General features: G+C 61.2%; 192 protein-coding genes, 1 tRNA gene and 1 pseudogene (2 of these 194 cut by a window edge). 95 read left to right on the top strand and 99 right to left on the bottom strand.

What is annotated here, in order from left to right; all coding sequences use genetic code 11:
- The 11 genes from AC6I97_RS14605 to AC6I97_RS14555 all read left to right on the top strand — a co-directional run.
- A protein-coding gene (locus AC6I97_RS14605) for a TetR/AcrR family transcriptional regulator (protein WP_224089871.1) crosses the window boundary here: on the top strand, positions 1 to 365 show its 3' portion. Its footprint begins 421 nt before the window's first position; only the last 365 of its 786 coding nucleotides appear in the window; its start codon lies beyond the left edge, outside the window; it ends in the stop codon at positions 363 to 365.
- Complete coding sequence (locus AC6I97_RS14600) at positions 358 to 1,428, top strand: acyl-CoA dehydrogenase family protein (protein WP_224089872.1); 1,071 nt, start codon at positions 358 to 360, stop codon at positions 1,426 to 1,428. Before AC6I97_RS14605 ends, AC6I97_RS14600 begins: the two co-directional genes overlap by 8 nt.
- Positions 1,425 to 2,570 carry an acyl-CoA dehydrogenase family protein gene (locus AC6I97_RS14595; protein WP_224089873.1) on the top strand — a complete coding sequence of 382 codons (1,146 nt, stop codon included), beginning with the start codon at positions 1,425 to 1,427 and terminating at the stop codon, positions 2,568 to 2,570. The genes AC6I97_RS14600 and AC6I97_RS14595 overlap by 4 nt, the downstream gene beginning before the upstream one ends.
- Positions 2,571 to 2,704: 134 nt before the next feature.
- Entirely contained in the window at positions 2,705 to 3,502 is a 798-nt protein-coding gene (locus AC6I97_RS14590; RefSeq protein ID WP_224089874.1) for an enoyl-CoA hydratase/isomerase family protein, read from the top strand.
- Positions 3,503 to 3,565: 63 nt separating this feature from the next.
- Complete coding sequence (locus AC6I97_RS14585; RefSeq protein WP_224089875.1) at positions 3,566 to 4,768, top strand: CaiB/BaiF CoA transferase family protein; 1,203 nt, start codon at positions 3,566 to 3,568, stop codon at positions 4,766 to 4,768.
- Between the two features lie 167 nt (positions 4,769 to 4,935).
- On the top strand, positions 4,936 to 5,661 hold the full coding sequence (locus AC6I97_RS14580; RefSeq protein WP_224089876.1) for a nitroreductase: 726 nt from the start codon (positions 4,936 to 4,938) through the stop codon (positions 5,659 to 5,661).
- Positions 5,662 to 5,779: 118 nt separating this feature from the next.
- Positions 5,780 to 6,955 carry a thiolase family protein gene (locus AC6I97_RS14575; RefSeq protein ID WP_224090979.1) on the top strand — a complete coding sequence of 392 codons (1,176 nt, stop codon included), beginning with the start codon at positions 5,780 to 5,782 and terminating at the stop codon, positions 6,953 to 6,955.
- Positions 6,955 to 7,707 carry an enoyl-CoA hydratase/isomerase family protein gene (locus AC6I97_RS14570; protein ID WP_224089877.1) on the top strand — a complete coding sequence of 251 codons (753 nt, stop codon included), beginning with the start codon at positions 6,955 to 6,957 and terminating at the stop codon, positions 7,705 to 7,707. Before AC6I97_RS14575 ends, AC6I97_RS14570 begins: the two co-directional genes overlap by 1 nt.
- A 166-nt stretch (positions 7,708 to 7,873) precedes the next feature.
- Positions 7,874 to 8,647, top strand: a complete 774-nt coding sequence (locus AC6I97_RS14565; RefSeq protein WP_224089879.1) for an electron transfer flavoprotein subunit beta/FixA family protein — start codon at positions 7,874 to 7,876, stop codon at positions 8,645 to 8,647.
- Between the two features lie 51 nt (positions 8,648 to 8,698).
- On the top strand, positions 8,699 to 9,688 hold the full coding sequence (locus tag AC6I97_RS14560; protein ID WP_224089881.1) for an electron transfer flavoprotein subunit alpha/FixB family protein: 990 nt from the start codon (positions 8,699 to 8,701) through the stop codon (positions 9,686 to 9,688).
- 110 nt (positions 9,689 to 9,798) lie between these two features.
- Entirely contained in the window at positions 9,799 to 11,193 is a 1,395-nt protein-coding gene (locus tag AC6I97_RS14555) for a cytochrome b/b6 domain-containing protein (protein WP_497945262.1), read from the top strand.
- Between the two features lie 190 nt (positions 11,194 to 11,383).
- On the opposite strand, the gene AC6I97_RS14550 is transcribed toward AC6I97_RS14555, so the two are convergent.
- Positions 11,384 to 11,716 carry a PaaI family thioesterase gene (locus AC6I97_RS14550; RefSeq protein ID WP_497947125.1) on the bottom strand — a complete coding sequence of 111 codons (333 nt, stop codon included), beginning with the start codon at positions 11,714 to 11,716 and terminating at the stop codon, positions 11,384 to 11,386.
- Between the two features lie 1,084 nt (positions 11,717 to 12,800).
- Here AC6I97_RS14550 and AC6I97_RS14545 point away from each other — a divergent pair.
- From AC6I97_RS14545 to AC6I97_RS14530, 4 genes are all read left to right on the top strand, one after another.
- Entirely contained in the window at positions 12,801 to 13,589 is a 789-nt protein-coding gene (locus AC6I97_RS14545; RefSeq protein WP_224089884.1) for a citryl-CoA lyase, read from the top strand.
- A gap of 212 nt (positions 13,590 to 13,801) precedes the next feature.
- Positions 13,802 to 14,707 (top strand): SDR family oxidoreductase, encoded by a 906-nt coding sequence (locus tag AC6I97_RS14540; protein ID WP_497945261.1) that lies wholly within the window; start codon positions 13,802 to 13,804, stop codon positions 14,705 to 14,707.
- Positions 14,708 to 14,985: 278 nt separating this feature from the next.
- On the top strand, positions 14,986 to 16,164 hold the full coding sequence (locus AC6I97_RS14535; RefSeq protein WP_224089886.1) for a thiolase family protein: 1,179 nt from the start codon (positions 14,986 to 14,988) through the stop codon (positions 16,162 to 16,164).
- 623 nt (positions 16,165 to 16,787) lie between these two features.
- Complete coding sequence (locus AC6I97_RS14530) at positions 16,788 to 18,224, top strand: APC family permease (protein ID WP_497945260.1); 1,437 nt, start codon at positions 16,788 to 16,790, stop codon at positions 18,222 to 18,224.
- A 768-nt stretch (positions 18,225 to 18,992) separates the two neighbouring features.
- Here the strand turns inward: AC6I97_RS14530 and panD are convergent.
- The 5 genes from panD to AC6I97_RS14505 all read right to left on the bottom strand — a co-directional run bounded on the left by panD (position 18,993) and on the right by AC6I97_RS14505 (position 23,889).
- Positions 18,993 to 19,418: an aspartate 1-decarboxylase gene (gene panD / locus AC6I97_RS14525; RefSeq protein WP_224089888.1), complete on the bottom strand. Its 426-nt coding sequence runs from the start codon at positions 19,416 to 19,418 to the stop codon at positions 18,993 to 18,995.
- 216 nt (positions 19,419 to 19,634) lie between these two features.
- Entirely contained in the window at positions 19,635 to 20,771 is a 1,137-nt protein-coding gene (locus AC6I97_RS14520) for a bifunctional 2-methylcitrate synthase/citrate synthase (RefSeq protein ID WP_224089889.1), read from the bottom strand.
- 27 nt (positions 20,772 to 20,798) lie between these two features.
- Complete coding sequence (gene prpB, locus AC6I97_RS14515; protein ID WP_497945259.1) at positions 20,799 to 21,704, bottom strand: methylisocitrate lyase; 906 nt, start codon at positions 21,702 to 21,704, stop codon at positions 20,799 to 20,801.
- On the bottom strand, positions 21,705 to 23,225 hold the full coding sequence (locus tag AC6I97_RS14510) for an MmgE/PrpD family protein (protein ID WP_224089892.1): 1,521 nt from the start codon (positions 23,223 to 23,225) through the stop codon (positions 21,705 to 21,707).
- Between the two features lie 22 nt (positions 23,226 to 23,247).
- Positions 23,248 to 23,889: a GntR family transcriptional regulator gene (locus AC6I97_RS14505; RefSeq protein ID WP_224089895.1), complete on the bottom strand. Its 642-nt coding sequence runs from the start codon at positions 23,887 to 23,889 to the stop codon at positions 23,248 to 23,250.
- A gap of 207 nt (positions 23,890 to 24,096) precedes the next feature.
- Here AC6I97_RS14505 and panB point away from each other — a divergent pair, with 207 nt between their 5' ends.
- On the top strand, positions 24,097 to 24,993 hold the full coding sequence (gene panB, locus AC6I97_RS14500) for a 3-methyl-2-oxobutanoate hydroxymethyltransferase (RefSeq protein ID WP_497945258.1): 897 nt from the start codon (positions 24,097 to 24,099) through the stop codon (positions 24,991 to 24,993).
- An 810-nt stretch (positions 24,994 to 25,803) separates the two neighbouring features.
- Here the strand turns inward: panB and AC6I97_RS14495 are convergent.
- Positions 25,804 to 26,715: a zinc-binding dehydrogenase gene (locus AC6I97_RS14495; protein WP_497945257.1), complete on the bottom strand. Its 912-nt coding sequence runs from the start codon at positions 26,713 to 26,715 to the stop codon at positions 25,804 to 25,806.
- 64 nt (positions 26,716 to 26,779) lie between these two features.
- Complete coding sequence (locus tag AC6I97_RS14490) at positions 26,780 to 27,367, bottom strand: TetR/AcrR family transcriptional regulator (RefSeq protein ID WP_224089897.1); 588 nt, start codon at positions 27,365 to 27,367, stop codon at positions 26,780 to 26,782.
- A gap of 78 nt (positions 27,368 to 27,445) precedes the next feature.
- Here AC6I97_RS14490 and AC6I97_RS14485 point away from each other — a divergent pair, with 78 nt between their 5' ends.
- The 5 genes from AC6I97_RS14485 (at position 27,446) to AC6I97_RS14465 (ending at position 31,836) form a co-directional block, all read left to right on the top strand.
- A complete protein-coding gene (locus tag AC6I97_RS14485) occupies positions 27,446 to 27,832 on the top strand; it encodes an MmcQ/YjbR family DNA-binding protein (RefSeq protein WP_224089898.1) in 387 nt (128 codons plus the stop codon).
- The gene (locus AC6I97_RS14480; RefSeq protein WP_497945256.1) at positions 27,829 to 28,188 is read left to right on the top strand and encodes an MmcQ/YjbR family DNA-binding protein; all 360 of its coding nucleotides are present in this window, start codon (positions 27,829 to 27,831) and stop codon (positions 28,186 to 28,188) included. Before AC6I97_RS14485 ends, AC6I97_RS14480 begins: the two co-directional genes overlap by 4 nt.
- Positions 28,185 to 29,522 (top strand): replication-associated recombination protein A, encoded by a 1,338-nt coding sequence (locus tag AC6I97_RS14475; RefSeq protein WP_497945255.1) that lies wholly within the window; start codon positions 28,185 to 28,187, stop codon positions 29,520 to 29,522. The genes AC6I97_RS14480 and AC6I97_RS14475 overlap by 4 nt, the downstream gene beginning before the upstream one ends.
- A 21-nt stretch (positions 29,523 to 29,543) precedes the next feature.
- Entirely contained in the window at positions 29,544 to 30,983 is a 1,440-nt protein-coding gene (locus tag AC6I97_RS14470; RefSeq protein ID WP_497945254.1) for a carboxylesterase family protein, read from the top strand.
- A 541-nt stretch (positions 30,984 to 31,524) separates the two neighbouring features.
- A complete protein-coding gene (locus tag AC6I97_RS14465; protein ID WP_224089901.1) occupies positions 31,525 to 31,836 on the top strand; it encodes a hypothetical protein in 312 nt (103 codons plus the stop codon).
- A gap of 609 nt (positions 31,837 to 32,445) precedes the next feature.
- Here AC6I97_RS14465 and AC6I97_RS14460 read toward each other — a convergent pair.
- A complete protein-coding gene (locus AC6I97_RS14460; protein WP_224089902.1) occupies positions 32,446 to 33,477 on the bottom strand; it encodes a DUF4192 domain-containing protein in 1,032 nt (343 codons plus the stop codon).
- A 1,646-nt stretch (positions 33,478 to 35,123) separates the two neighbouring features.
- Between AC6I97_RS14460 and AC6I97_RS14455 the strand changes: the two genes are divergently transcribed.
- Positions 35,124 to 35,894 carry a hypothetical protein gene (locus AC6I97_RS14455; protein ID WP_497945253.1) on the top strand — a complete coding sequence of 257 codons (771 nt, stop codon included), beginning with the start codon at positions 35,124 to 35,126 and terminating at the stop codon, positions 35,892 to 35,894.
- A gap of 234 nt (positions 35,895 to 36,128) precedes the next feature.
- Here AC6I97_RS14455 and AC6I97_RS14450 read toward each other — a convergent pair whose 3' ends face one another.
- The 3 genes from AC6I97_RS14450 to AC6I97_RS14440 are packed head-to-tail and all read right to left on the bottom strand — an operon-like array spanning position 36,129 to position 44,114.
- A complete protein-coding gene (locus AC6I97_RS14450) occupies positions 36,129 to 36,932 on the bottom strand; it encodes a hypothetical protein (RefSeq protein WP_224089904.1) in 804 nt (267 codons plus the stop codon).
- Positions 36,922 to 43,362 (bottom strand): ATP-binding protein, encoded by a 6,441-nt coding sequence (locus AC6I97_RS14445; RefSeq protein WP_497945252.1) that lies wholly within the window; start codon positions 43,360 to 43,362, stop codon positions 36,922 to 36,924. Before AC6I97_RS14445 ends, AC6I97_RS14450 begins: the two co-directional genes overlap by 11 nt.
- Positions 43,359 to 44,114 (bottom strand): hypothetical protein, encoded by a 756-nt coding sequence (locus tag AC6I97_RS14440; protein ID WP_497945251.1) that lies wholly within the window; start codon positions 44,112 to 44,114, stop codon positions 43,359 to 43,361. Before AC6I97_RS14440 ends, AC6I97_RS14445 begins: the two co-directional genes overlap by 4 nt.
- Before the next feature lie 1,197 nt (positions 44,115 to 45,311).
- Here AC6I97_RS14440 and AC6I97_RS14435 point away from each other — a divergent pair.
- The 5 genes from AC6I97_RS14435 to AC6I97_RS14415 all read left to right on the top strand — a co-directional run bounded on the left by AC6I97_RS14435 (position 45,312) and on the right by AC6I97_RS14415 (position 56,867).
- Positions 45,312 to 46,541 (top strand): hypothetical protein, encoded by a 1,230-nt coding sequence (locus AC6I97_RS14435; RefSeq protein ID WP_224089908.1) that lies wholly within the window; start codon positions 45,312 to 45,314, stop codon positions 46,539 to 46,541.
- Between the two features lie 220 nt (positions 46,542 to 46,761).
- The gene (locus tag AC6I97_RS14430) at positions 46,762 to 51,255 is read left to right on the top strand and encodes an nSTAND1 domain-containing NTPase (protein WP_497945250.1); all 4,494 of its coding nucleotides are present in this window, start codon (positions 46,762 to 46,764) and stop codon (positions 51,253 to 51,255) included.
- Between the two features lie 869 nt (positions 51,256 to 52,124).
- Positions 52,125 to 53,885: an SIR2 family protein gene (locus AC6I97_RS14425; RefSeq protein WP_497945249.1), complete on the top strand. Its 1,761-nt coding sequence runs from the start codon at positions 52,125 to 52,127 to the stop codon at positions 53,883 to 53,885.
- The gene (locus AC6I97_RS14420; protein ID WP_497945248.1) at positions 53,885 to 54,457 is read left to right on the top strand and encodes a hypothetical protein; all 573 of its coding nucleotides are present in this window, start codon (positions 53,885 to 53,887) and stop codon (positions 54,455 to 54,457) included. Before AC6I97_RS14425 ends, AC6I97_RS14420 begins: the two co-directional genes overlap by 1 nt.
- Positions 54,450 to 56,867 carry an AAA family ATPase gene (locus tag AC6I97_RS14415; protein ID WP_497945247.1) on the top strand — a complete coding sequence of 806 codons (2,418 nt, stop codon included), beginning with the start codon at positions 54,450 to 54,452 and terminating at the stop codon, positions 56,865 to 56,867. Before AC6I97_RS14420 ends, AC6I97_RS14415 begins: the two co-directional genes overlap by 8 nt.
- 926 nt (positions 56,868 to 57,793) lie before the next feature.
- Here the strand turns inward: AC6I97_RS14415 and AC6I97_RS14410 are convergent.
- Together AC6I97_RS14410 and AC6I97_RS14405 are read right to left on the bottom strand one after the other, a co-directional pair.
- The gene (locus AC6I97_RS14410) at positions 57,794 to 58,138 is read right to left on the bottom strand and encodes a DUF202 domain-containing protein (protein WP_497945246.1); all 345 of its coding nucleotides are present in this window, start codon (positions 58,136 to 58,138) and stop codon (positions 57,794 to 57,796) included.
- Between the two features lie 3 nt (positions 58,139 to 58,141).
- Complete coding sequence (locus AC6I97_RS14405; protein ID WP_497945245.1) at positions 58,142 to 58,567, bottom strand: YidH family protein; 426 nt, start codon at positions 58,565 to 58,567, stop codon at positions 58,142 to 58,144.
- Positions 58,568 to 58,788: 221 nt separating this feature from the next.
- Here AC6I97_RS14405 and uxaC point away from each other — a divergent pair, with 221 nt between their 5' ends.
- The 5 genes from uxaC to AC6I97_RS14380 all read left to right on the top strand — a co-directional run bounded on the left by uxaC (position 58,789) and on the right by AC6I97_RS14380 (position 64,698).
- Entirely contained in the window at positions 58,789 to 60,189 is a 1,401-nt protein-coding gene (gene uxaC, locus AC6I97_RS14400) for a glucuronate isomerase (protein ID WP_497945244.1), read from the top strand.
- The gene (locus AC6I97_RS14395; protein ID WP_497945243.1) at positions 60,186 to 61,580 is read left to right on the top strand and encodes a mannitol dehydrogenase family protein; all 1,395 of its coding nucleotides are present in this window, start codon (positions 60,186 to 60,188) and stop codon (positions 61,578 to 61,580) included. The genes uxaC and AC6I97_RS14395 overlap by 4 nt, the downstream gene beginning before the upstream one ends.
- On the top strand, positions 61,577 to 62,806 hold the full coding sequence (gene manD, locus AC6I97_RS14390) for a D-mannonate dehydratase ManD (RefSeq protein WP_497945242.1): 1,230 nt from the start codon (positions 61,577 to 61,579) through the stop codon (positions 62,804 to 62,806). Before AC6I97_RS14395 ends, manD begins: the two co-directional genes overlap by 4 nt.
- A complete protein-coding gene (locus AC6I97_RS14385) occupies positions 62,796 to 63,338 on the top strand; it encodes a gluconokinase (protein ID WP_497945241.1) in 543 nt (180 codons plus the stop codon). The genes manD and AC6I97_RS14385 overlap by 11 nt, the downstream gene beginning before the upstream one ends.
- A 319-nt stretch (positions 63,339 to 63,657) precedes the next feature.
- Positions 63,658 to 64,698: a LacI family DNA-binding transcriptional regulator gene (locus AC6I97_RS14380; RefSeq protein WP_497945240.1), complete on the top strand. Its 1,041-nt coding sequence runs from the start codon at positions 63,658 to 63,660 to the stop codon at positions 64,696 to 64,698.
- A gap of 75 nt (positions 64,699 to 64,773) precedes the next feature.
- Here the strand turns inward: AC6I97_RS14380 and AC6I97_RS14375 are convergent, their stop codons facing one another.
- Genes AC6I97_RS14375 through AC6I97_RS14355 form a run of 5 tightly spaced genes read right to left on the bottom strand, consistent with a single transcriptional unit; the run spans position 64,774 to position 69,882 of the window.
- Entirely contained in the window at positions 64,774 to 65,748 is a 975-nt protein-coding gene (locus tag AC6I97_RS14375) for a fumarylacetoacetate hydrolase family protein (RefSeq protein WP_217376632.1), read from the bottom strand.
- Positions 65,741 to 66,826, bottom strand: a complete 1,086-nt coding sequence (locus AC6I97_RS14370; RefSeq protein WP_217376631.1) for an amidohydrolase family protein — start codon at positions 66,824 to 66,826, stop codon at positions 65,741 to 65,743. The genes AC6I97_RS14375 and AC6I97_RS14370 overlap by 8 nt, the downstream gene beginning before the upstream one ends.
- 49 nt (positions 66,827 to 66,875) lie before the next feature.
- Positions 66,876 to 67,916 (bottom strand): cyclase family protein, encoded by a 1,041-nt coding sequence (locus tag AC6I97_RS14365; RefSeq protein WP_217376630.1) that lies wholly within the window; start codon positions 67,914 to 67,916, stop codon positions 66,876 to 66,878.
- Complete coding sequence (locus AC6I97_RS14360; protein ID WP_217376629.1) at positions 67,913 to 68,863, bottom strand: fumarylacetoacetate hydrolase family protein; 951 nt, start codon at positions 68,861 to 68,863, stop codon at positions 67,913 to 67,915. The genes AC6I97_RS14365 and AC6I97_RS14360 overlap by 4 nt, the downstream gene beginning before the upstream one ends.
- Positions 68,863 to 69,882 carry a VOC family protein gene (locus tag AC6I97_RS14355; RefSeq protein WP_217376628.1) on the bottom strand — a complete coding sequence of 340 codons (1,020 nt, stop codon included), beginning with the start codon at positions 69,880 to 69,882 and terminating at the stop codon, positions 68,863 to 68,865. Before AC6I97_RS14355 ends, AC6I97_RS14360 begins: the two co-directional genes overlap by 1 nt.
- Before the next feature lie 357 nt (positions 69,883 to 70,239).
- Here AC6I97_RS14355 and AC6I97_RS14350 point away from each other — a divergent pair, with 357 nt between their 5' ends.
- From AC6I97_RS14350 to uidA, 6 genes are all read left to right on the top strand, one after another.
- Complete coding sequence (locus tag AC6I97_RS14350; RefSeq protein WP_437344721.1) at positions 70,240 to 71,127, top strand: formylglycine-generating enzyme family protein; 888 nt, start codon at positions 70,240 to 70,242, stop codon at positions 71,125 to 71,127.
- Between the two features lie 164 nt (positions 71,128 to 71,291).
- The gene (locus tag AC6I97_RS14345; protein ID WP_367652299.1) at positions 71,292 to 72,902 is read left to right on the top strand and encodes a sulfatase-like hydrolase/transferase; all 1,611 of its coding nucleotides are present in this window, start codon (positions 71,292 to 71,294) and stop codon (positions 72,900 to 72,902) included.
- 75 nt (positions 72,903 to 72,977) lie between these two features.
- Complete coding sequence (locus AC6I97_RS14340; RefSeq protein ID WP_497945239.1) at positions 72,978 to 75,311, top strand: arylsulfatase; 2,334 nt, start codon at positions 72,978 to 72,980, stop codon at positions 75,309 to 75,311.
- Between the two features lie 45 nt (positions 75,312 to 75,356).
- Positions 75,357 to 77,030 carry a sulfatase family protein gene (locus AC6I97_RS14335; protein ID WP_497945238.1) on the top strand — a complete coding sequence of 558 codons (1,674 nt, stop codon included), beginning with the start codon at positions 75,357 to 75,359 and terminating at the stop codon, positions 77,028 to 77,030.
- A gap of 13 nt (positions 77,031 to 77,043) precedes the next feature.
- Positions 77,044 to 78,015, top strand: coding sequence for a LysR family transcriptional regulator (locus tag AC6I97_RS14330; RefSeq protein WP_217376623.1), 972 nt, complete (start codon positions 77,044 to 77,046; stop codon positions 78,013 to 78,015).
- 27 nt (positions 78,016 to 78,042) lie between these two features.
- Entirely contained in the window at positions 78,043 to 79,818 is a 1,776-nt protein-coding gene (gene uidA / locus AC6I97_RS14325) for a beta-glucuronidase (RefSeq protein ID WP_497945237.1), read from the top strand.
- 32 nt (positions 79,819 to 79,850) lie between these two features.
- On the opposite strand, the gene AC6I97_RS14320 is transcribed toward uidA, so the two are convergent.
- Positions 79,851 to 80,798, bottom strand: coding sequence for a LysR family transcriptional regulator (locus tag AC6I97_RS14320; protein WP_217376621.1), 948 nt, complete (start codon positions 80,796 to 80,798; stop codon positions 79,851 to 79,853).
- A gap of 310 nt (positions 80,799 to 81,108) precedes the next feature.
- Here AC6I97_RS14320 and AC6I97_RS14315 point away from each other — a divergent pair, with 310 nt between their 5' ends.
- The 7 genes from AC6I97_RS14315 to AC6I97_RS14285 all read left to right on the top strand — a co-directional run bounded on the left by AC6I97_RS14315 (position 81,109) and on the right by AC6I97_RS14285 (position 89,453).
- Positions 81,109 to 82,659, top strand: coding sequence for an ABC transporter substrate-binding protein (locus AC6I97_RS14315; protein WP_497945236.1), 1,551 nt, complete (start codon positions 81,109 to 81,111; stop codon positions 82,657 to 82,659).
- A 60-nt stretch (positions 82,660 to 82,719) separates the two neighbouring features.
- Complete coding sequence (locus AC6I97_RS14310; RefSeq protein ID WP_497945235.1) at positions 82,720 to 83,661, top strand: ABC transporter permease; 942 nt, start codon at positions 82,720 to 82,722, stop codon at positions 83,659 to 83,661.
- Positions 83,658 to 85,487, top strand: coding sequence for a dipeptide/oligopeptide/nickel ABC transporter permease/ATP-binding protein (locus AC6I97_RS14305; RefSeq protein WP_497945234.1), 1,830 nt, complete (start codon positions 83,658 to 83,660; stop codon positions 85,485 to 85,487). The genes AC6I97_RS14310 and AC6I97_RS14305 overlap by 4 nt, the downstream gene beginning before the upstream one ends.
- Positions 85,484 to 86,350 carry an ATP-binding cassette domain-containing protein gene (locus AC6I97_RS14300; RefSeq protein ID WP_497945233.1) on the top strand — a complete coding sequence of 289 codons (867 nt, stop codon included), beginning with the start codon at positions 85,484 to 85,486 and terminating at the stop codon, positions 86,348 to 86,350. The genes AC6I97_RS14305 and AC6I97_RS14300 overlap by 4 nt, the downstream gene beginning before the upstream one ends.
- Positions 86,351 to 86,379: 29 nt before the next feature.
- Positions 86,380 to 87,144, top strand: a complete 765-nt coding sequence (locus tag AC6I97_RS14295) for an IclR family transcriptional regulator (RefSeq protein WP_217376617.1) — start codon at positions 86,380 to 86,382, stop codon at positions 87,142 to 87,144.
- Positions 87,145 to 87,243: 99 nt separating this feature from the next.
- Entirely contained in the window at positions 87,244 to 88,215 is a 972-nt protein-coding gene (locus tag AC6I97_RS14290; protein ID WP_497945232.1) for a PDR/VanB family oxidoreductase, read from the top strand.
- A 29-nt stretch (positions 88,216 to 88,244) separates the two neighbouring features.
- Entirely contained in the window at positions 88,245 to 89,453 is a 1,209-nt protein-coding gene (locus AC6I97_RS14285) for a cytochrome P450 (RefSeq protein ID WP_217376616.1), read from the top strand.
- A gap of 225 nt (positions 89,454 to 89,678) precedes the next feature.
- Here AC6I97_RS14285 and AC6I97_RS14280 read toward each other — a convergent pair whose 3' ends face one another.
- Complete coding sequence (locus AC6I97_RS14280) at positions 89,679 to 89,816, bottom strand: hypothetical protein (protein ID WP_217376615.1); 138 nt, start codon at positions 89,814 to 89,816, stop codon at positions 89,679 to 89,681.
- A 1,483-nt stretch (positions 89,817 to 91,299) separates the two neighbouring features.
- On the opposite strand from AC6I97_RS14280, the gene AC6I97_RS14275 reads away from it, so the two are divergent.
- Positions 91,300 to 91,773, top strand: coding sequence for a hypothetical protein (locus AC6I97_RS14275; protein WP_497945231.1), 474 nt, complete (start codon positions 91,300 to 91,302; stop codon positions 91,771 to 91,773).
- Between the two features lie 744 nt (positions 91,774 to 92,517).
- Complete coding sequence (locus AC6I97_RS14270; protein WP_497945230.1) at positions 92,518 to 93,087, top strand: hypothetical protein; 570 nt, start codon at positions 92,518 to 92,520, stop codon at positions 93,085 to 93,087.
- 211 nt (positions 93,088 to 93,298) lie between these two features.
- Here AC6I97_RS14270 and AC6I97_RS14265 read toward each other — a convergent pair whose 3' ends face one another.
- On the bottom strand, positions 93,299 to 94,078 hold the full coding sequence (locus tag AC6I97_RS14265; protein WP_497945229.1) for an isocitrate lyase/PEP mutase family protein: 780 nt from the start codon (positions 94,076 to 94,078) through the stop codon (positions 93,299 to 93,301).
- A gap of 422 nt (positions 94,079 to 94,500) precedes the next feature.
- Here AC6I97_RS14265 and AC6I97_RS14260 point away from each other — a divergent pair, with 422 nt between their 5' ends.
- The 3 genes from AC6I97_RS14260 to AC6I97_RS14250 are packed head-to-tail and all read left to right on the top strand — an operon-like array spanning position 94,501 to position 98,382.
- Positions 94,501 to 95,820 (top strand): hydantoinase/oxoprolinase N-terminal domain-containing protein, encoded by a 1,320-nt coding sequence (locus AC6I97_RS14260; protein WP_497945228.1) that lies wholly within the window; start codon positions 94,501 to 94,503, stop codon positions 95,818 to 95,820.
- Positions 95,817 to 96,899, top strand: coding sequence for a DUF917 domain-containing protein (locus tag AC6I97_RS14255; RefSeq protein WP_497945227.1), 1,083 nt, complete (start codon positions 95,817 to 95,819; stop codon positions 96,897 to 96,899). Before AC6I97_RS14260 ends, AC6I97_RS14255 begins: the two co-directional genes overlap by 4 nt.
- Complete coding sequence (locus tag AC6I97_RS14250) at positions 96,892 to 98,382, top strand: helix-turn-helix domain-containing protein (protein ID WP_497945226.1); 1,491 nt, start codon at positions 96,892 to 96,894, stop codon at positions 98,380 to 98,382. The genes AC6I97_RS14255 and AC6I97_RS14250 overlap by 8 nt, the downstream gene beginning before the upstream one ends.
- Positions 98,383 to 98,532: 150 nt before the next feature.
- On the opposite strand, the gene AC6I97_RS14245 is transcribed toward AC6I97_RS14250, so the two are convergent.
- From AC6I97_RS14245 to AC6I97_RS14235, 3 genes are read right to left on the bottom strand one after another with little or no spacing between them, the layout of a single operon-like run.
- Positions 98,533 to 99,531, bottom strand: coding sequence for a zinc-dependent alcohol dehydrogenase family protein (locus AC6I97_RS14245; protein ID WP_497945225.1), 999 nt, complete (start codon positions 99,529 to 99,531; stop codon positions 98,533 to 98,535).
- Positions 99,528 to 100,379: an aspartate/glutamate racemase family protein gene (locus AC6I97_RS14240; protein ID WP_309926549.1), complete on the bottom strand. Its 852-nt coding sequence runs from the start codon at positions 100,377 to 100,379 to the stop codon at positions 99,528 to 99,530. The genes AC6I97_RS14245 and AC6I97_RS14240 overlap by 4 nt, the downstream gene beginning before the upstream one ends.
- Entirely contained in the window at positions 100,376 to 101,728 is a 1,353-nt protein-coding gene (locus tag AC6I97_RS14235; protein ID WP_497945224.1) for an MFS transporter, read from the bottom strand. Before AC6I97_RS14235 ends, AC6I97_RS14240 begins: the two co-directional genes overlap by 4 nt.
- A gap of 333 nt (positions 101,729 to 102,061) precedes the next feature.
- Between AC6I97_RS14235 and AC6I97_RS14230 the strand changes: the two genes are divergently transcribed.
- The 4 genes from AC6I97_RS14230 (at position 102,062) to AC6I97_RS14215 (ending at position 107,617) form a co-directional block, all read left to right on the top strand.
- Positions 102,062 to 104,113, top strand: coding sequence for a hydantoinase/oxoprolinase family protein (locus AC6I97_RS14230; protein WP_309926544.1), 2,052 nt, complete (start codon positions 102,062 to 102,064; stop codon positions 104,111 to 104,113).
- Positions 104,114 to 104,123: 10 nt separating this feature from the next.
- Positions 104,124 to 105,797: a hydantoinase B/oxoprolinase family protein gene (locus tag AC6I97_RS14225; RefSeq protein WP_497945223.1), complete on the top strand. Its 1,674-nt coding sequence runs from the start codon at positions 104,124 to 104,126 to the stop codon at positions 105,795 to 105,797.
- Positions 105,798 to 105,839: 42 nt separating this feature from the next.
- On the top strand, positions 105,840 to 106,295 hold the full coding sequence (locus AC6I97_RS14220) for a GAF domain-containing protein (protein WP_497945222.1): 456 nt from the start codon (positions 105,840 to 105,842) through the stop codon (positions 106,293 to 106,295).
- Between the two features lie 65 nt (positions 106,296 to 106,360).
- Positions 106,361 to 107,617, top strand: coding sequence for a metal-dependent hydrolase family protein (locus AC6I97_RS14215; RefSeq protein WP_497945221.1), 1,257 nt, complete (start codon positions 106,361 to 106,363; stop codon positions 107,615 to 107,617).
- An 844-nt stretch (positions 107,618 to 108,461) separates the two neighbouring features.
- Here AC6I97_RS14215 and AC6I97_RS14210 read toward each other — a convergent pair.
- The 4 genes from AC6I97_RS14210 to AC6I97_RS14195 form a co-directional block, all read right to left on the bottom strand.
- Positions 108,462 to 109,043: a DUF6036 family nucleotidyltransferase gene (locus tag AC6I97_RS14210; RefSeq protein ID WP_497945220.1), complete on the bottom strand. Its 582-nt coding sequence runs from the start codon at positions 109,041 to 109,043 to the stop codon at positions 108,462 to 108,464.
- A complete protein-coding gene (locus AC6I97_RS14205; protein ID WP_497945219.1) occupies positions 109,040 to 109,660 on the bottom strand; it encodes a helix-turn-helix domain-containing protein in 621 nt (206 codons plus the stop codon). The genes AC6I97_RS14210 and AC6I97_RS14205 overlap by 4 nt, the downstream gene beginning before the upstream one ends.
- Before the next feature lie 1,338 nt (positions 109,661 to 110,998).
- Entirely contained in the window at positions 110,999 to 111,748 is a 750-nt protein-coding gene (locus AC6I97_RS14200; protein WP_497945218.1) for an ANTAR domain-containing protein, read from the bottom strand.
- Positions 111,749 to 111,814: 66 nt separating this feature from the next.
- Positions 111,815 to 112,027 (bottom strand): hypothetical protein, encoded by a 213-nt coding sequence (locus AC6I97_RS14195; protein ID WP_224089948.1) that lies wholly within the window; start codon positions 112,025 to 112,027, stop codon positions 111,815 to 111,817.
- A gap of 116 nt (positions 112,028 to 112,143) precedes the next feature.
- On the opposite strand from AC6I97_RS14195, the gene AC6I97_RS14190 reads away from it, so the two are divergent.
- Positions 112,144 to 112,314: a hypothetical protein gene (locus AC6I97_RS14190; protein ID WP_497945217.1), complete on the top strand. Its 171-nt coding sequence runs from the start codon at positions 112,144 to 112,146 to the stop codon at positions 112,312 to 112,314.
- Between the two features lie 248 nt (positions 112,315 to 112,562).
- Here the strand turns inward: AC6I97_RS14190 and AC6I97_RS14185 are convergent, their stop codons facing one another.
- From AC6I97_RS14185 to AC6I97_RS14170, 4 genes are all read right to left on the bottom strand, one after another.
- Positions 112,563 to 113,657, bottom strand: coding sequence for a hypothetical protein (locus tag AC6I97_RS14185; protein ID WP_497945216.1), 1,095 nt, complete (start codon positions 113,655 to 113,657; stop codon positions 112,563 to 112,565).
- A gap of 1,284 nt (positions 113,658 to 114,941) precedes the next feature.
- Positions 114,942 to 115,514, bottom strand: coding sequence for a flavin reductase family protein (locus AC6I97_RS14180; RefSeq protein WP_497945215.1), 573 nt, complete (start codon positions 115,512 to 115,514; stop codon positions 114,942 to 114,944).
- A 2-nt stretch (positions 115,515 to 115,516) separates the two neighbouring features.
- The gene (locus tag AC6I97_RS14175) at positions 115,517 to 116,563 is read right to left on the bottom strand and encodes a methionine synthase (RefSeq protein ID WP_497945214.1); all 1,047 of its coding nucleotides are present in this window, start codon (positions 116,561 to 116,563) and stop codon (positions 115,517 to 115,519) included.
- Positions 116,564 to 116,583: 20 nt separating this feature from the next.
- Positions 116,584 to 117,576, bottom strand: coding sequence for a DUF1852 domain-containing protein (locus tag AC6I97_RS14170; protein ID WP_497945213.1), 993 nt, complete (start codon positions 117,574 to 117,576; stop codon positions 116,584 to 116,586).
- 120 nt (positions 117,577 to 117,696) lie between these two features.
- Between AC6I97_RS14170 and AC6I97_RS14165 the strand changes: the two genes are divergently transcribed.
- On the top strand, positions 117,697 to 118,638 hold the full coding sequence (locus tag AC6I97_RS14165) for a LysR family transcriptional regulator (protein ID WP_309926519.1): 942 nt from the start codon (positions 117,697 to 117,699) through the stop codon (positions 118,636 to 118,638).
- A 240-nt stretch (positions 118,639 to 118,878) separates the two neighbouring features.
- On the opposite strand, the gene AC6I97_RS14160 is transcribed toward AC6I97_RS14165, so the two are convergent.
- From AC6I97_RS14160 to AC6I97_RS14150, 3 genes are read right to left on the bottom strand one after another with little or no spacing between them, the layout of a single operon-like run.
- The gene (locus AC6I97_RS14160; RefSeq protein WP_497945212.1) at positions 118,879 to 119,841 is read right to left on the bottom strand and encodes a formylglycine-generating enzyme family protein; all 963 of its coding nucleotides are present in this window, start codon (positions 119,839 to 119,841) and stop codon (positions 118,879 to 118,881) included.
- 11 nt (positions 119,842 to 119,852) lie between these two features.
- The gene (locus AC6I97_RS14155) at positions 119,853 to 120,512 is read right to left on the bottom strand and encodes a PadR family transcriptional regulator (RefSeq protein ID WP_497945211.1); all 660 of its coding nucleotides are present in this window, start codon (positions 120,510 to 120,512) and stop codon (positions 119,853 to 119,855) included.
- A gap of 8 nt (positions 120,513 to 120,520) precedes the next feature.
- Positions 120,521 to 122,086, bottom strand: a complete 1,566-nt coding sequence (locus tag AC6I97_RS14150; protein WP_309926513.1) for a sulfatase family protein — start codon at positions 122,084 to 122,086, stop codon at positions 120,521 to 120,523.
- A 267-nt stretch (positions 122,087 to 122,353) separates the two neighbouring features.
- Between AC6I97_RS14150 and AC6I97_RS14145 the strand changes: the two genes are divergently transcribed.
- The 11 genes from AC6I97_RS14145 (at position 122,354) to AC6I97_RS14095 (ending at position 135,958) form a co-directional block, all read left to right on the top strand.
- Positions 122,354 to 123,883 (top strand): ABC transporter substrate-binding protein, encoded by a 1,530-nt coding sequence (locus AC6I97_RS14145; RefSeq protein ID WP_497945210.1) that lies wholly within the window; start codon positions 122,354 to 122,356, stop codon positions 123,881 to 123,883.
- Between the two features lie 62 nt (positions 123,884 to 123,945).
- Positions 123,946 to 124,887 (top strand): ABC transporter permease, encoded by a 942-nt coding sequence (locus tag AC6I97_RS14140; RefSeq protein ID WP_224089991.1) that lies wholly within the window; start codon positions 123,946 to 123,948, stop codon positions 124,885 to 124,887.
- Complete coding sequence (locus AC6I97_RS14135; protein WP_224167378.1) at positions 124,884 to 126,722, top strand: dipeptide/oligopeptide/nickel ABC transporter permease/ATP-binding protein; 1,839 nt, start codon at positions 124,884 to 124,886, stop codon at positions 126,720 to 126,722. The genes AC6I97_RS14140 and AC6I97_RS14135 overlap by 4 nt, the downstream gene beginning before the upstream one ends.
- Entirely contained in the window at positions 126,719 to 127,555 is an 837-nt protein-coding gene (locus AC6I97_RS14130; protein ID WP_497945209.1) for an ATP-binding cassette domain-containing protein, read from the top strand. The genes AC6I97_RS14135 and AC6I97_RS14130 overlap by 4 nt, the downstream gene beginning before the upstream one ends.
- Before the next feature lie 54 nt (positions 127,556 to 127,609).
- Entirely contained in the window at positions 127,610 to 127,813 is a 204-nt protein-coding gene (locus AC6I97_RS14125) for a hypothetical protein (protein ID WP_309926505.1), read from the top strand.
- Positions 127,810 to 129,510 carry a sulfatase family protein gene (locus AC6I97_RS14120; protein ID WP_497945208.1) on the top strand — a complete coding sequence of 567 codons (1,701 nt, stop codon included), beginning with the start codon at positions 127,810 to 127,812 and terminating at the stop codon, positions 129,508 to 129,510. Before AC6I97_RS14125 ends, AC6I97_RS14120 begins: the two co-directional genes overlap by 4 nt.
- 36 nt (positions 129,511 to 129,546) lie before the next feature.
- Entirely contained in the window at positions 129,547 to 132,015 is a 2,469-nt protein-coding gene (locus AC6I97_RS14115) for a beta-glucosidase family protein (RefSeq protein WP_497945207.1), read from the top strand.
- A 48-nt stretch (positions 132,016 to 132,063) separates the two neighbouring features.
- Positions 132,064 to 133,572, top strand: coding sequence for a sulfatase family protein (locus tag AC6I97_RS14110; RefSeq protein ID WP_497945206.1), 1,509 nt, complete (start codon positions 132,064 to 132,066; stop codon positions 133,570 to 133,572).
- 147 nt (positions 133,573 to 133,719) lie between these two features.
- Positions 133,720 to 133,899, top strand: coding sequence for a hypothetical protein (locus tag AC6I97_RS14105; RefSeq protein ID WP_497945205.1), 180 nt, complete (start codon positions 133,720 to 133,722; stop codon positions 133,897 to 133,899).
- Between the two features lie 161 nt (positions 133,900 to 134,060).
- Positions 134,061 to 134,681 (top strand): TetR/AcrR family transcriptional regulator, encoded by a 621-nt coding sequence (locus tag AC6I97_RS14100; protein ID WP_497945204.1) that lies wholly within the window; start codon positions 134,061 to 134,063, stop codon positions 134,679 to 134,681.
- Complete coding sequence (locus AC6I97_RS14095; RefSeq protein WP_497945203.1) at positions 134,681 to 135,958, top strand: glycosyltransferase; 1,278 nt, start codon at positions 134,681 to 134,683, stop codon at positions 135,956 to 135,958. Before AC6I97_RS14100 ends, AC6I97_RS14095 begins: the two co-directional genes overlap by 1 nt.
- A 143-nt stretch (positions 135,959 to 136,101) precedes the next feature.
- On the opposite strand, the gene AC6I97_RS14090 is transcribed toward AC6I97_RS14095, so the two are convergent.
- The 7 genes from AC6I97_RS14090 to AC6I97_RS14060 form a co-directional block, all read right to left on the bottom strand.
- A complete protein-coding gene (locus tag AC6I97_RS14090) occupies positions 136,102 to 136,314 on the bottom strand; it encodes a hypothetical protein (protein ID WP_224090007.1) in 213 nt (70 codons plus the stop codon).
- Positions 136,315 to 136,424: 110 nt separating this feature from the next.
- Positions 136,425 to 137,363 carry a quinone oxidoreductase family protein gene (locus AC6I97_RS14085; protein ID WP_497945202.1) on the bottom strand — a complete coding sequence of 313 codons (939 nt, stop codon included), beginning with the start codon at positions 137,361 to 137,363 and terminating at the stop codon, positions 136,425 to 136,427.
- A gap of 30 nt (positions 137,364 to 137,393) precedes the next feature.
- Entirely contained in the window at positions 137,394 to 138,332 is a 939-nt protein-coding gene (locus tag AC6I97_RS14080) for a fumarylacetoacetate hydrolase family protein (RefSeq protein ID WP_497945201.1), read from the bottom strand.
- Positions 138,329 to 139,375 (bottom strand): phosphotransferase family protein, encoded by a 1,047-nt coding sequence (locus AC6I97_RS14075; RefSeq protein ID WP_497945200.1) that lies wholly within the window; start codon positions 139,373 to 139,375, stop codon positions 138,329 to 138,331. The genes AC6I97_RS14080 and AC6I97_RS14075 overlap by 4 nt, the downstream gene beginning before the upstream one ends.
- Positions 139,372 to 140,676 carry a phosphopyruvate hydratase gene (gene eno, locus AC6I97_RS14070; protein WP_497945199.1) on the bottom strand — a complete coding sequence of 435 codons (1,305 nt, stop codon included), beginning with the start codon at positions 140,674 to 140,676 and terminating at the stop codon, positions 139,372 to 139,374. The genes AC6I97_RS14075 and eno overlap by 4 nt, the downstream gene beginning before the upstream one ends.
- On the bottom strand, positions 140,673 to 141,662 hold the full coding sequence (locus tag AC6I97_RS14065; protein ID WP_497945198.1) for a C-terminal binding protein: 990 nt from the start codon (positions 141,660 to 141,662) through the stop codon (positions 140,673 to 140,675). Before AC6I97_RS14065 ends, eno begins: the two co-directional genes overlap by 4 nt.
- Before the next feature lie 11 nt (positions 141,663 to 141,673).
- Positions 141,674 to 142,741, bottom strand: coding sequence for a fumarylacetoacetate hydrolase family protein (locus AC6I97_RS14060; protein ID WP_497945197.1), 1,068 nt, complete (start codon positions 142,739 to 142,741; stop codon positions 141,674 to 141,676).
- Positions 142,742 to 142,898: 157 nt separating this feature from the next.
- On the opposite strand from AC6I97_RS14060, the gene AC6I97_RS14055 reads away from it, so the two are divergent.
- On the top strand, positions 142,899 to 143,429 hold the full coding sequence (locus AC6I97_RS14055; RefSeq protein WP_224090019.1) for a cupin domain-containing protein: 531 nt from the start codon (positions 142,899 to 142,901) through the stop codon (positions 143,427 to 143,429).
- Positions 143,430 to 143,497: 68 nt separating this feature from the next.
- Here AC6I97_RS14055 and AC6I97_RS14050 read toward each other — a convergent pair whose 3' ends face one another.
- The 4 genes from AC6I97_RS14050 to AC6I97_RS14035 form a co-directional block, all read right to left on the bottom strand.
- Positions 143,498 to 144,607, bottom strand: coding sequence for an alcohol dehydrogenase catalytic domain-containing protein (locus AC6I97_RS14050; protein WP_497945196.1), 1,110 nt, complete (start codon positions 144,605 to 144,607; stop codon positions 143,498 to 143,500).
- A 52-nt stretch (positions 144,608 to 144,659) separates the two neighbouring features.
- Positions 144,660 to 145,202 (bottom strand): carboxymuconolactone decarboxylase family protein, encoded by a 543-nt coding sequence (locus AC6I97_RS14045; RefSeq protein ID WP_497945195.1) that lies wholly within the window; start codon positions 145,200 to 145,202, stop codon positions 144,660 to 144,662.
- Positions 145,203 to 145,246: 44 nt separating this feature from the next.
- The gene (locus AC6I97_RS14040) at positions 145,247 to 146,248 is read right to left on the bottom strand and encodes a VOC family protein (RefSeq protein WP_497945194.1); all 1,002 of its coding nucleotides are present in this window, start codon (positions 146,246 to 146,248) and stop codon (positions 145,247 to 145,249) included.
- Positions 146,249 to 146,345: 97 nt separating this feature from the next.
- A complete protein-coding gene (locus AC6I97_RS14035; RefSeq protein ID WP_497945193.1) occupies positions 146,346 to 147,377 on the bottom strand; it encodes a LacI family DNA-binding transcriptional regulator in 1,032 nt (343 codons plus the stop codon).
- A 487-nt stretch (positions 147,378 to 147,864) separates the two neighbouring features.
- Here AC6I97_RS14035 and AC6I97_RS14030 point away from each other — a divergent pair, with 487 nt between their 5' ends.
- The 5 genes and pseudogenes from AC6I97_RS14030 to AC6I97_RS14010 all read left to right on the top strand — a co-directional run bounded on the left by AC6I97_RS14030 (position 147,865) and on the right by AC6I97_RS14010 (position 154,949).
- A complete protein-coding gene (locus AC6I97_RS14030) occupies positions 147,865 to 149,238 on the top strand; it encodes an MFS transporter (RefSeq protein WP_497945192.1) in 1,374 nt (457 codons plus the stop codon).
- Between the two features lie 32 nt (positions 149,239 to 149,270).
- Complete coding sequence (locus tag AC6I97_RS14025; RefSeq protein WP_497945191.1) at positions 149,271 to 150,542, top strand: CaiB/BaiF CoA transferase family protein; 1,272 nt, start codon at positions 149,271 to 149,273, stop codon at positions 150,540 to 150,542.
- Positions 150,542 to 151,702 carry an acyl-CoA dehydrogenase family protein gene (locus AC6I97_RS14020; RefSeq protein WP_497947119.1) on the top strand — a complete coding sequence of 387 codons (1,161 nt, stop codon included), beginning with the start codon at positions 150,542 to 150,544 and terminating at the stop codon, positions 151,700 to 151,702. Before AC6I97_RS14025 ends, AC6I97_RS14020 begins: the two co-directional genes overlap by 1 nt.
- Positions 151,703 to 151,706: 4 nt before the next feature.
- Positions 151,707 to 153,473: pseudogene (locus tag AC6I97_RS14015) on the top strand (3-hydroxyacyl-CoA dehydrogenase NAD-binding domain-containing protein); the annotation flags it as partial.
- Positions 153,474 to 153,761: 288 nt separating this feature from the next.
- Positions 153,762 to 154,949, top strand: coding sequence for an acetyl-CoA C-acyltransferase (locus tag AC6I97_RS14010; protein ID WP_497947116.1), 1,188 nt, complete (start codon positions 153,762 to 153,764; stop codon positions 154,947 to 154,949).
- Positions 154,950 to 155,950: 1,001 nt separating this feature from the next.
- Here AC6I97_RS14010 and AC6I97_RS14005 read toward each other — a convergent pair.
- The 14 genes from AC6I97_RS14005 to AC6I97_RS13940 form a co-directional block, all read right to left on the bottom strand.
- Positions 155,951 to 156,208, bottom strand: coding sequence for a CGNR zinc finger domain-containing protein (locus tag AC6I97_RS14005; RefSeq protein ID WP_497945190.1), 258 nt, complete (start codon positions 156,206 to 156,208; stop codon positions 155,951 to 155,953).
- On the bottom strand, positions 156,208 to 156,450 hold the full coding sequence (locus AC6I97_RS14000; protein ID WP_497945189.1) for a hypothetical protein: 243 nt from the start codon (positions 156,448 to 156,450) through the stop codon (positions 156,208 to 156,210). Before AC6I97_RS14000 ends, AC6I97_RS14005 begins: the two co-directional genes overlap by 1 nt.
- A gap of 21 nt (positions 156,451 to 156,471) precedes the next feature.
- Entirely contained in the window at positions 156,472 to 157,419 is a 948-nt protein-coding gene (locus AC6I97_RS13995; protein WP_497945188.1) for an alpha/beta hydrolase, read from the bottom strand.
- A 127-nt stretch (positions 157,420 to 157,546) separates the two neighbouring features.
- On the bottom strand, positions 157,547 to 158,311 hold the full coding sequence (locus AC6I97_RS13990; protein WP_497945187.1) for an SDR family NAD(P)-dependent oxidoreductase: 765 nt from the start codon (positions 158,309 to 158,311) through the stop codon (positions 157,547 to 157,549).
- A 25-nt stretch (positions 158,312 to 158,336) separates the two neighbouring features.
- Positions 158,337 to 159,734: an MFS transporter gene (locus AC6I97_RS13985; protein ID WP_497945186.1), complete on the bottom strand. Its 1,398-nt coding sequence runs from the start codon at positions 159,732 to 159,734 to the stop codon at positions 158,337 to 158,339.
- Between the two features lie 86 nt (positions 159,735 to 159,820).
- The gene (locus AC6I97_RS13980) at positions 159,821 to 160,612 is read right to left on the bottom strand and encodes an SDR family NAD(P)-dependent oxidoreductase (RefSeq protein ID WP_497945185.1); all 792 of its coding nucleotides are present in this window, start codon (positions 160,610 to 160,612) and stop codon (positions 159,821 to 159,823) included.
- Between the two features lie 332 nt (positions 160,613 to 160,944).
- The gene (locus AC6I97_RS13975) at positions 160,945 to 161,808 is read right to left on the bottom strand and encodes an alpha/beta fold hydrolase (protein ID WP_497945184.1); all 864 of its coding nucleotides are present in this window, start codon (positions 161,806 to 161,808) and stop codon (positions 160,945 to 160,947) included.
- 177 nt (positions 161,809 to 161,985) lie between these two features.
- On the bottom strand, positions 161,986 to 162,399 hold the full coding sequence (locus AC6I97_RS13970) for a tautomerase family protein (RefSeq protein ID WP_224090036.1): 414 nt from the start codon (positions 162,397 to 162,399) through the stop codon (positions 161,986 to 161,988).
- A gap of 542 nt (positions 162,400 to 162,941) precedes the next feature.
- On the bottom strand, positions 162,942 to 163,370 hold the full coding sequence (locus AC6I97_RS13965; RefSeq protein WP_224167393.1) for a winged helix-turn-helix transcriptional regulator: 429 nt from the start codon (positions 163,368 to 163,370) through the stop codon (positions 162,942 to 162,944).
- A gap of 739 nt (positions 163,371 to 164,109) precedes the next feature.
- A complete protein-coding gene (locus tag AC6I97_RS13960) occupies positions 164,110 to 164,901 on the bottom strand; it encodes an SDR family NAD(P)-dependent oxidoreductase (protein ID WP_224090039.1) in 792 nt (263 codons plus the stop codon).
- Positions 164,902 to 165,060: 159 nt separating this feature from the next.
- Complete coding sequence (locus AC6I97_RS13955; RefSeq protein ID WP_497947113.1) at positions 165,061 to 165,873, bottom strand: sugar phosphate isomerase/epimerase family protein; 813 nt, start codon at positions 165,871 to 165,873, stop codon at positions 165,061 to 165,063.
- A 197-nt stretch (positions 165,874 to 166,070) separates the two neighbouring features.
- Positions 166,071 to 167,471, bottom strand: coding sequence for an MFS transporter (locus AC6I97_RS13950; RefSeq protein WP_497945183.1), 1,401 nt, complete (start codon positions 167,469 to 167,471; stop codon positions 166,071 to 166,073).
- Between the two features lie 312 nt (positions 167,472 to 167,783).
- Entirely contained in the window at positions 167,784 to 168,326 is a 543-nt protein-coding gene (locus AC6I97_RS13945; protein ID WP_497945182.1) for a P-loop nucleotide/nucleoside kinase family protein, read from the bottom strand.
- Complete coding sequence (locus AC6I97_RS13940) at positions 168,326 to 168,973, bottom strand: bifunctional 4-hydroxy-2-oxoglutarate aldolase/2-dehydro-3-deoxy-phosphogluconate aldolase (protein ID WP_224090041.1); 648 nt, start codon at positions 168,971 to 168,973, stop codon at positions 168,326 to 168,328. The genes AC6I97_RS13945 and AC6I97_RS13940 overlap by 1 nt, the downstream gene beginning before the upstream one ends.
- 135 nt (positions 168,974 to 169,108) lie before the next feature.
- Here AC6I97_RS13940 and AC6I97_RS13935 point away from each other — a divergent pair, with 135 nt between their 5' ends.
- From AC6I97_RS13935 to AC6I97_RS13895, 9 genes are all read left to right on the top strand, one after another.
- A complete protein-coding gene (locus tag AC6I97_RS13935) occupies positions 169,109 to 170,101 on the top strand; it encodes a Gfo/Idh/MocA family protein (RefSeq protein ID WP_497945181.1) in 993 nt (330 codons plus the stop codon).
- A complete protein-coding gene (locus tag AC6I97_RS13930; RefSeq protein ID WP_309926465.1) occupies positions 170,094 to 171,089 on the top strand; it encodes a LacI family DNA-binding transcriptional regulator in 996 nt (331 codons plus the stop codon). Before AC6I97_RS13935 ends, AC6I97_RS13930 begins: the two co-directional genes overlap by 8 nt.
- Positions 171,086 to 171,652 carry a VOC family protein gene (locus AC6I97_RS13925; protein WP_497945180.1) on the top strand — a complete coding sequence of 189 codons (567 nt, stop codon included), beginning with the start codon at positions 171,086 to 171,088 and terminating at the stop codon, positions 171,650 to 171,652. Before AC6I97_RS13930 ends, AC6I97_RS13925 begins: the two co-directional genes overlap by 4 nt.
- Before the next feature lie 3 nt (positions 171,653 to 171,655).
- A complete protein-coding gene (locus tag AC6I97_RS13920) occupies positions 171,656 to 172,555 on the top strand; it encodes a sugar phosphate isomerase/epimerase family protein (RefSeq protein WP_224167399.1) in 900 nt (299 codons plus the stop codon).
- Positions 172,555 to 173,547 (top strand): Gfo/Idh/MocA family protein, encoded by a 993-nt coding sequence (locus AC6I97_RS13915; protein WP_309926462.1) that lies wholly within the window; start codon positions 172,555 to 172,557, stop codon positions 173,545 to 173,547. Before AC6I97_RS13920 ends, AC6I97_RS13915 begins: the two co-directional genes overlap by 1 nt.
- A gap of 118 nt (positions 173,548 to 173,665) precedes the next feature.
- Positions 173,666 to 174,895, top strand: a complete 1,230-nt coding sequence (locus tag AC6I97_RS13910; RefSeq protein WP_497945179.1) for an MFS transporter — start codon at positions 173,666 to 173,668, stop codon at positions 174,893 to 174,895.
- Between the two features lie 135 nt (positions 174,896 to 175,030).
- Positions 175,031 to 176,167, top strand: a complete 1,137-nt coding sequence (locus AC6I97_RS13905; protein ID WP_497945178.1) for a Gfo/Idh/MocA family protein — start codon at positions 175,031 to 175,033, stop codon at positions 176,165 to 176,167.
- Positions 176,164 to 176,913 (top strand): SDR family NAD(P)-dependent oxidoreductase, encoded by a 750-nt coding sequence (locus AC6I97_RS13900; protein ID WP_224090049.1) that lies wholly within the window; start codon positions 176,164 to 176,166, stop codon positions 176,911 to 176,913. Before AC6I97_RS13905 ends, AC6I97_RS13900 begins: the two co-directional genes overlap by 4 nt.
- 53 nt (positions 176,914 to 176,966) lie before the next feature.
- Positions 176,967 to 177,431 carry a VOC family protein gene (locus AC6I97_RS13895; protein WP_497945177.1) on the top strand — a complete coding sequence of 155 codons (465 nt, stop codon included), beginning with the start codon at positions 176,967 to 176,969 and terminating at the stop codon, positions 177,429 to 177,431.
- A 90-nt stretch (positions 177,432 to 177,521) separates the two neighbouring features.
- Here the strand turns inward: AC6I97_RS13895 and AC6I97_RS13890 are convergent, their stop codons facing one another.
- From AC6I97_RS13890 to AC6I97_RS13875, 4 genes are all read right to left on the bottom strand, one after another.
- Positions 177,522 to 178,382 carry a carbohydrate ABC transporter permease gene (locus tag AC6I97_RS13890; RefSeq protein WP_224167404.1) on the bottom strand — a complete coding sequence of 287 codons (861 nt, stop codon included), beginning with the start codon at positions 178,380 to 178,382 and terminating at the stop codon, positions 177,522 to 177,524.
- Positions 178,379 to 179,311 carry a carbohydrate ABC transporter permease gene (locus AC6I97_RS13885; protein WP_224090056.1) on the bottom strand — a complete coding sequence of 311 codons (933 nt, stop codon included), beginning with the start codon at positions 179,309 to 179,311 and terminating at the stop codon, positions 178,379 to 178,381. Before AC6I97_RS13885 ends, AC6I97_RS13890 begins: the two co-directional genes overlap by 4 nt.
- A gap of 58 nt (positions 179,312 to 179,369) precedes the next feature.
- On the bottom strand, positions 179,370 to 180,626 hold the full coding sequence (locus tag AC6I97_RS13880) for an ABC transporter substrate-binding protein (RefSeq protein WP_309926442.1): 1,257 nt from the start codon (positions 180,624 to 180,626) through the stop codon (positions 179,370 to 179,372).
- Positions 180,627 to 180,927: 301 nt separating this feature from the next.
- On the bottom strand, positions 180,928 to 182,517 hold the full coding sequence (locus tag AC6I97_RS13875; protein ID WP_224090057.1) for an ATP-dependent DNA ligase: 1,590 nt from the start codon (positions 182,515 to 182,517) through the stop codon (positions 180,928 to 180,930).
- Positions 182,518 to 182,713: 196 nt separating this feature from the next.
- On the opposite strand from AC6I97_RS13875, the gene AC6I97_RS13870 reads away from it, so the two are divergent.
- A complete protein-coding gene (locus tag AC6I97_RS13870) occupies positions 182,714 to 183,031 on the top strand; it encodes a DUF6457 domain-containing protein (protein ID WP_224090058.1) in 318 nt (105 codons plus the stop codon).
- 90 nt (positions 183,032 to 183,121) lie between these two features.
- Here the strand turns inward: AC6I97_RS13870 and AC6I97_RS13865 are convergent, their stop codons facing one another.
- From AC6I97_RS13865 to AC6I97_RS13855, 3 genes are read right to left on the bottom strand one after another with little or no spacing between them, the layout of a single operon-like run.
- Positions 183,122 to 183,889, bottom strand: coding sequence for an SCO1664 family protein (locus AC6I97_RS13865; protein ID WP_224090059.1), 768 nt, complete (start codon positions 183,887 to 183,889; stop codon positions 183,122 to 183,124).
- Positions 183,889 to 184,443, bottom strand: coding sequence for a DUF3090 domain-containing protein (locus tag AC6I97_RS13860; protein WP_224090060.1), 555 nt, complete (start codon positions 184,441 to 184,443; stop codon positions 183,889 to 183,891). The genes AC6I97_RS13865 and AC6I97_RS13860 overlap by 1 nt, the downstream gene beginning before the upstream one ends.
- 24 nt (positions 184,444 to 184,467) lie before the next feature.
- On the bottom strand, positions 184,468 to 185,160 hold the full coding sequence (locus tag AC6I97_RS13855) for a histidine phosphatase family protein (protein ID WP_224090061.1): 693 nt from the start codon (positions 185,158 to 185,160) through the stop codon (positions 184,468 to 184,470).
- Between the two features lie 202 nt (positions 185,161 to 185,362).
- Here AC6I97_RS13855 and AC6I97_RS13850 point away from each other — a divergent pair, with 202 nt between their 5' ends.
- Both AC6I97_RS13850 and mctP read left to right on the top strand, forming a co-directional pair.
- Positions 185,363 to 185,710 (top strand): DUF3311 domain-containing protein, encoded by a 348-nt coding sequence (locus AC6I97_RS13850; protein WP_224090062.1) that lies wholly within the window; start codon positions 185,363 to 185,365, stop codon positions 185,708 to 185,710.
- Positions 185,707 to 187,377 (top strand): monocarboxylate uptake permease MctP, encoded by a 1,671-nt coding sequence (gene mctP, locus AC6I97_RS13845; protein WP_497945176.1) that lies wholly within the window; start codon positions 185,707 to 185,709, stop codon positions 187,375 to 187,377. The genes AC6I97_RS13850 and mctP overlap by 4 nt, the downstream gene beginning before the upstream one ends.
- Before the next feature lie 84 nt (positions 187,378 to 187,461).
- Here mctP and AC6I97_RS13840 read toward each other — a convergent pair whose 3' ends face one another.
- From AC6I97_RS13840 to AC6I97_RS13815, 6 genes are all read right to left on the bottom strand, one after another.
- Positions 187,462 to 188,322, bottom strand: coding sequence for a phosphogluconate dehydrogenase C-terminal domain-containing protein (locus tag AC6I97_RS13840; RefSeq protein ID WP_309926398.1), 861 nt, complete (start codon positions 188,320 to 188,322; stop codon positions 187,462 to 187,464).
- 1 nt (position 188,323) lies between these two features.
- A complete protein-coding gene (locus AC6I97_RS13835) occupies positions 188,324 to 189,121 on the bottom strand; it encodes a sugar phosphate isomerase/epimerase family protein (protein ID WP_224164273.1) in 798 nt (265 codons plus the stop codon).
- A complete protein-coding gene (locus AC6I97_RS13830; protein ID WP_497945175.1) occupies positions 189,118 to 189,936 on the bottom strand; it encodes a triose-phosphate isomerase family protein in 819 nt (272 codons plus the stop codon). Before AC6I97_RS13830 ends, AC6I97_RS13835 begins: the two co-directional genes overlap by 4 nt.
- Complete coding sequence (locus tag AC6I97_RS13825) at positions 189,920 to 190,390, bottom strand: ribose-5-phosphate isomerase (RefSeq protein ID WP_224090067.1); 471 nt, start codon at positions 190,388 to 190,390, stop codon at positions 189,920 to 189,922. Before AC6I97_RS13825 ends, AC6I97_RS13830 begins: the two co-directional genes overlap by 17 nt.
- Positions 190,387 to 192,147 (bottom strand): dihydroxyacetone kinase family protein, encoded by a 1,761-nt coding sequence (locus AC6I97_RS13820; RefSeq protein ID WP_497945174.1) that lies wholly within the window; start codon positions 192,145 to 192,147, stop codon positions 190,387 to 190,389. The genes AC6I97_RS13825 and AC6I97_RS13820 overlap by 4 nt, the downstream gene beginning before the upstream one ends.
- Before the next feature lie 87 nt (positions 192,148 to 192,234).
- Complete coding sequence (locus tag AC6I97_RS13815; RefSeq protein ID WP_497945173.1) at positions 192,235 to 193,602, bottom strand: MFS transporter; 1,368 nt, start codon at positions 193,600 to 193,602, stop codon at positions 192,235 to 192,237.
- 206 nt (positions 193,603 to 193,808) lie between these two features.
- On the opposite strand from AC6I97_RS13815, the gene AC6I97_RS13810 reads away from it, so the two are divergent.
- The 3 genes from AC6I97_RS13810 (at position 193,809) to AC6I97_RS13800 (ending at position 198,009) form a co-directional block, all read left to right on the top strand.
- Positions 193,809 to 194,552: a FadR/GntR family transcriptional regulator gene (locus AC6I97_RS13810; protein WP_224164277.1), complete on the top strand. Its 744-nt coding sequence runs from the start codon at positions 193,809 to 193,811 to the stop codon at positions 194,550 to 194,552.
- A 214-nt stretch (positions 194,553 to 194,766) separates the two neighbouring features.
- Complete coding sequence (ppsA, locus tag AC6I97_RS13805; protein WP_497945172.1) at positions 194,767 to 197,166, top strand: phosphoenolpyruvate synthase; 2,400 nt, start codon at positions 194,767 to 194,769, stop codon at positions 197,164 to 197,166.
- Positions 197,167 to 198,009, top strand: a complete 843-nt coding sequence (locus AC6I97_RS13800; RefSeq protein WP_497945171.1) for a pyruvate, water dikinase regulatory protein — start codon at positions 197,167 to 197,169, stop codon at positions 198,007 to 198,009.
- A gap of 80 nt (positions 198,010 to 198,089) precedes the next feature.
- Here the strand turns inward: AC6I97_RS13800 and AC6I97_RS13795 are convergent, their stop codons facing one another.
- Positions 198,090 to 198,476 (bottom strand): winged helix-turn-helix transcriptional regulator, encoded by a 387-nt coding sequence (locus AC6I97_RS13795; protein WP_224090072.1) that lies wholly within the window; start codon positions 198,474 to 198,476, stop codon positions 198,090 to 198,092.
- Positions 198,477 to 198,557: 81 nt separating this feature from the next.
- Here AC6I97_RS13795 and AC6I97_RS13790 point away from each other — a divergent pair, with 81 nt between their 5' ends.
- Both AC6I97_RS13790 and AC6I97_RS13785 read left to right on the top strand, forming a co-directional pair.
- Positions 198,558 to 198,968 (top strand): RidA family protein, encoded by a 411-nt coding sequence (locus tag AC6I97_RS13790; RefSeq protein WP_224090073.1) that lies wholly within the window; start codon positions 198,558 to 198,560, stop codon positions 198,966 to 198,968.
- Between the two features lie 120 nt (positions 198,969 to 199,088).
- A complete protein-coding gene (locus AC6I97_RS13785) occupies positions 199,089 to 200,123 on the top strand; it encodes an AAA family ATPase (protein ID WP_497945170.1) in 1,035 nt (344 codons plus the stop codon).
- Positions 200,124 to 200,514: 391 nt separating this feature from the next.
- On the opposite strand, the gene AC6I97_RS13780 is transcribed toward AC6I97_RS13785, so the two are convergent.
- The 4 genes from AC6I97_RS13780 to AC6I97_RS13765 form a co-directional block, all read right to left on the bottom strand.
- Complete coding sequence (locus AC6I97_RS13780; protein WP_309926380.1) at positions 200,515 to 201,495, bottom strand: ABC transporter substrate-binding protein; 981 nt, start codon at positions 201,493 to 201,495, stop codon at positions 200,515 to 200,517.
- Positions 201,496 to 201,560: 65 nt separating this feature from the next.
- Positions 201,561 to 203,588, bottom strand: coding sequence for an ABC transporter permease (locus tag AC6I97_RS13775; RefSeq protein WP_224090077.1), 2,028 nt, complete (start codon positions 203,586 to 203,588; stop codon positions 201,561 to 201,563).
- Positions 203,588 to 204,625: a quaternary amine ABC transporter ATP-binding protein gene (locus tag AC6I97_RS13770; RefSeq protein WP_497945169.1), complete on the bottom strand. Its 1,038-nt coding sequence runs from the start codon at positions 204,623 to 204,625 to the stop codon at positions 203,588 to 203,590. The genes AC6I97_RS13775 and AC6I97_RS13770 overlap by 1 nt, the downstream gene beginning before the upstream one ends.
- 487 nt (positions 204,626 to 205,112) lie before the next feature.
- Positions 205,113 to 206,045: a LysR family transcriptional regulator gene (locus AC6I97_RS13765; protein WP_224090081.1), complete on the bottom strand. Its 933-nt coding sequence runs from the start codon at positions 206,043 to 206,045 to the stop codon at positions 205,113 to 205,115.
- 163 nt (positions 206,046 to 206,208) lie between these two features.
- Between AC6I97_RS13765 and AC6I97_RS13760 the strand changes: the two genes are divergently transcribed.
- Together AC6I97_RS13760 and AC6I97_RS13755 are read left to right on the top strand one after the other, a co-directional pair.
- Positions 206,209 to 207,510 (top strand): aromatic ring-hydroxylating oxygenase subunit alpha, encoded by a 1,302-nt coding sequence (locus tag AC6I97_RS13760; RefSeq protein WP_224164285.1) that lies wholly within the window; start codon positions 206,209 to 206,211, stop codon positions 207,508 to 207,510.
- On the top strand, positions 207,507 to 208,922 hold the full coding sequence (locus AC6I97_RS13755; RefSeq protein WP_224164286.1) for a ferredoxin reductase: 1,416 nt from the start codon (positions 207,507 to 207,509) through the stop codon (positions 208,920 to 208,922). Before AC6I97_RS13760 ends, AC6I97_RS13755 begins: the two co-directional genes overlap by 4 nt.
- 230 nt (positions 208,923 to 209,152) lie before the next feature.
- Here AC6I97_RS13755 and AC6I97_RS13750 read toward each other — a convergent pair whose 3' ends face one another.
- The 6 genes from AC6I97_RS13750 to AC6I97_RS13725 form a co-directional block, all read right to left on the bottom strand.
- Positions 209,153 to 210,640, bottom strand: a complete 1,488-nt coding sequence (locus AC6I97_RS13750) for an NAD-dependent succinate-semialdehyde dehydrogenase (protein WP_224164287.1) — start codon at positions 210,638 to 210,640, stop codon at positions 209,153 to 209,155.
- A gap of 184 nt (positions 210,641 to 210,824) precedes the next feature.
- Positions 210,825 to 211,721: a LysR family transcriptional regulator gene (locus AC6I97_RS13745; RefSeq protein ID WP_224164288.1), complete on the bottom strand. Its 897-nt coding sequence runs from the start codon at positions 211,719 to 211,721 to the stop codon at positions 210,825 to 210,827.
- A 44-nt stretch (positions 211,722 to 211,765) separates the two neighbouring features.
- Positions 211,766 to 211,838 (bottom strand) — tRNA-Lys (locus AC6I97_RS13740).
- A gap of 115 nt (positions 211,839 to 211,953) precedes the next feature.
- Positions 211,954 to 212,628: a DUF6766 family protein gene (locus AC6I97_RS13735; protein ID WP_224164289.1), complete on the bottom strand. Its 675-nt coding sequence runs from the start codon at positions 212,626 to 212,628 to the stop codon at positions 211,954 to 211,956.
- Between the two features lie 94 nt (positions 212,629 to 212,722).
- On the bottom strand, positions 212,723 to 213,118 hold the full coding sequence (locus tag AC6I97_RS13730; RefSeq protein WP_224090087.1) for a hypothetical protein: 396 nt from the start codon (positions 213,116 to 213,118) through the stop codon (positions 212,723 to 212,725).
- 218 nt (positions 213,119 to 213,336) lie between these two features.
- On the bottom strand, positions 213,337 to 213,723 hold the full coding sequence (locus AC6I97_RS13725) for a hypothetical protein (RefSeq protein ID WP_224090088.1): 387 nt from the start codon (positions 213,721 to 213,723) through the stop codon (positions 213,337 to 213,339).
- A gap of 131 nt (positions 213,724 to 213,854) precedes the next feature.
- Between AC6I97_RS13725 and AC6I97_RS13720 the strand changes: the two genes are divergently transcribed.
- On the top strand, positions 213,855 to 215,534 hold the full coding sequence (locus AC6I97_RS13720; protein WP_497945168.1) for a LuxR C-terminal-related transcriptional regulator: 1,680 nt from the start codon (positions 213,855 to 213,857) through the stop codon (positions 215,532 to 215,534).
- Between the two features lie 30 nt (positions 215,535 to 215,564).
- Here the strand turns inward: AC6I97_RS13720 and AC6I97_RS13715 are convergent, their stop codons facing one another.
- Positions 215,565 to 216,377, bottom strand: a complete 813-nt coding sequence (locus AC6I97_RS13715) for an MBL fold metallo-hydrolase (RefSeq protein ID WP_497945167.1) — start codon at positions 216,375 to 216,377, stop codon at positions 215,565 to 215,567.
- Between the two features lie 223 nt (positions 216,378 to 216,600).
- Here AC6I97_RS13715 and AC6I97_RS13710 point away from each other — a divergent pair, with 223 nt between their 5' ends.
- A complete protein-coding gene (locus tag AC6I97_RS13710) occupies positions 216,601 to 216,741 on the top strand; it encodes a hypothetical protein (protein ID WP_497945166.1) in 141 nt (46 codons plus the stop codon).
- A gap of 100 nt (positions 216,742 to 216,841) precedes the next feature.
- On the opposite strand, the gene AC6I97_RS13705 is transcribed toward AC6I97_RS13710, so the two are convergent.
- The 6 genes from AC6I97_RS13705 to AC6I97_RS13680 form a co-directional block, all read right to left on the bottom strand.
- Positions 216,842 to 218,518 carry a thiamine pyrophosphate-binding protein gene (locus tag AC6I97_RS13705; RefSeq protein WP_497945165.1) on the bottom strand — a complete coding sequence of 559 codons (1,677 nt, stop codon included), beginning with the start codon at positions 218,516 to 218,518 and terminating at the stop codon, positions 216,842 to 216,844.
- The gene (locus tag AC6I97_RS13700; RefSeq protein ID WP_497945164.1) at positions 218,515 to 219,327 is read right to left on the bottom strand and encodes a cyclase family protein; all 813 of its coding nucleotides are present in this window, start codon (positions 219,325 to 219,327) and stop codon (positions 218,515 to 218,517) included. The genes AC6I97_RS13705 and AC6I97_RS13700 overlap by 4 nt, the downstream gene beginning before the upstream one ends.
- Before the next feature lie 28 nt (positions 219,328 to 219,355).
- On the bottom strand, positions 219,356 to 220,933 hold the full coding sequence (locus AC6I97_RS13695; RefSeq protein WP_497945163.1) for a phytoene desaturase family protein: 1,578 nt from the start codon (positions 220,931 to 220,933) through the stop codon (positions 219,356 to 219,358).
- Positions 220,934 to 220,949: 16 nt separating this feature from the next.
- The gene (locus AC6I97_RS13690) at positions 220,950 to 222,728 is read right to left on the bottom strand and encodes a flavin reductase (protein ID WP_497945162.1); all 1,779 of its coding nucleotides are present in this window, start codon (positions 222,726 to 222,728) and stop codon (positions 220,950 to 220,952) included.
- Positions 222,729 to 222,778: 50 nt separating this feature from the next.
- Positions 222,779 to 224,023 carry a styrene monooxygenase/indole monooxygenase family protein gene (locus tag AC6I97_RS13685; RefSeq protein ID WP_497945161.1) on the bottom strand — a complete coding sequence of 415 codons (1,245 nt, stop codon included), beginning with the start codon at positions 224,021 to 224,023 and terminating at the stop codon, positions 222,779 to 222,781.
- Positions 224,024 to 224,166: 143 nt separating this feature from the next.
- Positions 224,167 to 224,961: an SDR family oxidoreductase gene (locus tag AC6I97_RS13680; protein ID WP_497945160.1), complete on the bottom strand. Its 795-nt coding sequence runs from the start codon at positions 224,959 to 224,961 to the stop codon at positions 224,167 to 224,169.
- A 369-nt stretch (positions 224,962 to 225,330) separates the two neighbouring features.
- On the opposite strand from AC6I97_RS13680, the gene AC6I97_RS13675 reads away from it, so the two are divergent.
- Complete coding sequence (locus AC6I97_RS13675) at positions 225,331 to 226,353, top strand: AraC family transcriptional regulator (protein WP_497945159.1); 1,023 nt, start codon at positions 225,331 to 225,333, stop codon at positions 226,351 to 226,353.
- 61 nt (positions 226,354 to 226,414) lie between these two features.
- On the opposite strand, the gene AC6I97_RS13670 is transcribed toward AC6I97_RS13675, so the two are convergent.
- From AC6I97_RS13670 to AC6I97_RS13640, 7 genes are all read right to left on the bottom strand, one after another.
- Positions 226,415 to 227,284, bottom strand: coding sequence for a universal stress protein (locus AC6I97_RS13670; protein WP_497945158.1), 870 nt, complete (start codon positions 227,282 to 227,284; stop codon positions 226,415 to 226,417).
- 39 nt (positions 227,285 to 227,323) lie between these two features.
- Positions 227,324 to 227,710: a hypothetical protein gene (locus tag AC6I97_RS13665; protein WP_497945157.1), complete on the bottom strand. Its 387-nt coding sequence runs from the start codon at positions 227,708 to 227,710 to the stop codon at positions 227,324 to 227,326.
- A 2-nt stretch (positions 227,711 to 227,712) separates the two neighbouring features.
- Complete coding sequence (locus AC6I97_RS13660; RefSeq protein WP_497945156.1) at positions 227,713 to 228,201, bottom strand: GyrI-like domain-containing protein; 489 nt, start codon at positions 228,199 to 228,201, stop codon at positions 227,713 to 227,715.
- 81 nt (positions 228,202 to 228,282) lie between these two features.
- The gene (locus AC6I97_RS13655) at positions 228,283 to 228,651 is read right to left on the bottom strand and encodes a DUF5655 domain-containing protein (RefSeq protein WP_497945155.1); all 369 of its coding nucleotides are present in this window, start codon (positions 228,649 to 228,651) and stop codon (positions 228,283 to 228,285) included.
- A gap of 77 nt (positions 228,652 to 228,728) precedes the next feature.
- Positions 228,729 to 229,199, bottom strand: a complete 471-nt coding sequence (locus tag AC6I97_RS13650) for a pyridoxamine 5'-phosphate oxidase family protein (RefSeq protein WP_497945154.1) — start codon at positions 229,197 to 229,199, stop codon at positions 228,729 to 228,731.
- Positions 229,174 to 229,707, bottom strand: a complete 534-nt coding sequence (locus AC6I97_RS13645; RefSeq protein ID WP_497945153.1) for a hypothetical protein — start codon at positions 229,705 to 229,707, stop codon at positions 229,174 to 229,176. The genes AC6I97_RS13650 and AC6I97_RS13645 overlap by 26 nt, the downstream gene beginning before the upstream one ends.
- 9 nt (positions 229,708 to 229,716) lie before the next feature.
- Positions 229,717 to 230,686: the end of an HAD-IC family P-type ATPase gene (locus AC6I97_RS13640; RefSeq protein ID WP_497945152.1), read on the bottom strand. It continues 1,742 nt past the right edge of the window; only the last 970 of its 2,712 coding nucleotides appear in the window; its start codon lies off the right edge, out of view — the gene reads right to left on this strand; its stop codon occupies positions 229,717 to 229,719.

Raw genomic sequence — 230,686 nt, 5'->3', positions numbered from 1 at the left:
TCTACTTGGGCCGAAGCGATCCGAAGTGGACGAACACCCGCACACTCCTACTGCTGCTGGCGGAGTCCCTTCTCGAGAACTCAGAAACGGCGGAAGTTGTTGCCGTCTATAACCGTGAGATGTTTGCGTGGCTGGAGGACAACCTGCGCATAGGAATTGCCCAAGGTGAGGTGCGTGCGGATATCGATCCTGCAATTGGGGCGGAGTTCGTCGTGGGCGCCCTTCGTGGCCTTGCATCCCAGCGTCTTATTCAAGGATCTGCAGCAGACATACGTGGAATCAGGGATCAGGTAGTGCAGTTGGTCGAACATACGTTCGCGGCACCTACCGATCGCGAACAGAAGGAAGGAGCAAACGATGGATGACGAAACGCGCGAGATGCTCCATCAAACGGCGACGAGCATTTTCGCCGATGGACCCCCTGACTTATGGGAGGTTCTGCAAAGCGTCGGTTTTGACAAGGCTTTGGTGCCTGAGAGTAAAGGTGGGGTCGGCGTGAGCTGGGTTGCTGCCTGTGAGCTCTTGGGGATTGCTGGCAAGTACGCCGCTGCCGTGCCGATGGCCGAAGCCATGATTGGGCATTGGCTCCTGAACTTTGCGGGCATTGAAGACGTCGAGTTGCCGACAATCGCCTTCCCTCCGCCCTCGAAACCGTTTCGGCTCAGCCGATCTGGCGACGAGTGGCACGTCGACGGAGCTCTCGTTCGCGTGCCATGGGGACGCGCCTGCACGCACGTCGCGTTCATGAGCGAGGGCCCAGCGGCCCAGCTGATCGTCGTTGCCCGCGATGCAGCCGGTGTCTCGATGACGCCCGGTCAAAACCTCGCAGGCGAACCGCGCGACGACATGACGCTCGAAGGCGTCGTCCCGCTTGCCGTGGTGCCCGTGCCGTTCGAGGCCAATTCGCTGCTGGCGATAGCTGCAGTCATGCGCAGCGCTTTGATGGCAGGTGCAATCGAACATGCATTGGCCTTGACCGTGGATTATGCGAATATGCGGGTCCAATTCGGCCGACCGATCGGCAAGTTTCAGGCGGTCCAGCAGAACATTGCCGTACTGGCCACGCAGGCAGCGGCCGCGCGGGCAGCGTCCGAAGCCGGTGGCGAGGCGATTGATGGCTGGCTCGCCGATACGAACGAGTCTCTCGCGCACAATATCGATGCGGTAAGTGCGAAGATCCGCACCGGTGAAGCGGCCGGACAAGCGTCCGCAATCGCCCACCAAGTATTCGGTGCGATCGGTTTCACGGAGGAACACGAATTGCATCGCTTCACGAAACGGCTCTGGTCCTGGCGCGACGAATGCGGCAACGAAGCCTTTTGGGCCGAAGTTCTAGGGCAATGCGTTCTGGCCGACGAATCTGGGAAAACCCTCTGGCGCACGCTGACGCCGGCGGGCAGTGCCCTCGAATTAGGAGCGACGCGATGAGTAACCTGTCCTTTCCGCGCCCAAGGCAGTCCGAGGTCGGCGAACGGCTGCGGGCAGAGGTACGCGAGTTCCTCGACGATTTTGATTTTCGGAGCGACCCGCACACGGCCAGCGTTTTTGGTGGCTTCGATCCTGAATTTAGCGAAGTGCTTGGCTCGCGCGGATGGATCGGTATGGGCTTTCCCCAGCGCTATGGCGGTGGCGGCTACGGACTCGTTGAACGCTATGTTGTTTTGGAAGAGCTGCTTGCCGCCCGCGCGCCGATCACTGCACACTCTGTAGCCGACCGCCAGAGCGGCCAATTGCTGCTGCGCTTCGGCAATGAGCGTCAGCGTGAGGAAATTTTGCCCCGCATCGCTGCCGGCAAATCTTACTTTTGTATTGGAATGAGCGAGCCGGACTCCGGGTCAGACTTGGCGTCGGTTCGCACTCGTGCCACGAAAGTGGACGGAGGCTGGCTTGTAAACGGCGCGAAAATCTGGACCACGAATGCACACCGCAGCCACTACATGATCCTGCTGTGCCGCACGTCGCCGGCCACTCAGGAGCGTCACGCGGGCCTGAGCCAGTTCCTGGTCGACATGAAGACGCCCGGAATCGTGTGCCAGCCGATCGTCAACATCGCCGGAGTGCACGACTTTAATGAAGTGCACTTGCAGGATGCTTTCCTTCCCGACGAGGCGCTTATCGGGGTCGAGGGTGAAGGATGGAAGCAGGTCACCAGTGAGCTGGCGTTCGAACGTAGCGGGCCGGAGCGCTTTCTGTCTCACCTCGGTCTCTTGGAAGAATTCGTCCATGTTCTGAAACGGCATCCGTCGACTGAGGGCGCCAAGGCCCTAGGGCGCCTGGTTGCCCACCTCGCCACCCTGCGCCGGATGTCACGATCTGTGGCGACGATGATCTCCGACGGCCAAGATGCCGCACTTCATGCGGCGCTGGTAAAAGATCTGGGCACCTGCTTCGAACAGGAGATCCCCGAGATCCTGCGGCTCGCTCTGCAGACCGAGCCCGATCCCACCGCCTCTGACGCCTATCGTGCTGCACTGGCTCACGTGGTTTTGAACGCGCCTTCCTCTACAATCCGCGGAGGAACAAAAGAAGTGCTGCGCAGCATCGTCGCGAAGGGGCTCGGATTGCGATGAGCGGGCTCGCCATGAACACTCAGGTTCCTGTGTCATGGAACGTGATGCTCAAACCCACCAAGAACTACCTAGCGAGGGCTTCAATGGGACGCCCGAGTATGCACAAGCGTAGTTAAATAAGAAGGGCAAATCTAATGTCTATAGAGCTGTCAACGGAGACGGACGAACTTCATCTGCAGCAGACCGGGCACGTCTTGTGGCTAAGGCTAAACCGGCCACAGGCTTTGAATGCGCTTACCGCGTCGCTTGTTGATGATCTGACCAAGGTCATTCAGGACGCTGATGAAGATCCAGATGTGCGGATTATTGTCCTCACTGGAACGGGTCGGGCTTTCTGTGCCGGCGCGGATTTGAAGGACAGTGCAAAGCGCAGTACCGAGGAGGGTGCTCGTTTTGTGAAGAAAATTGGTGAACTCACGAACCTGATCGAAGAGTGCACTAAGCCTGTGATCGCGGCGATTAACGGGATCGCTATCGCCGGTGGTCTGGAATTGGTGCTGGCGTGCGACGTTGTGATTGCGGCGGAGTCGGCGGTCCTCGGGGACGCCCATTCAAATTACGCTATGTTCCCTGGGGCGGGCGCCACGGTGCGTTTGCCGCGGAAGATCGGCCTCAACAATGCCAAGTATCTGATGTTCACAGGCGATATGCCTACCGCCCGCGAGTGGCTGGCGATGGGCTTGGTAAGCCAGGTCGTCCCGGGCGAAGACCTAAATGACGCGGTGTCGGCACTGGCCAGCAAGCTTGCCGGTAAGAGCCCGTTTGGGTTGGCAAAAATGAAGCAAGCGCTAAACGACTCTTTGGATCAACCGGCACAAATCGGACTGCGCTACGAACGGGCGTTGGTAAACCTTTATAGCCATTCTGCCGATCGCGTCGAGGGGCTGGCGGCATTCCGGGAAAAGCGTCCTCCGCAGTTTCAGGGTAGATAGATGGCGGTGCGTCCCGGGCCGAGGCCCCACACCTGCGTATTCAAGATTTAAGGAATGAGATCTATGGAACAGAACGTCAAAGGACCATTGTCAGGCATACGAGTGATCGATGTCGGCACCATGGTCGCTGGGCCCGTGGCTGCAACTCTGATGGCGGATTTCGGTGCTGAGGTGATCAAGGTCGAGCAACCCGGCAAGGGAGACACTTTGCGTCATATCGGCCCGAGTTTGGGCGATGGTGAGAGCTTGTGGTGGAACGTCGAGGGGCGCAACAAGAAATCAATCACGCTGGACTTACGTCAACCCGAGGGGCAGCGGATCCTGAAGGAGTTAGTGAAGAGCGCTGACGTACTGGTGGAGAATTTTCGTCCCGGGACCTTGGAACGGTGGAACCTTGCCTGGGAAGACCTGGAGCAGGTGAACCCTGGGCTGGTGATGCTCAGCGTCTCCGGGTATGGACAAACTGGCCCGTATGCCCCTCGAGCTGGCTATGACCGAATGGGTCTGGCGCTCGGCGGCGTGTTGAACGCGACAGGTTACCCTGACCGTGCTCCGGTTAAGGTCGGCGTTGCCATCGCCGACTACCAGACAGCGGTGCTTGCAGCTTTCGGGACGATGGTGGCCCTGTACAACAGGGACGTACGAGGCGGTAAGGGCCAGCAGATTGACCTTTCGCTGTATGAAACGGTCTTCCGATTCACTGATGTGATGGTGACCGCGTTCGATAAGTTTGGCGACAAGCGGGAGCGCACAGGGAACCTGCATTTTGCGGCCGCACCGGGGGACCACTTTGAAACGATCGATGGGCGGCATATCGTCCTCACAGTATCCTCGGACCGCATGTTCCGTCGCCTGTGTGAAGCAATACCGGACCTGATCGGTGATGAGCGCTTCATCACGCACGCGAATCGCATCGACAACATCGAGGAGATAAATCGACTCGTTGGGGAGTGGATCAAGTCTCTGCCCGTTCCGGAACTCTGCCAGATACTCGACGAAAAGGGTCTAGCATACTCCCTCATTTACTCGATCGAGGACATCGTTGGCGACCCGCAATATCAAGCCCGGGGCACAATCGCCACCGTCGAGAATCCTCGTCACGGTGCGCTGAAAATGCCCGCGCCACAGCCAAGGTTGAACCGCACGCCGGCTCCTGCGATGCGACCAGCTCCCGAACTGGGTTCCAACACGGACGAGGTTCTAAGTGAACTCATTGGTCTCTCGGCCGCGGATATCGCGGGACTGCGCAAAGCGGGCACGATCTAGCCTACGGCGCGGCGCTGTGATGCAAATGTTGGGAAGGCTAGAGATGAAGTTGCAGGGCGGGTCGGCCGGCGGGGTGCTAACTGCCCGTTCTGCCAGAGTCCACCTGATAGCCGATGAAGGCGTTCAGTAAGAATTACCGAAATCTAAACACTGCTAGGAGAAGTGCGTTGATATCATCACGCGTCACGACTGAAGTGCAGGACCCCGCGAGTGTGGAAGCCGCCATCGAGAGCCGCTTCTCCTGCCGGGCATTCCTTCCGGACAAGGCCGTCGCCCGAAGCGACATCCAGGAAATACTCCGCGTCGCCAGTCAATCCGCATCCGGCACGAATACACAACCGTGGAAGGTGTACGTGCTTCAGGGCGATCAGCGGGATAACGTTGTCCACCAAGTGTGCGCTGTGGACGACGCGGTCTTCTCTGATCCGGGCTTGGCCGAAAAGCACCGCGACAAGGTCGACTTCTACCCGGCTGAATGGGTTTCGCCGTACATCGACCGGCGGCGTCAAAACGGCTGGAGCTTGTACGACCTTCTCGGAATCGGCAGGGGCGAGAAGGACAAGATGCACGCTCAGCTACAGCGTAACTACCGCTTCTTTGATGCCCCCGTAGGGCTGATCTTTACGGTCGATAAGGTCATGGGGCGAGGATCGCTCATCGATTACGGCATGTTCCTGCAGAACATCATGCTTATGGCCCGGGCTCGGGGCCTTCACACGTGCCCGCAGGCGGCTTGGAACTACTACGAGTCGACAATTAAGCCCATCATTGGCGCTGGTCCGGACGAAACGCTGGTTTGCGGTATGTCACTTGGCTACGCCGATGAGTCAGCGCCAGTGAACACACTCGTGACGCCGCGGGAGACAGTGGATAGTTTCACCCAGTGGGTTTGAGCTATAGAGCTTGGTGCTGCTTCGTCTCGGGAGTGGGACTTTTCCATTCTGACAAGGTTCCCCTGTAGTCACCTTCTACGTCACACCAGCAATTCACCTTAAAAGCAACGGAGAACGAATCGTGGAGAAAATCATCGTCTTGGACGGTGCTCGCACCCCCACCGGCAGCTTCGGTGGCATCTTCAAAGATGTGCCCGGCCACGTGCTTGGGGCGACGGCCAGCAAGGCAGCCCTGGAACGCGCCGATGTTACGGTCGACGACATCGACGAAGTCGTCATGGGTTGCATCGGCCAGGTGGGGGCCGATGCGTATAACGCGCGGCGAGTCGCTGTCACGGCAGGACTGCCAACAGGGGTTCCGGCCTACAACGTCAACCGGCTGTGCGGTTCCGGATTGCAGGCCATCTGGTCGGCAGCCATGGAGATGCAGTGGAACCAGCTTGACTTCGCCCTTGCCGGCGGCAACGAGTCAATGACAAGGATGCCGTACTACGACTTTGGCGCGCGCCAGGGCTACCGACTTGGCGACCGTTCCCTCAGCGACGGCACTCTCATGATGCTCACCGACCCCTTGCACGGCATCCACATGGGAGTCACGGCGGAGAACGTCGCCAGCAAATACAACGTCTCACGCTTGGAACAGGACGAGTTCGCTGTCGAATCACAACGCCGCGCCGCTGCGCCCGAGGCCCAGGCAGCGTTCGCCGAGGAAATCACGCCAGTCTATGTCGCGGGTCGAAAGCCTTTCACAGCTGACAAGGATGAGCACCCCAAGCCTGAGACAAACATGGAGACCTTGGCGGGATTGCGTCCTGCATTTGCCACTGGCGGGACAGTCACGGCCGGCAATGCATCGGGTATCAACGACGGCGCGGCCGCCGTCGTCCTTGCTCGCGAGTCCGTCGCTGCTGAGCGGGGCCTGAAGGGCTTGGTTAGCCTTGAGGCCGTGGCCACGGCCGCCATGGAACCCGAACTCATGGGGTACGCGCCCACGCTGGCTCTGAGGTCCTTGTTCGAGAAGACCGGCACGACGCCAAAGGATATCGGTTCGATTGAACTAAACGAGGCTTTTGCCTCACAGGCTGTCGCTGTCATCCGGGACGCCGACCTCGATCCGGCCCAGGTCAATCCCTACGGCGGAGCCATTGCCCTAGGGCATCCGGTCGGTGCCACCGGGGCGATCCTGACGCTGCGCCTTGCCAAGGACATGGCACGCCGAGATCTGGAACTTGGAATTGTCACCATGTGCATCGGTGGAGGACAGGCGCTCGCAGCACTCTTCCGGAGGATCTGATGCCAACGCCTGTAACTCTAACTACTGTCGGCGGCGTCGGACACCTGCAGCTCAACCGCCCGGAGGCGGCCAACACGATAAATATGCCCTTGGCCGTGGCGCTCGGAGAGGCGGTTAACCGAGTTGCGGAGGACGACGCGATTAAGGCGGTCTTGCTGACCGGCAACGGCAAGCGGTTCTGTGCTGGTGGAGACATTTCTGCGTTCGCAGAGGCCTCAGACCAAGGCCAGTTCCTGACTGAGCTGGCGGCCACGGTTGATGGGGCTGTGCAGGCTCTCGAATCTCTGCAGAAGCCCGTAGTGGCGGCTGTCCACGGGGCCGTTGCCGGTGGTGGGCTTGGCATCATGCTGGGCGCCGACGTCATCATCGCAGCGGAAGGTACAAGCTTTGTGTTTGCCTACCCCTCCATTGGCCTGACTCCCGACTGTGGGACTTCCGCCAGCTTGCCCCGCGCCATGGGGCTACACCGCGCACTGGCCTTTGCCCTGTCCGGGCGGCCTTTGGACGCGGGTCAGGCGCTCAACCAGGGACTTGTCACAGAGGTGGTCGTCGATCCCATGGGCCGCGCACAAGAGGTGGTCGCAGCTTGGGTGGCCGGGGCGCCGGGTGCGCTCGGCGATGTCCGAAGGCTGTTGCGCCAGGGCCTCGGCCTCTCGCGCGCGGAGGTAGGCGCACGCGAGGCCGCGACTATCGGTGAGCGCATGGCCACCGACGAGGCTCAGTTCCTCATTCCAGCGTTCCTTGGTCGCTGACTCGGGGCGGCTCGTTTTCGCTTTCTCAAGGGCGAACCCGCAGCCACTTAACAATTCGCCACAGACGTCCAAGAAAATACTTGTCGAGCAACTAGTATTTTTTGCTAACTCCCCGTAAATTGGGATACGAAAAGCGAAAGCGTTAACCCACCGAGGAGGGTTCTCCATGAAGATTGTTGTGTTGGCGAAGCAGGTTCCGGACACGTGGTCCGATCGTAAAATCGACTTGGAGTCCGGAATGCTGGACCGCGGTGCGTCCGAGCCTGTGCCGGACGAGATCAATGAACGGGCCTTGGAGAACGCCCTTCAGCTGAAGGATTCGCGCAAAGATATCGAAATTGTGGTGGTCGCAATGGGGCCGGAGGACGCGGGCAAGAGCATTCGGAAGTTGTTGTCGATGGGCGCGGACTCCGCCGTTTTGGTCTCGGACGAGTCCTTGGCGGGTTCCGACATGGTGCAGACAGCGCGGGTGCTGGCCGCCGCCGTCGAAAAGCTCGGAGGGGTGGACCTGGTCGTCGCCGGAAACGCGGCCACGGATGGGCGGGGCGGAATGGTCCCTGCGATGGTGGCCGAGATCCTGGGGTGGCCTGTGTTGCCCTCCTTGGATGAGGTGACAATCGCCCCGGATGCCATATCCGGTGTGGCCCAGGTTGATGGTGGCGTTTTGCGCTTGTCGTCGGCTTTCCCAGCCGTGGTGTCGGTTACAGAGAAGTCTGCGGACGCCAGGTTTCCAAACTTCAAGGGGATTATGGCGGCGAAGAAGAAGCCACTGGCCAGTTGGTCGCTGGACGATGTGGGGATCACCGCCACGCCGGAAGCTGTATCGGTGATGGTCTCGGCGTCGGCCCGCCCAGTGAAGCAAGCCGGACCGAAGGTTGTCGACGACGGCACCGCGGCTGCGCAGCTGGCCGAGTTCCTGGCGGCGAACCGCCTCATCTGAACGTGAGCGGACCCTACTGACACAGAAGTTAAACAGCTGAAGGAAAATACCATGCCATATACCGGAAACGTTCTGGTCCTGATCGAGACCAACCGCGAGGGGTCGCCGAAGTCCACTGCCGCTGGCCTGCTTAGGTTGGCTGCCGACCTCGGCAAGCCCGTTGCGGTGGCGGTTACTGCCCCGGGCCGGTCCGGGGGCCTAGTCGCTGAACTGGGGACCTTGGGCGCGGCCAATGTGTACCTGGCCGAATCGGAGAGTGCCGCCACCGAATTGGGGTCCGCGCTGGTCGGTGCCCTGGCAGACGCCGTACATACGTATGGGGCCGGCTTGGTGTTGGTACCGGCGACGAACGATTCCAACGCTGTGGCAGGTCGGCTCGCAATTGTGGCTGGGGGTTCTGTAGCCGCTGACGCGGTCGCTGTTCGCTTTGACGAGGAGAGCCAGGAGCTCATAGCTACCCACTCAATTTTCGGCGGCGACTTTACGACCGAGTCGACCGTGGAAGGTGGCCTAATGGTAGTTACTGTGCGTCCGGGATCCATCGAGGGCGTGGCGGAAACCGTCGCCTCTCCTTCGGTCACGATCGCGGAGATATTAACCACGACGGCGACCGGGGCCACGGTCGATGAGGTCAGCGAGGCTGCGGCGAAAGCTGGCAGGCCGATGTTGAGAGGGGCGAAGAACGTCGTCTCCGGCGGGCGCGGTGTTGGTTCGAAGGAAGCGTTCAGCGTGGTGGAGGAACTAGCCGACGTGCTCGGTGCCGCTGTGGGTGCCTCGCGTGCCGCCGTTGATGCCGGGTACGTGCCGCAGTCCTACCAGGTGGGTCAAACTGGCGTGACGGTAACCCCCCAACTCTATGTGGCGCTGGGAATCTCAGGGGCCATCCAGCACCGGGCAGGCATGCAGACTTCCAAAACGATCGTTGCCATCAACAAGGACGAACATGCTCCGATTTTCGACGTCGCGGATTTCGGCATCGTCGGGGATGTGTTCACAGTGGTCCCACAGCTGATCGAAGAGATCAACAACAGACGCAGCTGACGCCGGTGCCGGGCGGTCCGCTACCCAGTGAGGACCATGAGCAATGGTCCGACGGAGGCCTTCCGGCCATTTGAACCCGAAGTTGATACCCAGGCAAAGGACCGAGATCCATGACTAGCGAGAGAGACCCCAGCCAGGCACCCAGACGCCGCCGCATGGCAGGATACACGCCGCTAGCGCCCGAGCGCACCGATGCCGCGCCCGTGTCTGCAGAGCGCGTACAGAGGCATCTGCAGCATCATCCGGACGATTCGTCGGTTACAGAGAAGGCCATGACGGTGTCGCCGACCATCGATGACGTCACTCCGACGATCGATAAGACGGAGCTTCAGGGAATCGACCTTCCAGCGGAGGGGGAACGCGAGCAAGCCAAGCCCGCTGCTGAGCACGCTACTCCACGCAAGCGCCGGATGGGCGCTGTCCCGCCGGCGGCCGGAGCCCAGGATGTCGCGCGTCCATCGACTGATTCTGCGGTAGGGAGCGGTTCCGGTTCCGCGCAGGCCGGTTTGGTCGCTCCGGCAGCCAAAATGACCTCTTCGGCTAGTCTCCTTGGCACAAAGGGGGCGGCGGAGGGTGGCGACATAAGTGAATCGAGGGTGACCGGCCCGGCATGGCGGAAACCCGCTGTGGTTACTGCTGGTTTATTGGTTCTGGGCCTGCTGATAGTGGTTGGCGCGCGTTGGCTACGTACGCTCGAGGGTGTGCAGCAGTTCGTTATGACTTACAGTGGGCACGCGTGGCAGCCCGAAGGTGCGCCGGTCGGAATCCCGGCATGGCTAGGCTGGCAACATTTTTTCAATATGTTCTTCATCGTGTTGATCGCCCGCACCGGCCTTCAAGTGCGTACGGAGCGTAAGCCTCCCGGCTACTGGACAGCGAAGAAGAACTCGTTCTTCTCCCCGAAGGGCAACAGCCCAAAAAAGGTATCACTGTCCCAATGGCTGCACCAGACTCTGGATGTACTCTGGGTGACGAACGGGATAATCTTTGTCGCTCTGCTATTTGTCAGCGGGCACTGGAATCGGATCGTACCGATGAGCTGGGACATCTTTCCAAACATGCTCTCAGCAGCAGTCCAATATGCCTCGCTGGACTGGCCGGCCGAAAACGGCTGGGTGCACTACAACGCACTGCAGGTGATGGCCTACTTCCTCACGGTGTTCATCGCCGCCCCGTTGGCGATTCTGACGGGCGTCCGGATGTCGACTTGGTGGCCCGAACGTGCTGGGCGCCTCACGATGATGTTTCCGGTCGAATGGGCGCGGGCATTGCACTTTCCGGTGATGCTCTACTTCGTTGCGTTTACGGTGGTGCATGTGTTCCTGGTGTTCTTCACTGGAGCCTTACAGAACCTAAACCACATGTACGGCTCCCGGGACGTTGTGGACTGGTGGGGCCTCGTCGTGTTTCTGATCTCGCTGTTGGTCATCGCCGCAGCCTGGTTCCTGACCAAGCCGTTGTTCACCACACCCATCGCAAACCGTATGGGCAAGGTCACCAAATAGTCCAACGAGCTCCAGCCCGATGGCTTGAAGTATGGGCATGAGTCACCGCAGACCCCTGCGTGACGCAGTAAACAAACCCAATAACAGGCCGCTCAAAGGCCAATTTCCGGCTGGGACATTCCGTTCGGAAACGCCCGGCGCGCTGACGCGCAGAGTCACCGGCACTGTTCGCCTGGTCACTCTAGGTCGGTCAGCGGGCCGGACGGAAGAGTGCGTGCGCTTGTGCGACGGGCTTGGTTTCGAAGGCCTTGTCAAGGTTCTCTCGCATAGCAGTTCTTGAGCCAAGTGATGCCGGGTTCCGTGGAGTTCTACGGATGCTGAACAGTTCCACGTCCACGCTGCACAGGGAGCGGCCTGCATGTCGGATTCGTGTGCGTGTAGCAAGGGGGCCGGTGGAAGGGCGGAGAAACACCATCCGCAGGGACTGGAGATCGAAGTGATCAGGAGCCGGAGTGGCCGAATGGGCCGCGAGGCCCGCCATCATGGACATAGCCCCTCCGTGAACGGTCCCATTCCGATTCATAAACTCATCGACCGCAGGGAAATCCGGTCCCCTAAGGAAACCTTCGGTATTCGCTGGCTTCCCGCCCGGAGGGGTTGAGGCCGGACTACGCATGCCAAGCAATCTGTCCAGCGTGACGTCGGATTCGGGCCCCAGTGGCAGCGCGCCCAATCGGTTGAAATGGTCAAGTGCCCCCGCGGGGGTGGGTCCGACTGTTTGAAACCAGCCAACGGCATGCACGTGCTCCCTGCCGTCCGGCCCACGGAGACTGCCAAAGGACACGCCTCCCCTCGGATCTACGAAGCCGCTTCGTGTCCAAGCCTCCAGTACTGTGCCGTCAGTAGGAAGCGGGGCCAGAAAGTTCAGTTGTAGCTCCGTCGTGACCATCCAAGTAAGGTCTGGGGCGGCGGCGCGGATAGAAGTTGCGAGAGTTTGGTCTAAGAGGGAGGCAGCCGTCAACCCCGTTGGGCGCCCCTCATGGTCCAGGCACCAAACTCCAGTGACCATGGAACCGGTGCATTCGGGTACCGTGCCGTCATCGGCGCCACGTAGTTGGGTTCGCATGAGCCGCTCGACGCGACCCGACGTGGGTGCCACGGCACCGGGGGAAGCTGCGGTGCGGGAGTCGGATGGCGCGGAGGACTTGTGCATGCCCGGAGTTGAAGGAGCCATTCCACGAACATATCGCAGTCTTCGCTATGCCTGAATCCGTATAGCAATCTGTGGGCCCTCGAGTGTCCCGCTGGTCTCCGTCGCAAGACCTTCCGGTCGAACTTTTAGTGCCCGTCAACTGCCAAACACTTGATTGCTGATCAGTAAGTGCTATCCTGCTTGCATGGTACCGCTCCAAAGCTAGTCAGAACGTTGGCAAGCGAAGCGATTAGTCCAACGGGGTTGCTACTAGCTCGCCGGCTCCGAGGGTCGGCAATCTCGATACATGGGAGGACTAGAGGTACTGCCACGGTACTCACGAGACTCGCATCGCAGACGTGCTACCTCGCTGCGTTGGCGGTTGTGCGCAACATGAGAAACCAGCGTGCAGGCTCGGAGCATTCGGTGCGCAAGCTATTGAACTACAGGTAAAACTAGAACTGAGGACATCAAAGTGACCACACGTGATACCAATGCTTGGGAAACTGACATAGGGGAAGTCGAAAAGGACGATGTAATTATTCGGGGACACCGCCTGAGTCAATTGATCGGGAATACTTCATATTCTGAGATGATGTACCTGGTTCTTACCGGAAAGCGTGCAACACCTGGTCAGGCTCGCGTTCTCGATGCTCTACTCGTCTCGGTGATGGAACACGGAATATCGCCGTCGAGTACGATCACCAGGATGCTCGCGTCATACGGGGTTCCCATTCAAGTAGGGATTGCGGCCGGAGTAACCACCTTCGGGGACATCCAGGGTGGCGCTGGACAACAACTGGCATTGAAGTTGCAATCGGTTGTTCATCGAATAGCCGAAGATGGCGAGGTCACCGACGAATCGCTGCAGCGAGCCGCCAAGGAGATTGTGGCTGATAGCAGGGCAAGGCGGGAGCCTCTTGAGGGGTTTGGTCATCCGCAACACGGTGCGGATCCGCGCTTTCCTATTCTGATGGGTATCGCCAAGGAAGAAGGGGTCTTCTCCCATCACTCGACATTGCTGGCGCACCTGGAACACGAGCTGAGTCAAGCGGTTGGGCGCAAGATTCCAGCGAATGTCGATGGCGCGATTGCAGCTCTCATTCTTGATCTGGGGTTCACCTGGGAAACGACGCGAATATTCCTGGTCGCACCGCGGTCTGTCGGCCTTGCAGCCCACTACTTAGAGGAGGTTGCACAGGGAAACACTTGGCGGCACGTTCCTGCCGACCAGGTAAATTACACTGGCCCAGACCCATCGTAATTGGTATTCCAACTGTGATGACAATGTTCGAGTGGCAGTATTCGCTTTGCGCTGCGGTCATCTTGTATTTCTCACAATCAACCTAGGTGAAGTTTGCTGTCTGAGTTCCTCCATGTTCAGTTGAGCGACAACACAACTGCGTCGGAATTTCAGCGCATCGTAGCGTGGTTCGGGACAATCTCGCTCGAGCATCAGTTTAAAGAAACGATCGAATGAATGGGAGCAGGCTTATGGGTGTTCTGGATGGAAGAGTGGCGATTGTGACTGGCGCCGGGCGCGGTCTCGGCCGCGAGCACGCCCTGCTGCTTGCGGCCGAGGGTGCGCGTGTGGTGGTAAATGACGTTGGGGGAGCGAGCCCGGACAATGGTCCGGCGCAGGATGTGGTTGCCGAAATCATATCCGCGGGCGGGCAGGCCGTGGCTAATACTGACAGCGTCAGTGACTGGCATGGCGCGCAGCGGCTGGTGGAAACCGCCATCCGCGAATTCGGAGACCTGCATGTGGTCGTAAACAACGCGGGCATCATGAGGGATCGGACGTTGATCAACATGACCGAGGAGGAGTTTGACTCGGTGGTGGACGTCAATCTAAAGGGTACTTTCGCTGTCAGCAGGCACGCGGCTGCGTATTGGCGTAACCAATCAAAATTGGGGTTGGCCGCAGACCGGGCGATTATCAATACTTCCTCGGCCGCGGGTCTACAGCCCGGGGCAGGTCAGACAAACTACGCCGCAGCGAAGGCAGGGATCGCTGCCATGACGCAGGTCGCTTCAAAGGAGCTAAAGAGGTATGGCGTGCGGGTCAACTGTATTGCGCCGGCTGCGCGGACCCACTTGACTCTGTCTACGCCGGGGCTCAGTGAACGGGTTGCGGAGCCGGAATCCGAGACGGAGTTTGACAGCTGGCACCCCGGAAATATCTCACCGCTGGTCGCGTTCCTGGCGGCCGAGCGCTGCACCCTCTCCGGCCATATGTTCCGCGTCGTAGGTGATCTGATCGGAGTCTACGAAGGTTGGCGGGTCGTAGAGACATTCGAGAACGGTAGCCGTTGGAGTGTGCCGCAGATCGAACAGGCACTTGTCGGCGTCGCAGTCGAGCCCGTCGCCCAAGAAGCCTGAGCGTAACGCGTCCTTCCATTGCCGAACGGTAGAAGCTCCGCCCGAAATTCGCCTGGTCATACAGGTGTTCGCGTCCTCGCACATGTGAGGACATGTGCGTTTCGCCGTGGCGGAAAACTGCTGCCAGTGACTCTGGCAAGACTAGGCTGATTCGGGAGTCGAACTAAACACTTGATTGCCAACCAGTAAGTGTTAGACTAGCCAAAGGCCACTTGAGCAAACGACCGCACTGCAGCGGAGCCTTATCGTTTTTGTTAAGAGAGTGAATTGGAGTAACTATGACCGACCGCGTAGCTATCGCTGGAATTGGAATGACTTCTTTTGGGAAGTTTCTTGATCGATCGGTGAAGAGTCTCTCCGAGGAAGCTGTGAGAATGGCGCTGGAGGATGCCGGAATCGATGCGGACAAAGTAGACCGCGTCTACTTCGGCAACTCGGCATCTGGAGTCATCACCGGGCAGGAGATGATTCGAGGCCAAGCGGCGCTCAGGAACACCGGCCTCATGGGTAAGCCAATAATTAATGTGGAAAACGCTTGCGCTACGGGCAGCACAGCGTTCCATCTGGCGTGGCAAACAGTGGCCAGCGGCCAGGCAGATGTTGTGCTGGCAGTGGGAGCGGAGAAGCTGAGCCATGCTGACAAGACCGTCTCCATCGCAGCGTTCGGAGGTGCGGTAGATAAGGAAGAAGAACTGCCTTCGCACGTTGGCTCCGGCAGTGGCTCCATTTTTATGGACATTTACGCAGAACGTACTCGCAGGTACATGGATGCCACGGGAACGACGCCAGCCGATTTTGCTCGAATAACTGTCAAGAGTCGCCACGCTGCGTCGCTCAACCCCTTCGCGCAGTTTCGTAAAGAGACGACAGTCGAGGAAGTGCTGGCAAGCCGGATGATCAGTGAACCGTTGACGCTTCCTATGTGCTCTGCAATCGGCGATGGGGCAGCAGCTGTGATCCTTTGTTCGGCTCGTGTGGCGTCCAAGCTCTCAAGGTTCAGGCCAGTTTGGGTAGCCAGTTCGGCGCTTGTTTCGGGCTCAGCAGATCCGACCAAGCCGAACGCTTCGTCTCGGGCGGCGAAGGTGGCTTACGAGGCAGCTTCGATTGGCCCCGAGGACGTCCATGTTGCAGAGGTTCACGACGCATCGGCCCCTGGCGAGCTGATCAACTACGAGGTCATGCAGTTCTGTGCGCCGGGCGGCGCTGCGGAACTGTTGCGCAGTGGTGCGACAGACCTTGGCGGAAGGATTTCTGTCAATCCGAGCGGTGGTTTGCTCAGCAGGGGCCACCCGATTGGTGCCACAGGAACCGCTCAGATATTCGAACTGGTCCATCAGTTGCGTGGAGAAGCGGGTGCACGGCAACGAAAGTCTGCCAAGGTAGCCTTGGCACAGAATTCTGGCGGGCAGGTTGGTGGCGATTCGGCTGCAGCAGTGGTCTCCATCCTTGTTGCATAGGTTTTCCTTCGTTGCCATCATCACTAATGATCGTGGCTGCTTGACCAAGGTGAGAGTATCCTCACCATCTGCGTTGCAGAACAGACCCCGGTGCGTTTGCACCGGGGTCTGTTGCTTGATGACGGACTATAACTTGTCCTCACCGACAATGTCCTGCCAGGCGTGGGCCATGTCGGATCCGGCCGGCCCGGTCGCAAGGTCCCATTTGGTTCCACCCTCGGCGGTCTCTGGTCGTTGCCGGGCAACAAATGCAACTATCCAACGTGAGTGATCGTCCGACCCTCTGTCGTCCCGGACGCATTCCCTGGCAAAGCAAGCCCCTGCACATATCGAAGGGTCGGTAACCGAGAGCGCATCGTTTAGAACCCGGCGACGAATGGCCTCGGTTGGGAGGACGCCAAAGTCCTGAATGCTCGTTGGTAAAACGACTATTTACGAGCAGATGACCAAGCAACGAATATCGTTATCGGTTGCCGGTCCCGAACACCCGAACTGGCCCTCGTGTCGATGCACCCCAACGAGCGGCCGTACACGTCGGACCCCACGGAAGCACCCCCAATATCTCTTGATATCAACAATCTCTACTTGGAAGGTACTAATCGATAATGAACGGAATGAGTTCAGTGGACACGGAGGTGCAGCGACAGAGCCAACCTCACCTCAAGGGCAATATGGGATTCCTTTCGCTGTTCTTCAGCGTAGTGGCGTATAACGCACCCTTGGTGGTTGTCGTCGGAGCCATCCCAATCATGGTGGGTAGCGGGGCAGGCCTCGGCACACCAGTATCCTTCATCTGTGCAGGGGCCATTTTGGCGGCGTTCGCTGTGGGCTTCACGCGCATGTCGAAAATCATGCCAAAACCAGGCGGCTTCTACTCTATGATCACCGCTGGACTCGGCCCGCAGATGGGCCTTGGCTCCGGTCTGGTGGCCTTTCTGGGCTACTTCTGCGCCTACGCCGGAAGCTTGGTGTTTGGCGGTGTCGTACTTGGAGAGCTGGTACATGGCACCCTCAACGGCCCAGACATTCCCTGGTATTTTTGGAGTCTAATTTTCTGGGCAGCCAGCGCCGTTCTGGGGTATCTCAAGGTCGAATTGTCAGCCAAAGTACTGTCAATTTTTCTGTTGTTCGAAGTCGTCATCGTCGTCTCCTACGACGTCCTCGTCTTTATCAACGGCGGAGCCGGTCATCAGGGCATCTCTGTAGTGCCACTTAGCCCGAATCACTGGTTTGACGGTTCATTCTCTCTGGGCTTGCTCTTTGCTCTCGGTATGTACGCCGGCTTTGAGGTGACTGTCCTGTTCCGTGAGGAGGTCCGTGACCCCAGCCGAACCATTCCTCGCGTCACATATGCCGTGATCGCCCTGGCAACGGTCGTATACGGGCTGTCCTCGCTTTTGTTCATCAACTCGATCGGCCTCGACAACGTGGTCGAAGCCGCCACCGCAGACCCTACCGGTTCGATGACCCATAGCCTGCAAGCATTCGGCGGGAAAGTCCTTTCGGATGCTGCGACTGTCCTCGTCAACACAAGCACCTTTGCGGTGGTCCTCGCGGCCCACAACATCTCGGCAAGGTACTCCTTCAATCTGAGTGCGGACGGAATCCTCCCACGGACACTTAGCAGGGTGCACGCCCGCCACGGCTCGCCGCACAGCTCCTCCTTCGCCGTTAGTAGCGCGGGCCTCGTTATGCTCCTTGCCATTATTTTCACGGGGGTAGGGGCCATAGAGTTCTACACGGCACTGCTCGGGATCACCAGTTTCGTGATCCTCGGTGTCATCTTCCTTGCGGGAGTCGCCGTCCCTGTCTACCTGAGACGTCACAGCCGGGGGCTCTCGGTATGGAGTAGGATCGTATTCCCGTCCATCTCAATTGTCGGGTTGGGGTCCGGGTTGGTCCTCGCGGGGATCAATTTCCCCCTCCTGGTCGGAGGCTCGAACGTCCTAGCGACCATCTTGATGGTATTGATCGTCGGCCTCTTCGTCCTCGGCTTTACCCTTGCCATGGTTTACCGGCGGATGAGGCCGGGCACCTATGCCCGGATCGGTCGGCAGTGAGGTCCGGCATTAGCTAGATCGAAGGACTTAGAAACCTACGAACTCAACGGTCCGCATCCCTTTGGGGGAGGCGCGATTGCGACACACGCGATATCGCCGGTGTCCAGCAGGCAAAGCGGCGCTGGTCAACCTGTACGAACCAAGTTGACCAGCGCTCTTAGTGACTTAAAACACGGGCGCTAGCAAACCTTCGACGCGGACAGGTGACAAGGGAACAACTTCGAGTGGAGTGCGACTTGTCTTCGAGTCCGATCTACAAGGAGGTGTTCAGTCCCTCATGCCAACGCGATCCTCACGCCAAAGGGGAGGCTCCCGCTGGCCCTGTGCCGTGGCAGACGCCCGTGCGGTGCTACCGGCAGATCCTCGAGATCAGGGTCAACCGCCGCTGAGGGAGCCCAAGGATCAGTTTCGGCCCGAGATCCATCCCTCCACAGGGCAATGCCGTCGAAACCACGAAGACGGCCGGCACAGCGGCGAATGTGCAAGCTGGGTACGCCTTCCTGCGCGAAGTCCTCGATCACCATTCCCGGCTGGCTTACGCGAGATCCTGGCCGCTTCAAAGAAGGTACAGATGAAGTGAGGAAAGCCGCCGCTGATTTCTGGGAACTTGCCAACTACCTTGAGGCGGGGGGCTCACGGTCAAACGGTCCTGGCCGGTAACGACTCCTGTGACCGCTCCTACGGTTGAGCGCGGCGTGGGCCCGCAGATGAAGCACACCCACACCAAGGCCGAACCACCCACGGCGTGCAAATCCCGCATGTCGTAGCTCAGTGGGCGGCGTTGTTCATTGAGTGCGGTGGGCGCAGGAGTCCTGGAGTGAATGCTTCTGCAGGGTCGCTTCCTAGCTGAATAACCTTGTTGTAGTTGTCTACGTGGACCACGCGAGGCTTGAAAGCTATGGCTTCGTCCGTCGTCATTTCGGCGTACGTGATGAGGATAACAATGTCGTTTTCCTGAACCAAGTGAGCTGCCGGGCCATTGATGCCAATAACACCGGAGCCGCGCTCTCCAGCGATCGTATAGGTCTCCAGACGGGAGCCATTTGTTACGTCGACTATCGAGACCAACTCTCCCGGGAGAATGTCCGCAGCGTTCAAGAGGTCTAAGTCGACCGTAACCGAACCGACGTAATGCAAGTCGGCATGAGTAACCGTTGCTCGATGAATTTTCGACTTGAACATTGTTCGTTTCAATTGAAGTTCCTTTAAGTTCTATCCGTTCGATCGATTTCCCTGATCCAACCAAAAGGTACTCCGTGTGGGTTTGCTTAAGTGGTCGGGTCGGCGGCCCTCCGAAGCACCGGTTTGGTGAGGCGACCTGCGGTGAAGTGTCACAGACGTTGCGAATAATTGATGATCCCAGTGATCACCCGACACCTCACCGCAGGAACTTTGGCTGCAGATATGCAGTTATATGGATCGCTGCTCGGAACCGTTGTATTCGCTGAGCGGCCGGATGAGGGAGTTGGATGCGACCTGTTCCATAATGTGGGCGGTCCAGCCGGTGATGCGGCTGGCGATGAAGATCGGCGTGAACGTGGGGGTGTCGAAGCCCATGAGGTGGTAGGTGGGGCCGGCGGGGTAGTCGAGGTTGGGTTTGATGGCTTTTGCCTCGTCCATGGCCTGTTCCAGGCCGTTGTAGAGGCCCAGGAGTTCGGGACGGCCGTAGTGGGCGATCATCTTGTCCAGTGCGGCTTTCATGGTGGGGACGCGGGAGTCGCCGTGCTTGTAGACGCGGTGTCCGAAGCCCATGACCTTCTTTTTCTGGGCGAGGGCGTCTTCCATCCATGCACGGGCGCGGGTGGCGGCTTCCTCGAGGGATTCTTCGCTGCGGATGCCGATTTCGTCGAAGGTGTGCATGACGGCCTCGTTGGCGCCACCGTGCAAGGGTCCCTTGAGCGCGCCGATCGCTGCAGTCACGGCCGAGTGGAGGTCAGAGAGTGTCGAGGTGACCACCCGGGCGGTGAACGTGGAGGCGTTAAAGGAGTGCTCGGCGTAGAGGATCATAGAGACGTTGAACGCCTCAACCACCTCGTCTACGGGTTCTTCGTCGAACGTCATCCAGAAGAAGTTTGCTGAGTAGCCCAGGTCATCACGGGGCTCGATGACCTCCAGACCACGGCGCCGGCGCTGGTCGTAAGCCACCACGGCAGGCATGGCCGCCCACAGATCCACGGCCTTCTTCATGTTGGCCTCAGGCGAGGAGTCCTCAGCAAGTTCATGCCTGGCACCCAGCACCGAGGCGGCAGTGCGGCAGACGTCCATCGGGTGCGCAGCCTTCGGGAGCGCGTCGATAATGTCCTGTAACGCCGGATCGAGAGCACGTCCGGAACGTTCCCGGGCCGTGAATTCTGCGAGCTGCGTTTGGTCGGGCAGTTCGCCGTTCCAGAGCAGGTAGGCGACCTCTTCGAAGCTGCATTTAGCAGCCAGTTCCTGGACCGGGTACCCACGGTACAGGAGCGAGTTGGTTTCTGCGTTGACCTTGGAGACAGCGGTGTGGTCCACCACGACGCCGGTAAGGCCCTTTTTGATTTCGGTGTCAGGCATGTTGAACTCCTTCGTTGCAGTTCTCGTTTAGTGATTGCCTGGGATCTGAAAGTTAAAGATCCCAGAATCGAATTTGTTGTATGCCTCGTAGTCAACGAGATCATAGAGACGAGCCCGCGTAAGCATCTGCGGGACGCGCACCTCCTGGCTCCCGAGGCTTCTCAGAGTGTCCAAGACCTGTTGCGCAGCGCCCATCGCACTGCGCAGCAGCGTGACGGGGTAGATGACCATGTTCACGCCGACTGCCTGAAGCTGTTTCGTGGTGAACAGCTCGCTTTTGCCGAACTCGGTCATGTTGGCCAGGATGGGCACGTCCACGGCGTCGCGGATGGCTTGGAACTCGTCCAGGGTGGCCATGGCTTCGGGGAAGATCGCGTCGGCCCCGGCATCTACCAGTGCTTTGGCGCGGTCCTGAGCGGCCCGCAAACCGTCGACCGCGCGGATGTCCGTGCGGGCCATGATGAGGAAGTTCGCGTCGCGGCGGGCGTCGGCTGCCGCGCGGATCCGCTTGGTGGCGGTGTCGAGGTCCACGACGTTCTTGCCGTCCAGGTGGCCGCAGCGTTTCGGGTTGAATTGGTCCTCAATGTGCAGTCCGGCCAGGCCGGCGTTTTCGAGTTCCTGGATGGACCGGGCCACGTTCATGGGTTCACCGAAGCCGGTGTCCGCGTCCACCAAGGAGGGCAGGTCCGTCATGCGGGCGATCTGTCCGGCCCGGGTTGCAACCTCTGTGAGGGTGGTTAGGCCGATGTCCGGCAGGCCGAGGTCGTTGGCCAGGACCGCGCCGGAGATGTAGACCCCGGCGAAGCCTTTTTCCTCAATGAGGCGTGCCGAGAGCGGATTGAATGCACCGGGAAACTGCTGGACTGTCCCGGAAGCCAACAGTTCGCGCAGGCGCAGCCGCTTCTGTTCCGGGGTGACTTTGGAGTACAGCATTTAGAACAGTCCCTTAGGTGCGTTCTCGAGGTTGATGATACCGGGGGCTGCGGTGATGTTGAGTTGGTCCAGTTCTCCTTCGCCGAGTTCGGTGACGCGTTCGACGGCGGCGAGGAACCTTTCGATCTCGGCTTCCTCCACGAGTCCGGCGGCGAGGGTGCGGAACTTGTTGATGTATTGCTCGCGGGCGAACGGCCGGGCGCCGAGCGGGTGCGCGTCGGCGACGGCGATCTCGTCAGTGACCACAGTGCCGTCCGTGAGCGTAATGACAACAGTGCCGCCGAAGGCCTTCTCGGCGATGTCCAGGGAGTGGTAGCGGCGGGTCCATTCCGGGTCTTCGACGGTGGTGACCTTGTGCCAGAGTTCCACGGTGTCCGGGCGGGTGGCGCGTTCGGGGGAGTAGGAGTCCACGTGGTGCCAGGCGCCGTCCTGAAGGGCGACGGTGAAGATGTACGGGATGGAGTGGTCCAGGGTTTCCCGTGAGGCGGTGGGGGAGTACTTTTGGGGGTCGTTGGCGCCCGAGCCGATGACGTAGTGCGTGTGGTGGCTGGTCTTGATCAGTACCGAGGCCACGTTGGCCGGGGTGGTGGTTTCGGGGTGTTCGCGGTGGAGTTTGCGGGCGAGGTCGATCCAGGCCTGGGCCTGGTATTCGGCGGAGTGTTCCTTGGTGTAGGTGTCCAAGATCGCGCGCTTGGCTTCGCCCTTCTCCGGCAGCGGGACCTCGTAGGAGGCGTCCGGGCCGTCGAGCATCCACGCGATCACGCCGTCTTCGCCTTCGTAGATCGGCACGGGCGAGGTCTGTCCTCGCATGGCCCGGTCGGCGGCTTCCACGGCCATCTTTCCGGCGAAGGCGGGGGCGTGGGCTTTCCACGTGGAGATTTCGCCCTTGCGGGACTGGCGGGTGGCGGTGGTGGTGTGCAGGGCCTGGCCGACGGACTGGAAGATGGTCTCCACGTCCAGGCCCAGGAGCGTGCCGATCCCGGCGGAGGCGGAGGGGCCGAGGTGGGCTACGTGGTCGATCTTGTGCTTGTGGAGGCAGATGGCCTTGACCAGGTTCACCTGGATCTCGTAGCCGGTGGCGATGGCCCGCACCAGGTCGGCGCCGTTGGAGCCGACGTGCTGGGCCACAGCCAGGATCGGCGGAATGTTGTCGCCAGGGTGCGAGTAATCCGCGGCCAGGAACGTGTCGTGATAGTCCAGTTCCCGCACGGCCACACCGTTCGCCCACGCCGCCCATTCCGGGGAGACCTGCTCTTCAATGCCGAACACCGAGGCGCCCTTGCCGCCCGTGCTCGGTCCGTGGGTCAGGGCCTGGGCGCGGGCAGCGACGATCGGTGCCCGGTTCAACGAGGCAATGGCAACTGAGGCGTTGTCGATGATGCGGTTGATCACCATGTCGGTGACTTCCGGGGTTACGTCGACGGGGTCGGCGGCGACCACGGCGATCTTGTGCGCCAGCTGCTCCTCGCGAGGGAGGTTCTCTTCGGACTTGTAAACGCGGACGTGATGGTTCTTGACCATGGTGCTCCTTTGGGTGAAGGTTCTAGGCGGCCGTGTGGGCGGCCTTGAGATGGGTGAGGCTTCGGTGAAGATGAAGCGTGGTGGCGGCTTCGGCCAGTCGGGGGTTTCCGGCCGCGATGGCCTCGGCAATGGCCGCGTGTTCGGCCGCAGCGTCGGCGAGCCGTGCAGCGTCGTCCGCGGCCAAACGCCGGACGCGGACCAAATGGACGCGGAGACCGCGCATGGCCTGGGCCAGGTAGGAGTTCGCGACGGCGGCATCGATCGCCTCATCCAGCCGTCCCACCAGGGCGTAGTACTCGTGCCGGGCAGGGTCTGCCTCACGCAGCAACCCGGGTGCACCCGCAAGCTGCGTTCGGAGGTCGGCGAAAACCGAGGGGTCGCCTCGTTCGGCGGCCAAGGCCGCCGCCCGCACCTCCAACGTCTCGCGCAGTTCGAAGAGTTCGTCGATGCTGTCCAGCGAGATATCGGTGACCACGACGCCGCGGCCGCCAGCCGCCGTCGTCAATCCTTCAGCGGTGAGCCGGCCCAGCGCCTCCCGCACCGGCGTCCGCGAGACACTCAGCCGTTCGGACTGCTCCACTTCAGCGAGCATGGTTCCCGGCCGCAGGCGCCACTCAATGATGTCCTCACGAAGGGCCTCATAAGCCCGGTCACTGGCGCGCATATCTTCGAGTGTATACATCGGAGGGGTTTGCGGGCAATGAAAGTGAGAAAATCGGTCTATATGTATACATTCTTGTGGGAGGGTCTAATGTAATGTGACATTTACGTCCCACAAGACTGCACATCCGCGGTGTATCGACCCTCATCCGGTAACCGTCCGGAGAGGCTCGGACGGCATGGAGACGCCCACCTACCGAAGGAGAATTAGATGGGTCCAACAAACAGTTCGGAGTCGGACTTTTCAGCTGGCTCTCACGCTCCTCACGGTAACGGTTCGAGTAGTTCGGTCGACTCGGAGGCAGGTCAAAGCCCTGCCAAGGTGCGCATTCATCACTTACAGCAAGCCAAGCTCGACGGTAAGAAATTCGCAATGCTGACCGCCTACGAGCAATACGCGGCAGAAATTTTTGATGCCGCCGGCATCGAAGTGCTCTTAGTTGGCGATTCGGCGTCCAACAATGTTCTCGGCAACGAGACCAGCATTCCCGTCACCGTGGACGAACTACTGCCGTTGTGCCGGGCAGTTGCCCGGTCGACGAAGCGCCCTCTGATCGTGGCGGACCTACCGTTCGGCAGCTACGAAGTTTCTGCGGAGCAGGCAGTATCTACAGGCGTCAGGTTTCTAAAGGAAGGCCTAGCTCATGCCGTCAAGATAGAAGGCGGTAGTTACTATGCTCCCACCATTCGCGCCATGGTTCAGGCCGGAATCCCCGTGATGGCCCATATTGGGTTCACGCCGCAGAGCGAGCATGCGTTGGGGGGCTATCGCATCCAGGGCCGGGGCGATGATGCGCAACGGGTGATCGACGATGCGGTAGTTCTTGCTGAAGCGGGGGCTTTCTGCGTGCTGATGGAAATGGTTCCCGCAGAGACAGCAGCCGCCGTGGATGCAGCGGTCCGTGTTCCAACAGTGGGCATAGGCGCCGGCGCAGGAACCACAGGACAGGTGCTGGTGTGGCCGGACATGGCGGGTTTGCGCGGCGGGCGGATGGCCAAGTTCGTTAGGCAATACGCAGACCTTCGCCGCATACTCTCTGACGCCGCTGCCGCTTACGGCAGCGATGTTCGATCCGGACGCTTTCCAGGTCCGGAACACTCGTTCTGATTTCTGTATGGAGGGTGTCAGCGCGGAGACGTTTCCGATGTCAACGATGCCGAAGCCGAGGGATGTCGCGTTTGGTTTCGTATGAGTGACTTTGTTGGCGTTCCAGCGAGCGATGACGCCGACGCCGAGCATTTGATTGCTGAGCAGTGTGAAGCGGTAGCTGGTGCTCGGTGTCGAGCGGCAGGTTCATGAACCTTTGTGCTTTCGATCCTCGGCTTTGGTAATAGTTGATGTGGCCGCTGGCAGTGACGATAGGCGCAGCGTGTCGGGGTGGTTCGGGGTCTCCCGGATGATGGACTGCCCCATCTGGGCGCTCCTGAGGCTCGGAAGGCAAACCTCGGTGACGGCCCACCAGGGGGAGAGTCTGGTGGTCTGGCGTCTCGACATATCGACATAATGCTGGCAATGGCCCTGCGGGGTGGCCTATATCCAACGTGCTTGTGCCAATACCTACTTCCTTGTGAAAATGCTCAAGCTGCTACGAAATTTCAGTCTAATTTCTGACTGCGTCAAGTGGCTGAAATGTCCACACTGGATGTACGTGATCGCAACACCAGTTGAAATGAGGGCGAGGACGATGAAGCGCATAGGGACACAATATGACTGCCTCCACTCCGGGACGCCCACGGCGGACACCGCCAGATCGGTCCATGTTTCGACTTTCGTTGTAGAGGTTGGCGCGGTCGCACCTTTAGATAGATGGTGTGATGGCAGCATCTGGCCGGATTGCGCCGATTCGTCCCTTCGGACCACCGCACCAACGTCAGAGGTCGAGTACTTCTAGGGAATCGTTGCCGGCTGCGTTTAGCGCTAGATAACGTGCTTTCCTGGTTGGCCGCCTGAGGTGAGCGCGCGATGCGCGTCTGCGACGCCGTCCAGTCCGCGGTGCGTGCTTGCGATGGCGACGTGGAGGCTTTCCATCTCGATCGCCTTGAGGTACCTGTCGAGTGCGGCGGCCGGGAGGTCGCTGGCTGTACCGGAGTAGCTGGTGAGCCGCACACCGGAGGGGATGCTGAATGGTGAGAAATCAGGGATCGTCCACTTCCCGGTGAGTGCGCCGACGAAGCAGACCGTGCCGGCTGGGCGGACGAGGGACAATGTAGTGGGGAGTGCAGTGGCGCTGACGAATTCGAGCGCCGCATCGAGTCCTGTCGGGGCCAGTGCTTGGACCATGTCTGCGAACGCGGCGTTGTCGAGGATGGCGTGGTCGGCGCCGGCGAGTTTGAGGAGGTCGAGGCTGGCCGGGTTGCGGGTGGTGGCGATGATGGTGGCGCCAAGCTGGTGAGCGATTGCGATCGCTGTTAGTCCGACGGTGGAGGTCCCGCCGTGGACAAGGATGCTCTGCTCGGGTTGCAGTTGCAGGGCGGTGGTGAGCGCGCCGTGGGCGGTTTGCAGCATCTCCGGAAGTGCTCCGACGACGTCCCAGGGCAGGGAAGTCTCGAACGGGATCACGTTCACAGGTTCAACGACGGCGTATTCGGCGTAGCTGCCGTCGATCGAGCGGCCGAGGCCGCCCATCATCGTGGCGACCTTCTGGCCCGGTTCGAGATCAACACCGTCACCGACTGCGTCGACCACGCCGACGGCTTCTATGCCCAGGATGCGGGGAAAGGTGAAGTCGGCGTCGGATTCGCCTACCCGGCTGGTTGCCTCGGATTCGTTGATCCCGAAGGCCATCACCCTGATACGAACCCACCCAGGTCGGACCCCGGGGATCGGCATGTCACTGACGGCGAGACCGTCGATGTCGACCGGGCCGTGAGTCGAATTGCGCGCATCGTGTCAGTCATGATTGCTCCTTCGTAGGCAATGGGTGATCGAGGGCAGGGAGGGCGAGGAGGGCTTCATAGGCCTGGCGGACCACCCCCTCATCGAGCCTTGCGTCGGGGTGTGCAAGGCGATGGCTCCACCACCCCCACAGCAGCGCATTGACGGTGAGTGCGGTGCTGTCCGGGAGCAAACCGTGGAACATCACGACGGAATCGTCCTCCACCGCCTGTAGGATCGCGGCCACCTTCGGGTTCCGCGCGCCGTAGTGCCGTATCTCCGCATACAGGCGGATTTCGTCCAGAGTCGGACTCGTCGCTCCGATCGTGGCCTCGACAAGCACGTCGACAATGTCGGCCAGGGTTCGGGCGTCTCGCAAAGGTTCCCCGTAGCGTGGTCCGAGGTCGCTACGGGTCGAATCCAACGCCGCTAGGATAAGGCCCTCGAGCGTGGGGAAGTAGTAGGTCATTGACCCCAGCGGCACCCCGGCGTGCGCGGCTATGCCCCGATACGACGCCCCGGCCACACCATGTTCCGTGATCACGTCAAGGGTGGCCTGCAGGATGCGGGACCGTCTTCCTGGGTCGTTCGGCTTTCCTAGGCGCACATCTTCTCCAATATCTGACAAAGTACGTACACTGGTACGTACCTTGATTCTAAACTAGCTCACGACGGAGGAGAGCGTATGAAGGCCGAAGACTTGCAGGAGTACGCCAGGGGCCGTGTCGAGGAACTCCCGGGTGCGGTCTTGGAGCATCCGTTTGGGCCTGACTGGGACGTGTTCAAGGTGCGGGACAAGGTGTTTATGCTGTTTACCGAGGTGACGGGGGAGCCGATCGTGGTTCTGAAGGCTTCGCCGGACGACGGTGAATTGCTGCGGGAGCAGCACGAGGCCATTACCCCCGGCTACCACATGAACAAGCGGCACTGGCTCACCTTGCATCCTGACGGGCAGTTTCAGAAGCTATTCGTCGAAGACCTCGTGACCGAGTCGTACTTGCTCGTAGTGGAGAGTTTGCCCCGGGCGAAGCGCCCTGTGGACCCTGCCGTGTTTGGCAAGGTCGGCCGGTGACCCTCACTGGTGGGCAGTTGCAGCAGACCGCGCGCGACACCGCGGGCGCGCTCGGGGACGTCAGCAGGGGTCGGCCGTTTACGCCCCACCTCGAGGTGTGGAAGGTCCGGGGCAAGGTGTTCCTGATCGTCACCGAGGATGACCCGGATCAACAGATCATTACGGTGAAGGTCGATCCGCACGAGGGCGACGCGCTCCGCCGCGACCACGACTCGATCACCCGGGGGCACTATCTGGACAAACAGCACTGGATCTCAATCGGGCCCGGCCCCGGCGTCACTACACGACTTGTCGAGGAGTTGGTGCAGGACTCCTACGATCTCGCCTCGGGCCCGCATTTGGAGCGGCGTTCGTGAGCGGGCAGCCTCTGTCGCTGTTCGGCGTTGACGATTCTTCCCGGCCCCTTGCCGATCGGATGCGTCCGCGTACCCTGGCCGACGTCGTGGGCCAGGACCATCTTCTTGAAGAGGATGCGCCACTCGGACGCATGGTCGGTGCGCATCGACTCGTTTCGATGATCTTGTGGGGCCCTCCTGGCTGCGGGAAGACGACTATCGCGCGCCTCCTCGCAGAGGACACCAACCTGGCGTTCGAACCGCTCTCGGCCACATTCTCGGGTGTCGCGGATCTTAGGAAGGTGTTTCAAACGGCCAAGCGTCGGCGAGAGGTCGGGCAGGGAACGCTGCTCTTCGTCGACGAGATTCACCGCTTCAACCGCGCCCAACAGGACTCGTTCCTGCCCTACGTCGAAGACGGCACAATCGTCCTCGTCGGAGCAACCACCGAGAACCCAAGCTTCGAACTTAACGGCGCCCTGCTGTCCCGATGCCAGGTGTTCGTCCTGAAACGTCTCGACGAAGTAGCGCTCAGCACCCTCATCAATCGCGCCGAAGACATTGTCGGTGCACCGTTGCCACTGGACGAAATCGCCCGGCAGGCACTCATCGCGATGGCAGACGGAGACGGAAGATACCTGCTGAACATGATCGAGCAGGTACAGCACCTCGCCGAACCCGTCGACTCAGCCTCACTCGCTGCCGCGGTGCAGAAACGCGCACCGTTGTACGACAAATCGCAAGAGGGCCACTACAACCTCATCTCCGCGCTCCACAAATCGATGCGAGGCTCGGACCCGGACGCCGCCCTGTACTGGCTAGCGCGAATGCTCGACGGCGGTGAGGACCCGCTGTTTATCGCCCGCCGGATCACCCGGTTCGCCACCGAGGACATCGGCATGGCCGACCCGAACGCCATCCAGCAAGCCCTCGCTGCATGGGACATATACGAGCGACTCGGCTCCCCGGAAGGGGAACTCGCGATCGCGCAAGCCGTGCTGTATCTCGCGACGGCCCCGAAGTCCATCGGTGTCTACCGCGGCTTCAACAAGGCAACCGCTGCAGCTAAACGCACCGGGTCGCTGATGCCGCCTGCGCACATACTCAACGCTCCGACCCGGCTGATGAAGGACCTCGGCTACGGCAAGGGCTACCAGTACGATCCCGACACCGATACCGGGTTCTCCGGCGCCGACTACTTCCCCCACGGCATGACCCGGCAGACCTTTTACGAACCCACCGCCAACGGGTACGAACGCTCCATCACCGAACGCCTAAAGCTCTGGGCACAGCAACGCGACGCCAATCCGAGCACTTCTACCGCCAATAACTCCATAACTCCCGAAACCGACTGAGCTCTGGGAAAGGACTCACAAATGACTAAAACCACTGGCACCCCTGGGAATGAACACGCCGTGCGTTCCTGGCTGGGTATTCCTTACGCCACCGCGGAACGATTTCGCAGGCCCACCTTGGTGCCCTTCGACCCCAATCTGCCTTACGATCAGAAAGGCCCTGCACCGCTTCAGGCCGGGGATACCTCGTGGCTGGAAGCTGATAACGGTTTCAGTGAGGACTGCTTGAACCTCAACGTCTGGGCACCCGACGATGCTGGAGATGAGCTGCTGCCCGTGGTCGTCTACGTCTTCGGCGGCGGATGGGTGCTTGGCTCAAACACGCAGACCACTTCGAACGCGTCCGGACTCGCCTCGACCGGTCGCGCAGTCGGCGTGTCGCTGAATTATAGGCTCGGCCCTTTCGGATGGTTGTCTCTCTCCCAATATGGCGGTGCACTGGAGGAAGCCACGAACCTCGGCCTGCAGGATATCATCACCGCGCTGCGATGGGTGCGGGAGAATATTGCTCTTTTCGGCGGCGACCCGAACAACGTCACCGTTACCGGTCACAGCGCCGGCGCGTTCAACACGCTCGCCTTGCTCGCGGCGCCCTCGGCCGACGGCCTCTACCACCACCTCGCCGCCTTCTCCGGCATGCCCGCACGCCAAGTCCCCGCCTGGGGTGCCGAAGAACGCGCACTGGCCGTCCTCACCGCACTTGGCATCAAAGACGATCCCGAACAGATCCTCACCGTCGACGCGCACCTTCTCGCCGAGACGATGAGCAAAACGCTATCGCCAGACCCCGGTGCGCCGCACGGCGTCGACAACGAAACCATCGCCATCGTCGATGACCGGACCCAGCCCAACGGCATCCTTGTCGATCACCCCATGCGGGTCCTCGAGTCCGGACGACACCGACACGTCGACATCCTCTTCAGCAGCACCACTCATGAAACCGACTGGTGGGTCTTGCACAGAACCGATGATTTCGACCCCGGCAGCATCGACGGCCTGGTCGAAGAATTTGCCCACCGGAACCGTATCCCGCTCACCCGTGCTCGTAAGATCGTTGCAGCCTTCGACGTCGACGGGCGCACCCCCATCCAGGTGCGCGGGGCACTGCTCACCAACTTCTCCTTCACCCTGCCCCAGGCCCGCGGGGCACTCGCACACGCTGCAGCGGGCGGCAACGCGCACCTACTATCGGTGGGATCGGTCGACGGGGCGCAGGCGGTACATGGGACGGAGATGTACGGCATCGTCGGCCAAACGCAAAGCGGCGCCAGCGACGAGCAGATCCAACGCGACACCTTCGTCCGCGACACCCTTCTCGCCCTCGCCGCGGGACGAAGCAACGAGCTGTGGGGCGCCGTAACGACTGAACCCACCACGAAGGGCATCGGCAACATGCCCTACGACGCCACCACCCACGCGATCGACGTCCTACGCACCTTCGACGGCATCGAACGCCCCTAAGTTGGCTTAGGTTTCATGGCTCCTGACCCAAGAATTAAGCTCCCCCGGCGTGGTTGGTGGAGATTGCTCAGTGTCAGAGTGCTGCCCAGAGCACCCCCTGACACAGCTGATGCAGTCGGTTGCTACCTGATGGCAGCAGCAGGGTCATTCTGGACCGAGGGTGCAGACGCTTTGGTGAATTTGAGTCCGTAGCTGGCTCGATGTGCGCGTAGAAAGCCTCAGTTTCGGCGTGTTCCTCTTAGACTAAGCACGTTCAGGTCGTGCGATTTTGCGATGGATGATGAAGTCAATGTTGCCGAAGTCTCCCCGGAACTGCGTCGCCAGACGCCGTGCCCGAAGCCTTCGTGAATCTCAACTTTGCGGCCATAAATGCAGAAGCAGACATCACCGCAGGACATGCTGAAGCGGCGTGAGAATGGGCCATGAAAGGCGCCACCGGCCACGTGCGAGTGGCTCCCTCCACTGACCGCCTGCGCTCTCGGCGACTAGATCCAAAAAAGCCAGGGACGCTGGACGGCCTACAAACCGCTTGCAGGATGCCGTGGCAGACCTCAAGCACCGCTTTACCGCCATTCTGCACGAACCGGGCGAACAAGGCCCGCTCTACCGGACCCAATTCGCGGCGTTCGCCTCGCTCTACGAAGCCGAACTCGGCAGGGCCACAACAGCTCCTTACAACGCAGACGCCTGCGACGCGTCCTCTCTGCCGTGGGAAGGAGCCTGTGCACGGCATCGAATCGCCGAAGCGCTCCTCCTCCACGGACACAACAAACGATCAGTTCTTGCCGGTGTCCTGCAGCGTGGCCTCGAACTGTCTACAAGGCTGCAGACGCTCCCCACCCACTGCGCCTGAAACAACTGGCCCACCTCGCCCGGATCCCCACACAGCCCCACCCCAAAAGCAGCCCGAAGGAGACGAACTCCTAAGCGACCTCACAGCGCGGTACAAAGACGTCCTCACGCACGTCATTGCGGGAAAGCCGCACAAAGAAATCGCCGAAAGCATGGTCATCTGCTAAATGGCAGTCAGCACCCACATCTCCAACATTCTCCCAAAAACCGGCAGCACCAACCGCCACGACCTCAAACGCAGAACAGTGCCCAACCAAGGCTGACGATGAGCGCTCCCGAGACCACAGCGCCCCGATGTAGTCGGGCGTTCGGGGATGGCACCGTCGACGCTGCCGTAGCGGGGCTGTCTGAATAAAGGCAAGGATCATTGAAGCCGTGACGTGCCCAAACGGAAACGACGTTTGGACGGGATCCATGAAACCGTCCTCTCGCACTCCGTCTGTGGGCTGACCACCGTGGAAATCGCCGCGCACTTGAGGAGGTCTACGGTGCCAGAGACTCCAAAGACTCCATCTATCGCATCGCCCGAGAAAGACGCGGCCTAGCTGGCTGCATGGGCCATGCGTCCGCTGGACTCGGTCTATCCGGTGCCGAACCGCAGGGCTCGTGATCAGGGCATGCCGAAGTTGTTTTTGTAGGCAGTGCTTTTGTTGGTGTTCCAGCCGGCGATGATGCCGGCTCCGAGCATTTGGTCGGTGAGTCTTGCGAAGCGGTAGCCGGGGTCGGTGTCGAGGGCGAGTTGGAGGTATTGGTGGGCTTTGGATCCTCGGCCTTCCCACCAGTTGATGTAGCCGATGGTGGTGAGGATGGGTGCTGCGTGTTCTGGGGCTGTGAGGGTGTATGCGTGGGTGAGGAGTTGTTTGGCCCATTCGATGCGTGACCAGTCTGGTGCCTGGGTGGTTTGGGCGAAGAGGATGCGTTCGGGTGGTTCGTCGATGCCGGGGATGTCGGCCGTGAGCCGGTCGCGGATGTGCGGGAATTGGTAGTAGGCGATGAGCTTTATGGTGTCCTGGTCGGTGGGGTAGTCCTTGTTGCTGAGCATGCTTGTCCAGAGTTGGTGCGCGTCGTGGGTGGCAGCAGCAGGCGGTCCGCTGAGGATGGTTTGTTTATGGTGTTCGACGGCGGTCGCGTGCTCTTGCTGGTGGGTCGCCGACGGGAGGGTGATTTGGTTGGTGGGTTCGATGATGCTGCCGCGGTAGATGAACTCTGCATTGACTTGGGAATATTCCGTGCTGCTGATCGGGATGGCGATGTCGTTGCTTGGCATCGTGTCGTAGGGGGAGTAGGTGGTGTTGGTGACGTAGATGCCGTCTCGGATGGTGATGCCTTCGTGTGCCAGGACTCCGGTCAGGGTTGCAATGGTGCTTCGGTGCGGCCTTGCCTCGCCTGGCTCTGGGGTTTCTGACGTGTAGAGGGCGAAGACGATGCTGGTGGCTCGTTCGTCGGATGTGAGGTAGGCGGCGACGGTGCGGGCGAAGTGGATCTCCAGCCCTGGTTGTTTGGGGAGGTCGATGCGGAGGGTCGCGCCGACTTTGTCTTTGTCGAGGGTGATGCAGACGAGGCTTTCTTGTGGCCAGAAGCCGAGGGTGTGGCCGATGAAGCTGAGCAGGTCGGCGGGGTCCTTGATAGTGAGCGCATTCATTGTCATGTCTCCTCATGCGTTCTTGGTGTTGTTGAAGGGCCCGTTCTGCTGTGGGCTTCAGCTATCCATGGGCGCATGGCGCTCCCTGCACCATGACGAGACCCCGCCGACTTCGGGGACGGAGCGCACACAAGTGGTCAATCGTGCGGCGACGCGGACGCTGCGAATCCGCTGAGCTGCGCCGTCGTCGTTGGGGGTTGCTAATGTGCTCGTTCGCACGAAACGAGTCCTCTGGGCTGGTACCGAGCGCTTTTGTTCTACGCCTGGGTCCTCAGCTGAACAGCTCGAAATGGGTGCGTGGAAGGTTCGAACATATGCGCCGTTATCGGCTTCCAAGGACAGCGGATGGTGATAGGGGCCGATGTCTGGGGTGCCCGGCCCGGACGGTCAGAAGCAGCGGAGTCTCTTAGAAACGATTGTGATTAGAGAGCGTTGACACGACCAGTTCTGACCAGATCGCGCGTTTCGCTTACCGTACTCTGAATAAGAATTCCAGTGTAAAAGGAGAAAGATTGTAACCCGAAAAGGCTATGGCCACTCGGAAGTTGACTCAACACAACGGGGCGATGGGGAGGCGGAGGCGTTAAAGGACTTCCTCCAGATGGGCGCGTCGGTGAATTCTCTAACCTCGTCGGACTACGGGTTGGACTCGCATGTTCAGCTTCCATTGGTGCCGCAGAAGTTCGGTCGTCTTGAGTCTGAATGGGCACTATCGGGTCGAACCGCTCACGTTCAGGTCAAGAACATGACCAAAGGCGGTTCGCCTTCCGTAGAGGATTCCTCCGTTGAAGGTTGGGTTTCGGGCTCCAAGGTCGGCAGCCCAACCTTCTTTTTTGTCATCAAGAACAACAAAGAAAAGACGTTCTACTCACCGCGTGGTCTAGCCCGCTTGCTCGCAATCTGGAAAAGGACGAAATGCGGGAAAGCGTGCCAAGGGTGAGAAGGAGATCGAATCGGTGACCTTGACTGTAGACGCTGGACGCACTTTTGACGTTGACCTTCTTCCAACTCTCCTGCATCTGTGGACCAAATATCCTCGGGTCCTTATGAACCCAGCGGTGAACGTAGACGAATGGTCGAGACTGGACGCAGCACGTCTGAAGGTCAAGAGGAGGGCTTCGTGGCGCAGGTTTTGTTGGCCTGGCTTAGATCTTATTTTCCGGGACACCCAATTTTGGAAGAGGGGCGGGAAGAACCGCTAGCACTCCCTCTTGTCGCATCGGCATGGGCTGAGTTGGAAAAGGCAAGCAGGGAACGACCGGACAGTCTGTGAAGCACCTTCCACGAATGGACTCCCGAGTTTCTTGAGTACGCCAGCGACGTTATGCGGCCCCTTCTCGAAGCGGCAAGGCACCTTAATGCCTGGCCGACCGCCCCATTAGCTACGTCCTACTCTCTGGAAACAACTCCCCGGGAATCATTCGAAGAGGCAAAGGCTCTTGTCCGCGAGGTAGCCCGGTTCTACAGTCTATGCCTGGAGCGAGCACGGGAGAGTGAACACGCCTGACTCCCAGGCGGGAGAGCTTCGCCTCAAGTAGGGAACCTGCAACATGAGCATGGATCGTCCCCCGCAAACCCGAGAACCGGCAACCGAACGATTCCAGCGGGCCGACTCTTGGAGTCGTTCCGCTTATAGGAGGATGCAGATGCAAACGAGCGGAACAGCGGATACGGCGGCACTACTTTACGCTGACTTCGTGGCGCTCTGGCAAGGCGCCCCCATGCCGTCCAAGAAAATCATGACTGACTGGAATCGGCAGGAGGGAGCTGAAGCAACTGCGGTTGCCCTGCCTTGGGGTTGGATGGTTCGGGTGAGTAGGACAGGGGAAGCGGCCCTAAGGCTTGAAGCGGCAGGCTACTCAGAGGAAGCAGCGCCACTGATCCGTTCGATGCTGGAACACGCCATCAGGCTGCGGTGGGCACAGGCAGCGGGTGCTGAATTTGTTGAAGTTGCCCTCCGTATGCGCTCCAAAAGCCTCGAAAGGATAATCGAGGCCCAACGCGGCGGCTGGCAGCACAACCCGGAGCGCGTCGAGAAAATGGAGGCAGCCATGCAGGAGCAAGACGAAGGATTGGCCAGCTCCAACCATCTGCAAGCCCTTAAGCATGTGGTGGATACAGACCTGGACAAGTTTGGGTTCATGTACCAGCAGTGGCTCCTTGAGACGCAGGTATCACATCCAACTTTCCTGAGCGCCTCACCCTACTATGCGTACGAACAAAGAACGGGTTTCGACTTCTATCAGCAGCCAATAGGTCAAGACCCCGTATCGATGACAGCACGCGGGGCCCTTCTCGCTGCCGTGGACAGCTACAAGAGCATTTCCGGCCTGGATGAGTATTTCGTCAATGGCTTGCGACCGCTGGCGCTCCGGTTTGGCGCGCTGTCTTGGAAACGTCCCGACGCACGAGCGTGAGGCTGTATGACTTGGGTTTTGCTGGGTCGGCCGCCGTGAGGGCCCTATTTGAAGCTCTGAGGCCCCTTTGCTCGCCGCCTAGCTACCCTGACCTACGGGCTACTTTCCCCAATTTTTTGGGTTCTGCAGTTCCACACCGCTGCCCATCCAACACCGAAGGGTCCTAGCTTAAAAGTTATCGGCTGCTTGGTCTTCAAATACGACTTGGCTAGAGGACACGTTTGATGGCGCTGGCTAGCCTATTTTGTCGGTGTTGTTTGCGTTCTCTTCGGTACCGTTTCCGGACATAGCGGATAACTTGTCGAGAAGTGCCCGGCAGCGCATTACGGCAGCTTGAACTGCCATTGTTAGAGGCTCTGTAGTTTCAGGGTCATCTATGGTCTCGACCCCTTCAGTGTCATCCGTCTCAGCCGTACTGGAACTTTCGTCATTTGCCGTTCCTGAAGTTGTTTTGAGTGAAACCGTTTCGAAATCCACTGCGAGCGGTTCGTCGGGAGCTGACTCTCCGCGGCCGCTATAGCGATGTATGAGCTGCTCAAGAGCACTTACCACACGGTCTTCCTCTGTTTTGGCAGTGGTTATGCCGGCTATGACCCATGGCTCTTCACATGAGATAGCATCCCTGGCGGTGTGCGCAACTACTAAACGAATCAGGTTCCCAACCTCGGAATCGATTTCGCAGGCTACGGGCAGAAGAGGGTATGTTGTCATGGCCTTGACACTCGGTGAATGCTCGTCAAACGGGCGGTAGTACGCCCAAGGGGCGGGGCTTGGGTCGAGCCTTTCGATCGCTCGCATAACCGGCCGCAAATACGCGTATGGCTCACCTTTCCAGGGCGCGCCGGATTTGTGTTCCCAGAGTTTGAGTACGACCTCTCGCGTTGTTGCAGCTAGTTGCTCGTCGTCCGGGTCTTCGCGGCAACGGTTGATGAGCTCAGCCAGGTGATGTGACATCCACCGGCCAACAATATCGCTGGGATTAAGGGCCTCAGCCAAGTCCCGGCCAAGCTGTAGGACGTTGTCGGTGTCAGGACTCATGTACCTCTCCTGCCGTGTCGATTAGGAAGTACTTCGTGTAAGGGGAGGGAAAGCCTAGCTCTTCGTCGTCAGGATTTTCAGAACGGCTACGCGAGATGTCCTCCGAGCGCCGTTGAATCTCAACCTCCAAGATGAGCCAACGATCAAGTTCACGGAGCATCCCTGCCAACCAGGAACGATTGAACACGATACTGTGCCCGATGGAACCCGTGGTTTGTCGTTTATCGGCATGGTCGTCCCACACGGTTGAGGTCGCGACAATCTGATTACCGTCGTACCAATGCCTTAAATCAGGGTCAGGAACCAGAAGATTGATGGGTGTGAACGATGTGCTGGGCCTGACTGGTGGAAAGTCGATTGACCGTGCATATGGGTCCAGGCGGTCAAGCCCGTAATCAACGCCGTGATCTTCGATCCACCCGGTCAGCTCAAACCCAGGGACCGTCGAGCTGAAAGTGTCGTCGCCGGTGTCGGGGATTCGGTAGGCATGCTTGTCTGGAGACGTCTGAAGCGCCCTAAGCAAAGCGGGGGCCGTGGTTGGGGTGACGAGAGCCGAATGCATACTTACGCGCTCGTTCCGTGAGTAGTGGTCCGCACTCCGGAACCCTGAAACGACGACTTGATCAGGCGAAGGAAATAGCTCCTCCTTGAATCTGTGGGACTCAATCTGGTTAGCCCAAGTTGGGCCGTAGCTCGCTGTCCCGAGTCCCATCGGATCGTCTCGATCTATTCGAGCGTTCGGTGGAGACGGATCTCGCCGATCGGATAACCAGCGGCCGTCATCACGCGTGAGAGTGTGCCATTTGAGGAATCGCGTAAATTCAGACTCCCCGGCCTCATCGTCCTCGTCGTACCTTAGGATGACGGGGCGGCTACGCAGGAGGAGCCCCGCAACTTCATACAGCCCCTGAACGGCGAGGTAGAAGTCCAGGTCCTCTTCTTCAGGCCATTCGCCGCGGCTGGCATAACTATTCCGGGGATACAGTTTGAGAGTGTGACGGATGTCGTCTTCGACACGCCCCCTTGATGAAATCGCCCAACGGTCGATCAACACTTCGGCGACAATCAGTTCAACTGATTTTTCAGTGATGCCGAAAGCGTCGCCGAGGGACTTGCACCAGTACCGGCGGAAGTCGAAAAAGAACCTGAACCGCTCTTCCTCAGCCGGGTCACCGAGTTCGGGAACAATTGGCTGGTCGTCCCCAGCCTGGTTGATTTTGAGGAGTTGTGAGCCGATCTGCTTGGGCTTGGCGAACCTGCTTTTTGGTTGGGTTGAAGCGGTGTCCCTTGGTCTGATGCATGGGGCCGCGATATCCGCCAGCGAGACGTCGTCGTTGAGTTCATCCTTCCAGGAGTGGCGTGCGTGGCCCATAGGCTTGCCGGCTTGTTCAATGCCTTGCTTTTCCTCGGAACTGAGGGTGATATGGCCAGCGGTGTGGAGACGGAGCAGACTATCACGCGCAAGCGGCGTGTTAACCGCATGCGGAATTCCTAGTGCGGTCCTTTTCAATAGATGCTCGCAGACGGTTGCAGCTGCGAGACCTGTAGGTTCGACGGTCGCCCGGTTGATGCCTATGAGCAGCCATTGGACAGCATGCTTTTGGTAAAAATCGAGTCGTGAGTCGAGGAAAGGAGTCGGCACAATCCGTTCGCAGGCGAGATCGACCAAGCGTGATATCAAGCCGGCATGACCGAGCGTAAGAGCAAGGCGAACGCTGTGAGCAGCTTGCCATCGCGTCTTTCCTGCCGGGTCACCCAGAGCTGTCCAAATTACAGATGCCAGTGCCGGTTCAGTCTCCCAACTTTCTGTCATTCCGTTGCTGTGATGGCCGTCATGGCTGTTCAGGGGCGCAGCGTCCTTGAAGGACGAAGAGGCGAGGTCGAAAAGTTGGAGGGCCTCGTCCACGGGGAGCCTCCGGCCGAGGTTCGAGGCAAGCGCGTAAGCCTGATCCGTTGTGAAAGACGCCTGCTCGGCCAGTGCACGACTGGCAATGACTTCATAGGTAGTGTCGCTGTTTGTTAAGGTACGCGCGTTCTCGTAGTTGAAAGCACGCCAGGAAACGAGGAGTATATCGGGCGCAAATCGAGGAATTTGAGCAATGAGGACCTGATCAAGCGCGGCTTCAGCAGCCATCGAAAGTGGATGGTTGCCTAGTGCATCCAGCAGGCGGCTGAGGTCCCAGAAGCTGACGGAGGGACACTCCTTGAATGCTTGTAGGACTCCAGCGGATACAGTATCCATAGCAGCGATGTAGTCGAACAAGTCTGTTGACCGGTTGCCTGCTACCGAGCGGTCAAGTGCTTTAGCCCATCCGTCCACCGTTGTGAGATCGAAGTTCTTATAGTCCTCCCAGTCCTTCTTGGGCCTTTCGTCGGAAGCGAACGCGCTGGTTACAGCCTCCGATGTGCGAAGCAGTGAGGCGTCATTCTGTTCAACTGCTCTTTGCGTGACGCCTGTCAGTTCAAGAAGATCTTTTTGTTCGGCCGGGGTAAGCGGTGTGGGACGTCGGAATTGGAGATAAGCGATTACCGCGGAGGTTGCGTCCGGAAGTTTGGTCGCAAGCGCTGAGGCCAGTGCATGGTTGTCTGGGAAGCGGTCTCCGAGGGGAAGGAAACTTAGAGCGGCAGTAGGGTCCTTTTCCAGTAGGAGATCAGAGCTGGCCAGGATCGCATTGGCCAAGTCGCGGATGGAAGCCGTGCGCCTGTCCCTCCAACGCGAGCCAGCCGCGAGGGCTTCCGGCAGGGAAAGACGGCTAGCTGTGGCAAGCACGTCGGAGTGGGAGAGGTAATCCCCGAGGTAGGGTTCGAGGCGTTCTGCTATCTGGCATAGCCTGTAGGCTCTACCGGTTTGATTGGTTGTGCTTTGCCCCGCCTGGTTTGCAATTGCCAGGAACGTCTCCCATCGGCTCCAAGCGTCATCGCCAATGGCATTCGTTATTTCTAACGCTGCTTGGAAATGAACAACCGCTTCGTCGGGCGAGATACGATATGTGGCGCGGGAAAGTTGGACGAAATCGGCGGCAAGTTCGCTGGCGTCCTCCCGGGCAGCGGCCACTTCCTGATGGCAGCGCTTGGCAAGGTCGGATGAGAGCCTTTGGGTCAGGGGATTCGTGGCGGTCTGTCGAACGACGTTCGTCAGAGAACTCCTCGCGATCACATCGTCATTTGCGGCCTGGAACTTTAGGAGTTGCGCGTGGTCGGCGATATCGGGAAAGCGTGCAAGTGCGCGCCCGATGAGGGTGAAGACGTTGTTGATCTTGGTCTGGTCGACCCGTTCTTCACGCCATTCAGGTGGTTCCTGCCGCAAGAACTCGGATATTCGTTGGGAGAATCCGGCCTTGTTTTCAGGGCCGGGATTGCCCAGAAGGTCCAACCATGCCACGGCCCAGGAAGTCAGCGGTTCAACTTTCTCACGGTACGTCCGCAGTTCACGGGAGGACTCGTACTTCTCGCGTTCTTTAGCTTCCCGGATTCGTGGACCCTGGAAGTCGGTGGCATCGACGGAACGGCCCTCAAGTCGGGCGCAAAGTGTGAGCCCGAGGATGGGAAACCAGACGTCAGAGTCGTACCAGGAGCCACTCAGGTGCCCGAGGTTTTGTGGAAGGTACAACCGCAAGAGCTGTGCGGCTTTGTCCGCAGTGAGAACTTCGAGGGATACTGCCTGGTTGATCAGCCAACTCGCGGCCGTCAGGCCGCTGTGAATCGGGTCGCCTGAGCGGTTTCTGCGGTTAAGGTCGTTGCTTCGGCTAAGTTGCGGCTTTTGATCCTGTTTCAGAACTGGTTGAAGAAGGTGCGCCACGATGTCTGCGTCCAACTCCAAATCCCGTTCCGACGCGGCGTGGGCAATGGCAAACTTGAGGTACTTGCCTTTGGAGCAGCGGGCAAACTCCATAAAGTCTGCATCTCTACCGGCATCGAGCAACCGACGTGCGATATCTACTCCAACGTCGAAGGCGAGGGCACGAGGACGCCAGCCCCGTAGGAAACGAGTACATGCCGCAGGTCCGTCAGTGTTCAGCAGCCCCCAAGCGATCTGCAGAAAATCCAGGTCATTCAGATCTGACGGGTTGTTATTCCGCCGGGCCTGGCCCACCCAGACATACATCCAAGACATCGCGCTCCGGAGTCGGTTTCGTGCTTGGTCGCTTTGGCCCGCGGCACCTGCCAGCAGAGCGCCTTCAATTGGAAGGTTAGAGTTAGGCCACTTAGCCGCGATGCTTCGGGTAGCAATGAGATGTTCGAGCACGCTCGGGTCGAGGAAGCGTGCCGCCAGGTCGGTGTTTTCTCGTATTAGGTCGAGGCGGCGGGTACGTCCGGCCGTCAGTGCCCCCAGGCGCAGAGCGAGTTGGGCGGCTTCAAAGTGCCGGTCCGCCCGTAAAGCGGCCGACAGGGCGAAGTGTGTGCGCTGCTGTGCTATCTCACGCCGCTGGACCTCGTTCCGTTGTGAACGTGGGAGTGCGTTGTCAGGAAGCAGATCATCGGAAAGTGCGAGCTGCACAAGATCGTCGAATCGGTTGGCTTCGAAGAGCAGCGCCGGGAGCGAAGTAGCTACATAGGCATCCTTTTCGGCAATGGGCGAAAGGCGCTCTATAAATTCATCCAGACTCGCTCCAGCGGGCCGGAAATGATTTCGGAACCAAGTTTCGGTCGGTTCATCCCGGAACTGTACTGTGTCGCCGTCAATTAGGAGCGGGCGTCCAAGGTCTGCGACGAAGCTCAACACCACTGACGGGTGAACCTTCGCGAGTTCGGCCAAGACGCGAATGGGGATCATCGGGCGCAGTGCAGCAAGGCCGGTGCAGATCGCGTCGATCTCCGGGGCCGATCCGTGTTGTCGATCGCGGATTTCGGCAACTTGGCGCTCGATGAAAGCATCCAGTGCTTGCCCGGGGGAACCTGGATTTGGTGCCAGCCAAGTCAGGGCTTCTTTGATGTCGTTGGTGGCATCCAGGACCGCGGCTTGTACCCGAGGGTTACTACTCGTCCTGTTGTGAAACTCAGACGCGTCAGTGGACGAGACATCTGGATAGACCGTCTTAAGATGGGCCCGTGTTTCTGCGAGGTCGAAACCTGAAAGCGGAACGTCCTGGTAGCCGACGGGAAGTCCGAGCAGGTCAATCCGCTCTGTCCGACAAGTGACTACTAGCCTCACATTCTGGGGAAGCGGCTCTCGAAGAAGGCCGCCAACAAACGATCGTTCCCCCATCTCATCGGCGATCATGGCCGCGTTGTCTGCGGCATCTACGATAATTGCCAAAAGTGCGTCTGTATCTGTGGCGGCGACCATCTCAGCCGCCTTGCTAAGTCTCCTATGGAAGGTAAGGGCATAATCGGCATCGTCCGCAGTGGAGGACGGAATAAGGGGATCGCATAGCGCGTGCGCTGCAAGTTCGTTAACCAGTTGAACAAAGCCTTGCTTAGAGCGGTGGCGCGGTGCGCTAGGCCGCCGGTACGAGCCATTACCGAAGCAGTCGAACACTATGGTGACTGAGCCTTCGGGTAAGTTGTCCTTCAACGTGCTGGCTAGAACACTTTTGCCAACACCGCCCGGGCCATGAACAAGAGTTGGGGCAGTGGAAGACTCACAAACCTTTGCGGCGATCTCGCCAAACTGGTGCCTATCGATTGAGCGCTTTGGGGCTTCAATCAAATTGGGCGCAGGAAGCAGCAGGTCTTCAGAAGTTTTAAGAGAGGCGAGCACATCGGCGCGACGCACCATGGGATTGTCGCCAGCGACTGACGTCGCCCGACTGGAAATCATTTCCCGCAGCAGAAGAGCCTGTTCGCCCGGTGCCCCGGGGAGTAAATCTGCGACATCCAGGTCCAGAAGATGACGGAGTTTGAGGAGGGATGGTGCTCGCTCATCGACCATGAGCCGTTCGCATAGGAGCCGGAGGTCCTCCGTGGAAATGATTTTCGAGAGCCGCTCTCGGATACTCTTGGTTGCCGGCGAGAGGTTTCCGTTCTGGAGGTCGCTGAGTGCCTTTAGGGCGGAGTCTGCGGGTGGTCGGTTACTGATGAATTCGAAATATACACAATTGAGTACGGCCGGGTTTTTGGTCTTCAAAGTGTTGTATTTGCGTGCGAAGCCAATTAACGTCTTTGTCAGGAACGAAAGCGTCCACGGGTCGTTCGCGTAGCGAGTGGAATGCTTGAACTGTCTATAGACAACCTTGGTCGTGTATGCAATATCGCTTGAGCCCCAATACTCCGCCAAGTCGATGACCTCATCACCCGTGCGAGTCTGCTCGTCGTCAGACAAATCGTCTGAATGGGACACATCGGGCTGCTCGCTGGGATCAACTGCTTCGACAAACAGTGAATCAAGTCCAGATGTTGCGTCGAGTAGTCGTAATGACTGACGCGCCGCCCAAGCGTAGTGAAATTGGTCGCCGTCCCGGCTCGGACGAAGCAGATCAGGTTCGCTCATTCCGAGTGCTCCGAGTGCTCCGAGTGCTCCGAGTGCTCGGACAGCTCTCCGATGGATCGGTTGGAATCTTCTTCCTTCGGTTGGTCGGCTTTTCGGTTGATCTTCTCATCCTCTTTCTGGGGCAGTGGATCTGCTTTCTCCCACAACGTGCTGTAGTGCCTTGAGGTCAACTTCGACGAAGAGGCTTCAAGGGTCGTAGCCACGCCAAATCGTTTGGTGATGGAGTTCAGGCTCGAGCCCAGCATGTAGACGCTTCCCCGCTCTGGGATGATGAAGCGATCGTGAAGCTCGCTTTGCTTGAGAGACCGTAGTGCGAGGTGGGGCACCTTTTCGTGCAGCAGCGCAAACACAGGTGCAATCTGCTTTAGTTTTGAGGTTCCAGTCAAGAGGCGGGTGACAGTATTGAAGTTGGCCAGCGTCAGTAACTGATCCACATCAAGGTAGGGGTCGATGACCATGCATGAATTAAGGCTGGTGATCTTCGACATCAATTGTGCATAGGCAAACGGATCTTTTGGATCAATGACGACTTCGACTGTCGACCCCGTATCGGACTCCGGCAGGGGCGCGTTGGCTTCCCGCAGCACCGCTCGTCCCAGCGGTGTAATGTCTACTTCCCCAGCCCTGAGGGTCATCCAGCGGACACGCACCATGAAATCCAGCATGGGTTCAACAACCCGTCTCCTTCCAAGGACGGACTCAGCAGTTTCCTCATCCATCTCGCTAAGTAGCCGTAAAGAAGACCAATCCATGGGCTTTGTGATTTTTGGTTGCCACCCAGCGGCGTAGGCCTCGAACTCAGCCTGGCGCAAAGTATGCCCCTGCCGCCGGACGGCCTCGACGTACGTCAGAACCCTGTGCGCAGATTCCCCCACGATTTCCATCAGGCGATCATATTAGAAAGGCGGCACCGCCGATGCATGTTGCGGCCTCGCTGCGCATCCCTTCGAGGAACCGGAAACTGCAAGGCTGGAAGTAATTGGCTCGAGTTTCCTTGAGCAACATTGCTCCTCGTGTTCGGCTTCTATACACCTGTGCGTCCCAGCGCTTCCGTGGCCGCCAGGCGTCTGCCTCCAGCAGCGACCGCTCAGGGCAGCGGCCGACGCGCAGCAGGCGAGCTATTCATCTACGTCCGCTGGTGCCAGATAACCACGACACCCGGTCGACTATTCCAGGCGACGCCTTACTGCCGGACATAGCGTCCGGCCCCAGGTGAAAGAGCCCAAGGACGCAAGGTTAGATGGCGTAAGTTGGTTCTTTTCTAAGTAGGTGAGAACATTTCGATCCACCGAGTCTGGATCAAGCCGATGAAGGGTTTCTCCTTGCATTCGACGTCCCAGCTGCGAGTTCAAAGCGCTTTTGCCACTTCGACACGTGCTGTTTCAGTGTCGAGGCCCAGCCGGTACAAACACGCCCAAAGATTTTCAAAAGACGGCGCATGCGCCGCTGGGAAATGACCAACTCGCCAAGGCTCGGAATTCAATGTGACAACTACTTGTTCAGGTAAATAGTCCTGTACGGCTGTGTCGGAGTCTGCAATCCCGTAAACGTGGCTAAGCCCCACGTGTGTTACTAGGAGGGCTGTCTCAGTTGGCGAAAGGTCCGCCTCATTGTTTGCGAATCTTCGCTCGAGACGGCAGTCAATGATCCTGGCAACTATCGACTTAAGCCACTTTAGGGGGCCCTCTACGAATTCGGCTACTAACGATGAACTCATCGACACAACTTGCAATTCAATTGATAGTAGAGCGGATCAGCTAAGCAACTTTGTGGATTTGCGTCATCCCCGTGAGCAGAGCATAGACGAAGCACTGGGATAGCGTTACACCTAGATCCACAGTCCCGGTCGCAAGGTAGTCTGTGCCTATGACGTTTCAGATTTCACTCAGCCGGAATGGTGACTGATGCCCAATATAGTCTATTTTTCGCACAGCTATAGGTCGCGGGATGTGCCTGTCAACGATTATTTTGCCCGCCTCATGAAGAGTGAGAACCTTGTGCCAAGTCTAGATCCGCCTTCGGACGCGATTAACGGCGCGAAACTGGAAAGGCACCTCAACTATAGCGACGGTATGGTCGCCGTGCTAACAGACCGAGGATCGAAAATTTCTCCGTACATAGACTTCGAAATTTCGTTGGCTATTCGTGGGCGTCGGCCGCTGCTTGTTTTTGTTGAAGATACGTTGCCCACGGGTATCGTTCCTCATCGGGTCCTGCAGCAGAGGTTTTCACACAGGTCGTTCCTTCGCCAGGCCAGGGAGCATCGACAAGCTCTTCGAACGCTCCGCGCGTATCTAGGCGAACAACCCGGGCCTCGCTACCAGTCATCAGAGTCTAAGAGGTCTTGCCTGGTCCTTGGTGACCATAACTCGCCGCAGCGTGATGCATTTGTGCAGTTTTTGGATAGCAACTTAGGGTATGAGCCGCTGGTTCTCAATCCGACGGAGGGGCCACCAGTCCTGGAGTCTGATTGGTGGGACGCGATCTCGCATGCGGATGTCGCCGTTGCCCTAGAAGCAGGCGATCCAAGTGCAAGCGACGCATATGCCTTGGGCGCAGTTCGCGGCGCCCTTCGACCATTGATTGTTCTCACTACAGATAAGTCTGCGGCAGTCGCTTCGCCCATACCTGTGGAGTATCGTCCACGTCAAGTTGAGTCGTTCGAATTCGAAGCATTGCAGCCCGCCCTCATCGAGGAGTTTTCGCTTCTCGAGCAAGATTTTCTGGACTTGGACGATCAGGGTGAGGTTGCCCGATATTCTCAACAATTGATAGAGCTAGATGGACATTATGGACCTAGTACGCGAGAACGAGTCACGGAGGTAGTGGTGGGAGACAAATATGAGGTTAGTGGTCAGGCAGCAGCAGTTGGCCCTAATGCCCACGTCCATCACGTAAGTTTCAACCAGCTCTGGCTGCAGAAGAAGGACGAACTGGACCTCGGAACGCTGGCAAGCGAACTCGAGCTAGTTAGGGTCAAAGCTCGAGCGACTGCAACATCTCCAGAAGAGGATGATGCCACAGCTGAAGCCGGTAAAGCTCAAAGGGCTGCTGAGGCGGGTGACGGCCCCACTGCTATGAGTCATCTCGCCCGCGCAGGGAACTGGGTGCTCTCTATTGCCGAGGACGTGGGGGCTGCAGTCGTTAGTGCCGCGATAAAGGCCTCGATCGGCATGTAATGCACTGAACAGCCCAATGACTGCCAATAGCCATCTTCAGTGATGGGGTTGAGATTCCGGAAGGCTAAAGCCGTGGCCGGCATCCAGAAGCGACCATTCCGAGGTTGCCGCTGAGCGATGCAATCTCAAGGCGGAAGCGCTGTACTAGATATCGGTCAAGCGGCGAGTCCGATGCGTCAGGTCGCTGATCTAATGGGGTCCAGCAGCGAGAATGGTGTTCATGAAGGATGAGGATAAGACACCAGCAAAGGCGCTGCGTAAGAATAGCGCCGGCGGCGGGGTTGCCGACAAGTTGGGCAACACGTATGAATTGTCCTGGGCCGTCCACCACGCGTTGCAGTGCATCCAAGATGAGCGGCGCGCTATCACCCTCGAGGATCTCGATCCGGACCTTTCCGACGGTTCTGAGTTCACCTTCGTCGATGAACGGGGCACCGTTGTCGTGACTCAGGTGAAACGTCAGCACAGCATCAACGACCACTGGACCGTCGCAGCCCTGCGGAGTCGCGGCATTTTCGCGGCAGCAGCGAGGCATGTCACTAACGGCCGGGAGTATCACTTCAGCTCCATGACGCCGTGCGGCCGGCTACGCGTGCTTAGCGAGTGGGCACGACAGTCCACGGACGTAAACCAATTCATAAGGCACCAACTCACGGATCAGTTGGGCCCGGCATTCGATGAACTTTCAGCTCCCGACATCTTTGGCAGCGCTGAGGGCGCCTGGCAGGTTATTCGCGGCATGTGGTTCGAGGTCGGTGACGAACAGCAGCTCGTTAGGACGAACGCTATGTTCGCAGCCACGGTGCTGGAGGGCGCCGCGGCGCCGCTGCTGCCCGTGGCTGTCGGCGCGGTGCTTCTGAATAACCTCCGTAAGCGCCTCACAAGGCGCGAATTGCTCGATGAACTGGCCAGCTATGGCATCTACGCCCGCCAGGCAGCAGCGAAACGAACTGCCTATGATGAGATCCACGCTGCAACGACGAGTTGGCGGCGGACCGTAGAGCGGGAATTACTCACACCAGCCATCCCCCGCGCGGAGTCCGTTGATCTCGTCGAGCTTTTGGGACGCACGCGGTTGGCGCTAGTAGTCGGCAGTGGTGGCGGTGGCAAGAGCTCGGTCGTTTATCAAGCTGTGAGAGTTCTTGAGTCGAGGGGCGCTGAGGTGCTGGCGTTCCGACTTGACCGCCGCGGGGCCTTCAGTTCGACCGCCGAGTTGGGGGCGCAGCTGGGCTTGACGAGCTCGCCTGTGGCGTCGCTGAGAATGGCCGCCGACGGCCGAGATGCCTTCTTGGTCATCGACCAGCTCGACGCCGTGTCACTCGTATCGGGACGGCTGTCCGAACGCTATGACGTCATCGAGGATCTGATTTATGAGGCTACGGCAGTTGAGGGCGTAAAGGTCATCCTGGTCTGCCGACTTTTCGATGTTGAGAACGATCATCGTATTCGCAAGCTCGATGCCCGCATGGACGTTGAGCGGCTCACTATCGGGCCGCTGCCCGAGGACGCCGTCAATGGTGCCATAGAAGCGATGGATATTGACCCCACGGTGCTTACGTCGTCGCAAAAACAGCTGCTGAGTTCGCCACTGAATCTCGTTCTACTTGAAAGCGTCGCGAACCAGCCTGGCGCGCTTAACTTTAATTCGCGCGGATCACTTTTCGAGGCCTTTTGGCAGCGCAAGCGCCAGACTATCAACGTCTATCGCCCCGAGGTTCGCTTTAACGACGTGCTTGCTCGCATTGCTAACGCGGCAAGCGATCAACAGGCCCTTTCCGTTGGTATCGAGATCCTCGATGCCGAGGACTACATTAAAGATGCCCAGGTGCTAGCGTCTGAGCAAATATTGGCTATCGACGGCGATCGCGTTTCCTTCTTCCATGAAACATTCTTCGACTACACCTTCGCGCGGCAATGGTTGACACGAGGGCAGTCAATGATCGAGTTCCTCTGCGCCCAGGAGCAAGAACTTTTCCGGCGGGCTCAAGTGCGTCAAATTCTTGAACTGCTGCGTGAACGTGATCCCGTACGCTTCCGCACGGAAGTCGAGGCGATACTGACCGAATCGTCTATCCGAATCCACATCAAGGAAACGGTCATGATCGTTTTCGCCAACGTAAGCGACCCGACGGATGAAGACTTGGACCTCGTCATCCGATTCAACGCGGGAGACTCAACGCTGATGAGACGTCTATGGCAGCGAATAGCCCGCCCGAGTTGGTTTGAAGTCGTCTATCGCCGCGGTCTCATCGAGACATGGCTCGATAGTTCAGATCAGATACTGCGTGACCGAGGCATAACCTGGCTGACCAACGCCGGGGCCAATCACAACATACTAGCCATACAACTTCTCACGGCGAGACGGGATGCGCCCGACTACCGGATGTGGCTCCAACGGCTCACGCTGCGGGCCGATCTCCACGAGAACCGGCCCCTCCTCGACCTCATGCTGAGTGCGCTGCGAGCGGGAGAGCTCGACCCGACTGACAAGAATCTCTGGCTGTCCGCTCATGACCTGGCCACGCGCGAACCACTTTGGGCGATCGACCTGCTGAGAGCCTGCTTTGTTGATAGTCCTTCGGCACTTATCACAGGCTTGGACGGCAAAGTCAGTAATCTCGCTCTGCACGATTACAGTGCCACTGAACTCATCAGAGAGACAAGCAGGCTCGAACCTCTGGCGTTCGCCGAAACAGTCGTCCCGTACCTTGTCGCCGTTATGCAAGTGACATCCGAGGAACGGCACAGCGAGGACCTAAGCTACGACCGACACTTTAGTCTCCGTCTTCCATCGTCGGCAGGCATTGACGACGTTGACGAGGCTCTCTACAACGGAGCGGCCAGTGCACTCACTAAGGTGGCCTCATCCGCCCCAGAAGCAATCATGCCCATACTTCGGACCCTCGCGGCAAACGAGCACGACTCCGCGCAAGCGCTATTGTTCCGTGCGTTCATCGCCAGTCCCGCGCACTTCAGCGACTGGGCAGCCGAGCTGATCCTCGAAGGCGGCAGCCGCCTCAGAAGCGGATACCTTTCAGACAGTTACTGGCTCTCGAGAGAGGTTGTCGAAGCTATCGCGCCGCTCGTCGCCGATGAGGATCACATCCGTCTCGAAGATGAACTGAGAGACCTCCGAAACCCTTATGAACGCTTCCAGTGGTTCGGATACACGGCCTTCAAATTTTTGTCGGCCCTGGACTACCGCCGGCTCAGCGCACTGGGCAAACGACGACTTGCTGAGCACCACAGGAAATTCGGACTAGAGGCTCCTCCGCCACCGACTGGCATCATCAGCTACACGGTCGGCTCTCCCATCGGCGACTCAGCGGCTGCGATGATGTCGGACAAGCACTGGCTTCGCGCCATGGCCAAATACGACAACGACCGCGATCTAGGCACCTCAGTCGGTGGTGCCCACGAACTGTCGCAGGTCCTCAAGAACCGCACTACAGAGAACCCGCAAAGGTTTGCAAGCCTCGCCATCCAAATGACACCAACGATCAATGCGGCCTACCCCAGCTCTATCCTTTGGGGATTCGGTGAAGCGACAATCCCACCCAACGCGCAACCAGCGGTATTCGACGCCATCCGACACATCATGAGCCTCGGGCTCACGGAGTGTGACCGCTGGCTTGGATGGTCCGTCCGGCGAGTCCTCGACGAGGCACCCCTCGACGTCGTCGACCTAATCAGAAAACGTGCCCAGTACGCACCAGACCCAGAAGACGACACGCCCGTCGTCACAGGGCAAAATAAGAAACCCCGTGGTCGCGACCTGCGTCAAATCGGCATAAACACGGCGAGAGGCAGTCTCGCCCAAGAACTCGGCGACCTCCTCGTCCATGACGTACACGGCGAGCGGACGGCGCTGATTAAGCCTTACATGCTACACCTCGCCAGCGACCCCGCCCTGAGCGTACGGTCGTGTGTAGCCCACACCATCGCGGCTTGCCTACGCCATGCAAGGCCAACGGCATATCAGGCCTTCGAGCGCCTCATCGCCGCAGACGACACTATTCTTGCCGCCGACCTCGTCGGTAATTTGATGATGTACATCGGCAACGTCGACCCTAAACGAATCGACCCAGTCATCGACCGAATGCTCAAGTCAACAGATGGAGAAGTACGGCAAGCCGGCGGATCCATGGCAGCATTTGCAGCCCTTCAGTGGGAACGACCTCAACTCATGCAACGAGCGCTTGCCGGGGACAACGCGACTCGGGCGGGCGCAGCCCTCGTGTGCAGCTCACGGCTCGACAGGGCTGCAGACTCAGAGCTTGTTCTGGCAACCTTGAGCCAACTCATGCACGACGATGCCGATGACGTTCGGAAAGAGGTGGGTGCGCTTGCTGGCCATCTCAGGGGTCAAGCCTTGCGTCCCTTCCATGGTTTCCTCTCGGACCTGATCGCGTCTCCAACTTACGCCCACGCCACCCCGCAACTTCTGATCGCCCTGCAAGAAGCCCCCGATGAGGTGGACGACCTGGTTGATTTAGCCGCGCATCGATTCCTCGATGTTTACGGCAGCGACGTTGCTGACATCCGAACTGGTGCTGCTGGCGACGCACATTACATCGCGGACCTAGTTGTTCGTGGGTTGGCGCAGGCCCCTGACAAAAAGCGAATTTCGGCACTTCTCGACATTCTCGATCGTCTGGTGGAACTCGGCGTTTACGGCGTCGACCAAGCCATCGAGCATGCTGAACGCCGCTAACCGTCCGCGCAATTCGTTTGCTGGGCATGTAGCTTGCTCTCATCCTCTCTATGAACCTAAGAAAGGGAGGAATCTAGTGGATACTTGGTGGGTTGGTGTGTCTGTTCGACGTCGAACAAACGTTCTTGCAGCCAGACCGGGACGATATTGGTCGGCGGCCGTGAAGGTGTTCCGGCGCAGGCCTACAGGAGGCGAAAAAAGAAGTGTGGACAATGTCCACACTTCCCGCCCCGGACTGGCCCGTACAACCGCCGGACTGGCCCGGATTCCGCATGTTTCCGCGGAATCCCAGCAGCAGCAAGGCCCGGAATCGCGTTCGAGTCCCACCTCGGGCACTGTATTGTCGCAGGTCAGAGCTCTATTGACCTGTGAGTGTTGACAAAACTTGACTTTTTAGGTTCTGGGGACTATAGACCGCCCACTCCCTGTCGCTTGTTTCACGTGGTATTTGTCTTACTCGATGGGCCCTTACATTCTCCGACATGTTGGCCTACGTCCTTGCCGGCGACCACTGGGTAAAGTGGTTCAAACCGTGCGACCTTTCAGACTCCGCGGCTCGACATTTCTGCGGAATGGGACAACATCAGCCGCGGAGACCTGCGCCATGTGCGGCCGCGGGCCGGACTTCTCCGTATGAAGCCTGGTACTGACATGATCAATGGAGTTACGTTTCACCCTGAAGAAATGCTGGCAGCCGTTCTAGCTGGGGCCAACGTCGACTCATGGTCAAGGTCTACGGCGCGCCACTGTGACACGCGCCAGGTAGACGGCGCTAAGTGGCATGCAACGCATGGCAAGATGGATGAGAACGCGCACTGACGTGTCGCCCATCCGCGAGGCGCGGAGACGTTTCGCACCTGGGGGCTGGAATGAGCATTGAACCTGCAAGAACAGTTCCGGCTGTATTGGAGAAGTTTGACTCGACGTTTTCAGAGTTCTCCGCTGGCTTCAATGAGGGACAGTACGTCTTTTGGCTGGGCTCGGGGATCTCGCGCGAGCGGGTGCCGAATGTTAACGATCTCCTCGAGCGTGTAATAGAGCATCTCCGGTCGCACATCGATCCAGGTGACCCAGAATGTGAGTACCGGATAGCGCTCAATGAAGTCCTTCGGCTCACGCCATTAACCCGAGAAGAGCTCGAATCTATCGATTTCTCTATCGGGGTCAGCAACTGGGATCTGCGGAAGCAAATCCTCGCCGCACTCGTGACGAAATACGCAAGTGTGCTTGATGTACCCGTTGGGGACGATAGTCCGGAAGACTATCTCGTCTGGACCGGGCTCGATGTTCCGGATACGTACGGGGCACCGGATCTTGAACCAGATGTAGAGCACTACTGCATCGCTATCCTCCTGCTGGAAGGGTTGGTGCCAACAGCGGTCACGGCAAACTGGGATGGCCTTCTCGAGAAGGCCTTGAGTGAACTGACCCCGGCATTTGCGTCGCTCGTCCGCGTGGTGGTGAAACCTGACGACTTCCGCGACCATGGCCCGCGTATCGACATCATCAAGTTCCACGGGTGCGCGGTGCGCGCCCGAGACTTCCAGGGGGAGTATCGAGAACGTCTCATTGCTCGTGAATCTCAAATCTCGACATGGACCACGAAGCAAGAGAACCGGTCAATGCGGAAGCATCTTGAGACGCTGTACACGGACAGACTGACACTGATGCTCGGCCTGTCGGCCCAGGACGCGAACCTCCACACGATGTTTGCGAATTCCATTCAGGACCTTTCCCGCCCGTTTCCCGCGGCTCCTCCTTCCGTTGTGCTCAGTGAAGAGCGACTCGAGTCGTACCACCGGCTTCTGCTCAAAATTACGTTTGGTGAGAGTCATCAGGGCAACTCGAAGGCGATCGCGGACTCTGCTCTGTTGGGGGCGTACGCCAAGCCGACACTGTTGGCTTTGGTTCTGACGTCTCTCACGGAAAAGCTGAGCTACCTGCTCGAACATAGCGTTGAGGGCGTCTGGGAGCCGGTGTCCGCGCAGCCGTTGCAGACCCATCTCGTCGAGCTGCGCGACCTTGCCGCCGGCCTTGCTCAACCCGACAACTTTGAAACACTCCAGTTTTCGGAGATCTTGGAGTTTCAGCGCGAGTTCACATCCCGTTTGATTGATGTCGTGAATCTGGCCCTGACAATCTTCCGCGCGGGCCGGACCCCGGATAAGACTACTAAACGCTACGAACCGCTATCGGAGCGTCCCATCGCCCATGCGGTGCTCAACCCGGATTACCCATCGAAACAGTTCGGTCGGCTCGCCATCGCGTTGGCCCTCATTGGTAGAGGACTCAGCGCCGGACAGTGGTCGGTTGAGCCAGGCCACGGTAAAGCACCTGACGGTGGGGTGATCCGTCTTTTAGCCGGTCCCAAAGAGGCGCGTGTCTTCTTCGTGAAGGACGCCACTGCCTTGACGGGGCTCGAGTTGGATGGTGCACTCGACGATGGCGACGCGAGTGTTCTGGTCGTCGTTGCGGACGAGGAGCCTCGAACGCAGACCAGGTCCCCAAGGTCCCGTTATGGACGCGATGGCAAGTCCGGCGCTGGACGCTTCAACGTCGCATCCAGCATGTGCGAGACGTCCTCAGTTGACGAGCTGTATGAGGCATTCAAACTGGCAGGAGGATTTTAATGACGAGTGTCTTCAACGTCCTCGCTGTACTCGAACGCGCTGGCTTCGAACGGCTGCCGAAGCCCTTGACGATCGTCGGTACAGAGTTTGACTTCGAAGCGGCCGCGCGAGGAACCAAGAGTTCGCATGACTTGGTACTGATTGCCACTGACCAAGTTCCTCCTCGCCGCTTGCAGCGCCTTGTCGCAGGTCTAGCTCGATCCCTCGACTTGGCCGAGTCTCGTCGCCCGGTCAGCCTCGTGGTTCTCGGCGGACTGGCTGCCAGAGATCGATTGGAGCTCGAACGCTATGCACGGATCCTTCCCATATCGTCAGCAACACCAGATGTATCCGAAATCGAGGAAGCAGTCGCTGTCTTGCTGCCCCTCAGTCTCCCCAACGCCGATCTCATGCATGGAAGCGACCCGCTTAATGATGTGATGGGTGCCCTTGGACCTTCTAAGGCATCATCGGAGCACATTGCACTCATCCAAGCCGCCCAGGACGGACCAGAAGCAGTCCGGGAAGCTCTGCGGCGGTACGCGAACGCCGGGGCTGGCTGGACAGACAAGAAGGGAGGCGAAGATGCGTGACCTTCCGGTTCGTCGACTGACGGTTTCAGACTTTCGCCGTATCGAGGGCACGCGCGAGTTCCCGCTGGATGCCCCCATCGTTCTCATCCATGGGCCCAACGGGACAGGAAAGACCAGCGTGTTGTCCGCGCTCGAGCTTGCGCTGACCGGTTCCATCCGGAGCATGGAACGAAGCTCACCGCGATACCGAGCTCATCTACCATTCTTCGGTCAGCCATACGCGACCGTTCGTGTCGATGTCGCCGAGAGTCTGCAAGCAGGTAATCCCGGGCAGCCGCTGACGGTCGGCGGTGCGCGTACGGAAGGTACCCCGGCGTTCAGCACGTCGGCGGCACAGTTTTACGCCGAACGCTGCTACTTGGACCAGGCATCCCTGAGTCGTCTGCTCGATCTGTATCAGGACCGCGAAGGAAGCAATCAGTCGGCGCTGGAGAAGTTCGTCAATGAACTCCTCGGTTTGGAGAAGCTAGATGCCCTCCGGGACGGACTCCGTGAGGCCCTCGACCTGAGGGTTCTTAAGAAACTCGCAATTGGCGTAGACGACGCCGACCGTGAAGCAAAAGCCGCAGCAGCTGAACTTAAGAACCAAACCGCACTGTTGGCAGAGTGTCGGTCGGAGGTTGCCAGCGCGCGAACTGCGCTGCGCGAGACGATCGTAGGCCTCAACTATGGTGGGGGTGGGGCCGAACGGGAGACCGATCAGGCCCTCCTCGAGTACGCGGATGCACTCCGCGACGACACCTCCACCCGTGCAGAGTTGGAGGGTGCGACAAGACGCCAGCAAGAGCTCATCGCCTTAGGCGGTCGCATCTCCGCGCTCATTGAGCGCCCCACCCCGCAGCGCCTCGAGGAAACACGCACCGCATTAGCAGCCACGGCGACCCGAAGGAAGGAATGGGAGGCCAACAGCGGGGTAAGGATTCGGGCATGGGAAGCAGCCGCGGGGACTGCTGGCGCCAACCTCCAGACCGATCTGCGGAGCGCGATCGAACATGCCAAGAATGTAGCTGCTCAGAAACTGCGCAGCGATTTGGATTTTCATAGGCAGACCGAATCCGTCCGCACGAATTTGGTCAGCGACCAGGCCGAGCTTGATGCAGTTCAAACGAGGCTTACCGAGGCTCACGAGCATTCAAGTGCACTCGTGCAGAGCCTGACCGCCGCCCGCACTGTGGCCGTAGAAACCAACAGATGCCCAGTCTGTGATCGAGACTTCGCTGAAACCGCCGCGCACAATTTGTTGGCTCACATCGATGGAAAGCTTACCGACCTAGCGACGCATGGCCAGCAACTCGTGGTCCTTCGCCGGGATCGCGATAACCTGGTCGCACGAATTGCACGTGCTGAAGTCGAACTCACCCAGCTTTCGGGCACCCTACTCACTCCAGACCAGCGGCAGTCCATTGAGGACCGTCTCACGACGCTTACCGAACTCGCTGTCCAGGTCGGTGATATCGAATTGGCGAAGTCCTATGGCAAAGACCTCGAGCGGGCCGAGCGCGATCTTCAACAGACACTGGATGACCTTGAGGCTGCAACCTTGGAAGAGGTACATATCAGCCGAGAGATCGCAAAGTATGCGGACGTGCTGGGGGCAGCCGTGCCATCAACCCCGGATTTCCCGGCTGTGTTGAACGAACTGCGTGACCATGCAGAGGCTCACGTTGACCGCCTCAAGCGCAAGGCCGAGCAGAGCAAGAAGGCCGTTGAGCAAGCTGCTCTGCTGGTGAAAGCCCTCGAGCGTGAATCTCTGATCGGTCGCCAAGTGGTTGACGTGGTGGAACAGAAGAAGCAATGGGAAGACCGTTTCGGGGAAGCCAAACGCCGTCAAGGCGTGGCGAAAGAGGTCCACGAAGCCGCATCACAAGCGCGAACCGCCATCGTTCACCGCGTCTTCACTGAGTCCCTCAATGATGTATGGAAGTCTGTGTTCACCAGACTCGCCCCCGACGAGAGCTTCATTCCAAGATTCGGCATCCCAAGCGCGGCCAAGAAGACCTTCGACATCAAGCTGGAAACCATTCACCGCGACGGGGAAACCAGCGGGCCCCCGCAAATGATGTTGTCCGCAGGCAACCTGAACACCGCAGCACTGTCGCTGTTTCTCGCGCTGCACCTCGCAGTTGAGCCTCTCGTCCCTTGTCTGGTGTTCGACGACCCTGTGCAAGCGATGGACGAGGTGCATGTCGCGCAGTTCGCTGCCCTCGTCCGTCTCTTGTCGAAACAAAACGAACGACAGGTCATCATCGCAGTTCACGAGCGAGAGCTGTTTGACTATCTTGCGCTCGAGTTGAGTCCCGCCTACAAAGGTGACGAACTCATAACCATTGAGCTCGGCGAACGCGTTGCCGACGAAGACCAAGGCATCACCCGTCATTTCTGGGAACCGGACGTTGCCATCATCAACTAGCCACCGACGCCCATGACCCGCCACCCGGTGAGACGCTCGTGGCGAGGGCTGTCACTCCGGAGGGGATGACAAGTCCCTCTGATTTATTGTCCCGGCTGGTGCCTGGCCTCCGGGTGCCGCCTGTTCAGTTTGGGTGGCGGAGCGGGGTCAGCGCCCTGGCTGGTGGGCGCTTCGCTGGCTGAGATCTTGAGTCAACTCGGTGTCCTTCCTGGGTGTCCTTGCGGCCACTTTTGGGCGCTGACCACTTCATGGTCTGTGGTTGTGACGTCACCAGACGTGGAGGGCCTCTTGCCTTGGAACTTCATGGGCGCCTTGGGTTCGCGTCGGATGCTCGAGTCTTCCATTTGGGGCAGCCGTGCCTGCCAAACGGTGTGCATAATTTGAACACACTTTGGTTCGGATAGAAGTTCGCACGGGTCTTTCGCCGCCTGGGGGTGGCACGAGTTCACACACCTTCATTGGCAAGGTCAAGTTGCAACATGACTTGCGACCGTGACCCAGCCGGGGACTGGTCTGGCCGGCGTAGGTCTCCCGTCATGCGGGCGTCGGCTTTGTCTGGGCCTATTAAGGAGGATAGGTGCGGACGCCTTTGTGGTTGCGGAGGCGAAAGTCAGCAATTCCAACCTTGGTGTCTGGCCAGTCCGTGCCGTCGGGCGCAATAAGTGTGAAATGACAGCCGGTTAGACACTGATGCCGAGCTCGGGTGTGCAGGGTGCCCATTGGGAGCTGTTTGTGTGAGTGGGGAGAATGCGGCCACGCCGGGAGTTTACCGGGTCGCGTTTGCGGAAGCTGCCCTCATATCTGAGCTGTCGTGCGTTGGCTTGCAGCCGGCTGAAGCACGAATGCTAGATAAATTCGCTTTAGAATGCCCGGACCGCGTCGTTGCTAAGGAATTTGTTCCGGGAATCCCCTACCCCTTGAAGCTCCTAGGCGAGCGGGCGGAACAGCAGTGTATAGATACCCATCAGGGCCAAGGCGGCTACGCTGGCTGCGAGGGCTAGCACTGAAGCGGTCGAGGCTGGAAGCGATTCGTCATTGATTCCCTGGACAGCGCGACGAAACCGTCTTTTCCGGGTCACATTACTGGTCAGCGCGACGCATAGGGCAGCGCCAGCAAGCAACCCGACGAATGTGCCGTGATGTGGTGCCCACCGGAGGAAAACAGCTGCTGCCACAACGAGGGAGAGCGATGTCCGCCGCCAGGCAAGATCAGTGCGTTCCGGCTGGAGTCCTGCGTCGTGGTGCCGGACCGTGCTTGCTGTTCGATGCACGGATCAACCCCGGATGACGAAACTGATCATGGTTCCCGCAACGGCTGCGCCGCCAATCGCAAGGACAGGAGCTATCCATGGCAAGGGCAGCGGTTGTTTGTGCCGCATTGAGCGTTCGACGTTGAGCCATCGGAAGAACGATCCTCCGCCAATGACAAGTGCCAACAGGAGCAGCAGCAGGGAGATAGCTTTGCGTAAGTCCGGAGCCAGGGGTCCGGACATTAATGCTTCGACGGCGACGCCACCGGCGAGTAGTGCCAAAGACGTACGGATCCAAGCCAAAAAGGTGCGTTCATTTGCCAAGGTGAAACGCGGATCCGGTTCCGTTCCGCCGCGCAGGAGCCGAGCGGACAGCCGACCGCGCCCCTTGGTTGCTGCAGCGGGTTGGCTAACGGCTGTCCGGGAGTTGCTTGGCAGGAGAGTGGGCATGCCGTCAATTATGCGGTTAATTCAAGCAAGTAAGTATTGGAACCACGAATAACTGATATAGGGAGAAGACTCTTTCCCTAATAGTTATTGCAGCCCAAAGTAGAGGGGAGTTCCAACGTTCGTCGTGCAACTGAGGGTAATGGTCTGCGTCGAGCTTCCGTCGGTTTGCACGAAGATGAGCCCGGTTCACGGGTTCCACAGGAGATTCGAGGTCCTGAAACATGCCCCAGCAAAGTCCTTCCCACCCTGACCGGCTCCTGCCCGCTGATCCCGGGACCCGCAGCATTGCGCGGTCCTTGCTGGAGCGCGTCCAGGACCTGCCCATCATTTCTCCCCATGGCCACGTTGATGCCGCTGTCATCGAGCAGAACACTCCGTTTCCGGATCCCGCTGCGTTGCTGGTGAGCCCGGACCATTACGTCACCCGCCTGATCCACGCGGACGGGGTGCCCATGGATCAGCTTCATGCCAGCGACTCCCAGGACTCGCGCGAAGTCTGGCGCAGGTTCGTTGAAGCCTGGCCCCTTTTCGAGGGAACGGCCTCCGGTTACTGGCTCCGGACCCAGTTCGAGCAGGTGTTCAAACTTGGCGCCGACCTCTCCGGGATGTCCGCCGACGCCAGCTATGACGCGATCTCGGCCAAGCTCACCGAACCGGACTTCCGTCCGCGGCAGCTTTTCAAGGACTTCAACATCGAGGTCCTTGCCACCACGGACGATCCCCTGGATGACTTGGCCAGCCACAAGGCGCTGACCGACGACGCCAGCTTCAACGGCCGCGTCCTGCCGACGTTCCGCCCGGATGCGTATTTGAACGTTGCCCACCCTGCCTGGGCCGCCAACGTTGAGCGCCTGATCGAAACCGCAGCCGACGGCGGTACTGGCTACGCCGGTTACATCGCCGCTTTGGAAAACCGCCGTCGTTATTTTGTGGACCACGGTGCCGTGTCCGCGGACCATGGCGTGCGGACGCCGGCAACCCTGAAGCTGGATCAAGCCGACGCGGAAGCGCTCTTCGAGAAGGCACGCGCCGGCAAGGCCACAGCCGCGGACCGCGATGCGTTCGAGGCCCACATGATGTACCAGATGGCGCGGATGTCCGTGGAAGACGGATTGGTCATGACCGTCCACCCGGGTTCCTACCGCAACCACCATCAGCCCACGTTCGAGGCCTTCGGCGCGGACACCGGCCACGACATCCCGTTCGCCATCAATTACACCGAAGGGATCCGGCCCCTGCTGCAGGATTTCGGTACGGCCAAGGACTTCCACCTGGTGTTGTTCACTTTGGATGAGACTGTCTTCTCCCGGGAACTGGCGCCGCTGGCGGGCTTTTACCCCTCGGTCTACCTTGGTGCCCCGTGGTGGTTCCTGGACGCGCCGGATGCCATGCTGCGCTTCCGCTCCGCCGTCACCGAGACAGCAGGATTCTCGCGTTCGTCCGGCTTCATCGACGACACCCGCGCTTTCTGCTCCATCCCCGCCCGGCATGACGCCTCACGCAGGATCGAAGCTTCCTTCCTTGCCCGATTGGTGGCCGAACACCGGGTTTCCGAGGACCGTGCCCACGAGCTCATCCTCGACATCGTCGACGGCTCCCCGCGCCGGGTGTTCAAACTATGAGCACTCCGCGCGCGCGGCTGAGCCGCACCACCCCGGCTGCGCCCGTCCGCATTGTGCACCTCGGACTCGGCGCCTTCCACCGCTCCCACCAAGCCTGGTACACCCAGCACGCCGGCGATGCAGGGGACTGGGGCATCGCTTCGTTCACCGGACGCAGGCCCGACGCGGCAACTGTCCTGGCCGCCCAGGATGGCCTGTTCACGGTCGTGGAACGCTCCGACGCCGGGGACTCCTTTGAAGTGGTGGGCAGCATCGTCGAAGCCGTCGACGGTGCTGATGTGGCCCGCTTCCTTGACCTCCTCGCCGCTCCTGCCACCGCCGTGGTGACCTTGACCATCACGGAGGCTGCGTACGGATTGGGCGCCGCGGACTTGCCCGTACTGCTGTCCGGAGGTGAACCCACGACGCCGATCGGCCGCTTGGTCGCGGGCCTCGCCGCCCGTAAGAACCACGACGCCGGGCCGCTCGCCGTCGTCAGTTGCGACAACCTCTCGGACAACGGAACCGTAGCCCGGAACGGGGTGCTTTCACTGGCCCGCGAGGTTGATGCCGGGCTGGCCGAATGGATCGACGCGAACGTCAGCTTCGTCAGCACCTCCGTTGACCGCATCACACCCCGGACCACCCCCGAAGACGTGGCCTTGGTGGCCGGATCCTGCGGCTACCTCGACGACGCGCCCGTGGTCACCGAGCCTTTCCACAACTGGGTTTTGTCCGGAGACTTCCCGGCAGGCCGGCCTCGTTGGGAGGACGCCGGCGCGGTGTTCGTGGACGACATCGAACCGTACGAGAACCGCAAGCTCTGGCTCCTGAACGGGGCCCACTCGATCCTCGCCTACGCCGGGCAACTCCGGGGCCACGCCACCGTGGCCGAGGCCTTGTCCGACCCCCTCTGCCGGGATGCTGTGGAGGATTTCTGGGACGAAGCTGAACGGCACCTGCCTGGCGAGCTTGGCGTACCGGAATACAGGGCCGCGCTGCTGGAACGCTTCAGCAACTCAAGGATCGCCCACCATCTGGCCCAGATCGCCATGGACGGGACCACGAAGCTGCGGATGAGGGCGCTGCCGGTCCTGACGGCTGAACGCATGGCCGGACGATCCGGAGACGGAGCCGCCCGGATGATCGCCGCATGGTTGGCTTACGTGTCTTCTGCTACCGACCTGCAAGATCCTCGCGCCGAGCACATCAGCGTCGGAAACGCCTTCGAAGGCAAGGAACGAATCGCGGCCCTCCTGGGCTTGCTCAGCTCGGACCTCGCGCGCGACACCGGCCTCGTTAACCGTCTCAACGCCCTGCAGACAGAACTCACGGCTGCGTCCCCTGCCGATTCCGCTTTTGAACCCGCGGGCAGCCTCGACGCCGAGCCCGTGCTGAAAGGACAACCATGAAAATCATTGCTGCTGATGTCTTTGTGACCAGCCCGTCCCGCAACTTCGTCACTCTCCGGATTACTACCGAGGATGGTGTGACCGGTATTGGCGATGCCACGTTGAACGGCCGCGAACTCGCCGTCGCCGCCTACTTGAAAGAGCACGTGGCGCAGCTGCTGATCGGGAAGGACCCGCACCGGATCGAGGACACCTGGCAGTTCCTGTACCGGTCCTCGTACTGGCGCCGCGGCCCCGTTACCATGGCCGCGATCGCCGCCGTCGATATGGCGTTGTGGGACATCAAGGGCAAACTGGCCGGGATGCCGGTGTACCAGCTTCTGGGCGGTGCCTCGCGCAATGGGCTCCGCGCGTACGGCCACGCCTCGGGTTCGGACATCCCGTCCCTGTTCGACTCCGTGCGGGAGCACCTGGAACTGGGGTACAAGTCGATCCGGATCCAGACCGCCGTGCCCGGGATCAAGGCCGTGTACGGTGTCGCCGCGCAGGCCCAGGCCTCCGGTGAACGCTATGATTACGAACCCGCGGGCCGGGGCAACTTCCCGCTGGAGGAGGACTGGGACACCCGCGCCTACCTGCGGCACCTGCCCACCGTGTTCGAAGCGGTCCGGAACGAGTTCGGCCCCGAAATCCCGTTGCTGCACGATGGCCACCACCGCATGACCCCCATCCAGGCCGCCAAGCTCGGCAAGGCGCTGGAACCCTATGACCTGTTCTGGCTCGAGGACTGCACCCCGGCCGAGAACCAGGAAGGCCTGCGCCTGGTCCGCCAGCACACCACCACTCCGTTGGCGATCGGGGAGATCTTCAATACCGTGTGGGATTACCAGACCCTGATCAAGGAACAGCTGATCGACTACGTACGGGCCGCGTCCACGCACTTTGGTGGCATCAGCCCGTTGAAGAAGGTCATGGACTTCGCCGCGCAGTACCAGATCAAGTCCGGCTTCCACGGCCCCACGGATATCTCCCCGGTGGGCTTCGCCGCGCAGCTGCACGTGGGCCTGGCCATCCATAACTACGGCATCCAGGAATACATGCAGCACTCGGACAAGACCAACGAGGTCTTCCAGCAGTCCATGACCTTCAAGGACGGCTACCTGCACCCCGGCGACAACCCTGGCATCGGCGTCGAATTCAACGAAGAAGCCGCCAACGCATACCCGTACCAGCAGGCCTATCTGCCCTACAACCGCCTCGTCGACGGCACCGTTCATGACTGGTAAACCGACCCATCTTGTGGTGATGGGTGTTGCCGGGTGCGGTAAGAGCACCGTGGGTGCGGCCCTGGCTGAACGGCTCGGCGCGGAGTTCCTCGACGGAGATTCGCTGCACCCGCAGGCGAATATCGACAAGATGGCCGCCGGCACACCCCTGAACGACGCCGACCGGGCACCCTGGCTGGCCGAAATCGGCAGGCGGTTCTCGACGTCGGGCGCTGCCCTTGTGATCGCGTGCAGTGCGCTCAAACGTGCCTACCGTGACATCATCCGCGACGGCGACCCGGGAGTCACTTTCGTGCACCTGCACGGTACCCGCGAACTCCTGGGCGAACGCATGAACAACCGCCCCGGCCACTTCATGCCACCCTCCCTCCTCGACTCGCAACTGGCAACCCTGGAACCGCTCGAATCAGACGAAACCGGGATCGTCGTCAGTATCGCTGCCCCGGTGCAGCAGGTCTTGGCCGATTCTCTGTGCGGAATCACAGACATAGGGTTACCCGTTGTTGCCGTCTCTGGAGAACAGGGCAGCTAGCCTCGTGGCCTGTCTCGACCGGCCCGCTCGCATTGGGGAGCGGGCCGCTCGAATCCCTGCAAACTATCAGGACTGTCAATACTTGCTATCTAAAGATCGCTCTTCTACCGATACTTGAGATACGTCAACGTGGTAGATGAATGCTTTACAAAACTGCACGGTCAGATTCTCGATGCGAAGCTCTCGCTCTTGTCTCTTTCCGTGCGCATCACCGAGGACTTGATGATGGCCGCTCCGAACCCATATGCCAAGCAATTAGTCGGGCCATGTGCCACGCTGGTGGAGTGCGTCAGTACACGTGGCCGGGCCTAGTCTGTTCATGGCTGCAGCGGCTCCAGGTTCTCCTGAGAAGAACACGCGTCCCGGTCCAAAGGTTGCCACTATTTACGACGTAGCCAAGATGGCCGGAGTCAATCCCTCCACCGTTTCCCGGGCTTTCAGCAAACCTGGGAGGGTCAGCGCTAAGACTGCAGGGCTGATTGAGGAAGCCGCTGCCACGTTGAGTTACACACCCAACCCGATGGCACGTGCCCTGCCGACGGGACAAACTGAAACGCTTGGACTCATCATTGCTGACATTACGAATCCAACCTACTTTGAGATAGTCCGCGGGGCTCAAACAATCAGCAGCGCACGGGGCTACACCCTGGTGTTGGCGGAATCTGCGGAGTCAGCCAACACCGAACTTAAAACCGCCCAGAGGATGTTGGCAAGCGTGGACGGCCTGATCCTGGCCGGTTCCCGCATGGACGACACCGTCATTCTTGACCTTTCTTCGAAGAAGCCCTTGGTGGTCATCAACCGGGAAGTGGTTGGCGTACCGTGTGTAATCCCGGATGTTGCCAAAGGCGTTGCGGAAGCAATACGGCATCTGGCTGGTAATGGCCACAAGAAGGTGGCCTTTGTCGCAGGCCATCCCGGGTCCTGGATGTCTGCGCATCGCTGGGATGCTGTCCAAAGTGCCTGCGAGTGGTCCCGTTTGGAATGCGTTTATGTGGAGTCCAGCAAGTCAACCACCAACGGAGGCCGGGACGTCGCGCGGGCAGTGCTGGCGAGCGGTGCCACCGCGATCTTGGCCTACAACGACTTGCTGGCCATCGGACTTTTGCAGGAACTGCAAGCCGGCGGCGTATCCGTCCCGGACGACATCAGCATCATAGGTTTCGACGACCTTTTCGGCTCAGACTTCACCACCCCGGCCTTGACCACGGTGCGCTCACCCCTTGGCAGGTGCGGTGTAGCAGCCACGACGAGACTGCTTGACCTTCTCAACAGCTCCCAGGCTACTTCCGTAACACTTCAAATGGAGACTGAACTGTTGCTGCGTGGCTCAAGCGGGAAGGCCGCCACCCACGCGTAAGCCGCGCAAAAAAACAGGAGCGGCCCCAGAAACACGGGGCCGCTCCTGTTTTTGCAGCGATACACGAGGGGAGATTCATCTTTGCATCCGTGGCCGCTTACGGGCCGGAACCCTTGTGATGGCTTCCCGCCGGCTACCGACGGTGTTTTCGATGGTTCCGATGCCTTCGACGGTCATTCGGACGGTATCCCCGGTCTTCAGTGGCTGGGGTGTTTGGGTGCCGTTGCGTCCCCAGAGTTCTGCGAGGCATCCGCTGCCGCAGGTGCCTGAGCCGAGGACGTCTCCGGGCCGGATCACGGAGTCCTGGGATGCGTAGGCTACGAGTTCCGCGAAGGGCCAGCCCATGTTGGAGAGTAAGTCCTGGCCGATGTGCTGGCCGTTGACTTCTACCGCCATGGAGATCGGGAGGAAGCCCTCGTCGTCGTGCAGGTTCTCGAACTCGTCTGCGGTCACGATCCAGGGCCCAAGTGTGTTGGCGAAGTCCTTGCCTTTGCAGGGTCCGAGGCTGACCTTCATTTCCCGTCGTTGCAGGTCGCGGGCGGACCAGTCGTTGAGAATGGTGTACCCGAAAATGTGGCGGTGTGCGTCCTGGACGGTCAGGTTGCGTCCGTCGGAGCCGGTGACGTGTCCGACGACGGCGGCGACTTCGGTTTCGAAGTCAAGGTCTGTGCATCCGGCCGGGATTCCGATGACTTCGCCGGTGCCGGTCACGGTGTGCGGGTTGGTGAAGTAGAAGGTGGGCGCCTCGTACCATTCGGGGACTACGCCTGCTACGCCGTCGATGCTTTTCCGGACGCCTTCGACGTGTTCCTCGAACGCGACGAAGTCCCGGATGGTGGCCGGTTGGAGAGGTGCCACCAACTGGACGTCCCGCAGCGGGACGGGGTTTATGGTGCTGAGCGTTTCCTCGGCGATGGCCAGAGTTCCTTCCAAGCCGGCATCCAAGAGGTGGTTGACGGTGCGTCCCTCGGCCACGGCGAAGCAGTTGCCGTCGTCGACGAATCCTGTCTGGGTGCCGCCGTCGTCATTCCATCGGGCGATTTTAACCATGGGTGCCTCCTTGGACGGCGTGGCCCGCCGTGCGCGTCGAGGCAGCAGTAATGCCGAGCCGGGCGGCGTTACCGGCAAGAATTGATGCGGCCTCGATCTCGGGAAGCCCTGCGGCCATGACCTTCTCTGCTGGTTGTTCGGAGCCCATGTCGAACGGGTAGTCCGAGCCGAGCAGCACTTGTCCGGGGCCGGCCGCCTCGATGAGTGCCCGCAGTTCGCGGGAGCTGTGGACCAGCGAGTCGAAGAAGAGTTTCTTCAGATAGGAAGAGGGCGGTTCGGCGCAGCCGTGGGCTTCGGGGCGCACTTTCCATGCGTGGTCCGAGCGGCCGATGGTGGTGGGCAGGTACCCGCCGCCGTGCGCGGCGAGGACTCTCAGGTTCGGGTAGCGGTCGAGGACGCCGCTGAAGATCAGGTGGGACAGGGCAACGGCGTTCTCGGCGGGTTGGGAGATGGTGTTGGCGAGGTAAAAGCGGTCCAGCCGTTCATCCAAGGAGCAGCCGAAGGGGTGCACGAACACTATTGCGCCGAGTTCCTCGGCCCGGGACCAGAACGGTTCCAGGCCAGGGTCGGATAGTTCCACGGTGGTGCGGTCCCGGCCGGGGGTAGCCGCGAAGGAGCCGATTTCCACGCCGAGCAGTCCGCATTCCAGCACTGCATGCTCCAAAGCTTCGACCATGCGATGGGCATGCTGGAGCGGGACCACTCCGAGGCCGTGGAGACGGTCGGGTGCCTGGTCCACGAGGTCCCGGACGGCCTGGTTGGCCGCGGAGGCGAGTTGCAGTGCCAGTTCTTCGCCGGCGAAGTAGTAGAAGTGCGACGGCGACGGGGAGACCAGCTGGATGTCGACGCCTTGGGCGTCCATGTCCGCGAGCCGGCGGTTCACGTCCGTGAGCTGCGGCCACCGTTCCTTGATCATCAGTCCCGAAGCGGCCATGGACTCGGGCCCGTTGCGTCGGACTTCCAGGGCCTGAAGAGCGGCGAAGCCCTCAGGATCGGAATCTGCAACCAGTTGTTGGAGGGCCGGAAGGAGGACGTGGGCGTGGACGTCCACTGTGGGGTTGGCGGAGGTTTCGGTCATGTCTGTTCCGTCCTCGAAGGTAGTGGTGGTGGTTGGCTGGTTCGTTTGTTTATCGGAGGGCGATGGGGTTGACGGGGGATCCGACCGCGCCGGTGATGGGCAGCGGGGCGGCGGTGAGCAGGAAGTCGTATTTCCCGTCTGCTGCGCAGGCTTGGGCCAATGCGTCCGGGTCCCACATTTCTCCGAGGAAGAGTCCGAGGTTGGGGATAGCGATCTGGTGGAGTGGCTGGAACGCACCATCGAACTCATTGGGACGCACTTCAAAGCCCCACGTGTCGGTGGCAATTCCGGCGATCTCGGTGGTGTGCAGCCAAGGGGCTGTGCTGAAGGACAGGCCCGGGGCGGCGCCTCCGGCGTAGTCTCCCCAGCCTTCGCGTCGGACGCGGGTGTATTGGCCGGTGCGAATCACCACGATGTCCCCTCGGCCCACTGTGGAGCTGGATCCTTGTAGCTCGATGGTGCGTTCGAGATGTTCGGCGGTGATCGCGAACCCGTCGGGCAGTTCCCCCTCAGGGTGTCCGAGTTCGGGGCCCAGGGCGCGACCGACGTCGAGCAGCACGCCGCGGGTGACGATCTTCGCGGCGGCGGTTTCAATACCGGTGTACAGGTCTCCTTCTGAGGTGACGACGTCTCCGGCGGCCCGGCCGTTCCAGGCTTGGCCGCGGTCGAAGATGTGGCCCAGGCCGTCCCATTGGGTGGAACACTGCAGGGGCATGGCGATGACGTCGTCTGCTCCGCCGAATCCGTGGGGGAAGCCTTGGTTGCCGCGTTCGGCGTCGACTCCGGTGTCGGTCATGGTGTGCACAGGGTTGGTGCGGCGCCGCCACCCCTTTTGCGGGCCGTTCGTGTCGAAGGGCTGGGACAAGGAGAACGCTTCACCGGTGGTGACCAGGGCGGCGGCCTGGATGCGTTTGGCGGTGTCGATGAAGTTCAAGGTGCCCAGCACATCATCCTCGCCCCAGCGGCCCCAGTTGTTGTATTTGTAGGCCGCTGTGGTGATGCTGCCGAGCGGGTCCTCGCGCCGGATCACCGGGGAATCAGTGGCTGATTCCCCGGTGCCGGTGGTGTCTGCTGTGTCCTGGGCGGTCACGGCTGGTTGCCTTCGTCTTTGCAGTGGATGAGTTGGGTGCCCAGTCCGGTGATGGTGCCTTCCATAACGTCGCCGTCTTGGAGGAGCCGTCCCCAGTGTTGGCCGTTGCCTGCCGGGCTGCCGGTCAGGATCAGGTCTCCGGGGCGCAGGGGCATGTTCTGCGACGCTTCGCTGACGAGTTTGGCGACGCCGAAGATCATGTCCTGCGTTGATTCGTCCTGCATGGGTTTGCCGTTGAGCTTCAAGGTCACCCGGACGTCCTGCGGGTCGCCGAAAAACTTCGCCGGGACCAGCAAAGGCCCGGTCGGCAAGAATCCAGGGGCGTTCTTGGCCCGGTACCAGTCCGAACCGATCGCGGGCATGTCTTTGCGGAACACGTATTCACGGGTTGTGATGTCGTTGACCATGGTGTAGCCGAAGACGTACTCCAGTGCTTCTTCGGGGGTGACCCGAAACGCGGTTTTGCCGATCACGGCGGCCAGTTCCAGTTCCCAGTCGTGGGTTTTTGAGTACGACGGGAGGGTCAAGTCGTCCGTGGCCGAAGCGATCGCCGTCGGGAGGCCGATGAAGAAGTACGGTGTTCCCTGCTCGGCGCGCCTGTCCATGATGTCGGCGGTTTTGGCGCGTACCTCTTCGGCGTCCTGGCCCGGTTCGCGGTGCGCGACGGCGAGGTCGATGACGTGCTTGCGGTAGTTCGCCCCCGTCTGCAGGACCTGCGCGGGTTCCACCGGGGAGACGACCTCGACGGCGGCCAGGGCCAGGCCGATTTCCTCACCAACGGATGCAGCGAGTGAGTCCAGTTCGTTTTCGGTGGTGTCCCAGTGTTGGATGATTGAGTTGATGTCCCGGTCCAGGGCCAGGACCCGGTCACCGACTAGGAGGCCGGCCCGGGTTTTGGTGTCGCCGGGTTCCTGGAAGCGGATCAGTGAATATTCTGGCTGGGTCATTAGCCGCGGCCCTGCTTGGCGTAGGGGTTCAGGAGGGCTTCCTTCATTTCGGGGGAGGCGCCTTCTTCGGTGGCGGTGAAACCCTCGGCCGGGGGGAAGGATTCGGTCATGGAGTGCGGCATGGCGCCGTTCTTGTAGAAATTGTTCGAGCCCTCCGAGGGCTTCCAGGTGTTGGCTTCCCAGTCCGGGACGTAATTGCGATAGCCGCCGGAGTTCAGCTCCACACGCATCCCGGACGGGTCGCGGAAGTAGAGGAAGTTCTGCTCGCCCACGCCGTGGATGGAGGGGCCGTATTCCATGGGGGTGCCGTTTTCCATCATGACGTCTGCGGTACGGAGCAGGTCTTCGGTGGCGTCCACCCAGAAAGCGATGTGGTTAACCCGGCCGGCGCGGTCGGAGGTGTCCAGGACGACGCCGAGGTCGTGTGACTTCTCGTTGGTGGTGAGTACGGAGAAGACGGTGATGGGTGCTTCGTCCAGGTCCACGAACGCCATGACACGGAAGCCCAGGGCTTCGTTGTACCACTTGGCAAAGCCGCGGACATCCGAGCTCGCTACTGTGACGTGGTCCAGGAAGCGGGGAGCTGCGGCGTGGCTGCTGCGGCGTTCGGGGCGGTCCGGGTAGGTCGATTCGAAACCGGGCTCTGCAACGAACTTCTCCACGTCATAAAACAGCCGCATGTGGTGGCCGTAGGGGCCGGTGAACTCGTATGCCTTGCCGTAGCCGTGGCCGCCGGCAGTCCAGGTGCCCTGTACGCCGGTGGCTTCCACGCGAGCTGCTGCTGCTTCAAGTGCGGCCTGGGAGTTGGTGCGCCATGCCATCCGCCCCAAAGAGGCCTCCGGACCTTCGGTGATTACCAGGCTGTAACGGTAGTAATCGCCCCAGCATCGCAGGTACACGTTGCCACCGATACGGTCGATGATGCGCATGCCGAACTTTTCCTCGTAGAACCGTGCCGACGCCTCAACGTCCGGCGTGGTGATCTCGAGGTGGGCAAGATGAGAGAGTGGAGTTTCCACGTGGGTACTTCCTTCGGGAGAGAATTGGATCCCCGTGTTCCGGGGTCATCACTCACCACTATGGATCCCGACTGGTATTTGCAATAGACCAATTCTTGAATGCCAAATATAAGCAGAGTGAATGGTCCACAGGGGATAGCATGTGGCACTATCGGCTCGCGATGCCTGCCCGATTGCGGGTTTCTCACTGTTCATATGAAAGGGAACACCATGAAAGAGCAGCCCACTGCTGTGCCGGCCGAAGAGCCCGGGGCGGAGTTTAGTGTCAGCAACCATTTGGGTGATGAAGCCCGCCAATCACCAGGTTCGTGTTGCTCTGGTGGCGGTAGAGAGGGGCAGGGGCCCGTGAGAGGTCACTTGGCGCTTGGTGACCACCGCACGCTGAATGTGGCTCATGAGGACGTGCTAATCCCGTCAGGTGTTTTTTCGATGGGCGATGCCTTCAACGAAGGCTACGCCGCCAATGGTGAAACCCCTGTCCACCAGGTCAGCGTTGACCAGTTCCGCATCGATAAAACAGCGGTGACCAACCAGATGTTCGGCAGGTTTGTGGAGGCCACTGGCTACAAAACCGAAGCTGAGCTTTACGGTACCTCCGCAGTGTTCCACTTACTCCTCGCGGCGCCCCCCGGGGATGTACTAGGGCAAGCATCAGGCGCTCCTTGGTGGTTGAGTGTGAAGGGAGCGCACTGGCGGCACCCCGGGGGAGCGGACTCGCATTGGTCCGAGATACCTGACCACCCGGTTGTCCACGTATCCCATGACGACGCTTTGGCCTACTGCCAATGGGCAGGGCGTCGTCTTCCCACTGAAGCCGAATGGGAGTACGCCGCTCGAGGAGGGCTTTCGGGGAAGCGTTACGCGTGGGGTGACGAACTCAGAGGGCCGAATGGCGAGCATCTCTGCAACATTTGGCAAGGCACTTTTCCTGAATACAACTCAGCCGACGACGGCTACGTTGGAACTGCGCCCGTGAGGACTTTTCCTCCCAACGGATACGGGCTGTTTGAAGTCGCCGGCAATGTGTGGGAGTGGTGCTCGGACTGGTATCTGCCCCGGTACTATCGCAACTCGCCTGAGCTGAACCCTCAAGGACCGACGGTGGGAGCGGGACGCGTCATGCGGGGCGGCTCCTACCTCTGCCACGACTCATATTGCAACCGTTACCGCGTCGCCGCCAGAACCTCGAACACGCCTGATTCATCCAGCGGCAACTGCGGTTTCCGAACCGCTTCTGATGTGTGAGAAGGCACTAACCCCGGCACCGGTGTATGTCACTCCCTAATAGTTTGTATCCACAGATCGGGCTTTCCCGGATACATGAGTTGCGTCACCGTAGTAGGTGAATCAACAACGCATCCGGACCATACAGGTGGTGGCTAGGGATCTTCCTTGGCGCCTTGGTTCCGGTGCCGTCCGTACAAGAAGGGACGCTCGGAGTGGCCAAGCCTAATTTCCTCGTCATCCATACCGACCAGCACAGAGCTGATTGCCTGGGCATAGAAGGCAAACGGCGGGTGTTCACTCCCAACTTGGACTATCTGGCTGTACGGGGGGCACGCTTCTCCGCTGCCTACTCAACATGTCCCGTCTGTATCCCGCAACGGCTGACGTTCCTCACCGGGCAATTGGCATCCACACATGGAGTACAGGGAAACATTGGGATCCCATACTTTCCTATGGAGCACTCCCTACCAAAGGAGCTCCGGGGCGGTGGTTATCAGACTGCTCTGGTGGGCCGCACCTTCCACACGGTCCCATCAGATGATCCGAACGGGTTCGAATACTACGTGCCGGGGGATCCGAGCTCGGAGTTGAAAGATACCAAGGATCACTTCTTCGCATTCCTTCGGAACAATGCCCCCGCTTTGGCCGGCGGCTATTACGGCAACGGTACGGGCAACAACTCCCTGGTAGCGGCTCCCTTCCACATGCCAAACGAGTTTCACCACACGCAGTGGACCACAGAGGAGGCGCTCAGGTTCCTGAATGTCAGGGACACCGGCCGCCCGTTCTTCCTCTCGGTGGGCTACTACGCCCCCCATGGCCCGCTCAACCCGCCGGCAGAGTTCTTCAACCGTTATTACAACAACGGGGATGTAGACGAACCGGCCATCGGGGAGTGGGACATCCCGCCGGTAGCAAACTGGAACCCCGACCGAACCGGCTACGTCAATCTTGACGGCGAGTTGTTGAAATCTGTCCAAGCGGGTTACTACGGCAACATTACGTTCGCGGATTACCAAATCGGCAGGATTCTGGCAAAGGTCGCGCGGATGCCGAATACCTACATCATCTTCACATCCGACCACGGAGAGAACCTCGGGGACCACTACCTGTATCACAAGTCCCGCCCCTACGAAGGGTCGGCGCATATTCCGTTCCTGATTGCAGGGCCGGGCATTTCTCCGCTGCAGGTACGGGACGAGCCCGTAGGCTGGCACGACATCCTACCCACTGTCCTTGACCTTGCGGGCCTTCCCTGCCCCGAAGGCGTAGACGGTGAGAGCATCGTCTCCCTGCTGGAGACCGGGGATGAGCTGGACCGCGAAAACGGGGATGAGCTGGAGCGCGAAAAGCCGAATTGGCGTGAGTACCTCCATAGCGAGAATTCGCTGCGCGGTGCGCACGCCGGTATGTACCCTGCCCTGCCTGGACAACAGGTCGAAGGAAACCTGATGTACGAACCCAGCTGGCATTCGCTGACTGACGGTAAATGGAAGTACATCTGGTTCGACAGTTCGGGCGCCGAACAGCTCTTCAACCTGGTCGAAGACCCTGACGAGATTATTGACCTCTCAACCCGGGAAGATTATTCCGAGAACCTGATCTCATGGAGGCGCCTGCTGGCAAAAACACTCCAAGGCCGCCCGGAAGGATTTACTTCCAACGGTGAAGACCTGGTCGCAGGCCGCCCGCACGAGCAACTGTCGGAGGACGCCGAGCAATTGATGCAGACGCGAATCAGCCAGGGCTTCGATATCGCCTACAAGCACTACAACAAACCACGACGACCGTAAAACGGAACCGGCCTGCCCGGTTGGCGTGCCAGCCTTTCGTCCCAACCATGAACTTACTTCCAACGTGAGGAAGCAATGAGCCCAGCACACAACAGCCCCTACCCAGTCCGCGGATACGAACAATTCGAGGGACACGTCAGCGAACGCGCCTCAGACTCAACACCGTCCTGGCCCAGGCAGCGACGCGCCCGGTCGGGCGCTCCCAACGTCATCCTTATGCTCCTCGATGACATGGGCTTCAGCGACATCTCGCCTTTTGGGGCGGAGATCGACACTCCTACGCTGGAAGAAATAGCGGGTGAGGGGTACCGGCTCAACAACTATCAGACACCGCCGATGTGCGCTCCGTCGAGGGCCGCGATCCTCACAGGCCTCAACCCGCACCGCGCAGGCTTCGCCTTTGTCCCCCACATGGATCCCGGATTTCCCAACACCGCCATGGAGTTGCCCGAGGACGCCCCGACGTTGGCGGAAAACTTCCGGGCCGGAGGTTACGCCACCTTCATGGTGGGCAAATGGCACCTTACCCTTGAGTCGAAGATGCATGATGGGGCGGCGAAGGACAGCTGGCCGGTCCAGCGCGGCTTCGACCGGTACTACGGATGCATGGACGGGTTTACTTCTCTCTTCCACCCCCACCGCTTGGTGCAGGACAACGCGCAAGTGCCGGTGGACGAATATCCTGACGACTTCTACCTCACGGATGACCTGACGGACCGCGCCCTCAACATGATCAAGTCACTCCGCGCATCGGATCCGGCGAAACCGTTCTTCCTCTACTTCTCGCACCAGGCCGTACACGCACCACTTCAAGCTAAAGCTGCTGACATCGAAAAGTACCGTGGAAAGTACGAGTCCGGCTGGGACCACATCCGATCCGAACGGTTCGCACGGCAGGTCAGCAGCGGCCTCTTCCCCAAAGGGACCCAGTGCGCGCCCCGAAATACAGAACCCGGCGCGGAGGTCGTCCCTTGGGAATCATTGACCGGAGAACAAAAAGAACTGTTCGCCAGGTACATGGAGGTTTACGCCGCCATGATCGACAACGTAGACCAGAACCTCAAGAAGCTCACTGACCATCTGAAGGAATCCGGCGAATACGAAAACACCATTGTGGTTTTCACCTCCGACAACGGGGGAGCAGCGGGAGGCGGGTCCGGAGGTACCCGCAGTTACTTCAGTGGCTTCGGTGCCCGCAATCCGGCGTTGCCGCAGGAATGGACTACTGATGTCGCTCGGGATCCTGAACTTATTGGCGGCCCGCAAGCTTACGTGCATTACCCCCATGGCTGGGCCTATGCCTCCAATACGCCGTTCCGGCTGTACAAGTCGCACACCTACGGAGGCGGCGTCCGAGTCCCGATGCTGCTGTCGTGGCCTGCGGGACTGCCGCGGGCGGCAGGCGACAACGGGCTCAGGACGCAGTACGCCTACGCAACTGACCTGGGAGCTACGTTGATGGCGCTCGCGGGAGTTGAACCACTGGAGAGCAGGAATGGCCGGCCGGCCCTTGAAACGGACGGCTACTCCTTTGATTCATGGTTGCGCGACCCTGCACTACCGACGCACCACACAGAGCAATACGTTGAGTTGGGTGGCCGCAGGTCCTTTCTTGACGGGCGATGGAAGGCCATCGAGCCTCACCCCAATGGGTCCACCGGGGGAGAGGACGGATGGGAACTTTACGATATTGAAGCCGATCCAACTGAACTTCGGAACCTAGCCCCTGAGCAGCCGCAACTGGTCCGGGAACTTGCAGAACGCTGGAAGGCCGCGGCATGGCACAACCAGGTGTTTCCGCTCAATGATGACCATTCGATGATGCGCAACCGTCCCTCGACCGAACTTCTCTTCGAAGAACCGGTGACGTTGTACCCCGGAACAGCAACCTTGGAACGTTTCCGTTCCAACAAGCTCATTCGAATGCGTTCATTCCAGATTGACGTCCGCTTGGAGCACAGGCCGGGCAACGAGGGGGTTCTTCTCGCCCACGGAGACCAGGGCGGTGGTTACAGCCTGTACGTTGAAGCTGACGCGTTGCACTTGTCGTACAACCAATACGGGGAAATGCTGCGCACGTTAGTTCCGCTTTCCGAAGGCATGCTGGATGTGAGGGTCAGTTTCGTCGCGACACCCGATTTCAAGTGGGACATTGAGGTCAGTACTGGAGAGAGCCAAGTCCGGCTCGGCCCGGTTCTTCAGCTGACCGGCGGTATGTGTCCGTTCACCGGCATCAGCGTCGGCATTGACCGCGGAGGACCCGTGGACTGGGACCTGTACCAACGGCGGGGAGCTTTCCCGTATACAGGAAAGCTCTCCTCAGTCCGGTATACCCCCGGCGCCAAGGCAGCCTACAACAGGGAACAGATCATCGACATCGAGCAGGAAGTCGAGAAAGTCTTCGACTAAGTCCTGAAGGCAATGTACCTGAGCCTACTCATATAGAAAGACGTCATGGAAAAGCCCAACGTACTGTGGATCTCCACGCACGACATCAACCCGGATCTCGGGTGTTACGCGGGCGTGTGGCCCGGCGCCGAGTCCTCCATCACACCTAACCTTGACAGGTTGGCCAATGAAGGGGCCAGGTTCGACCAGGCCTTCGCCGCCGCTCCTGTGTGCGCACCGGCCCGGTCGGCAATCATGACAGGTTGCTACCCCACGGCGATTGGCACCATGCATATGCGCACCCGCGCGGTCCCGCCCCCGGAGGTACGGCTGCTGCCGGAGTATTTCCGTCAGGCCGGTTACTACTGCACCAACAACTGGTACACCGATTTCCAGGTTGACGTGCCGAACACCGTCTATGACGATTGTTCCCCGACAGCGCACTGGAGGAACAGGCCTGACGCTGCCGCCCCGTTTTTCGCTGCCTTCCAGGGAATGAGCACCCACGAATCCCAGCTTCACCTGGATGATGAAGCCTTCGCCAAGGCGACGTTGAATGTGAAAGCGGAACAGCGCCATCGCCCGGAAGACGCGCCGCTGCCCCCCTATTACCCGGACACCGAGGTGTTCAGAATGGCGTGGTCCCGATACTTGGATCTCATCACCGAAATGGACCACTGGGTGGGTGGCATCCTGGATCAGCTGGACGAGGACGGACTGACCGAAAATACGATCGTGGTTTTCTGGAGCGATCACGGCCGCGGTTTGCCGCGCGCTAAGCGATGGGCCACGGAAGCAGGGCTGCGCGAACCCCTTATTGTGCGGTGGCCAGGGAAAATCGCTCCAGGAACTGTAATCACCGATGTGGTGCAGACACTCGACCTGGCTCCTGCCATGCTCGATGCCTGTGGCCTTCCGATCCCCGGGCACATGCAGGGGGTGTCGTTCCTTTCTTCCACCGGTGGGATTATCAGGGAAACCAACCAGTACGCCTTCGGTGGGCGGGACCGTATGGATGAGGCAGAGGACACGTCCCGGACCGTCCGGGACGCCCGGTTCCGATATATCCGGCATTTCCACCCTGACCGGGCAGCCCTTCCTCATACAAGCTATCCGGATCAGTTGGCGACCTGGATTGAACTCCGCAACTTGGCCAAGCAGGAGGCCAGCCAGATGGGCCGCGGCGAGCCGCGCACTCTCTTCACGGACCTACAGCGCACCCTTGTGGCATCAAGCAAACCCGAAGAGGAACTGTACGACATTGCCGCGGACCCGCACGAAACGCGCAATCTCGCGTCGAACCCGGAATTCGAGACCACGGTTACGAGGATGAGGGCTGCCCTGCGCGACTGGCAGGAACACTACGGAGACCTCGGATTGATGAACGAGGACGCGCTCATCGAAACATGGCGACCCGGAGGCAAGCGCCAAGTCACTGCCAGGCCTACCATCACCGAGACTCCCCAAGGATTTGAAGCGACGTGCGAAACGCCCGGAGCATCAATCGGATGGACCACGGTTGAGCCCGGCGTCCCCGGACGGAGCTTGGCAATGCTTGAACGCCTCGGCGGGTCGCCGGCAGACGACGGCAGGAGCTGGCAACTGTATACCGGTCCTGTTGAGCCTCACGGCGGGCCTTTGTGGTTCAGGGCCTGGAGGCTTGGATTTGAACCGAGCCCGGATGTACAGGCCGGCGTCCATTCCGAGCTCCCGACAGACGGCAGCAGGTCAATCCGATGACGGGGCACGCGCTGTGAAAGGTATCGACCTGAATTTGGTGCCGCTGCTGCATGTCTTGCTCGAGGTGCGGAATGTCTCGAGGGCTGCTGACCAACTTCAGATCAGCCAACCCGCCGCCAGCACAGGCTTGGCGCGTCTGCGACGACACTTCGACGACGAGCTGCTGCTCCGGGTCGGCCGGAAGTATGAACTGACACCTTTTGCCCAGTCACTTGTCCCACTCGTCGACGAGACGATGCACCGGATTCAGCGGATGTCCGGAGCGCGCTCGGCATTCGATCCTGAAACCACGGGCCGCACCTTTATCATCGCCGCGTCCGATTACGCAGCGACTCTGCTGGTCGGGCCGATGCGCCGCATATTGCAGCAGGAAGCATCGGGAGTCTCCGTGGAGTTTGTTCCCACCAGCTCCATCAGTGGCGAAGTATCCGAGTTCTCCCGGATGGATTTGCTGATCGCACCCGCTGGCTATGGTATGCCGGGAGCGAGCAGGCAGCTGTTCCGGGACAGTTTCGTAGCCATAGTTGGGGCAGCCAATCCGGTTCTGGACCAGCGCAGTATCACGCTTGCGGAACTGGCCAAGCTGCCGCACGCAGTCGGATTCTTTGGTGAGGGCATTAGGACACCGGCAGACAAGCTTTTCGAACAACTCAACCTCAAACGCAACGTCGCCGCCGTCACCAACGGATTCCTGGCACTGCCCTTGCTTGTTGATGGAACAGACCTCGTCGCGGCGGTACCGCGAATGCTCGCCGCACGTGCTCAACAGGCGGACGCTATAGCCATACTTGAGCTGCCTCTGGAACAAGAGGCGTTCCTGGTCGAGGCCATGTTTTGGCACCCGATTCAAAACGATGACCCGGCAAACACTTGGCTGAGGTCCGTGGTGATACGGTCCAGCGCACAACTGCCGGAACTCTTCCAACCCACTATTCACCCGCTCGTCGTTTCGGACCCCGGCTTCGGTCACCCAGAGACGGCTTAGCAACCGCTCGAACCAAGAGGTAGAACCATGTTGAAACCACAGAACAGCCCGACCCGGGAACTCGTCAATCTTGATGGCCTGTACAGGTTCAAAGTCGATTTTGAACGCTCGGGACTAGCAGAAAAATGGCAGGCAGGTCCGCTAAGGACTGAGATGGAAGTAGCCGTCCCCTCGAGCTATAACGATCTTTTCCCTGATAAGGCGATAAGGGACCATGTGGGCTACGTGTGGTACCAGCGCGATGTGCAGGTGCCACGCGGGTGGGCTGGTCAAAGGATCCACGTACGCCTGGACTCGGCGACGCATGAAGGCAAAGTCTTCGTCAACGAGGTCCTGGTAGCGGAGCATCAAGGGGGCTATACCCCGTTCGCGTCGGACATCACCGATCACGTCACCGCAGGGGGTACGTTCCGGCTCACAATAGCGGTCAACAATGAACTGACCCAGGCTTCGATTCCACCGGGAGTCATCACTGTCACAAAGGACGGGCGCCGGCAGCAACAGTACATGCATGATTTCTACAATTATGCCGGCCTCCATCGCAGCATCTGGCTCTACAGCACACCGGTTGCCCGGGTGGAGGACGTCACCGTGACGACCGACTACACGGGGACTGTAGGAAACGTCAGCTACAGCATCGACGTAGCCGGAGCGCGAGGTGAGGAAACCGTCACTGTACGAGTTCTCGATGCCGAGGGCCGCCAAGTGGCTGAAAGTGAAGGCCGGGAAGGAGTGCTCCGTGTGGCAGATGTCAGCCTCTGGCAGCCCGGCGCCGGCTACCTTTACAGCCTTGTTGCCGAAGTTCACCAGAACGGTGAGCTTGTCGACTCTTACAGGCAGTCATTTGGTGTTCGCACCGTCGAGATCCGTGGCAAACAATTCCTTATCAACGGACAACCGTTCTATTTCAAGGGCTTCGGCATGCACGAGGACCACGCGGGAATTGGCAAGGGCCACAACCAAGCGCTTATGGTGAACGACTTCCAGTTGCTGGACTGGACTGGCGCCAACTCTTTCCGCACCACGCACTACCCCTACGCTGAAGAGGTTTTGGAATACGCCGACCGCCACGGCATCGTCGTGATTGATGAGACAGGCGCCGTCGGGCTCAACACGGTCTTTGGCTTTGGAGCCGGGCCCAAGTCCACCTATTCCGACGATTATGTCAACGAGGACACCGCAGCCAGCCATCGGCAAGCGATCGCAGAACTCGTAGCGCGTGATAAGAACCACCCATCGGTAGTCATGTGGTGCATTGCTAACGAGCCGAACGCCTCGGACGAAGGCGCCCGACCGTACTTCGAACCTTTGGCCGCGCTGACACGCAAGCTCGATGCCACCAGGCCTGTTGGCTATGTCAATGTGGGCTTCGATACTCCTGAGAAGGACACGATCACAGATCTCTTTGATGTCGTCATGATCAATCGCTACTACGGCTGGTATCACCACCATGGAGACCTGAGCAGCGCGGAAACTGCCCTGGAAAAGGAGCTCCTGGAGTGGGAAGCGAAGCACGGCAAGCCGATAATTATCACCGAATACGGCGCCGACACGATAGCTGGCTTGCACTCACTTTATGAAACGCCCTGGAGCGAAGAATTTCAGGCGGCGTTCCTGGAGATGTACCACCGGGTCTTCGACAGGATTGAAGCGGTGGTTGGAGAACACGTCTGGAACTTCGCAGACTTCCAGACAGCCACCGGAGTCATCCGTGTCGACGGCAACAAGAAGGGCGTATTCACCCGGGACCGCCGGCCAAAGGCCGCGGCCCACATCCTTCGTAAGCGGTGGTCTTCGAACTAGCAACAACCCTGCTGCCAGCCGGCGCGGCGTCCTTACTGGTGCCGGTCGGCCGGGAGCCGCTCTTCGACGTCGTCCGTGAAGAGATCCGAAAGACGGGCTGCTGAGCGTTGCACAACTGAGCGTAACCAGGTGCTGGCCGGGTCATTGGTCTGGGCGGGATGCCAGAACAATGACTCGACCAGATACACCTCGTCTTCCAAGGGCAGATCCAGCATCCGGATGCCCGAGCTTTGTGCCTTGATGGCCAGCATGCGCGGGACGAGGGCTACGAGGTCCGTGCCTTGCACCAGCAGGGGCATCGAGTTGAACCCGGCCGCGGAGGTCACCACGTTGCGTTTGAGGCCGTATTGTTCAAACAGCATGTCAGCGGGCGTCCGTATGACGTCGGCGATCCGTGCGACGACGTGGGGCATGCCGGCGAGTTCAGCCAGGTTGAAGTCGCGTTCCAAGATCGGGTTATCGGCGGAAACTATCGCCACGAAGCTGTCCCTGAACAAATGCCGGCTGGATCCGGGCATGCCGTAGTCAGCTGGAGCGACGAGCAAGTCGAACCGCGAGAACTCGGCCAATTCAGGCTTTATGGACCCCAGCGGAACGAATTCGACTGACGCCCGCGGTGCCTCTTCCCGAAGAATGCGCCTAATCGGGCCGATCAGGAGAGCAGCAGCATACCCGGAAGCTACGATCCTGAACGCCCGCTCTGTGGTAGTGGGGTCAAAGTGTGACCGCGCGCCGGCCATCAGCCGGATCTGTTGCATTGCTTCGTCAACGAGCGGGACAAGCGACTGGGCAAAAGGCGTCAGTTCGTATTTCCGCCCGACCCGCAGCAGCAGTTCATCATCGAAGTGTCGGCGCAGGCGGGCGAGAGCGGTGCTGGCTGCGGGCTGGCTGATCTGAAGCTGCTCGGCCGCCCGCGAGACATTCCGGACCTCAAGGAGCACCTGCAGCAACGGAACCAGGTTTAGGTCGATACCCTTCACGGTTTGGTTTCTCCTTGAGCCGTTATATATGGGGACCTGTACAAATGCGAGCCCTCGCGGGACCGCTACACGCCCGTGTGCCTGTCTGTGAAATTAGTATAGGTAATAGTAGCTATCCCGAATTGGCCCTTTCACGGATACATGAGCTGCCTCACAGTAGTAATGAAAGTGATTCATGCTGGCTAGACCCGCCAAACAAGGAAACCCCAACGCCTTTGAGGCGGCTGGTCAGACACCCACCCTGCACATTCCAAAACGAGATCGGTTGGCCCTTTAGGCAACCACGGCAGTCAATGAGGAAGGCCCAAAAATGAAGTCAAGAAGGCGCGGAGCCGGCATCGCAGCCGTCGCCCTGGCTACCGCTCTGCTGACCGCCTGCGGAGGCAGCGGCGGCACCACCGGTACAGGAAACGCCCAGGTCCCCGGCGGGGATCAAAAGGGCGATCACATACGGATCGCAATGCTCAATGACATTCCGTCATGGGATCCGGGCAAGGCAGGAGTGGCAACCCAACTCGAGCTCGCCCGTGGCGTCTATGACACACTCATCGGAGTCGATACCGAAGGGAAGCTCGTCCCCGCACTGGCCACCGAGTGGCGCTACACCGATGACAAGCGGACAGTCCTCGAACTCAAACTCCGGGACGACGTAACCTTCAGCGACGGGACGAAGTTCGACGCCGAAGCTGCAAAGGCGAACCTTGACCACTTCCGTGAGGGCAAGGGGCCGCAGGTCAACCAGATCGACGGCGTTACCGGTACAGAGGTCGTCGATGCCAAGACGGTCCGAATCAAGCTGGACAGGCCGAATCCCGCGCTCGAGATCAACCTCAGTCAGGCGGCAGGCCTCCAAGCGAGTCCCGCGAGCCTTAAAGACGGCTCAGCGGAAACAAAGCCGGTCGGCAGCGGACCTTATGTTCTGGACCCTGGCTCAGTCCGCGGCAACCAGTACATTTTCAAAGCCCGTGATGGCTACTGGAAGCCCGAGCTGCAGCACTGGAACATGATGACTTTCCGTCTGCTTAGCGACCCGGCAGCGCGCTTGAATGCCCTCACCGCCAAGCAAGTAGACGTTGCGAATGTCCAGCCCCCGCAGATCGCACAAGCTGAAAAGACCGGCGCCAAGGTGACCGACTGGACGTCCTCTGTCCAAGGCATGCTGCTGTTGGACAGAGATGGCAAGGTAGCACCCGGGTTGAAAGACGTCCGCGTCCGGCAGGCAATCAACTATGCCTTCGATCGTGAGCTCATGCTCAAGGAAGCGGTGCTGGGACGTGGTGAGGTCACAAGCCAGATGTTCGCTCCAGAGAGCTCAGCGTACGTGAAGGATCTCGACAACGCCTATCCGCACGATGTTGAAAAAGCCCGGAAGTTGATGGCCGACGCCGGTTACGCAGACGGTTTCAAGGTAAAGATCGCTTTCGCCAAACCATCGGAGTTCGCAGCTCCCTTCATCGTCCAGGCCCTCGGCGAGATAGGCATCACCGTAGAACGCGTGTCCATTCCGCCACAGGAGTTCCAGTCTTCGATTTCAGGTGGTCAGTACGCGATGCCATGGTCGGTCATCAGCCAAGGTCCCACCTGGACAATGATTCAGCGAGTAGTGTCCCCCGATGCGCCCTACAACGCCTTCAAGTCGGAAAACCCTGAGCTCAACAAGCTCCTGGAGGAAACCCGAAACGCAGGCGATGCTGAGAACGCCGGGCAGGAACTGAACCGCTACCTCGTGGACAACGCCTGGTTCGCACCGTGGTACCGGGTCGGCAGCCCATTGGCTTTCAACCCGCAGGTCGTTGACGTGCTGCCGCAAGCATTCCAGAACAGCCCGTCCATCTATAACTACCTGCCCGCCAAGAAGTAAACACCGGCGGGAAGGGGCCGCGCTCCTTCCCGCCAAAACCCCAACGGAAGGAGGGCGGCCGTGTTCGCCTTCATCACCCGGCGACTCGCGTCGAGCCTCGTCATACTGGTCGTGGTCTGTTGCCTCACTTACATATTGCTGTTCTTTTCCGGTGGCACAGTCGCCCAGAACATCCTCGGCACCGATGCGACCCAAGATCAGATCGCCGCTAAAGAAGCCGAACTTGGCCTGAACCAACCTCTCCTGACCCGTCTGGGCCTGTGGTGGGTTGGTGCCCTCAACGGAGACTTCGGTAAGTCTTGGTACAACGGCGAGCCGGTCTTCGAAGCGATCCTCAACCGCCTGCCCATCACACTGACGATGGTCATTGCTGCCACCGTATTGACCGTCGTCATATCTGTCATTCTTGCCGTCGTTTCCGCCGTCCGGCGCGGATGGACGGACCGTGCCATCCAAGTCGTAGGCGTCATCGGAACGGCACTGCCCAACTTCCTGATAGGGCTTTTCTTGGTCACCTTCTTCGCCATCCAACTCGGTTGGTTCCCGGCGATCAGCACGATCTACCCAGGCGGCGGCCTTTCCCCATGGATAACCAGCCTTACCCTGCCCGTGCTCGCCCTAACCATCGGTTCCATCACCGCGATGACACAGCAACTGCGCAGCGCCATCATCCAGCAGCTTGAGATGGACTACGTGCGGACCCTGCGCAGCCGTGGAGTGAGGGAAAACGTGATTCTGTACCGTCACGTTCTTCGCAGTGCGGCGCCACCATCCTTGACGTTGCTTGGCCTGCAGTTTGTTGGAATGCTCGGCGGCGTCGTCATCATCGAACAGATGTTTGCGCTGCCCGGCATGGGAACACTCGCGGTGTCTGCAACCTCCACGGGCGACATTCCCCTGGTCATGGGCGTGGTCGTCTACACCATCATTATCGTCATCATCGTCAATCTCATCGTCGACCTCGTCAACGGCTGGCTGAACCCCAAGGTGCGTGTGTCATGACCGAAGTCAGTTCCTCCACCGCAGCGCCGGTCGCTCCGGCCGCCTTGCGAAGTCACCCCCTGCGCCGCCTGCTCCGCAATTCATTCGCTCTTTTTCCCATCGTCGTGCTGCTCACTCTCGTAGCAGCAGCAGCCCTCGCACCCCTAATAGCCCCATTCCCTCCCGAATACGCAGACCTCGGCAATTCCCTCGCCGCGCCCGGGGGCCCCAACCTGCTCGGCACCGATAGCGCCGGACGCGATATCTACAGCCGACTGCTTTGGGGAAGTCAGACAACCCTGCTAGGCGTAATTATCGTGACGGTGACGGCCCTCCTGATTGGCGTGCCCACAGGCTTGCTGGCTGGATACTACGGGCGATTCCTCGACGACGTGGCCAACTGGGTGGCCAACGTCCTGATGGCCCTGCCGGGGATCATCGTTCTGCTGACTGTGCGCGCCGCCGTCGGCCCGTCCTTGGTAATCGCTATGATTGCTTTGGGCATCATGGTGAGCCCTTCGTACTTCCGTCTGACACGTTCCACGGTTCAGTCGGTCCGAAACGAACTCTACGTCGACGCGGCCAGGGTCGCCGGTCTCAGCAACGCCCGAATCATGGCACGCCACGTACTCCTTGTTGTCCGGGCGCCGCTGATTATCCAAACGGCCAACGTGGGCGGTATCGCAATCTCGGTCCAGGCCGGACTTGATTTCCTTGGTCTGGGGGACCCGAACACTGTCACGTGGGGCGGGATGGTGAGTGACGGCTTCGTCACCGTATACCAAACCCCGCTTGGCCTTCTATGGCCGGCCCTCGCCATCGGTCTCGTAACCGCTGCCTTCGTCCTGTTGGGCAATGCTCTTCGCGACGCCCTTGAGGACGCAGAAAAGGTCAAAGGTAAGCGTCCGGTACGAACGGCCAAGGCTGCGGCACCGGCTTTCAACGACGACCATGAGCACATGAACGAAGGACAGACCGCGCCGAAGCGACCGGAAGCAGCACATCTACTGGATGTCCGAAAGCTAAGCATCGCCTATCCAACCGGTCCTTCTGAGCTGCGGACCGTCGTCAAAGATGTCTCTTTCACCGTAGATCGCGGTGAAGTTGTAGGTCTCGTAGGTGAATCCGGCTCCGGCAAGAGTCAATCAGCCTTTACCGCGCTTGGGCTGCTTTCCGGTGCGGCCATCGTGACCGGCGGTTCCGTCTCCTTCGATGACCGCTGGTTGGTTAAACCCGGAGATGCGAAAATCCGGCAACAGCACTACAGTGGCATCCGCGGCAAGCGAATCGGCTACATCCCGCAAGAGCCCATGAGCAACCTCGACTCAGCATTCACCATCGGATTCCAGCTCACCAGCCCCATGCGTGAGGTCTTGGGCATCTCCAAGCACGAGGCCACAAAACGTGCCAAGGATCTACTTGCTAGCGTCGGAATTCCCGACCCTGACCGTACGATGCGCGCATACCCGCATGAAATATCCGGCGGCATGGCCCAGCGGGTTCTCATTGCCGGCGCCATCAGCTGCGAACCGGACCTGCTGGTTGCCGATGAACCCACTACAGCTCTCGATGTCACCGTCCAGGCTGAAGTACTTGATGTCCTGCGCGATCTGCAGCAACGTTTGGGGCTCGGTGTCCTACTGATCACCCACAACTTTGGAGTGGTGGCTGATCTCTGCGATCGGGTAGTAGTCATGCAGTCCGGCGCGGTGGTTGAACAGGGCCCCGTGCGGGACATCATTCGTCAGCCTACCCATGAGTACACCCAAAAGCTGTTGGGCTCTATGGTCAAAAACGCCGAGTCCCGCAAAACAGCCCGTCCAGCGCTAACGACGGAGGAACGATGAGCACGATGGCAGAAAGCGGCCCGGACCGACTCCTTGAAGTCCAGGACTTGAAAGTACAGTTTCGTCCGAAGCGGAGGCTCGCCCGGCCGTTCCAGGTCCTCCACGGCGTTTCACTCCACCTCGGGTTCGGAGAGACCCTCGGACTCGTGGGGGAGTCCGGTTCCGGCAAGTCAACCATAGGCCGGGCGATCCTTGGCCTCGTACCCGCAGCAGGAGGACGCATCCACCTGGAGGGCCGTGACATCACCCACCTGAAGCAGCGTGAGCGGCGTGCCGTGAGCAAGGAGCTGCAAGTCGTATTCCAAGATCCGTACAGCTCCTTGAACCCGGCAAGGACAATCGGTGACACGTTGTCCGAACCATTGTTGGTTTCAGGCACGTCTGGACAGGACGCCCGCAAGAGGGTCGGCACCCTGCTCGACAGAGTCCACTTGCCGTCAGACGCTATGGACCGGCTGCCGCGGGAGTTCAGTGGCGGCCAGCGTCAAAGGATTGCCATCGCCAGGGCTCTGGCGCCCAAACCGAAGTTGATTATCTGCGACGAACCGGTCAGTGCATTGGATCTTACAACGCAGGCGCGCGTCCTTGATCTCTTCGCCGAAATCCAACAAGACACCGGCGTGGCCTACCTGTTCATTTCTCACGACCTCGACGTCGTGAGATATGTCAGTGATCGAGTTTCTGTGCTGTATCGGGGAAACATTGTGGAAGAGGGCGACGCCGAGCAGGTTACGGTCGATCCGCAGCACCCGTACACACAACGACTGCTCCTCGCGTCACCTTTGTCCGACCCGGACGAGCAGGCAGTGCGCAGGGCTGCTTGGCACGAGCTAAACGCCGGCAGCACATCCTGGCGCTTGTAACGGCACCTACGCCTATCGGGAGCAATAGAATGCCACGTACTCAGGGAGGGGAGTCCGTTCTATCGCGGGCCATTCGTCTCTTAGAGGCCTTCGGACCAGGCGAGACCACGTTGTCTATAACAGAGCTCGCTCGACGGTCCGCATTGCACGTTGCCACAGCGTCGCGTCTAGTGGAAGAGCTTTGCACACTTGGGTGGCTTGAACGAGACGAAAGGCGGAAAGTCCAGATCGGGGTTCGGATGTGGGAGATGGCTTCACGGGCCTCGCCCACGCTTAGTCTCCGGGAAGCGGCCATGCCAGTCATGGAGGATCTCCACGCGATTGTGGGCCAGCACATTCAGCTGGGCGTCATGGAAGGAGACGACGTGCTTTTTGTCGAGCGTCTCACCGCTCCAGGGGCCGTCATCAACTTCACCAAGGTAGCGGGAAGGCTTCCCCTCCATGCTTCATCTGCAGGTCTGCTGCTCCTGGCGTATGCCCCACTAGCGCAGCAAGAGCGAATACTGAGGCAGCCGCTGGAGGTATTCACGGAGAATACCATCAACACCCCCTCGGAGCTTCGGACATCGCTGGCCGAGGTTCGCCGGCTCGGATATGCATTTCTGCCCGGCCACCTGCATCCTGACGCGGCCGGAATTGCCGTGCCCGTGAGAGACGCAACAGGGGACGTAGCGGCTGCCCTGGCAATCGTAGTGCCGAATGAAATATCCGCCCGTTCCCACATAGTCATCCTCCAAGCGGCTTCAGCAGCCGTTTCCCGCGCCATGAGGTACCCGGCATCCCCAACTTTGTAGCTCCACGAAGGTTCGTTCTCACTGATTGAGAATCGCCTTTCCGGGACAGTCGCCCATGAGTGAGGCTTGGCATAGAACAATCTGAGCAAGGGAGCCGACGTGTTCGAAGGAACAGACGTTATTGCCAGCCAGTCACAGATCAAGCTGACAGTGACATCGAAGGTCAGGGTTTCAACCGATGTGGTTGCCCTGACTCTGACCCATCCAGATGGGCGCAGGTTGCCTGACTGGACCCCGGGTGCGCATGTGGACGTAGTCCTACCGACAGGAGTGAACCGACAATATTCGCTCTGCGGAGACCGTTGGGATCCCTATAACTACCGCATCGCCGTGCACCATGAACGGACCGGGCGCGGCGGCTCGGCCTTCATTCACGAGGAGTTGACTGAAGGGGCCATGGTCGAGCTTGGCGGCCCACGCAACAATTTCCACCTCGCGCCGTCGGAAGAGTACCTGTTCATTGCGGGAGGTATTGGCATCACCCCGCTCCTTCCGATGATTAAGCAGGCAGACATGCTTGGGGCTGAGTGGAAGCTGCTGTACCTGGGCAGGTCACGTGGAACTATGGCGTTCATTGATGAACTGGCTGCCTATGGTGACCGGGTTCTGGTCTTTCCCAAGGACGAAAGCGGTCCCTGTCACTTGGATGAACTCATCGGTGACCACCGCAAAGGTACGAAAGCCTACGTCTGCGGACCACAGCGACTACTGGCAGCCGTAGAGCAACGCTGCGCTAACTGGCCAATGGGATCGCTTCGCCTCGAACACTTCGCTGCAAAGGCCCAGGGCGCCCCGGCGCTGGACACGGCCTTTGACGTAGAGCTCGCCGCGGCCGGGTTGTCAATCACTGTTCCTCCGAACATGAGCATTGTCGATGCTCTTCAAGACGCAGGAATCAACATTCTTACGTCCTGCCGTCAGGGCACGTGCGGCACGTGTGAGGTCACCGTCTTAAAGGGTGAGCCTGACCACCGGGATTCCATTCTTGGAGACGCTGACCGTGCTGCCGGCCACTGCATGTTCCCATGCGTTTCACGCTCATGCAGCAACCTCCTCGTCCTTGACCTGTGACCGGACCGGATCCTGAGAAGGAACTAAAGATGACAACACAACCTATTACCGCAACTAGGCCGGTCAGCTCCGCTGACCCATTCAGCTACGACGTGCTCGAGGACCCCCTGCCATTCCAAGCAGACCTGCGCGAGCGCGGGCCTGTGGTGTACCTGGAGAAATACGACGTCTATGCGATGGGACGTTACGCCGAGGTCCAGGCCGCCCTGACCAACTGGCAGACCTTTCAATCTGCCGCTGGTGTTGGGCTGAGCAATTTCCGCTACGAGAAGCCGTGGCGACAACCTAGCCTCCTTCTTGAGGCTGACCCACCCCACCACGATGCGCCCCGCGCCATCCTTACTAAAATTCTCGGTCCCCGCGAGATTCGCCGTCTGACCGAGTCTTGGGCAGCAGACGCGACTGAATTGGTCGATACCCTGCTGGCGAACGGTCCTGAATTCGATGGTGTCGCTGACTTGGCTGCCGCGTTCCCGTTGAGGGTTTTTCCCGATGCCGTCGGCATACCCCAAGAGGGCCGCGAAGACCTCCTTCCCTATGGCGACCATGTCTTCAACGCGTTCGGGCCACCTAACGAGCTCGTCGAAAAGGGTGCACAGCGGGTTGCCGAACTGTCAGCCTCAATCGCCGCCAAATGTTCCCGCAATGAGCTGTCTGAGGACGGTTTTGGTTCTCAAATTTGGGCTGCCGCCGACCGGGGAGACATCACCGAGGCACAGGCACCCCTGATTGTCCGATCGTTGCTCACTGCAGGTGTCGATACGACCGTCAACGGTCTGGCCGCTGTGTTATACGCCTTCGCCACCAACCCGGACCAATGGCGACGACTGCGGCAGGAACCGGCCCTCGCGCGTGTGGCTTTCGACGAAGCAGTACGCTGGGAGTCGCCCGTGCAGACGTTTTTCCGTACCGCCACCCGAGACGTCCAAGTGGGGACCACACTCATTCCAGAGGGGCAAAAGATCCTCATGTTTCTGGGGTCAGCTAATCGCGATCCTCGCCGTTGGGTGAACCCCGATCTCTTTGACCTGAACCGGGACCCGTCCGGGCATGTGGGCTTCGGATTCGGCATCCACCAATGCGTGGGTCAGCACATTGCACGGTTAGAGGCTTCAACCATCCTGAATGTTTTGGCCAAGCGCATTCGGTCCATAGAGATCATGGGTCCTACGCGTCGGCACCACAACAACACGCTGCGGGCTTGGGAATCTTTGCCCCTCCGCGTGCAACTTGCCTAAAGGAACAATCGGGCCCCCATAAAAAGGGCCCCGGAAACTACAGAACCCGGCAGATTCCGTCCCAAAGGCACCTTACTGTCGTGAGTTCGCCGGAATTTGGTCGGCCCCGGCCCTTCCCAGGGCATGTCGAGGCGGGTTCGGTAGACGGGTTTTGTCAATGTTCCAGTCTGGGATGATGCCGGTGCCGAGCAAGCTGTCGGTGAGCGTGCAAAGCGGTAGCCGGGGTCAGCGTCGAAGGCGAGCTGATGGGGCGATGTGTTCGCGTGATCGGTCGATGCCGGGGACATCGACCACGAGCCGGTCGCTGATGTGCGTGAACTGGTGGTAGGCGATGAGCCTCAGGACATTCTTTGCGGTGGGCAAGTTCTTCGCCTCCAGAGTTGGTGGGCGGTCAGGAAAAGGCGTGGACATTGTCCACACTTTCCGCCTCGGACTGGCCCGTACAGCCGCCGGATTGGCCCGGATTCGGCATGTTTCCGCGACTTCCCAGCAATGGCAAGGGCGGGAATCGCGTTCGAGTCCCACCTCGGGCACGGCATACCCCCTCGTCAGAGGGGGTTTTTGCTTTAACGTGTGTACATTCTGGTTGGTCAGGTCCCTGTGACACTGGCCGCGGGGTGTGCCTGGCGCCGCGGGTCGCCTGTTTGGTTGTGGGGGAGCGGGTTCAGGGTCGTGGCTGGTTGACCCTCCGCCTGATGGGGTGTGGGGTGATTGGGCCTCCTTTCTGACCCTTGTTGGTGGCCGTTGTTGGCCTCACTTATTCATGTCCCGGCGTTGTGGAAGGACATGACTAGAAGGAAATCTCTTGAGGAAATTGCTCCCCGTCTCCGTCTTCCTGTTGCCGGGAAGGGACTGCTGAGGGCCAAATGTCAGCACAAAGGGGTGTGGACAGTGTCCACGCGTGGCTGCTGAACCAAAAGCAGGTTCTGCACAATGTGCACAACCTGGGCGTCTGGGATTGGTGGACACGAAGGCCAGTGCATGGCTGCGTTCGTTCCCTGGCCCGAGCAGGACAACGCGCAGGACGGGGGTTTGGCTGCCGAAGGCTTCGGCTGCTTCTGAAGAGATGGACTCCCCGTAGACTTCGGCGCCGGCCGTGCCGCTGGTGACGATTCTGGCGAGCTACGGTTGCCGACCTTCCACCACTAGGAAATGCCCGACGGTGGTTCCGGATAGTGCCGTCTGTCGCAGCCCAAAACGTTCGATGCGTGCCTCCACCCAACGGATCCTGCCTTTGGAGACGTGCGGCTGCCCGGGGTATCGCTGCTTGCCGGGATGGTTCCCGCGTTACGCGGGTATTCCCACGATGCCCTGTGTATCAGAGCGAGTTGAGACTAGCGGTTCTTGCAAGTCTGCACGATCGCAGGGCGAGAAACCAGGTTCAAGCACGATGCCAATCTCGGCCGTTCCCGCTTGCGAACTTAGTCCCGCGACAGATCGACCTACAGGTTGGCCAGTCAGGTAGCGCAATGGCGTATGCAGGTGGAATGTTGTGTGCAACAGTGCAGTGACGGAACGGATAAAGCGGCCAACAGTTACGAGAACCTGGTCGCGGCGAGCCTATCCTTTGCTGGGAAAGACGCCTTTCCGTTTCAGGCCACCATAGACCGGCGCTAATGGCCGCGACTCATTTGCAGTCCCGGTCTATGCTTCATAAATGCCCGATTTCTCACGTGCCTGCCCGCGAGTTCGCGGAAGGGGATACCATCTTCCATGAGCAATTTGCCGCGGTGAGCGTCGTGTTCGCGAAGAGTCTCGCAAATTCCAGCGGCGTACACTGTTTATTGCCGCGGCGGCTTGCCTTGCGGCTGTCGCTGGTGTCGCTACGCCGATCATTTATCAGAGGATGGAGGCAGAAGCCTCCGATATAGCTGTAGTGGAAGACTGGGGTAATTCGAATTATGGCTGCGGTCTGCAATCATTAGCTATGATGTCCCCGCTCCCAGCCGCCGAGGATAAAGTCGATCTGTCCGAAGTGACCTCTTTGTCTACGGCCCAGGCTCCAGTGCGAGCTGGGTTATGGGAGTCTGGATTTCTGCAGCTCAACCTGTCAGCTGCGGACTCATCGTCATTCACGGTGTTGTCTCTAACGGTTATTGACCGTAAAAAGCTTGAGAACCCTCCGCAGTGGATTTACGTAAAGTCTTATGGTGGATGTGGCAGTCTGGGCGACAAAAGTGTTTTCCTGACGGCGCGTATCGATAAACCATCAGTTCGCCCATCGAGTCAGGATACGAGCTTCGCGGCTTTTCAAGGGGGCGCATTCGAACCGTTTTTCGGTAACAAAGGATGCAGCAGCGACATTCAAAGTAAGGAATGATGCTTGCCAAGAGAATTGGCAGTTTTCTCTTCAACTGAAGTATCAGAAGGCCGGCGAATCGCAGACTAGATTCAAGACATTCGGCCCTTTCAATGTCTATGGGACCAATCCGGGTATACCGGTACGTCTAGCTTCACCCGAGGGAAATCTAACGCCTTCTAGCCTTGCCGACCCTTTGGTCAACCTGTGGCGCTATGCAAAGTGCCCCACCTGACTGGACTGCAGGTGGTCCTGGACTCGTGGCGCGTCGAGACTCTGGGCTGCCGACTGGCTGGCGGGTTTTCACGCACGAGTGGAATTTGTTCTGTTGTCGCTGGTGCGACGTTCATCAGGTAGGGCCGTATGGCCTTGGGGCACCAGGCGTGCAGATCGTCGAGCATGTCCGGCTCTCGGTGGTTCGTTGGCGACCGTCGCCGCGACAGACCGAGGCCGTGAGGATGGCCAGGGTCTTGCGGAGTTCGGCGCGTTCGTGGCCGGCTTCGAGATCGATGAGGAATCTCCGGGAAACCCCTGCGCTGTCGGCAGGGCCTACTGCGACAGCCCACGGTACCGGCGGCGGGCACGGACCATTACGCCGACGTTTGCCGGCTCTCCGTGGTTCGTGGTGAAACGGATTCTGTGTCTTGAAAGCTGAAGGGCTCGTAGCCCTCCTGCGATGGATGTTCTCTACGCATTCATCAAGAGTCAGGAGCCCTCGTCTCCGCTCACCAAGGAACCAGCACGACGACGATCAGCACAACCGGGGTGACAACCACCGCCTCCAACGAACTTATCCTTGCCTTCATCAGTTCGGATGGACCGAACTCCGCCAATTCAGCCCGGATTGCGGCCGTTTCCGGCGCAGGGCTCAGCTGGACGCTCCGACAAAGAACCAACACGCAACCTGGCACCGCCGAGATCTGGCAAGCGGTCGCCCCCGGCCCGCTTTCGAATGCGACCATCACCGCCACACAAGCCTCGGGCAGTTGGCATGCCGCCATGACGGTTGTCGCCTTCCGCGGGGCAGACATCACGACAGGTGCAACACTGGGTGCGAACGCCTCCTCGGGCGCGCCAACGGCCACCCTCACCACCACGAGGGCCGGTTCCTGGCTCTGGGGCGTCGGCACGGACTGGTCCAACCCGATATCCCATACGCCAGGGTCGAATCAGACCCTCGTCGACCAGTTCCTCGCGCCTGCGGGAGACACGTACTGGGTCCAACGACAGAACTCCACCACACCGACAACCGGAACGCCCGTGACGATCAATGACACGTCCCCAACATCCGACCAGTGGGAGCTCGCGATCATTGAAGTTCTCGCCGCACCCTAGCCTGGGCTCGACCCGCGTTCCAGCAGTCCAGTTGTGGCCGCAGGGTTTATTGGCACTTCGCGATGCCACGTGATGTAAACATGCCGGGTCAAGGCCAGGATCTGAATCAATGATTCATCCGGTGCATCATCGGCAGCCACCCGAGTAGCCTACGACACGCGATCCGGCTCATGACCGGCCCCGCCGGTGATGCCGGACCGGTTTCCTTGGTTTAGTTCAGGGCCGGGGTGTCCTTGGGGATGACGCCGGAACCGTACAGATCGGCTGCGAGATCCTGGAGGGCGCGCAAGGCGACCCGCTGGGTAAAGGGACCGTAGGAAACACGCGCAACGCCGAGTTTCTGGAGCTCGGCTGCAGGAAGCGCTCCGGGGGCGCCGATCACAGACAATTTGCCGTGTCCGAGGCCTGCGACGAGCGGCTCGATAACGTCGCGTGTCAGGGCGCCAGGGACGAATACCAACGCTGCTCCTGTATCCAGGAAGGCGCGACCACGGGCAATGGCGTCCTCAATTCTGTCCTTGATCGGGCGGTCGCCGCCCTTCGCAATGGCGTCGGTGCGTGCGTTCAGCTGGAACGCGATGCCCTCGCCGTTGGCGGCGTCGACGATCGCCTTCACGCGGGCGGCGGCTTCATCGAAAGGACGCAGGCGGTCTTCGACATTGGCGCCCACGACGCCGATGCCAATCGCCCGGCGGATGGTTTCGGCTGGGTCTTCATAGCCGTCGTCGAGGTCTGCCGTGACCGGAAGTTCAACCGCGTTGACAATCCTCTTCACGCCATCCAGCGCGACATCCAGGGGCATGCTTCCATCGGCGTAGCCATACGCCGCCGCAATCGAGTGCCCGGCGGTGGCAATGGCTTTCGTCTCAGGAAGAGCTGCAACGGTCGAAGCGCTGATGGCGTCCCACACGTTGACCACGCGCAGGATTTCCGGTGCCTCATGCAGAGCCTTCAATTTCTCGGCCCGGGCATGGATATTTGATTCGGTCATGGTCGTCCTCCGTCGTCATGGTTGGGATCACTCGCCTAAGTCAGCCTAGACGCAAGGCGCCTTTCCATGCGGGCTTTAGAGCCGACGTCGATGACTTCATCCGGATCAGCCGTGGCTTGCGGTCGGGAGTGTTAGAGCACCTGGGGTGCAGATCATGGACACGTGCGTCAGCCATAGGATCCTTCGACGCTACTGGATGGACAGGGATGGAGTGCGCATCGGAGAACAGATGGAGGGACTCCTGAGGCGCTAAAGTTCGGTGGTGTCCTGATCCAGCTCCCCTCGGTCTCTGAACAAAGATTGTTCTCCAGTGATTTGGGGGAGTATTAGAGGACGACTAGTGGTGGACTCTATGTGGATGGAAGATATCCACCCGTCGGCAGGTACTCAATGTCGGTAGACGCCAGGCAGGGATCTGAACAATGAGAGTGGGACTGCGGCTTCAGGGAACCAGCTGCCGGACCGTTGTGCTGGATGGGCGGACTGTAGTTTCCGCCGCCCGGGAGGTGCACGCCGACAGCTTGCCCGAAGCACTGGAATCGTCCCTGTCCGCTCTCCGTCGGGAGTTCGCGTCAAGCATCACGGAGATCACTGCCGACGTCGGACGGGTTCTGGCGGAGCGGAAGCTGGCCCGCGTCGTCGCCATCCGTATTTCGCCCCGGCCTCCCGCGGACCGCTTCCATATGACCGTGCTGCCACCCCTTATTGAGCCGGCGGTGACCCGCACCGTGCACGTCAGCGGGGGGCATGACCTACGGGGACGGCCTCTGGCCCGGTTGGACCTGGAGGCGTTCCTGGCTGATCTCCCTGGCATCCTCTCCAGTGGCGTACGGAACGTGGCGATCACTTCCGTCGGTTCGACGGCGTCAAAGGCGCATGAAACGCGCATTGCAGATGCCATCCTCAGCAACGACCGGGACATGCGTATCAGTATTTCCAGCGACTTCTATTCCAGCGTTTTCCGGGACCGCGACTACACTGCCATCCTTAACAGTGCCCTGATGGAGACGGGGGAAGAGTTGGCTGTCCTGCTTGAGGAGGCAGGCCGGCGCCAGTTCCCGGCCACCCTCTTGTCGTTTGGAAAGAACGACGGCGGTCGGGCGCCTTTGTCACGCTTGGCGTTGGCTCCTGTGCACGGGTTGTACGCGGAGTCCGCGATGGCGATCCTTGGCGCGGCCACGTTGGCGGGAATCCCCGATGGGGAAGTCATTCTCTGCATGGAGGCCGGAGCCGCCGTGGGCCACACCCGGGGAGGCTTGCCTGCGGCCAGAAGCCTCATCCGCCAAGGATTCGACGCGAGCATCGCCAGCAATGCGGCCATACTTGAGCCTTACACTGTCCACCATCCCGTTCGCACGGACATCCCCTCCGTGATTGCCGATCTCCGCGAGCATCAGGAGACTGCGCTTCCGTTCGGGCTGGTGGCGACTCTGCCGGCGTCGCAGGACGCCGCGCTGGTAGGGTCTGCCGGGGCGCCGCTGACGGCGTGGATCGACAGGCTCGAGACCGTCCGCGGCCGGGATGACCTGCAACGCGTACAGAACCTCGCCGAAGAGGACGCCTACTCAGCGGCGGTCCAGTTGGGCGCCAGCCCCGGGCAGACCCGCATCATTGAATCGAACGTCTATGCCATGCCCTATGGCAACCCGGGTATCGTTCGCATACGGGTCCAAGCGGCAGGAGAAACGTACGTCCACGAGGAACACACGCTACCAACATCTGCCCCTGGAGCAACCTTATGAGCACCGTACTCACTACCGAAGACGTCCGGAACCTCCGCACAGGGGCGCACTTCCTGACCTGCACCATCGACCCGACGGCCATCTACATCTACGCAGAAATGATCCAGCGGGCGATGGAGGGCCGGTCTTTGGAACTCATCACCGTTGACGAGCTTGCTCCCGACGACCTGGTGGTGGCGGTCGGAATGGTCACGCAGGGCCTTTTCATTGCCGATATGCCTCCGGTGGGAGATGAGTTCCTTGGCTGTATCCGTGCCATCGAGGCCAATCTCGGGCGCTCGGTGCGGGCGGTCTATTCACTTGCCGCCGCCAATATCAACGGAATCGTCCCCCTCATGGTTGGACTGCAGTCCGGGCTGCCCGTCATCGATTCCGACCCCATGGGCCGTGTTTTCCCCTTGATCAGCCAAACGACGCTGAATATTGGAAACGTGGCGATAGGCCCCATCGCACTCAAGGGGGTAACCGGGGAACGGGCGGTGGTCGAGGTGGAAAGCCCTCAGAGGGCCGAAACGCTGGTGCGTGCACTGGTGACCGAACTGGGCGGCTGGGCAGCCACCGCCATGTACCCGTGTTCAGCGCGACAGCTGAAGGAACACGGCGTCCACGGTTCCATCAGCCGGATGATCCGGATCGGGCAAATCCTCGACGCGAACACCCCAGTGGAGAGAAAGCTGTTGATGCTCGCCGAGCTCCTCGGCACCACGCGCATCGCCCGGGCCCGCGTGAGCCACATCGAAAGCCTCTCGCGGCCAACGGACCTCGGCCTGCCGGCGCAACCGTCCAGCGTAACGCTCGAGGACGAGACCACGGGGCGCATCGTTCGTCTCGAAATCCAGAATGAGATCCTGCTGGTCCTCGTGGATGGCGAAGTAACAGCAGCCGTCCCGGACATGGTGACCCTGCTCAATTCCGAGCAGGGCACGGTGGTCAACATCGACGACGTCCAGGTGGGCGACGTCATGGACATCATGAAGATTACGGCAGCGACACAGTGGTACACCGAGGCGGGGCTTGATCTCACTGAGCCCAAGGCCTTCGGCATCCCGATAGCGCACCCAAGGCGGCGACATGCGTAGGTCGAAAAATGAAACCCGGCTCGATCTCGCCGGGCTGTTGGCGCACGGCTCACTCCGTGGCACAACGCCTCTGTATCTCACTCCATCGAGCGGGTTGGTAGAGAGCGTAGTTCTGGTCTCCCAGCTTGAGGAAATCCGACAGGTGCGTCCCAACACTGTGGTCGTCCTCTCACCAGAGATGGGATCAGGTGGCTGGCTGGTTTCCGCGGCACTGCGACACGCTTGGGAGCGGCGGGCCAGCGCCGTCGTCGTGGCCGGCACTACCTATGCAAGCGGAGCGGTCGGACTGGCGGAGCGATTGGGCACCACCCTCCTGGCCGCTGACGGGGACCCAGCGGCATTGGCGTTGGCTCTGTCGGCCGAGATCGGAGCTGCCCTGTCGGTGGTCGATGCGGAACTGGCCCGGGTAGCCCGGGCGGTCACAAAGGACACCACCCTCGGTGACGTTCTCAAGACCATTTCCAGGGAACTGGACGGGGTGGGAGTTTTGCTGGGGTACGACGGCGTGGTGCTGGCCTCCGCCGGAATACCTCCACGGGAGACTGACGAAGTCATCACCGTAGAAGTCGGCGAGGCCAATAGTGCCCTCCGCTTCACCCTGACGGCAATCGTGCCCACATCCGGGGTCCACAACCTGCGGCTGGTGCGCTCAATCCTTGAGGTAGCCACCCCGGCGGTGAAGGCCGCCTGGTTGTTGGAAGACCTCCACAGCTCTGCCCGTGCCATTCCCACAGCGGCGCTCGCGGAATTGGATCGGGACCTTGATGCGTCAGGGGCGGAATTCGAGGAGAAACACCGACATCTGCTGAACCAGCTGGGCTGGCGCGAAGGGGAGCATTACGTGGCTGTGTGGTTCCGAGGCGGGCGGGTGCAAGACCATCGGCCCGAACTGACGGCTGTGCTGCGCCTGCTCTGGCGCAAGGTCACAGCACGCAGTCCCTTGGCCGAGGTTCAAGGTGGTTGGCTGACGCTCGTACCCGCTGGGGACCAGGACGCCTCGACGCAGCTCGAAACCCGAATCAGGACACGTCTGGGACCGGCCCTTGCCGAGCTTGGCTTGGTGGCCGGACTGTCCCGGTGGCAGGAGGATGGCCCGGCGCTGGCGTTGATCGTGCGTGAGGGCCGGCTGGCGGCTGAATCGTCCCGGTCGATGGGACCGGGTACGGTTCTAGGCCTCGCCAGACTCGGGGTGGCGGCGGCCACCAGCTTCGTGGACATGGACGCCGTCGCGCTCGTGGCCGAACTAACACTGCCGCGCCTGATGGCATCTCCTGACCGCGACGTGATTATTACCGCGGTGGCCGCCTTCCTGGATCACCGCAGCTCAGTGAGCCTCGCAGCGAAGTCCCTCAATTTGCACCGGAACACCCTGCAGGCCCGGCTTAATCGGGCACGGGAACTCGGTGTCCGGCTGGATATCCCGTCCGAGTTGCTGTCCGTCCACCTCATTGCCAAAGTGCTGCAGCGCTCTTTGCAAGACTAGGCGAGCACGCGGGCATACCGTTCCGCCAGCAATCCGTGACCGCGGTCCATGCCCGGGAACGGTCCCTGGTCCGTGTCCTTTCGAACTGTTCCAGGGACAACTGTTCTATGGACAACTGTTCTGTGGACACGGTATCCAGGGACCGCAGGGCTAACCTATCTGGACAACAATCTTCCCTGACTGTTCGTTCGACTCCATGTAGCGGTAGGCGTCGAGCACCTGGTCGAAAGCAAAGACCCTGTCTACCCTGGGCCGCAGCCCGCCGGAGCCAATCCGCTCGAGGATGAAGTCGACGCCTCTCTGCCGTTCATCGGCCCGTCCGACATGGTTGAACATTGAGTAGGGATGGAACACCGATTGAGTCCTGCACATTGCTGCCATGGGGATGACGGGCTGCTGATCGCTCAGAGTTCCGTACCCGAAAATCACTGCGTTGGGTGCCAGGTGATGGACGTAGGTGCCGAGGGACTCTCCTCCTATAGGATCGAAAGCGACCCGCACGCCTTTGCCGTCGGTGGTGCGGTCAATGACCTCGCCGACATCGTCGACTCCCACAAGGGCAACTTCGCTTGCGCCTGCTTCGAGGAGGAGCGACCGCTTCTTCTCCGTCCGTGTCGTCGCGATCACCCTCGCCCCCAGTGCGCGCGCTACCTCGATGGCGCCAAGCCCGGCCGAACTGGTGGCGGCCGTGACGAGCACGGTGTCATCGGATCCGAGATTGGCTACCTCTGCGAAGGCGAAATAGGACGTCAGATATTGCATCCAAACAGAGCAGGCCTCGGCATCCGAAAGCTCGGGTGGAGCAAGCGTTAGGTAGTCTCCCGGAAGGACGGCTGTCGTTCCCTGCACGCCGTCAGTCGTGGTGTAGAAGGGAATACTCGTCACGCGGTCGCCGATGTTGAAGGCCGTGATGTTCTTGCCGATCTCGGTCACCGTTCCCACTGCCTCGGAACCGATGCGCGAGGGGAACGCCGGTATGGTGTAGTGCTCCCCGTGGATGAACATCAGATCTGCCCGGTTGAGTGCAAATGCTGCGACGTCGATGCGGACATCGTTGTCGGCGACCGGACGTGGCGAAGCATCTTCGACGCTCAGCACTTCAGGGCCTCCCAGTTCGCGGAAGACAACCGCGGATTCCGGCCTGCTCATGGCCGGACCATAGAGAGTTCAGTCAACACAGGGGCCGAAGTCATTGACACCATGTGCTTTGGCTTGAGGGCCGGGAAAAACTGCGCACGTTCTTGGGCGGTCGGCCCGTCGTAGCCCAAGCGCTTGCTGTGCGTCCAACCGAAACGGCGGGCCGAGTCCACGAGCTGCTCAGCGTGTTTGAGCGGGGCCACAGTCGCGTCGATCACAGGTACGCCAATTTCCTCTTGAACCGTTTGGAAGAATCCGAATTCGGCCGTGCACCCGAGGATGACGACGTCTGCTCCGTCTTCCTCCACGGCCTTGCGGGCTTCGGTCATGATCCGCTTCTCCGTGAGAGCCGGGTCCGCCTGGAAGTCGTCGACGCCCATCTCGAGCACGCGCCACGAGGCAAGACGGTCTGACGCGCCGCAACGGTGGACGTTCTCGGCCATCTCGGGAATCCACTTTTTCCGTCCAACGAGAATGGAGAATCGCTCGCCCAGGCTGCCGGCGAGGCTCAGCGCCGAATGCGCCGGGCCCACAACCACCATACGATCGGTGATTTCGCGTGCGGCCCGCAGCGCCGGGTCGTAGAAACAACCGATGACGGCGGCGTCATAGCCTTCTTCTTCCGCCCAGCGCACCGTGCGCAGCAGTTGCGGAAGCATGAGTGCCTCGAAGGCGTTGTACTCAACGTGGGAGGGGCCTACGCCATCAAGTGAGACGACATCAACTTCGGTGCCCGGACGGACAATCTGGCGGAAGGAGTCCGCCATTGCGCGGTTGTAAAGATCGGTGAACAGCGGGTTGATCCACAGGATCCGGGTATTTTCCGGGAGAACGTCGAGACTTTCGCTTGGGCTGATCATTCCAATTCACTTCCTTCGGTTTCGGGCAAGAACAGGCCGAGGATGACCGTGGCAAACAAGAACATGTTGATAAAGAGGATTGTCGAAGTAGTTTCGGTGGCTGAGGCCAGGAGGAGCCCGACAAGACTCGGCGCGACCGTATTTGCGACGCGCTGACCGAAAAGCCCGGACCCGTAGCCTGAGCCACGAAGCGCTGAGGGGTAGAGCTCACCCATCCACGTGTCCCAGACACCCCAGGCTCCCAGGGCGAAGAAAGCCAGGGAGAACATGCCTACATACATCTCGGTCTCTGTGGAGGCTGTCCCGAAGAAGAATCCCCCGGCTGCTGCGGCGAGGACGTAGATCGTGAAGATCCACTTGCGCCCGAAACGTCCAGTGAGGTAGGAGGCCGACATATAGCCGGGGATCATGAGCACCGCGCTCAGGGCGATGAAGCCAAAGCTTGATGAGGCGCTCAGTCCTCGCCCTTCAAGCAACGTGGGCATCCACGATTGAAGTCCCCAGTAGCCCCAGGAGAAGGTGAAGTTGATGAGGACCTGAATAACCGTGATCCGGCCCATCCTCCCCTTGAAGAGGTTCCAGAAGGACAGCTTTTTGCCGTCCGAGACCGTCAATATGGCGCTCCGGGAGATGCCGCGTGCACCCAGACGCTCGAGGACAGCGTGTGCCTCTTCATTCCGGCCCCGCCTCGCGAGCCAGTAGGGGGATTCCGGTACGACCTTGTATAGAACGATGCCCCATAGGCTGGCAAGCGCGCTGACAGCAATAACCCAGCGCCAGCCGTGCCCTCCGATCAGGGCAGCGGTGCCGAGGGCGGCAAGGATGCCAATCGGCCACCCTGCAGCCAGATATACAGTGGCCTTTCCGCGGACCTTCACAGGGAGCAGTTCTTCAAAATAGGGGAAAGTCACCGTGAAGACGCCGGAGAACAAAAGCCCGGAGAGGAAGCGAGCCACCGAGAGGACCTCAAAGTTCGGCGCGAAGCAGCTCAGGAGCGTAAAGACGCCATAACCGAAGAAGCTCCACGCACAGGTGGCCTTCCTGCCGATCCGGTCAGAGATGGGTCCCCAAACGAGTGACCCGGGAATCATGCCAAGGAACAGCGCCGAAATGGCGATTCCTACCTGCGTCATTCCGACCTGCAGGCTCGTAGCCAGATCACTGGCAACGTAGGTGAGCATGAGCATTTCCCAGGCTTCGATTGCGAAAGCAACGAAGAGGACCGCACAGATCTTGACGTGAATGAACCCGAAAGGCATGTCGCGGAACGCGTGCCCCACGGCCATGGAGAGAGGTGGACTCGCAGTCCCGGGCACTGGCCCTGAAACGAGTGGGTCGATATTGGACATGTCGTGACCTCCGATATTGCGAATGGGATAAGAAGAAGCCTCCACTCGGAGCAGCCTGTCCAAGCCTCCCGCCGAGTGATTGCCCTCACATTACAAACCGAGAACTCACAGATGGTGTTCAGCTTGCACTTTTCTGGCATGGAGGTTTGGGCGCCAAGCACTACCGCCCAAAAGGTGCACCCGTCCGGGCATGGCGTAACTGCCACCGCTTTTATGCAGTCTGCCCGTCCAGCTTGAGCACAAGGGTGCAGTATGCCCATCCCCTTGGTTGGCCCCGTATGTAGCGTGTTGCCACACACAAAGTGCCATTCCCAGAACCATGAGGAGATAAACATGCCGAACTACAGGGTGTCGATGGATATCGGCGGAACCTTTACCGACATTGTGGCGTACGACCAGGACGCCGGAACCTACGCGGCAACGAAAGCGTCAACCACGCCCGGGAACCTCAGTGCCGGCGTCATCGCAGGCCTCGAATCGATAGTTGATGATCTATCCGACATCGATTTCCTGGTCCACGGCACCACGCAGGGCCTGAACGCATTCCTCGAACGCCGTGGTGTTCCCGTGCTGCTGCTGGCCACCGCCGGCATCGAGGACACTTATCACATCGCCCGCGGACCGCGTCTTGAGCTCTACAATGCTCAGTACCGCAAGCCCGCCCCGCTGGTCGAGCGCAAGGATGTCATCGGCGTCGAAGGCAGGCTGGACAGCCAAGGCGGGGAACTTGTGCCCTTGGACGAACTGGCAGTCCGCCAAGCAGCGCGCCGGGCAAAAGAGGAAGGCTATGGCGCCGTCGCCGTTGCGTTCCTGTTCAGTTACAAGAACCCCTCGCACGAACTCAGGGCCCGCGAAATCCTCATAGAGGAACTGGGGGAAGACTTCACCGTCTCCCTATCGCACGAAGCAGCCAAGGAATGGCGCGAATACGAGCGCACGTCCTCTGCCGTCGTCGAGGCCTACACGGGTCCGGTCGTACGCAACTACCTTTTGGACTTGGAAGATAAACTCGCTGACCGGGGAGTGGAAGCCCCACTGCACATCATGCAGTCCTCCGGCGGTGTACTCACCGCCGAATCCGCTCGTAAGCGGCCGCTGCAGACGCTGCTTTCCGGCCCGGTCGGCGGCGCCATGGGCGACGTCGAACTGGCAGGTGTCTCGGGAAACCGCAACCTCATCGGTGTGGACATGGGCGGAACATCCTTTGACGTTTCCTTGGTGGTTGACGGCAAGCCGGACGTCTCCACGGAGGCCCACCTTGAAGGTCTGCCGATGCTCATGAGCGTTGTCAACATCCACACCGTCGGCGCTGGCGGCGGCTCCGTCGCCTGGCTCGAAGCCGGCGGCCTGCGGGTCGGACCGCGCTCCGCAGGAGCCAACCCCGGACCGGCTTGCTACGGCCGCGGCGGGACGGAACCCACCGTCACTGATGCCAACCTGGTCCTCGGCCGTGTCGACCCCGACTGGTTCGCCGGCGGACAGGTCGCCTTGGACCGCGAAGCCGCGATAACAGCCCTGAAAACTGTCGGTGACCAGCTCGGCCTGGACCCCATTGCCATGGCGGAAGGCATCTGCGACGTAGCCAACTCGCAGATGGCCCAGGCGATTCGGACCATCACGATCTCCCGCGGCATCGAGCCCCGGGACTTCTCCCTCGTGGCCTTCGGCGGAGCTGGACCCATGCACGCAGTCTTCCTGGCCAAGGAACTCGGCATTCCGGAAACAGTCGTTCCTCGATTTCCCGGTGCTTTCTCCGCCTGGGGCATGTTGCAAACCAACATCCGCAAGGACTTTTCCGAACCCTACTTCTACCTCGACGAAGACATCGACGTGGCCGACATGGCCGGCATCCTGCGCTCCATGGAAGTCGAAGGCTTGTCGTCACTGGTCTCGGAAGGGGTCCCGGAGGAAAGCCGCGCAACGAAGGCGTCCGTGGACGTCCGCTATCAGTCACAGGAGTTCTCACTGAACGTTCCGCTGACATCCGCTGACGAGCCCGAATCTCCCGACTTCGTCACCAACCTCGCCCGCCGATTCTCCGCGATGTACCACGAGCGCTACGGCCACTCCAACCTTGGCGCGCCGATCGAAATCGTTACGCTACGCACGCAGGCTGTCGGTGACCTGGGACGGCTGGAAGCTCCGAGCTACGTCACTGCACAGGGGCCGGAGTTCAAGCACGAAATCCGCCAGGTGGTCTTTGACCACGTCGAGCACAGCACCACCGTGGTCCGCCGTGACGACCTCGGCGCTGGCCACACATTCGAAGGACCCGCCATCATCGTGGAGCAGACCGCCACCACCGTGGTTCCACCCGGGTTCAACGTCCAGGTCGACGAGTTCGGCTCCCTGGTCATCCGCACTGAAAACGTCGAAGAAAACTGAGGTACCAAAAATGACAATTGCAGCAGTCACAACCCTGGATCCGGTCACCGTGGAAATCATCCGCAATGCACTCACCAGCGCGGCGGATGACATGAACGCCACCCTGATCCGTTCCGCCTACTCACCCATCCTCTACGAAGGCGGGGACTGCGTCGTGGCCCTGTTGGACACCGAACACCGAGTGCTGGGACAGTCCGCAGGCCTGCCGCTGTTCCTGGGCAACCTCGAAACGTGTTCGATCGCCGTGGAGGAAATGTACGGCCGCGCGGTCTGGCAGGAAGGGGACATCTGGATCCTCAACGATTCATACCTGGGTGGGACCCACCTGAACGATGTGACCATTTTTGCTCCGATCTTCGACGACGGCGCCGTGGTTGGATTCGCGGCCACTCGGGCGCACTGGATGGACATGGGATCCAAGGATGTGGGCGGCTCGATGGACTCGACAGATATCTTCCAGGAAGGCTTCAGGATGGGGCCGGTCAAGCTGGTCGAAGCCGGTATAGAGACTTCTGTCGTTGACCTGATCCGGACTAATGTGCGCTTCCCTTACCAGACCATTGGTGACATGCACGCGATGATCGCAGCCCTCCGGATGGGGACCACCCGCATGAAGGAGCTCGTGGGCAGGTACGGGATGGAGCAGTTGGATGCCGCCCGGGATGAGATCTTCCGCCAAACGGAGGAAATCGAGCGTGCGACCGTCCGCAACATCCCGGACGGCGTCTACGAAGCCGAGGGTTTCCTGGACAACGACGGCATCGATCTGGACACTCCCATTCCAATCAAGCTGCGGATCACGGTAGCGGACGATACCGTTGACTTTGACGTCACCGGATCGGCGGACCAGACCCTGGGTCCGGTCAACTGTGGTGCCGCCCAGGCCGTCTCGGCACTGCGCGTGGGCTACAAGCTCCTCGTCAGCCCGGAGTCCAACTCCAACGGTGGTTCCTTCCGGCCAATGACCACCCAGGTGCGGTCCGGCTCGGTTCTGGGCGCCGTGACGCCGGCCCCGTGCCAGTGGTACTTCTCCCACCTTGGGCTGCTGATTGACCTCGTCTCCAAGGCAATGGCCCCGGCCATGCCCGATCGGGTCGCCAGCGCCAGCCACGGTGACTCCATGATTATCACCGCCGCCGGTTTCGACACCCGCTTCGGCCGGAACTTCGTCACTATGGAAGCCACCTTGGGCGGCTGGGGTGCCTGGCAGGGCACGGACGGTGAATCAGCCATGATCAACAACGTCAACGGCTCACTCAAGGACCTGCCGATCGAGATGTTGGAGACCCGTTACCCATTCCGGATCAACGAGTACTCCATCCGCCCCAACTCCGGCGGACCCGGACAGCACCGTGGCGGCAACGGCGTAGTGCGCGAATACGAATTCCTGGCCGACTGCGTGGTCGGGCTGTGGTTCGAACGGTCAAAGACCCCCGCTTGGGGACTCTTCGGCGGATCGGACGCTCAAGGCCCGGAAGTTGTGATCAACCCCGGACGCTCTGATGAGGTCCGCACTCTGAAGGCGAACGCCCGCAAGGTCAAAGCCGGCGACGTCGTCCGCCTCGCTGTGGGCGGGGGCGGCGGCTTCGGAGACGTCTCCAAGCGCTCCCGCGAGGACATCACCTACGACATCGTCAATGGATTCATCACCGACGACTTTGCCCGGACGCACTACGGCTACTAAGCCCCACCAGTGGATGGGTTCCCATCCAGAAGGGAGGACTCCATGAGTTCCCAATATCAATCCTTCGACGACGTTTGCGAAAGCGCCCGGAAAGCAGTCGGCGTCACCCTCTTTACCATCTCAGTCATCGCCGACGACGGCGCCAGTATGGCCCGCGTCTACACCACCCATCCCGATGTCTATCCGGTAGGCGGGAAGAAGACCCTCGCCGGGGACACGAACCGGGTGTGGCTTGAACAGGTCCTCGAGAGACAGCAGCCGTTCCTGGGGGCGGACAAGGAAGCGGTCCGCGCATTCTTCTTTGATTCGGAAACGATCGAGTCATTGGGCTGCGGGGCCATCGTGAACGTTCCGGTCGTGAGCAGCGGCCGGACTATCGGATCGATGAACTTCCTCGCACCTGAGGGCAGCTACGACCAGAGTTCGGTGGAGGCAGCCGTGGACGTCGCACGGCGGTCCGTCCATCTGCTCCAAGAAGCCCTTATCACCACTAACTAGTTCCACCGCGGGCGGGCACCAATTGGGGGCCCGCCCGCGCCGACAACAACAGGAAGGAACCGCACGTGACCACCAATCCGGAAAGCCTGACAATACGTAACGCCCTGATCTTCGACGGCGAATCACCTGACCTGATTGAGGGCTCTATCAGCATCCGGGATGGCCGGATCACCGACGTGGGGCGGGAGGTGGAAGATACCGGTGCCGTCCTTGACGCCGGCGGCCGAACCGTGATTCCAGGACTTATCGATGCACATTTTCATGCTTACGCGCTCAGCCTGACGTCCGCCACGAACGAGACGGGGCCACTTAGCTATTCCGCACTTACCGGGGCAAGGCGCCTCGCTGCTGCATTGCTCCGTGGATTCACAGCGGTGCGTGACGTGGCGGGCGGTGACGTTGGCCTTGCCAACGCCATCGAGGAGGGACTGTACCCTGGTCCACGCTACTTCTTCACGGGACCGGCGCTAAGCCAAACAGGAGGCCACGGCGATATCCGGGCCGCGAACGACGGAGGATGCTTCCATGGCGGCCACATGTGCGAAGTGTTGGACGGCGCAGATGACCTGCTGCGGGCCGTGCGCCACCGATTCCGAACCGGCGCCACCGCGATAAAGCTCATGACCTCCGGAGGGGTTGTTTCGCCGGTCGATCCGATTCGGGTTCCGCAGTACAGTGCGGAGGAAATCCGCGTCGTAACGGACGAGGCTTCCCGGCGGGGCAGCTATGCCACCGCCCACGCATATTCGCCCGAGGCTATTCGCCATTCAGTACTTAACGGGGTCCGCTGCATCGAACACGGCAATCTGCTGGATGCGGAAACCGCCCGGCTCATGGCTGACAACGACGTCTATCTCGTCCCCACCTTGGTGACCTACGAGGCCATGGAACGACGCGGAGAGGAAGTCGGCCTCACCAAAACGGGAACGGCCAAGAATCGGGAAGTGTTGGAGGCCGGGAGGAACGCGCTGGCACTGGCCCGCGACGCTGGGGTCCGGATCGGATTCGGAACAGACCTCATGGGTGAACTGGAGGACGAGCAACTGGCCGGACTCCGCCTTCAGTGCGAAGTGCTTGGCGTGTACGGCGCCCTCCGGTCGGCAACATCAACCAACGCCGCCCTGCTTGGACGCGGTGACCTTGGACGCATCACCCGAGGGTCGTGCGCGGACTTGGTGATGCTGGACGGGAATCCCTTCCACGAACCATCGATCCTCTGGGACGAAAGCAAGACGCGGACCGTCATCAAGGATGGGCAGATCATCTCCACCGGTGCCCTTCGGGGTGCGGCGGACCTCCCGTTAAACGTTCCGGTTGCCTGAGAAAGCCGGATGGTGTACTTGCGCGCGCCGCGGGCACCGACACGGACAAGCTGCAAGTAGTTCGCATAGTGCTAACAGCGGTTTGTTTTCGGTCAGATCCGTTCTAAACCTTTCCGGTCAGCGTCGGTTACGATGTACGCCCTATTGACTGAAAGAACCCGGCTGAAACTCAGCTGGGTTCGTGCCGGTCCCATTTAGCTACTGCTGCGAGGCATTTCTGTATGCGCGCTAGTGGTCTGAGTGCCTCGCAACAGTGATTTGGTCACGCTCGGCGTAGTAGCGACTTCGAAGCATAGTAATGAGACCGAGACGTGATGCCCTAGTTGCAATTCTCCGGGTGTGAATCGCAGGAGTATTTGGCGTGGTTCTGTCAGCGCTGCCGGTTCCGAACGGGACTTCTCGGGCCCACCAGGGCACGTAGCCCTCCGTTAGGTGAGGGCTGGGGGCTCCCGGCGGCCCGCGCGCGCCAACTTGCTTTTACGGAGGGGGTGGGTGGAGTCTCCCCGCGTTTCCCGGGATTTCTATAAGGCCGACAACCGGCCTTTCGTACAGCTCGGTAGGGGAGGGGTAATGGGGCATGCGACGCACTCACCCTGCGACCGAAGTTCTGGGCAGCCCCGCAAGCCAGTCCCCTCCGGCGCCAACACGACATACCGGCCGCTATCCAGGGCGACCATGCAACCTGCGAGATTGGGCGATGAGTCAGGCATCCCGGAGGCCGGAACGATTTCCGAAGACAGGCGCTCCTTGTGAGCGTTAAGTCTCGTGAGCTCCGGTCCCGCCGTGCGGTCCCATACCATTCAGACTGGCGTCCGGAGAAGCTAATTTGTGCCTTTGGCAACGGTCATGTGGGATATCTGCCTGATTCGGGTCCGGTCCGGGATTCGAGGGCGGTGGCGGCGTCGAGGGCGTCGTCGACCACGATGAGGTAGTTGTCGCGTCCGGCGGCGAGTGGGATGGAGTGTTCGCCGTATTTGTCGTATGCGAGGTCGACGGCGTCGGCGGCGTTGGTGATGTTGAGTCGGCGCAGGAGCCGGGCGATGTCGAGGGTGTCTTTGTCGCGTTCGGCCGCGATTTTCATGGCCAGGAGCGTTTCGGTGTCTGCGGCCTGGATGGTGAGTCCGTCGAGCTGTTCGATGTCGACCCAGGTGGCGTTCTCGGGGACGAAGGCTGAGGCGTTGGTGTTGAGCCAGTCGGGCGCGAGGTCGTAGTCTGCTGCCATTTCCGTGACGACGGTGTGGATGGTGTGCGGGTCGGCGTAGCTGGCGTCGATGTCTGCGGTGGGCCGGTTGCCGATGCCCTGAAGGATGAGGGCGGCACCGCCCACTAACTTGACGTCGCCGTGAGTACCGGTGGCCTGCAGGCGCCTGCCGAGTTCATGGAGGAGAGCCCGGATTTGTGCGGCGGTGAGTTCTCCGCCGGTCATGCCGTGACCAGGCTACGTTCGCGGATGAAGACGTTCAAAGCGGCGAGTTCCGGCGGGGTTTCGGTGCGGGTGAGTTCCTTCATGCGTGCGCGGATGGTGCGGTAGGACTCTGCCGGCATCCATGCCTTGTCGAGGGGTTTGATCCGTCGTGTCCAGGATGGCGTGGGTTGGCCGAGGCGGTGTGCGGTGTAGTTGGAGATTCCGGCGAGGGCCGCTGACCAGTGCGGGTCTTTGAGGCGGGGGCTGCGCTGGAGCAGCGGTCTGCCGGCGGTGAGGGAAGCGGTGGCGTAGTCGGCGAGCATTTTGATGGCGAACTCAAAGTCCCGTTCGGAGATGAGTCGGGTGAAGGTTGCCGCGTAGTCTCGCCGCGAAGGGTCGAAGTCGCTGCCCCGGGGGATGGGATCTGTGGCGGCCAAGGTCAGGCCGACGGCGGCCATGACGGCTAGGGTTTTGCCGAGTTCGGCGCGGTCATGGCCGGCTTCCAGATCGATGAGGAACTTCCGTGACACACCGGCCATGTCGGCAAGGGTTTGCTGGGACAGCCGGCGGGCTGTGCGGCGGGCGCGGATGATGGCGCCCGCTGATGCCGGGGTCTCGATGGTGCTTTCCAGTGTCATGGCGTCCCTTCTACCGTCCATTATGTCACCGAATGGTGACATATGCATTTGAGGGCGGGCGTCCGGCGGTCAGCTGGCTCGTATGTGGATGCCAAGCATAGTGGACGCTATTGATCGGTCAGGTGAGTTTCGGCCGAGCGGATCATGAGATTGCCGAAGGGAGGTGCAGCCGCCGTGGAGAGATTGGATGCGGGTAAGGTTTTGGACGCAGGGAGCTACTGCCTGCGGGCGTGCCCTCGGCCGTGGGTTCAGGCCGGGTGGAGCCTCGGATTGTTTGCCAGCACAATGAGAAACCGCGCCCCTTCCATATGGGGTGCGATCGGCGGTTGGAGAGCTTGAATCGGCGAAATTGGCGTGTGGACACTGTCCACCCTTCTCGCTTCGTCCTGGCCCGTACTGCCGCCGGACTGCCCCGGTTTCCGCATGTTTCCGCCACTTCCCAGTGTCCGCAAGGCCGGGAACCGCGTTCGAGTCCCACCTCGGGCACGGCATACCCCCTCAACAGAGGGGGTTTTTGCTTTAACGTGTGTACATTCTGGTTGGTCAGGCCCCTCTGACATTGGCCGCGGGTGTGCCTGGCGCCGCGGGTCGCCTGTTTGGTTGTGGGGTTATGCGATCCTTTCTTGTATGTCTGTTAGGTCCTGGTTGGCCTACAACCTTTCATGGGTAGCGGAGCTGAGCGCAACATGACTTCGTGATAATGCGTCAAAAGTTCTTGGTTTTGGCTCGTTGCTGACGTTGTGTACCCGGCGTGGCCGATGTTTTGTCAGGCCAAAGAGGGCGTGGACATTGTCCACACTTAAATCTTCTTTATTGAGACTGATGACAGCCATTGCCTGCCCGTTGTTCGGCCTACATCTAGTCATCGCCTGTAATTGGCCCGAGCGACATGCCGCCCATTCGCAAGCGCACTATCTGCAGGGCCCCGGCGACGTGAGAGTTCAGTCGGCGCGGTCGATCGGATGTTTTGGGGGAGGACTCGTCGGCGTCGTCGACGCGTGACTACGAACAAATGGGGGAGTGGCACGGCGCAGGTTGCGGTCTCTGCCAAGGTCGCCGAGCATTGGGAGTTTTCACACGATCCTCGGGGCCGCCCACGTCGAAGCCGACCGGTTCGCCGATAGCGGGGATTCGGTAAGGCTTGGGGAGGGGCGGGATAGCGGTAACCCGAAGCCTGCAGGGCCTTTAGCCTGCCACGCCAGGATTAGGGTAGGTCTTCAGTAGAACCGTCCTGAACGCCCGTCGAGGGCAGTGGCCGCACGCATACTTCGTACCCCGGAGGCTCAGCGACAAACCCACCACTCAGTTGCTGGGACATGACTGGAGGGGGTGGTGGCCTTAGTCGTCGAAATGGTTTGCCGGTGCCGTGGTGGTGCCGTTGGGTTCGGCGACGATGTTCCCGGCGAGGTCGTGGAGTTTTTGGTTCCGATTCTGGGATGCCTGGTGAAGGAACGCGAAAGCTTCATTCTGGGTGCAGTTGTTCTCGGCCATGATGATCCCGGTCGATAGATCAATGACCGTGCGGCGACGCATGGCGGCTTTGAGGTCTTCGGTGAGCAGATCAGCCGTGGCGATCCGCAGCGCCAGCCGCAACGCCTGGCCAGCCATGTCCGCGAAGACCATGGCCTCGTTCACGACTTCCTTGGTGAAGGTTCCCGCCTCGGGGGCGAAGAAATTCAGGGCCGCTGAGGCGTCGTTGCCCAGCTCCAGTGGTGCCGCGAGGACACTGCGCGCACCGGCCTCAGCGATAGTGCTGGTGTACTTGGGCCACGGATTATCGGCGCTGGTGTCCGCCACCACCACTGGCTGGCCGGTTTGGAGTGCTTCCAGGACTGGGCCGTCGCCCAGGCTCTGTTCGACGCCGTCCCAGAGGATCGCCTCGTCGCTGCTCCCGGCCAGGGTCACGGCCCGCTTCCGGCGCCAAAGGGTGACCGCGCATTCGATCCTGATCTGCGTGGCGCGGCTTAAAGTCGTAGCCGCGCAGCGAGTCATTCCGTCCAGAAAGGACTTGACGTCATCGGTTCCAGCGATGAGTTGGTGAAGTCGCTGGAAGTCTTCGTTCTGCTCCTCAGTGTCCACATCCAGCATTGTAGAAGCGGGTATTTACAGGGGCAAGACGGATGAGGGGCCCTTTTTTGGGCCGGGATTTCTGCTTCAGTTCGGGGCGCTGATTTCCTCGACGGCGGCCTCCAAAGCCAGCTCGTCGGAGGCGCTGAAAGGTGCCAACCCGTGGACATAGGCGTCCAAATCCAGCACGTCGGCGTTGCCGCCCATGCTCCAGAACGAGACCCAGAGATCGTTGACCGTCGTGCTGGTTGTGTCCAGCACGGCAAGCGCGACCCGACGCGCTTCCTCCACAACGCCCATGCTAGGAACTGCTTCCCCGTCAAAGCAAGAGAAACCGCACTTCAACACCAATTGCCAGCACAAGAGCGCGCTATTAAGAAGCATGATGCTGAGCTGCTCACGCGTTTTGAGGACGCGTGACCGCGTACCTGGACATCGAGGACGCGCTCCAGCTTGTTGACCGGTACGGCTTCCATATCCGCGATGTCGGTTTGCTGGCCTCGGCTTTGGCTAGGCCCGCGACAACCGTCATGGGCGCCGAAGCATACCCGGACCCTGCGTTGAAGGCGGCTGCCTTGTTGGATTAGGTCGGGTGGGCAGAACCCGCCGCTGGGTCACCTGGGACGAATGCATAATGGCGACGAATTGTTCGTCGGTCAGGGGCCGGATCGCCTCCGAGTTCGTGGCTCGACCTCGGAGGGCGTGGGCATGGTGATACTAATGGCTATCATGTGTGCCGGTAACGTCGCCGGCTCTCATCGGACCCAGTCGGCGATCTGATCTCCCGGGCGGATCGCCATTGCATCAAATTTCTAACCTGAAATCATTGGACGCCTCAGCGCGTAGGCATCGGCGCAGGGGTCGATGCCGGGAGCGCGGCGAGGTTCCGGTAGAGATCCGAGTCGCGCGTGGTGTGCCCGCGGTTGTCAGTGACGTAGACCTCGAACGTGAAGGTGCTGTCGTCGTGGTCGAGCGTGAATTCGATAGTGGGGTCCCTTACGGATATTGTCCCTTGCGAGACGATTCGGCCGTATTTCTGCTCCGGGACACTGAGATCCGTGCCGTGCTGCGCGGGGTCACGGATGAAGTATCGAACCGTGTACGGCGCCGGCGGCAGGTGCCGCAAGGTTGGGAAGAAGGTGAAGTCCCTCGTGCCGGTCGTCGGGTAGACCTTCGCATGCCACTGGTAGCCGGAGACTCCGGGAGTGAGCGCGTCGTCGAGGTCGCGGATGCCCGTGCGGTTCGTTTGGGGGTCGGCGCTGCTGCGGGTGTGGCTTAGGGCTTTGGTGGCGGGTCCGAGTCCGACGCCGAGGCTTAGACCGAGCCCAATCGAGACCACCGGGAGGAGGATCGCCCACAAGCGCGCGCGGCGCTGCAGGCCAGTCCGGACGGCCTGCCGGTGTATCGATAGCGTGTAGGGCACGGCGCCGGTGGGGATAGCTCTCGAGTACGGACTATAGCCCGCGCGGGCCCAGGCCTCAATGTACGCAGCACGCGGCGGGAGTGAAGCTTCAGTGCCTCCGACCGGGTTCCAGTAGGCAAGGAATGGCAGCGGCAGATCCCTCAGCCGGTCGTATGGGTCCTTGGTGGTGAAGGTCGGCACCATGCGGTAGCGAACTCCCCCGCCGGCAGCGTACTGGTGAAGGTAGGCGTGGAAGTCTTCAAGGTGTGTGCGGTCGACCTTGATCTGGACTATGAATGCCCTCGTCACGATCGCCTCAAACCGTGTGAGCGTGACCCACTCTCCGGCATGCCAAAGCAGGAGGGCACCCGAGATAGCTGAGATTATTGATCCCGCCATGATGAGCGCCTCGACCCAAAACGGGATGATCGTGCTGTCACTATCGTTGACAAGGATCGAACCGGCGACCGCTGCCACCGCGATCACCACAAGGGCCGCACCGAGGGCCGCGCCTGCCCAGCGTGGCATTCGGATTGCACGAATCTGGGCTGGCAGATCCTCCTCGCGGAAGTGATCACTGGAATTCGGAACGAACATCGCTACCTCCAACATCCAACGGGAAAGGCCCTGAGGACGATGCTTCCATAAGCCGCCCCAGCTGGGTGGTGGATTGACGAATCTTGTGCAATTCTTCGACAAAACCTTGCAATGTCCTTCGGTGCATATGCCCCGGCTCCCGTACCGACGGCGGACTCCTCGCCAAGAGTCGGGAAGTGGGATGTTGGCGGGAAGTCTCAACACCGACTTCTGCGCGGGCTGCGCCTGGGGTTTTGCGAGTTGGCTGACCATAATGTCACCGGTGACTGCTGGAGGCATTGTGCCTGGCCGGGCTGGTCATGTCGTGCGCTGCCGGACCTGCAATGGACGGTGGGAGAACGACCAGCGGAGGGGAGGGAAGCCGATGCACTTTGTGCCAAGATTTTCGTTCGGAAACCAGTTCCCGAACGTTTCGGCGCGGGTGATTCGGATCGCGACGGCGGCCCGCTCGGCTTTGCTTCCATTAAGTGTGGGGCCTTGCCGGAAGGCAAATAAGAGGGTGTGGACACTGTCCACACTTTGCCTGTCGGACTGGGGCGTACATCGGTCGGATCGGGCCGGATTCGGCATGATTCCCGGAAATCCCAGCGTTCCCAAGGCCTGGAATCACCTTCGAGTCCCACCGCGGGCACGGCATACCCCCTCGTCAGAGGGGGCTTTTGCTTTAACGTGTTGACATATCTTGTGGTCAGTCCCACTGACACGGGCCCCGGGGGGTGCCTGGCGCCGCGGCTCGCCTGTGAAGCTATCCTGAAGATTCTTCATGACCGGTTCAGTGCTGCTTCTTGATCGTCCGGCGCATCGTATTTGTCCGGTCAAAGCGTGTGTGGACATTGTGCACACTCCACTCTGCTTTTTGGTGGGATGGGCCGGTTCCGGTTTTCTTGCTCACACAGGTGCATTGGAGCCCGTCATTCACAACGACATGACGGGCCCGTCTCGGATCGGGCCAGCCACGGGAACCCCTGGCATATCAATGTCTCTGGGGCGCTACGTTATGGCTGGCAAGCCCTCCCCAAGGCGTCGAGCGGTGAACGCCTTCGGTGGGTGCTTCTTGAGGGCGAACCGAAGCGTGGTATGTGTGCAGATCAGGGTTGCATCCGAGCCATTCAGGAAGTCGATGGACGCTCCGATGTTAACGAGGACGACGGCGGGAGTTATCCTCCCGCCGTCGTGAGTCGTTCGGCTTGCCGCCTCGCATCGTTGGCGCGGCGCTCAGCCTTCAAGCTTGGAATGCTCGCCCAGACGGTGCCATGAACGGTTGTGGTAGACCAGAGCGTCGCCGGGTTCGCCCGGGTGGACGTCACGCATGACGCGGGACTCCAGGGCGTGAACGGCGATGATTGTGGAGGTCCCCACCTCCATGCGATTGATCACGGCGCACCGCACCCAGGCGCGGACATCGTCATACACCGCTTCGCCGGTGGCAAGGGCCGACCAGCGGTGCGTCTGGTCAAAGCGGTCGGCGCCGGGGGTCGCTCCAAACTTCGCCAAGTCGACGTCGTGTGCGTCCAGCAGGTGCACGACAACGGTTTCGGCGCGCGAAAGCACCTCGGACGCAGAGGACAGTGCCGAGACCGAGAAAATCAGCAACGGAGGTTCCGCACTCACTGACACGACCGACGATACCGTCAGTGCCACCGGTCCTTCGCCCGCATCTGCCGTGATGACGGCGACACCTCCCGGATGGCCACGGAACAGTGCCTTGAATTCGTCGGCAGAGAGGGAGGACGGGAAGGTTTGCTTCGGAGCCCCGAGCCACGTGTCTGTGGGATAGGCGTGAAACATCGTTATGACACCCTGGGGGCGGAGCGGGCGAGTTCCTCGCGAATGATGTTCGTCCCTGCGCTGAGAGCACTCAGCTTGGCCAGTGCGACGTCCCGGGGGAACGGTGCCATGCCGCAGTTGGAGCTGGCGATGAGCTTGTCCGCATCGACGAACTGCAGGGCCTTGCGGAGGGTGTTGGCGACGTCCTCCGGGGTCTCGATGGTCTCGCTTGCGACGTCGATTGCCCCGAGCATGACTTTCTTGCCGCGGAGGAGCTCGATGAGGTCCATGGGCACGTGGGAGTTCTGGGATTCCAGCGAGATGATGTCGATGCTGGAGCTCTGCAGCAGCGGGAACGTTTCCTCGTACTGCCGCCATTGTGAGCCGAGCGTCGCCTTCCAGTCAGTATTCGCCTTGATGCCGTAGCCGTAGCAGATATGCACGGCGGTCTCCGCGCGCAGTCCTTCTGCCGCTCTCTCAAGCGCAGCCACGCCCCAGTCCTTGACCTCATCGAGGAAGACATTGAATGCGGGCTCGTCGAACTGGATGATGTCCACGCCGGCCGCCTCTAGTTCTTTCGCCTCCTGGTTCAGGATCGTGGCGAACTCCCAGGCCAGCTTCTCGCGGCTCTTGTAGTGGTCATCGTAGAGCGTGTCCACCATGGTCATTGGGCCGGGAAGAGTCCATTTGATCGGCCGGTCGGTGGTTGCGCGGAGGAACTTTGCGTCTTCGACGAATACCGGCTGCTCGCGGCGCACCGCTCCGACGACGGTCGGCACGCTGGCGTCGTAGCGATCGCGGATGCGCACGGTCTTGCGCTGTTCAAAGTCGACCCCGCTGAGGTGTTCGATGAAGGTGGTGACGAAGTGCTGGCGGGTTTGCTCGCCGTCGCTGACGATGTCGATGCCGCGTCGGCTCTGCTCGTGGATGGCGATGCGCAGAGCATCCTGCTTGCCCTCGAGCAGCGCATTTCCCTCCAGTTTCCACGGGGACCAAAGAGTCTCAGGCTGTGCGAGCCACGATGGTTTGGGCAGGCTTCCGACAACGGTGGTGGGCAAAAGTGTGTTCATGATTGACGATTCTCCGTGGGTCAGTTGACGAGAGCGGGGTATTTGGCGGTCCACTGGTCCAACAGGTCCTTGTGGGGCGTGATGAAGTGTTCCTCCGTGTACTTCGCCTGCTTGACCGCGAGCTGACTGCGTTCTACGCGGTCGTAAGCGATCTGGGTCCGCGAGTAATCCTGCTCTCCCAGGCTCGGCTGGTAGACGTGGGCGGCGGCGGAGTTCGCGTTGTAGATCTCCGGGCGGTAGATCTTCTGGAACGTCTCCATGGTGCTGATTGTGCCGATGAGCTGCAGGTTGGAGTAGTCGTTGAGCAGGTCGCCGCGGAAATAGAAGGCGAGCGGCGCGACGCTTCCGCGTGGCATGAAGTAGCGGACCTGCAGCCCCATCTTGGCGAAGTACGCGTCCGTCAGCGAGAACTCGTCCTGCTGGTACTCGACGCCCAGGACCGGGTGACGGTTCTCCGTTCGCCGGTACGTCTTGCTTGTGGAGACGCTGATGCAGACCACTGGCGGCTGCGGGAAGCGTTCCTGGCATGCCGGGGAATCGAGGAATTGCTGGAACAGTTTGCCGTGAAGATCGCCAAAGTCCCCGGGAACGGTGGGCTTGCCTGAGTCCCCTGCTGCCGCTGGCAGTACGATGCTGAAGTCGAAGTCACGGACGTAGGAGGAGAAGTTGTTCCCAACGATCCCTTGGTGGCGGACCCCGTTCAGCTGGTCGATGATCTGGATGTCGAGAACTTCGAACAGCGGGAACTGCTGATCCGTACCGTCTGCAGTGAACTCTATCTGCACAGAGACGATCTCAAGCTCGAGCGTGTAACGGTCCCGGTCCGGGTTGTCCCAGCTTGCGAGATCGTTGAAGCGGCGCCGAATCATGGTCAAGGCGTTGCGGAGGTTCTCCTGGCGGTGCTCGCCCCGTGCCAGGTTGGCGAAATTCGTCGTGATCCGTGAGCCTTCCGACGGGGAGTAGTCCTCGTCGAAGGGGGTGGTAGTGATGCTGAAGGTGAAGTCGTCTGCCATGTGCTGCCAATCCGTTGATGGGCCGGAGACGGCCTTTCAGAAGGTGATGTATCCATGGTGCAGCCTTCCGTGGGGTATCAAGTAACTCGTGGTTACTATGCGTTCATATAGAATTTTCCTATGCCCCAGATTTCGAGCGGATTGACCCTGCAGCAGCTGCGCTATTTCATAGAAGTTGCAGCTGAGGGGTCGATCTCCGCGGCTGCCGATCTTCTCTACGTAGCGCAGCCGACAATGTCCGCAGCAATGAAGGATCTTGAGGCCCGGGTGGGCCGTGAGCTCCTGGTTCGCTCCGCCCGCGGGGTCACCCTGACCGCCGACGGGGCAGAGTTCCTCGGTTACGCGAGGCAGGTCGTCGAGCAGTTCGCTCTCCTCGAGCAGCGCTACCTTGGCAGGCCACCGCGGCGACGTCTGCTCGGGGTGTCGACGCAGCACTACTCGTTCGCGGTGGACGCTTTCGTCCGGATGGTCAAGGCCACTGATGTGGCCGAATACGAGTTCTCGCTGCGTGAGTCCCGTACCTGGGACATCATCGAGGATGTCCGGACGCTCCGCAGCGAGATAGGCATCCTCTACCGGAACGATTTCAACCGGAAGGTCATCGACAAGCTGCTCCGGGAATCCGGGCTCGGGTTCACTCCGCTTTTCCTCGCCGATCCGCACATTTTCATTTCACGGAACAACCCGCTCGCCGCAAAAGGGCGTGCGACTCTCGATGATCTCGCCGGCTTGCCGCGGCTAACCTTCGATCAAGGTGCGAACAACTCCTTTTACTTCGCCGAGGAGATTCTCTCCACCATGTCCAGCAAGCAGGAGATCCGGGTCTCTGACCGTGCCACGATCTTCAACCTCATGATCGGGCTCCACGGCTACACGATCTCGACGGGCATCATCAGCGGGCAGCTCGACCCGGAGATCGTCGCCATCCCGCTCGACGTTGACGAACGCATCGAGATCGGCTGGGTCGGCCACGCCGCGATTCCGCTTACCGACCAAGCGCAGCACTACCTCAGGGAATTGCGGGCCGTCGTCGCTGAGTTCGGCGTAGCGCTACTCGACTGACTGCAGTTGAGCGGGCGGGTCTTTACCCCTTCGGTGGCTTGGACGTGAGCGTTGCAGCCGAGCGGGTTGCTGGTGTCGTACACGCCCGCCGCTGACGTTGGCATGGCCGGGGCAGACGCCAGCAAGGAAACCGGCCTGTTCCAGGTGGTGACGATCCAGCCAAGGGACATCTGGGCCTGAAACGCTGTGTCAGCGCTGCCCGCCTCATTCTCGAGTCCGGCAGGCACGCGCCCAGGACGCCTAAAGGGCCACGGTCCGGAACCCGCAGTTGCCGCTGGAGGATTCGGGAGTGTTCGACGTACGTGCCGCAACGCGGTACCGGTTGCAGTAGGAATCGTGACAGAGGTAGGAGCCACCACGCATCACGCGTCCCGCCCCGATTGAGGGGCCTTGGGGGTTATCGGTTGGTGAGTTGCGGTAGTACTTGGGCAGGAACCAGTCCGAGCACCATTCCCAGACATTTCCCGCTACTTCGTAGAGGCCGTATGCGTTGGGTGGGAAAGACTTTATCGGCGCCGTTCCCAGATAGCCGTCGTCGGAAGTGTTCCTTTGGGGGAACGTACCTTGCCAGATGTTGCAGCGGTGTTCGCCGTTGGGTGTCAGTTCGTTGCCCCACGCGTAACGCATGCCTTCCAGGCCGCCCCGGGCAGCGTACTCCCACTCCGCCTCGGTTGGCAGTCGCCGTCCAGCCCAGTCGCAGTAGGCAAGGGCATCGGTGTGCGATACGTGGACGACGGGATGATCCGGAATGTCCTCCCACTGCGAGTCCGGGCCAGTGGGATGGGCCCACTCGGCGCCGCGGATGTTCAGCCACCAGGGTGCTCCCGCAGCGACGCCGAGGACGTCGTCTGCCTTGGCGGTGGAGATCAAGTGGAAGACAGCGGATGAGCCAAAGACCTCCGCTTCGGTACGATAGCCGGTCTCTTCCACGAAGGCGGCAAACATCTTGTTGGTGACCGTGGTTGCGTCAATAGTGAATGAGTCGAGGCGCACTTGGTGGGCGGGTGATTCCCCGTCACGGGGATATCCTTCCCCGAAAGCATCCCCCATGGTGTACGTTCCTCCGGGAATGGAGATGTCCTCGTGGGTTGGTTTCAAGAACCCTGTCGATGGCGAATCTGTCTGAGCTTGCTGCCGCGTTCCACCCGGCTTCCGAGTCGGCGCACAGCAGCTCTTGCCATGGGCCGTGTTGGAATCACTCAAGGACAGAGGTATCACTTTTCTCTCCTCAGGTCCCGTTGCCGTATCAAGGCTTCCAGCCGGACTTCCGTTGCTTCAAGCCACGCCATCAGACTGTTGACCATGTAGAGGCCCCTCTCACTTTGCAGTCTGACAAGTTCCTCGCGCCAGTACCGCTCGTCGTCGTCCTCCTCCGGGGCGAAGTCTTCTTCTGCGAGGGCGCTGGCAAAGAGGTGATTTTGACGGTGCTCGCGGCGGAAACGCAACTCGGTGCGGACAAGCTCCAGAGCTTTTTCCGGGCTCTGAGTTCCCGCGAATCTAAGCCGTACCTGGAAATCGGGGTCCAGGGGCCGGATGGGCGGCTCATAGGGTGAGTCAATCCATTCCTGCAGCTTCCGGCGGCCTTCGTCTCTGATCTCGTATAGCTTGGCGTCCGGTCCGGATTCGCGGGGATCCGGCACCGGGATAGCCCATTCGCGATCCACGAGTTTGCCGAGTTGGCGGTAGATCTGGGAGGTTTGGGCACTGTAGCCAACGTACGGACCGTGGCGGTCAAGCCATTTGCGCACGTCGTATCCGGTACGCGCGCTGGTGCTAAGCAGGCTCAGCAGGATCACCTCGAGCCTGCCCAGTGACGCACCGGTTTCGGCACGGGACCGCTTTAGTGTCGGTACTTTTTCGACAGGTACAGTCACCAATTGTCTTACTCCTCCGCCATGACCGTTGCAGCAAACCGCTTCCGCATTGCTTCTCGATCTTCCTCGCTTATCGGCACCTGCGCGTGCCAGGAGACGTGTGTCGCCGAGTTGCCCGGGTTCAAACGTTCCTCGAGATGCTTCGCGAGGTGGCTCCGCCCGGTGTTACGCAGATGCCGCATATAGTCTTTGGGCTGATTGTAGAGGGTAGGGCCCACCTGAAGGGCTCCCTGCATGGGGTCCGGAAGCGCTCCTGGGGTTCCCGCATAGAAACCGAGCCACTCCATAAGGTTGGACCGCATCTGCGTGGCGAGGGCCGGGTCTGCGTCGATCAGGTTGTTGGTGAGGTAGGGATCTTCGGTGACGTTGAACAGTGACTCGAGTTCGGCGCGAAAGCAGCCTGGGTGGTACGTGCGGATGTACAGGTGGTCGCGGGTTCGGACGGCCCGCTGGTATGTGTGCGCACCGTGCCCCCAGACGAGATAGGGGCGCGATTGGATGGCTTCTCCGCGTACGGCTGGAGCGTAGGACGCGCCCTGCCACTTTTCGGGCTGTTGCAGCCCCAGCAGGTCAAGGATGGTCGGGGCGTAATCAATGTTGTAGAGCAGTGCGTCATTGTGGGTCGCCGCTACGGCGGGCTGGTCAGTGACGCCCGGCCAGTGAATGATCATGGGGAGGCGATGCACGGGTTCGGACGCCAGACCATGTTCGGCGTAGAGGCCGAGTTCGCCGAAGGATTCGCCATGGTCTGAGGAGACGATAATCGCGACGTCCTCGGCCAGTCCCATCTCCTCGATGGACCGGCGAAGCCGGCCGAACTCGGAATCCCAGAAGTGGATTGCCCCGTCATAGCCGTTGATGAGGTGTTCGAAGTCGGCCCGGGTACGGATCTCGTCCGGCATGTTGTGGGGTACACGTGACTTACGGGGTCCCCCGGAATAGTGGAGGTCAAGGGCACTTCGTGCGCCATAAACCTCGGCGTGCCCATCAATGGCTTTCTGGTCTGGCCAAGCGGGGGCCGGGCCGGACTCTGCGGCTTTCCGTGTCCACGATTCGTCCTGCAGGTAGTCGGTGTGCGGATCCCAGTAGGTGACATGGAGGTACCAGTTATCTAGGTCGCGGTGCTTGCCGATCCACTCCAGGGCAGCATCGGTGATCATGTCTGCCGGTTCGTCGCCCATATCGGGGGTGACTTGAATATTTTCCCGGAAGTTGCCCATGAAGTAGTAAGCCCGGTGCCGTTCGGCGAACGATGAGACTGCGGCGCAGGTGTAACCGGCCATGTTCAGCGCCTGGCCGAGAAGTGGCCGGTGAGGGTGAGGGGCGTGGCCGGCGTCAAGGCGGAACCGGGCGTCATCGCCGAAGTGTCCGATGACCCCGTTTGTGATCCCATGCTGACCGCTGGTTAACGCTGTCCTGGAGGGCAGGCACGGCGAGTCGGAGCAGTAGTACCGGTCGAAGATCACGCTGCTTTTGGCCATCTCGTCCAAGTTGGGCGTGATGTTTCTGGCGTAGCCGTAGGCGCCGGTGTGGTCGGGGCGGAGCGAGTCCACGTCCACGTAGATGATCTTCATCGATCCATTCCTGTCTGCTGGTTGCCGCTAAAGCCGGGAGGTCGCTGTGTGGGTGGGGACATCCCGCTGATGTCATCCTTTATAGCACTAGTGGAAAAGCTTGAACAGGTATTTCACCATAAACAAGGGACAGCACTATTTCACAAGTTGACTAGCAAAGGTCTTGTGCTGTGGCTCACAGTGTGTCATTCTCGAATTACTGCTCAATGCTGAGCGGCAGGTACTGCGGCGAAAACGGCTGGGTACCTCCACAGCTGAAAGGACGTAATGATGCGTTTTAAGAAGGCCGCCGTTGCAGCCGCGATCGCCGCCGGTCTCGCGCTGGCTGGATGCGGCGGCGGTGGGACCGGTGGTGCGGCGAAATCTTCGCCCAGCCTTGTTCTTGGCAACATCACCCCTCCGGCAACGTTTGAGGCGCGGAACATCAACTGGGGCAACCAGTCAGTGTATTTCCAGGCGGTGTACGACAGCCTCCTCAAGCCTTCACCGAACGGCAAGGACGTCGAAGCGAACCTGGCCACGGAGTGGAAGTACAACGAAGACAAGACCGTCCTCACGATGAAACTGCGTGATGGCGTCACCTTCACCGACGGCACTGCTTTCACCGCGGACGTAGCAGCACAAAACCTTCTTCGCTTCCGCGATGGAACTTCCCCCCAGAAGAGCAAGGTCGTGGACTTGGCAGATGCCACCGCCAAAGACAAAAACACCCTGGAAATCAAGCTCAAGCAGGCAAACCCGGCGTTCCTGATCTACCTGGCCCAGGCGGCCGGCATGCAGGAAAGTCCTGCCGCTTTCGACAAGCCCGATGTGCAGACCAATCCGGTCGGCTCCGGACCGTACATCCTTAACTCCGGCTCGAGTGTCGTCGGGACGTCGTATAAATTCGACAAGAACCCCAAGTACTGGAATCCGGATGCGGTCAAGTACGACACCCTGACGATCAACGTCTACAACGACGCCACCTCACTGCTGAACGCGTTGCGGGGCAAGCAGTTGGACGCGTCCGCCATTAACGACGTCAGCATCATCCCCCAGGTCAAGGCCGCCGGTTTCACCGATAACGGCAGCGACTTGAATTTCGCCGGCCTGATGCTGTTTGACCGCGCAGGACAAAGCAACCCAGCGCTGGGCAAAGTCGAAGTACGGCAGGCCATCAACTATGCCGTCGACCGTGACGCCTTCCTCAAAGTTGTCGGCCTCGGCTTCGGAAAGGTGACCGGGCAGGTCTTCCGTGAAGACTCCCCGGCCTTCGACGGCAAGCTGAACGACACGTACAAGTTCGATCCCGCCAAGGCCAAGGAACTGCTCGCCAAGGCGGGCTACCCCAAGGGCTTTGACCTGACGATCCCCACTTCCCCGGGATTCCCGAAGCAGATGTGGCCGCTGCTGCAGCAGCAGCTCGGCGATGTAGGTATCAAGGTCTCCTACACCGACGTCGGACAGAACATCATTGCTGACCTTCAGGCCAAGAAATACGGGGTGTCCTACTTCACCCTCCAGCGCGATGCGAATGAATGGCAGCTCATCAGCTTCCTTCTGGCCCCTACAGCAACCTGGAACACCTTCAAGTACCAGGATCCCACCGTTGATGCACTGATCTCCAAGATCCGTACCGCCGAGGGCGGGGACCGTGACGCGGCCCTGAAGGAACTCAACAAGTACGTAGTTGACCAAGCCTGGTTTGCCCCCTGGTACACGCCAACGAACTTCTTCGTCACCAATGCCAAGACGAACGTTGAACTGAACCAGGGCAACGCCTGGCCCAACCTCTGGAACATCACCCCCAAGGCATAGGACCACTGCCGGGGACCGCTCCCACGGCCCCCGGCAGCCCTACCCACTGAAAGATCATCATCATGATTTCATTCATCGTGAAAAGGCTGCTCACGGGCATCGTCATGCTCGCTGCTATCACCACAGTCGGATTCACGCTCCTGTACCTCGGTGGCGGGGACATCGCCAGGAAGATTCTCGGCGAGTCCGCGGACGCCCAAACGGTCGCCCAAAAGGCCCGGGAACTCGGCCTGGACCGTCCCGTCCTGATGCAATACGGCGACTGGGTAGTCCACGCACTTACCGGAGACTTCGGCTATTCATGGTTCAGCGGCCAGACCGTTTCCGCCGCGATCATCTCCCGTCTGTCCGTCACCTTGTCCCTTGTCATCGGCACCGTCGTTGTGGTCGCCATCGTCTCGGTGGTTCTTGGCGTACTCGCGGCAACGAAACGGGGCTGGGTCGACAAACTTGCCCAGTTGCTCGCCGTCCTCGGCCACGCAATCCCCGGGTTCCTTTTCGCCGTCGGCCTGGTTCTGTTCTTTGCACTTGCCCTGGGCTGGTTCGACCCCACTGGGTACGTCCCCTTCACAGAATCACCGACGGGATGGCTCAAGACCGTGACCCTGCCCGTAATCGCCCTGGCGCTGGGTGGTATCGCCAACGTCACCCAGCAGATCCGGGGAGCCGTCATCGATGCCCTCCGCAACGACTACGTCCGCACCTTGCGCAGCCGCGGAATCCCCGAGCGCACCGTCATCCTCAAGCACGTTCTGCGTAATGCTGCAGGCCCTGCCCTTGCAGTCCTCGCCGTCATCTTCGTTGGACTCCTCGGTGGAGCAGTCATCGTGGAGCAAGTATTCGCGATCCCCGGACTGGGACAAGTAGCCGTACAGGCCACAACCCAGGGCGACATTCCCCTCGTCATGGGTTTGCTTGTCGCCACCGGTGTCATCGTTATCGTTTTCAACCTCCTGGTCGACCTGGCCCAGGGCTGGCTCAACCCGAAAGTGCGTCTGTCATGACAACTCCGGCACACACCACCGATCCCGAGATCGTCGTCGCACCCCGCGACGGCACAAGGGTCTCCCTCTTCCGCCGAGTGCTCCGCAATCCCCTCGCCCTCGCTTCGATGGTGTTCCTCACCATTGCTGTGCTCACGGCAATGTTCGCCCAGTTCCTTGCCCCGCATGACCCCAACAACGCCGTTATCCAGAATGTGCTCGCCCCTCCAGGCGGGGACAACCCGCTGGGGGCCGACGGTTCAGGCCGCGATGTCCTGTCCCGGTTGATTTTCGGCGCGCAGTTCAGCCTTGCCGGAGCCTTGGTCGCCTTGCTGACCGCGATGGTGATCGGCGTGACCGGCGGCCTTCTGGCTGGCTACTTTGGCAAGTGGATCGACACCGTCTGGACATGGGTCATCTCCCTGCTGATGGCGCTGCCCGCGATCATCGTACTCCTGGCCGCCCGCGCGGTCGTTGGGCCGTCCCTGTGGGTGTCCATGCTCATTTTCGGCATCATGTTGTCCCCGGCGTTCTTCCGGCTGGTCTACGCTTCCGTCACCGCGGTACGCAACGAACTCTATGTCGACGCCGCCCGTGTATCGGGACTCAGTGATGCCCGCATCATCACCATCCATATCCTGTCCGTCGTCCGGGCCCCCATTGTGATCCAGTCCGCTATCGTGGGCGGCATCGCCCTGGCCGTCCAGTCAGGGCTCGAATTCCTCGGCCTGGGGGACATCAACGTCCCTACATGGGGTTCAATGCTCAGCGATGGCTTCACCAACCTCTACACCGCTCCGATGCTGATCCTTTGGCCGGCCATGGCCATCGGTCTGACCCTGATCGCCCTGACTCTGCTGGCCAACAGCCTCAGGGACGAGCTTGAACGCGCCAACGCACCCCGTAAGCAGGTGCGCAAGAAGAAGGCCGCAGTTACCACGACCGACCCGAAGACCGTGGACGACATCATCCGGCACCCGGAGCCTGAAGCTTCCGAAGGAGACGTCGTCCTCGAAGTCGCCAACCTCTCTGTTGGCTACCCAGGCCCAGACGGTGGCACCAAGAGGGTCGTCCACGACGTCTCCCTCACTGTCCGCAGGGGTGAGGTCCATGGGCTCGTCGGCGAATCAGGTTCGGGCAAGACCCAGACTGCCTGGTCCATCCTCCGACTACTCCCCGAAGGCGGCAAGATCGTCGGCGGCTCCATCCACTTCCAGGGCAAAGACCTGGCGAAGCTGTCGTCACGGGACATCGAAAAAATGCGCGGGCGGAAGATCGCCTACATTCCACAGGAACCCATGTCCAACCTGGACCCGTCCTTCACCATCGGAAGCCAACTCGTTGAGCCCATGCGCATTCAGCTTGGCATATCGGCCAAAGAGGCCAAAGAACGTGCGCTGAGCCTCCTGGCACGAGTAGGCATCCCCAACCCCGAGCGAACGTATAACTCCTACCCTCATCAGGTCTCCGGCGGTATGGCCCAACGCGTCCTCATCGCCGGCGCCATCTCCTGTAACCCGGACCTTCTGATCGCCGACGAACCCACTACCGCCCTCGACGTCACGGTCCAGGCCGAGGTCCTGGACCTCCTCCGGGACCTCCAGTCCGAGTTCCAGATGGCAGTGGTCCTCGTCACGCATAACTTTGGTGTCGTCGCGGACCTTTGCGACCGGGTTTCCGTCATGCGGCTCGGCCGGATCGTGGAAACCGGCCCGACTGAGCCGATTTTTGACTCCCCGCGTCACCCCTACACCCAGGAGCTGCTCGGCGCCATCCTTAGCGAGGCTGAACCGCGTGGCCCGCTCGTTGGTGCTGGCGGCAGCGCCAGCCCGTCCCCGAAGGGAGCAGTTCGATGAGCGAGTTGTTGCTTGATATCCAGAATGTCACCGTCGAGTACCCCGGCCATGGTTTCCGTGGCAAACCATTCCGGGCCCTGCACGGTGTCTCCGTTGATGTTCAAAAAGGCGAGTGCGTAGGCCTGGTAGGTGAATCCGGGTCAGGCAAAACCACGCTGGGCAGAGCTGTTCTCGGCCTGGCGCCCGTCACCGAAGGAAAAGTGCTGTTCCGCGGAGAAGACATCGCGCATGCCGACCGTGCCGACCGCCGGCGGCTGGCCAGCGACATCCAGGTGGTCTTCCAGGACCCCTACACTTCCTTGAACCCGTCGCTGACAGTCGAGCAGATCCTGTCCGAACCCCTCGACGTACGTAAGGTCCCCAAGGCCGAATCTTCCAAGCGAATCAAGGACCTCTTCGATATGGTCCGCCTCCCGGCCGACGCGGGAAGCCGTCTTCCCAGGGAGTTCTCCGGCGGTCAGCGGCAACGCATCGCCATTGCACGCGCCCTTGCACTCAAACCAGCCCTGATCGTCTGCGACGAGCCGGTATCAGCCCTTGACCTTTCAACCCAGGCCCGGGTCCTGGAACTATTCAAAGACATTCAGGAGCAAACCCAGGTCGCCTACCTCTTTGTCTCCCATGATCTTGAGGTCGTGCGGCACATCAGTCACCGCGTTGCAGTGATGTACCGGGGGGAAATCGTCGAATTCGGCGACGGAGACCAGGTCACGAGCCGACCCCGGCACCCGTATACCCAGCGCTTGTTCTTCGCCGCTCCGGTGGCAAACCCCAAGGCCCAGGCACGTCGCCGCGAAGAACGCCGACAGCTGCTCGCCGCCCAGAACGCATAGGAAGCGGTGCAGACAACCAACGCCATGAGCCCAGAAGCTAACAAAGGCAACAGCGTGACAAGCATCTTCCTGATCACGGCCGACGACATGGACGGCAGCACCACTAACCTCGCGGGAAACCCTGACATGGCACCGGTCCGCACCCGAAAAGGGAACAGCCTGTCCCGCTGGATGACCGGCACCGGCGATCCGATGACCAGCCAATTTCGTTCAGGAATCGGGCAGGCAACTGATTTCACTGGGGCGCCCACCGCATGAACAAGCCCAACATAGTTTGGATTTCCACGCATGACATCAACCCTGATCTCGGCAGCTACCGGGGCATCTGGCCAGGTGCCGAATATGCGCTGACGCCTAATCTTGACCGCTTGGCCGCAGAGGGCGCCCGTTTCGACCGGGCGTTCGCCTCTGCACCGGTTTGCTCGCCTGCCCGATCGGCAATCATGACCGGCTGTTTTCCCAATGCAATTGGCACGATGCACATGCGAACGAAGGCCGTCCCCCCGGCCGAAGTGAGGCTGTTGCCGCAATATTTTCGCGAAGCGGGCTACTACTGCACCAACAACTACTTCACCGACTTCCAGGTGGACGTACCGCCGGTCGTTTTCGACGACTGCAGCCCAACGGCTCATTGGCGCAACAGACCGGACAAGGACGCGCCGTTTTTCGCAGCTTTTCATGGAATGACCACCCATGAGTCACAGATATATCTCGATGAGGAGTCCTTCCAACGCGCCACCACGCATGTAGCGCCGCAGGATCGGCACGACATGGCAGCCGCGCCGCTGCCGCCCTACTACCCGGATACCGAAATCTTCCGCAAAGCGTGGGCACGGTACGCGGACCTCATTACCGAAATGGACCACTGGGTCGGCGATATCCTCAACCAACTGGAGGAAGACGGGCTTGCCGACAACACCATCGTGGTTTTCTGGAGCGACCACGGCAGGGGAATGCCCCGCGCCAAGCGTTGGGCGACGGAAGCCGGCCTGCGTGTACCCCTTCTCCTGCGCTGGCCAGGTGTCATTGACCCCGGGACAGTCAGGCCTGACCTTGTCCACACCATGGATCTTGCTCCTACAATGCTTGCCGTCAGCGGGCTGGGCATTCCTGCCCACATGCACGGAAAACCGCTCATGGAACGGGACGGCACTTTCATCAGCCGCCCCAACGCCTACATCTATGGCGGCCGGGACCGCATGGACGAGTCGGAGGACACGACCCGGACCGTCCGCGACGAGCGGTACCGCTATGTCAGGAACTTCCATCCGGACCGCTCGCCCATGCCGCACATCGACTACCCCGACCACACAGCCACTTGGGCAGAGCTCAGGCGGTTAAGGGGGGAGGAAGCCAGGCAACTGGCATGCGGTGAACTGCCCAGCCTTCTGAGCGAGCTTCAACGGCGCCTCGTCGCAGCTTCAAAGCCCGAAGAGGAACTCTACGACCTTGAGCAGGACCCCCACGAAACGTGCAACCTCGTGCAAGACCCTGAAAGTGCCGAAGCTCTGGCGACGTTGCGTCGCGTCCTTCAAACATGGCAGGACCGCATCCAAGACATGGGCATGCTGCCGGAACGACAGTTGATGGAGACATGGCGCCCTAACGGCCAGGCGCCGGTGACCGCTACTCCAACCGTCTCGCTGACCGCCGAAGGGGCCACAGCTGACTGCGAGACACCAGGCGCGTCAATTGGATGGACAGCCCTCCCGTGGCAACCGCAAGAGCCGAGGAAACTCATGGACCGGGTAACTGGCAGTCCCGGGGAAGACGGACGTATCTGGAACCTCTACACAGGCCCCGTACGCGTCAGTGGGGCCACTTCATTGCGCTTCAAAGCCTGGCGTCTCGGCTTCACGCCAAGCCAAGAAGCGCGGCTGGAAGCCCCACTGCCCGGACGTGCCCCGCATTCCTACGAGGGCCACCTCCAAGAAAGCAAAGAACTGCCCCTTTGAGGCGGCAAACAACAACGTGCAGCGAAAGAAGGAATCATGGAAACCCTCACCGTAGACCAACGCATGGAAGCACTGCTCAACGAACTGAGCTTGGAGGAAAAGATCCAGCTCCTGACGGGCCGGGATTTTTGGACGACATGGCCGATGGAGAAAATCGGCCTGCGCCGGATCCTGGTTTCGGATGGTCCGACGGGTGTGCGGGGTGAGGCGTGGGATGAGCGGCAGCCGTCGGTGAATTTCCCGTCCGCGACGGCCATCAGCTCCACCTGGGACCCTGCCATGGCTGACCGTCTAGGTGCCGCCTCGGCGGTGGAGGCGCGGCGCAAGGGCGTCGACGTCGTTCTTGGCCCGACGATCAATCTGCACCGTTCCCCGCTGGGCGGCCGGCACTTCGAGGCTTTCAGTGAGGACCCCGTCCTGACGGGTGAGCTTGCCGCGGCGTATGTGAACGGGGTACAGCGCAACGGCGTGGGCGCCACACCGAAGCACTACGTAGCCAACGATTCCGAAACCGACCGGTTCACCGTTGACGTGCAGGTGGACGAGCGGCCGCTGCGCGAGCTGTACCTGCTGGCGTTCGAGAAAGCCATTGTTGAATCCCGTGCGTGGCTGGTGATGAGCGCGTACAACTCCATCAACGGCACAACCGCCACCGAAAACAACCTGCTGGAGACCCCGCTGAACAGCGAATGGGGCTTCGACGGGGTGGTGATCAGTGACTGGACCGCGGTCCGCAGCGTTGATGCCGCGAAGGCTTCCCAGGACCTGGTCATGCCGGGACCGGATGGGCCGTGGGGTGGGGCGCTCGTGGCCGCAGTCCAGGCAGGGGAGATCCCGGAAGCAAGCATTGACCGGAAGGTGCTGCGGATCCTGCAGCTCGCCGCGAGGGTCGGCGCGCTGGAAGGGTTCGAACCCGTTCAGGCAGAACCCGTGGACCAGGAAGACCTTGTCGCCTTCACCCGGGAAGCCTCGGCCGCCGGCACGGTGATGGTGAAGAACGACGGCGTGCTGCCGCTGGACCGTGCCGCGACGGGCACGGTGGCGGTGATCGGGCACAACGCCAGGCACGCCAGGACCCAGGGCGGCGGCTCGGCCACGGTCCTGCCCGAGAAGGTCGTCTCACCGCTGGACGGCATCCGGGCCGCCTTTGGAGCCGATAACGTCACTTACAGCATCGGTGCCATCGTGCAGGAAGGGGTCGCCGAGCTGCCCTTGGACCAGCTGACCAACCCGGCCACCGGCGAGCCGGGGCTGCGGGTGAGCTTCCTCGACAGTTCCGGGGCTGAGCTGTTCACCGAGGACCGCCGCTCCACGGCCCTGGTCTGGTTCGGCGGCGACGCCCCGGTGAAGGAGTCCTCCGCGGTGCGGCTGCAGACGATCTATACCCCGGATGAAACCGGCACCGTCCGACTGGGCGCCGCGACCGTGGGTAAGACACGGCTCTACGTCAACGACGTTCTTGTCCACGAAGGGAACATTGAGGTGGAGGGCAAGGACATTGCCGAATCCTTCCTCGCCCCACCCTCCTCAACCACCGAAATCGCGGTGGAAGCCGGTGTTCCCCTGGACGTCCGCGTCGACCTGGACACCGCGGAACGCTCCGGGCCTCTAGACAATGCCCTCAGCGTCACCCTCGGCACCGAGCCCGCCGACGCGGACCCTGAAATGCTGATCACTGAAGCAGCCAAGGCCGCCCGGAAAGCCGACGTCGCCGTCGTCGTCGTCGGGACCAATGCCCGGGTGGAATCCGAAGGTTACGACCGCACCACCTTGGACCTGCCCGGCCTGCAGGACCGGCTGCTCCACGCCGTCGCCGCCGCGAACCCCCGCACGATTGTCATCGTCAACGCCGGGTCCCCGGTCATTATGCCGTGGCGGCACGAGGTCGCCGCGATCCTGATCGGCTACTTCGGCGGCCAGGAATTCGGCAACGCCCTCACCGACATCCTCACCGGCACCGTCGAACCAGGCGGGCGCTTGCCCACCACCTGGCCTGCCACCCAAGGCAGCGTCCCGGTCCTTAACACCACACCCGACGCCGACGGGAAGCTCCGGTACGACGAAGGCATCCACATCGGGTACCGCGCCTGGCTCAAGACCGGGGCTACTCCAGCCTACGAATTCGGCTACGGCCTCGGCTACACCACTTGGACCCTGGACACCGTCGACGGACCCGACGGCCCCGTCACCCCGGGCGAGGCAATTCCGGTCAGCGTCACCCTCACCAACAAAGGCGAACGGAGCGGCAAGCAGGTGGTCCAGGTCTACGCCGAAAAGAAGGACTCCGCCGTCGAGCGCCCGGTCCGCTGGCTCATTGCCTCCACACCCGTCTGGGCCCAACCCGGCGAAACTGTAACCGCGACTCTGGAGGTCCCCACCCGTCTGCTGGCGTACTGGAACAACGGATGGACTTACGAACCCGGCGAATACACCCTCAGGATCGGCACCTCCGTCTCAGAGCTTCCAATCACCAGGGTTGTTCGGCTCACCCAGCCAGAGCACTGATAAGCGACAGCCCCCAGGATCAGCACCAAACGTACGAAAGGAAGAACGATGTCGAGGACGAACATCATCTTCATCATGTCCGATGACCACGCCGCCCACGCCATTTCGGCATACGGCAGCCGGGTGAACCAAACGCCGCACCTTGACCGCATCGCCCAAGGAGGCATGCGCATGGATGCCGTCTTCTGCACCAACTCGATCTGCAGTCCCTCCCGGGCGTCTATCCTCACAGGGACCTACAGCCATATCAACGGCGTATCCTCCATCTGGACCGAGATGGACTACCGGGTACCCACATTCGTGGACGTACTCCACGAACAGGGCTACAAGACTGCCCTTTTCGGGAAATGGCACTTGGGTGAGCACGGGAAGTCCTTGCCGCGCGGATTCGATGCCTGGAAGATCTTTCCTGGACAGGGTGACTACCTCAACCCGGAAATGATCGACGAGACGGGCAGCGCGACCGTTCCCGGCTATGCGACGAACATCGTCACCGACCTCTCCATCAATTGGCTGGATGGACTCACGGGGGAGGAGCCTTTCTGCATGCTCGTCCACCACAAAGCACCCCACCGCCCCTGGATCCCCGACGAGAAACACAAACACCTCTACGCTGACGGGAAGATCCCGGAGCCCGAAACATTCTTTGATGACTACGCCACCCGCAGCCAAGCTGTACGGAACGTCCACATGACCATTGCCGACGACATGGGTGCCGAGGACCTCAAGTCTGAGGTCCCGGAGGAACTCCGCGGACCTGAGAACAGGGAAGCGCGCATGCGGTGGAAGTACCAGATCTACATGCGCGACTACCTGCAGTGCATCCAATCCATCGACGACAACGTCGGTCGGCTTCTCGATTACCTCGATGAGCGCGGACTGTCCGAGAACACCCTCGTCGTCTACACATCCGATCAGGGGTTCTTCCTCGGTGACCACGGCTGGTTCGACAAGCGGCTGATGTTTGACCAGTCCCTGCAGATGCCGATGCTGATGAAATGGCCAGCCGAAATCTCTGCCGGCAGCCGTTGCGAGGCAATCATCACAAACGTCGATTTCGCCGCCACCTTTTTGGACATCGCCGGAATCAAGGCAGACGAGGCACTTCCCACATCGCAGGGCAGGAGCTTCCGGCCTCTCCTGCGGGGTGAGGAGATCGACGATTGGCCCGACGCGGCGTATTACCGGTACTGGGAGCACGACGATCCTATTCACTCAGCACCCGGCCACTACGGCATCCGGACCTCCGATTACAAGCTGATCCACTACTACAACGCCGGGCTGGACGTCCCCGGGGCCTCTGATCGTGTCTTTGAGGCTGAATGGGAACTGTACGACCTCAGAAGCGACCCCACCGAAGTCCGTAATGTAGCCGATGACCCCAGCTACCGCTCCATCAGAGCCGAGCTCGAACAGAAACTAGCCGGGTACCAGCATCATTACCGGGACGAACCCTACGCGGGTCCGGGCACACCTCACCCGGAATGGGGACCGCACGATGCAGACACCCTGGAACGAGTCGAAACATATGTCCAGGCTCTTCGGGCATCCAGCTAGGACGCGATGGGTTGGCGGCCTGTCCAGCACAAGCCGGGCAGCCCCATACCCGTTGCAGCTCCGCTTGTCGCGCGGCACCTCTGGTTGTCGCACCGCACCTCTGGTTGTCGTAATGGCCCGGATCACGCGTCAACGTTAGGAACACCCATGACCATGAGCAAGCGGCCCGCTGCCGCTCCCGCAGACACGCCCGCCGTCACTGTGCTGAGTGCCCTGCGCTGGGCCGCCGTCATCCTCGCATACGGCCGGCGGGAGCGGGCCCGCAGATTCCTTGCGCTGGTCCGCCCACGGGAACGGGACCTGGACTCCGGGGACACCAGGCCCTGAGAGCCCCTACGGGGACACCAGGCCCTGAGAGCCCCGGAACTTCCCGTTGCAAGGAAGCACCCGGGTTACGGCAGACTCAAAGAGGCTGGCGTCTGTACACCAAGCCCTGAGGTATTCGTGCGCTCGGCATCTCTGGACCTGTCGTCAATATTGGAGTTAACATGATTAACATGAATGTTGGCGGAGGTATAGCCCGGCGCTACGACAACCGGAAACGGGCGTCCAACGCCGCCGACACGGGGCGCCGGATCCTTGAGGCGACACGGGAGCTCTTCATGGAAAGACCGCTCTCGGAGATCACCTTGATCGCGGTGGCTGATCGTGCCGGAGTCACCGTGCAGACCGTCATCCGTCGCTTTGGTGACCGCAGTGGGCTCATCGATGCAACGGTCGAACACACCGCTGCGCAGGTGATGGCCCAGCGCGATGCTGCGCCTGCCGGCAACGTCCCCGGCGCCATCGAGAACCTGCTCGAACACTATGAGACCACGGGCGCTCTCGCCTTGAAGATGCTGTCCGAGGAGGGAACCTCAGCGGCCGTGGCGGACATGACTGAAACGGGCAGACGCCTTCACCGCCTGTGGTGCGAGCGGGTTTTCGCCCCGTTCCTTGAGGATGATTTTCTCCCGGACGGGGCGGATCGGGGCCGCCGTCTTGCCCAGTTCGTCGCTCTTTGTGACGTCTACACCTGGAAGCTGCTCCGGCTGGACGCTGGCCTGACCCGTGACCAGGTGGCCCTTTCCTTAATCGAAATGCTTGAGCCCTTCACCCGGAGGCCATAATGTCCACCGTTCTCGCCTACACCTCGCCCGCCATCGGCCATCTCTTTCCCATGGTCCCGCTGTTACTGGAACTGAAGGCCCGGGGACATGAGGTCCACGTGCGGACAATTCCCCAACAGCTCACGGCCCTTCGCGGCGCCGGCCTCCAGGCCGAATCCGTCGACCCGCGCCTCCTTGAGATCAGGCACCGGGACTATCTGGCGAAATCGATCAAGGGTGGGCTGACCGCGAGCACTGAGACCTTCACGGCGCGTGCCCGCTTCGACGCCCCTGACCTTCGCCGCGCCATCGGCGATACCAGTCCGGATCTGATGCTCGTGGACATCAATGCGTGGGGCGCACGTATCGTGGCTGAGGATCTCGGGCTCCCGTGGGCCAGCTTCTGCCCCTACACACCGCCACTGACGTCCCGCGGAACCCCGCCGTTCGGACCCGGGCTGGATCCGATGCCAGGTCCAGTGGGAAGGCTCCGGGACGCGCTCATCCGACCCCTGGTGACTGGCGCCGTCGAAAAGCTGATGATGCCCGGGATCAACAGGGCCCGGGCTGAAATCTCCGGCGGTAAACTGCCGCCGTCGCGGAACGTGGATGACTTCTTCCTCACCGCGCCGCTCCTCCTCGTTACCAGTGCCGAGCCGTTTGAATACCCGCACCCGGACTGGGGACACCGTGTCCGGATGATCGGGGCGCTGTCATGGGACCCGCCCTTCTCTCCGCCAGCTTGGCTTGAGAACGCCGTGGACCCGGTCATCCTGGTGACCACCTCGTCCGAGTACCAGGCCGACGAGGATTTGGTCCGCGCAGCATTGCAGGGCATGGCCAACGAGCCCTTCACTGTCGTTGCCACGCTGCCTGCGGAGGGGAGCGGATCGGCAGGAGACCAGCGGTCCGCCGGACCGGTGGATTTTGGACCCCTTCCTGCCAATGCCCGGCTGGAACGGTTCGTGCCCCATTCAGAGGTGTTGGAGCGCGCTGCGGTTGCCATCACCCATGGCGGTATGGGAGCCACCCAAAAGGCACTGTCCAAGGGAGTTCCGGTGGTGGTGGTTCCGTTCGGCCGCGATCAGCATGAGGTTGCGGCCCGGGTGGTGGCCGCCGACGCGGGTGTGCGGCTCAGCAGGAAGAAGCTCACTGCGGAGAAGCTTCGCGCCGCAGTTCACGAAGCCCTGACAAAGAAGGAAGGAGCCCGGCGGGTCGCTGCTGGCTACGCAGCCGCCGGGGGTGCGGCGGCTGGAGCCGATGCCCTCGAAGAGCTGCTCCGGATTCCCCACGCCTGAGGCCTGGCAGAACCCCAGCCTCAGGGTGGAGGAATTGGCAGCCTTTGCCAAGACCAGGCTGGCCGCCTACAAGTACCCCCCGGAGCATCGAATTCATGACGGAACTGCCGTTAATAGGGTTTGGCCAGGGACGAAGCGCTCGATCAGGAGCGGGAGAACAGATCCAATTCGTGGGTCATTCCGTGAGGGACATCAGGGGAGAGCTGTATTGTGAACGTTTCGCGATCATGGCGGGTTACCAACACGCCATATCCGGGGTCTTTGAGGGCCTTCTGGATCGCGGCAGCTACTTCCAGATTGAGTCCGTTGTCTAAATCATTGCGGTGTCTGATGTTGAGCCGTACTGGACGGGACATGATGTTGTAAAACCTTCGTTCTTATTTCTGTGGTCGTGTATTGATTTGGCCGTCTCGGTGTAGCCGGGTTCCATCGCAGCGTTTTCGTGGTTGGAAGGAATGTGGGGCCCCTACGGGGTTAGCACGAGCTTCCGCGGGGCCCCATGCTGCTGTAATTCCCAGGCCTGTTGGCAATCGGAAAGAGGCAGGGTCATTGCGTCGACGGACAAAGCGCCTGTCGCCGCGAGCGCCGTCAGATTCAGGTAAGCCTCTCTCCGGATCTGTGCGGGCGGGTCCATATGGGCGAAGCCGAGGAGCTCCAGGCGGGCGGCACGGACGATCCCGGCGGGAAGCTCCAGAGTTGCTCCCGCTGACTGGCCGATCTGGATATGGCGGGCGCCCCGGGCTGCAACATGCATTGCGGCAAGGGCGGGTTCACCCCACACCGGGTCAAGGATGACGTCGAACCCGCTGTCACCCACTGTGCTGCGGAAGGCGGCCACTAGGTCGGTGCCCGGGCTGATGGTCACGCTCGCATCGGCTCCGCGTTCCCGGGACAGGGCGAGGCGGCCGGTGTCACGGTCGGCGGCGACCACCGTTGCGGCGCCAAGGGACTTGGCGAGTTGGACGGCGATGGAGCCCAGTGCGCCGGTTGCGCCAAGCACAAGCACGTTCTGGCCTGGCTGCAGCTTGGCCCGCCAGGTGAGGGCCAGCCAGGCGGCAAGTCCGGTGTTGCCAAGCGCGGCCGCGGTGACGTCGTCCACGTCGTCGGCGAGGTCCAGCAGGTCTCCCTCGGCCACGATGGTGCGCTCGGCCCAGGAACCATGCGGCGAAACCGGTGAGGTGAAGAAGACGCGACGTCCGGCGGAGGTCCTGCCTACGCCGTCGGCGCCAATCACGTAGGGCAGGGTGTCGGGATCTCCGAATGCTCCCGAGGCCTTGGCCAAGTCGAGGTGATGGACCCCGGCCGCCGCTACCTCGACGATGACTTGTCCACTGTGGGGCTCTGGATCTCGGAAGTCTTCGTAGGACGGGACTGTTCCAGTCCGGGTCAGGACGGCTGCCTTCATGGTCTGCTCCTTGATGTTTGGTGGTGTGTGTCAGTCTGGCTGGTCGGTGTCGGCGGGGATGATCTGCACGCTGATGGTTCCAAGGCCGCTGATGCGTCCCTCGAGCCGGTCTCCGGGGTGCATCCAGGTTCCGGTGCTGAGGCCCACCCCAGCGGGAGTTCCCGTGAGCACAACGTCGCCAGGTTCGAGGGTCACGTGTTCACTGATGAGGGAGACCAGCTCGGGAACAGACCAGATCAGGTCGGACGTGTTGGCGTTTTGGCGCAGCTCACCGTTGAGCCGGAACTGCAGCTGCAGGTTGGTGTCATCGACAAAGCGGGCGGGCACAATTCCCGGACCAAGCGGACAGCTGTCGTCGAAGACTTTGCCGCCGAAGAGATCGAATTTGACGAGGTGCTTGGGGTGGCGCTGCCAGTCACGGGCTGACAGGTCCAGGGCGATGGTGTAGCCGGCGATGTGGTCACGCGCCCGGTCCAGCGGGATGTTCCGGCCGCGCCGGCCGATGACAAGGGCCAGTTCAAGCTCGTAGTCGAACTTCTCCGTCTGGCTGGGGTAATGGACGGCTCTGCCCTGGCCGACGAGCGTGGTGGTGGGCGGCTTGAGGAAGAAGACCGGAATGTTGTCTTCCTTCGAAAAGCCAGCATGGCCGCCGTCGTTGACCACATGGTCGTAATAGTTGGCGCCGGCGCAGATGACCTTGTTCGGATACTGCAGCGGCGTGAGCCAGTCTTCAGGCTCGGCCGGCTCGGGCAACTGGGCTGCCGTGCCCTCAGCGAGGGTCTCGACGGCGGCGAGCAGCCGGGGCTCGGCGGTCTCCCAATTGGCGAAGACTGTCATAAGCCCGCCCACCGGATGGTGGTGGAGTACCTCGGGGGCGACGTCGGCGAGTCGGTATATGGGGCCGTCGGAGAGCCGGAGCACCGGGGTGGGCACTCCGTCGACCCGCACGGTGGACAAGGAAAAGGTCACCTGGTCTGCTCCTTCACATGGGTCCTGCCGGCCGCTGGAGCGGCCGCCACCAGCATCCACTCCTTGAGGACAATGTGGAGGGGCACTGCGGGCCGGGCCAGCAGCTCCCGTGCAAGGTCGCGCACCTGGACCCGTTGCCCAGGTGTCAGATACTCCACCGGGGAGGCTCCGTCGACCCGGGCCAGGGCGAGCAGCGGCAGCAGGGCAGCGACACGAGCCATCAGGTCCGCGGAAGGTTCCCAGTCAATATGGTGGGCGTAGCCGTCCAGCAGCATTGTTGCGGAAGTGTGCAGTCGTGCTGTGTGCTGCGGCAGGATGATCGCTTTGAGCATCAGATGGTTCAGGCAAAATGCGACGTCGAATGCAGGGTCGCCGAACCAGCCGCACTCGGCATCGAGCAGGACCGGCCCGTCCGGACCCAGGAGTATGTTCTTGGGACTGACGTCGCCGTGTACCAACGCCAGATGAGTGCCGGCGGTCCTCTCGGCAAGAACCTCGATCCGGTCCGCGAGGTCGGGGTTGGCGCGTGCAGTGACGCGGAAGTATGGCTCAATGCGCAGGGCGTCGAAGTTGCTGTCGGTGGCGAATCTACGTGCCAGCGTTGGATCCTTGGCGCTTGCCGAGTGCAGCCTGCCGAGGAGGACGCCGAGAGCATGAGCGGCGGCCGGGTCCACCTGCCCGGCCAGGAGGCTTTCCTTCCAGACCGGGTAGTTCCGGGAGGGAAGGAACTGCATGGCGAACAACCCGGCCTCCCCATCGTAGGCCAGGACCTGGGGGACCTGTGTGGGGGCAACGCTGCCGGCAAACTGCAGCCAGTCGTACTCAACCCGGTTGCGGGAGAGGGGCGCGAGCCACTCGTGGGCCACCTTCAGCTGGGCCAATGCTCCCTTGACGCACAGGGTGCGGCCGGGCAGCGACACTTGCCAGAGGTCCGAGCTCACGCCGCCGGTCAACGGGTGTAGTGCCGGCTCCTCACCAGGCTGCATCAGTCCATGGCGGAGCAGGAACTCCCGCACCCGCTCCTGGGGTTCGGCGATTTTCACCGGCCACCTTCCGCGGTTAAGGCCAGCGCCGGGAAGTTCGTGAAGCCCAGGGCCGGGTCCTCGGCGATGCGCACCAGCTGGTTGTACTTGGCGAGCCGTTCAGAATTCCGTACCGACCCGATCTTGATCTGCCCCGATGCGGTGCCTACAGCCAGATCGGCCAGGAAGTCATCTTCGGTCTCCCCGGAGCGGGCAGATACCACCGGCGCATAGCCTGCGGCCCGCGCTTGGGCCACCACGTCAAGGGTGCCTGTCAGGGTGCCGTTCTGGTTCACTTTGACCAGGACGCCGTTGGCAACGCCCTGGGAAATGCCCCGGGCGAGCCGTTCGCTGTTTGTGGTGAACAGGTCGTCGCCGATCAGCCTGATCCGGTGGCCGAGGCGCTTCGTCAGGGTCCGCCAGCCGGTCCAGTCATCTTCATCGAGCGGATCTTCAATCGAGACAATGGCGAAGCGGTCCACCCATGAGGACACCATGTCAATCATCTCGGTGGTGCTGAGGCGTTGTCCCTGTCGCCGCAGGTGGTAGTCGCCTGCCTCACTGTCGTACAGGGATGCGGCGGCGACATCGATGGCGATGGCAATGTCCGTACCCGGCTGCAGGCCAGCGGCCAGGATGGACTCGGTGATGAGCTCCAGGGCCTCCTCGCCCGTTCGGCAGCCAGGGCTCAGTCCGCCCTCGTCGGCCAACAGCGTGGGCAGTCCCCGTTCGGCGCAGAGGGCAGCGGCGGCCGTTCGGACACGGGAGGTAAGTTGGATGGCTTCGAGTGCGGACATTGCCGCGACCGGTACTGCGAGGAAGTCCTGGACGTCCATGCCGCGTCCGGCGTGGAGGCCGCCGGAAAGGATGTTGACCATCGGCATCGGCAGTACGGGCTCGTCGACGTCGGCGAGCTGGGCGATCCTTCGGTACAGCGGCAGGCCGCTGGCCACGGCCGAGGCGCGGCAGACCGCCAGCGAGGTCCCCAGTACTGCGTTGGCACCGAGCCGGGACAGCGTGGAGGTGCCGTCCAGGTTCCGCAGCCTTTCGTCGATGGCCCGTTGGTCGTCAACATCCTGGCCGAGCAGCGACGCTGCGATCTCGCCGTTTACATGCTCGACGGCGGAGGTGACTCCGAGGCCGTCGAAAACGGATGCGTCTCCATCGCGTAGTTCGTGTGCCTCGTGGGTGCCGGTGGAGGCTCCGGAAGGTACTGACGCCCGGGCGCTGGCACCGTTTTCGAGGATGATGTCCACCTCAACAGTGGGGCGGCCGCGGGAATCAAAGATCTGGCGGCCGTGGACGGTGCGGATGATGCTCACGATGACACTCCTGTTGCGAGGGCGGACGGGGTGTTACAGGGATAGTTTGCGGGTTCTCCGCGCAGGACGCGGACCACTTCCTCGGCGGCGCTGCGTCGCAGGTCGATCACCGAGGCGTCGGAGGCAAAAGCGATGTGTGGTGTGACAATCACACCTGGAAAGGCCAACAGCCCGGACGGAACTGCAGGCTCCTCCTCCAGGACATCCAGTCCTGCTCCGCCGAGCTTGCCTGATTGCAGGGCGGCCGTCAGGGCGTCGGTATCGACCAGCCCGCCGCGGCTGACATTGATCAGGAAGGCGTCCTGCGGAAGCAGGGCCAGTTCCCGGGCCCCGATAAGGTGATGTGTCTGCGGGACCAGGGGAGCGTGGAGGACTACGATGTCGCTGGCTGCCAGGAGGCCATCCAATGCCATCACCTCAATACCGTCGGTTTTGGCCGGTGGGTGTGGATCGCTGATCACCACGCGGGCTCCGAGCGCTTTGAGCTTGGCTGCGGTGGTTCTGCCAATGCGACCGTATCCGACCACGCCGCACGTCAGGTTGGACAGGCGGCGAAGCCGGGCCCCGGCGGGGTTCCAACGTCCGGCGCGGACCTCACGGTCTGCGGCCACGAGGCCGCGCGTCCAGGCCAGGGCCAGACCGACGGCGTGGTCGGAGACCTCTTCGACGCAGTAGTCGGGCACGTTGGTCACCTGCACGCCATGATCCGTGGCCGCGGGCACGGCGATGTTGTCCAGGCCAACGCCCATCCGGGCAACAACCCGCAACGGGGCTGAGGATGCGATCGCGTTGGCGGACACTGTTGCCCAGCAGGTGAGGATGGCGGCGGGCTGGTGTTCGGCGATCAGTGCGTCGATGGCCTCAACTGGTGCGGGGTCGGCAGGACCGGCAACAAGACGGAAGCCGGCGTCTTCGATGATGCCGCGTTCGATACTGTCGTCGGGCCAGGCCCGGTCTGTCAGCAGGACTGTTTGCTGCAGCGTCATGAGTCTGCTCCTTATGTGGTGGTCAGGCCTGGATCGGCCAAGGTTGAAGGGGATGGGGTGGGAATGGATTTCGGACCAACGAAGCGGGTGCGCTGCTCGCCGAGCCCGGTTATCGAGGCCTTTACGGAGTCTCCGGGCCGCAGAAACCGGCCGTGGTGGATCCCGAACCCGGCGGGGGAGCCGGTGCAGAGCAGGTCTCCGGGGCGAAGACGGGTGTGTTGGGACAGGTAAGCCATCTGTTCGGGGATGGTGAACAGCATGTCGTCGGCCGTGTCGTCCTGCATGGGTGAGCCGTTGAGCGAGAGCCGAAGCCGCAGTGACGAGGGGTCGGGGACCTGCCAGGCCGGCACGAACCAGGGTCCAAGCGGCAGCGACCCATGCATTCCCTTGCACTGCAGCCAATCCGAGGCCAGCGCGGGCAAGTCGGGCCGGAAGATGCGGGAGCGAATGGTCAGGTCGTTGACCACGCAGTAGCCGGCGACCACCGCCTCAGCCTCCGGCAGCGTCAGGCGGTAGCCGGAACCTCCGACGACGGCGCCGATCTCCACTTCCCAGTCAAGGGTGTCCAAGTCCGGCTCCAGGGCGAGTTCGCCATCAGCGGGGCCAACCCTGTCGTTGCTGGTCAAGCAGACGTAGGGGCTGCCATCCCGGCGTCGGAGTTTTAGTGCCTGGGCGGTGTCGGCCGCTAACTGCCCGGCGTCGGCGGGGTCGCCGGCGTCCACCGCGGCTTCGATGACCTGGCGGCGGTAGTTCCCGATGGTGCAGAAAACCTGGGTGGGCTGGATGGGAGCCTCGAGCCGCAGGGAAGCCACCGGAACGCCCTCTTCGCGGATCGCCGCTGAAGTCTGAGGGAGCTCGATGAGCCGGCGAAGCTCCGCATGGACGCTGCCCCAGTGGGCAATCAGCTCAGTGAGTGAGGCGAATCCGGCGCAGGCCCAGCGTCCGGCCCACGCCTGCAACGGAAGTGCCTTGCCGCTGCGCACCAGCCAGATGGCTGCCTTTTCGTGGGGGAGGCCCGCCTGGGTCAGGACGATTCCCGCGGGAGCGACGCCGTCGTCGATCTTATCTTCTTCAAGCATAATGCTAACGATAGCACAGATGAAGGCGAATGCCAGATGCTTACCCGTAAAAGTAGGAGGTCGACGCTAAATCATTCCCGGTTTTGATCCCATCCCTTGACACCTCAGCGTCATGGGGGAATAGTGCTAACGATTGCACATAGAGAGAGGACAAGCCATGACTGTACGCAGAGTGGTGACCGGCATGGACGGATCTGGAAAGTCCGTTTTTGTTTCCGACGGACCAGTGCCCAACAGCCATGCGTTCGCGAGTATGCCGGGACAGGCTCAGGTCCGGGTCTGGTTTACACCGGGGGTGCCATCAGGTTCGCTGCCGGAGGGGGAACCTACCGACAACCACGGCCCGGTGGTGCCGGGGCCAGGCGGGGCCAGCTTCGTGATCGTGAGCTACGCACCGGAATCCGTGGTGATGAGCCCGGGCTTCGATCCGGGCGCCGCAGGGCAGGAGATGGCGGCCTACGCCCCTGACCTTGCGGAGGTGTTCGAGCCGGACGGCATGCACCGCACGCCCAGCGTCGACTACGGAGTGGTGCTGGACGGGGAGCTGTGGCTGGAGCTCGACGACGGCGCACAGGTGCTGTTGAGCCCGGGTGACACCATAGTGCAGCTTGCCGCCCGCCATGCCTGGCGGAACAAGACAAAGACGCCGGCGACGGTGGCATTTGTGCTCACCGGCGCCGGCGCCTAAGTACTGTCCCGTGTCTCAGGGACACCTCGGCTGGCCGTCCCCGAAGGGACGGCCAGCCGGAAACTTCACTAGGGAATGACTACATAGTTGCTGAAGCCACCGCGCGGGTCCTTCAACCGCCCTGAGATGGCATTGTTAACGTCTGACAACGGGAAGGCCTCAGTCTCAAGGTAGCTGAGGTCCAGGGTTCCTGTCTCGACCATGTCTGCCATCTCCTGGCCCTGGGCTGCGGTGAACCAGTTCGAACCGATAATCTGCACCTGCTCGTCCATCAGCCACTTCATGTCCACTGGGACCTCGTCGGCAACTCCGCCGACGTTCACCACGCGGCCGCCACGCCGGACCCCCTTCATGGAGTCCACCATGGTTGCGGCGTCAGCCCTGGCCCCGAGCGCACTGATCACGAAGTGGGCACCGTCGCCCCGCGTCCGGGCCTTGGCCCACTCCCCGGAGGACTGCTCCCCGAGGTTCATGACCTCTATCCTGTTCGGGGCGAGCGCCTTCACGCGCTGGAGCAGCTCCGCGTTGCGCCCCGTGCCCAGGATCTTCGCAACGCCCATGCTCAAACAAAGCACGGTAGCAGCCACGCCCAAGGTACCGGTGATGCCGTCTATCAAGCCCACCGTGCCGGGTCCGGCATCGGCCAGGCGCAGGGCACCGTAAGCGGTGCCGATGTAGCCAAAACGGGCTGCCAGCTCAAACGGAAGGTTGTCAGGAATCTTAACCAGAGCCTGTTGTGGCGCGGTCATGAACTCACTGAACCCGCCGTAAGGGTAGAGATCAAAGATCCTCTGGCCATCGCGGGAGGTGCTGAAATACCCGTTGAGGGTGTAGTAGCGGCAGCGGCTGGGGGTTCCCCCGGAACAGGCGTAGCAGCTGCCGCAGGAGCGGAGCGGGCTCACATACACCCGGTCTCCGGGTTTGATGTTGATGACGGACTCGCCCACTTCTTCCACCACCCCGGTGGGATCGAGCCCGAAGATCGCCGGAAATTTGGGGATCGGTTGGTGCGGAAACCAAGTGGGCCAACTATTGATCACGTTGGCCATGTTCGGCACAATGCCGACGGCCTTGACCCTGACCAGTACATCCGTGGGTCGGGGCTTGGGTACTTCGATGGTGTCGATCGACATCGGATCGCCGATCTGATGCAGTCTGGCTGCGCGCATCGTCGCCATTGACGGCTCCTTCTGGGAAAAGGGAGTGGTTCTGGGGGAGGGAGGCAGGCAGCTACTTACGGTAGCTGTCCTCGAGTTCAATGCCGAGGAGGCCCATTATCCGGACGCCTGAGTTGTACCAGGCGATGGTCAACGTGAGCTCCACCATCTGCTGGTCATCGAGGTGCTTGGCTGCAGCTGACCAGCTTTCATCGGACACATTCACGTTGATGGTGGATTCACGCGCCAGCGCTATCACTGCGCGTTCGAGGTCATTGAACAACTCAGTGCTGGTGCCGTCGGCCACTGCGGCAAGCTGCTCATCCGTGAGTCCGGCTTTGAGGCCATGGGACTGGTGGTGCGCGATCTCATACTCAGAGCCGGTGGCGTGACCCACGGACAGGATGGCAAGCTCCCGCAGCTTCGGGCTCAGCAGGGAGCTGTCGCGCATGGCGTTGGCGTAGGAGAGGAACGCGTCGAGCAGCACCGGGGCGTTCGCCAGTGAGCGGAAGATGTTGGCTGTGGGCATTTTGCGTTCCGCCTCGATGCGGTCCCACAGCGGCTGCTGGTGGACCGAGACGGCGTCGTCGCGGGACAGGGAGGGAACTCGGGACATAGTGTGGTGCTCCAGTCGGGTTGGGGTGTCAGCGGGGCTGGCAATCAGGGGAGTTGGGGGCTGGCCAGGAACTTTTCCAGCGTCATGGGGGCAGGGCGGACAGCCGGGGACTTCAGTGGTGTGCCGACGAAGGGCGAGGCTTCGAAGTACCACTGTTCCAGGGCCGGCAGGCCCCAGCGTGCGTTGGTGCTCACCGATGCGGCGTCCCAGCGAACAGGCTCGGTCTCAAGATCGATGGTCTGGTAGTGGCTATTGAAGACCTCAACGCGGTGGCCGTCCGGGTCCCGGAGGTACGCGAACAGCATGCCGCCCGGGCCATGACGGCCCGGACCACGCTCCACCTGGTCGCCATAGCCCAGGATGCCGGCGAAATCGCAGGCGGTGAAGATGTCGTGGCTTTCCGAGACTGTGTAAGCGAAGTGGTGGAGGCTTGGACCGGCGCCGGGCACCATCGCCAGGTCGAGGCAGGTGCCCTTGCGGTACATAAAGGCTCCCACAAGTTCATCGCCATGCTCGAGGTACTCCGAGTTTCGGAATCCCAGTTCGCTGTAGAACGCGCACAACCCGTAGACGTCGGGCGTGAGCAGTTGGAAGTGGTCCAGCCGCTGGGCGTGGGCGCCTTTGTACTGCTCAAAGTTGATGTGCAGCCGTGGCCGGGTCTCCATGGTTGCGCACAGCTCCACGGGAGTGCCGGCGGGGTCTGCAACATGCAAGGTGCGGCCTTGATGTGGCATGTCCACCCACTCGGCCGGGAGTCCCCGCTCACGAAAATAGCTGTAGGCCTCGTCCAGGTCCTCTTCAAAGAAGACGCGGAAACCTATCCGGCGGGCGGTGCCGCCGTCTTTGCTCTTCTCCAGCACAAGGCTGTGATGACAGGCCTCGGCGAGGCCACGCAGGTAGACGGTGGAGTTGTCCTCCTCGGTCACCACCAGGCCGAGGACAGTGGTGTAGAAGTCACGGCTCGCGGCAAGGTCGGCGACATTCAGGCGCAGGTGGCTGGTTCGGGTGATGTTGAATGGCGGACGTAGATCGACCGGTGGCAGCATATTTGTCCATCTCCAATGTGATTTATGTCATGCTATCGTTAGCATCATTACTTTTAGGTTCGCGCAAGGGACGCAGCTTTTGGTTGGTAATTCGGTTTCAGGCGGAGCGCTCGCGCGATGCCGCGGAAGGTGGGGCAGTGCTGCCCCTTTGCACGAGCCAGCCCACTGACGCCGACTCGTAGGGGTCATTTCCAGCAGGCGGATTGTTGAGCCGGCGGATGAACCATAGGCCGCAGGAGGTGGCCACATCGCCGATGGGAAGGCTGACGGTAGTCAGGCCAGGCCCCCACCAGGAGAACCCGCTTTGATCGCCGAAGCCCACCACGGACAGTTCCGTCGGAACGTCGATGCCCATCTCCAGTAATCCGTCCAGAACGCCCACAGTGTGAAGGACGGAGCCAAGGACGACGGCGGTGGGCGGACTGGGTCGGTTCAGTAGCCGGCGGATGGCCTCCCGGGCGTGCTCGGGAGACGCCGGTGGGCCCAACTCGATAAGCTGCGAGCGTTGTGGAACGTTGCTTTCGTGCAGGGCCTGGCTGTAGCCTTCGAGCCGCTCCCGGCCTGTGGGCAGGTCGGCGGGCGCTCCGATATAGGCGATCCGGGAGTGGCCGAGATCGAGCAGGTGCGTCGTGGCATCCTTGAGCGCGCGACGGTCGTTGATGCCGAACCACTGGGCGCCCAGAGATGAATGCTTGCGCAGTAGTTGGACGTACGGCATTCCGCTCAGCATATTGATCGAATCGCTGTGGGGATTTGGGGTGGGGGCAATGACAACCCCTGCCGCACGGCTCGCCGAGAGCTCGCGAAGATGGCGCCTCTCAATGAGGCGGTCATCGAAAGTCTCGGCCAGCATCAGCTGATAGTCCTCGCCGGCCATGATCGTAGACAGCTCATGGGCAATCGTGAAGTAGAAACTGTTCCGGATATCAGGGATGACCAGCCCAACCACGTTGCTGGGAGCCCCGCGCATCATTCGTGCGGCATGGTTGCCTACGTATCCGAGCTCGGAAGCCGCCTGGCGCACCCGCGCCTTGGTCTGGTCGCTGATGCGCGCGTCATCGGCCAGTGCGCGGCCCACTGTGGAGACCGACAGCTGCAGGTGTGCAGCGATATCCTTGGTGGTGACCATCGTTCCTCCTGTGAAGCCGGTGAGCGGTTGCTATCGGGAACCGGGCTGGGATCAGTGTACTGATGCGGCCTGGACTGACGCGCCATCCCGAGCGCCAGCCCATTTCAACGTACTGGCATGAAGGCTCAAATCGTGCCAGCGACGAGGACTACTAGTGCTAACGATAGCACTCCTGCGGTAGTCGTCAAGGCGGATGACTTTTGTGATCAGAAGTACCAACATGCTCTTGACTCGGCCAGTGAGCGTGCTATCGTTAGCACAAGTTCCACATCTCGTCGCATCCAATCTGCACAGACTGCACGAGCAGAAACGGGCAGCTTCTATACACTGCGACGCACGAGGCGGGTCCCACCTGACCAGGGGAGGAGACTTCCGGGCCTGGTCAGGATCCGGCCACCTGCCGTACTTCATGTCATTCCGTTGATCATTGGCCGATTCGGCCAGCAAATCCACATGAGAACGAAATCCTCCCGACTAGGAGACAAAGATGTCCCACTCGACCCCCTTCGGCACAGGCCAGCCTTCGGCCCCAGCTGGACCTTCCACCGACCCCGCCGTGCCCACATACCCGGAACCCATGGACGCTATTTCCATGGATGCGGTTCCGTCCAGCCCTGCACCATCACGGGTCAAGGACAATCCCGAGGGCATGCCCACCAAGGTGGTTGCTGGTGTGTCGCTCGCGGTACTGGCCATCACATTTATGCTCAACGCGATGGACAGGCAGGTCTTCTTTCCCTTGCTGGGCACTATCAGCACTGAGTACGGGTTCAGCCTGCAGGCCGGCGGACTGCTGGCCACTATCTTCACCTTGGGGATGGCTATTGCAGGCATCCCTGCGGGGTTCCTGGTGGAGCGCTTCTCGCGCAAAACCGTCCTGATAGTCAGCATTGCGATCTACTCCCTGGGCACGCTGGCCACACCGCTTGCCGCTTCGTGGGGCGACATGGCCGTGTACCGGGTCATCTCCGGGCTGGGTGAGGGCATGCAGGCCGCAGCTCTGTTCGCCGCGGTCGGGTCGTTCTTCCACCTCCGGCGGGGCCTCGCCCTGGGTATATTGGGCTTCGCATTCGGCCTGGGTGCAACCTTCGGGCCCGCCCTCGGCATCATGTTCGCCGGCCAGTTCGGAACGTGGCGTGCGCCCTTTACGATCTTCGGGGCACTCGGTCTGCTGCTCGCAGTGGTGGTCGCGTTCACCGTCAGCCGCAAGTTCACCGAGCGGGCCATCAGCCTGACCGGCGTCGAAGGATCCTATGACTACATGCCGGACAGGGCGTACAACCGCAACTCCTTGGCGATCGCGGCTGCCGCCGGCTGCGGCTCCATCGCGCTCTATGGATTCCTGGGCCTGTACCCCACATTCCTGACCACTCAACTGGGCATTTCCACCGGAGAGTCCGCCGTGGCACTGAGTTTCGTGGGTCTGGGCGGCCTCGCCGGTCTGCTCGGGGGCTGGATCGGGGACCGGATCAACCAGCGGACCCTGCTGATCGTTTCCCTGGCTGTCATGGCGGTGCTCGGCGTGCTGATCTACCAGCTCAAGGCACCGTTCGCCTGGCAGTGCGTCTTCGCCTGCCTCATGGGGGTGTTCGGTACTGGCGTCTTCTTCCCCAACATGAACAGCGCCATCCAGCGGGCAGTCCGTCCGCACCAGGTGGGGCGCGCCGCCGGTCTCTTCGTCACCTGCTACTACGGATCGGCAGCCTTTTCCGGCTTGCTGTTCGCTGCGCTGGTGCCAAGCGTCGGTTGGCAAGGAGCCGGCCTGCTGCAGGTGACCGTGTTGCCGCTGGCGGCCGCCGCCATCATGCTGATCGTCCGGACTCCGCTCTTCAACAACGCGGTCCGCGCAGCCAGTCATTGATCACCCCGCTGATCACCAACTAAGGAGTTCCAATGATTGACACCGATCCGCAACGCCCGCCTGCCGGCGCGCTGGCGGGGATCATCGTCGCAGATTTCAGCAGGGTGCTGGCGGCGCCGTACGCGACGATGCTGTTCGGTGACCTTGGCGCCGACGTCATAAAGATCGAGCGTCCCGGTTCCGGTGACGATACCCGCCACTGGGGTCCGCCGTTTACCGATGATCATGAGGCGACGTACTTCCTGTCGGTCAACCGCAACAAGCGCTCCTTTACCGCAGACATGTCAGCGGCGGCCGACCATGAGGACCTGGTCGAACTGATTCGGCGCGCCGACGTACTGATCGAAAACTTCCGGCCGGGCACGATGGCAAGGTACGGGCTGTCCTACCACCAGATGGCAGAGATCAACCCACGGCTGGTGTACTGCTCCATCACAGGGTTCGGCTCCCACGACGCCGCGGCGGACCTGCCGGGCTACGACCTGCTGGTGCAGGCCGTCGGAGGATTGATGAGCGTCACCGGGCCGGCACCTGGTGAGCCGGTCAAGGCCGGCGTCGCCCTGGTCGACGTGCTGACGGGGCTCCATGCCGCGATCGGTGTGCTGGCCGCCCTGCGGGCGCGGGAGACAACAGGACGGGGCCAGCTTGTTGAGGTCAATCTGCTAGGCACTTTGCTGTCCAGCATGGTCAACCAGAGCGTGGGCTACACCGCCGCGGGCTCGGTTCCGGGCATCCTGGGCAACCGGCACCCGTCGATCGCGCCGTACCAGCTGTTTCCCGCTTCGGACAGGTCAGTGGTCATCGCTGTTGGCAACGACCGGCAGTTCACTCAGCTCTGCACCGCACTTGGCGTTCCACAGGCAGCAAACGATCCACGTTTCGCTACCAACGCTGCCCGCGTCGCCCACATCGATGAGCTCGACAGCATCATCACGGAACGGACAACCGGCGAAACCGCCGACCACTGGTACAGGTTGCTGTCAGCGCATGGGATTCCCTGCGGGCCGGTCAATAACATCGCCGAAGCCTTTGCCATGGCCGGCGAACTTGGTCTCAGCCCCCGCGTAAGCGTTGGAGCCGGCCACGACAACACCGACCGCGATGGCGTGGGCCAGGACAGCGTAGACCTGGCCGCCAATCCGATCACTTTATCCGACACCCCAGTGTCCTACCGCCGGCGCCCACCCCGGCTTGGGCAGCACGCCGACGAAGTCCGTGCCTGGCTCAACAGCCTGCCAGCCACAGATTCCCCACAACTCCACAACAAGAACACCAACGACCAGCCAATGGGAGCACACCCGTGATCGACCTCGCCACCGACTACCTTGACATCGACTCACTGCTCAGCCAACAGGAGCTCGACCTGCGCAGCCAGGTCCGCCAGTTCGTCGATGACCGCATTCGGCCCAACATCAACGCCTGGTACGAGGACGCGGTTTTCCCTCAGGACCTTGTCAAAGAGATGGGAAGCCTGGGCCTGCTCGGCATGCACCTGAACGGCTACGGCTGCGGCGGCCGCAGCGCCGTCGAATACGGAATAGCCGCTATGGAACTTGAAGCCGGCGATTCAGGCATCCGAACTTTTGTCTCCGTGCAGGGTTCCCTGGCTATGAGCGCCATAGCCAAGTTCGGGTCAGAGGAGCAAAAGCGGCAATGGCTCCCTGGCATGGCTGCAGGTGAGCTCATCGGCTGCTTCGGCCTCACCGAACCAACTGCGGGCAGCGATCCCGCCAGCATGGTCACCCGGGCGGAACGTGTTGGGCACGGCTGGGTGCTGAATGGGGCCAAGCGCTGGATAGGCCTTGCCTCCATCGCGGATGTGGCGGTCGTCTGGGCAGCTACCGACGACGGCATCCGCGGTTTCGTCGTCCCGACGGACACCGAGGGCTTCCTGGCCACCCCGATCCCGGACAAGCTGTCCATGCGGGCCTCAATCCAGTGCGACATCACCATGGAGAACGTCCAGTTGCCCGCCACTGCCGTACTCCCCGAAGTCACTGGTCTCCGGGGCCCCTTCTCCTGCCTCAACGAAGCCCGGTACGGCATCCTGTGGGGCGCCATGGGCGCCGCCCGCGATGCGTACCAAACCGTCTTGGCTTATGCCAACCAGCGGACCCAGTTTGGCAAGCCGCTCGCTGCGTTCCAGCTCACGCAGCAGAAGCTGGTGGACATGGTGCTGGAGATCCAAAAGGGGACACTGGTGGCCCTCCAGACCGGGCGCCTGAAGGACTCCGGACGGCTGCGTCCCGAGCAAATCTCCTTCGGGAAGCTCAACAATGTCCGGCAGGCAATTGAGATCTGCCGCTCCGCGCGCACCATCCTCGGCGGAAACGGGATCACGCTCGAATACTCGCCGCTGCGGCACGCAAACAATCTTGAAAGTGTGCGGACCTACGAGGGCACGGACGAGATCCACACCCTGATCATGGGCCGTGCCATCACCGGCATTCCAAGCTTCTCCTAGTCCCATGACTCAGCCCACGGAAACCGTCACCGAGATCGTCACGACCTATATGGACCACGCCGGTTTCCGCTTCGCGGTCCTAACCTTGGCTAACACGGGCAACCGGCCCGTGACACTGGGCCCGGCATCCCTGGCCCGGTTCAAGGCCGCTGTGCTTTCACTAAGACTGGATGGAGTTGACGCGGTCGCCGTTACAGGTAAGGGCGCGGTATTTTGTGCCGGCGCCGATCTGAAGTCGATGACAGAGGCCACCACCCTGGAGCAGGCAGAGAACGTGGCGCGCCAGGGCCTCGATGCGCTGGGCAGGCTGGCGGCGCTTCCCGTGCCAACTTTCGCGTTCGTCAACGGAATCGCGCTGGGCGGCGGGCTCGAACTGGCCCTCCACGCCGACTACCGTACTGTCGCAGACTCGGTTCAGGCCCTTGGCTTTCCCGAGGTCCGGCTCGGGCTGGTTCCAGCTTGGGGCGGCATACCGCGAACAGCAGCGCTACTCGGACCCGCCCGGACGGCCCGGCTGGTGGTCACGGATTCGCTCGCTGGCAAGAACCTGTCAGCCAAAGCCGCGGCTGGGCTTGCCTTGGTCGATACGGTGTTGCCGGAGGAGGGATTCCTGGTAGCGTCATTGGATTTTGCCGCCGGGATCCTCGCCGGCACTGCTGGAGCCCCGAGCCGCCCGGGCCCAGCCGAAGAGGAAGGGCAGCCCGCCGGGTTCGCTTATTCCACAGCGCTGGAGGCGGTCCTGACTCAACTCGACGCCCGCCTCCATGGTGCTGCGCCTGCTCCTTACCGCGCCTTGGACCTGATCGCAGCGACCGATGTCACCGCCGGCGCCGCTGCTCAGACGGCAGCAACGATCCGGGCCTTTGGAGAGCTACTGCTTTCCGATGAGGCGCGAGCAAGCATTTACGCCTTTCACCTCACGAAGTCCATGGCCAAGAGGCCCACGGGCAGGCCGGACGCCGAGCCGCTGTCCGTGCGCGCGGTTGGCGTCATCGGTGCCGGACTCATGGCCAGTCAGCTCGCCCTCGTCTTCGCCCAGCAGTTGCGCGTCCCAGTACACATCACCGATCTGTCCCAGGAGCGCATCGACTCAGCTTTGGGCCGGATCGGCGCGGACCTGGGCAAACTGGTGGACCGGGGGATCCTTCACGAAAGGGATGCGGATGCCGTCCGCGACCTGATCACGGGGGGCACGGACAAGGCCGCTTTTGCCGACTGCGACGTCGTCATTGAAGCAGTTTTTGAAGAACTCGAGGTGAAACGGGCAGTGCTCGCTGAGCTCGAACCGATGCTGCGGCCGGACACTCTGCTGTTGACCAACACCTCCTCATTGTCGATTGAAGCTATGGGTCACGGCCTCGCGCATCCTGAACGGCTGGTCGGTTTCCACTTTTTCAACCCCGTAGCCGTGCTGCCGCTGGTGGAGATCATCACCTCACCTCGCACAGACGATTCCTCGCTTTCGACGGCGTTTGAGCTTGCCCGGCGTCTACGCAAAGCCGCCGTGCTGGTCACGGATACGGCCGGCTTCGTGGTGAACCGTGTGCTGACCCGCCTGTTCAGCGAGATGCTCTCGATGATTGACGACGGCGCCGATCCCGCCACCGTGGACGGTGCATTGGAACCGCTGGGCCTGCCCATGACTCCACTGCAACTGCTGCAATACATCGGCCCGGCCGTGCAGTTGCACATCTGCAAGGCCATGCATGCGGCCTATCCGGCGCGCTTCCCAGTAAGCACCAGCCTGGCTGCGCTCGTCGCCTCCGGGAGCGCCGGCTATTTGGACGACGAAGGCGGGATTTCACCTGCCGCCGTCGACCTCCTGCCTGTGCCGAGGTCCGTCGATCCCGTCGCCGTCCAATACAGGATTCTGTCCGCGCTGGCCCAGGAAGTCACAGCCATGCTCGACGAGGGCGTGGTGGCCGGACCGGAGCAGATCGATTTGTGCATGATCCTCGGCGCCAACTATCCCTTCCATGCAGGAGGGCTGACGCCGCTGCTGGACCGGAAAGTTGGCACCACTTTCCACCCCGGCCTGCGCGTTTCCCAAGGAGAAGATATGAAGAAGACGTCAGATGTTGTGATCGTAGGGGCAGCACGCACCCCGCAAGGCAGGCTTATGGGACAGCTTGCATCACTGTCCGCCACTGAGCTCGGCGGCCAAGCAATCTCGGCGGCCCTGGACAGGGCTGGAATCCACCCCGATGTGGTGGACGCCGTCATCATGGGTCACGTCCTCCAGGCCGGGGCGGGACAAAATCCTGCCCGCCAGGCGGCCGTCGCCGGGGGGATTCCGCTTGGCGCCCACGCCTCCACCGTCAATAAGGTGTGCCTCTCCGGCCTGAGTGCCATTATCGAGGCGAGCCGCCTGCTGCGGTTGGGAGAAGCCGATGTAGTGGTGGCAGGCGGACAGGAGTCGATGAGCAACGCCCCACACCTTCTGGCAGGCTCGCGCGCCGGACATCTTTATGGAAACGCCGCCTTAGTCGACTCGGCGGCTCATGACGGACTTACCGATGCCTTTGACCACGAGGCCATGGGCCTGGCGACGGACCGCATAAATGAGGCTATCGGGATTGCCCGCGGGGAACAGGACAGGACTGCGGCCGATTCCCACCGCCGGGCTGCTGCCGCACAGGCGGCCGGGCTCTTCGACGCCGAGATCGTCCCTGTTAAGGTGCCCCATCGGGGCGGACAGACCGAACTGGCAACCATGGACGAGGGCGTACGCCCGAACAGCAGCGAAGAACTGCTGGGTCGGCTCCGGCCTGCCTTCTCACCCAACGGCACAATCACGGCCGGTAATGCCTCACCGCTCAACGACGGTGCGGCCGCCGTCGTCCTTACTACCCGCCGCTACGCGAATGACCATGGACTTGAGGTCCTGGCCGTACTCGGTGCCCCCGGGCAGACAGCCGGCCCCGACACGTCACTGCCGGACAAACCAGCCCGTGCAATCGGCAAAGCACTGGCAAAGGAGGGCTGGAACGCGGCTGAACTGGATTTCGTGGAGATCAACGAGGCCTTTGCCTCGGTAGCGCTCCATTCTGCCGCACAGCTTGGCGTCGGGATGGAGAGGATCAACATCAACGGCGGAGCGATCGCCCTAGGCCACCCTATCGGCGCTTCCGGTGCACGGCTGGTGGTCAGCGCCGCCTACGAACTCCTACGGCGCGGCACCGGCAAGGCAGCTGTCGGCTTATGCGGCGGCGGCGGCCAGGGGGAAGCCCTGCTCCTCAGCCGCTGAATAAGGGTTTGCCCTGCTCAATTTTCACGACTGCACAGCTGAACAACACCACCAACAGGAAAGAAGGGAACCGCCATGAAGTCCCGGCGGCTAATCAATCATCCGACAGGGAGCACTCCAACGGTCATAAGACTCCCACTGACATGCACTGAACACATCCCGCCCGAGATACAGTTGCTCGGCCCCTACGATGCTGATGCCAATGGCCAAATCACTCAGGCAGTTTTATGGCGCGCAAAGCCAAGTGGATCCGCCCATGTCAAATAATCTGCACGGAAAATTGTGCCATCACGGTACTGCCCCCGCTGAGCTCTGTACGAGCGTTGTATTGCCCGACCAGCATCCTCAACCAGCTATGTATACCGAACGCGGGCTGGAGAATCTTCCGCTCCCGTCCGCATCTGTGCACGAAGAGATCATGCCAGAGGGTCCTCTCCTCGGCTCGGCAGCGTGGATTGGATGGTGGTTCGAAATCTGATGTTGCACCACTTCGAGCGGCCAGGAACTCACTGGCTTCATCAAGATAGCCCTACCAACCATGGAGTCGCTGATATGACGGGTCGACGTATTGATGACTGGACTCATCTGGCCGGGCGCACCATTTGTGTACGGAGAGGGAGCCGGTATAGCCGGATTGGAAAAGTAGAGGCAGTAACACCAAAGGCTGACATGCTATGGATGCTTGGCGATGGTGTGGAACCTCGCGTTCTCTTCGAAAAATCGCAAGGCTACACAGCTTGGACTGTCACGGAAAGGGAGTTCAGCGCACCGATTGAGCAATTCGTCCTGACTGAGGGCCGCGCAATCCTCCAACGGCCCACAGCAGGGTGACCCGGCGCCTGGGCAGGATCGAATGCAGGTGTTCGTGTGTGCCCCTGACCCGATCAAAGGGCCACAGGGGCTGGCAGGGACGTGTTGGGATTCAGCCGTAAGAGCGGTGCGCTCCAGAAGAACTGGGTGCACCGGATGCAGGGGAAACCAAGGCTCGCCTGATGGGGGCTTTAGACCGCTGCTGAGCGTTCCCGGTGGGCCCGGACGTTGGCCCGGTTTCCGCAGACCTTGACGTCGTGCCAGGCGCCGCTGTTGTTTTTGGAGCGGTCGAAGAAGACGACGTCGCACGTCTCGCTCTTGCATGACTTCATGCGGCGTAGGACGCCTTCGAGTTGACTTTGGTGGCAGATGAGAAGCAGCGCCATCTCGAAGTACTGCCAGCCCTCCCCGTCTGGCCGGAGATCGATACCTCCGGTGGAGACTGCCATCACGGGACGATAGGCAGGGTTTTCGCCCAACCCAGTTCGTCGATGGATATCCATTGCTCGGTCACTGTGTCGGCCCATTCCTGGGCGGTGTCCAGGGTGGCGAGTAGGTCGGGGGGAGCTATGGTTCCCTCTGTGATGGTGTTGAGGAAGTCCTGAACGAGACCGAGGGTTCCGGGCGCGACAGAGAGCCCGTAGCGGGTGGTAGCGGGCCAAGCCATGTAGCGTCCGGATCCGTCAGTCATGGTCAGATGTTTCTCCCTACACTACTGTTCCGGCATGAGGTGCTTGGTGAACCATTGCAGGGCTGCACCGGAGGTGGCTTCGAATTCGCTGAGGTAGGCGTCAAAGTGTCCCCCGGGGAAGAGCAGCAGCTCTTTGGGTTCGAGGGCGCGCTGGTAGGCCTCCAGTGCCAGATCCGTTGGTGTCACCGTGTCGCTGTCCCCGACGATCATCAGCAGAGGCGTCGGTGAGATGCGTCCGATGAAGATCCCGGGTTCGTAGGCCCGCGCCGCCCGTGTTGAGCGTATGGTGACGTTGTTCTCCCAGAGCCCGTCGGGGATGGGTTGCAGGTAGAACGATACGGCTTCCGGATCGGTGTAGCTGGCAGGGACGGACCCGTCAGAGACCAGGGCGATACGGTGCGGTTCCTCACCGGCGAGTTGTGCGCGGTCATCGGCCGCGAACGAGGCCTGCAGTGCTGCCAGTTTTTCGGGGCTGACCCGCCGGAGTCCTTGCTGGTAGCCGCTGATGGTGGGCACTTGCGAGACGATCGCCTTCAACCGGGGTTCGGTAGCGCCCAGGACGAGTGCGTGGCCTCCCGAGTAGCTCGAGCCCCATAGCCCGATCCGGTCCGGATCTACTTCCGGGCGGGACTCAAGGTAGGTGATGGCCCTGCGCCAGTCTTCGATTTGCTGCCAGGGGTTGATGTCCTGGCGCGGTGTTCCATCACTTTCTCCGAAGCCGCGGTGGTCGTGGAAGAGCACGACGAAGCCGGCGCTGGCGAAGGCTTCGGCATAGGGGAGTGCGCCCTGTTCCTTGACTCCTCCGTACCCCATGGAAAGCGTCAGTGCCGGGTGTGGGCCATCACCTGTCGTGGGGATGTAGAGGTTGCCCCGAAGCTCAACGTCGCCGTCGGCACGGAAGCTGACCCGTTCGATCGTGAATTTGCCCTGGGTTTGCGATCGCGGCGTTTGGTGCTGATCATTGGACATGGCTGACTCCTTTGTCATTGTCAGTGCAGTTACTAAATCGGGGGGGACCCGTCGTGCCGGTGCTCTACATGTATCGTTCGACCGCCGATGGTCAGGGAATAGGTCTCCTCGCGCAAGACCATCAGCACTAGGAGGCCATTAGGCCGCCGTCGACGAGCAGGATGTGTCCGGTTACAAAATCGGAGGAACGCGATGACAGGAAAATCACCGGCCCGATCAGGTCCTCCACGTCACCGATGCGCCCGAGCGGAGAGAGCCCCTCGAAGAACTTCACCTGACCCGGTTGATCCGTTATTGCTTTGATGAACGGTGTGCGTACCAGGGACGGTGCAACAGCATTGACGCGGATGTTCTGCGGCCCCCATTCAACTGCCAGCGATCGCGTCATGTTGACGACAGCACCCTTGGTGGCCTGGTAAGCCAGGTTCGGGTACCACCCGCCGGACAGCCCCAGTGCCGAGGCAGTATTGACGATCCTGCCACCTCCGCCAGTGAACATAATTGCGGCCGCGGCCCGGGCGGCAAGCATCGATCCAGTCATGTTCACCGCGATCACCAACTGCCAGTCCGCCATGCTGAGCTCAGTGGTCTTCACACGCCGGTTGACGCCGGCGTTGTTGAAGAGCACGTCGAGTTTGCCGTGCTCGTCGGCGATCCGCGCGAAACCGTCGGTTACGGATGCCTCGTTAGTGACATCGATAGCGACCGCAGTTGCGCCATGACCAACTTCCGCGGCGGCCAATTCGGCGGCCTCCTCGTTGGCATCGGTGATGATGACGGTCGCGCCCACATCGGCGTATGCCGCGGCCAAGGTTTTTCCAATGCCGCTCCCGCCGCCTGTGACGACGACGACGTCGCCGTCAAGGCGGAAGCGATCGGTTGTCTCGTTCATGGTGTAGCTTCCTTGTCGGCGGGATTTAGTTGAGGGTGTTGTCGGCCAGCGCGCGCGCCTCCCGGCGACGTGACGCGACCCCGAGCAGGATCATTGCGATCGTTCCTATGAGGAGCGGGAAGCCGATTGCAAAGAAGATCTGCCCGGTGCTCCAGCCGAGGGAGAGCATGACGCCGCCGACAATGCCGCTGACAATGGTGCCGACGCGACCGAATCCGTGCATCCACGAGACTCCCGTACCACGGGCCCTTGTTGGGTAGACAAGCGCGGCAAGCGCGTTGACGCCCGTGTTCGTTGCGGGGAGAAACAGTCCCCAGGCGAAGGCGGCCACCAAGAGGCCGGAGAATCCGAGTGTGAACGCCGCGACAGCCCAGATTGAGAGGGAACCGAGGCAAAACATGACTCCGAGCACTCGGAAACTGCCGAGCTTGCCCATGGCGAAACCGACGAGCAGCGAGCCCACCGTGCCGCCCCAGCCGTACATTGCGACGATCACGCCGGCATCTGCAGCGGTCAGCCCGTAGGCATTGATGATGAGGGGCAAGTAGTTGACGAGGAGGTACGTGACCGAAAGCCCAATAAAGTAGCAGACCCATAGCAGGATGCTTGAGGCCAGGAACTGCTTGGACAGCACGACTCGGACGCCGCCCTCCCGTACAGGCTCGGCGCGATCGATGCCGAGGTTGATGTTCTCAACGTCAGCCGATGGCGAAATTGCCTGGAGAGTGTGCTTGACCATCTCGGGGGAGCGTTCCTTGAGCGCCAGGAAGGTAACCGACTCCGGGATTTTCCACGCGAGCAAGGGGATGATCGCGAGCGAGAGTATGCCTGCAGTGACCAGGAGCGCCTGCCATCCGAGGGTCGGAACGATTGCTGCTGCCAAGTAGCCGCACAAGATCACACCGAAAGTGAATCCGGAGAAGGCGATGGTAATGAGAGTGGAACGTCGCGCCGCCGGCACAAACTCGGCTACGAGAGTGACGATTGTAGGCAGGACGGCGCCGAGGCCAAGACACGCCAACAAGCGGGTGGCGCCAACCATCTCAACAGTTTGCGAGGCGGCACCGAGAAGCGTGAAGACTGTGAACCACGCGGTCCCCACCAAGATGATTGTCCGTCGTCCGAAGCGGTCGGCGAGGGGGCCACCGAGTATGGCGCCAACGGCCATACCCACTACACCGAGAGTAACCACTGCGGTAATCGCGGCAAGGGGCGTCCCCCATTTGGCCACGATCTGCGGAAAGACGAAACTCCACGCCTGGACATCGATGCCGTCGAGGGTGATCACCAGGAACGCAAGGACCACGATGGACCAGCGTCTTCTTCCTACGGGTTGCGAGTCGAGGAAACCCTGGATGTTCGTTTTCGCGGAGGTCGTATCAGTGGTCGCCACGATCGGCGAGGTTTTGTCAGAAGTAGCCACGATCGGCCTTTCTTGGGATCAGCATTGACCCGGTAGATGAGTGTGAGGGAACGTCTAATTCGTAGGTGACATGCACTGCGGATCTCTTAGAGAATCGAACGACCGCCGTCGATCACGAGTGTTTGACCGGTGATGTAGGAGCCGGCCGGCGAGGCGAACAGCAGGACAGCACCCACCACCTCTTCCGGTTCTGCGATGCGCCCGAGGGCCGTCTTGCGCGCGGCTGCGTCGCCGCGTTGGTCGTCGTCCCAGACGGGAGCGGCGAATGGTGTGCGCACGATCGAGGGAGCAATGCTGTTGATTCGGATGCCGCGGCTGCCCCATTCCGCCGCGATGCTTCGAACGAAGGCGTCCGTGGCTGCCTTGCCTGCGCCGTACGCGCCGAGCGAAATGCTGGCGCGAACTGAGGCAATGCTTGAAGTTGCGACTATGGACCCGCCACCGTTCTTCGACATCATCGGCAGGAAGCCACGCATCAGCTCGAAGTTGTTGAGGACCCCGCTGAAGAGGCGGTCGAGTTCCTCGCGGGTAGTCTGTTCGATCGGGCCCATCGGCGCAAATGGCGTGGCATGCGCAATCAGGATGTCGATGGGCCCGAATTCGTCGGTGACGGCCGCTGGGAACGAGCGCACGTTATCCGAACTCGAGAGGTCGCATGTTGTGCCCGAAACCTCGATACCGTCGCTGGCCAGCATCTCGACTGTGCTACTAACATCGTCCGCGTCGAAGCTCGAGATGATGGTGTCTGCCCCGTGCAGTGCAAAGGCTCGAGCGACAGCAAGTCCCATGCCGGAAGTTGCCCCCGTGATCACGGCGCGCTTGCCGCGGAGTTCAAAGGGGCTTCCGGGCGCAGTGGCCACCTGGTGCATTGAGGGCATGGGCTCGGAGAGTTCCTGTTGTCGTTGAGGGAATAGAGCGGCGTGATGGCCGCTCGCGATGGCTGAGTATCCATTGCCACTGGATGTCGTAGGTGTTGTGGAAGTCTCCATTGAATTCCAGTCCTGTCTAATTAGAGGAGAAATGATAGAAAGGGGTTTCGGATGACGTGCCAGGGCGGCCCCGATGACCTCGTTGCATTCGCCAATGCGTCCGACGGGGACCTTTCTGCTGGGCCGGCCCAGGCATCAAAGCCCTTGGCAATGGCCAGTCCCTTACCCGGCGTCGGGTCCGGTGACCAAAACTCTTCCCCGACATTCGAAGGGGGAATGGATCACTTCATGCCGCCGTTGTCCTGGTCCCTGAGAAACTTCAGGACATGTTCGCTGAAGGTTTCCGGGTACTGGAAGAGTGAGGCGTGTCCGGAGTCGGGGTAGATGATCAACTGGGCGTTGGGAATGCGCTGGGCCATTAGGAAGGAGTTCGGGGTGGGCACCATGACGTCATTGGAACCATTGACGACCAGGACCGGGTGCTGGATGTTCGCCAGCTCCGGCAAGGTGGAGCCGTTGCCTTCCCACCAGTCAACGATGGCGGCGCGCTGTTTTGCGCCGGCCTCGGCAGTTACATTGGCGCGCCCGGGACGCTCGGGAGTGTAAATGCGGTCCATGTAGGCGCGGGTTGCGGCTCTGCCGGTCCCTTTACCGTTGAACCACAATGCCTGGAAGGTGAGTTCCGGGTCTCGTACTGCATTCACCCAGTGTTCAACCTCCGGCCCGGGGTAGGTGGCTCCTTCGCCGCCACCAGGACCCGTACCTACGAGGATGATGTTCCGGACCAGCTCCGGCTCGGTCAGGGCGATGCGCTGGGCGATGTACCCGCCCATCGAGAAGCCAAGCAGGTCCGCCTTCTCAACACCAAGGGATTTGATGAACTCGATGGCAGTCTTGGCCATCTCGGTAATGTTGGCCCCAACCTCACCGTCGCTGAAGCCCACGCCGGCGTTGTCGAAGGTGACCACGCGGCGATCCTGGGAGAGCAGTTCGATGACAGTGGGATCCCAGTCGTCGATGCTTCCGCGGAACCGGCTGAACAAAACCAGCGGAACGCCGGATTGGTCTCCGAATTCGCGGTATGCCAGCCCAGTGCCGTCAACGTCGACAGAGCGCACAGGGGTAGCAAGGTACAGAGAGGACATGCCTTTCCTTTCAGATTGGGAATGCAGGGGCAATGCCCGACAGCCGCAATGACTACATTCTCGGTAGTTACTTCGGAAGTCACTACGTTTTCAGTAGTCGATGGTGATGCGTGCAACATTATTCCGTGGCAGCGTGGCTGTCAACGATTGGATTCAGCATCCCATCCGCGAACTTTCCTACCTTTCCACCCAGGGCATCGAAAGGTCGATGTCGGAAACCAGATTGCCGCCGCCGAAGCTCATGTTCTCCAGCGGAATGGCATGCATAAGCAGAGTTACATCGTCCTGGTCGACGCCCACGCGTTCCACTGCGTAGCGGGTGACCAGCTCGGCGAGCCTGCGCTTCTGCTCGATAGTCCTGCTGTCACCGAAGGTTACGGTCACGATCAAGCGCCGGTCGGACCTTTTTTGGGCCGGGAATGTTGGGTGGATGAAGAGCTCATCCACGCCATGCTCGCTGATGACGACAAAACGATCATCCATGGGCGTTTCCATCGCTTCATGAAGCGCAAGATTCAAGGCATCGGCAAGAGCACGCTTCTCCTCGCTTGAGAATTTTTGAGCTGGAATATACGCGTGAAATATGGGCATAAAACTTTTCCTTTGTAGTTGCTGGGCTTGAACAGCGTTCGAAGTGGAACTTCCAGCGAATCGAATCAACAATCGCCGGGAACATGGCCTGAAGGCCAACCGCGGCCGAGTCGCGAAGGGGAATGTAGCGAACGCGATGGCCTCCGGATCGCACTTACTCCATTTTCGATAGTTACTCGGGGGGTTGCTACGTTTTCAGTAGTAAGTGGTGATGGCAGCTACATTATTCCGTCACAGTGCGCCTGTCAACCCCTCACGTTGACTCATGGAAAAGGTCCTCGGCGGGGCATAGGTTGCCTCGTTGAAAAAGGTCCGGTTGGGGCTGGTCGTGGACATCCTTGGCAATGGAGGTGCGACCCGTGCGGGCCCGGCCCGCTCTCGCACCGTTTTATGGCGCGGGTCGTTGAGTTGGTCGTGTGTTGGACCGTTCTGCTGGCGCCGGCCAGCAAACGACTGGCGCCGACGGCTGCCTGAGTTGGTGCCGACGCCCCGGCTCCGGCATGGTGCAGACCAGACCGCCGTGAACTTCGCCGATGCGCCGGCTAACGGCTGGAGGCGCCTGACCCGACGGTTACGGGCTCGCTGAACCAGCGGGATATGACGTTCTGGGCATAGCCTGAGACCATAATGGGGTCAGCGGCATCGGGCGTGCGGGCGTGTTCGTATCCCCAGTTATCCAAAACCTTTATCAGCACCTCGAGTTCCTTGCCAGCGGACGTCAGCTTGTACTCGAACCGGGGAGGCCTTTCGTTGTACAGAGAGCGCTCGAAAATGCCCGCGTCCACCAGAGTGGCCAGCCTCTTGGACAAAACCGTGGGCGAGATGGAGAGACTCTCCAGGAATTCGTCGTAGCGGCTCTTGCCCCAGACAACGGCGTCCCGGATGATCAGCACGCTCCATTCGTCACCGATGGCTTCGAGAGCATGGGCGACGTTGCATTTCATGCCGTCAAAGCTGCTTCGGCTGCGCATTGTCACACCGCCTTTCTGGGGTTGACTCAATAACTGATCTACCGATGTAACTCCTGAGTTGATAGTTATCATACCCGAAGGCCCGAAATTCAGTTCGGAGTGAGAGTCAGCCGCACGATGGGTCCCAGACAGGAGTGCCTGGCTTGAAGGAACCCAAGTACCGAGGGACAGTCCCGTTATTGCGTAGGAGCGTGGCGCACTATAGAGGGGCCCTGCCGCAGGGGTGGGGGAGTAGGCGTCATGACTTGTCAGCCATGACGATGATCCGTACTCCGTTCATCACGAACGAGCCCCTCATGCTTCATATTTCGACGGGTCACCCGATTGAGATTCCGGCCTTTTGGTCCAGCGCGTATCCCTGGCCTGCCAAGTATTTGAAAGCACTCCACGTTGGCGAAACCAACTGGCAGCCATACTGATGATGGGCGGCGAACGATGGCCGCCGCTTCGCTCCCGCTCGAAATACGGCGGGGCCGCCACAAGACAGACATGCCAGTTCCTGTCGGGCTGCTTTTTGTTGTTCCGGGAGAAGAACCGCGAACTCCGGGGCGGTCCATTCCGTGCCATCCAAAATGTTCTTTGCCATGTACACGGCGCCTCCTCGTGTAGTTGTCATGGACAGTTGAGCGATGTGCTGCGGCCCAGGTGAGTCGGGCCCCGCCAACGTAACGGTGCTTTCAAAGCACGTGACGGTGGCGGGGCTGGCCCTTTGCTCCGGGTTGCAGGTGCAGTGCAGGCTTCAGGATTTGGAGCTTGGTCGTCCAGGGATATGGCTAAGAATAGATTTGGTGAAGCCACCGTCGACACAAATGTCTTGCCCGGTGACGTAGCCCGCCAGAGGGCTTACGAGAAACTCGATCACGTTGGCAATGTCCATGGGATCTCCAATTCGTGCCAAGGGGATGATGTTTTCCCTGGCCTTCTTGATTTGGGGATCGGCGTACATTTTTTCGGTCATCCGTGTGTGAGTCATTCCGGGGGAGACCACATTGACGCGAATTCCTTCAGGCGCCCATTCCAACGCGAGAGTTTGGGCCAGCATCGTCAACGCGGCCTTACTGGGGCTATAAGCACCTGATCCTGCGTGTGGTATCTGGCCAGACATTGAAGAGGTAAAGCAGGCGGATCCGCGGCTCTGCTTCAAATGCGGGTGGCTTGCTTTGGCAAGAAGCCACGGTCCGCGAAGGTTGACGGAGAACATTTCGTCCCAGTCCTCGATTGTCACGTCACAGATAGCACCAGGATTTGCGATCCCGGCATTCGCTACCAGGGCGTCCAACCCACCAAACTCCGCTACCGCAGCTTCCACCAATTGACTTGGTACATCCGGATCGCCGAGGTTGCCCGCCAGTGCTATCGCGGTACCGCCCATTGACTGGATCGAACGCACCACCTGGTCTTGGTTGCCGTTCGATTCGTGTCCTGCCACTGCGATCATGGGGTGTACGCCGCGGGCAAGAGCCGCCTCTGCGATTCTTAGGCAGGCAGATGCTCCTATGCCGCTGCTTCCACCACTGACCAAAGCTCTCATTAAACGTCGTCCTTATCATCGGTTCACTTGAGAAATACTTCTATTGCTTGAGAATCAAGAGCTGCCCAATTTTACCGGCCACCTGATTCGCAATGTGAACTATTTAGAATTTCTAATTCGACCTACGGGCCCGCAGGCGTCCCGATCGCCAAATCCGGGTTAATTGGCCAGTTCCCAGCCCCGATCCTTGAGGTCCTGCATCGCCTTCTTGAATTCTTGTTCGGGGTTTTCTTCGCGAATAATCTCGAGAACTACGTTGTTGACGCCGCACGTTTCGCTGACCGCCTTGCCCAGTCCATACCAGTCAATCACTCCCGTGCCGATCGGATCATGACCCCATGTGTCAGTACCCGTATCGGAAATATGTACCAACCCAATTAGCTCGTGATGGGAGAGCAAGCTTTGTACGGGGTCTTCACCTATGTAGGCGGCGTTGGCGACGTCATAGACGATCTTGACGGCGTCGTCGTTGATTGTCTTAACGACGCCTGCCAGGTCCTGGATCGTGGGGGTGAAGCAATACGGAGTGTTTTCGAAGAGGAGTCGCGTGCCCGCCTGTTTGGCCAGCGGAATCAGGCTTTCCAGGCTCTCGTACATCCACCCGTAAGTCTTTTCAAGAGAGGGCGAAATCATAGGGCGTCGCGTCCCGGGGGAGATCACCACCTCCGGGACCTTCCAAGCTTCGGCCAGCTCAATCACTGACTTGATATGCTCGATACTCTTCCGGCGCATATTTGCCCCGGGACTGGCCAGATTGATGTCGTATCCACCGGCATTCAGCGACCTGATATCGGCGCCGTAGCCATTGAGCCGGCTGTAGATCGCGGACCGCTCGGGGCCGGAGATTTCCTCCGGCCAGCAATGTGGAGAGCTAATTGGGACTTCAAAGGTTTTGTGCCCGTTTTCAACCAACTCGGCAATCGCATCAATTGCCGAGGATGACCACAGGTAGGAAAACGTATTGATAATCATTTGGTTCACTTGGAGAGTTCCTCTCAGTTCTGAGCCAACGTGGAACGAACTTTTAGATAGCACGTACTGTAAATTTCGATCCCACCCGGCAATTTGCTGCGCGAGCCGGCGGCCCGGTAAATCGGGGTCACCCGCTGATGCCTCGTCGGGCTGTGCCGGCCTTCAAAGGACAGGCGCGCCTAACGGCCAGGCCTGCCCTAGCTGGTACGCGAGGACGTGCTTGAGACCAGGTGTTCGCCTTCGAGTACCTCAGGGTCGGCAAGCGCCACGGTGGCGCGGTCACCGCGGTTTCCGGTCTCCGGCAGCGTGAAGTAGACCGCGAGGCAGATAGCGACGACGACGATCATGTAGACCGCGACAAGCATTGGCTGCCCGGCGCCGACGAATGCGGCCGCAATCAGCGGAGCGGTACCCCCGAAGACGGCAATCACGATCTGGTGTGCGAAGCCGATGCCCGATACGCGGACGGAGGCGGGGAACAGCTCGGCCTGAATGGTCGGATAGACCGACTGCCAGATACCGAGAACAACCCATCCGGACGCCGATACGAGGACGTAAACGCCGAAGCCCGGCTGGTTCAGGAGCAGGAGCAAGGGGTAGAAGAGGACGATCATGCCGATGGCGCCGATGATCGGAAAGATCTTGCGTCGGCCGAGACGGTCGGAAAGCGCGCCGCATGCCGGCACGATGATAACCAGCAAGGCCAGCCCAATAACACTGCCGGCCAGTGTGGAAGCGAGGTCCCGGCCGGAGGTCAGCTTGGCGTAGGTGGGGAGGAACGTGGCCCAGGTGTAGTAGGCCACGGCCGGAGCAGAGAGCGCTGCTGCCTGCAGCAGCGCCTTGGGGTGTTCGCGAAGCAGGTCCATCAGGCGCGCAGCTGCGGACTTTTGATCGACAAGGCTCCCTGCTTCAAATTCAGGGGTTTCTTCCGCGCGGGACCGCAGGATGAGGCCTACGATGCCGAGGATGCCTCCAATGACGAAGGGGATGCGCCAGCCCCACGCCGCAAGGTCTGCCGGTGTAAAGGATGATGTGACCATTGCAGCGGCCCCTGTTGCCGCGAGGGTCGCCAGACCGCTTGCCATGTTGGTGAACGAACCGAACAGGCCCCTCCGGCGCGCGGGAGCGTGTTCAACCATGAATGCGATGGCGCTCTGTCCCTCGCTGCCGGCCGAGATTCCCTGGAGGATGCGTGCAACCAGGAAGAGTACAGGCGCTGCGTAACCGATGGTTGCAAAAGAAGGAGTGAGGCCAATGATGAGCGAGCCGAGGGCCATTCCGGAGATAGACAGTGTAAGAATGACCCGCCGGCCGAAACGATCGGCCAGTGGCGAGACGATGATTCCGCTGAGCGGGCGTACCACGAACCCGACCGCGTAGGTGAGCAGTGCTGCGATGAGGGAGGCGAAGGGGGAATCGCTGGGGAAAATCTGTGACGAGAACACGGCCGCCAGCAGTCCATAAATGTACCAGTCGTACCACTCAACGAAATGGCCGATCGTACCGGCCACCATGTTCAGTGTGCGACGAGGATGTTCAGACGCTTCGGGTCGCTCCGAAGTGCCGGAACTGTCAACGGCTTCCTTTGAGGTCTTCATTGAACTCTCCATGTTTTCACGTTTAGTGCTGTGGGTATATTGCGGGTTCCCGGACACGTCGGTGTGCGGGTTTCAGCCGGCTGTAGATTTTGTTGGCCCGTTCGATGGAATTCCAACGCCGGGCAGCCGGGCAGCGCGGTGGGCGCTGCTGGGTTTTGAAGCGGAAAGAAGCATATGCAACATCCGGAATCTCCAATGAGATCGGTTGCTGAGATCGGTTGCAGTCAACGATACGGATGCTATGTGATCATTGTCAATGTGTTTTGCCATAGCTTTGCTCGGATCCAACATGCGGTCGTTTAGGAGCAGGGCTCAATCGACGGGAAGGGGCGCCTCGTTATTGAAGTCCAGGTATTCCACGCCGGACCAGGCGCACTCCAAGCGGCCATATAAGGACCAATATTCATCCCAGTGGGCAAGTTTCCACTGGTCTCGTTCCAGTCCGCGGCGGATAAGCCGAGTACGCAGAACGTCTTTAGGCACCCGTACCCGGACTACGGTGATCGTGGACGTTGGCCAGTGGAAGCTGTCTGCCGTGCGGGTCAAATAGTCAGGGTCCCCAAAATAGGCCCCAAAAGGGGCGTCGAGGACTACGGACCTGCCTAGGCGCAGGTTCACTCCCGCCACATCCATGAGTGTCTCGTATTCAAGTGGCAGCAAATTGTCCCGGTAGTAGTCGTTGGACTCCCGGTCGGTGGGATCGTGTCCGGTCGCGGCCAGGGCGAATTCGACAAATCGCCCGCTGACCCGGTCCTTGTCCAGGTACGCGGCCTCATGGTCCTTTGCCGTTTGCTGGGCAATGGTCGTTTTCCCCGAGCCAGCCGGTCCTATGACAATGAAAACCTGGGGGGACATTAACGGCGGGCCTCTGCTACAGCTGCGAGGAAAGCCCGGGCTGCCTCGCTGACGCGGGTAAAGTCGCCGTCCGGCTGCCATGCCTTGGTCACATAGCTCCCCACGCCGACGCCTGCCACACCCGCGGCAAACCACTCGCCCACATTGTCCAGGGTTACGCCCCCAGCCGGCATGATCGGCAGGTGCGCCAGCGGTGCCAGCACTGCTTTCGCGTAGGCGACTCCGCCAGCCTCGGTGGGGAAGAGCTTGAGGATGTCGGCACCTGCCTCGGCGGACTCGACGAGTTCGGTTGGCGTGTAGGCTCCGCTGATTGTTGGCACTTGGTACCGGTTTGCTGTCCTGATCATGGCAGGGTTCAGTTGGGGGCTGACCAGGAACTCGGCGCCCGCCCGGATGCACTCGTATGCGGAGTGCTCATCAAGCACTGTCCCCGCCCCGACCGCCACGCCGCTGGGTCCGTGTTTTGCGGCCAGGTGGCGTATCACTTCAACGGCCCCCGGAATGGAAAGAGTAATTTCCAGGGCCCGGAAGCCTCCTTCGATGGCAGCTTCAGCGACCTGCTCGGCAAGTTCGGCGCTCTCCAGCCGCACGATGAGGACGGCTCCTGATTCATGGATGGTTTGCAGAGTGCGAAGTTTCTTATTCATAGCTGGCCTCTCTCTGGCCGGGCGGCGTCATCTTCACGAGCGGCCCGACCGTATTGATGTTTCGTTGACAAACTCTCCCACCATCCATACTGTTATTGCAACCGATCTCAGCAACCGATCTCATACAAGGGGGTATTGCGGTTGACTCATGTACGAACAATTATTCTTGGCGCCTCCCATTGGCACGTTCCACTCTGCGCGCAGGCTATCGCCGAAGAACACGACGTGGTTGGAGTAAGCGACGAAGATGTCTCTCGTGTGCAGGTAAAGGAACTGGCCGCTCGCTGGGAGACAGACGCTGAAGCCGATTGGCAAAAGCTGGTTGATCTTCCCGACGTGGGACTCGCTTACGTCTTTGGTCCCCACGAGGGGATGGCGGAAAAGTGCATGGCCCTGATCGAGCGGGGTATTCCGTTCGTCGTGGAAAAGCCGGTGGGCACTTCCCTCGGGGAGCTTGCCACCGTGCGCCAGGCCGCCGAAGCAGCAGGTGTGCCAGCCACTGTGCCCTTGGTTCAGCGCGGCGGACCCACAGAGAAATGGCTTGCCAAGGCGGGTAGGCCCAGTTATCAGCGAGCCTCATTCATTGCCGGGCCGCCATCCCGGTATCTGGAGAACTCCAATCCTTGGATGCTCGATCCGGTCAAGGCCGGGGGAGGCTGCCTCGCGAACCTGGGTCCACATTTTGTTGACCTGTTCCTCCGAGGTTGCGATGAGCCGGCAGCGGACGTGGATTCCCGGCTCTCTTCGGTTCTCCACGGCCAGGCTGTTGAGGATCATGCCAGCCTCATCATCACGACGCCGGAGGGACGTGAAGCCATCGTGGAAGTTGGCTACGCATTCCCTGGCTCGCCATTGAAGCGGTATTGCAGCTTTACCTCAGTGGGCGAGGCCGGATTCGCCTCCCTTAATTCCGATGGCACAGCTACTTTCACGGCACTGGACGGAACTACGGAAATCGACGAAATCAATGTCGACAGCGACCCGCTCTACGACCCGTTTGTGCGGAACGTCGCCCGGACGCTGGAAGATGGATTCCGGGGCCTGCCGACGCTGGCCCAGCTCGAAAATGTCATGCGCCCCATTTGGCAGGCCTATGGCAACCAGCACGGAGGAAGAGAACATGCCTGACTTGAGTATCGACGTCGTCGCGAAAGCCGCCGGTGTCCATCGGTCAACCGTCTCCCGGGCGTTCTCTCGCCCAGAGGCGGTGAAGAGCGAAACACGCGAGCATATCCTCCGGGTCGCCGAAGGACTCGGTTACACGATGAGCCCACTCGCCCAGGCGCTTCGACGGAAGACAAGCAACATCATTCCGCTGATCGTCCCCGACATCACCAACCCGTTCTTCGCGGAACTTGCCAAGACGATGACACAGGCAGCCGACGAGCGCGGCTACCAGCTCATGCTCTGCGTCACCAACGGCGACCCAGCCAAGACCGACGGATACTTCACCGCCATGCAGGCGATGTACGCCCCCTTCGGGATTGTGGCACCTTCGACCAAGGTCGATACCGAGGCCCTGAAACGCTTCGACTTCGGCCACAAAGTGGTGGTAATCGACCGTGTGGAAGGGGATTCCTCCGTACCAACCGTCACGGTCGACAGCCGTCAAGGGATCATGCTCGCACTTGACCACCTGCACGGCCTGGGGCATACATCGATCGGATACGTATCCGGCATCGCCGGCACACACACTGCCCAAGACCGGATGGACGCCTACCTTGAACTCACCGCCCAAAGCGGGAGCACGCCCATCGTGCTGGACAGCGGTTCAGACCTTGATGCGGGCACTCGCGGTGCAGAGCACTTCCTGGAGATGGACAATCCGCCAACGGCCATCATCGCAGCCAACGACATGGTGGCCTTCGCCGTGATCTCAGCACTGGGCGGCAGCGGTGTGAAGGTTCCGGAAGACGTCTCGGTTATCGGATTCGATGGCCTTGCTCTTGGTGCCCGGTTTAACCCTGCCCTGACAACCATCCGGCAGCCCATTGCCGACATGGGGCACATTGCCATCGAGCTGGCCGAGAAGCAAAACGTGGATGGGGCGGTTGAGCATATAGTCCTCGAGCCTGAGCTTCTGGTCCGTCGCTCCACCGCTGGACCGCGCAAATGAGCGGGGCGCAGGAACAGACGCTCCGGCGCCTGCCGGGAATACGGCACACAGACCACGTCGGTCTGACGGTTCCGAACCTTGATGAAGGCATTCGCTTCTTTGTCGAAGTCCTCGGCGCCGAGGAGCTGTACCGCTCCGAGCGCGGCCCCGATGAAGAATTCATGACCACCAACTTCGAAGTGCCGGCAGATGCCAAGCTCACGCTTGCCATGCTGCGCTTGCCGCCGAACCTGAACATCGAGCTTTTCGAGTGGAGCAGCGCTGAGCGGCGTGAGACGCCACCGCGTCATTGCGACGCCGGTGGGCACCACTTGTGCTTCGTCGTGGATGACGTCGACGAAGCCATCGCCGTACTGCAGGAAACACCTGGCGTCAGGGTGCTCGGTGAGCGCAAGGAAGTCGCTGGCGACAGCCCACGCGTAGCTGGCAACCGCTGGACCTACTTCGTCACCCCTTGGGGGCTGCTGATGGAAATCGTGGACAGATCCCGCGTCGCAGCCCCGCCCCGGCTGGTCGGTCCTACGGACTGGACGGCAGCTCCAAACACTTCAGAAAGGACATAAACAATGCGGCTAGCGGGTCACACTCTAGGTACGCCGAACCACACCGTTCCCCAAGCACTTGGTCTCTTTCGGGCCGCAGGGCTCGATGCCGCCGAGGTCATCTACCAGGATGACTACAAGTCCGGTTTGCCCCTGGGCGACCGGCGCTCGGCAATGGAGGCGCTGAAAGCAGCCGAAGGCGAAGGCGTACCAATCGTCGGTTTGACGCCTTACACCACCGCTATCAACTCACTCGACGATGCCGAATGGCGCAATGCCGTCGACGAATTCCGTGGTGCCATTGACACCGCACAATTGCTCGGCGCTGACCGCGTCCGTGTCTACGCTGGTTCCTGGCACCCCGGAGACACCGATCACGCGGCCCGCTGGGGACAGCTGCGGAAGGCGCTGGAGACCCTTGCCCCCGTGGCCCAGCAGGCTGGCGTCCGCCTCTGCGTGGAGAACCATTTCGGCACCATGACCCAGACGGCAGCGGACACAGCGGCCCTGGTCCGGGAAATTGCCCAGCCGTCCGTCCGCGTGCTCTACGATCAGGCGAACCTCACCTTCACGCACGACGAAAACTACGAAGAAGCCTTCGCTGTTCAAGGTGACCTGATCGGTCACGTCCACGTGAAAGACCTTGTCTTCACGGATCCCAATGCGGCCTTCCGCGCCACTGAAACGGCCAGGGTCAACGCCTCAGAGCGCGCAGTCCGCTCCCGCGTTGTAGGAAGCGGTGTTGTTCCGTGGGCCCGGATCCTCGTCGCGCTGCTTCAGCACGGCTATGACGACGTGCTGAGCATCGAGCTTGAATACCGTTGGCACCCGCAAGACCTCCCTGCGCCGGAGGATGGATTCCGGGAATCCGTCGCTGTCCTGCGCTCAATGCTCGCTGATTCGGCCAAAGTAAGGAACGCCTGATGAATACCAACCGCCTCCGCGTCGGAGTTATCGGCGCCGGCAACATCGCCACCATTGCCCAGCTACCCACCCTCGTGCAACGCGATGACATTGAGCTGGCTGCCTTGGTTTCCCGGCGTGAGGATCCCAGCAGCCTGGTCCGGCGGTGGGGCTTCAACGATGCCTACAAAACGGTGGAGGACATGCTGGCCGCGCAGGCGCTGGATGCAGTTTTCGTGTTGACCCCACGTTCCGAGCATGCCCATGCCGTCCAGCTTTGCCTCAATCACGACGTGGATGTGTTTTGCGAGAAGCCTTTGGCTCCGGCAACTGATGAAGCGGAACGTCTGGCTGATCTGGCCGACGAGCGGGGACGGATATTGATGGTTGACTTCAACCGCCGGTATGCACCCGTATACACGGCCGGCCGCGAAGTTTTTGGCGACAAAGGTGCTACTTTCTGCGTCGCCCAGAAGAACCGCCCAGGGTCCGAATACCGCGCGACTTTCGAGAACGCCATCCACATGGTCGATCTCCTACGCTGGTACTGCGGAGGCGAACCGGAACACGTGGCCGCCCATGCCGCGGGTGAGGATCCTTGGGAAGAAGACGGACTTGCAGCGACCATCCGCTTCAGCACCGGGAATACCGGCGTCCTGATGGCGGCCCGTACAGCGGGGGCATGGAACGAAAAACTGGACGCCTATGGTGACGGGAAGACGGTCGAAGTCAGGGCACCGGAAACGGTTTCCACCACCATCAACGGCGTCACGACGTCACGGGAACTGAGCGCGGAAGCATACGGCTGGGCTACGGCGACAGACACCCTCGGATTCTCGGCCGCCGTTCACCACTTCCTGGACCGGGTCGCCGACAGGGGCCAGCCGCTTACCTCAGGCCGGGAAGCCGTTCACACCCAACGTCTGCTCGATCAGATCCTTGCAGCCGCCGGCCTGCCGACAGAGGAGCAGACCGGCCGCGAATGGGCAAGCCACGCGGTAAACGCAAGCTGAACCGTTCACCTCTGCCAAAGTTGCACAGGTGTCTGGCGCGGGCGCTTTAGACGCAGTGGCCAGAGCCGACTGTCGGATATAGGGAGGTGCGAACATAGCTCTACTTCGCCTACGAAACATGGGTGCACTGAAAGGCAAGGAAGCGGAGAAGCGGCCGCTTCGGGGGCGTGTCACCGCGCTGGCTGGACTCCTGCTGGTTGCCTTCAGCGCGAGAGAAGCGGTCTCGGCGGTGTCCCCGCTCCTTGGCCAAATAAGTGCGGACCTTCCGTTCGACGCGGTAACCACGGGGATCCTCGGGATGCTGCCGACCGCAGGCTTCGCAATGATGGGATTCTTTGCGCTGCCGCTCGTGCGGCAATTCCAGATGGAACACCTGCTCTTGGTCGCGATCCTGTTGACAACATCAGGTCAGGTGGGCCGTGCACTTGGATGGAACGTCGTGGCATTCTTGGTGTTCACCTGCATCGCCATGCTTGGGATTGGCCTGGTCAATGTCGTGGCTCCGCCTCTACTGATGAAGTATTTTCCCGATCGGATCGGGGTTCTGGCAGCGCTTCACATCAGTCTCCTGGGTGGCAGCACGGCCATGGCCGCCCAATTCGCCATCCCTCTGGGCAATCTATATGGCTGGCGGTTCTCCATAGGTATTTGGGCTGCCTTCAGTGCGCTTGCTGCGATCCCTTGGCTGATTCTTCCGGCGGCCAAACGGAACCTAGCCCGTTCGCGGACCTCACCAGCCGATGATAGGCCGTTGCCCCCTGCGAACGCGATAAAACCATGGAGATCATCAATCGGCTGGGGCACAGCGATGATCTTTGCTGGTTGCTCCAGCAACACCTTTGCGGCGCTGACTTGGCTTCCGGCGGTTCTCGTTGACAGAGGGACGGGCCCGGACGCTGCTGGATCCATGCTGGCGCTCTATTCGATCCTCGCTTTGCCGGTCGCCCTGGTTGCGCCTGTGGTTGTCGTAAGAATGCCACGCCCGCTACCTGTGGCAATCCTCTTTGTCCTCGCATTTGCCGTCGGTTATGCAGGCATAATCTTCGCCCCACCAGCCTCTGCAGCGGTCTGGGTCGTCATTGCGGGCCTGGGCCAAGGCGCTTATGCCTTTGCGTTCACCATGATCAACAAGCGGACACGAACGCAATCCGGCTCGGGAAGTTTATCCGCCTTCGCCCAGGGGACCGGCTACGCCTTCGCAAGCATCGGCCCTTTTCTTTTCGCGCTCCTGCACAGTCCAGGGGACGACTGGCTGCCCTCATTTGGCATGCTCGGTGCCTGGCTCGTGGTGCTTGTGGCAGGGGCAATCATGGTCAACAAGCCACGCATGCTTGATAAAGGCCCTTGACACCCTTACTGCGACACCAAATGTTGGTGTCGCCCATTAATACAACCGATCTCATCGACATTTTGAATGGACTCAAGGGAGAGATTTCATGACTTACACTTTCACCCCAGGCTTGATCTTCGCAGGACCCGCATCATGACGACGGCGGCACAGGCACCGTGCGTCGCTGTGGTGGGAGCGGCCGGCTGGGCCGGATCCCGGCATGCCCGCGCATTCGCCAAAGCCGGTGCAAATGTCACCCACCTTGTGGAGCAGGACGAGCGGGGGTTTGCGCTCGCACAGGAGCTGGGTGCGCACTTGGTGCCCAGCGTCCTGGAGCTGCCTGATCACCTTGACCTGGTCGTCGTCGCGTTGCCAACAACCTTGCAACCGGCCATCTGTGCGGATCTGCTGAACAGGGGATTCCGGGTGCTGACTGAAAAGCCGGTGGCGGCAGATGCAGAAGGTGCTGCACTCATGGCCTCTGCTTCGGGAGTCAATGAACGGCTCATGGTGGGATACACACTCCACCAGCATCCAGGCGTTCCAGCCGTATCGCAGTGGGTCAGCGACAACGACGTTATAGCCATTACTGTTCGTTCGGTTGCCCATAAGCAGAACGTTGACTCATGGCGTGCTGATCCCAAGGAGGGTGGCGTTGCGGTAGTGAACGGCATTCACGCCATAGAACTGGTTTCGTCGTGGTTCAAGGGTGACCCGAAGGTCCTGGCCACCAGCGCCAGCAACAGCCTTTACGGATCTCCGGTGCCGGAACACGTCGTCTCCACGCTCGAATTCCCCTCTGGAGTGGTGTTCACTCTGCAGACTTACTGGTCCCCTTGGCAAGAACCCGAAGGTCTCAACCAGGGCGATTGGAGCCTGACCGTCGATGTCCTTGCCAATGGCGGCCGGATGTTGTGGTCAAACGATTCCCTGCACGTGTGGGACCGGGACGGCGGCCAACAAGAGCAGACCTTCGATCCCTCTGACCTCTTCCTCCGCCAGGCGGAAGCGGCATTGAGGTTCTGTGCGGGTGAAACGCCGGCCGTTTCATTCGCCCAGGCACTCCGTGCCACAGAGATCGCCGACGCAATCCGTGCAGGGGCAGCCCCTGATGCCAGGGCGGTTCATCACGCAGCATCAGCAGAACGCGAAATAGACAAAACGCGAACCAATGGCGACCGGCCGAACCGAGCAATATCGAGTAAGGAAATGAACATGACGCAAGCACCTCACACCCCGACCACAGGAACGCCGCGGATGAGCCGCGCCCAGAGCGGAGGGAACCGATGAGCCTCAAAAACCAGGTGGTCCTGGTAACCGGATCAAGCGGAGGAATCGGCGATGCTGCAGTCAGCGCACTCACAGCCTCAGGTGCCATCGTCATCGGCGCAGACCGTTCCCCGAAAGAGGACCAGTCCCTGGAGGCATTCCATCCCCTCGACATCACCTCTGAACAACAGTGCGCAACGGTTATCCAGGACATACAAGCCAAATATGGCCGTCTTGATGTCCTCGTCCACGCAGCGGGAGTGCTCGGCCCCACACCGGACATCATGGAAACAAGCACCGAAGAGTTCGACTCCATCCTGAGGATCAATACCACCGCGACCTTCACCATGGTCCGGGAGACCGCAAAATCGATGCTTGAGACCGGCACATCCGGCGCCATCGTAGTCCTGTCCTCAGTTGCGGCCAAAGAAGCACGGCTCAACTATCTGCCCTACAACGCGAGCAAGCTCGCGGTCCTGCATATTATGTGGTCTTTCGCAGAATTGCTTGGACCCAACGGCATCTCAGTGAACGCCATTGCACCAGGACCGGTGAACACGCCCATGTGGGCTCAATTCGCCAGGGACTCCGGCCCGGACGCAGCAGCAAACCGGGCCAAGCGGGCAGCGCAGCTACCGATGCGCCGCTTTGCCGAACCCGATGAAGTTGCCCGTGCCATCCTGTTCCTTTCTGATCCCGACAATCGCTACATCACTGGAGTGTCCCTCGACGTGGCAGGCGGAGCACATCTGGGAATAGGAACCTGACCCGCACGCATCCTTGAGCAGATATTTCGATTCAGTCAGGAATTAGAGGAAAAATGCATACAGCAATCCGTCATCATCACACTGCTCTGCACGTTGCAGACTTGGAGCGCAGCGCCCGGTTTTACGTGGAAGGGCTGGGCTTTACCCGTTTGAATGAGTGGACCTCGGGCCCCTACGTCGGCGAGCTGTACGGCCGTCCGAACGTCAAGGTCAAAGCCATGATGCTCACAGCCGGTGATGGGACCTTTCACCTGGAGCTGGTCCAGGTTGAGGATCCTCCGCCTGCCGTTGATCCCTCGGAAGCGCAGCCTGGCACGGCACATCTTGCCTTCACGGATATTGACCTGCGCGAGGTCTACGCCAGAATGACGAAGCTCGGATACAGGGCCTTGTCCGAACCGGTCGCGCCCACGTCCGGACCGGTTGCAGGAGGTCTGCTGATCTACTTACTCGATCCGGATGGGAATCGGGTAGAACTGATTCAGCCGCCCGACTGGCGCTCGAGCGAAAATTCATAAGCGAATTGGCGGGCAGGGTGCACCCTGCCCGCCAATGTTGCATTTACCGTGGCACCACGCCCGCCTGAGGACCAAACCTCGGCGAATAGGCTACCCCTTGACACCACCTGAGGTCATGCCGGCAACGAACCAGCGCTGGAATGCGAGGAAGATTGAGAGTACGGGGATGAAAGCCACGACGATGAATGCGGCGAAGAGTCCCCAGAAGCTACCGAAGCCGGTGGTTATGTATCGCACTATGCCGTTCTGGACGGTCTTCATGTCTTCTGTGGTGGCGAGGACGGTGCCCACAAGGAAGTCGTTCCAAACGAAGACAAAGATGAAGATTGCCACAGCAGCGATACCGGGCCGGATGAGCGGGAGGATGATGCGCCACAAAATCTGCATTCGGGAGCATCCGTCGATTGCCGCCGCTTCCTCGATTTCGACGGGTATGTTCTCGATGAAATTTCGCAGGAACAGGATGGTTTGTCCACAGATGATTGCCGTGTAGACGATGATCAGCATCGGGTAGGTGTTGATCAAGGCGGTCTTGACGAACATGGAGTACAGCGCGATGAAAACCACGATCGCCGGGACCATGGACAGGACCAGAATCCCGGTCATCAGTGTTTCCATGCGGCGGCTCCGGTACCGCGTTGCCACGTACGCTGCCGGGATGCAAATTGCCAGGGCAAGGACGATAGAGCCGACCGCATAGATGAGGGAGTTTGCGAAAAAGCGCATGTTGGTCGACGTCAGCAGGCCGATATAGCCCTCGGCAGAGAATGGGGCCGGTATCCACCTTGGAGGAAATTCCAGGGTGCTCGAGGCGGTCTTGAGCGAAGTGGACAGGATCCATGCGACCGGAGGAAGGACCACCGCGGCTGAGAGAATGACGTACGCCCAGGACGGGACCGCACGAATGACATTGCCCAGGCGTCGCTGGCGGCGCGGGGTTGTGATGCTCACAGGCTTTCCTTCCGTCGGAAGCGAATGGCGACGAGAGTCAGGACGATGTTGACGGCGAAAAGAAGGATTGCCGTTGCTGATGCTCCGGAGAGATCAAACTTGTCGAACATCTGGTTGTAGACACGCATGGACAGCGTCTCTGTAGACCCGATGGGGCCTCCTCTTGTGGTGACCAAAATGATGGTGACCATCTGCACATAGAGCATGAGAAGAACGACGACGACGGAGACGATGGTGTTGCGCAGGTAGGGCAGAGTGATATTCACGAACTGGTGCCAGATACCGCCGCCGTCTACCCTCAGGCTTTCGCGAAGCTCTTCAGGAATCGTTTGAAGGGCGCCCAGGAAGAGGAGCATGGCCTGGGGATAGGACCACCAGGCTGTCATCAGAGTTACTGCAACAAGCGCACTGCCGGGTGATGAGAACACATCAGTAGGTCCGAATCCGAGGGATTTGGTGATAGCGGAAGCGGGACCGTAATTGGGATTGAGGAACCAGAGCCAGATTGTTCCTGCAGTGGCCTGTGACATCAGCCAAGGCAGCAGGAAGAGGCTCCGGACGGAGCGCTTGAAGCGGTGAAGATTGTTGAGCACGATCGCAGACAGAAGCCCGGCCGGCAAGGCGATAACCAGGGCGCCGAGCGAGAATACCAAGGTTGTCCAGATGCGGCTCGGGAGTTCGGAGTCTGAGAACAGTCGGACAAACGAATTCAGACCCGAGAATTTCCCTATCTGGTAATAAGTCGTCTCGTGGAGGGCCGTCCACGCTGTGTAGATGAGCGGCCCCACAAAAACAAAGAGGAAAACGGCGCTGACGGGGACGACGTAGAGCCATACCATTCGATCCCTACGGACCCGGCGGATAGCATCGACGCCTGAAGGGGAAGCCACAGTCTGGCGTGAGGTGCGGGTTGGGCTTTTTGTTGACATTATCTGTGTTCCTTCCGAGGGGAGCCTGATTTGGTCAGGCTCCCCTGATATCGGGCGGCTACTTCTTGTTGGCCGCGTCCTGCGCGGAACGGATAAAGTCGTTGCCTGACGTACCGTTGAGGGTCAGTTTCTGCCCGGCTTGGGACAGACCAGTGGCAAGTGCGGTCCAGGTGTTGGAATAGGTGCGTGGCTCACTGTTGGTCTTGACGTAGGCTGCGATGTCATTGACGGTCTTTGCCTCAGGCGTGGAGAAGAACGGTTGCTGGTAGGTGGCTGCCCGGGTGGGCACCTCACCGCCGGTTGCCATGAGGGCACCGGCTTCCGGCCCGGTCATGTACTCGATAAATTTCCAGGCGGCGTCGGTGTTCTTGCTGCCATTGCCTATGCCCAACGTCCAGCCAATGGTGGTACCTGTCGTATCGCCGGTACTCGCTTTAGGCAAGGCCGTCCACTTAAGGTCCTTGTTCTGCGAGCCGAAGGAAACTGCTCGTTCCGTGCCCAGAACTGCCATGGCGACCGTGCCGCTCGCCATGCCGTCAGCTACTGTGCCGTACGTGTCTGAAACGACGTTGCTACCCAAAGCCTTTGCGTCCCTGAGCTTGGCAAGGAAGTTACCAAACTCGTTGCCTTTGGCTGTTGCGAAATCCGCTTTCCCATCCTTGTTCCAGATTTCCTGGTCAACCTGTGTCATGAAGCAGTTGAAGAAGGTGCTGATGATTGCCGAGTTGTCGGTGTCCGAGAAGCCGGTCCCGAAGCCGGTGAATCCTGCAGCAGCAGCTTTCCGGGCAACGTCGACAACCTGGTCGTACGTGGTGGGAACGGTCGCGCCTATCTGGTCAAGGATCTTTTGGTTGTAGTAGAGGGCGCAGGTTCGGTATTCATAGGGCACGGCAACCGGCTTGCCGTCAGGGCCGGCAAGAGTGTCGGTCGGACGCAGCCAGTCAGTCACCTTGGAAGCAGCCTCAGGCAGCGGTGCGTAGACGCCGGCAGACGCCATCTGGGGCACTACGGGAGTGAACATCTTGAAGACGTCAGGAGCCTGACCTGCTGCCGCCGCTTGCGGCAGTCTGTTCAACATGTCGCCAAGCGAAACCACAGAGAGGTTGATCTTGATATCGGGGTTTGCCGCCTCAAACTTGGCAATGTTTTCCTTGAGTGCCTTCGAGCGCGGATTCGCCTGGCTGGGATCGAGGAAGTCCCAGTAATTGAGCGTCACGGGACCTTTGGGTTCCGAAGCCGAGGGGGAGCAGCCACTGAGGGCGAGGCCGGCCACGACAGCTGTGACGAGCGCCAAGCCCCATCGCTTTTTGATCATGAATTTCTCCTGTGAACTGGGTTGCATATGCGGGAGCATGCCGTGCTCAATCGATGCCTACCAAACGTGGGCCACCGACGATCGGGAGGAGCCAGTTGATCATCGAGTCTCTCCTTTGAGATCGGTTGCATTTTTACGAAATTAGCAGTGAGATCGGTTGCTGAGATCGGTTGCAATAAACTTAGGGCCGATGGGGGGCTCTGTCAAGGGAACCTTTGGTGCGGATTTTGGAAGTGCCTTGCTCTCGATCGGCGGCCCGTGCGGCCACCGCCACACTGGTCGAACTCAACCAACATCCAGATTAAGGCTCCTCAGCCAGGGCCCGGGGATCCGGCTCCGCCGGTGCGGGCGATACCTTTCTACCCCCTGTTGTACGGAGCAGAGCGCGCAAGGCCTGGATCGTGTCGGCCTCGGCGGCGGTCTTGTCGTCACGGTAGCGCTTGACGCGTGCGAATCGAAGGGCGATTCCACCCGGATAGCGGGGAGAGTGTTGGACGCCGTCGATGGCGATCTCGACCACGGTGACCGGCTCGATCCATACGGTGCCCGCAGTACGCCGCACCTCCAACTCCTGGAACTTTTCAGTCTGCCACTTCAGCAGCGCGTCGGTGATGCCCTTGAAAGTCTTGCCCACCATCACGTAATCGCCGGGTTCGCCGAACTCCCCAACAGGGTCCAGGGCTCCGAGGTGCAGGTTCGACAGCAGCCCGGCGCGTCGTCCTGACCCCCATTCGCAGGCGAGCACCACCAGGTCGTAGGTGAGCACCGGCTTTACCTTGATCCAGTTCGAACCCCGCCGCCCGGCGGCGTAGGACGAGCCCAGCGCCTTCACGACCACACCCTCATGGCCGGCTTCCAGGGCATCGCGCGAAACGCTCTCGGCAACAGCTGCATCCGCAGTTATTTTCCCTGGGATGCGGTGATCGGGGACGATCCGCTCGAGCACGCCGATTCGCGTTGCCAGCGGCTCGTCGAGAAGGTCGCGCCCGTCGACGTGCAGCACGTCGAAAAACCACGGATGCAGCAGTGTGGTGCGCGCCGCGTTTGCCCCGAACCGGGACATGGTCTCCTGGAATGGTCTGGGCCCGCCGTCCTCGTCGAGTGCCAGTGTCTCGCCGTCGAGGATCACATCGCGCACCGGCAGTCCGCGCACCACCTCCACCACCTCAGGCAACCGATGGGTCACTTCGGCCAGGGTGCGGGTGAAGATATGCACGTCGTCGCCGGCACGGTGCACCTGGATGCGTGCGCCGTCGAGTTTGTATTCCACGGACGCTTCCCCCGTCGTCTCCAGGGCCTCGCTGGCACTGGCCGCGGTTGCGGCGAGCATGGGCTGGACAGGACGCCCGACGACGAGGCCGACTGCGTCAAGCTCGGCGGCGGTGCCTGTGATCGCCAGCAGGGCAGTCCCGCCGAGATCGCCGGAGAGCATCGCTGCGCGCCGTACGGCCTCGACCGGGCGATCGGCGGCACGGGCAACGGCATCCGTTAATACGCCCTCAAGCGCACCGGTACGAAGCTCCCCGAGCAGCACGCCGGCGATGAAGGTCTGCTCTCGTTCTGTGGCTTCCGCTATCAGGGTCCGAAGGATGGCGGCGCGTTCTACGGTCGACCCAGCGCCTGCGGCCGCCAGCAGCCGGTCCAAGGCAGCGTCGAGGTGGGCGATGGTGAGAGTCGGCTCAGCAGCGGGCTTGCCCTTGGCCGCCCTCATGCCGCTCCAGCCGATCCCGACCCGCCCTTGGCGAGGCTTGGCCGTGAGCAAGCCGACCGCCGTCGGGATGTCCGCGGGGTCGAGGCGCAGCAGCAGGCCTACCAGTTCGTTGATCTTGGCGACCCGGGAGCGGGTGGCCGCGACGGCTTCCGAGGTCCTCACGAGCTCATCGAGCAGCATGGCACCAGTCTGTCACGGCCGCCGTCCATGAACAGCGATTAATCCCTGTCCAGAAGCGGCGCGGGCGAATGCCCGGTCCCCGGCCAATTTGCCGGGCAACCCCTGACTTGTGGAGCAATGCCTTGTATTCTCATGGCACCACACCGAACCACGGCACCACCCCCGAACCACTTGAGACTTTCGGCAAGGAGAAATCATGCCCAGCGACAACGAAGCACAGGTTCTGTCCCAGTGGAGCCAGGAACTGGCAAGGGCGCTGCACATCCTGGACCTTGAGGTTGACCAGGAACTTGTCCTCGATCTGGCCAGGAAATCTGCAGACTCCGTGATCCATGCAGCAGCGCCGGTGACGGCTTTCATGGTCGGTTACGCTGCCGGGCTTGAAGCCGGGAAAGGAAGCCGGGGATCGGACGTTTTACCTGCCGTGGCAACTAGCAAGGCGGCAGACATCGCCTTCAGGCTCTGTTCTGACCGGGCGGAAGGAAGGGGCTGGGAGCCCACAAATCAGTCGTAAGGCCGAGAACCCCTGACGGTAAGACTTGGCACAGGGGAGTACCGGACGACTCAGCCCGCGAAGCCGGTAGCCGGTAGCCGGTAGCCGACTCTAGAACAGCGGCCAGGGGACCGCCGGCATTCCACTGACCGGGGCCGGAAATCGTCCCGTCAGCCGGAGCCGAGCGCAGCGCGCGATGAGCGATGCGATTTCTTCGGAAGTGAGCAGGTCCGCCAGATTCCGGCCCAGCTCGCGCTTTAGTCCTTCGGTGACGCGATCGATCCCGTCGAGTTCCTCCGCTGTCAGGGCCTCTCCCAGCCATCCCCATAGCACGGTACGCAGTTTAGGTTCGCTGTGAAAGGTGAGTCCGTGGTCCACACCGTGCCGGTGTCCGTCCGTCATGGCAAGTATGTGGTTTCCTTTGCGGTCAGCGTTGTTGACCACGACGTCGAACACCGCCATACGTCTCAGCGCCGGCGAGTCTTCGTGGACGAGGGCCACCATCCGACCATTTTCATCTTGTCCCTCGAGAACGTGTTTCCAACCTGACTCTGGCAGGTGGTCCGCTGCAATCAGGTCCACCGCGCTTTGGGCGGGGTGTTGCTCCTGCCAGAGCTGCACCATCCCTTCGCCCAGAGGACCGTCACGCAGCCAGGTGTGCGGCACGACGTTCCAGCCGAGGACCTGCGAGACCAGGTACGCGGCCACCTCCCGGTGGGCGAGGGTGCCGTCGGGAAAGTCCCATAGGGGGCTCTCGCCCGCTATTGGCTTATAGACGACCGGCACGTCGCCGATGCTGCCGAGGAATGTGGCGTTTGAGGCCGCCGTGATGCGCCCTGAAAGCGTCAGCTCGGCGGTCATCAGGTCCAGCGCCGGCATTAGACCTCGGGCAAGGTGCAGTCGTGCCCGTCCGCATCCATGGGGTACCCGCAGCGGGGGCATATCGGCCGACCGGCGTCCACAATCTCACGTGTGCGCTTGGCGAATGCGCGGGCGGTCCCAACCGGCATTCGCACCAGCATCATTTCGGTTTCGTTAGAGCCGTCCTCAACAAGCGGTTCGTCCTCGTCGTCAGCATCAACGTCGATGAGGGGGTATGCCTCGACGACGATCTGGGCTGTGGTTGGGTCCCAATCCAAGGTCATGGCGCCGGTGCGGAACTGCTCCACAGGAGGTTCGATCGGGTCATTGTCGACGAGTTCAATGGGTGTACCCGTAGGGACGCTGAAGGGGTTGCCGTCGACGGTGAGGAGTTGATCGAGCAGTTCGTCGATCTTCTCCGCGAGCAGGGCCGACTGCTGCTTCTCAAGGGCAATACTCACGATCTGCGCCCCGGTCCGCACTTGCAGGTAGAACGTGCGCGCTCCGGGAAGGCCAATGGTGCCAATGACAACCCGATCAGGCCAGGCAAACTCGTGAACGCGTGTAGGCATGCCAGTAGTTTAGGCACATGACCTTCACGTCGTCTTCTGTCCTGCGCCGCCGCCCACCGGTGCATCGCCCGAGCGGATGCCGTTCGACAGCCACGACAGGTCACCAGCTTCGGTATTGGTCGCATGGACGCTGGGGCGACTCGCGCTGTAATGCACGATTGATACGGAACCGGGGCTGACGTTAATACGCTGGAACAGGTCAAGGTGCATGCCCAGCGCGTCCGCAAGGATTGACTTGATGACGTCACCGTGACTCACGGCCACCCACACGGCCCCTGGCCCGTTCCGGGCTTCGAAGGCAGCATCGTGGCGTCGAACTGCTGCCACGGACCTGGCCTGCATCGCGGCCATGGATTCACCGCCGGGAAAGACGACGGCGGACGGTTGCGACTGCACCATAGGCCACAAATCCTCGGTGGCCAGGTCATCGAGCTTGCGGCCCTGCCACTGACCGTAATCGCACTCGGTGAGATCGGGATCCACTACTGCCTGCGGCGAGCCGGCCTGGCGATCGATGATGAGCCGGGCGGTCTGCCGGCAACGCTCAAGAGGGCTCGATACCACCCCGGCGACGGGCACAGCAGCGAGCCGGTCACCGGCCAGGGCTGCTTGATCGCAGCCCAGTTGGTCCAGGCTGATGCCGTCGGCCCTACCCGCCAACAGTCCACTGGCGTTGGCTGTGGTGCGGCCATGCCGCACGAGAATTAGTGTTGCCATCCACCCAGCCTAGCCACCCTCCGCTGGTGGTGTGGACCATGCCGGGTCGCATCATTCCTGGCTCGGTAAGGAAGAGAATCCTGCGATGAACAAACAGGCTTCGGATAGGCCGAAGAGGCCTTCCCGAGCGGGACACACAGCGGTACAAAAGAGTTGAGGAGGGCATATTCGCCCTCCAACCATGGTCGACAAGGAGGTCGTGGTGTCCAATCAAAATGGTGCGGGTCCGGATCAGGGCCCCTTCCCCGCAGTTCCGCCGGGCGGACAGCCAACCCGCGAGACGCCAACCCGAGGACCGGCGAGGCCCCTACCCTACGTGGTGGCAGGCGTACTGTTGGTCACCGCGATCGTGCTCCCACTCATGCCGCAGCTGTACTCTTTCGACGCGCCACGCCTGGGCGGTATGCCCTTCTTCTACTGGTACCAGCTGCTCTGGGTGCCCATCTCCGCAGGGCTCAGCGGGATAGCCTACTGGCTGGTCAGTACGGAGGATCGACGACGGCGGACAGCGGCCCGCGCCGGGAACCGAAACGGAGGGGACAGGCCATGAACGGACGCGAGATCAACTGGATCGCCCTCATCATCGTCATCGTGCTGTTCGTCATTGTTGCTGTTATGGGCTTCCTTGCCGCTCGGTGGCGCAAGTCGGACGAGGGGCTCCACAGCCTCGATGAATGGGGGCTGGGCGGCCGCGGCTTCGGAACGTGGATCACTTGGTTCCTGCTGGGCGGCGACCTCTACACGGCCTACACCTTCGTGGCCGTGCCTGCAGCGATGTGGGCCACGGGCGCGGTGACCGGCTTCTTCGCCGTGCCGTATACGATCGTCCTCTACCCGATCATCTTCATCATCATGAGCCGGCTGTGGTCCGTGTCCCACAGGCACGGCTACGTCACTTCCGCGGATTTCGTTGGTGGCCGGTACGGGAGCCGGTGGCTGTCGCTCGCCGTCGCCATCACCGGCATTGTGGCGACGATGCCTTACATCGCCCTCCAGCTTGTGGGCATCAAGGCAGTCCTCACGGTTCTCGGCCTCGGCAGCTCCGAGAACGTGCTGCTAACGGACCTGCCGCTCATCCTCGCATTCGTCGTGCTCGCCGCCTACACCTACACCTCAGGTTTGCGGGCGCCGGCCATGATCGCCGTCGTCAAGGACCTGCTCATCTACCTCTCCGTCATCGTGGCGGTCATCTACCTTCCGATCAAGTTCGGCGGTTGGGACACGATTTTCGGTGCGGCGGAAACCAAGCTGGGCACAGTGAACCAGGCAACGGGCAAGCCGGCCGGGGTGTTCATCCCAGGCGGCGCCAACTACTCCGCATATTGGACCCTGGCGCTCGGCTCAGCCCTGGCCCTCTTCATGTACCCGCACTCCGTGACTGGCGTCCTCGCGTCAAAAGGCCGCAACACGATCCGACGCAACGCAGCCATCCTGCCGCTTTACTCGCTCATGCTCGGGTTCCTCGCCCTGCTGGGTTACGTGGCCATCAAAGCCGGTACCAAGCCGACTGACCTCGATGGATCGGTCAATCCCCAACTCGTGGTCCCGCAGTTGTTCCTGGACCACTTCCCGGCGTGGTTCGCCGGAGTTGCCCTCGCGGCCATTGCCATCGGTGCCCTGGTGCCGGCGGCCATCATGTCCATTGCCGCGGCGAACCTGTTCACGCGCAACGTCTACCGGGACTTCATCCGGCCCGACGTCGACCCCAAGACAGAGGCGAGCGTCTCCAAGATCGTCTCGCTGGTGGTCAAGGTTGGCGCGCTCATCTTCGTCGTCGCCATGGACCAGACCACGGCGATCAACTTGCAGCTGCTGGGCGGCATCTGGATCCTCCAGACGTTCCCGGCCGTTGTAGCCGGTCTATACACGCGATGGTTTGACCGCTGGGCGCTGCTTGCCGGATGGGCGGTAGGCATAGCCTTCGGTACCGTCTCGGCCTACAACGTCGTCAACCCGGTGACCCACGCGCATTTTGGTGGATCCGTCGCCCCCATCCCGGGAACCGACTTCACCGTGTATATCGCCGTTACGGCCTTCGCCCTCAACCTGATCGTCGCCGCTGTCCTCACCTTGGTGCTGCGCGCGCTGAAGGTGCCGGCAGGGGCGGACAAGACCCGGCCATCGGATTATGGCGCCGATGAAACCGATCCGAAGATTGCCGAGATCGAGCGGACGCATCGCTTCGTGGAGCCGGGAGACGCGCCGCCGGTGCCGTGAGGCTGAGCAAAGCGCCTGCCTGGGCCGCAGCCCGGGATGGCCCGAGGTGCGGTGGCATGGTGACCACCGCAACTCCGGGAAGGTTCAGCGCTTGACGGCGTCCAGCTTGAGCATCTTGGCGATGACGCCGTCCAGCTCGGAGTCGTCGAAGATCTTCTTCCAGTCGTCCTTGATGATGGTGTCCTTGCCGTATTGGATGGCGATTTCGCAGGCTTCGGAGAAGGGGTTGGAGCCGCGCAGGGCGTTGGTGAGTGCGATCTGGACGTGGCCGAACAGCATGGCCTTGGCGGCTTCCTCGGGAACCCCGGCTGTGTGGACGGTCTCGTGCAGTGCTTCGTTGAGCAGGGTGCCGATCATGCAGGCCACGGTTTCCACCAGGGTGGGTTCCAGGATGGCGAGCTGCTTGACGGTGACCCAGTGAACGTCAATCACGGGTGCGTAAATGGTGCGGATGACCGCTTCGGCTACGTCGCGGGTGGTGCTGGGGGCGTCGTCGTCGATGGCTGCTACGACATTCTGCGGGGCCCCCTGGCCGCCGAAGGTATCGGCCCATTCTTCCTTGGTGGTGCGCTCCAGGAACACTGACGGGTGGCACGGGTGGGCAACAGCCTGGACAACGTCGTCGCGCTTGGCCAGCAGTCCTGCGTACGCGGCGGCCGGGTCAAGGGTCAGAAGGATCGCGCCGGCCTTCATCTGCGGGACGACGCCCTCGGAGACAATGCCAAGGACGGTGTCCGGGACGGCGAGGATGACGACGTCGGCGGACTTGACGGCGTCGTCAGTTGCCGTGATCTCGCGGCCTTCGGCGCGGACGCGTTCCTGGCCGGCCGGGGAGTTCTCGCTGTAAAAGACGGTGTGGCTGGACTTCTGGAGGTTGCGGGAAACGCGCATCCCCATTTTGCCACCGGCTCCGATAACCGCGACGGTCAATTGTTCTGCTGACATTTCACTTGCTCCTTAGGAAATCGAGGCTTTGTTGGGTCCACTGGTTTTCGAGGCGGATGGTTTCCGCTTCGGTGTCCTGCCATGGCAGCCAGTGTTCGACGATCTGGTTGATGTTTCTTTCTTTGGGCTGGATCTTTTCGACCATGTAGTCGTAGTCGAGAAGGCCCTCGCCCAGGGGTGCGCCCGAGTACGTGAACCCGACCCATCCCTGTTTGCGGCTGAACGCAAAGTCTTTGATGTGCATATTCAGGACGTAAGGCCCGACGGCGTCAATCACCTGCCGCGGCATCTCCAGCGCCGCCACGGTATTGGCGGGGTCGCTGCAAATGCCGAGATACGGGCTGTTGACGCGGCGGACGACGTCCAGGATCCGTTCAGTGGGGACCTGTTCATAGGTCTCGACGGCGATCTTCACCCCGGCTGCCTCAAACTCGGGCAGCACCTCGGTAAAGATCGCCACGGCTTCCTCGTTGTCCGGGGTATGGCCGGGAACGTTGAACATGGTCCGCAAAAGGTCCGAGCCCAGCACCTGGGCGATATGCAGGAACCTTCGCAGGTGTTCCGCGCGGATGCCCTTCGTCCCCACTTCCAGGGTGATTCCCAGTTCGTCTGCCGTGTGGCGGACGGCGGCGAGGTCGGCGTCGTCCATGTCCTCCAGCGGCGCGTAATCGCAGATCTGGAAGAGATCCACATCCAGGTCCGCGGCCTTCCGCAGGGCGTCGTGAATGCTCAGCGGTTCACTGACCTGGTCCGAGAGCTGCCAGAAGAACGCGTAGCTGCTGAGTCCAATCCTGCTCATGCCGCCACCGCCTTATCCGCGGCGAGCCGCGCCGCTGTCTCGTCCAGGATGGTCTTCAGCGCTTGCGGATCGTGCGCGAAGCGGCCCAGGAACAAGCCCGCGACGGCGGTGTCAAGTTCCGTGATCAGGCCCGGTCCGGCGCTGCCGCCGTAGATGACCCGGCTGTTTTCCTGGCCCGGCAGCAAGCGGAGGTGCTCGTCCAGGCCACGAACCACGGCGCTGATGTAGTCCGGTGTTGCAGGTTCCGGTGCTCCGATGGCCCACTGCGGTTCGTAGGCCACGATGGTCCTGTTTGTGGGTCCAAGGGTTGCGGCACGGTTGAGCGCGGCGTCGATCTCTGCCATGCAGTGGGCAACGGCTTCCTCGGGGGAGCCGGCGTTCAGTTCGCCCACGCAGAGCACGGGCGTGAGGCCATTGCGGTAGGCAGCTGCAGTCTTCAGGCCGATCACGCGATCGTCCTCGCCGAAGATCCTGCGGCGTTCCGCGTGTCCAACCTCGACGTACCTGCCACCGAGCTCCGCAACCGTCTTGCCGCCGACCTCCCCGGTGTACGCGCCTTCGTCTTCCCAGAAGATGTCCTGCGCTCCCGTTCCAACGTTGGCTTGCCCCAGGATCCGGGCCGCTTCGGGCAGGACCGGCAGGGTGGGCAGCACGAATACTTCGATGTCGCCGCTCACCACGGCCGGGTGCTTGAAAGCGATGGTGGCGACATCGCGGCAGTAGTCCACGGAGCGCTGGTAGCCGAAGTACATCTTCAGGCTCACGCCGATGACCGCCATGGATTTCACCCCGGAGTTGTTAGCAGGAAGTGACACCCTCGTAGTCCTTAATCAGTGTGACCTTCTCGGCCGAGGCAGAGGTTTCGTCGAAGGTGTACGTGAGCCATTCCTTGGCGAGGCGGCGGGCGAGTTCCAGCCCAACCACGCGCTGTCCGAAGGTGAGGACCTGTGCGTTGTTCGAAAGGACGGAGCGTTCCACGGAGAAGGAATCGTGGGCGGTGACGGCGCGGATGCCGGGAACCTTGTTCGCTGCGATCGCGACGCCGAGGCCGGTGCCGCAGACCAGGAGCGCGCGGTCGGCCTTGCCGGCGGCGATCAGTTCAGCCGCTGCGATGGCCACGGACGGGTACGGAGTGTGGCTTGACGCGTCGACGCCGACGTCGGTCACGGATTCCACCAAACCGTTGGCTTCCAAGTCGGCTTTGAGGGCCTCTTTGTACTCGAATCCGGCGTCGTCCGATCCTATGACCAGGCGCAGTTTGGTGCTCATGCTGTTTCCTTTACTGAGATCTTCCCGGCGGTGTTCCCGGCGAGGGTGTTGTGGATGGCCCGGACGATCAAAGCCATGGAGACGGCTCCGGCGTCGGGCGTTCCAAGGCTCTTTTCCGCGTGCGGGCGGGCGCGGCCCATGAGGGGCAGCAGGTTTGCGGTCGCCTCGGCCGACTGCTCGGCGATGGTGGCGGCGATGCCCCACGCCTCGGTGAGGGACTGGCCGTGGTGGACACCCTCGCTGAGTGAGTCGCGGAACGGGACCAGGACGTCAACCATGGTTTTGTCGCCCACCTTGGCCTTGCCGAAGTTCATGATCGCGGCTGCGGCGTCGGCCACACCGGTGGCGACAGCACCGGCGTCGGGCGCGTTGACATCACCCAAGGCGTCACCAACCGCCCGCAAGGCCATGCCCCAGAGGGCGCCGGAGGTGCCACCGGCTTTGTCTGCCCAGGCATCGGCGGCCAGGTTCAGGACGGTTCCGGCGCCGGCACCGCGTTCGACGGCGTCTGCCGCGGCTTCCACGGCGGCCCGGACTCCGCGTTCCATGCCGATGCCGTGGTCGCCGTCGCCGGCGATCGCATCGATCCTTCCCAGTTCGTCCACGCTTGAGTCAATGACTGCCTTCGCGGCACCAAGTGCCGCAAGGACACGGACTGCTGCATCACGGGAGACCACGGAGGCAACTGGGATGGAACGCTCCGTCACGTCGTTGCCGGCGGCGAGTTGTGCGGCGTCGAGCGGTGTTGCTGTGACCGCACCACGGCGGAAAGCCGGGGCATCGGCGGGCGCGAGCCACAACGCCTCCAGCTCCGCGTCCAGCCAGAACAACGTCAGGGAGGTGCCGGCCATGTCGAAGCTGGTGACGAGCTCGCCCACGTGTGGGTCCACTGCCTCGATTCCTGCTTCGGCGAGCAGCTGGGCCACGCGGCGGTAGACCACGAACAGTTCCTCGTACTTGACGCTGCCCAAGCCATTGAGGATCGGGACCACGCGTGCTCCGCGGACGGTGAGGCCGTCCGGGACTTCCGCCAGGAGGTCCTTGACCAGCAGTTCGGCGAGTTGGTCCGCGGTCGGGACGTCAGTTTCGGCAATACCGGGTTCGCCATGGATGCCCATTCCCACGGCCATACGCCCTTCGGGAACTGTGAAGAGCGGGTGGTCCGCGCCCGGCAACGTGCAGCCGGTGAACGCGACACCGAAGGAACGGGTGCGGTCGTTGGCCCGTTCGGCAATCTCCACCACGGCATCCATGGAGTAGCCCACTTCGGCGGCCGCTGCCGCCACTTTGAAGACCGTGAGGTCGCCGGCGATGCCCCGGCGCTTGTGCCGTTCGGCCAAGGGCGCGCTGGAAATGTCATCGGTGACGGCGATGCTCCTGCAGTCGATGCCCTCGGCGCGGAGCTTGTCCTGGGCCTGGGTGAAGTGCAGGACATCGCCGGCGTAGTTGCCGTAGCCGAGCAGGATGCCGCCGCCGTTGTCCGCGGCTTTGGCTACGTTGTAGACCTGCTGGGCGGAAGGGGACGCGAAGAGGTTGCCCATCGCTGCACCGTGGGCCATGCCCTGGCCGACCAAGCCAGCGAAAGCCGGGTAGTGACCGGAGCCGCCCCCGATCACCAAGGACACAGAGCCCGGGATACTGCGGGTGCTTCTGGCGACGCCACCGGCGACACGCCGGACCCAGCGGCCGTGCGATGCGACGAAGCCTTCGATCATTTCGTCAGCGAAAGCTGAGGGCTCGTTGAAGAGGCGGGTCATGGGGTATCTCCTGGGCTGTACTAAAGGTGTGAGGTGTGGTGGTTGTGCCCTCCCTGCTGGAAGGGCACAACCTGCTGCTTGGCGTGGTTACGGCTCCGCGTGGTGGCCGGCACCTGCGGGGTCCAGTGCCTCGGCGGGGATGCCGTCGCTGGACTTACGCTGGCGGCTGAGGGTGACCATGAGGATCGAGGAGAGCAACATGAAGCCTCCGACGACGAACATGGGTACCGTGTAGCCGCCGGTCAGGTCCTTGAGCCAGCCCGTGATGTATCCGGCGCTGAAACCTGCCAGGTTGCCCACCGTGTTGATCAGTGCGATGCCTGCGGCGGCCGCTGCACCTGTAAGGAACTGGGTGGGAACCGTCCAGAAGTTGGGCAGTGCCGCGAAGATGGACATGGCCGTGATGGTGATGACGGCAATCGTTGCCGCGGGGGATCCGGCGAACAGCGCCAGTGGGATGCTGACACCGCCAATGAGGGCCGGAAGGGCGATGTGCCAGGTCTTTACGCCGCGCTTTGTGGCGTCCTTGGACCAGAAGTACAGGGCGAACGCTGCCGGCAGGTACGGGATCGCTGTGATCAGGCCCTTCTGGAAGACATCGAATTTGGTGCCGTAGAGGCCTTCGAAGCCGGCGATGATGGTCGGCAGGAAGAAGCCCAGGGCGTACAGGCCGTAGATGAATCCGAAGTAGATCAGGGAGAGCATCCAGACGCGGCCATTGCCGAATACGGTGCGGACGCTGACGTGCTTGTTGCTTGCGGCGGTCTGGGCCTTTTCCTTTTCAAGGGCGCCGGTCAGCCAGGTCTTTTCCTCGGATGTCAGCCACTTGGCCTTGGCGGGGGAGTCCGCCAGGTAGAACCAGGCGATGATGCCGATGACGATTGCCGGGATGGCGACACCGAAGAACATGAAGCGCCAGCCCTCGAGACCGAAGAACACGCCGTGCTGCTGGATCAAAGCTCCGGCAAGCGGGGCGCCGATCACAGTGGTGAGTGGCTGTGCCAAGTAGAAGAGGGCAAGGATCTTGCTGCGGTGCTTGGACGGAACCCAGAGGCTCAGGAAGAGGATGGCGCCGGGAAAGAAGCCGGCTTCGGCAACACCCAGGATGAAACGCAGGATGTACAGCTGCTCAACGTTGCCTACCCAGGTGAAAAGCAGGGACACGATGCCCCAGCTGACCATGATGCGTGCCAGCCAGCGGCGGGCGCCGAATTTGTGGAGGGCCAGGTTGCTGGGGACTTCGAGAAGGATGTAGCCGATGAAGAAGACTCCGGATGCGAAGCCGAACTGGGCCGCAGAGAGTGCCAAATCGTTGTTCATACCGTTGGGGCCGGCAAAGGAGATGGCCGTGCGGTCAAGGTAGTTGATGAAGAACATCAGGGCGACGAACGGCACCAGCCGGATTGCCACCTTCTTGATTGCGGATTTTTCGACCACCGATTGTGTGGTGTCCACATTGACTCCTAGATGTTGGTATCCCTGCGGATCCTGCACTGGATGCGCCGGGCTGACTCATGTCATGCCGGTGGGGATCCGGCGTTGGCGAAGCTTGTGAGTTAAACCATAGGGCGCTCGAGGCAAATTGGTCAACCGGTTGACCTCAAGTATTTGTTCCGGATCCCCAAACGCTCAATTGGTCATCCGGTTGTTACGCTGAGAGCATGTCAGCGAACACCGCCGCAGCAGCGGCACACATGACGGCAGCGCTTGCCCCCATGGAGCAGGGCTCCGTTGTGTCCGAAGTTGCAGAAAGGCTGCTCGCCTACTTCACGAGTGGTGACATCGCACCGGGAACCCGCCTTCCGGCGGAGCGGAATCTGGCGGCTTCCTTGGGGGTTGGGCGTTCAGCGATCCGCGAGGCCCTCGCCGCGTTGGAGATCCTCGGTATCGTCATCGTGCGCCCAGGTTCGGGAACGTACCTGCGCGACGGCGTCTCCGAACTTTTGCCCCGGACGCTGAGTTGGGGACTGATGTTGGGTGAGCCGCGTACCCGCGAACTGGTTGAGTTGCGCAGCGGCCTGGAAGTTCAAGCTGTTGAGCTTGCCGCGCTTAGGGTTACTGACGAGGCGCTTGAGCGCATGCAGACCGACCTGGACGTCATGGCCAAGAACCTCGATGACCTCGCAGCATTCGTTGAAGCAGATGCGGCCTTCCACCGCGAAATTGCGGCCGCCTCCGGCAACATGGTCCTGGAGGAGCTCCTCCAGAGCATTCGCTCGCTGCTGCGGATCTGGGTGGACCGTGCCCTGACCGACGAAGGTCACGCCGAAGCCGCGCTCCGCGAACACACTGCGATCTTCGAGGCATTGCGTTCCAGGGACGCGTCAGCAGTATCCGAGACGATGCGTTCCCACATGGCTACGGCATCACGGCGCCTTCTCGCCGGATTCGACGCCGCGCAGTAAGGCACCGCGCGATTCGCGCCAAACGCCGCGGGCTTTTGATTCCGGCAATGGTCTTACGCAGTGGCTTCCGAGACCGGGTGGGTGACCTTTCGTTACTTCCCGGTCATGTTGCGCTCATCACATCTATTTGCTTCCCTCGACCCGTGCGCTGGATCCTTGCATGACCTAGTTTTTTTAGCGCTTGTCAGAGCGTGCCCAATGGAGGACACAATTTATGACTAACGTTCTTTGGTTTTCTGAGCTTGGCTTGTCCGACCTTGACCAGGTTGGCGGCAAAAATGCATCGCTTGGGGAAATGGTCCGGAATCTCGCCTCTGCCGGGGTGAAGGTTCCAGGCGGTTTCGCGACGACGGCGGACGCTTACCGGCGTTTTCTGGCGGACTCGGGGTTGGATGCCCGGATTGAAAGCATTCTTGAGGGCTTGGACAGCGGCGATGTGGCCGCGTTGGCCAAGGCCGGCCAGGAAATCCGGACCCTGATCCGTGAGACGCCGTTTCCGGCCGGTTTCGAAGAGGACATCCGGACGGCTTATGAGCGACTGACCCAGGAGCATGGTGGGGATGTGTCGTGGGCGGTACGTTCCAGTGCCACGGCTGAGGACCTTCCGGATGCGTCGTTTGCAGGGCAGCAGGAGACGTTCCTGAACATCCGCGGCATCGGGAACATCCTGCTGGCCATCAAGGATGTGTTCGCTTCCCTGTACAACGATCGCGCAATCGCCTACCGCGTACATCACGGCTTCACGCATTCGGAAGTGGCGCTCTCGGCAGGTATTCAGCGGATGGTGCGTTCCGACGTCGGTGCCTCCGGCGTCATGTTCACCATGGACACCGAAACCGGCTTCAGGGACGCTGTCTTCATCACGTCCTCGTATGGGCTGGGGGAGGCCGTGGTCCAGGGGGCTGTGAACCCTGATGAGTTCTATGTCTACAAGCCCGCTTTGGCAGCTGGGCGCCCGGCGGTGCTCAAGCGCGGCTTGGGGGAGAAGGCCGTGCAGATGGTCTACACGGATTCGGACGAAGTTGGCCGGACGATTGACTTCGTCCCGGTGGCGCAGGATCTGCGGAACCGTTTCAGCCTGACCGATGCTGAGGTTGAACAGCTCGCCCGGCACGCGGTAGCAATCGAGGAGCACTACGGCCGTCCGATGGATATTGAGTGGGGCAAGGACGGTGTTGATGGTGGGCTGTACATTCTTCAGGCCCGTCCGGAAACCGTAGAGTCCCGAAAAGCCGCCGGGACCACTTCCCGGTACACGCTCACGGAGCGGTCCACGGTGTTGGTGGAGGGCCGGGCGATCGGTCAGCGGATCGGTGCCGGGCAGGTGCGGGTGCTGTCCTCGATCGACCAGATGTCCTCGTTCCAGGAAGGCGATGTCCTGGTGGCGAACATGACGGACCCGGACTGGGAACCGATCATGAAGAAGGCCGCCGCGATTGTCACGGACAGGGGCGGACGGACGTGCCACGCCGCCATCATTGCCCGGGAACTGGGTATTCCAGCCGTTGTTGGTACCGGATACGCGTCCCAGATCCTCAAGGACGGAACTCCGGTCACCGTTAGTTGCGCGGAGGGCGAGGCTGGGCTCGTCTACGAAGGTTTGCTGGAGTACTCGCTGCACGAAACCAGCCTGGAGACCATGCCGGAAGCTCCGGTGAAGATCATGATGAACGTGGGAACCCCGGAACAGGCGTTCAGTTTCGCCAAGCTCCCCAACCACGGTGTGGGACTGGCCCGCTTGGAGTTCATCATCAACCGGCAGATCGGTGTCCATCCCAACGCCCTGTTGGCTGTGGCTGGTGAGATCGAGCGCCCGGCGACCCTGGATGACTACACCATCCGGCAAATCCAGGAAAAAACAGCCGCCTATGACGGTCCCCGCGACTACTACGTCCGGCGCCTGGCCGAAGGCATCGCCACCATCGCGGCGGCTTTCGCCCCCGAACCGGTCATCATCCGGCTCTCGGATTTCAAGTCCAACGAGTACGCCAACCTGATCGGTGGTCCGGCGTTCGAGCCGGAGGAAGAAAACCCGATGATCGGGTACCGCGGCGCGTCCCGGTACCTGTCGGCGTCCTTCCGGCAGGCGTTCGAACTCGAATGCGAAGCCTTGAAGTACGTGCGCAACGAGATGGGCCTGTCCAACATCAAGCTGATGGTCCCGTTCGTACGGACCCTGGACGAGGCCCGTGGCGTGACCGAACTGATCGCCGCCAATGGGCTGCGGCGCGGCGAGGACGGGCTGGAGATCGTGATGATGTGCGAACTGCCGGCCAATGCACTCCTGGCCGACGAGTTCCTGGAGTACTTCGACGGCTTCTCCATCGGGTCAAACGACCTCACCCAGCTCACCCTGGGTCTGGACCGCGACTCCGCCCTGGTTGCCGAAGGGTTCGATGAACGGAACCCGGCCGTGACCAAGCTGCTGGAGATGGCGATCACGGCGTGCCGCGCCAAGGGCCGCTACGTCGGCATCTGTGGCCAGGGCCCCAGTGACCACCCGGACTTTGCCGAGTGGCTGCTCGGGCAGGGCATCAGTTCGATTTCGCTCAACCCCGACGCCGTGACCGAAACCTGGCTGCGCCTGGCCCGCACCACCAGTACCACGGTCTAAATGGCAGACCACCAAACCGTGGGGGCGGGCTCCCCGCCCGCCCCCACGGTGTTCTTCCTCTCGGACAGCACCGGAATCACCGCTGAAACGCTCGGCAATACGCTACTGACCCAGTTCCCCGGCCAGCGGCTGGAACGGCGGACCATCCCGTTCATCACCACCATCCAGCAAGCGCGTCAGGTGGTGGCGCTGATCGACCGGGTGGCTGCCACAGGTCCTGTTCCGATCATCTTTTCCACCGCCGTGGGGCAGGGCATCCGTGCCGTACTCTCCCAGAGCCGCGGGCAATTCTTCGACTTGTTCGGTACGCATATAGGGCAACTCGAACAAGCCCTCGGTGCGCAGGCCAACGGCAAGCCCGGCCAGGCTCACGGCGTGGGCGATGCCGTCCGCTATCAATCCCGCATGGCCGCGGTGGAATATGCCATAGAGCACGACGACGGCCAATCGCTCCGGGCGCTTGAACGCGCCGAATTGATACTCATTGCCCCTTCGCGGTGCGGGAAAACTCCCACCACCATGTACCTTGCTTTGCAGCACGGCATCCTCGCCGCCAATTTCCCGCTGGTGGAGGAAGACTTTGACAACATGGTGCTCCCGAAGCCCTTGTTGCCTTTCGCGGGCAAGTGTTTCGGGCTGACATCCCAGCCTGTCCGGCTCAGCCAAATCCGGCAGGAACGCCGGCCGGGCAGTAACTACGCGTCCCTGAACCAGTGCACCTTCGAGCTGCGCAACGCCGAAGACATGTACCGGGCCAATGACATTCCCTACGTCAACTCCGCATCCATGTCCGTGGAAGAAATATCTGCCACGGTGCTCCAACGAATGCAGCTGCATCACTGACGTCATTGCCTCGCAACCCACAGGGGAGGTCGATCATGAAGATCGGGAGGCACGCTCTTGGGCCGGAAGGTCAATGAGGGTTAGGTGTCTTCGGCCAGGTCCTGGACGTCGAAGGTCTCGCGCGCCTGTTCGATGAGGGGCATGTGCTTTGCAGCCCACTCCAGGAGCACATCGATGGGGTAACGAAGTGTCTTGCCTAAAGGTGTGATGCGGTACTCGATCGCGACGGGGCGCGAGCTAAGCAGTTCGCGTTCGATAATGCCGTTTCGTTCGAGGCGACGCAGCGTCGCCGTCAGGGACTTCTGCGACACCGACGGGATGGCCCGTCGCAGTTCGCTGAACCGGCAAGGCCGCTCGCAGAGTTCGTTGAGCACGCTCAATGACCACTTGTCGAGAACTTGATCGAGCAATTCCCGATGGGGCGTGCTGATCTCCAGACGGTCATCGTGGCTAGTGGTATCCGGCATGAAACCTGGTCTCGTTGAAGTGTCCTGCATCTACCAGGTATCAAAGATATACCAACGTTTACCTCTTTCCCAAGGAGTCTCATGCCTGTTCACCGTTTCAGCCCGGAAGGCCTGATGCAGCCCACCCCGTACCACCACGTCGCCGTCGGCACCGGCACCCGTCACGTTCACGTCGCGGGCCAGATCTCGCGCCTGGCTGATGCTACGCCCGTCGCTCCGGACGACCTGGCCGGCCAGGTCGCCCAGGCCCTCCGCAATACCGCGACCGCGCTGGCCGGCGCCGGGGCGAGCTTCGACGACGTCGTGCGTTTGACGTTCTACGTCACCGCCTGGGCTCCGGAGAAGATCAGCGCTTTCATGGAAGGTATCGAAAGTGTCGCTGCGGAGATCGGACTGCCCTCGCCGATGCCACCGTCCTCGCTGATCGGCGTCGAGTATCTGTTCGAACCGGATGGGCTCGTCGAAGTTGAAGCAACCGCGGTACTGGATTAGCAACGCCACCAGGGGTTCGTGCACGACTGTTTAAAGAGTCCTCAGCGCCTCAACCACCAAATCGTGATACCGATGGGGGCCAAGCCCACTCAGCGGTAAATCGGGTACTACAGTTGATGTATGGCTGCCAGCCGCAATCCGCTCGATGACCTGCGCGAAACCATCGGCCATCTGGCCAATCAGCTCAAGCTGCCCGGTTCCGAACGCGTCGACGACCTCGTGGGCGATCTCATCGGTGCAAGGCCCGGGCCGGCCCGGCCGCTGTCCGAGGTGCAGGCCGAACTCGACGCGCTGGTTGGACTGGGGACCGTGAAGGAACAGGTGCGGGCCCTGGTCGCACTGCTCCAGGTCCAGGCTCGTCGTAAGGCGCACGGTCTGCCGGAGGTGGCCACATCCCAGCATCTGGTGTTTCTCGGAAACCCGGGCACAGGCAAGACGACCGTGGCGAGGCTCCTGGCCGAGATGTACCGCGCGGTCGGGCTGCTGCAGAAAGGGCACCTGGTCGAGGTCGACCGTTCGGGCCTGGTGGGGCAGTACGTCGGGGCGACCGCCATCAAGACGGACCGGGTGATCCGGCGGGCGTTGGACGGGGTCCTGTTCATCGACGAGGCCTACGCGCTGGCCCCGGAGGACGGCCGGATGGATTTCGGCCCCGAGGCGATCGAGGTCCTGCTCAAGCGGATGGAGGACCACCGCCACCGCCTGGTGGTGATCGTGGCCGGCTACCCGCGGTTGATGGAATCCTTCTTGCTCTCGAACCCTGGACTGCGCTCCCGGTTCGCCCGGGAGATTACGTTCCCGGACTACTCCGTGGACGAGCTCGATACGATCTTCCACCAGATGCTTGCCCAGCACGAGTACACGCTGGAGCCGGGTGCAGACCAGATGCTGCGGCGCATCCTCACTGGGCTCCACGCGGGCGAGGACTCCGGCAACGCGCGGTTTGCACGCACGCTGTTCGAGCAGGCGCTCAACCGCCAGGCGCTTCGGCTCTCGCTCGATGAAGAACAAAGTCTGGACGCCCTCGATCGTGAGGCCGTCATGACGCTCACCGCGGAGGACATCGCCGAGGCCGCACTGGCCTTGGGTGAGGAGCCGGAGACGGAAGCGACGCCGGAACGGGAACAGTCACGCTGGTGGCGCTGGCTGGTCTGACGGCGAGGCCTTCTCCAGGCGTCGGGCTCGAGGTGGTGGCACGCCGCCGGAAAGCCTTCAGTCACGGCAGTCGGGCCAGATTTGATGGCTCGTTTCCTGAATGCCAAAACCACGGGATTCGGATCGCAGCCCAGTCGCGGGGGGAGTCCGCCACGCGGTCGCCTTACATGTGACACCGCTCGACACTTTGACCGGCGAGCTTCCCTTGGGGGCTCCGCCAAAGGTAGGGGTGGCTGTTATGCGCTTCATGGCTCCTCCTGCATCCTGCTGGTTCAACCATGCTTCAGCTGGATCAAGAGTTACCCCGGTTTTGCGCAGCTTAGGCAAAGTTTATGGACAGGAAAAAGTGCGACGGCGGTACTTGCCGAGTGCCGCCGTCGCACGATTCCTGTTACTTAAGCCAGGACGTCACCGTTTCCTGGTGCGCGTCCACCCACTTTTTGGCTGCGGCTTCGGGGCTCATGCCGCCCTGAATATCCGTGGCGACTGAATTCTGGTCATCGTTGGTCCATTTGAAGCCCTTGGCCAGTTTGGCTGCCGGTGAGCCGCTGTCCGCAAACTTCTTGGAAATAATCTTGTTGAGTGTATAGGTCGGGTAGTCGCACGCCACTTTTTCTGCGTCAGCATCGCAGCCCTCGGTCCAGGCCGGCAGGGAGACCTTCTTGAGGGGAATCTGGGACAGGAACCACTGCGGTTCATAGAAGTAGCCCAGCAGCGGCGTCTTGTTTTGCTCCGCCGTCCGGAACGACTGGATGAGGGCAGCCTCCGAGCCGGAGAACACCACTTTGTAATCCAGGTTCAGGTTCTTCACCAGTGCTTCGTCGTTCGTGACGAAAGCGGGGTCGCCGTCGAGGATCTGGCCCTTTCCGCCGGACTCGGAGGTGGTGAACATCGACGCGTACTTGTTCAGGTTCTTCCCGTCCGTGATGTCCGGGTACTTCTCTGCCATCCATGGTGGTACGTACCAGCCGATGTGGCCTTCGTTGCCGGTGGGTCCGGCGTCTACAGCCACCTTCTGATCCGTAATGTACTGCTTGGTGAGGTCAGCATGACCCCAGTTTTCCATGATGACGTCCACCTCACCGGAGGCGAAACCCTGCCAGGAAATCTGTTCGTTGAGGTCCTTCTGCACCACAGTGCAACCAAGCTGGTTTTTCGCTACGTAGCTGTACACGGCAGCATTGGCCGTATAGCCGACCCAGGCGTTCATCGCGACACTAACAGCTCCGCAGGGTGCATCCGAGGCACCTGCGGGTGCGGCGGCCACCTGGTTCACGGAAGCACCCCCGCAGCCTGTCAGCAGCAAAGCAGCCGCGGCGACTCCTGCCATCAGGGGGATAGTTCGTTTCAACAGCGGTCCGGCTTTTTTCATTGTTGGGTCTCCTTGTTGGGGGGTGGGAGTATGGCGGGAATGTTTGTTCATTGGAGCGACCAGGTTCATGGGGTCTTGGCCGCGGCAATTTTCCGCAGCGGGGTTGCTGCCGCAGCCTGGGTCATCCTGTCGAGCAGGATGCCGAGGAACACGATGGCAAGGCCTGCGGCCAGGCCCTTGCCGAACAGTGAACTTTGGACAAAGCCGGCGACGACGTCGTACCCGAGTCCGCCTGCACCGACCAGGGCACCCACGACCACCATGGCAAGGACGTAGATCAGCCCTTGGTTGGCGGCGAGTGCCAGGGACTTCCTGGCCATCGGCAACTGGACCTTGGTAATGACCTGCCAAGGCGTTGAGCCGCTGGAAATGGCAGCTTCAAGGACAGTGGGTGAGATTGCTGCGATGCCATCGGCGGTGATTTTGATGGCGACAGGAGCTGCGTAGATGATGCCTGCGATGATCGCCGTGAAACGGGTAGCGCCGAAGAGTCCCAGGAACGGAACAAGATAAACGAACGCGGGCATCGTCTGGCCGGCGTCCAGAATTGGCCGAAGGACTTGGTCTACCCTTTCGGAACGGCCCATCGCGACACCGAAGACCACACCAAGGACCATGACAAGCGCGGTGGCCACCAGCGTTCCGGCGAGGGTGACCATGGAATCGCTCCAGAGGCCAAGGTAGATGATGACACCAAGGCAGGCGGTGGTTACGGCGGCGAGCTTCCAACCGCCCAATGCGTAAGCGGCCAGGGCAATGACGCCCACGAGGATGTAGAAAGGGGTGTCTGTGAGCAGGGACTGGAACGGGTTCAGGATTCCAGTGGTGACCGATTCACGCAGGGACACTGTGAACAGGGACAGGTTGCTCTGCATCCACTGGCTTGCCGAGCTCACCGCCTGGACAATCGCCGGGCCGATGTTGAAGTCCTTCGGGAAAGCCGCGGCCCACAATGAGCTCCTGGACAACTGGACCATGACCAGGGCCAGGCCCAGCGTGACACCCAGGACTATGTATCGGTTCCTGCGCGAGATCCGGCCGTTCCGGGCAGCGCCCGGTTCCGCCCGGCGGCTGGCTGCAGTGGTTACCCGGTCCAGCACGATCGCGAGCAGGACGATGGAGAGGCCGGCATTTACTGCAGTTCCGACGTCGAGCGATTGCAGCGCGCGGACAACGACCTGGCCGAGTCCTGGAGCGGCGATCAGTGCCGCAATAGTGACCATGGACAGAGCCGCCATGGTGCTTTGGTTGATTCCCATGACAACTGTGCGCCTGGCCATGGGAAGCTGCAGGGTAAGCAGCCGCTGCAGGCCCGTGGTACCCAGCGAGTCCGAGGCTTCCCGGGTGTTCTCCGGGATGCTTCGGATACCGTGGGCCGTGAGGCGGATTACCGGAGGCGCGGCGTAGATGACAGTGGCAATGACGGCCGAGGCCGGGCCGATGAGGAAGATGAGCGCCAAGGGGGCCAGGTAGACGAATGTGGGCAGCGTCTGCATGAAGTCCAGTACCGGCGTGATCACTGTGGCAACCCGGGTGGAGACACCGGCGAGGATACCGAGCGGGATCCCAATCAGGAGTGTCAGCAGCACAGCGGTAAGAACCAAGGCGAACGTGTAGGTGGCCTCAACGAACAGACCCTGGATGCCGAAGAAGGTAAAGACGGATAGGGTCAGGAGAGCCACGCGGACGTTCCCGACGGCGAACGCAATCCAGCCAAGTAGTCCTACGGTTCCTAGCCAGCCAATTTCAGGCAGCCGCAGGCCGGTGGAACTCGCCGCAAAGAGCGTGATGAAGAGGTTGGCGACGTTGTCCACCACGGCCCGCAGTGGTGTGAAGATATACAGGAAGACGGGGTTGTCGGCCCGGTTGGCCGCAACCCAGGCGTTGAACTGGTTGAGTGAGCGGTGCAGATCCGTCAACTCGGAGGCAGGCAAAGTCAGGGTGGACGTCCCGTGCAGGATCAGAAAGCCCAGGATCCAGATGACGCCCGCGCCAACCAGCAGCATGGTGCGGCGACTGGGCAGGCGGCGCGGTTCCTTAACAGGGGAGGAGGCTGGCTGGATCTTTTCCTGATCCCGGACAAGCGTAGTCATCAGGCCGCTGCTTCCGCTGGCTGCAGCACAGAGAGGATGCTGTCACGGTCGATCTGCCCGATGATCCTGCCTGCTTCATCCTCCACGAGGACGGGGCAGGAGGAATGCATCACGGTTGTTATGGCGTCCCGGATGATCATGCCGGAACTGAGGACCGGAGCATCCAGGGGCGTTCCATCCATCAAGGGACGCATAATCCACTTCAAGGTCAGGACGTCCGCGCGGGGAACTTCGGACACAAAATCCTCAATGTACTGATCTGCCGGAGATCCCACCAACTCATCCCCGGTGCCGCACTGGACCATCTCGCCGTTGCGCATGATCAGGATGCGGTCCCCGAGCTTGAGTGCCTCGGAAAGGTCATGGGTGACGAACACCATGGTCTTCCCCATTTCCTTGTGGAGTCGGATCACCTCGGCCTGCATGTCACGCCTGATGAGGGGATCCAATGCAGAGAAGGGCTCGTCGAAAAGGATGGTGTCCGGGTCGCCTGCCAAAGCCCGGCCAAGGCCGACACGCTGCTGCATACCGCCGGACAGCTGGTCCGGATAGTGCTGTTCGTACCCCTTCAGGCCGACCAGTTCAATGATTTCCCGAGCCCGGCCGTAGCGCTCATTCTTAGCCGCCCCCCGGATTTGCAGGCCGTAGGATACGTTGTCCAAAACCGTCCGGTGAGGCAGGAGTCCGAAGTGCTGGAACACCATGGACATCTTCCGCCGGCGAAGTTCCCGCAGCTCCCCAACGCCTGCCTGCAGGACGTCCCTGCCGTCCACCATTACCTGCCCTGAAGTGGGTTCAATAAGCCGGGTGAGGCAGCGGACAAGGGTTGATTTGCCGGATCCCGAGAGACCCATAACGACGAAGACCTCACCCTTTGCGACGTCGAAACTTAGGTTGCGGACGGCCGCTACGCAGCCTGAGGCTGCCAACAGTTCAGCAGAGCTAAGGGACGAAAGCCGGGGATCACCAGGGATCTTTTCACCAGCGGGGCCAAAGACTTTCCAGAGGTTCCGTACTGAGATGTCGGGGCTGTTCATTGCTGTACTCCTGCTTATGGCGGCTCGAACCAATGGCCGGGCTTTGAGTGGATGTCTTGCTGCTTGCCTTTTCGCCGAAGTCCCCCACTGAGCTTGGGGAAAGCTGGGGGATACGCCGGTGGAGGCAGCGCTCTCAACGCCATGCTCCAGACGCCCGCGGGCAAATCCTTGCGCGATGTCGCGAGGGCACTGTAAATCTTCTTCGCTGCGAACGGACTTGATCTGCATGTTGCTGGTTGTGCATGCATCAACATCACCCGTAATACGCAACAGTGATGTATCTCACTCCACCTGTCAAGGTTTGGAAATAAATAAAAACGATGGCCAACAGCCACCGTGGACGACGCTTGCGCCATCCCAATGATTGGCGGGTTGGGCGCTGGACCACGTCAAGGGAAGGGTCACCGTGAGGGAAGCTGCTTTGTGACGGTGCCGTCGAGTCGTATGACGGCATTGGCCCGTACTGGTTCTGACCGGTGTGAGGATCTCAGAGGTCGTCTTCGGGCCGGGCAGTGAGAATTCGATTGGCGCTCAACTGGAGGATGCCGAGCGATTCCTGGATCAGGGGAGAGGTGATGCTGCCGCGGCGTACGGCAGCGACAATGCGGCGCGACGGCTTACCCCTGCCCGTGATACGGAGCCGAACTACGTTTTCTGCACTACGCAGCGGCGCCAGTCTCGGCAGCAGGCCCACGCCCAGCCCTGCGCCCACGAAGGCGATTTGGGTTTCCCACTCGACGGCCTCGTGGGCAATTCGTGGTGTTACCCCGGCCGCGGTGAACGCCGCAGTGAAGAGGGAATGGTAGGTCGAGCCGGCGGCCTCCGTAATCCAGGGTTCCGACGCCAGCTCCTGGAGTGTCACCGTCTCCCGCGATGCCAACGGATGGTCAGAGGGAATGATGACGTCCAGGGGGTCATCGAGCAGGACGGTCTGTTCGAAGCGCGGATCGTCCTCGGCGTATGTGTCGGACTGCATGGCGACGATGACTGCAAGGTCGATTCGCTCGGCAACCAACAAGTCGAAGCAGCGGGCCGGGTTGGCCTCGAGTACTTGCACTTCCAGTTGGGGGCGCGTTGAGCGAAGAGTCGCGGCGAGTGGCGCAAGCAACTGGGCGGCCGCCGTCGAGAATCCGCCGAGGCCAAAATGCGACTGGACCTGGTCCCCGGCCTTCATGGCTGCGGCGCGCAGGCTCTCCCAGTCGGCAATGAGCGTGTCCGAACCCGCCACGAGAAAGCGGCCCGTGGCGGTCAGCCGCACCCCCCGGCCGTCCTTCGTCAGCAGCTGCATTCCAAGTACGCGTTGGAGCTCCCGCAACTGCGCCGACACGGCGGAGGGAGAATAACCTGTGAGCTCCGCGGTGGCGCCAATGGTGCCGCAGCGGGCAAACACCCGAAGTGTGATGAGTCTCGCATCGATCATGCACCTATTGTGCACGGTTATCTTCCAAATGTTGCGCTTTTGTTGCAGCGCATTCGTCCCTAATCTCATGACTACAAGGATTTTGAATACAACATCGGTTGCACCCAAGCACCCTTGGTCGCCATGAATCGCACGCTAACCCAGGCCTCCCGGGAGGAAACACATGTCTGCTCCAGTCTTGCCCCTCAATTCACGCGGAAAACTCGCTTCATCATTGCCTGCAGAGCAGCTGGCAGAGATCAGCCAGTTGTTCGAGTTCCGGCGCACGGGATATTCCCTCGATGCCCCCTTCTACACAGACCCCACGATTTTCAAGATCGACATGGAGGCCATTTTTGGCCAGCACTGGATCTTTGCCGGCAGCGTCGCAGAACTCCCGGAGCCGGGTGACTACATCACTGTGGATTATGGCCCCTACTCGCTGATTGTGCTGCGGAACGACGACGGCGGCGTGAACGTCCTGCACAACGTGTGCCGCCACCGTGGCGCCCGCGTCCTGACCGAAGCTGCCGGGTCCACTGGCAACCTCGTTTGTGGCTACCACTCCTGGACCTATTCCGCGGAAGGTAACCTGATCCACGCCTCCGCTCCCGGCGAAGCGAAGTTCGACAAGAACTGCTTCGCGCTCAAGCGTGCGCACAGCCGCGAAGTTGCCGGCCTCATCTTCGTCTGCATCGCTGATGAACCGCCGACGGACTTTGACGAGACCTCCAAGATCTTCGAGCCCTACCTCGCGCCCCACGATCTGTCCAAGACGAAGATTGCCTACCAGCAGAACATCATCGAAGAGGGCAACTGGAAGCTCGTCATGGAGAACAACCGTGAGTGCTACCACTGCGACGGGCATCCGGAACTCGCCTGCTCGCTCTTCCCCACGTGGGGCCTGACCGAGGGGCTGATCCCGGCCCATCTCGAGGAAGTTTGGGACCGCAACAAGGAAGCACAGTCCTCGCTCGAAGAGCGTTGCCGCCGTTACGGCCTGCCCTACGAGGTAGTTGAGGAACTGGACACCCGTATCGCCGGAATCCGCATCTCGCGCGAATCCCTGGACGGTGAGGGCGAATCGTTCTCCGCCGATGGCCGCCGGCTGTCCAAGAAGCTGCTCGGTGACCTGCCCGACTTCCGCCTTGGCCGCTGCTCGATGCACCTGCAGCCCAACAGCTGGTTCCACTTCCTGGGCGACCACGTGATCACCTTCGGTGTCTTCCCGATCAATGAGCACCAGTCCTTGGTCCGCACCACCTGGCTGGTAGCCGACGATGCCGTGGAAGGCGTTGACTACGACCTCGAGAAGCTGACCTACACCTGGAAGCAGACCAACCTGCAGGACAAGGCCTTCGTGGAGCTGTGCCAGCAGGGCGCCGGCAGCCCCGCCTACGAGCCCGGCCCGTACATGAAGAGCGAATACCAGGTTGAGGCGTTCATCAACTGGTACGTACAGCGCGTGCAGGAGCACTTGGCATGATTGAACTCCTCACAGAGACGGCAATCCAGGAGCCACAGCGGATCCGTGGACTTGAAATGCCGTGGAACAGGGTGATGGGCAGCACCGAGGCACCCGCCCGTGCTGCCCGTGCCCTGGGCCCCTGGCACCCGCAGGAGTTCATGGCTGAATGCGTGGAAACCGTTCCGGAAGCGGGCGGCCTCATGACGTTCGTGTTCCGGCGCTGCGACGGCGCCCCTCTTGCGTTCCGTGCAGGGCAGTACGTCAACGTGGCCTTTCCCGTGAACGGCGAGGACAAGGAACCGGTGGACCGCAGCTACTCGCTGTCCAGTTCGCCCACCGAGCCGTGGACTTTCAGCATCAGCGTCAAGCGCGATGGTGGCGGCCTGGTTTCGCCGTGGGTGCACGAAAACGTCAAGCCAGGTACCGTCCTGGAGATGCTCGGGCCAGTCGGCGCGTTCCACCTGCCCGACGCGGACCGGCGTGCTCGTTACCTCTTGCTCGCTGCTGGAGCCGGCATTACGCCCATCATGTCCATGGTGCGGACCATCCACTCCTTGCCGGGGCATGCTGACGTTGTTGTCCTGTACCACGGAGCGGAAGCCGGGGGTTTTGCCTTCCACCAGGAATTGGCGTACATAGCGTCCGTGGACTCGCGCGTAAAGGTCTTCTATTCCCTGGGTGACCGCAGCAAACCCGAGGGGTGGGAAGGACTCAGCGGGAGGCTGACGGCGGCCATGCTCGACGAGGTGGCCCCCGATGCCAACGGCCGCCAGGTGTATGCCTGCGGTCCCGAGGGCTACCTGAACACTGCCACCGAGCTCCTCAAGAAGGTGGGCGTCGACGACACCTCCATCTACATGGAGTTCTTCACCGGCGACCGCCAGACGCTCCTTGAATACCAGGCGGAGCTGGCGCATGCAGCGGACATTGCCGAGGAAATCGCGGAGGAAATCGCCGATTCCGCCGAGGACTACTTTGAAAGCCAGCCCACAGCGTTCGGGCTCTACGAGCCAGGCTACGACGCCGAGGGAACCCTGAAGGCCGGGGGACTGCCGCTGGAAACCGTCGATGCGGATGCGGCTGGTCCGGAAGCCCTCGACGGCGGTTCGGACACCGAGCCGGAGACCGCGTCCCCGGATGCCTCAAGTTTCGACACCGTCGGAACGGGAAGCCTCACGCTGTCCTTCATGCGCACGGGAATCAATGTACGCATCGATCCCACCGAGCACATTCTGGGGGCGGCCCAGCGTGCGGGCGTCAGGATCGGCGCAAACTGCAAGGAAGGCATGTGTGGCTCCTGCAAGGTCGTCAAGCTTTCCGGGGAGGTGGAGATGAACCACCAGGGCGGGATCCGGGCCAGGGAAATCGATGCAGGCAAGTTCCTGCCCTGCTGCTCCACAGCCCGGACCGATATGGTGATTGATGCCTAGCTTCCAGCTGCGGAGATAGCGGGACAGGTAGCGTGGCCACGGTTACGGACGAAAGACGAGTACAAACTACTCGTGCACCAAGACTGCCCGTTGGTCTTTACTGGATGCAGCGGAGCCCAAATAACTGCCAATAACCCCCCAACGTTTGGCGGTTGGTGCCCAAGGGTTCCGTCGGCCAGGGCCGGACAACTGCAGCAATGCAGATGTCCGGCCCTTAGCCTTGCCACGGGCTAGGATGTGGCGCGTCGCGCTACGTTGTAGAAGCGGATGTTCTCGTATTCTTCGAGGCCCTCGGCGCTTCCTTCGCGTCCGAGACCTGACTGCTTGACGCCTCCGAAGGGGGCGGCTGCGTTGGATGGGACGCCTTGGTTGATGCCGACGATTCCTGTCTGGAGATTGTCGGCGACATTAAGGGCGCGGTCCAGGTTCTCGGTGAAGACGTAGCCGGCGAGGCCGAATTCCGTGGCGTTGGCGCGGGCAATCACTTCGGCTTCGGAGCTGAAGCGCTGTATCGCCGCGATGGGGCCAAAAATCTCGGACTGGGCGACGTCGGAATCCTCGGTGACGCGGTCCAGGACGGTCGGGGCGAAGAAATTGCCTGCGGAGTCGTAACCGTGGCCGCCGGTGAGCAGTGTGGCTCCCAGAGCCACGGCGTTCTCGGTGTAGGCCTGCATTTGGGCGACTGCACGGTCGTCGATCAGCGCGCCGAGTCCGGTCTGCTGTCCGAGCCCGCTTCCCACAGCGACCTGGGCGAAGCGTTCGGTGAGCGCTGCAACAAAGTCATCGGCTATTCCGTCCTGGACGTAGATCCGGTTGGCTCCAATGCAGGACTGGCCGCCATTGCGGAGTTTCGCGGCAAACGTTCCGTCCACTGCCCGCTGCAGATCGGCGTCGTTGAAGACGATGAGCGGTGCGTTGCCGCCAAGCTCCATTGAGCTTCGGAGGACATTCTGGGAGGCAAGCTGCAACAGCTGGCGTCCCACCGGCGTCGATCCAGTGAAAGAAACTTTCCTGACTCTGGGATCGAGCAGGACGGCTTCGCTGAACGCACCTGATTTTGAGGTCGTGATGACCTGGATAAGTTCTTCCGGTACCCCTGCCTCGACCGCGAGTTGAACGGCAAAGTACGTCGTGAGGGGGGTGAGGGTCGCAGGCTTGATGACTACGGGGCATCCCGCAGCCAGGGCGGGTGCGATTTTTCGGGTGGCCATCGCCAAGGGGAAATTCCATGGCGTGATCAGGACCGCCAGGCCGACGGGGGAGCGGCGTGTCAGGAGGCTCGCACCACCATCCGGTGTCTCGCGGAAGTTTCCTGCGGGGCGGACTGCTTCCTCGGCGTACCAGCGGACGAAATCGGTTCCGTACTTGACCTCGCCGCGGGCTTCGGCGAGGGGCTTGCCCATTTCGCGGGAGATCAGGTGGGCGAGGTCTTCGGTGTGTTCAACGAGTTTGTTGTACCAGGCGTGGAGTACGTCGGCGCGCTGGCGGAGGCTGGACCTGGCCCAGGGCGTTCCAGCCTTGTCGGCTGTCGCAACAGCTTCCAGCGCGGCCTCAACATCGGCGTCGGGGACATGGGCTATGGTTTCGCCTGTCGCGGGGTCCTGGACTTCGATGCCCGAGCTGGGAAGGCTGATGGATCGGATGACGGCATCGGCATGTTTGACGCTGGCGGAGTCGGCCGCAATCAGGGGTGCAGCGACGTCGGATATGAGGCTCATCGATTCTCTCTTTCAGTACTGGCCTGGTCGATGGCGGTACGAAGACGCGTACATCTCCAACGGATGATCTGCGTTTCGCCGCGATCGATAACCAACGCATGATGGTTTTGTGCCTAAAGCCAATGTAATTACGTGCGAAAGTAAATAAAAGCGAACCTTTTTGACGTACTTATGTAAGTTTTTCTTACATGTTGTGTTTGGCGTGCAGCACTTGGGTTATTGCTTCCCGCACGGCAGTCAGGGAAGCGCTGCGCTCAGAGCCGGACCGAACCAGGAACTGGATGCTGCGCTGTTGATCCGCTGGCAGCCAGGAGCTGGGCGTCATCACACTGCCGGCTTCACGCAGCACCATGTCAGGCAGGAAGGCCGCGGCGAGGCCCTGTTCAACCATGCGGAGGTGGAAAAGAAGGTCCGAAGAAACATAGGAGATGACCGGATCGATGCCTAGTTCGCGGCAGACGCGCACGGCCCATTGTGATGAGGCGGTGTGCAGTGGCTCTGCTACCCAGCGCAGTTGCTTTAGATCGTCAAAGTCAGCAAACTCCAGGCCATGCGGCAGATAGCCGCGGATTGGGTCCTGGCCGATCAGGGTGGTGTGCACTCCTCCGGGCGGAGCCACTGCAGTCCCGGGAAACGCATCGCTGACCACGGCATCGACCTGCCGGGAGATCAGCTGAACGACTGCCTGCTCGGGATCCTCGCGTCGCAACCTGACGTCCAGTCCGGGATAGTTTCGGGCCAGTTCGGCCAGCGCAAAAGGCATTACGCTTCGGCTGATAGTGCTGAATGCCGCTATGGTCACAATCCCCTGGGGCCGTTCATGGGAGGTCGCAAGATCAGCTTCGGCGCGCTCCATCGCGGTCAGTATTGCCTCGGTATTGCGTACGAGTTCCTCGCCTGCAGGGGTGAGCCGGACATTGCGCCCCACCCGTTCGAGAAGAACGACACCTGTTTCCTTTTCCAACAAACCGAGCTGCTGTGAGATCGCGGAGTGGCTGTACGAAAGTTCGCGGGCGGCGGCACTCATGCTGCCGTGCAGCTTGACTTCCCTGAGGAGGGTGAGGCGATGGAGGTCGAGCATGCTGGTAGCTTACGCGTGCGCAGGCGGGGTAGTTTCCACTTCGGTGCATCCGGTGGGGTTCGAACCCACGACCCGAGGATTAAAAGTCCCCTGCTCTGACCACTGAGCTACGGATGCCGGAATCGCGCCGGAGCCATGCGCGCAGGACTCCGGCTCGGCCAGGGTCACATGGCGTGATTCATTGTGGGCGCAATCTTTAACCGTGCCTCACCACGAGGTATTCCCGGCCGGGTCAGCCGCTGGTTCCGGTGGCATCATGGGCTGCGCCAACAGGTTTGGACTCCGGTGATCCCCGCTGGCGAAGGTAAATGGAAAGGACCACCATGGATCCGACGGCAAGGAACTCCGACTGCCAGTTCTGCAGGGTGCGGTTCCAAAAGTCAGGTGATACCAGGTACTCAGCCCAGGACAGGGGCTCTTGGAAGTTGCGAAGTTGCTCTTCGTTGAAGGCAACGTGGCCTGTGATGGACTGGACCAGCCACGAGAGGATAAAAATCAGGCCCATTGTTGCGGCGAGCGAGTTCGAGAATACGGTCAGGCGCCAACCTTTTGCCTTGGCCCATGCGGGGGACTTGGCGTTGGCATGTTCACCGACGAGTTGTTCTTCGTCGGATTCCAGGCCTGGCTTGTCCAGCTCTTTTGATTCCGGGGACCCCTTCTGAAGCAGCCAAATGGTGGCTGTGATGTAGAGGAGAAACTGCAGGTACTCGGATTGCCAGTTTTCCGACACGTCAACCGCGAAGCTGGAAGAAGTGATGTATTGGAGGAAGGTGATTTCATCAAGGCCGGCAGTGAGTTGGTCTTCGTTGAAGACGGCCTGTCCAGTAATGGCCTGACCCGCCAACGCAAGGATGAAGATCAGACCGAAAAATAGGCTTAATCCGTTGTTCCTCAAGGCTTTTTTCACGTCGCGTCCTATCCGTTAACCAGTCCCACGGAGGCCAGGTAGGCAAGACCACCGAAAATGAGAATGAGATAGAGGCTAAAGGCGACGCGCATTGCTATCTTCCTCCTACTTCACAGGAATAGGGGGTTTCCTCCCTTTGAGTGCATCCGGCAGCTGTCACACGCCAACTTGAGCCGGAAACAGCGACGAAAACGTTATCCCTCTCGAACTGCACCAATGCTTCCCGGCCATAGGCTTCGGTTTTGACCACTTCTCCGGAAGCTCGAAGATGTAGTGACGCCAAGTGGGTCTGGCAGTCGTCACCGTCCTGCTCTTCAGATTTGTCCCGGACCGTGGGCTGCAGCAAATCACAGGCAGCAGCCCAGTCCGAGGCATCTACGGCACGATGGAAATCCTCAGCGACCTTGGTTGCGCCGGCAGTATCTACGGCGCAACCTGTCGCAGCAAAGAGGAGAAGGCTGGCGGCAGTAGCGGGGATTATTCTGCGCATGGGCCCCAGCTTAAGAGACTGGACCAGGCAACCGAACCTTCGACATGCACCCATGCGTTCCTCCCCGCCACCGACACTAAGCAACCTGAGGATCTGCTATGGCTTTAGTGTAAACCCAGGAACTGCTTAGCCAGGTGAACTGCACGTCGCCGCCTTATCCAGCGACTTTGGGCAGTTCCGCGGTGGTCCTCAATGGCGACCTTCATCAGGGCCTGTGCTCACCCTACGGGCGACCCAACTCTGGTGATGCCCGCTATGCGCCGCGGGAACTGATCCAGTTGCTCGCCGGCCTCCTCATACCACTGCGTCAGGACGGCTGGTGGCTCGCCCAGTGTGACGGCATTGGTGAAGGACTCGATCCATGAACCGGACTGTGCGAGATGATCGCTGATCACGGACATGTGATTGGCCATGGACTCTGCTTCGGCATGGACCTGAAGGCAGGTGATTTTCCGGCCTGATTCGTCGCCGAAGAATTGGAAAATAAGCATCCTGGGCTCGCGGCTCTCCACAAGCCGCGACACCTCGCGGCATGCTTCGAGGGCTTCCTCCAGATGACCGGCCCGCACCTTATATGTGCTGAAGTAGATGAACGGCTCTGACATGATTGCCTCCTGAATCAAGGGATCCGCACCTTGCGGATTACCTTCAGGATCCCGCTGGCGCCCCGCCCGGACATCGGGAGTTCGGGCCGGCTTCGCCGTCCCGGCGTTGGGTAGTTCTGCCCAGTCCACCGATGCATACTGGTGATCAGGAGGTGGACGTGGCCGACGAGGCAGATCACCTGGCGAGGGCCCGGACGCTCCACATGGAGTACCAGTGGCGGGAGGCGTGCGAGGAGTTTCGCGCCGCCGGCGGACTGCCGGCACTCGGGGTAGAGGATGTGGAGCGCTTCGCGGAGTGCGCACAGATCGCAGGGCTGAATGAGGATGCGATACCCGCGCTTGAGCGTTCCTTCGAAGTGCGGGCAGCGGAGGGTCAGGTGCGCGCCGCGCTCGCCTCAGCGTTCTGGCTGTGGCAGGCGTACAACCTCAATAATGAGTTCGCCCAGGCCAGCGGCTGGATGGCAAGGGCTCGCGAACTCGGTCCGGATGACGTGGGGGGAGACCCCGGTTGGCTGCTCATCACTAAGGCTTACGGTCTCATCGCGGCGGGCGCGTATGACGAGGCGGGCGTACTTCTCGCGCGCGCCCGGGCGACGGCCACTGCCGCGCACGACGCCGATCAGCTGGCTTTTTCGACGCTTCTTACCGGCCGCGCACTGGTCAAGTCCGGCCACCTCGCGGACGGACTGGCTTGGCTGGACGATGCGATGCTCCGTGTTGTGGTGGGCGAAACCACCCCCAGGACCACGAGCCTGCTCTTCTGCGCGGCGATCGGCACGTGCCAGATGGAGGCCCGGGATGTGTCGCGGGTCCGCGAGTGGAGCATAGCCCTTGGATCGTGGTTGGATGCGGTGCCCCCATTCGGCGGGCCCTTCTATGGCAATTGCCTTACATACCGGGCAGTCCATCTCCGGCTCGCGGGACAATGGGCGGCGGCCCTCGCTGAGCTTCAGGAGGCATGTCGGAGTTTGGCCGACGGTGCGGGCACACGCCTTATCGGCCACGCCCGCTACGAACTCGGTGAATCGCATCGTCTTTTCGGGGATTTCCCCGAGGCAGAGGCGTCCTTCCGGGCGGCCGCCTTCTCGGGAGGTCCTACGCAGCCGGGGCTGGCACTGCTCAGGCTTTCCCTGGGCGATGTTCCAGCGGCGGCCGCGGGTATCCGGCGCGCACTCGGGGAATCCGCGGGATCAGGTGCTCGCGTGGACCTGCTGCCCGCGGCGGTGACGGTCCTTCTTGCGGCCGGGGCTGGCCGCGAGGCCGCGGCCGCTGCCGAGGAGATAGGCAGCCTCGCCGAGCATTTCGCCTCTGACAGTGTTCGCGCAGCCCACGCGCGGGCCCTGGGCGAGCTTGCTCTTGCCGACGGTGACTGTCAGAAGGCACTTCCCGAACTTCGACGGGCCGCTGACCTATGGCGTGGGCTGGATGTCCCCTACGAAGTCGCGCGGTGCTCGGTCCTCCTCGCGACGGCCTGCCGGGGTGTGCGGGACCACGAGGCCGCAGGCTTTGAGCTTGAATCAGCGCGACAGGAATTCAGGCGTCTCGGCGCCCGTGCCGACCTGGCCGAGGTTGAGAACATGCTCCGGCAGCAGGGTGTTTCCCCTCAATACGGGCTCTCGCCGCGCGAATTGGAGGTGCTCCGTTTGATCGTGCGTGGCCGGACGAACCGGGCAATTGCCGGCGAGTTGTTCATCAGCGAGCGGACCGTCCACCGGCACGTAACCAATATTCTCGAAAAGCTCGGCGTGAGCTCCCGAACGCAAGCAGCCACGCATGCCATCGGCCAGGGGATCGTCAACATCGCCCCGTAGCCGAGTGTCTTTGGGCGCCAGGTTGCCCCATCACGTCAAATGGTCAAAGTCGCCTCGCGCCCAGGCAGCATGCCGTTGGGCTGAATCGTGCAGAACGGCTTTGGCTTCGGAGGCGATGATGTTGTTGAAGTTGCCGTAGATCCTGTCGAACGTGAGTTCTTCCAGTTGTGCGGTGACCCGCAACGCTACCGCACCCGAAAGCGGCAGATGATTCGGGTAGCTACGCATGAAGGCGATGGAGCGGCGGTCCGGATTTGGAAACACGCTATCTCCGGTCAGCAGGACCCCCTTGCCTCCTGCTCCCGCAGTCCAGTGCGCTACCGCGCTCCCGGGGAAGTGGCCTCCGGTCTGGTGCAACGTCAATCCTTCGGTGATGGTCCTGCTGCCGGACCAGTAGGAGATGACCGCATCATTCCGACCAACCCACTGCCGGTCGGCGTCCGCCACAAGCACGGGGACGCCGCCAAGCCGGCGTGACCATTCCACCTGTACCCCGAACATGTGGGGATGGCTGGCTGCAATCGCCACAACCGGGCCTCGTTCAAGGACTGCTTTCACGCTGATGTCATCAACAAATCCAACGGGGTCCCACAGCAGCGAACCCTGTGGTGTCACTACAAGCTGGGCAGTTTGACCGATCCCGACTTTCGGCGCAGCTCTGATGCCGATAAGTCCCGGCTCGTTCTCTTCCAGCAGTAACTGCTGGCCAGCCTGCGCCAATTCGTCGAGTGAAATCCACGTTTGTCCGTCCTCGGGCACGTACTGGCGCTCGTCGGCGCAGATCGGGCAGACTTCCGGCGTCGGCTCGTCGCGTTCAACGGCACAGGTTGCGCAGATCAGCACAGCTATCCCTTCCCGCTCAGGTCCCGGACGTATCCGGTCTCCTTCTGCTCCGAACCTGGCGCCAATTTACGCTGTATCAGCCTTCTACTCCAGCCCCGCTACGCCAGAAATCTATATGTCGATCTCTTTACGAGCGTCATGGTAACGATATAAACTGTGTCTGGAAGCATGGGGGCACCGCAAGCGGTGGCCCGCTCCTCATGTCCGAACTAAGGAGACAAAGATGTCTGGTTCACGCTCTGATGAGATCATGGAACATTCACAGGAACTGACCATGGGCGCTCTGCTCGATGAAGAGTTCCGCTCCGTGTTCGACGGCACGACGCCGGTTGCCACACCGTGGGCTGGCCTCATATTCATCTAGACACCCTTTGAACAAATTCCTTGCGTGTGAAAGTACGCAACCGTGAAAAGGGTTGGGGCAGCATCGCGCCCCAACCCTTCTCCGACCACCCATGCCGGAATTAGTGTCCTTGGAAGGCCTCCGCCAGCCACCAGGAACCACCGTCCGAGGCGATCTTGGCATCGATCACCAAGGGCCGGTCCTGTCCGCCGTCACGGAAGGCGGCAACCCATTCCCGCACTGGCTGAAGGTCCTCCAGAGTCCTGACTGTCACGCCGTCGGCCCCAAATCCCCTGGCGATGGCCGCAATATCGGTCTCCGGGAACGAGACACTCCCCAGTTCTTCCTGGGCGTGATGCTCAGCGAAGTGATGCACCTCAGCGCCGTACGCAGCATCGTTGTAGACGATGCAAACCAGCGGCAGCTTCAGCCGGACGGCGGTCTCCAGTTCGCTGATGCCCATCAGGAAACCACCGTCTCCGGCACCCAGGACGGGCAGCCGCTGTGGTTGCGCCATTGCAGCGCCGATTGCCGTGTAGAGGCCAATGCCGATCGCCTGGAACGCTTGGGTGAAACAGAATCCGAATTCGTCCGGCACCGCCAGGTACTGGCTGGGGTAGCCCATGAAGTTGCCCGAATCCACTGCGACGATTCTGTCTGCCGGAAGGATTGTATCCAGTTCCCGGCTGATCACCCGGGGATCGATGGACGTCGAAGTGCCCAGGTCCGGAGTCTCCACGTCCCGCCACCGTGCACTCTGTTTGATGGCGACGGCGTTCTGCTCGGTACGGTACTTTTCAGCCGCGGCAGGCTGGATCGTCTTGAGGACTTCCAGGGCGTCCTCCGCGGTGAGGGCGGAATCGCCCAGCACGCCCAGTGTGATGGTCCTGTTGGCGCCCAAGGAGGAGTCTTCGACGTCGATCTGGACTACTTTTGTTCCGGCAGAGATGAGCCTGCCGTGCCGCATAGTCCACATATTCAGCGTGCAACCCCACCCGATAATCAGGTCCGCTGAGGTAATGAGCTCCGCGGTCAAAGGGGAGGAGAATCCGCCGGAGATGCCCAAATTATGCGAATCGCCGTTGAACAGCCCATTGGCCACGGCCGAGGTCGCCACCAGCGCCCCGGCGTGCCGGGCCAGGGCCAGGATGGAATCCCGGGCGCCCCGGCCACCGCGGCCTGCGACGAACACGGGGCGTTTCGCATTCGAGATCAGCTCTACCAGCTGGTTCACTGCACCGGTATCCGGACGAAGCCGCGCCGGCACAGGCACGACGACGGTACCCACCGTGTCTGCGGCGGTTCCGCTTTGGATATCCAAAGGCAAGCTGAGCACCACGGTCCTGCGCTCGTTCACCGCCGTTCGGAAGGCCCGGACGGTATCCGCTACGGCCGTTTCGGGGGAGTGGATCCGTTCTGCCACGGCCCCGACGCTGCGCGCCAGAGCATCCTGGTCGATCTTGAAGTTGGACCGGATGGCTGCAGCCTGCGTATCGGCCGTCAGCACGATCATGGGGGTGCGGCTCTTGGCAGCCTCTCCGACGCCGGTGATCGCGTTGGTCAGGCCACATCCTTGGTGTGTGGTCACCACGCCCACCTTGCCCGACATCCTGGAGTAGGCATCGGCCATGGTGGCAGCGCCGCCCTCATGGCGGGCCGCGGTGTAGGGTACACCGGCGTTCATCATGGTGCTGGTGACGTCGAAATTGCCGCTGCCCACCACCCCGAAGACGTGCCCGACTCCCAGCTTTGCCAGTGTCCGGCCCACCAAGGTAGAGACCCTTGCCTGCTCGCTCATGCGCCCGGCTCCGATGCCGTGCTTGCCGTATTTGCTGAGCTGTCAACCAGAGCATAAACGCGGCTGGGGCTGCCCGTCCCGCCAACGATAGGAAGGGGTGCAACCACCAGCGTCGCGCCGGTGACCGGGAGGCGGTCAACGTTCCGCAGCGACGTCACGCCATATTTGTCAGCGCCGAGCAGGAACGAATGGACGGGGAACATAGGGTCCAGCGTGGCGGCCTGGCCGGCGTCGATGCCCACCGTTTCCACGCCGAAGCCGCTGATGGAGGCATTGCCGGCGAGCCATTTGGCGCCGGCCGCGGAGACCCCCGGGGTGTGGGGGCCGGCGTCGTCAGCGTTCATGAAGTCCGAGGCGTTACCGCCGCGTGCGGACCAGCCGGTGCGGAAGATGACCCAGCAGTTTTCCGGGAAAGGGCCATGCTCCTGCTGCCACTGCTCGAAGTGTTCGGGCTCCAGCAGGAAATCGGCGTCTCGTGCAGCTTCGGCGGTCTTGTCAATCACCACGGCCGGCCCCACCAGGCGGTGCGGCTCGATCCGGTCAACGGACTTCCCGTCCTTGCCCGTGATCCAGTGGACGGGAGCGTCCAGGTGCGTCCCGGCGTGTTCGCCCACCGTGACGTCGTTCCACGCCCAGGCCGGTCCGGCGTCGTCGAAATTGCTGACGGGAGTCAGCGAGAGTCCAACCGTGTTGGCCAGGGGTTGGGGCAGATTCAGGATGGGAGTGTCACCGCTGAGCGGCGTGGTGAGGTCGACGACGTCGATGGCGCCGGATGACAAGGCTGCGGTGAGTTCACTTAGAACAGACATTGTTCTCCTGTCGGATTGATGTGTGGGTTCATTTCAGTTTCCGGGCCACCAAATGCCCCGACCCGCCGGACAGTCCGGGGCCGGGGTGGGTGGACGCGCCAATGTGCCACAAGCCCTTGACGGTGGTCTTGTGGTTTGCGGCCTGGGGGAAGGGCCGCCAGAGCAGGTTCTGGAAGATTTCCGCGGATCCGCCGTACGGATCGCCGTTGACGGCATTGGGGTTTTCCGCAGCCAGATCGGTTGGTGCCAGGATGTCCCAGCCCAGGACGGACGCCCTGGTGCCGGGCGCGAATTGTTCGAGCCTGCTCAGGACACGTTCCATGTACCGTTCCTTAAGTTCCTGTGTCCAGCCGCCGTCCACGGCGAGCGCGCCTGCGGCATCCGCCACCGGCGAGAAGGGCACTTCCTGTAGCTGGAGCCATAGTGTCGCTTTGCCTGCGGGGGCCCGGGTAGGATCCAGGACGCACTGTTGACCGACGACGACGGTAGGTTCCGTAGGCAACAGCCCCGCCTCGGCTTGGGCGCAAGCAATTGCGGTACTGTCCGAACCGTTGCTCAAGTGAACCAAGGGTACGGAATCCAAACGGGGATCGAGCCATTTGACCGGTTTGTCCAAGGCCAGGTGGATCTGCATGGCTCCGCGGCCGTTCTGGTAACGTGCGGCTGCTTCGGCCAAGCCCGCTGGTGGTTGACGCAACAGTTTGGAATACAAGGCCTGGGGCGACACATTGGCCAGGACGGTCCGTGCGCTGACCAGGCCATTGGAGGTTTTCACTCCCGTTGCACCTTTGGAATCGACCAGGATTTCCTCGGCTTCTGTGTCCAGCATGATCCGGACGCCTTTATCCCTCAGGAGGGCCTCAAACGCAGCGATGAAGTTCGAGGCTCCGCCTTTCACGACAGGGAGGCCAAAGCTGTGCATGCTCAAGGCCATGACCGGAAGCATGACGCCGCCGGTCGCTTGGTCCGGGCCGAGGCCTGCGTGAAGGAGCCAAGGGGACCACAGCTGGTCGGTTTGCCATCCATTGAAGCGGCTGCGGAGGTAGTTGCGGCCACTCATCACCGAATCGCGGACGAATGCTTCGGTGCCCTTGACCTTGCCTCGCCGCAGGGCGCCCGCGGCGATCGTCAGGACCTCCCTGAAAGACCGCAGTTCAGCACCGAACGCACCGAAAATGGTCCCGGCATTGCGGCCAAGGTCCTCCAGCATCGCCAGGTAGGCGCCGTCGTCTCCGTTTGCCTGCAAAGCGGCTGCAGTGACCTCTGGATCGCGGTGGGCCACGACCGTTCTGTGCTGCCCTGTCTTTGGATCGGCTGCCACGCTGGCGGTCACCGCGCCGTCGGAATTGCAGTATTTCAATCCCCTCGCATGGAGCTCGCTTCCCAAAGCCTGGTATGCCCCTCCGGAAACGAACAGGGGGTGCCAGGAAGAGAAGGAATCATGGATGAACCCGGGCAGCGTTCGTTCCGCTGAATGGATGAAGCCGCCCAGCCTGCCAGCCCGCTCAATGAGGCAGACGCGCTTCCCGGCCATGGCAAGTTCCGCGGCAGCTACCAGGGAGTTGATCCCCGAACCAATGATGGCAATATCGGTCGAGTCCGTCATGGAGGACGCCGTCATCTCAGAAGTCCGGGTGGTTGGTCGCGGCGTGGTACTTGCCGCTGTGGAACACCAGGGGCGCCCCTCCAGCATTCTCGTACTTCTCCACTTCGCCTACGTATATGACGTGGTCTCCGGCATCGTGTCGTGAGACGGTCCGGCACTGGAACGTGGCGACGGCGCCGTCCAGCAACGGGATCCCGGCGATTCCTTCCGTGGTTTCCGCGCCGGCGAATTTGTCTGTGGCCGGTGTTGCGAACTGGCGCGAGAGTACGTGCTGGTCGCTGGCCAGGATGTTGATGGCAAAGTGCGTGGCGTCCTCGAAGTCCGCCAGGCTCGGAGCCCGTTTGCTGGGGCACCACAACACCAGTGGAGGTTCCATGGAAACGGACGTGAAGGAGTTGGCAGTCATGCCTACTTTCCGGCCGTCGGTTCCGAGGGTGGTGACCACCGTGACGCCGGTGGCGAATTGTCCCAGGGCGCCGCGGAAGTCCCTCAGGTCAAAAGCCGACGAATCTTCGTCCTTGCGTGCCTGCATGAACTCGGCGGCAGCTGCGGGATCGAACCACCATGGGTAGAACGTGCGGGGATCATCGAATCCTGCAGCGATGCTTGCGGCCAGGGCCGGGTGGTCGGCGGCCTCGGCCAGGACAGTCTGCTGGTGTTCCCGCCGGGGTTTGAGCATGTCATTTGTCCATGCCACCGCCCACTGGCCCCAGCCCCGCCAGAACTCGTCAAAGGTGCGTTCCATCCATTGCTTGTCAAAGGGTTGCTGGCCTCTCCTCACGATGGAATCCAGGTAGTACTTGGCGGCCAGCGTCGCGTTGTTGGACCCCTGGCCGGTGAGGGGATCGTTGAGCAGGACGGCGTCGCCCAGGCCGAAGACCAGGTTGCCGTTGCCCAGCTCACCCACTGCTGAGCGAACCGTCGGGGTGATCCGTCCCAGGAGTGTTGCGCCCTCGTCGGTGAGCCTTGCGTTGGCGAAGTTCTTCGCCTCGTGGGGAAAATACTCTTCCAGGATTTCCAGAGATCGACTCAGCTGTTCCTCCGGACTCGTGACGTCGGTCCACTTATCCATCGGGCCGCCCACGACGCCTTCAAAGACCATCATCTGGCATGGCCCGGACACGGTGAGTCCGGGAAAGGTGAAGAATTCCCCGACGCCGGGGACTACGGACATGCGGATGCTGTCGCTGGGCTGATCGGCCGGTTCGGTGGTGGATGCATCGAGAGAGGCTGTATCGAGAGAGGCTGTATCGAGGCAGACATAGTTCAGGGCGAGGACTCTTTGCGGCCGGTCAAACGGGGACTTGGACCTGTCCTTGGGGAAGATCTGGGCGATCTCTCCCTTTCCGGTGCTGACGATAACCAGTTCGTAGTCCCGTGCGAGCTGCTCGAGCATGCGCGGCGTGACTTTCTCTATACGGAAATCACCGCCGCCAGCCACAAAGGCCTCGATCCAGGCAGCACTCTTGATCCGCTGATCCACCGAGTGGGCGGTTCCCTCAAGGGGCGCCTCCCACTCGATGGCGCCGAAGCCGGGTTCGCCTTCCACACGTAATTGGATAGCGCTGATCCCGGGCACGGCTTCATCGTCATAAAGCCTGGTCAGGGCCGAACTCAGCTGTGCTTCGGCGGCGAGGGCCGTGGGGAACATGCATTGGCTGGACATAACCTTGCCGGTGCGGATTTGGGCGGCCGAACGGTCCGAGAACAGCGTGACTTCATACCCCTCCCGCTGCAGGCCCAAGGCCAGTTGAGCGCCGGATTCGCCGGCTCCGATAATTGCGATCTTTCGCATGTCTGGTTTTCCTTCGAGGAACGTTGTTGCCAGGGGAAGTGGAACGACTATCAGGTCGCGGGTACGGCGGAGCCCGCGCTTGCAAGGTATGCGGCCGCCTTATCCGGGTCCATGAACCATTCCTGGAAGTCCGGCGGGTTGTTGAATCCGTTGGCGAAGCGGTGGGCGATTTCGGCCGACTGGCCGGCCGCTCCCAGTAGCGAAAGGACATGCGGGGGCGGCGGAGCCAGCAGCGCATTCGTCCACTGTGCTACGTGCTGGGCGTAGTTCCAATACTCTTCGAAAGTGGCCTGCATAAACGCTGCGTCGAAGGCACCTTCGCCGTGCGCCGCGATGCTCTGCAAGTAGGAAGCCGCGCACTTGCTGGCGTTGTTGGAGCCCTGTCCGGTGATGGGGTCGTTCAGGACAACGACGTCGGCGAGTCCCAGGACCTTCCTGCCGCTGGGGAGCGTGGCGATGGGATGGCGGACAGTGGGTGCGAACCGGCCCTGCAGGAACCCGTTGGGGTCGGTCAGCTCGACGTCGGCTGCCCGGCTGGCTTCCCACGGCAAGTACTGCTTCAGGATGTTTTTGGACGTCTCCAAGTGTTCCGCGGGAGTCAGGCCCTTCCAGCAATCCATGGGTCCGCCCGGGATGCCCTCGAAAACCATGATTTCGCAGGGACCAGTGGTGGTGAGCGCAGGGAAGGCAAAATATTCGCCCACCCCTGGAATCAGGTTGAAGGAAACTGCCGAATGTTCTGCCCTGGGCTCCATTCCAGTGACGTACGTCAGCGCCAAAGCGCGTTGGGGTGCGTCGTAGGCGCTGCGCTGGGCATCCCGGGTGAAGAGCTGCGCAATTTCTCCCTTGCCGGCTGCCACAATCACCAAATCGGAGTTAAGCGAGTAGCGTTCCAGTTCTTCCACGCCGGCGTCCTCGAACACGAGCTCGCCTCCCTGCGCCACGAACTCTTCCATGAACCGCGGGAATTTGACCCGCTGGTCAATGGACTTGGCCGGGTTATCCAGGCGGGATGCCCAGCTGATGGCCTTCTCACCAGGAACTTCAGGATGGGGGATCGTGAACGATATTCCGTCCACGGTGGGGGCTTCTGGCCAGAAGTCCAACCCAAGCGCCCTCTCGTGTTCAAGGGCATCGTGGAAGATGCACTGGCTGGAGGAGACTTTTCCCTCGTGGATTTCTTCAGCGGTGCGGTTGGAGATCGTGGTGACCGCAAATCCTGCCTTGAGCAAGCCGATGCCAAGTTGCAGGCCCGATTGCCCTGCTCCGACGATGGTGATGTGGCGCTGTGTCATAGTGTTGACCTTGTCTTTCTGCAGTCTCTGCATCCGTAAATGATGGGGGAAGATATTTGGCCGGGCCTCGGCGTTCGTTCGGGATGGGTTTGTTCCCAGCCGGGAAGGCCGATGTGCACGAGCTTGATGTCATTCATGTGTCGTCACCTCTTTTCAGCGGCGAGTAATGGGATGGCTTCTTCGGCGCGCTCGGGCCCCAATGCGGAGTAGCCGCCGTCGACGGCCCAATCAGCTCCTGTCACGAAGCTTGCGGCGTCGCCGGCGAGGAAAGCGACCACGGCTCCGATCTCCTCGGGCCGGCCCACCCGCTTCAGGGCATGGAACGGGGCTGCTACCGAGTCTGTCTTGTCAATGTCGCCGCCGGACAGGGTGTCCATGATGTTGCTCCACACCCATCCAGGGCTGACCGAATTGACGCGAATGCCGTCGTCGGCAAGATCTACGGCCATGCTCCGGGTCAGCTGGACCAGGGCGGCCTTGCCCGCGGGGTAGAGCCACCGGCCTGTCTGGGCAACGGAACTCGAAATCGAGGTGAAGTTGATGATGGCTCCGCGCTGGGATGCCTTGAGGTAGGGGCGCGCCGCGTTGCTTGCCATGACGGCGCTCACCACATTGACGTTCAGTGCCTGAAGCCAATCGTTCCTGTCCGAAGCCGCACCGTCATCCTTGTAAGTGCAGGCAAGGTTGACGAGGATGTCGATACCCCCGTGCGAGGCCGCCGTATCGTCCATAAGCCGCGCAATGGCTACGTCATCCGTGATGTCAGTGAGTGAAAAGCTGATGCCGCTTCCCAACGTGTGGAGCTGGGCACCGCCGTCGGCGTCGATGTCGGCGACCACGACGGTGGCACCGGCATCGCGCAACGCCATGGCGACGCCTTGGCCGATCTTGGTGACGCCGCCGGTGACGACAGCGGTCCTGCCCGAGAGTTCTGACATGGCCAAACCTTTCGTAGTGAATCTGTGAGGTGGAAAGTCTTACGTACGCATGACGCTCGTCATTGCCGACGGAGGGCCCGTTTCACTGCCTATTTGACCGAGCCAGGACTATTGGACAGTCGGCCTGGACCTATTTGACAGTGGGCTTGGGCGCGGGCTTCGGATGAGTCCGTTCCCACTCGATTCGGCGGTCATGCACCAGCTTGACGTTCTTCATCTCTGCTCACCCCTTCCATCGGTTTCGTTGCTGCGTTTCTATGACGTGCGTCATACTTGTTCTAAGAGCGACTCTATTCACAGGCGAAAAACGGGTCTATCCGCTTGGCGCAGGGCTCATCCGAAAAACGAAAACCGGGGAAGGAACGCGCAATGGTGAGGATCCTTCCCCGTGATGTCCTCCGGGGTTTGCCCACAGTGACCACGACCGATGTCGATGATGCGCACCAGAAAATCGCCGATCTGTTCTGCGGTCACGACCTCGTTCCGCAGACCCGGGGGACGTCCGTGGACATGAAGCTGCGCTCGTTGCATCGCGGTGATGTCGGCATCGAATTCCTCGACTACGGTGCGGACGTCCGGATCAGTCCGGAAGGCCTGGAGAACTTCCACCTGATCCAGATTCCCCTCGCTGGCCACGCGCACATGGATGTGGGCTCATCGTCGGTGGACTCGAGCCCCAAAACCGCGACAGTTCCGCCGATCGACCGCCCGTTCACCATGACGTGGGATCGCGGAACCCCGCATCTGATTGTCTACGTGAGCCGCCTCGCCCTTGCCTCCGTTGCAGCCCAGCTCTACGGCGGGGATCCGCAGGGTAAAGACTTGCGCAGCAATGATCCGGGCGCAGACCCGGAGAAGGGCGTGAAGCTCGGCTACGCGATGGACCTCACGGGCTCGGCCGGCCGGGCGTTCTTGAGGTCCGTCGTTGAACTCCACGACGACATGATCAGCCAGCAGCAAAAGACAGCTCCAGGGTTCGTCCAGAAGCTACTCGCGGACACGATGGTTTCACGACTGCTCTTGGCCATGAATCCTGTGACGGAGGCTGATCGCTCCAGCCCTGCCGCCGAGAGCCGGTTGATCCGCCAGTTCCGCGAACTGCTGGAACGGCATGCCTCTGAGGACCTGGCGGTTCCGGACATCGCGGAGAACCTGGGAGTGTCGGTGCGTACCCTGCAGCTGGCTCTTCGCTCCGAAGTTGGGGCAACGCCGTCGGAGTTGTTGAGGAGGGTGCGCCTGGACCGGGCCCGGGAACTGCTTCTCGCTGCTGCCCCTGGACAGGAGACCATTGTTTCGATCGCCGAGCGCTGCGGTTTCTCACACCAAGGGCGCTTCTCGGCGCTGTACCTGGACACGTTCGGCGAGTTGCCCTCGGAGAGCCTTCGCCGGTAGCAGAGACCTTCGCGGCGCTGCTGCACCGTCGGTTGCAGGTGGGAGGATGGAGAAGCGCAGGCTAGTCCATCTCCGGAGTGTTGTCCGGCGGGATGACGATGGTGGGGCATGGCAAATGAGTCAGAACGCCATGGACCGTCGAGCCAAGCAGCAGACGGGCGAAACCTCCGCGTCCCCGGCTCCCCACCACGAGCAGCCTTGCGTTGGCGGCTGTCTCCACCAAAGCCCGCACCGGTTCCTTGTGCGGCTCCGAAACCCTCTTGATGGTCAGGTCGGGATAGGAGTTGCTGAGTCCGGCAACCGTCTCAGACAGAACAATGCGCTCCTGTTCGCTGATCAACTGCCTGAGTTCCGCTGGCGCCAAACCGGCATCCGTGACCGGATCAGGGGCGTTGTACGCATGAAGTGCTGTGAGTTCCTGGCCCTCGCGGTCCGCTTCGGCAGCCGCGAAGGCAACGGCTCTGAGGGAGAGTTCCGAACCGTCCACGCCAACCACGATTCCGTGCCTGTCCTCTTCGTCGTTTGCCGTCCCGACCACGGCCACCGGGCCGGCCGAAGCGCCGGCTATTTGCAGGGCCCGGTCTGTCATTGAGCCGCCAAGGTGGGGGCTGCCGGATCCGATCACCATCAAAGACGTCTTCCGGGCGTACTCACCAAGGGCCGCTGCCACACTGCCGTTGAGCAGTTCGGTGGTGGACTTGACGTGGAAACGCTGCATGACACGTGCCTCAGCTGCTTGCAGGAGCTTTTCGCCGGATTGGGCGAGGGAACGCCGCCACGAAGCGGGCTCAACCAGCCAACGGTCATCCAGGACATGGAGGATTGCAAGCGGCGCATGCTGTTTTTCGGCACGTCGACCAGCCCAAATCAGGGCGGCCTCACTTTGGGTAGAGTCCTTTACGCCGACGGCGATGGTGTGGTCGTTGCTCATTGTTGTTGCCTGCTTTCGTCAAGTTGCAGTGTGTGGCGTTCAGGCCATTTGGCGTGAGGATTCCAGGATCCGAACGTGGCAGGGAACCCTGGCCAGGTCCGCCGCAAGGGGAAGCATGCCGTTCCTGGAGACCTCCTTGAGCTGGCCAAGAGCCTCGGTGGTTATGCTGGCAAGGCTGAGATCCACGGAGATGTCGACGCCGGGAACGGCCGTGTTGACCCGGCGCACTACGGCAAAGATGACCGGGATGTTCTGGCTGGAGATGTGACCACGGACAATGAGGCAGGCAGCCGGATAGTCCGGCTCCAACTTGACCACCATCTGCAGTTTCCCGGTGCCTTTGGCGCCTCGCTGATGACCGTCGGCCCGGTGACCTTGATAAAGGCCACGGTCGCGCTTGCGTGGATTGTCGTGTCGGGCCGGCATGGTCAGACTGCCTGCACTGCTCCGACTACGGGCCAGACGACGCGCGTCTGCCACTTGCCGGGGTCCGGTTCCTTTTCCGGATCACTCAGGTAGAACTCCCACATTGTGTCGGAGGGGGTCATTCCTTCCGCGCTCATTCGCTCAAGGATAAGGGCGTATGTCCTTTCCAAAGTGTCATAGGGTCCTTTGTGGACGGCCTCGAACGCGTCCGAAGCCGGCAGTCGGCCACTGATGACGTCCCCGCCTGCGGAGAAGTTCGGGGTAACAGGAAACCCTGCCTCAACGTCCACGGTGTCGGTAGGCATGCCGTGGTAGAGGGCAAACGGTGGGCCTGTGGGGCTGGCGTGCTGGGCCTGGGCGGCGGCCATGACTGTACCTAAGGCACGGCCGAAGAACTCTGTCAGGTTGGCCATTGGCACGCGGTCGCGGACCACCGCGGTGGGCTGCTCGGACGTCTTAATCAGTCTGGGTTCCAGGTCGATGGTGCTCATGCCTCCAGATTTCCCTGATCATCCCGCAACCGACAGGGCCGAACGACTCTAAAACGTAGGAAGGGGACGACCGGACCGGCTTTAGGCAGCATCAAAGGCCACCTGCAGCCACTGCGCCACTTCCTCATCAACCATCCCAGGATCCCGAAGTTCCAGATGATGAACCCACACCGAGGGGGCCGGGTGGACTACCTGCTTGAACCTGCGGGATCCGAGCTCATACGGCAAAGCCAACGACAAGACGACAGGAACCGTTGACTTCACGTACTTGCCCGGGCGCCAAAGGAAGGCGAAACCATGCCGGCGTCGGATGGCGATCTGGCTCTTGGAAACGCGGACCGATATCGGCCCGAGGCCGGAGATCGCGCTGAAGACCGCGTTGCAGATCGCCAGTCCTTCGGGTGACCCATCGAAAAAGGCCACAGCATCGGGTGGCGGAGTGAGGCTCACAACGCCCGGCCGGGGCTTCGAGGCAGCAATCTGGCGCCCAGTGCCATCACCGCCGTCTTTGGCTGCGACGGCCGGACTTACTCCAAGCCTGCGCGCGTGGCGTCGTCCAGCGGAGTTTGCAGGGACATGGGAGCCGAGAGATCAAAGCGCCTGCCGGTGACGGATTGGGGGACTACCCGGTACAGAAGGTCTTGGCCAACGCCTTGCCACGGGAAGAGGGAACGTTTGACTTCATCCAAGGTGGGACCGCCCGGACCGGCCTCGCCGGCTGCGCCTTTCACCACCACGCTCCAGGCCATACCGAATTCGGCACTCACCGAGTCGGCTTCAAGGGCAACAACGGAGTTGTCTTCAATAGCCTGCTGCTTGGTTCCCATGCCCGTCCGGAAGACGATCGTCCGGTTGTCCACGGCATAATTCACCGGAAAGATGTCCGGGTGGCCGTCCACAATCACGGAGAGTCGCCCAACGTTCGTTTCGCCAAGGAGCCTCCAGCAATCGTCGGCTTCGAGTACTTCTGCCTCAGGCACTATGTTCTTGTCGGTCATGCGGCGATCCTACGGCGGCTCGATTGTGCCTAACAGGGCCCAAAGTCCCGTCGTGCGATCGGTTCGCTGCCACTCGCCGTGAAGCGTGCTGCCGACCAATTGGGGGCATGACACCGAGCAGAAGCAACAGCAGCCCCAGTTCTGCCAGGCCCACACCGAAGTAGACGGCCTGCAACGCGCTGAACGGGATCAGGGACATCTGTACGAAGATCCATACCAGTATGGAATAGGCAGCGGTGGTGGTTACAAGACCGGCCAAGCGGCTCCGCCTGAGGAGCAGGACGAATGCTGCCGTATGGAGGCCTCCCACAACGCATGCCAGCAAGATTCCGGGAACCAGATAGTTGCTGAAAAGCGAGCCCTCCAGGTACTCAACAGGCAGTTGTATCTCCGCTGGCAGTCCGAGGCGTTCCGGGCCCGGCCAGGATCCAAGGACCATGGTGAGGCCACCAGCTATGGAAGTCGTGGCGACGAAGCCGAGGATGATCAGAAGCAGCACAAAGGTCATGTCTTCCTCCTAAATGATGTTGTGGCGAAAGTGCTTGTCCAATGCCACCGCCAGAGCAGCCACCATGGCAACGCCTAGAATGCGCAGCCAAGCTTCTGCTGACAATGGAGCGGTGTGGAACACGGCGTTCATGGACGGCAAGTAGGTCATGGCGGCCTGTCCGGCTGCTTGGATGAGGACACCGACCACAAGCCAAGGGTTGCTGAACGGGCGGAGCTTCCACACGGAACGGGTCAGGGACCTGCAGCTGAACAGGTAAAAAAGCTCCACCATGACAAAGAGATTGACGGCTGAAGTCCGCGCTTCCTCAAGCGTGGATCCTTGGCCTGATTCGTATTCGAAGATCCACCAGGTACCACCAACAAGGAGAATCGAGACAAGCAGGACGCGGAGCGTAAGCGTCCAGGTCAGCAGGGACTGGCGGGGATCCCGGGGCGGCCTGGACATGAGGCCGGGCTCCTTGGGCTCGAAGGCGAGCATGAGGCCGAGGGCAACAGCCGTCGTCATGTTGATCCACAAAATCTGCGTGGGCAGGATAGGCAGGGTCAGTCCGAGGACGATGGCCACCAGAATGACCATGCCTTCTCCCATATTCGTCGGAAGCGTCCAGACAATGAACTTAACCAAATTGTCGAAAACGTTCCGGCCTTCCTCGACCGCGGCTTCGATGGTCGCGAAATTATCATCGGTCAGTACAATGTCCGATGCCTCCTTGGCTACCTCTGTTCCGGAATGACCCATGGCGATGCCGACGTTGGCTTGGCGAAGTGCCGGTGCGTCGTTGACGCCGTCGCCTGTCATGGCGACGATGTGGCCTTTGTTTTGCAGCGCATCGATAAGGCGCAGCTTCAGCTCCGGCGACACCCTCGCAAAAACTGATGCCTTGTTGACGGCGGCCATTAGTTCATCCTCACCCATGCCTTCAAGGTCGGTGCCCGAAAGGGCTGTGGCGGCGGTACTTCCGCCGTCAAGACCAACG

It is taken from the genome of Arthrobacter sp. TmtSoilC48, from assembly GCF_059739425.1.
The sequence above is the reverse complement of the archived record's forward strand: the minus strand, read 5'-3'. Positions and strand labels throughout refer to the sequence as shown.

Coding starts and splice junctions, on each gene's coding strand:
- AC6I97_RS14600 (WP_224089872.1), top strand. CDS start 358: ATGGATGACGAAACGCGCGAGATGCTCCATCAAACGGCGACGAGCATT.
- AC6I97_RS14595 (WP_224089873.1), top strand. CDS start 1,425: ATGAGTAACCTGTCCTTTCCGCGCCCAAGGCAGTCCGAGGTCGGCGAA.
- AC6I97_RS14590 (WP_224089874.1), top strand. CDS start 2,705: ATGTCTATAGAGCTGTCAACGGAGACGGACGAACTTCATCTGCAGCAG.
- AC6I97_RS14585 (WP_224089875.1), top strand. CDS start 3,566: ATGGAACAGAACGTCAAAGGACCATTGTCAGGCATACGAGTGATCGAT.
- AC6I97_RS14570 (WP_224089877.1), top strand. CDS start 6,955: ATGCCAACGCCTGTAACTCTAACTACTGTCGGCGGCGTCGGACACCTG.
- AC6I97_RS14565 (WP_224089879.1), top strand. CDS start 7,874: ATGAAGATTGTTGTGTTGGCGAAGCAGGTTCCGGACACGTGGTCCGAT.
- AC6I97_RS14560 (WP_224089881.1), top strand. CDS start 8,699: ATGCCATATACCGGAAACGTTCTGGTCCTGATCGAGACCAACCGCGAG.
- AC6I97_RS14555 (WP_497945262.1), top strand. CDS start 9,799: ATGACTAGCGAGAGAGACCCCAGCCAGGCACCCAGACGCCGCCGCATG.
- AC6I97_RS14550 (WP_497947125.1), bottom strand. CDS start 11,716: ATGAATCGGAATGGGACCGTTCACGGAGGGGCTATGTCCATGATGGCG.
- AC6I97_RS14540 (WP_497945261.1), top strand. CDS start 13,802: ATGAATGGGAGCAGGCTTATGGGTGTTCTGGATGGAAGAGTGGCGATT.
- AC6I97_RS14535 (WP_224089886.1), top strand. CDS start 14,986: ATGACCGACCGCGTAGCTATCGCTGGAATTGGAATGACTTCTTTTGGG.
- AC6I97_RS14520 (WP_224089889.1), bottom strand. CDS start 20,771: ATGCCTGACACCGAAATCAAAAAGGGCCTTACCGGCGTCGTGGTGGAC.
- prpB (WP_497945259.1), bottom strand. CDS start 21,704: ATGCTGTACTCCAAAGTCACCCCGGAACAGAAGCGGCTGCGCCTGCGC.
- AC6I97_RS14510 (WP_224089892.1), bottom strand. CDS start 23,225: ATGGTCAAGAACCATCACGTCCGCGTTTACAAGTCCGAAGAGAACCTC.
- AC6I97_RS14505 (WP_224089895.1), bottom strand. CDS start 23,889: ATGCGCGCCAGTGACCGGGCTTATGAGGCCCTTCGTGAGGACATCATT.
- panB (WP_497945258.1), top strand. CDS start 24,097: ATGGGTCCAACAAACAGTTCGGAGTCGGACTTTTCAGCTGGCTCTCAC.
- AC6I97_RS14495 (WP_497945257.1), bottom strand. CDS start 26,715: ATGCCGATCCCCGGGGTCCGACCTGGGTGGGTTCGTATCAGGGTGATG.
- AC6I97_RS14485 (WP_224089898.1), top strand. CDS start 27,446: ATGAAGGCCGAAGACTTGCAGGAGTACGCCAGGGGCCGTGTCGAGGAA.
- AC6I97_RS14470 (WP_497945254.1), top strand. CDS start 29,544: ATGACTAAAACCACTGGCACCCCTGGGAATGAACACGCCGTGCGTTCC.
- AC6I97_RS14460 (WP_224089902.1), bottom strand. CDS start 33,477: ATGAATGCGCTCACTATCAAGGACCCCGCCGACCTGCTCAGCTTCATC.
- AC6I97_RS14455 (WP_497945253.1), top strand. CDS start 35,124: ATGCAAACGAGCGGAACAGCGGATACGGCGGCACTACTTTACGCTGAC.
- AC6I97_RS14450 (WP_224089904.1), bottom strand. CDS start 36,932: ATGAGTCCTGACACCGACAACGTCCTACAGCTTGGCCGGGACTTGGCT.
- AC6I97_RS14445 (WP_497945252.1), bottom strand. CDS start 43,362: ATGAGCGAACCTGATCTGCTTCGTCCGAGCCGGGACGGCGACCAATTT.
- AC6I97_RS14440 (WP_497945251.1), bottom strand. CDS start 44,114: ATGGATTGGTCTTCTTTACGGCTACTTAGCGAGATGGATGAGGAAACT.
- AC6I97_RS14430 (WP_497945250.1), top strand. CDS start 46,762: ATGAAGGATGAGGATAAGACACCAGCAAAGGCGCTGCGTAAGAATAGC.
- AC6I97_RS14425 (WP_497945249.1), top strand. CDS start 52,125: ATGAGCATTGAACCTGCAAGAACAGTTCCGGCTGTATTGGAGAAGTTT.
- AC6I97_RS14420 (WP_497945248.1), top strand. CDS start 53,885: ATGACGAGTGTCTTCAACGTCCTCGCTGTACTCGAACGCGCTGGCTTC.
- AC6I97_RS14415 (WP_497945247.1), top strand. CDS start 54,450: ATGCGTGACCTTCCGGTTCGTCGACTGACGGTTTCAGACTTTCGCCGT.
- AC6I97_RS14405 (WP_497945245.1), bottom strand. CDS start 58,567: ATGCCCACTCTCCTGCCAAGCAACTCCCGGACAGCCGTTAGCCAACCC.
- uxaC (WP_497945244.1), top strand. CDS start 58,789: ATGCCCCAGCAAAGTCCTTCCCACCCTGACCGGCTCCTGCCCGCTGAT.
- AC6I97_RS14395 (WP_497945243.1), top strand. CDS start 60,186: ATGAGCACTCCGCGCGCGCGGCTGAGCCGCACCACCCCGGCTGCGCCC.
- manD (WP_497945242.1), top strand. CDS start 61,577: ATGAAAATCATTGCTGCTGATGTCTTTGTGACCAGCCCGTCCCGCAAC.
- AC6I97_RS14385 (WP_497945241.1), top strand. CDS start 62,796: ATGACTGGTAAACCGACCCATCTTGTGGTGATGGGTGTTGCCGGGTGC.
- AC6I97_RS14380 (WP_497945240.1), top strand. CDS start 63,658: ATGGCTGCAGCGGCTCCAGGTTCTCCTGAGAAGAACACGCGTCCCGGT.
- AC6I97_RS14375 (WP_217376632.1), bottom strand. CDS start 65,748: ATGGTTAAAATCGCCCGATGGAATGACGACGGCGGCACCCAGACAGGA.
- AC6I97_RS14370 (WP_217376631.1), bottom strand. CDS start 66,826: ATGACCGAAACCTCCGCCAACCCCACAGTGGACGTCCACGCCCACGTC.
- AC6I97_RS14360 (WP_217376629.1), bottom strand. CDS start 68,863: ATGACCCAGCCAGAATATTCACTGATCCGCTTCCAGGAACCCGGCGAC.
- AC6I97_RS14340 (WP_497945239.1), top strand. CDS start 72,978: ATGAGCCCAGCACACAACAGCCCCTACCCAGTCCGCGGATACGAACAA.
- AC6I97_RS14335 (WP_497945238.1), top strand. CDS start 75,357: ATGGAAAAGCCCAACGTACTGTGGATCTCCACGCACGACATCAACCCG.
- uidA (WP_497945237.1), top strand. CDS start 78,043: ATGTTGAAACCACAGAACAGCCCGACCCGGGAACTCGTCAATCTTGAT.
- AC6I97_RS14315 (WP_497945236.1), top strand. CDS start 81,109: ATGAAGTCAAGAAGGCGCGGAGCCGGCATCGCAGCCGTCGCCCTGGCT.
- AC6I97_RS14305 (WP_497945234.1), top strand. CDS start 83,658: ATGACCGAAGTCAGTTCCTCCACCGCAGCGCCGGTCGCTCCGGCCGCC.
- AC6I97_RS14300 (WP_497945233.1), top strand. CDS start 85,484: ATGAGCACGATGGCAGAAAGCGGCCCGGACCGACTCCTTGAAGTCCAG.
- AC6I97_RS14295 (WP_217376617.1), top strand. CDS start 86,380: ATGCCACGTACTCAGGGAGGGGAGTCCGTTCTATCGCGGGCCATTCGT.
- AC6I97_RS14285 (WP_217376616.1), top strand. CDS start 88,245: ATGACAACACAACCTATTACCGCAACTAGGCCGGTCAGCTCCGCTGAC.
- AC6I97_RS14275 (WP_497945231.1), top strand. CDS start 91,300: ATGGAGGCAGAAGCCTCCGATATAGCTGTAGTGGAAGACTGGGGTAAT.
- AC6I97_RS14265 (WP_497945229.1), bottom strand. CDS start 94,078: ATGACCGAATCAAATATCCATGCCCGGGCCGAGAAATTGAAGGCTCTG.
- AC6I97_RS14260 (WP_497945228.1), top strand. CDS start 94,501: ATGAGAGTGGGACTGCGGCTTCAGGGAACCAGCTGCCGGACCGTTGTG.
- AC6I97_RS14255 (WP_497945227.1), top strand. CDS start 95,817: ATGAGCACCGTACTCACTACCGAAGACGTCCGGAACCTCCGCACAGGG.
- AC6I97_RS14250 (WP_497945226.1), top strand. CDS start 96,892: ATGCGTAGGTCGAAAAATGAAACCCGGCTCGATCTCGCCGGGCTGTTG.
- AC6I97_RS14245 (WP_497945225.1), bottom strand. CDS start 99,531: ATGAGCAGGCCGGAATCCGCGGTTGTCTTCCGCGAACTGGGAGGCCCT.
- AC6I97_RS14240 (WP_309926549.1), bottom strand. CDS start 100,379: ATGATCAGCCCAAGCGAAAGTCTCGACGTTCTCCCGGAAAATACCCGG.
- AC6I97_RS14235 (WP_497945224.1), bottom strand. CDS start 101,728: ATGTCCAATATCGACCCACTCGTTTCAGGGCCAGTGCCCGGGACTGCG.
- AC6I97_RS14230 (WP_309926544.1), top strand. CDS start 102,062: ATGCCGAACTACAGGGTGTCGATGGATATCGGCGGAACCTTTACCGAC.
- AC6I97_RS14225 (WP_497945223.1), top strand. CDS start 104,124: ATGACAATTGCAGCAGTCACAACCCTGGATCCGGTCACCGTGGAAATC.
- AC6I97_RS14220 (WP_497945222.1), top strand. CDS start 105,840: ATGAGTTCCCAATATCAATCCTTCGACGACGTTTGCGAAAGCGCCCGG.
- AC6I97_RS14210 (WP_497945220.1), bottom strand. CDS start 109,043: ATGACCGGCGGAGAACTCACCGCCGCACAAATCCGGGCTCTCCTCCAT.
- AC6I97_RS14205 (WP_497945219.1), bottom strand. CDS start 109,660: ATGACACTGGAAAGCACCATCGAGACCCCGGCATCAGCGGGCGCCATC.
- AC6I97_RS14200 (WP_497945218.1), bottom strand. CDS start 111,748: ATGCTGGATGTGGACACTGAGGAGCAGAACGAAGACTTCCAGCGACTT.
- AC6I97_RS14195 (WP_224089948.1), bottom strand. CDS start 112,027: ATGGGCGTTGTGGAGGAAGCGCGTCGGGTCGCGCTTGCCGTGCTGGAC.
- AC6I97_RS14185 (WP_497945216.1), bottom strand. CDS start 113,657: ATGCCACGCTGGGCAGGCGCGGCCCTCGGTGCGGCCCTTGTGGTGATC.
- AC6I97_RS14180 (WP_497945215.1), bottom strand. CDS start 115,514: ATGTTTCACGCCTATCCCACAGACACGTGGCTCGGGGCTCCGAAGCAA.
- AC6I97_RS14175 (WP_497945214.1), bottom strand. CDS start 116,563: ATGAACACACTTTTGCCCACCACCGTTGTCGGAAGCCTGCCCAAACCA.
- AC6I97_RS14170 (WP_497945213.1), bottom strand. CDS start 117,576: ATGGCAGACGACTTCACCTTCAGCATCACTACCACCCCCTTCGACGAG.
- AC6I97_RS14165 (WP_309926519.1), top strand. CDS start 117,697: ATGCCCCAGATTTCGAGCGGATTGACCCTGCAGCAGCTGCGCTATTTC.
- AC6I97_RS14150 (WP_309926513.1), bottom strand. CDS start 122,086: ATGAAGATCATCTACGTGGACGTGGACTCGCTCCGCCCCGACCACACC.
- AC6I97_RS14145 (WP_497945210.1), top strand. CDS start 122,354: ATGATGCGTTTTAAGAAGGCCGCCGTTGCAGCCGCGATCGCCGCCGGT.
- AC6I97_RS14140 (WP_224089991.1), top strand. CDS start 123,946: ATGATTTCATTCATCGTGAAAAGGCTGCTCACGGGCATCGTCATGCTC.
- AC6I97_RS14135 (WP_224167378.1), top strand. CDS start 124,884: ATGACAACTCCGGCACACACCACCGATCCCGAGATCGTCGTCGCACCC.
- AC6I97_RS14130 (WP_497945209.1), top strand. CDS start 126,719: ATGAGCGAGTTGTTGCTTGATATCCAGAATGTCACCGTCGAGTACCCC.
- AC6I97_RS14120 (WP_497945208.1), top strand. CDS start 127,810: ATGAACAAGCCCAACATAGTTTGGATTTCCACGCATGACATCAACCCT.
- AC6I97_RS14115 (WP_497945207.1), top strand. CDS start 129,547: ATGGAAACCCTCACCGTAGACCAACGCATGGAAGCACTGCTCAACGAA.
- AC6I97_RS14110 (WP_497945206.1), top strand. CDS start 132,064: ATGTCGAGGACGAACATCATCTTCATCATGTCCGATGACCACGCCGCC.
- AC6I97_RS14105 (WP_497945205.1), top strand. CDS start 133,720: ATGACCATGAGCAAGCGGCCCGCTGCCGCTCCCGCAGACACGCCCGCC.
- AC6I97_RS14100 (WP_497945204.1), top strand. CDS start 134,061: ATGATTAACATGAATGTTGGCGGAGGTATAGCCCGGCGCTACGACAAC.
- AC6I97_RS14095 (WP_497945203.1), top strand. CDS start 134,681: ATGTCCACCGTTCTCGCCTACACCTCGCCCGCCATCGGCCATCTCTTT.
- AC6I97_RS14090 (WP_224090007.1), bottom strand. CDS start 136,314: ATGTCCCGTCCAGTACGGCTCAACATCAGACACCGCAATGATTTAGAC.
- AC6I97_RS14085 (WP_497945202.1), bottom strand. CDS start 137,363: ATGAAGGCAGCCGTCCTGACCCGGACTGGAACAGTCCCGTCCTACGAA.
- AC6I97_RS14065 (WP_497945198.1), bottom strand. CDS start 141,662: ATGACGCTGCAGCAAACAGTCCTGCTGACAGACCGGGCCTGGCCCGAC.
- AC6I97_RS14060 (WP_497945197.1), bottom strand. CDS start 142,741: ATGCTTGAAGAAGATAAGATCGACGACGGCGTCGCTCCCGCGGGAATC.
- AC6I97_RS14055 (WP_224090019.1), top strand. CDS start 142,899: ATGACTGTACGCAGAGTGGTGACCGGCATGGACGGATCTGGAAAGTCC.
- AC6I97_RS14050 (WP_497945196.1), bottom strand. CDS start 144,607: ATGGCGACGATGCGCGCAGCCAGACTGCATCAGATCGGCGATCCGATG.
- AC6I97_RS14045 (WP_497945195.1), bottom strand. CDS start 145,202: ATGTCCCGAGTTCCCTCCCTGTCCCGCGACGACGCCGTCTCGGTCCAC.
- AC6I97_RS14040 (WP_497945194.1), bottom strand. CDS start 146,248: ATGCTGCCACCGGTCGATCTACGTCCGCCATTCAACATCACCCGAACC.
- AC6I97_RS14035 (WP_497945193.1), bottom strand. CDS start 147,377: ATGGTCACCACCAAGGATATCGCTGCACACCTGCAGCTGTCGGTCTCC.
- AC6I97_RS14030 (WP_497945192.1), top strand. CDS start 147,865: ATGTCCCACTCGACCCCCTTCGGCACAGGCCAGCCTTCGGCCCCAGCT.
- AC6I97_RS14025 (WP_497945191.1), top strand. CDS start 149,271: ATGATTGACACCGATCCGCAACGCCCGCCTGCCGGCGCGCTGGCGGGG.
- AC6I97_RS14010 (WP_497947116.1), top strand. CDS start 153,762: ATGAAGAAGACGTCAGATGTTGTGATCGTAGGGGCAGCACGCACCCCG.
- AC6I97_RS14005 (WP_497945190.1), bottom strand. CDS start 156,208: ATGGCAGTCTCCACCGGAGGTATCGATCTCCGGCCAGACGGGGAGGGC.
- AC6I97_RS14000 (WP_497945189.1), bottom strand. CDS start 156,450: ATGACTGACGGATCCGGACGCTACATGGCTTGGCCCGCTACCACCCGC.
- AC6I97_RS13995 (WP_497945188.1), bottom strand. CDS start 157,419: ATGTCCAATGATCAGCACCAAACGCCGCGATCGCAAACCCAGGGCAAA.
- AC6I97_RS13990 (WP_497945187.1), bottom strand. CDS start 158,311: ATGAACGAGACAACCGATCGCTTCCGCCTTGACGGCGACGTCGTCGTC.
- AC6I97_RS13980 (WP_497945185.1), bottom strand. CDS start 160,612: ATGCCCTCAATGCACCAGGTGGCCACTGCGCCCGGAAGCCCCTTTGAA.
- AC6I97_RS13975 (WP_497945184.1), bottom strand. CDS start 161,808: ATGTCCTCTCTGTACCTTGCTACCCCTGTGCGCTCTGTCGACGTTGAC.
- AC6I97_RS13970 (WP_224090036.1), bottom strand. CDS start 162,399: ATGCCCATATTTCACGCGTATATTCCAGCTCAAAAATTCTCAAGCGAG.
- AC6I97_RS13965 (WP_224167393.1), bottom strand. CDS start 163,370: ATGCGCAGCCGAAGCAGCTTTGACGGCATGAAATGCAACGTCGCCCAT.
- AC6I97_RS13960 (WP_224090039.1), bottom strand. CDS start 164,901: ATGAGAGCTTTGGTCAGTGGTGGAAGCAGCGGCATAGGAGCATCTGCC.
- AC6I97_RS13955 (WP_497947113.1), bottom strand. CDS start 165,873: ATGATTATCAATACGTTTTCCTACCTGTGGTCATCCTCGGCAATTGAT.
- AC6I97_RS13950 (WP_497945183.1), bottom strand. CDS start 167,471: ATGAAGACCTCAAAGGAAGCCGTTGACAGTTCCGGCACTTCGGAGCGA.
- AC6I97_RS13945 (WP_497945182.1), bottom strand. CDS start 168,326: ATGTCCCCCCAGGTTTTCATTGTCATAGGACCGGCTGGCTCGGGGAAA.
- AC6I97_RS13940 (WP_224090041.1), bottom strand. CDS start 168,973: ATGAATAAGAAACTTCGCACTCTGCAAACCATCCATGAATCAGGAGCC.
- AC6I97_RS13930 (WP_309926465.1), top strand. CDS start 170,094: ATGCCTGACTTGAGTATCGACGTCGTCGCGAAAGCCGCCGGTGTCCAT.
- AC6I97_RS13925 (WP_497945180.1), top strand. CDS start 171,086: ATGAGCGGGGCGCAGGAACAGACGCTCCGGCGCCTGCCGGGAATACGG.
- AC6I97_RS13920 (WP_224167399.1), top strand. CDS start 171,656: ATGCGGCTAGCGGGTCACACTCTAGGTACGCCGAACCACACCGTTCCC.
- AC6I97_RS13915 (WP_309926462.1), top strand. CDS start 172,555: ATGAATACCAACCGCCTCCGCGTCGGAGTTATCGGCGCCGGCAACATC.
- AC6I97_RS13910 (WP_497945179.1), top strand. CDS start 173,666: ATGGGTGCACTGAAAGGCAAGGAAGCGGAGAAGCGGCCGCTTCGGGGG.
- AC6I97_RS13905 (WP_497945178.1), top strand. CDS start 175,031: ATGACGACGGCGGCACAGGCACCGTGCGTCGCTGTGGTGGGAGCGGCC.
- AC6I97_RS13900 (WP_224090049.1), top strand. CDS start 176,164: ATGAGCCTCAAAAACCAGGTGGTCCTGGTAACCGGATCAAGCGGAGGA.
- AC6I97_RS13895 (WP_497945177.1), top strand. CDS start 176,967: ATGCATACAGCAATCCGTCATCATCACACTGCTCTGCACGTTGCAGAC.
- AC6I97_RS13885 (WP_224090056.1), bottom strand. CDS start 179,311: ATGTCAACAAAAAGCCCAACCCGCACCTCACGCCAGACTGTGGCTTCC.
- AC6I97_RS13880 (WP_309926442.1), bottom strand. CDS start 180,626: ATGATCAAAAAGCGATGGGGCTTGGCGCTCGTCACAGCTGTCGTGGCC.
- AC6I97_RS13875 (WP_224090057.1), bottom strand. CDS start 182,517: ATGCTGCTCGATGAGCTCGTGAGGACCTCGGAAGCCGTCGCGGCCACC.
- AC6I97_RS13870 (WP_224090058.1), top strand. CDS start 182,714: ATGCCCAGCGACAACGAAGCACAGGTTCTGTCCCAGTGGAGCCAGGAA.
- AC6I97_RS13865 (WP_224090059.1), bottom strand. CDS start 183,889: ATGCCGGCGCTGGACCTGATGACCGCCGAGCTGACGCTTTCAGGGCGC.
- AC6I97_RS13860 (WP_224090060.1), bottom strand. CDS start 184,443: ATGCCTACACGCGTTCACGAGTTTGCCTGGCCTGATCGGGTTGTCATT.
- AC6I97_RS13855 (WP_224090061.1), bottom strand. CDS start 185,160: ATGGCAACACTAATTCTCGTGCGGCATGGCCGCACCACAGCCAACGCC.
- mctP (WP_497945176.1), top strand. CDS start 185,707: ATGAACGGACGCGAGATCAACTGGATCGCCCTCATCATCGTCATCGTG.
- AC6I97_RS13840 (WP_309926398.1), bottom strand. CDS start 188,322: ATGTCAGCAGAACAATTGACCGTCGCGGTTATCGGAGCCGGTGGCAAA.
- AC6I97_RS13835 (WP_224164273.1), bottom strand. CDS start 189,121: ATGAGCAGGATTGGACTCAGCAGCTACGCGTTCTTCTGGCAGCTCTCG.
- AC6I97_RS13825 (WP_224090067.1), bottom strand. CDS start 190,390: ATGAGCACCAAACTGCGCCTGGTCATAGGATCGGACGACGCCGGATTC.
- AC6I97_RS13820 (WP_497945174.1), bottom strand. CDS start 192,147: ATGACCCGCCTCTTCAACGAGCCCTCAGCTTTCGCTGACGAAATGATC.
- AC6I97_RS13810 (WP_224164277.1), top strand. CDS start 193,809: ATGTCAGCGAACACCGCCGCAGCAGCGGCACACATGACGGCAGCGCTT.
- ppsA (WP_497945172.1), top strand. CDS start 194,767: ATGACTAACGTTCTTTGGTTTTCTGAGCTTGGCTTGTCCGACCTTGAC.
- AC6I97_RS13800 (WP_497945171.1), top strand. CDS start 197,167: ATGGCAGACCACCAAACCGTGGGGGCGGGCTCCCCGCCCGCCCCCACG.
- AC6I97_RS13795 (WP_224090072.1), bottom strand. CDS start 198,476: ATGCCGGATACCACTAGCCACGATGACCGTCTGGAGATCAGCACGCCC.
- AC6I97_RS13790 (WP_224090073.1), top strand. CDS start 198,558: ATGCCTGTTCACCGTTTCAGCCCGGAAGGCCTGATGCAGCCCACCCCG.
- AC6I97_RS13785 (WP_497945170.1), top strand. CDS start 199,089: ATGGCTGCCAGCCGCAATCCGCTCGATGACCTGCGCGAAACCATCGGC.
- AC6I97_RS13780 (WP_309926380.1), bottom strand. CDS start 201,495: ATGAAAAAAGCCGGACCGCTGTTGAAACGAACTATCCCCCTGATGGCA.
- AC6I97_RS13775 (WP_224090077.1), bottom strand. CDS start 203,588: ATGACTACGCTTGTCCGGGATCAGGAAAAGATCCAGCCAGCCTCCTCC.
- AC6I97_RS13770 (WP_497945169.1), bottom strand. CDS start 204,625: ATGAACAGCCCCGACATCTCAGTACGGAACCTCTGGAAAGTCTTTGGC.
- AC6I97_RS13765 (WP_224090081.1), bottom strand. CDS start 206,045: ATGATCGATGCGAGACTCATCACACTTCGGGTGTTTGCCCGCTGCGGC.
- AC6I97_RS13760 (WP_224164285.1), top strand. CDS start 206,209: ATGTCTGCTCCAGTCTTGCCCCTCAATTCACGCGGAAAACTCGCTTCA.
- AC6I97_RS13755 (WP_224164286.1), top strand. CDS start 207,507: ATGATTGAACTCCTCACAGAGACGGCAATCCAGGAGCCACAGCGGATC.
- AC6I97_RS13750 (WP_224164287.1), bottom strand. CDS start 210,640: ATGAGCCTCATATCCGACGTCGCTGCACCCCTGATTGCGGCCGACTCC.
- AC6I97_RS13745 (WP_224164288.1), bottom strand. CDS start 211,721: ATGCTCGACCTCCATCGCCTCACCCTCCTCAGGGAAGTCAAGCTGCAC.
- AC6I97_RS13730 (WP_224090087.1), bottom strand. CDS start 213,118: ATGCGCAGAATAATCCCCGCTACTGCCGCCAGCCTTCTCCTCTTTGCT.
- AC6I97_RS13725 (WP_224090088.1), bottom strand. CDS start 213,723: ATGTCAGAGCCGTTCATCTACTTCAGCACATATAAGGTGCGGGCCGGT.
- AC6I97_RS13720 (WP_497945168.1), top strand. CDS start 213,855: ATGCATACTGGTGATCAGGAGGTGGACGTGGCCGACGAGGCAGATCAC.
- AC6I97_RS13710 (WP_497945166.1), top strand. CDS start 216,601: ATGTCTGGTTCACGCTCTGATGAGATCATGGAACATTCACAGGAACTG.
- AC6I97_RS13705 (WP_497945165.1), bottom strand. CDS start 218,518: ATGAGCGAGCAGGCAAGGGTCTCTACCTTGGTGGGCCGGACACTGGCA.
- AC6I97_RS13700 (WP_497945164.1), bottom strand. CDS start 219,327: ATGTCTGTTCTAAGTGAACTCACCGCAGCCTTGTCATCCGGCGCCATC.
- AC6I97_RS13695 (WP_497945163.1), bottom strand. CDS start 220,933: ATGACGGACTCGACCGATATTGCCATCATTGGTTCGGGGATCAACTCC.
- AC6I97_RS13690 (WP_497945162.1), bottom strand. CDS start 222,728: ATGCGAAAGATCGCAATTATCGGAGCCGGCGAATCCGGCGCTCAACTG.
- AC6I97_RS13685 (WP_497945161.1), bottom strand. CDS start 224,023: ATGACACAGCGCCACATCACCATCGTCGGAGCAGGGCAATCGGGCCTG.
- AC6I97_RS13680 (WP_497945160.1), bottom strand. CDS start 224,961: ATGTCAGAACTCTCGGGCAGGACCGCTGTCGTCACCGGCGGCGTCACC.
- AC6I97_RS13675 (WP_497945159.1), top strand. CDS start 225,331: ATGGTGAGGATCCTTCCCCGTGATGTCCTCCGGGGTTTGCCCACAGTG.
- AC6I97_RS13670 (WP_497945158.1), bottom strand. CDS start 227,284: ATGAGCAACGACCACACCATCGCCGTCGGCGTAAAGGACTCTACCCAA.
- AC6I97_RS13665 (WP_497945157.1), bottom strand. CDS start 227,710: ATGCCGGCCCGACACGACAATCCACGCAAGCGCGACCGTGGCCTTTAT.
- AC6I97_RS13660 (WP_497945156.1), bottom strand. CDS start 228,201: ATGAGCACCATCGACCTGGAACCCAGACTGATTAAGACGTCCGAGCAG.
- AC6I97_RS13650 (WP_497945154.1), bottom strand. CDS start 229,199: ATGACCGACAAGAACATAGTGCCTGAGGCAGAAGTACTCGAAGCCGAC.
- AC6I97_RS13645 (WP_497945153.1), bottom strand. CDS start 229,707: ATGACCTTTGTGCTGCTTCTGATCATCCTCGGCTTCGTCGCCACGACT.